Raw genomic sequence first — 230686 nt, forward strand, 5'->3', positions numbered from 1 at the left:
AGTCTCGGGATTGTGCATCCCCAATGGCAATCCTGGTCAAGCATAGAAACCATAACCCGCTTCGCGTGTTGGTTTTTTGGGAAAGGGATTCACTGCTCCCGAAGTCTCGGGATTGTGCATCCCCAATGGCAATCCTGGTCAAGCATAGAAACCATAACCCGCTTCGCGTGTTGGTTTTTGGAAGGGGATTCACTGCACTACGCTTGTGCATCCCAAATGGGTGATCCTGGGCAAGCATGGAAACCATAACCCGCTTCGCGTGTTGGTTTTTGGGAAAGGGATTCACTGCTCCCGAAGTCTCGGGATTGTGCATCCCAAATGGGTGATCCTGGGCAAGCATGGAAATTATAACCCGCTTCGCGTGTTGGTTTTTAGGGAAAGGGATTCACTGCTCCCGAAGTCTCGGGATTGTGCATCCCAAATGGCAATCCTGGGCAAGCATAGAAACCATAACCCGCTTCGCGTGTTGGTTTTTGGGAATGGGATTCACTGCTCCCGAAGTCTCGGGATTGTGCATCCCAAATGGGTGATCCTGGGCAAGCATAGAAACCATAACCCGCTTCGCGTGTTGGTTTTTTGTTTCCTTCCGCCTCCTCGAAGTAAACTTCGGAGGCTATAGAAAACAAAAAACCCATAACTTTCGTTATGGGTTTCCTTTTGCGGAGAAAGAGGGATTCGAACCCCCGGAGGTGTGACCCTCAACAGTTTTCAAGACTGCCGCATTCGACCACTCTGCCATTTCTCCAGAATATCTTAGCGGGTGCAAATATAGAAACCTTTTTTGTAATCCCTAAATATTTTTTGTGATTTTTTTGTACACCAACTTTTGGCCCTTTTCATGGTCAGAAATAAGAGCCCAAAGCCATATCTTAGCTTTATCCCTTTGTATATTTGTAACCCTATGAATCTTTTTTTATTGGATCAAAACAGAATTGAGATAATAGGATTAATTTAGAGGGTTGCACGGATGACTAATGAACCAAGAGTGTGTGCAACATGTTTGCTATGCAGGTTAATGCTAGAAGAAATATATGTTCCCATAGCCATATGGTGGGATCATCGCTTTAATTAGGAAGGAAAAATGAAGGACAGTATTAAAAATTTGGAATGGCGTTACGCGGTTAAAAAGTTTGATTCGGAAAAAATACTTTCCGAAGAAAAGCTTGAAAGACTTAAAAAAGCGTTTAACTTGACTGCTACTTCCTATGGGCTGCAACCTATCCGTATGGTGGTGTTGAAGAATAAAGATTTACAGGAAAAGTTGGTCGCCAGCTCCTATGGTCAACAACAGGTATCCCAAGCCTCCCATGTATTGGTCATTTGTATAGAACGTGTGGTAGACAAGGATTTTATAGTGGAATATTTTACCCGGGTAAAAAATATTAGGAAAACCAGCGAAAGTATCATCAATCCCTTCGAAGATGCCTTGGTCCGTTCCTTTTCAAAAAAAGATATCAAGGAAGTCAAGGATTGGGCAACCAACCAGGCCTATTTGGCATTGGGCAATTTATTGACCGTTTGTGCCTTCGAGGAGATAGATTCCTGTCCCATGGAAGGATTTGAACCTGCTGCCTATGACGAATTATTGGGATTGGAACCCTTTGGACTCTCCTCGGTATTGGTGCTTCCCGTAGGGTATAGGGCAGAAGATGATATGTTTGCCGAAATGAAAAAAGTGAGGCGCTCCATGAAGGACAGTATTATAGATATTAATTGATACTACGGGAACCTCTTCCTTTTACCATGAACCTTGATTTTTTAAACTAATTTTTTACGATTTATATTTTATGCCGGGATTCGAACTTTTTGGAGATAAGGAAAGAGAACAGGTCAATGATGTTCTCAATTCAGGGGTTTTAATGCGTTATGGATTTGATGGCAAGAGAAACGGCCATTGGAAAGCAAAGGAACTGGAAAAGGCCCTCGCAAAAAGAATGATGGTGAAACACGCCCAATTGGTGAGCAGTGGTACGGCCGCTTTAACAGTGGCCATGGCCAGCGCAGGAGTAGGAGCAGGGGATGAGGTGATTATGCCCACCTTTACCTTTGTAGCTAGTTTTGAGGCCGTATTGGCCCTGGGGGCAGTTCCAATCTTGGTTGATATTGATGACACCCTCACCTTGGATCCCAAAGCGGTTGAAAGTGCCATCACAAACAGGACCAGGGTTATAATGCCGGTACATATGTGCGGCTCTATGGCCAATCTTAGGGCCTTGAAGGAATTGTGTGACAAGCACGACCTTATATTGGTAGAAGATGCCTGTCAGGCCATCGGAGGCAGCTATGAAGGGAAGCCTTTGGGCAGTTACGGGGATTTGGGGTGTTTTTCCTTTGATTATGTGAAGACCATTACCTGCGGTGAAGGTGGTGCCCTGATCACCAATGATGAAACGTATTATAAGAATGCCGACCACTATTCTGACCACGGGCATGACCATATTGGAACGGATAGGGGGGCTGAAGGGCATCCATTTTTGGGCTACAACTATCGCATATCAGAACTCCATGCCGCTGTTGGGGTTGCCCAATTGAAGAGGCTCGATACCTTTCTGGGAATTCAGAAAAAAAATTACAATACGATTAAAAAGGCATTGGCCACCATTCCGGAGGTAACTTTTAGAACCGTGCCCGAAAATGGTGTGGAAAATTACTCCTTTATCAGTTTCTTCCTACCAACGGAGGACCAAGCGAGAAAGGTCCATACCTCCCTGACAACAGCTGGTGTGGATGCTTGTTTTTACTGGTATGACAACAATTGGCACTACCATCGCAAATGGGCACACCTGAAACATCTAAAAACACTGAGTTATCTCCCGTCAAAAGTCTATGACCACCTTCCCAATTACGATAAGGCCGATTTTTCAAAATCAGACTATTGGATGGGCAGGACAATCTCCTGCTTGATCAAATTGAGCTGGACGAAGGAAGAAGTAGGGCAACGGGCGCAAACCATGGCCAAAACCATTCGAGAGAATCTATAGATCTATTCTTGGATAAAGAATAACTAGTACTTTACGTATTCTTCAATAGTCAGGCCGTAACCAACAATACCTACCCTTTTGGTCTGGGCAGAATTGGTCATTAACTTGATCTTGGCAATATTCAGGTCGTGCAAAATCTGTGCACCAACACCAAAATCTTTGGCATCCATATCTATTTTTGGAGCCTTGAGTACCCCTTTGCTTTGTAGTTCCTTGAGCTCTGCAAGTCGCCCCAATAGATTCAACGATTGTGACTCCTGATTGATAAAGACAAACGCACCTTTGCCTTCGGCATTGATGGCATTGAACATATCCTCCAATTTTTTATCTGGATTATTGGTCAATGTGCCCAAAATATCATTGTTGACCAAGGTAGAATTGATCCTAGTGAGTACCTTATCATTTTTGGTCCAAGTACCTTTGGTCAGGGCTATATGGATCTGGTCATTTGTCGTTTGCTTATAGGCCCTTAATCTAAATTCCCCAAATCGGGTGGTGATATTGAAATCCTCCTTTTTCTCAATAAGGCTGTCATGTTCCATTCTATAGGCTACAAGGGCTTCAATGGACACAATCTTTAGGTCAAATTTTTTGGCCACTTCCATTAATTGTGGCAACCTGGCCATGGTACCGTCCTCATTCATGATCTCCACAATGATACCTGCAGGCTTCAATCCGGCCAAACGTGCAAAATCAATTGCCGCTTCTGTATGTCCTGTCCTTCTCAAAACACCACCTTCTTTGGCGACCAAAGGAAAAATATGCCCAGGTCTGGCCAAATCATGGGGTTTGGTTTCCGGTTGGGTCAAGGCGATAACGGTCTTGGATCTGTCAGCGGCAGATATACCGGTAGTCACCCCATTGCCTCTAAGGTCTACCGAAACGGTAAATGCAGTTTCAAGAGGGTCCGTATTATTGTTCACCATTCTATGGAGTCCCAATTCTTTGCAACGTCCCTCGGTCAAAGGGGCACAGATCAAACCTTTTCCGTGGGTAGCCATAAAGTTGACCAACTCTGGAGTAACCAGTTCCGCCGCAGCTAAAAAATCGCCTTCATTTTCCCTATTTTCATCATCAACAACGATAATTACCTTACCGTTTTTTATGTCCTCAATAGCATCCTCAATCGTATTCAGCTGTATCTTATCTTTCATCATGGGTATTCTAACTTTTTGCGGTTTGGAATATCTTCCTAAAAAACTGTTTGAAAACATCCGCAATATTTCCAAAACTCATTAATCCTTTATCGGCTGTGGCCCTTCTGGTCAATGATACGCCCAGTGGGAGCATGATCAATGTGGAGAGCCAAGCGCCTAGAACAGGGCTTATATTCCCTTCTTTGGCATAGTTGCCCGCAAAGACCCCAATAAAATAATAGGTAAGAAATAGCATAATGGCGATGACCATTGGCAATCCCAAACCTCCTTTTCTAATTATGGCACCCAATGGTGCACCAACAAAGAAAAGTATAACACAGGAAAGTGCCAAAGCGTATTTTTTGTGCAGGGAAAGGATATGGAGGTTGTAAATTTTATACTTTATTTCAATTTCCTGTTTCTTGCCCTCTACGGAGGTAAGGATATTGTTGGTAGAGTTTTTTGCAGAACTGATCAGTTGTGTCTGCTGCCATTCTTGATAAAGATCTATCACCTCCTCAATTTTTGGAGCCTTGGATTGGTCTGCCATCAGGGGCACAAATTTGCTGTCGGTCTGCTTTTTAGTGGTAGTATCCATCGGATTGGCAATGGGAATAAACGCTCCCATTCTATTGGCCACACTTTTGGAAAAAGTCTCCACGGTTTTAATATTGTCTTCCCGAATCGAATCTATATCCTTGCTCAATCGGGATATGTTCTTCATTTTATCCGTGCTCACGTCCCTTTCTTCCTCCATATCCACATTGTTGAGCTCCGACAGGTCCATGTTCATGGTGTAGGTCTCAAAATTTGATTTGGCAAAAGGATGTTTTTTGTTGTCACTACTGGATCTTGTCCTGACATCCTCATAATAATGGCCGTCCCTTAACACCAGTTGAAGAATGTCAGAATCCTCGCTACTCACCAATTCCCCAGTTTTAGCCTTGATGACCGTATTGTTGATATTGGTCTTGGATTTTTTATGGATGATGACATTTTCCAGGAACCGATCATTTTCACCGGATTTTTTGTCAACCTTGATATTCATTCCGGTGCCTTCAAAATCACTAAAAACCCCTTCGGCAATGGCCACGGCAGGTTTCACTTTGGCAATATTCTTCCTTAGGTTGTAAATTTTTTGCTCTGAAGCCGGGATGATGTTGTTCGCGAAGTAGAAGGTGACTCCCCCTAAAAATACAACTAAAATAATCAGCGGCAACATGGCCCTCTGCAAGGAAATCCCTGAGGCCTTCATTGCCGCAAATTCGTAGTTCTCCGCAAAGCTTCCGAAGGTAAGTATGGAAGATAGAAGCACTGTTAAAGGGAGTACTTTTTCCGTTAGATTGGGCATGAGGTAAAAGAGGAATTTACCAATGATGGCAATATCCAGTCCTTTACCGGCCAAATCATCAATAAATAGCCAAATGGTTTGAAATATGAAGATAAACATCAAAATGACAAACGAACTGACAAAATTAAAGACAAACCTCGATAGGATGTAACGGTCTAGTATCCTCAACTTTCTAATTTCTTATAATGTAGTACCCTTCTTTCTTGTACTTGCTTTCATCAAATGTAAATAAGGTTTTTGATAAAGGCTGGTCCGTTTTAAAAGAATTAACAGTAATCGTAGTCTTTGTCCCGTTTTTGCCGGTTTCAATGAGCCTATAGATGTGTTTTGTCTCTATGTCGATGCCCAAAAGGATTGATTTAATTTCAGAATGGGTATCAATAGGTGTAAGCTTAACATATTGGATTTTTCTCCCCTGTATGTTCTGAAGTACATCCCATTCGTAATTGTGGCCCGACTTGTAAAAAGTAAGCATTTTGGAAGGTGTAACCGTATTGGCATCCTCTGATTTGTTTTCTATGGTTACCTCCTCATTCTCTGGAACGATGGTATATACTTTTTTACCATCGTACAATTGTTGTGATCCCAGGTAGTTGAACAAATACTTGTCTCCTTGAAGGGTTACATCCCCTCGAGTTTCCTGGTTGATATTGGCTTCGGTATTTTGAAGGGCATATTTAAATTCCACATGGATATTTTTATATCCTTTTACCTTATTGTAAACCTCGTCCAGCAATGTTTTTGCTTTTGCCGAGTTTTGTGCCATGGAAAAGGCAGAGGTCAATAAAAATGCCAGTACAAATAATTTTTTCATCACGTTGTTATTTTTTTTCGTTTTCTAATAATTGATCTAATGCAAACATGTCCGGAACCAAAACCTGTCTGGCCTTGCTGCCTTCGAAGGAGCCTACAATTCCAGCGGCCTCCAACTGATCTATGATACGCCCTGCCCGGTTGTATCCCAGTTTAAGTTTTCGCTGAATCAGTGAGGCTGAACCTTGCTGTGCCACAACAATAACTTCTGCTGCTTCCCTGAACATGGCATCTCTTTCGGATATGTCATAATCAATACTTGTGCCAGAGTCGTCCCCGCCAACATATTCCGGTAAAATATGGGCATCTGGGTAGGCGCGTTGTGACCCTATATACTCCGTTATTTTGGCTACCTCTGGAGTATCCACAAAGGCGCACTGGATTCGGGTTACATCATTGCCCTGAGTGTACAACATGTCCCCTCTACCGATCAACTGGTCTGCCCCTTGAGCATCCAAAATGGTTCTTGAATCTATTTTGGAGGTTACCCTAAAGGCAATTCTAGCCGGGAAGTTGGCCTTGATGATACCCGTAATTACGTTCACGGAAGGTCTTTGGGTAGCGATGATCAAATGTATCCCGATGGCCCTTGCCAACTGCGCCAATCTGGCAATAGGTGTTTCTACTTCCTTACCGGCGGTCATGATAAGATCTGCGAACTCGTCGATTACCAATACAATATAAGGGAGGAACTTGTGCCCATCATTAGGGTTTAATTTTCTGGCCTTGAACTTGGTATTGTATTCCTTGATGTTGCGCACCATGGCATGCTTCAAAAGCTCGTAACGATCGTCCATCTCTATACAGAGAGAATTCAAGGTGTTTATAACCTTAGTGTTATCGGTAATGATCGCATCTTCTACATCAGGTAGTTTTGCCAAGAAATGTCTTTCAATTTTATTGAAAAGCGTCAATTCTACCTTTTTTGGGTCCACAAGAACAAACTTTACTTCCGCCGGATGCTTTTTATACAGTAAAGAGGTCAGTACCGCATTCAATCCTACAGATTTTCCCTGTCCCGTGGCACCCGCCATCAATAAATGGGGCATTTTCGCTAGGTCAACTACAAACGTTTCATTGCTAATGGTCTTTCCAAAGGCGATGGGCAATTCCATTTCTGCCTTTTGGAATTTTGGGGAGGCGATCACAGAGCGCATGGACACTATGGTCGCATTTTTGTTGGGGACTTCAATACCTATAGTCCCCTTGCCCGGGATCGGGGCAATGATCCTGATGCCCAAGGCCGCAAGGGAAAGGGCGATATCATCCTCTAAATTTTTGATTTTTGAAATCCTTACTCCTGCTTCGGGAACGATCTCATATAGGGTTACCGTAGGACCAATGGTGGCCTTTATCTGGGCAATTCCTATTTTATAGTTTCGTAGGGTCTCAACAATTTTGTTCTTATTTTCCTCCAGTTCCTCTTGGTTAATGGTAATGCCACCACCACTGGCCCCATGTTGGTCCAAGAGTTCAATGGTTGGAAACTTATAGTTGCCCAATTCCAGGGTAGGGTCGAACTCCCCAAAATCCTCCACCAATTTTTGGGACATAAGTTCGGTATCTTCCACCTCTTCTTTGATCTTTTCCACTTCCATGGAAATATCATCCTCGTCTTCATCCCCATCGTTGCCCACCTCTACTTTAAATCCATCATCGGCATCGTCCATCTGTAAGGGAGGGATATCTTTTTTGTGTGTATAGGTATCGATAACTTCCACGGGCCCTTCCTTTTCAGGGATGGTTTCCTCCTCTTCTTTATCCTCAGGTGCAACGGTAGGTTTTCTTTTGAAATCTTCTGCCAGGGAACTGCTTTTCTGTTTGAAATAATTGATGATGGCTTCAGGGGTAAAATGGAAGAGTCTCACCAAAATAATGGTAAGTCCGAACAATAACAATAGGAATACGCCTATTTTCCCCGCATAGTCCTGTAAAAAATCGTTCATTTCATACCCGACAATTCCACCTAATAAGGGTCTTTTTTCTGCAAAGAACCCCATGGTAATGGAAATCCAAATAATAAAAACAAGGCCCCAGATCCATTTTCGTAACAGCCCTTTTTTATCCAAGCTTAGGAAGAGGTGCAGTCCGGTGATGAAAAACAGAAAGGTGAATATCAGGGATGCCAAACCAAAACCTTTGTACACAAAGAAATGACTTATGGAGGCTCCAAATTTGTTCAGGAGATTTTTGGCTTGCTCGTTCCTGTCCGAAAACTCGCTCAAGAGGCTTTGGTCTGCCTGCCAAGTAAAATAAAAGGAGATAAAAGAAAAAAACAGGGCTATGCTGAAAAGCATCAATAAGCTTCCCAATATTATTTTATTCTTTTTGGACAACTTAAGTGACCATCCTTTCTTGGTAGTTGTAGGCTTTGACTTTTTTACCTTTTTTGCCATTAAATCTGATATTCTTAAGCGGCTAAATTACAAATTTAGAACGTAAGCCGATTCTACAATAGTTTTAAAAAATTTTTGGACAATAAATGATCAGGCCTGCAATGGATGCCGCTATGGATACCAGCATGACAGCCCCAGCAGAGATGTCTTTTAAAAATCCGATTTTTTGGTCGTATTCCGGCTGTACATAGTCAGCGAGTTTTTCAATGGCGGTATTTAGACCTTCCACCCCAAGGACTAGGGCAATGGCAAAGATCTGTAAAATCCATTCCGTACTCGAAATTTCAAAATAGAATCCGGCAGCGGTCATCAAAAGTCCAATAAATACCTGCACTTTGATACTGGCCTCTGTTCGGACCAATAGCAAAGCGCCTCTAAGAGCGTAACCGACACCCTTTATCCTATTTTTCAAGAACGATTCCCTAGGCATCCATCAAAGCTTCTAGTGCCGCCTTATAATTGGGTTCATCCACAATTTCAGGTACCAACTCGTTATACATGACTTGTCCTTGCTCATCGATGACAACCACTGCTCTGGAATGTAGGCTCTGTAAAGGTCCATCGGTAAATTCCAGACCATAGGATTTTCCAAAACTACCTTCCCTAAAATCGGACAACATTTCTACATTGTCTATCCCTTCCGCACCACAAAAACGTGCCTGAGCGAATGGAAGATCTTTGGATACGCATAAGACCACGGTATTATTTAATTCGGCGGCCTCTTTGTTGAACTGTCTGACCGATTGTGCACAGGTACCTGTGTCTATACTCGGAAAGATGTTCAGAACCACTTTTTTTCCTTTGTAGTTAGCAAGGGTAGCGAGTGACAAATCTGTCTTTGTCAAATTGAAATTCGGGGCTTGCGTTCCCAAGGCAGGAAGCTCACCCAATGTATTGATAGTATTTCCTTTTAGCGTAACCGCGGCCATATGAAGGGGTTTTAAAATTCGTGGTGAAATTATAAAATATATGTATGAAACCGGCGGTTTTGCCAACAAAAAAAGTCCTTCCATTTTTGGAAGGACTTTTATGATTCTGTTTTAGCATTTATTTGTCTATGGAACCAAGAACACGTTGCATAAACTGGTTCAGGGCCTCTTTTTTTGGCGTCCCTTCCTTTACGGCTTTGGCTACGTCCAAGGCGCCATACATATTGGAAATAAGTTCTCCAATGACATCCAGTTCCTCGTCTTTTAGAGAAGGCAACTCGGTAAGCGCTTCAAGGGTCTCAATGGTCTCAATGACAAAATCTTCATCGTTTTCCTCGATGAAAGTCGTCAGGTGCTTAATTATAGGTAACTTCACTGATCAGCTCTTTTAAAACGTCGTACTTATTTGTTTGAACCTGATTCTTTAATTTTCCACTGGTAAAGGCAGCAAACGTTGGTAAATTATCAACATTGGCAAGCTTTCTTGATTCTGGAAATTTTTCGGCATCTGCTATCACGAATGTGATGTTCTCATTCGCGGAAGCCTCTTTTTTAAATTTAGGCTTCATGATACGGCAGTTCCCACACCAGGTTGCAGAATATTGAACAACAACGTTTGTATTGTTGTCCAAAATCTCCTGTAAATTGTCTTTTTCCAATTCTAGTATCATAACTAATGCAATTTTTAAGTTGAAAAAAAAGCATGGGGCAAAAGCCCCATGCCATAATGCAGTATGCTTTAATTAGTTTGCGTGTGCAGAAAGGTAATTGGCAACACCTGCTCTATTGGCAGACATGGCGTCTTTTCCTTCTTCCCAGTTTGCTGGGCAAACTTCCCCTTTCTCCTGAACATGGGTATAGGCATCTACCAAACGTAAATATTCATTTACGTTTCTTCCCAACGGCATATGGTTGATGCCCTCATGGAATACAGTTCCTTCCTCATCGATAAGATAGGTTGCTCTATAGGTTACATTGTCACCTTCAACGGTCACAACTCCTGTTTCATCATCATATTGCTCGTTGGTAATGTCCAAGATGCCCAATGTTGAAGCCAGATTCCTGTTGCTATCGGCCAAAATAGGATAGGTAACCCCTTCGATACCGCCGTTGTCCTTGGAAGTGCTTAACCATGCAAAATGAACCTCTGCAGTATCACAAGAAGCTCCGATAACTATAGTATTTCTTTTTTCAAATTCTCCCAGCGCTGCTTGGAATGCGTGTAATTCTGTTGGACAGACAAATGTGAAGTCTTTTGGATACCAAAACAACAAAACTTTTTTGTTGTTATTCTTTGCTTCTTCCAAAACATTGATCTTAAACGTATCACCCAATTCATTCATCGCGTTTACTGATAAATTTGGAAATTTTTTCCCTACAAATGCCATATTCTATTTTGTTTAAATGTTAAATTCTTGTCACAAAATTACAAGGAATTAAAGGTCTGAGGTGTTAATGGAATTGGAAAATACTATGGAAGGATAATTTTTATAAATGCCGTTGGAGCAAGTTGGTAATTCTTGAATAATTAGCATTATTGAGGTGTCTCCCTTAAGGGTTTGCCAAAATACACTCCCTATATTTACGAAGAAGATTTTTTTTGGATTCGAACAATTTTCTGCATTCCGAATTCCTTAACGGATTTTTAAGTTTTGACAGTCAAAACCACTACACTGTCTCCGGAGTGGCCAATTGCTTGATCTTGATTCGTAAAGCGGCGAACAACAGCGTCATAAAAGGACTCAGCCAGTTAAAAATGGCGTAAAAGAAGTATTCGGCGACGCTAACACCCAAAACACCACTGTGATAGGCACCGCAGGTGTTCCAAGGGATCAGTACGGAGGTTACCGTACCTGAATCTTCCAACGTCCTACTAAGGTTCTCTGGTGCCAATCCTTTATCACTATATGCCTTGGCAAACATTTTACCGGGTACTACAATGGCCAAATATTGGTCTGAAGCCGTTACGTTCAATGCCAAACAACTGGCAACGGTACTTGCAAATAGGCTAAAGGTAGATTTGGCCATATTCAAAAGGGCACTGCTTATTCTGGAGAGTGCTCCAATGCCATCCATGATTCCGCCAAAGACCATGGCGCAAACGATCAGCCAAATGGTCCCGAGCATTCCCGCCATTCCTTTGGATGAAAATAGATCGTTCAGGGCTTCATTTTCCGTAGCAATATTGGTGTCGACCGTAATGGCGTTCATAATTCCTTTATAACCGGCCTCAAAGGACATTTCCGTCGCTTCGGTAATTCCCATGACAATTTCAGGTTGAAAGATTAAGGCAAAAACTCCTCCCAAAAGGGTTCCGATCAATAGGGCTAATAATGGGGGTGCTTTTTTTAAGATCAACAAGATTACGGCAACGGGTACCAAAAACAACCAGCCATTGATATTGAATGTATTGTCAATGGAATTCAAAATAGATTGGGTGTCGGCCGTTCCAGAGGTATCCAGTGAAAAACCCATGATGATAAAAACCACGAGGGTAACACATATGGTGGGAACTGTAGTGATCGACATATATTTGATATGGCTGAACAGTTCTCCTCCGGCCATGGCCGGCGCTAAATTGGTGGTGTCGCTCAAAGGGGACATTTTATCCCCGAAATAAGCTCCAGATAAGATGGCCCCAGCTGTCATTCCCAATGGGATGCCCAAGGTGTCGCCTATACCGATCAGAGCAATACCCACCGTGGCCGAAGTGGTCCAAGAGCTCCCTGTGGCCACTGAAATAACGGCACAGATGATTACACATGCGGCCAGAAATATGGTAGGGTTCAGGACCTGTAGTCCATAATAAATCATAGAGGGTATGATCCCACTGATCAACCACGTACCAGAAAGGGCACCTACCATTAATAAAATGAGAAGTGCCCCTGTGGTCGATTTTACATTTTCGGCAACTTCGGCCAGCATTTGGTCGTAAGAAACCTTATTGAAAACACCTACAATTGCAGCTACCGCCGCACCCATAAGCAGAATAAACTGGTTGGAGCCACTTAAGGCATCATCCCCATAAACAAAAACATTATAAGCTAACATGCCTACCAGTGCAAAAACTGGTATCAGGGCTTCCCAAATGTTTAATTCTTTATTTTTAACTATATTTTCGTCTTGTGGTTTAGAGGAATTAATGTCTTGACTCTGCATGAAACATATGTTAGTTACCTCGTAATATTACGATTTTGGTAATAGTTCTGCAAGTGTTTTGAAAATTGCTTATTTGGTCATTTCAGCTTCTTTTAGGATTCCCAATTCTAACATGCAGTTTTTCATGGTTTTATAGGTTCTATGGATGTCATTGTCCAAGCCTATGGAGAATCGGATCAATCCGTTGGACAAGCCCATTTCTACCTGTTCCTCCATGGGAATCTCCGAAGAAGTAGAGGTTCCAGGAGCACTAAATAGCGTTTTGTAGAATCCAAGACTAACTGCCAAATAACCCAAATTTCGCTCTTGCATCAGTTCCATAAGGGCGTTTGCCTTGTCCAAAGAGCCTACGTCCAAGGTCATGATACCGCCAAAACCATATTCCGCTACCATTTGATCCTTCATGATCTGGTAGCTCGGGTGCGATTTCAATCCTGGATATACTACCCTGAGTCCGTCTTTAACAAAGTTTTCGGCCAAGTAGGTGGCATTTTCACTGTGTTTCTTCATACGGATATGAAGGGTTCTCATATTCTTTAAAATGGAAGCCGCCCGTAAGCTGTCCAAGGTGCTTCCCAATAGCATTCCGGCACCATTGTTAACGTCCTTAAGACTCAGACAAAAATCAGTTGTTCCACATACCACACCGGCCACGCAATCACTACTGCCGTTGATGAACTTGGTTAGACTGTGGATCACGATATCGGCCCCTAATTTGGCCGGAGCGATTGATAGAGGGGAAAAGGTGTTGTCCACAACAAGTGGAAGGTTGTATTTTTTTGCCAATTTGGAAAGTCCTTTTATGTCGGCTATTTCCAAGAGGGGGTTACTGACTGCCTCACAATAGATCATTTTTGTTTTTGGGGTGATTGCTGCCTCAACCGCCTCTAGATTGGTGATATCAACGAATGAAGTTCCAATATTGAACTTTTTAAGGAAGTTCTTCATGAAGGCATAAGTTCCACCGTAGATGGTACGGCTGCTAACTATATGGTCACTGGTGTCACAAAGTTGAAAAATTACAGCGGTAATAGCCCCCATACCACTGGCAGTTACATTGGCAGATTCTGTTCCTTCCAAAGCAGCCAGTGCTTCTCCCAAATACAAGTTGGAAGGGGTGGAGTGTCTGCTGTACAAGTAGCAGCCCTCTGTATTCCCTTCAAAAGTATCGAACATCGTCTTGGCCGATAAAAAGGTGTAGGTGGAAGAATCCGAAATAGAGGGGTTAACACCTCCAAATTCACCAAAATATTGCAAATCCTGTATACTGTCTGATGCCTTGTAATCCATAATAAGTTGTTTTATTTATGGTATAAAATTAAGAATTCTAGTTTTATTGTCAATGATAGGAGATTTTAAGTGAAAATAAATCTATATTTATAGATTATATAAGATTTTTAAACTAGAAAACCAGGTAAAACCTTCAAATTCAAGAAAAATAATCGGGATGAAATTTGACGAAATAGATGTGAGGTTGTTGGCTCTTTTGCAAGAAGATAGCAAAAAGACGACCAAAGAATACGCTAATGAGCTAAATTTATCAGTGACAGCGGTTTATGAACGAATAAAGCGATTGGAAAAAACAGGTTGCATTACCAAGTATGTTGCCCTGGTAGACAAAAAGAAAGTGAACAAGGCTTTTGTGGTGCTCTGTCACGTAAAGCTGGTTCAGCATACCAAAGAATTTGTATCCCAGTTTGAAAGGGAGGTATTAAGACTCAAAGAAGTTGTAGAATGCTATCATATTAGTGGGGATTACGATTACATTTTAAAAATCCACGTAAGCGATATGGAGGCTTACAGGGATTTTATGGTGGCAAAACTTACGGCCATCAACCACATTGGGAGTACCCAGAGTTCTTTTGTGATCACTGAGGTAAAGCATACTACCGCAATTCCAATCTAATACGCCAAATATTGAACTTTGAAAGCTACAAGGTTTCTAAACCAGAAAATAGTACTAATTTTGTGTTGTCTTAAAAAAATCAAGAATATTTATGAGTTCATATGACGTAGCCATTATTGGTTCAGGCCCCGGAGGATATGTTGCAGCGATCCGTTGCGCACAGTTAGGAATGAAAACAGCAATTATAGAAAAGTATTCCACCTTGGGAGGTACTTGTCTTAATGTGGGTTGTATACCTTCTAAGGCGTTGTTGGATTCATCCCATCACTATGAAGATGCGGTGAAGCATTTCGAAGAGCACGGTATTGAAATACCTGGGGAGGTCAAAGTAAACTTGGAGAAAATGATTTCCAGAAAGCAATCCGTAGTGGACCAGACCACCAAGGGGATTCAGTTCTTGATGGATAAAAACAAGATTGATGTATTCGAAGGGTTGGGAAGCTTCAAAGATGCTACCCATATCGATATCAAAAAGAACGATGGCAAATCAGAGACCATAGAGGCAAAGAAGGTAATTATTGCTACCGGATCAAAACCGTCCAGTCTGCCGTTTATAAAAATAGATAAAGAGAGGGTCATAACCTCTACGGAGGCTTTAAAGCTAAAAGAAATACCCAAGCACCTTGTAATAATTGGTGGTGGGGTTATTGGTCTTGAATTGGGACAGGTTTATAAGAGATTGGGATCTGAAGTGACGGTTGTTGAATTCATGGACCGTATTATTCCAGGAATGGATGGAGCACTTTCAAAAGAACTTGCCAAAGTTCTTAAAAAACAAAAAATGAAGATCAATACTTCACACAAAGTAAAATCCGTAGAGCGGAAAGGTGATGAAGTAATTATAAAGGCCGATGACAACAAAGGAAATGAGGTATCCTTTACCGCCGATTATTGTTTGGTGGCTGTAGGTCGTAGCCCATATACGGCAGGATTGAATCTGGACGCCGCAGGGGTGAAATTGGACGATAGGGGCAGAGTGGCCGTTAATGATCATCTGCAGACCAATGTTTCCCATATTTATGCGATCGGAGATGTGGTAAGAGGAGCTATGTTGGCTCATAAGGCCGAAGAGGAAGGTACTTTGGTAGCAGAGATTATGGCCGGACAAAAACCACACATCGATTATAACTTAATTCCTGGAGTGGTTTACACTTGGCCGGAAGTGGCAGCAGTTGGTAAAACAGAGGAGGAGTTGAAGGAAGCTGGTGTAGCGTTTAAGGTTGGCCAATTTCCGATGAGAGCATTGGGAAGAGCTAGGGCAAGTATGGATATTGACGGTTTTGTCAAAATCCTTGCCGATAAAAAAACAGATGAAGTTCTGGGAGTCCATATGATCGGAGCCCGTGTTGCAGATCTAATTGCCGAGGCGGTAACCGCTATGGAATTTAGGGCCTCTGCCGAGGATATCTCGAGAATGAGCCATGCCCATCCAACCTATGCGGAAGCTGTAAAGGAAGCTGCTCTTGCCGCTACAGATGATAGGGCCTTACACATATAACATCGCATCCGTTACATAAAAAAAATCCCATCAAGCTATTTGATGGGATTTTTTGTTAGTTCTTATGGGAGCCGTCACAATAAGGCGGATTCTTCGTCTGCTTACATGTGCACAGATAGGCTTTTTTATCCTCCTCCACGGAAAAACCAAGGGAAGGGGTTGCATTGTGCGCTCTGTGTGAGCCATCACAAAATGGTTGGTTGCTGCTATGGCTACAGGTACACCAGGCATAACGTTTGTCTTTTTCAAGTTCTACGGCTATAGGCGCGTATGTTTGTTTCTCACTCATGGTTATTTTTTAGCCCGTAAAAGTAAACCAATGAGAGGCAGTGAAAAATAGTTATGCTTAATTTTTAGCGAATCTAAATAGCTTGATGACTGTTACCCTTACTCTAAATAATGTGTCTTTGATCAACCTAAAGGTAAAGGCGATCCACGGTTCGGCATGGGCAGTGAACTGTTGAACCAATTCCCCTGCTTTGGCTTTGATCGCAACCTTGTTATCTTCGTATTTTAGGGCACTGTATACACAGGCAACCATAAAGATCAATGCTCCAGGTACCACGATGTAAGGGGAGAGGGAATGGTGCAAAAAGGCATAGAAACCCAATCCAGTTAAACTACCATACAAGATCACGAAGTGTGAAATATAGATAGATAGGGTGCTGGAACCAATTTTTAGTACGGTACTGTTCAGCATAAACTTTCTAAGCGTCATAAATACACCAAATACCACAAGTACGTTTCCTAACCTGATAAAGAGGTAGTTGTTCTTAAAAAGATCAGCAAACAATTGCAGGCCGGTAGTTTGTGCCAAATAGTTCACAAAGCCCGAAGAATATAGGATGAGTCCAAATCCTGCGGTGAATGCGGTGGCAATGGCTACTGGGTATAAGTATTTGAAGTCTTTGAATTTGGTAAACAGCAAGGATAGGAAGGCTCCAAAAGTGGCATACCCAAACCAAGGGAATATGGTAAATACAGAACCGTTTGCCTTGGTGAAATAATTGGCCAACATATCTGGTAGGAATCCAAATTCCATTATTTTATACTGAGGTTCCAGAACAAAAAGCACTATGGTCGTGGCAAATAAGATCAATGGAAGTACAAATTTCTTTTTGGTACTGGCAAATAAATACATCCCAATAATGCCTAATATGGATAATCCGATACAGTGAAGTACATCCACAAGATAGAAGGTACCGTAAATTTCACCTTTCAACAACCCAAAAAGATTGAGTCTCAAAAGATATCCAATGAGTAATAATTGAAGTCCCCTTTTGATTCCCTTTTTTACCCTAGGATTTTCAAAGCCCTGTTGGTCTCCCCTAACCAGGAGATAGGTAAAGATAAAACCGGACACGGTAAAGAATACTGGGGCTGTAATTCCCCTAAAGTATTGCCAAATGGAAAAGGCTAAATTGGAATTGTCCCTGTAGGCGTTGTCCAATAGGCCATCTACAAAATGTCCCTGTAACATCATAAGAATTGCCCAAGCGCGCATGGCGTCTACAAAGTATAAGCGGTACTTATTTTCTTTCATTTAAGTCACGAATATCAATTACCCTATATACTTGTTAAACAGGGTGTTTGGATGTTTCCGAGTGCAAAATTATATAAAATACTCGCACGTATGCCTATTTTGGGGTATTTTCGTAAAAAAAAATTTCAATGGCTTCTATTTTGGCATTTGCGGGCAGCAATTCTTCTACGTCGATAAATTATAAATTGGTAAAATATACCTCGGGATTGGTTGGTGAAAATGAGATCAAACTTATGGATCTTTCCACTTTGCCAGTTCCCATGTTCAGTGAAGATGTTGAGAAGGCTCATGGGTACCCGAATGATATGGTTGCATTGAACGAAGATATTAAAAAAGCCGATGGATTGATGATTTCTGTCAATGAGCACAACAGTGGCCCTTCTGCCTATTTCAAAAATTTAATGGATTGGTTATCCCGAGTGGACAAACGGTTTTTGGCGGATAAAAAAATTTTGTTGATGTCTGCCTCCCCGGGAAAAAGGGGGGCTCAATCTGCCCTGACCTATGTCAAGGATACGCTTCCCCGTTTCGGAGGTGAGGTTGTTGCAACTTTTTCTTTGCCTTCCTTCAAAGATAATTTTTCTTCCGAAGAGGGCATTTTGGATGAAACATTGAAAAATGGACACCAAGAGGCCTTACAGGTTTTTTTAAATTCAATATAATATTCCATTGCGTACGGAAGCCAATTTTACGGTCGCGAATATCAATAATTTCAAGGATGCTCTTTTGATGTGGGCCCAACAGTACCATGAAGTGGTTTGGTTGGAAAGCAATGGGCATCAGGGAAGGTACAGTTCCTTTGATGGACTTTTGGCAGTGGATGCACTTACCTCAATGGTCACGGACCACCATCAGGCTTTCGAAGAATTGAAATCATACCAACATGAGAGTAAGGATTGGTTGTTTGGATACATGTCCTATGACCTGAAGAATGATGTGGAACAACTGACTTCTTCCAATTATGATGGTCTGGGCTTCGCCGAGCTTCATTTTTTTCAACCCAAAAGAATCATTCAGATCAATGGGAACGAGATCAAATTTTGCTATTTGAATATGGTCTCAGATGAGATGGAGGAAGATTTCAGAGCCATAAATAGTATAAGTCCAACCATGGAGCAAGCGCCAACCGGGGAATCTTCGATCAGAATTAAACTGCGAATATTTAAGGACGATTATTTCAACAGGGTCCAACAACTACTGACGAAGATCCATAGGGGGGATGTGTACGAGGCCAATTTCTGTCAAGAGTTTTATGCGGAAGATACCACGATTGATCCCCTGCGTACTTTTCAAAAATTGAACGCCATTTCCAAGCCGCCTTTTGCCACTTTCTTAAAATTGAATGATGTTTATGCCCTCTCTGCCTCTCCGGAACGCTACATAAAAAAGCATGGAGCCAAAATTATATCACAGCCTATAAAAGGAACGGCAAAACGTTCCATGGACCCCGTGGAAGATGCCAGTTTAAAGAGGAATTTGGAGCATGACCCCAAAGAAAGGGCAGAAAATATAATGATTGTGGACCTGGTTCGAAACGACCTGTCCAAAAGCGCATTGAAGGGTAGTGTAGAGGTAGAAGAACTCTGCAAGGTATATTCCTACCAACAGGTTCACCAAATGATTTCAACCATTGTTGCCACCGTAGATAAAGAGAAAAATCCCGTGGAGATCATCCAAGAGACTTTTCCAATGGGTAGCATGACTGGTGCCCCTAAGGTTTCGGCCATGAAAATTATTGAAGAATTGGAGGCAACCAAACGCGGTCTCTATAGTGGTGCCATTGGGTATTTTACACCTGCGGGCGACTTTGATTTTAATGTTATCATTAGAAGTATTCTCTACAATGCCACCCATAGATATGTATCCTTTTCGGTAGGTAGTGCCATAACGGCCAAGGCTTCCCCAGAGAAGGAATATGAGGAATGTCTTCTAAAAGCAAAAGCAATGCGTTTGGTTTTGGAAGAATAGGATACACAGGGATTTATTTCCAATTAATTGGTTACTTTTAAAGGTAAGTATCGATAAGAATGCACCAAGAATTTTTCCTCCCTTTTAAGAAGTATAGCATCGCCATGATGTACACCCAGCCCCAAGTGGTTAAGGGAGTGGCCGTGCTGTGCCATGGGTTCGGGGAACACTACAGGAGGTATTTGCCGGAGGTGATCCCCATGTTGGAAAATGCCGGGCTTGCCGTTGTGGCCTATGACAATTTTGGACATGGACAAACGGGAGGAAAGCGGGGCCATTGCCCCAATTACGAGAGTCTACTGGAATTACTGGATTTGGTCATTGAAAGGGCACAATCGCTCTATCCCCAAAAGCCGCTTTTCCTTTACGGGCATAGTATGGGAGGTAATCTTGTCCTAAATTTCGCTATGCGGAGAAAACATAACATCCGTGGGATCATAGCAACCAGTCCTTATCTTCGGTTGGCCTTTGATCCCCCCAAATGGAAAATGATCTTGGGCAGGGCCATGCTCAATATATTTCCTTCTTTGACCTTGCCATCCGGTTTGGATACCAAGGGAATATCTAGAATTCCGGAGGAAGTGGTACGTTATAAAAATGATCCCTTGGTACACGATAAGGTAAGTCCCATGTTCTCGCTACCGATAATGGATGCCGGAGAATGGGCCATAGCAAATAGTAATTTAATGGAGGTAAGCACCCTGTTGGTACATGGCACCGCAGATCCCATTATTGACCATAGGGGAACACTGGCTTTTCACGAAAATGCCAATACGACCACCTTGGAGCTTATGGAAGGGGGCTACCATGAATTGCACAAGGATCTATGCAGTAAAGAAATGTTGGGCCTTATCAAGAATTGGTTGGGGCAACAACTTTAAGTACATTTACATCGTGCTACAAGAATTCAAAGAACATATTCAAAACACCTTTCCCCATTTAAGGGAACGCAAGTTTTTATTGGCATGTAGCGGAGGACTTGATAGTGTGGTCCTAACCCATTTGTGCCATAGTGCTGGCTTGGATTTTGCATTGGCCCATTGTAACTTTGGATTAAGGGGAGAAGCAAGTGATGGTGATGAGGCTTTTGTTAAGGCATTGGCCCATGACATGGATAAGGAGTTTTATGTAATTCATTTTGATACAGCGGATTACATGGGTAAAAAGAAAGTTTCTCTTCAAATGGCAGCGCGTGAGCTCCGTTATGATTGGTTTCATGGTTTGATGGAGCAAAAAGGATGGAAGACACTTATAACGGCACACCATGCCGATGATAATTTAGAAACTTTTTTGATCAACCTTTCGAGGGGAACAGGTATTGATGGCCTTACAGGTATTCCAGAAAATACAGAAAGCATTTCAAGACCTTTGCTAAAAAACTCCAGGGAAGAGATTACGGAATATGCCAAAAGCCAGGAATTAAAATGGCGTGAGGACAGCTCCAACCAGGAAACCAAATATCTAAGGAATCAGATCAGGCACAAGATTGTCCCCTTACTCAAAGAATTACATCCTACCTTCTTGAATAATTTTTTGCAAACCCAGCATTATTTGAATGGAACCTCCATGATAATAGATGGGCATATCAGACAACTAAAAGCGCACCTTTTTGTCAGGGAACAGGAGGTGGTCAAAATTCCGATTGCCGAATTATCAAAATTGGAACCCCTTGAACATTATTTGTTCGCCTTGTTCCATGATTATGGGTTTGTGGAATGGAATGATGTACAGTCATTATTGACGGCCATGGGAGGCAAAGAGGTTCGTTCCAAGACGCACAGATTGCTGAAACACAGGGAGTATCTGCTCCTTCAAGAGTTAATAGAGCCAACCAGTGTAGCATACAAGGTTCAGGAAAGTGACAAGAGGCTGGAGGTGCCAATGCAGCTATCCTTTGAGGTTGTTGACAGGATGGAGGAAACAGGGAGTAATATACTTTATGTAGATAAAGAAACGTTAAAGTATCCATTGACCATAAGAAAATGGAGAAAAGGGGATTATTTTTACCCTTTTGGCATGCGCGGAAGAAAAAAGGTGTCCAAATTTTTCAAGGACATCAAAATGGACCGTATTTCCAAGGAAAAACAATGGTTATTGTGTTCTGAGGATCTAGTGGTTTGGATTATGGAAAAAAGAGGGGACGATCGATTTAAGGTGACCTCTAAAACAAAACAGATATTAAAAATCAAAATAGAGGAATGAAGAAATTTATTGCAGGGATTGTATTATTCTTGACATTTACCGGGGTATTTGCCCAAACGGAGGATAATCCTGTTGCATGGTCCTATGAGGTAAAAAAGATTTCTGATCTGGAATATGACCTAATCATAAAAGGTGACATTCTAAAAGGGTGGCATATCTATTCCCAATTTACCCCTGAAGGCGGTTCACAGCCTAGCGAATTTACTTTTGAAGGCGCCGGTGAAGGTTACGAATTGTTAGGGGAGGCAAAAGAAGGAAAAACGGTTCGGGAGTTCAGTGAAATATTTGAGGTAGAAGAGGTTTTCTTCAAAGATGAGGCTCTTTTTACACAACGAATCAAGCTATTGGATCCCAGTGTAGACCAATTGGAGGTTGCCCTATTTTATCAGATTTGTAAAGAGGTCTGTATTCCCAAAGATGAAGTATTCAATATTTCACTGAGCGGTAAGGCCGTAGTGGTGAATGAAAAAACGGTGGACCAGCGCAGTCAGGACCTGAGTGAGGCTCTTCTGCTGGACCTTAAGAACGTGAAAACTTTGAACGGCGATTCGGAGAACGTTGATCTTGGAACCAGTCTTTGGATGATTTTCGGACTTGGATTTCTAGGAGGATTGATAGCCTTGTTGACACCCTGTGTTTTTCCCATGATCCCATTGACGGTATCCTTTTTTACCAAACAATCACAACCAAAAGCAAGGGGCATAACAAACGCCTTGTTATATGGCTTTTTTATTGTACTGATCTATTTCCTGTTGAGCTTACCTTTTCATTTGTTTGATTCAGTAGATTCGCAGATCTTGAACACCATTGCCACCAATGTTTGGCTGAACGTATTCTTCTTTTTGATTTTTATATTCTTCTCGTTCTCCTTTTTTGGGTATTATGAACTTACACTTCCCAGCTCTTGGGCCAATAAGATGGATTCGGCCTCATCAAAAGTAGGCGGGGGTTTTGGAATATTTTTTATGGCCGTGACCTTGGCCATCGTGTCCTTTTCCTGTACAGGACCTATTTTGGGAGGTTTATTGGGAAGTACGGCTTTGGCCGATGGTGATGTAGCTACCAATCTGACAGTTGGTATGTTGGGGTTTGGGGTGGCCTTGGCCTTGCCCTTTGCGCTATTTGCCCTGTTCCCGGCATGGTTGAACTCCTTGCCCAAGTCGGGAGGATGGATGACCACTGTAAAAGTGGTTCTTGGATTTTTGGAACTGGCACTGGCCTTCAAATTCCTATCCAATGCCGATTTGGTAGGCAACTGGGGTATTTTTAAAAGGGAAATATTTTTGGGAATCTGGATCCTGTTGTTTTTATTGATGACCTTGTATCTCATGGGGGTTTTCCGTTTCCCACACGATGGCCCCAAACAAAAATTATCAAAAACGAGATTGGGCATTGCCATATTGAGCGGTGCCTTCACACTATATTTGATCTTGGGACTGGCCAAGGTGAGCAATCTAAAACTCTTGAGCGGTTTTCCGCCTCCAGAATTCTATAGTGTTATGGAACAAGAGAGCGACTGTCCTTTGGGGATTGATTGTTTCAAGGATTTTGATGAAGGTTTGGCCCATGCCAAAAAGGTCAATAAACCCATTCTCTTGGATTTTACGGGTTGGGCATGTGTCAATTGTCGTAAAATGGAAGAGACGGTTTGGAGTGAGCCCGAAATCTATCCTTTGCTAAAAGAAGATTTTGTGCTGATTTCTCTGTACATCGATGATCGGAAACCATTGCCGGAAGATGGACAGTTCGATTTTAAATATAAATCCGGGCGGGTGAAGACCATCAAGACCGTAGGAGAAAAGTGGGGTACCTTTCAGACTCTGAACTTCAATGCGGCGTCTCAACCTTACTATGTTTTGCTTTCACCGGATTTGGAAGTGCTCAACTCTTCCATTCAATATACGGATAAGGAAACCTATTTTAATTGGTTGAAGACCGGTTTAAAGAACTATAGGTCCTTAGCTGCAGATAATCCATTTAACCAAACCAAAACATTCAACTAATGAAAAAACACCTTATCCTTCTTTTGGCCGTATCCATGGCTTTTTCCTGTAGAAATGTCAAAGTCCTGGAAAAGGAAATGCCAGGGGATTCCAAAACGGTTACAGCGGAAAATTATGTAGCAAAAGAACATTATACCAAGCAGGAGGTTACCATCACTATGCGTGATGGAGTTAAGTTGCACACCACAATATATTCACCAAAGGATACCTCTAAAAAATATCCCATCCTTTTTCAGCGTACCCCTTATAGCTGTAAACCATATGGTGCCAATGAATTTAAGTCACAGATCGGTCCCAATATGAAAATGATGATGGAGGGCAATATTGTTGTTTACCAGGATGTCAGGGGAAGGTGGAACAGTGAGGGTGTTTATGACAATATGAGAGCCTTTGTACCCAATAAAAAAGAAGGGGAGGTAGATGAGGCCTCGGACACTTACGATTCTATTGAATGGTTGGTGAATAATGTAGAGAACAATAATGGAAGAGTTGGAATTTGGGGGATCTCATATCCAGGGTTTTATGCCACCTATTCTTTGTTGGATGCCCACCCGGCCTTAAAAGCGGTTTCTCCACAAGCCCCTATAGGTGATTTTTATTTTGATGATTTTCACCATAACGGTGCCTACTTATTGAGCTACTGGAGAGCAACCTCTGTATTTGGATATATGAAGGATACCCCCACCAAGGAAGAATGGTATACTTATCCGGACATAGGTACACAGGACCAATACCAATTCTTTTTGGACAACGGACCGCTTTCCAATTTGGACAAATATTATAAGGAGGACAACGTTTTTTGGCAGCAATTGAAAGAGCATCCGGATTATGATGAGTTCTGGCAAAAACGAGGGATCATTCAGCATTTGGAAAATATTAAGCCTGCCGTCATGGTAGTTGGGGGGTGGTTTGATGCCGAGGACCTTTATGGACCGTTGACCACTTACAGTACCATAGAAAAACAAAATTCCAATTACAATACGATCGTAATGGGACCATGGAGCCACGGTGATTGGTCTAAAAAAACCAAAAGACAGGCAATCGGGAATGTTTATTTTGGTGACGATATATCTCAATTCTTTCAGGAACATATAGAAAGTAAATTTTTCAATCATTTCTTAAAGGGAGAAGGGGAACAGGAGACAGAGCTTCCTGAGGCTTATGTGTTTGATACGGGCACCAAGGAATGGAAACAATTTGATGCTTGGCCCCCAAAGAATACCAAGAAAGAAATCTATTACCTGCAACCAGATCAAGGTTTTGGAAAAGATGGCGCTAATGGTAATTCTGCCGATGAATTCATCAGTGACCCCAAGAAACCAGTGCCCTATACTGAAGATATTAAAGTTGTTTTCACTCCAAGGAAATATATGACAGATGACCAGCGATTTGCTGCCCGTAGGCCAGATGTATTGGTTTTTGAAACCGAGGCCTTGGATAATCCCGTGACATTGGCGGGTGATATTATGGCCAAGTTAAAGGTGGCAACTACAGGAACGGATGCGGATTGGGTAGTGAAATTGATAGATGTCTATCCTGCCGATCATCCCGATTATGAGGAAACCCAAGAGTATTTAAAAATGAGCAATTACCATCAGATGGTTCGTAGTGAGGTGCTTAGGGGGCGATATAGGAACGATTTCTCTAAACCGGAAGCATTTGTTCCCAATAAAGAATCCGCTGTGAATATAAAACTACAGGATGTGATGCACACATTTAAAAAGGGACACAAGATCCAGATCCAAATACAAAGTACCTGGTTCCCATATATTGATATCAACCCGCAGACTTTTGTGAAAAACATATTCTATGCAAAACCGGAAGATTTTAAAAAACAGACGCATAAAGTATTCCATAGTTCACAAATAGAATTTACAGTAATGGAATAGGATACATATTCTTTACCAATAAAAAGGGCTGCCAAAAGGCAGCCTTTTTCATTTCTGGAAATTAAGGTTATCTTTCAGCAAGTAAAAAGTTGGAAGTGAATAGGACAAAAAAGGTATTGGCAATAATTTTATTGGTCTTTGGATTGCTGTCATTGGCATTGATTATATTCATCCAGACCCTGAAGCCCGACTATAAAGGGAAGAAGCAATTACCTGGTATTTCGGAGCCTGTCTCCGTTTATTTTGACACCTATGGCATTCCTCACATTTATGCTTCCAACGAGCAAGATGCCATGCGGGTTTTGGGTTATGTACATGCCCAGGACCGGTTGTGGCAAATGGAGCTATTAAGACGTATTGGGAGTGGTGGCCTTTCGGAAGTGTTTGGAGAGGATATGGTAGGGACAGACCAATTTTTCCTCTCATTGGGCATAGACGACGCCTCGCAAAAAGCTGTCGGGATTTTGGATAAAAATTCGGAAGAGCGCAAACTTGCACAAGCCTATTTGGATGGTGTGAACCATTTCATAGAAAAAGGACCTACCCCAGTGGAATTCTTCCTGACAGGACTCACCAAAAAGCGCTTTCAACTCAAAGATATTTATAATACGGTGGGGTACATGGGATTTAGTTTTGCCATGGCCCACAAAACAGACCCGTTATTGGCCAATATTAAGGACAAGTTGGGGGTGTCATATCTCCAAGATCTGGAAGTAGGAGTAGATGACAATACGGAATGGATCAAAAACTATCAAAGTACGGTTTCTGATACTATTCAAAACAATGTTGTGGCCATACTTGGAAAATCATTGACCGGATTGCCTGTTCCACAGTTTATAGGAAGCAACAGCTGGGTCATAGCACCCGAAAAGACGAAAAACGGGAAGGTGATCCTAGCGAATGACCCCCATATTGGGTTTGCACAACCCGCAGTATGGTATGAGGCCCATGTGAGTACACCAACATATGAGAAATACGGGTATCATATGGCGGGGATCCCTTTTCCTCTGTTGGGCCATGACCGTAAATTGGCCTACGGGATTACCATGTTTGAAAATGATGATGTGGATTTTTACTACGAGGAACAACACCCTACAGACAGTACCCTGTATAAAACTAGCGAGGGTTGGGAAAAATATGAGGTCTTGCATAAAATGATCAAGGTAAAGGACGGAGAGGATGTTACCTTTACGTTCAAAAAAACCAAGCATGGGCCTATTCTAAACGGAATAGCAGACCAAGTGACGGGACCGCGTCCCATAGCCATGTCATGGATGTATACCCAAGGCGAAAATAGAATAATGGAAGCGGTATACGGATTGAGTCAAGCACAGACGTTGGGAGATTTTCGCAAGGCCTTGCCCAATATTCATGCTCCGGGCCTCAATATCATGTATGGGGATGCCCTTGGTAATATTGCTTGGTGGGCCACAGCAAAATTGTACCAATTGGCCGAAGGGACAAATACAAAATTGATCATGGATGGGGCATCAGGAAAAAATGAAATTGTCCGTTATCTCAATTTCGAGGAGAATCCCCAAGCTGTAAATCCGCCTTGGAAGTATGTCTATTCGGCCAATAACCAACCAGATTCCATCGCCGGAATGTTATATCCCGGTTATTACCTTCCCGAGAACAGGGCAGAACGTATCGTGCAACTGTTGGAGCCAAAGAACGATTGGGATATGTCCAGTGCACAAAACATGATCTTGGATGTGACTTCTTCGGTAGATTTTTCTGTTGCACAAGATCTTATAGGATCCATGGAAATTGCCAGATTTTCCCCGGAACACAGAAAAGCAGTGGATCTCTTGAGGCATTGGGATGGCAGTTATCCCCTTCAAACGGTAGCAGGGACCATTTATCAAAGATGGATTTATTATTTCCTTAAATATACCTTGGAGGATGAATTGGGACCAGAGCTGTTCCAACAATTATTGGCGACCCACTTGATCAAAAGATCTATAGCTCCGTTGGCCAACAAAACCACATCCATATGGTACGACAATGCGATGACCGGCGATAGGGTTGAAACCAAGGAAGAAATAGTTTCCATGGCCTTAAAAGAGGCTCTGACATCATTGAAGGCAGATTTTGGTGAGGATCCTGATCAGTGGACGTGGAATCGAGTGCATACCTTGGAGCATGGACACCCCATAGGAAAAGTAGCCTTGTTCCGTCGTTTCTTTAATATAGGTCCCTTTCCCGTCATCGGAGCAAGGGAAGTTATCAATAATATGGGGTTTCCATATGATTCCAGTGGTTTTTACCAGGTAAATTCGGGTCCGTCTACCCGACGGATTATTGATTTTTCGGATATAGAGAACAGTCAAAGTATTCTTCCCACTGGTCAATCGGGCAATCCGTTCAGCCCTCATTATGAAGACCAGGCAGAAATGTTTGTCAATGGGGAATTCCGTAAGATGATGATGAACGAAGAAGAGATAAAAAAGTCATCTGAAAACCTATTGATATTTCAGCCGGCAAAAGATTTACGAAATTAAGATCATTTTAATGGTAGTAACATGCCATAATCCAATTCTATCCATCGAAAATAGTATATACCTAATTTTTTAATTACATTTAGGGAGAAACAAGTCTATTTTATGTTGTCAAAGGTTTACGGGAGCGCAGTATTTGGGGTCGAGGCCACCACGATCGTCGTCGAAGTAAATGTGGACAAGGGTATCGGCTATCATTTGGTAGGTTTGCCGGACAACGCCATTAAAGAGAGCAATTATAGGATTGCCGCCGCCCTGCAGAACAACGGCTATAAAATTCCAGGTAAAAAAATCACCATCAATATGGCCCCGGCCGATATGCGCAAAGAGGGCTCTGCTTATGATCTTACGCTGGCCTTGGGAATTTTGACTGCTTCCAATCAAATTAAATCAGACAACATGGAGAAATATATCATCATGGGAGAACTCTCTCTTGATGGTAGTTTACAGCCCATTAAAGGGGCATTGCCCATAGCCATAAAGGCATTGGAAGAAGGGTTTGAAGGCTTTATATTGCCAAAGGAGAATGCGAGGGAAGCAGCCATTGTCAGTGGTTTAGCAGTTTATGGCATTGAAAACATCAAAGAGGTTATCGCCTATTTCGACAGTGGTGCTCTCTTGGAACAGACTGTTATAGATACCAGGGAGGAATTTTATAAGAGCCTTGATTTTCCCGAGTTTGATTTTTCTGATGTCAAGGGTCAAGAAAGCATCAAGCGTTGTATGGAAATAGCTGCTGCGGGAGGTCATAATATTATTCTCATTGGTCCCCCGGGAGCGGGAAAAACCATGTTGGCCAAACGTTTGCCTTCCATTTTACCGCCCATGACCCTTCATGAAGCCTTGGAGACCACAAAAATTCACAGTGTGGTGGGAAAGATCAAGAATATGGGTCTTATGAACCAGCGGCCCTTTAGGAGTCCACATCACACCATTAGTGATGTTGCCCTCGTTGGAGGTGGAACCTATCCCCAACCGGGGGAAATATCACTTTCGCATAATGGGGTTTTGTTCTTGGATGAACTTCCAGAATTTAAGAGGGGCGTCCTGGAAGTCATGCGGCAGCCTCTTGAAGATAGGGAGGTAACCATTTCCAGAGCACGGTTTACCGTGACATACCCCAGTAGTTTTATGTTGGTGGCTAGTATGAACCCCAGTCCCAGTGGCTTTTTTAATGACCCGGATGCTCCTGTGTCATCTTCCCCCGCAGAAATGCAGCGTTATCTTAGCAAGGTTTCCGGTCCTTTGTTGGATCGTATAGACATTCATATAGAAGTGACTCCGGTACCCTTTGAAAAGCTCTCCGAAGAGCGAAAGGGAGAGGGTAGCGTGGAGATTCGCAAACGGGTAACTAAAGCTAGGGATGTACAGACCCAAAGATTCGAACAATTGGAACACGTGCACTACAATGCCCAAATGAATACCAAGCACATTAGACAATACTGCAAACTTGACGAAGCCTCCAAAACCTTGTTGAAAAATGCCATGGAACGACTTAACCTTTCGGCAAGGGCGTATGACCGTATCCTTAAAGTGGCAAGGACCATTGCTGATCTGGAAAAGGCCTCAGAAATTAACGGATCGCATATTGGAGATGCTATATATACAAATGTGTAACTTAAATTATATTATTTACTTAGTAATATAAAAGTGGGAACAAAAAGAAAAGTAAAGAATTTCACTACACAGGCTTAGATTTTAATTTGTGAAACATTTTTTTACTTTCGTTGTATAATTGCCTTGTATGAATAAAAATAGATGCGCTATTTACTGTAGAATTTCAGTAGATAGGGAAAATCAAAAGAGTATTAAAGAACAGAAAATCACAGGGTTAGAATTTTGTAAGGCTAATAATTTTGAGCCTGTTATCTATATAGATCAGGGTCTATCTGGAGGAGGTGAAACTGGTAAGCGTGTAGATTATACTCGCATGTTATCGGATATTGAGGCAGATAAACTGGATGCTGTCTTTGTGCATAATCAGGACAGGCTAGCTAGGGAGGAGCTCACATGGTTTACCTTTCTGGAAATTATGATGGAGCACGGAGTGACTCTGTATGAGGACGGTAAAGCTGTAGACCTAGAGGATGAGAGTACCCGAATGATGGGAGGTTTTAAGGCTATTATGGATGCTAGCTTTAGGAGGACAACATCTAAGAAGATCAAGAAAGTATTAGACAGGAATGTAGCAGAGGGAAAAACCACAGGTATACAGGCTTACGGTTATACCTCAGATGAGAATAAAAATCTGGTCATTGATCCTCAGGAGGCAGAGGTAGTGAGGCTGATCTTTACCCTAGCCAGTACTGGTCAGGGCACTATCAACATAGCACACGAGCTAAATAGGAGAGGGATACCTACCAGATACGCTAAAATATCTGAGTATGGTAAAAAGGATTTCATAGTTAAAAACGTGCACACCAATACCTCAGAGGTCAGGACTAAATCTGGCACAACTTGGGGCAATAGTACTATTAGGGGTATCCTCAGAAATAGAAAGTACATAGGAGAGAGAGTGCACGGAGGAGAAGTATACCCATGTCCTGCTATCATTGATAAAACCCTCTGGGATAAAGTAGCAATTAGATTAGATAAAGGATTGAAGAGAGGACAGAAATCAGAGCATAAATACCTATTGTCTGGTTTAGTTGTCTGTGGTGCCTGCGGTAAAAGGATGACAGGTAGAGCTCTCTCTGGACGTAGAAAAGACGGTGACGCTTATAGATGTGTGAACAAAAGACTGAGGAGAGGAGAGAGGTGCCAAGCTAGAGAGATCAAAAAAGGAGCTTTAGATACTCTTATCTGGGAGCGTCTGTTTATGGATAAGCATATTATGGAATTGGCTCAGGAGTATTTAAGTGAAGATAGAACTGATGAGAAAATACAGACTCTCAGATATCAGGTCAAAGATGTCAAGAGCAAATTAGATGCTGTTAGAAAAAAGAGGACTAGAGCTGTAGATTTAGTGCTGGAGGGTATTGTAGATAAATCACAACTAAGAAGTACTTTAGAGGGCTATGATCTGGAGGAGATAGAACATAAGAACCGTATAACCAAATTAGAGCAGGAAATAGATTACAGGGTAGATAATGCTACTAAAGCTAAGAACGTTTATTCTGAGCTAGATGAGGTAAAGAATAAAGCCTCATTTAACTTAAAGCAGGGATTGATTCAGAAGTATGTTAAAAAAATCCATGTCCTATATATTGATAGAGCCTATCACATTTTAATAGAGTTTCATTTAGACATACCTAATGAGCAGTATGTGACTGATACCAGATATAATATTTTTGTAGAACAGAGAGGAAATGAGATCATTATGAATACTGAGAAGTATAAGAGACTAGCTGAGGAGGCTACAGATGATAGCTGGATGATCACTGACCCAGTAATCAGTAGATGCCTTAGGACTAGCTTACAATTTGATGAGAGAGTATTTAATAGCTATGATACTGATAATGAGATATATATGTGATTTATTTAAAGTATTTGTGCGGTCTTTATTAAGGGGTTTGCTTAAAAATTTAGAAAACCGTATAAAATGGACATTGGGGTGGGGGGTGAAATCCTTTGTTTTATGCTGATTTTTTGCGCATGCACAGCTTTAAATAAAATGCTCAGTTATTTACAAAAGTGAACATTACTATATTTTATAGGGGCTCAGCGCATAATCAATAAAAATAATGTTCAGTTTGTTAGATTTTATTTGGTAACTGAATAATATTTACATCTTTGCAATAAAAAATTAAAATTTACATAATGACAGGAGCCACATACATTAATTTCGACACAGCACTAAACAAGGGTAAGAGACTGATTAAATCTGGCTCTAATCCTAATTTTGGGCTTTATATTATCTGTGGTATTAACTTTGGATTGAGGGCAGGAGACCTGCTCTCTCTGACTTTTGATCAGCTAAGGTCTGAGGAGTTTACTATCATAGAGCAAAAAACAGGTAAGACCAGAAAGCTAAAAGTGAATAACCATGTTAGAGAGGCTGTAGAGAGTTTTAAGGATGATATGACCTACCAGCTAGGAGGTAAGGCTTTTACGTCTCAGAAAGGCTCTGTATATTCTATACAGCACATTAACAGGATGATAAAGGGTGCCTTTAGTGGAGACAGGATATCCTCTCATAGCTTGCGTAAATCCTTTGGACGTAGAGTCTGGGAGAACGACAACCACTCAGACAGAGCTCTAGGATTTTTAAATGAGTTGTTTAATCATACGACTTATGCAGTAACTAAGAGGTACCTAGGGATAAGACAGGAGGAGCTGGATGATGTATACATGAACCTCTAAACATCCCGACATATTCCAGATAGATTTGAGCTCCTTAAAGGGGCTCTTTTTATGCTTAAAAGTGACGTAAATAGTTTAACGGTTTTACTGGGGTTCCCAGAGGTCTGGCAAAACTTGAATTTCTTGCACAGTTTTAACATTTACCACTCACTTAAATACCTCTCTATCAGATAAATAACCTCTACACAAGTGGCAAAACTTGTCTAAAGTTATCCCTTAATAATACTATTTAAAAAAAGCTAACCACAAAGCAGGAGTTTTTTCTCCACAGGGAGAGGATTTTTCCTGACCTGTGGAGATCAGCCAAAGCTCCAGCCTAATTACCCTCCTAACAAGTTAAAAAATTCATGGATCCTCCCAATGTTCTAAGATTTTTGTTTTTATCTTATTCACTTTAAAAGTCAAATTTAAAAAATTGGTGAACTTTGTTAATAGGCAAAAACCTTTCAGTTAAGCACTTTTTAGCTATGTTTTAAAAACCATGTTGGCTGTGATTTTTTTTTATTTTCTCTGGGTCAACTATTTCGTCAATAGTAAAGAGACTAAAAAAGGTGCCTTGAATATTTCCAAAAGCTCTGGGTGGAAAGGTTTGAAAACCATCTTTTTCAATTGTCGAATTACTTAATTTCTTTAAATATTCAGATTGTTCTTTTATAATTTCAATCGTAAAGCCAGATAAAATAGGAAAAACAAAAATTTTATTTTTAGTCTCCAAATCTAAATCTTTGCTTTTATCCTCGAATTTTGCTCGTAATCTTCCGTCCAAAAAGGTATTAAATTTTTCTTTTTCGTATCTCTCCTTTTTGTAATCAATCGTCAAAACATCAATAAGCATTAATTTTCCATTACCATCAATGAATTCATAATCAATACTCTTTTGGTTATCAAGTATTCGTTCATATTTTTCGAATTTGTTTTTTAAGTTTAAATCTAAACATACAGCTATTTCTCCAAGAGTGTGATGAAAATTATTGCTCTTGAAATTATAGAGAACTCCTACTAGTAGGTTTTTAAATTCCTTTTTATTTCCATATTTATCAAATTCGCCAAGTAAGTAGTTAAAATATCCAAATTCATTTCTTATCTCATTAGATTCATTTGACTTGTGTTCCCATAATAACTTAAAGAATGTAATAATGAAGTTGTTATTTGGTGTTCCACCATTATACTTTTCTGTATGTTCAATTGCTTTGGAAAGAAATTTTGTGAATTCCTTTTCGTTTAGGAATAGTAATAAATTCGGACAGTAAGTTTTAATCAATCCGATACTGTTCTCAATCAATGTATTTGTAAGCATATGGTTTAGGTTTAATTACAGCCAACGGTTGGGCTAAGATTCCGTTACTAAGATTTAATGTTAATCAAAATCGAGCTTGGGATCATGTCGGTCTAATGTACTAAAAGTTTTGAATTGTAGTAAATATACTAAACAATGAATTATAGCCCTTTTTGTCTGGAGTTAATTATTTTCTCTCTAATTAAATTGGCTAATCCATCCAAATCCTTATTTAGATGTCTTACCCGTGATATAAACAAAGTAACGTCTAAGTCGAGTAAATTAGTTTTTTCTAGAATTGTTTCCTCTATTAAATCGGAAAAGAGAGCGTACAAATTATGAGTTAAATAATTCCGCTGTTTTGAAATCTGTTTAAGAGACATTATCCAATTTTTATCAAACAAATTGTGATTAGAAGCGACCTCAATTAATTTTCCTAATGTAGCTTTTTCATAATCTCCTTTGATTTGATTTTCGATAAGTAAAAATTTGATTTCAGTTTCTAACTTTCCTGATGCTAGAGTCACCTTTCCTAATTCTGAAGTAAATTGCTCAGATTCATGAAGTAACCTATAAAATTCTAGTCCAGATTTTGATTTTCCATTATGCATTTAATATAATTACAGACAACGTTAGGCTGAAGTTAACAAGTTATCTTTTGACTTCTATTACAGTATATAAAAGAAACTAAAAAAAATCAATTTTTAAGATGATATAGAATATTTAAATGAAATAATGGGGTTTATAACTAAGTACAGATTTTAATTTACAACAACCATTGAACTAAATTTGATTTAATTGAGAACAATTCTATTTTTGGGCACATGTACGATTATAACGACCGTAGACCAAGCCTGCCTTTTCATTTTGCTAAAAATGTAGATACCAATGAATGGGTTTCAGTCTACAATGTTCCTAGAGGTAAGAACACAAATTGTTATTGTCCAGTTTGTGGAGAACCCGTTGGAGCAAAAAATAAGGACAAATCACTTGCTCTTCAGCTACAGAAACACCAAAAAACTGCTCATTTTTACCACATTTCAAAATCTAATTGTGATCCTTCAGGGGAAACAATATATCATTTAGTTGCCAAAGAGATATTAGAAAAGTCTAAGAGGCTTTTTGTTTACTCTCCTTATGAAGGATACTCGGATTTGGTGGGCAAAACAAGTTTGGTAGTTTTCGACGAAGTGATTATCGAGAAGAGAGTGTCTGATCAAATAACATCTATACAACCTGATGCAATAGGCATTAAAGGGAAATCTGAACTCTATATCGAATTCAAAGTGACAAGTGGAATTAATAACCAAAAAAGAGAATATCTCGAGCGAAATAAAATTGATTGTATAGAAATTGATATAAATGAAGCTCGCAAAGGTTGCGATCCTAATGATATAGAAAAGATCAGAACCAATATTACTCAATTACTTGAAAATGGAAGAAAAAATTCCTTTAGGTGGGTGCGAAATAAAAAATTAGTCAAGCATTTAAAATTCATTAGAAAAACAGAGGAAGAGAAAAGAAAGTCTGCCATTGAAAAAATAAAGGAATTATACAGTGAAATTGAAGCTTTAAAAGAAAAATTTTGGCTATCTGATGATGACCTAAAATAAAATATTGATTTAGGGATAAGACAGGAGGAGCTTGATAACGTGTATTTAAACCTCTAAACATCCTGATAGATTCCTGATAGATTTGAGCTCCTTAGAGGGGCTCTTTTTATGCTTAAAAGTGACCTAAATCCTCCAACGGTTTTACTGGGCTCAGAGGGTACGGTGCAAAAGTACTTTTTTCTGCACAGTTTTAACATTTACCCCTCACTTAAATACCTATATATCAGCTAAATAGCCTTCTCACTGGGTGCAAAAGTAGGTCAAAGTATTCCCTTAATAATAACTAAAAAAAAAGTTAAACAAAGCATGGGTTCTCTCTCTCCTGTGGCGGTCATTTTCCGACACAGAGAGGTCAGCCAAAACTCTATTAGCTATTTTTTTTACGTGCCCGGTTCCTTAAGCTTTTTCAACAATTCAATGAATTCATTTATTCCTTTAATGGCAGTTGGAGAATTAATAAGACCATTAAAACAATTAGGACAGATGAATGTGCCTGACTCTAGAAATAATTCAAAATCGGATCTTTCTAGTTCAATATTTGCTCCACATTCTTCGCAATCTAATTTTAATTTTTCAGCAAGAAGTTCAAATATTTTGGAATATTTATTTTTTTCTCCATCTATCCATTCATCCCAAAGCAGAATGCCAATCAAACGGATCATTACCTTTACATTTAGAAAGTGTTTACTTTCATTAAACGTTAAAAACTGGGATATTATATTGTCAACTACAGAAACTGAATAAATTAAAAGATAAGGAACAAGGAAATAATAATTTTTCCAATATTTTAACACATCTTCATTTGTTGAGAATACGAAATTTAGATTTTGTTCTGTTGTTTTATAGTTTTTGTCATTTGTAACTATATGCAGGGCATGATTTGAAATCCCATTTATGCCCTTTCCTAAAGTTTTATCGTATCTTAATTCATAGATAAGTTCTGAATTGAAGACTATGTTAGGTTTAGATTTTTTCAGAGCATTTTTAATAATTTTTCTTTTATCAATATTTCTAGCACTAGGGTCGTAATTAGACGGTTCCCCATCATGAAAAAATCTGTTTATAAAATCTTCGTCATTATCTAATATCTGTTCAAAAATTAAAAGTTCATCAGTAAATGGTTTTCTTAAGAGTGCATATGCAACTGACATTTTACCTCTCATCGCACAACTTAAAGATTCAAAAATAAAGTTCACAAAATCAGCTAAAACAGACATCGTAACATGCTTAACAAGAACTTGTCTTATTTCGTCATTCAATTCATTGCTTTTGAGCCAATCCAACGCGTGAATTTCGCCATTTACCAATTTTTCAATATCTAGATTATTGTCTTTGTCGATATTGAATATTGTGCTATTTAAAGTGGAGTAATTTTCTTGACTAAAAATTTCAGTAAGTTGATCATAAACTATTGCGCATAGATTATGAATTTTATGAAATTTTTTGTCCAAGGGGATTTCATCTCCATCATTTATATATAACATATTTTCTAAAGGGTAGATTTTTGTTTAAATGGTAATTAACGTCTAGGCTATTATTAGTTGCGGTCAATGTATTAAGGACATTTCCCGCGTGACATAAAGTTAGTATTAATTGGGAAACATTTTCAGTGTGGAAAAAGCATAACAATTGATTATAGGTATTGTTATGCATAATTATTTACATATAAACTCCTTGACAATATGGAACATCGGCGTTGTTTGAAATTTTTGCCCATTAATTGGAGCATGTTGCACATGATTTTTAAAGATTAAACTGTTTTTTAATAATCTCAAAAGTCCAATTATTATAAATTCCTCGGTAAAATCATTCGAGAAATTAGAAAAAGAACTAGAACTGAAAACTTTATTTGAATTTACTTTATCGGCATTATCTAGTTCCAAATATTCTGATATTAGTTTAATTAGTATTATATCATTTTCTGTCAATCCTTCAATTATATTCAAAACATCTTCCGCTTTTGTATTGTTCTGGAATTCTAAAATCAAAGAAGAGGTTAAAATGTTAGCATATATTTTAATTTTTTCTTGTAATCGAGTCCTGACAGCTAAATTTGAAATCTGTACAAAAAGGTCATAAAACTCTTCTGATTCTAAATAAGTATAATTTAATTTATCGCCCTCTATACATTTTAATTGATACTCAAGCTCACTTAGTAAGCTTTGAAACCTCTCTTGAGATTTTTTCTGGATTCCAGAGGATAAAAGAATGTCCAGAGTTCCTCCAACATAAGGTATTGCATTTACCCCAGCACGAAATAGCGTACTATCTGAGTATTTGTTGAGTAAATTTTCAACTTTGTCTTTTGAGCTCATTTTAATTATGCCTTATAGCCATTTTTGTAGCAAGTTTTTTTTCTATGTCAGTTTCAAAATTTTTCCAACTAACTCCTTATTGACAGCACTTGCATCATCATATAAGCGTTGTTTAATTTCTGGCGATAAATCATCAACGGTTAGGTTTTCTTCAATGTTCTGTCCTCCTGGATAAATACTCTTGTCATAAAAATGAAGAACTGAACCATCATCGTATAAAGTATAATCATCATCTAATACTCCTTTAATTCTGTGTGACACAGAAATTGCTTTTTTTGCCATATTTATTATTTATATAAGTTAGTATATTCCTTATCCAAGTTTATTCTGTTATATGCAAAAAGTCCTTTTTCGATTTCTCTTGCTGTTTTATTATTTTCACGTGATAAAACTCTAATAATATTTAGATATTCAATCCAATTATTTTCTGTAATGGTTTTCCATTTTATCATTCCTAAATCCGTCAACGATTGAAGACATCTTTCGTCAATTATAGGATAAATTTCGGGATTAACTGCTGATAAAATTGCCGAAGCAGTTGGAATTTGAACACCTTTTAATTCCTTTAGAATTTTTATCTTTTTGAGTTCATCCTTTTCGCTAAATGCTAATTTGGTTTGGGAAATCACTTCTTTATCAGTGTTTAAATCATATAATCGTTTCGGTCTTCTTGATTTCCAAAGACATATTGCTAAAAATTCCGATTTTTCAAGCCAACCTCTTTTTTTTGATTACTTTACCCATTCGGAATATTTGTTTTTCCAACTCGTATTGGGTGATGTAATATTCTAAATTTTCAATAAATACGTTCATTTTTCAAATTGGCTACAACGTGTTTGTATATGGTTGTTGCGTGTTTTAAGCACCTAATTTAGCAAATACAAACCGAATAGAGAATCCGAGAGGATTATCGTAAGGAGGCAATAACTAGCAATAAATTATATACGGTGTTGGCAACTGGCTTTTATTTTATAAATAAACTTTATCTTCTCTTATCATTTGAATTGTATTCCAATCTACTTTATTAAAATGAACCTTTTCAGCACTTCTTTTGAATTCAGTTCCGTTTTGGTATTCTCCACAAAAGTAAATTTTGTCATTATAATGGTCTATTAGAAAGTTGATAAAGTCTAAATCGGAATTGGGTTTTAGTTGATAGGTTTTTTCGTCAATTACTTTTTTTAAATTTGATGAGTTGAAAAAACGCTTACCTAAAACTATTGATTTTATTGCATCTTTTGGATAATATACCTTTCTGTCATGATGACTTGGAATATCTTCAAAAGGACCATTAATAGAATTAGGTACACCATAGTCCGATGTATAAGTCATTAATCTCCACTCGTCTTCGTAACTCCAATCCTTTCTTTTAACAGCAGTTGAATAAAGAAATGGTATGTCTGGTGAATTAAAACCATTACCAAAAAAATCAATACTTTCTAATTTGTCAACGTATTGTATTGGAAAAAAAGCATAATTGTTCAATTTTGGATTTAAACCCTTTAGGTTATTTTTTATATGGTTCCAGTCTAATTCAATCATAAATCCACTTTCTGTAGAATAGTGCGCCCACATTAAGGTCTGCAATGAATTAGTTGTTAAAGATATTACTCCAGCATCTTTAGAAGCCAATTCAAAAAACTTCTGTTTTATAGTCTCAAAACCACTTGCTTTTTCTTTCTCATAGTCTATTACCAATACTTTATCAAAACCATACTGCTTATAGAATTTTTCAAATACTGCTTTCGATAAATTTGTAAAATCCCATAAAAGACTTGAACTATCAATAGAGTCGTTTAGATGATATGGATGACTACAAAATAAATAATTTTTTATTATTGCGTCAATGCTATATTCTGTCTTACCGTAATATTTGAAAACTGTTTCAGGTTGTTTTATTTCATTAGATAATTCAACTTCATAATTTCCATTAGCCAGTTTATATGTTCGGTCTCCGTATTTGTATTCACTCATTTTTTTAGCTTGTTACCACCAGTTAGGCTATGATTGCGTTGTTGAGATTTGATGTTAATATAATGGTGAATTTCTATACTTAAGGTCGGGTAAAGAACTTTTATTTTCAAAATAACGAACATTGCCCTTTTTCATACTTGGCATTAAGAAAACACTAATGTAATATCCTGTCTTTTCGAATTGATAATAGTCAGTTTTTTTTTCCATTGAACCAGCTTTTAATATGCTATAGCCCAAATAACTTGCATTTTCTTTAATATATTTTACTCTTTTATAAAAATCAGTCAAATAATAATGCCAAACTGAATATGAAATACAAAGGTTTGTATCATAGTCGAAGTGAAAACTATTTTCACCATCTTCATAATAATAATAAATCGAGGAACCCATATTAATCATAACACCACCCCCATCCATTGGAGGACTGATTCTGGTAGGCTCCCCAAATTTCAGTACAATATCTTGTTGGGATTTCCCTATTTGGGCATGCGTAGTTAAAGTAATCAATAGTAAGACTAAAAGTAAAAAAGGGGATTTCATTAATTTAAGGTTTGGTTATTTTGGCCTACAAAGAAAACAAAAAATCAAGGAAATATTCTATATTTTAATATTGAATATTTTAAATATAAGGTGACTTAAGTTAAATTAACAATGAAGATATTTAAGGTATTCTATTATACCTTGATTTATTTTATTTGATATCCACAGATAAAAAATTTGGCTCTTTTTATGCTTAAAAGTGACCTAAAAAGACCAACGGTTTTACTGGGGTTCCCAGAGCAGGGGCAAAAGTACTTTTTTCTGCACAGTTTTAACATTTACCACTCACTTAAACACCTCTCTATCAAATAAATAGACTTCTATCTGGGTGCAAAACTAGGTTAATGTATTCCCTTAATAACAACTATTAAAAAAAAGCTAAACAAAAGCGAGGGTTTTCTCTCTCTCCTGTGGTGGTATTTTTTCCGCCACAGAGAGCCAAGCCAAAATCCCTGCAGGGATTACCCTCCTAAACAAGCAAAAACAGGTTTTTACAAATTGTTATTAATAATTACTGCTCCGAATCACATCTATATTAATTAATGAATTTATCATAAACAACCACGTAGGTAGTATTGATATTATCTTCATTTGAATATCCAATCGTTATATTAAAAAAAGTTAATTCCCATGTTCTTAGATGTCCTTTTGGCTCGTTTTCTAATTCATATAAATCCACTGACTTAAATTCCTTTCTTAATAGCATATCCTCTCCTAGTCTAGAGCTATATCTATCTATCAAATTACGAGTTTCTCTAGTGTCTCTATTATTCATTGCCATATAAAGAAATTTTGTGCCGTTTTGATAATCGTTAAGACTTACAAAATCAAAATCCCTTTCTCTATTATCATAGGTTATCTCAGACCCTATAATAACCTCATCTAGCTCCTCCTGTAAAGAAAGTTCATATGATTCCATCTCGTCATGATTAAAGTCGTAGGGGTTGCAACCTATGTCGGAAAGTATTTCCTTCAGTCGACTTTTACGACTTTCATCACTCTCCTTTTTGAATCTATCAAATAGCCCCATGTAACAATTTAGATTTTTGATTATGTTTAAAATAAGATTACTCTAAAAATTTCTTTCATTCCATTTTAGCTAAGCTCGAGTTTTACGCTATAAGCATAGGTAAATACTTGATTAGGGATAAGATTAAGGGTATTGCTATGAGCATAACCAGAGCAAAGGTATTACTAGTATTTTTCTTATTTGACTCCACTAACTGACTTAATAAGTAGTTAGTCTCAAGCATAAGCTCCTTGTCAGTCTTATCGTTATTGCTATTGAAGTAATTATTTCTAGCTATCTCTAAATTCCTTTCTTTCTGAGTTGGCATGATGTTCTTGATTGGGTTGTGAATCTGAATGTTTTAATCATCGTCTTTTAAGCTCCTCTTTAATTTCAGTTAATAAGTCTGCTATATCATTTATCTTGTAGTACCAGAGGATAATTGATCTTATTGCAAGGAATACTACCACTACAAAACTATTGCATATACTAATAATAAAATTTCATTGGTCATATCTTTTATTAGTTCGATTAAGTTGTGAATATAAGGTAAAAACTGAGAATATTAACTATGTTTGTGTTGAATGGATTATAATAATTAAAGCTATGGATATAAATAATAGTTTTTATGATAGGCTTCGTATTTATAAGGCTCAGAATAAAGTAGGCTACAAAGACATGGGTGAGGTATTAGATATGACAGATGCCACAATAAGAATGGCTCTTAAAAGGGAGTCTCTAAGTGAGCTTCAAAAAAACAGACTACAAGAAGTCTTTAACTTAAAACCTTCATACAATAATTCATCTACTCTATCTCAATTTACTCCATTAGAGATAGTTGAATATATTTATGAGAACGAAGAGGAGTTTTTAAAGTTAGCAACCTTTCAAAGATTGCTCAAAAAATAACCCCTGCTTAATTGTTAGTTTTTTTTTAATTGAGTATATTATCTTTATACTCCCAATTATAATAATATGTCCAGAGATGATATTGAAACTACATTGAGAGTGCTCGATGAGTTTAAGAATATTACTGCTAAATCCATGAGCAAAACAAATAGTAAAGTATTAAAGGGTAGGTGTGAGGAAATGCTGTTGAGTACACTTACTATCCAAGAATGGCTATACCATTGTAGGAGTAAAAAGCTTAATATAAAGTAAGATTGGAGTTTGATTCAATATATAAAAAAAAGACATTGAGATAGTTACATGTGTAATTCTTTAACATGCACATTAATACATATAGGGGAAGCTATCCAATACCGTAGCCTAGATAGGGAAGGTTGGCTAGGGTAGTTTATGTATTGAAAATGTATTAGTTAATAATTCCTACCGAACTACATGATAAAGGCAAAGAGTTGCTAATTAATGTTATTTTTAAACGAATGGAATAGGAATGATACCATATAAGTTCTAACCACTGGGTATCTTTATTCCAAATAATAGAAACCGTTATTTTTCAATGGTAAATATAAACCTGGCTCCCATTGCAGGCTCTGATATTACTTTTATTGTACCACCGGAATTTGTAATAACTTTCTTTACAGTTGCTAAACCTATTCCGTTACCTTTATCTCCAAACCTGTCTTTATTTTCTAGGACTTTAAAAATATCAAAAATCTTTTCTTGGTATTCCAATGCTATACCAAGACCATTATCTTGAACATGAAATTCATAATGAGTTGTTGATTCTGAAACCCCAATTTCAATTTCTACATGTTCTTTGTCATTATATTTGATCGCGTTGGCAATAAGATTTATTAGAACTTGTTCCAGTGCGGTTCTATTCACGATAATATCTATCAGTGAGGTTTTTAATGTGAGGGTCAAATTATTCTCGTAAACAAAAAGTCCGGTCATATCATTTATCAAACTGTTGATATTTACCAAGGATTTACTTTCTTTTAGCACATTTTCGCTTCTACTGTATTCCAATAATCCGTCGATAAGCGATTTTAAGTTATCACACGATTTTGCAATCATGCTTAGCATTTCCTTACTTTCATCATCCAACTTAGAGCCGTTGTTTTCAGAAATTAATTGAGACAACATATTAATTCCATTTAGAGGAGATTTAAGATCATGAGCAGCGATAAAAGCAAATTGCTCTAGTTCTAAATTTTTTTCTTTTAAAGATTCTAAGGATTTTTCTAAGGTGATTTTTGTTTTTCTTAGATTTAAAATATTCATGACCTGACTTCCTAAGGCCCTTAAAGACTTTACCTGACTTTGACTTAATAATTTTGGTTTGTGATCCATTACGCACAATGTACCTAGTGGAAGACCATTGTCACTGATTAAAGGAATACCTGCATAAAATGTCAAATTCGTATCACCCGTAACTAAAGGATTATCATGAAAACGCTCATCTTTTCTGGCATCTTGAACTATGAACACATTTTCTTGATCATTTATAGCATGGGCACAAAAGGAAATTTCTCTTGGTGTTTCCGTAAGGTTAACACCAAAACTAGATTTGAACCATTGACGCTCATCATCAATTAAGCTAATTAAAGAAATTTCAGTACCACAAATAGATGCTGCGATAGCCGTAATATTATCATAATCAGTTTCGGACAGAGTGTCCAGTATAGCATACGATTTTAATTCCTTTAATCTTTCTTTTTCTTTCTCATGTACTTTTGGCTCTAGCATGTTCCTATTTTTAAAAATGCTTAACGCATAAATTTATAGAATGTTGTATCGAACATACATGGTTTAATTTTTAAAAATAAATTCGAAAAGGAAGATAATTGTAGAATTTATTTTGTGGTCATTTTAATATAAAGCACTTTAAAAACATGCACACCTAGAAATAGGCTAAGTTCTATTTATCAGAGAATAACATCTATTTTTTAATAGACAATTGTATATTTAAGGACTATTAAATAATCACCTTATGACAACAACAATGAAAATGAAATCAGTTTTTTTGGCTTTTTTCAGCATGACATTGGTCTTTACTTCCTGTAAGACCGAGAAAAAAGTGGAAGAAACGGCCAATCTCTCCATCGATTTTGAAAAGTATGAATTGGCCAATGGTTTGGATGTGATACTCCACCAGGACAAAAGTGATCCCATTGTTTCCCTAGCCATTCAATATGGGGTAGGTTCCAACAGGGAGAAAACCGGACGTACTGGATTTGCACATTTGTTTGAGCATATGCTGTTCCAGGAATCGGAGAATGTGGGGCAGGACCAATTCTTTAAAAAAATACAGGATGCCGGTGGAACCTTGAATGGGGGCACCTGGAAAGATGGTACCGTATATTATGAAGTTGTACCCAAGAATGCCATGGAAATGATCATGTGGTTGGAAAGTGATAGAATGGGATATTTGATAAATACGGTAACAGAATCGGCATTCAACAACCAACAAGAGGTGGTACAGAATGAAAAGAGACAACGGGTGGACAATAATCCTTATGGACATACCAGTTGGGTGGTCGATAAAAACTTATACCCAGAGGGCCATCCCTACAATTGGCAGGTCATAGGGGAGTTGGTAGATCTTCAAAATGCCACCGTTGATGATGTAAAGGAATTCTACGATAGATTTTATGGTCCCAACAATGCGACTTTGGTGCTTTCGGGAGATTTTGAAACGAACGAGGCCAAAGCGATGATCGAAAAGTATTTTGGAGAGATCAAACGACGTCAGGAAGTTGTTCCCATGGAACCTCAGCCAGTTACTTTGACCGAGACCAAACGTTTGTATCATGAGGACAATTTTGCCAAGACCCCTCAATTGACCATGGTTTGGCCAACTCCACAACAGTATACCGAAGATGCCTATGCCCTTGATTTTTTGGGGGAGATTCTTGCCAATGGAAAAAAGGCACCCCTGTATAAGGTTTTGGTCAAGGAAAAAGATCTGACTTCCAGGACTACGGCCTATAACAATGCCCAGGAACTGGCCGGGGAATTCCAAATTATTATTACAGCAAATGATGACAAAAGTTTGAAAGATGTGGAAGCCGGAATTTATGAGGCATTCGCACTCTTCGAAAAAGAGGGTGTTTCAGAGCGGGATATCGAGAGGATCAAAGCCGGACTGGAGACCCAGTTTTACAACGGTATCAGCAGTATTTTGGGAAAAGGTTTTCAATTGGCACAATACAATGTTTTTGCCGGAGATCCTGGCTTCATTGAACAGGATATCGAAAACATTAAAAAAGTATCCAAGGAGGATGTATTGCGCGTGTACAATACCTATATCAAGGACAAACCTTATGTAATGACCAGCTTTGTCCCCAAAGGAAAAATGGAACTGGTAGCGGACAATTCCCAAAAAGCTTCCGTGGTAGAGGAAGAGATCAAAGAAAATGTAACCAAGGTGGTAGAGGAAAGCAAAGAAGAAATTGTGAAGACCCCTTCCAAGTTCGACCGTTCTGTAGAACCCAAACAAGGGACAGCCCCCGCATTGTCCATCCCAACAACATGGACAGCAGAGTTAGACAATGGTATTGATGTATATGGTATTGAACAGGATGAGATTCCTACCGTTAACTTTAGTTTGGTTATTGAAGGAGGACATTTGATGGACGATAAGGACAAGAACGGGGTGGCCAATTTAATGACAGATATTATGATGGAGGGGACCGCTACCAAGACGCCGGAGCAATTGGAAGAGGAAATTGAGTTGCTGGGCGCTTCCATCTATATGTACACCACCAAAGAAGCCATTGTAATTCGCGGAAATACATTGACCCGTAATTTTGATAAAACCATGAAACTCATGGAAGAAATTCTATTGGAACCGCGCTGGGATCAGGAAGAATTCAAGAGAATTAAAACAAAGACCATCAATGGAATAAAAAGGGACGAGGCCAACCCCAATGCGGTTGCTGATAAGGTTTACGATAAACTTTTATATGGAGAAAATCATATTTTCAGCTATCCGTTAAGCGGTACCGAAGCTTCCATAGAAGCAATTACTATAGACGATTTGAAGGCGTTCTACTCCAAAAACTTTTCTCCATCAATAAGCAAATTCAATGTCGTTGGAAAAATTGACCAGGATAAGGTCTTGGAGAACCTTAGAGGGTTGGAGCAGAAATGGGCAGCCAAGGAGGTAAGTATCCCAGAATACCCTGTTCCCAGTAAGCGCGAAAAAGCTTCCCTATATTTTGTGGATATTCCCAATGCCAAGCAATCTGTGATCAATATTGGATATATAGCCTTGCCCAGAACCGATAAGGATTATTATCCTGCCGAGGTCATGAATTACAAATTAGGGGGCTCTTTTTCCGGAAATGTAAATATGATCCTCCGTGAAGAAAAGGGTTATACCTATGGTGCGAGGTCAGGGTTTAATGGGGGCAAGGTCCCGGGAACTTTTACGGCATCCTCCAGTGTAAGGACCAATACCACCGGGGAATCGGTACAGATATTTAAAGACCAGATTGCAAATTATAAAAATGGTATTTCTTCGGAAGATCTGGAATTTACCAAAAATGCATTGATAAAATCGAACGCCAGACGTTTTGAAACACAGAACTCCCTATTGGGTATGCTGCAAGAAATGAGCAGTTACGATTTGCCCAAAAATTATATAGAAGGGGAGGAACAAATTGTGAAAGCCATGACATTGGAAGAGCATAAGGCACTGGCCAATAAATATTTGGATGAGTCCAAAATGGCCTATTTGGTTGTGGGAGATGCCGCTACCCAGTTTGAACAATTCGAAAAAATGGGATTTGACGAAGTGTTGCTAGTGGACAAGGAAGGAAAGGAATTAAAGCCGATAAAAATTAAAATGTAATATAGTTTTTTAATAAATATCATAAGGCATCCTATCGGGGTGCCTTTTTTATTATTGGGTTTTTCATATCGTTGATTGCTTTAAAGCAGGAATGGGATTTGTACGGAGGAGAACCCCAATAGCTCCTTATCAATTCAGAATTACGCACTACTACTTTTCTTCCCTTCTTTCTTGTGCAAAAACATCTTTAAAGACGTAGATAGTAATCAAAAACACCCCTAATGTCAGTAGTGCAAGGGCATAGTCCCATTCTAAAAGCATAAAGAATCCTCCAGAGATAATGGCCATACTCCCCAATACCATGATCAAGTTCCAAATGATAAGACTTGTATTTAGCGTTTTGCTTTTATTTTCTTTGGAAAAGTAAGCCGTGCCTTCCAAAACGGCCCAAAGGATCAAGGAAATCACAAGTATGATTTGCGTGTAAAGAGCGAAAGGCAAATGGTACATCTGGATCAGTCCATTGATAGTCCAGAAAGAAATGAGTATTAATTTATTATAGGCCAGAAAGGTTTTTTGGGGTTTATTCCAAAATCGTAGTGCATAAAGAACCAATATACTTACAAAGCCCAATGTAAGTAAGGTGGAGGCCAATTGCCAATGTAGTACTTTAAATATAAATCCCACTAGGATTACGCACATCGAAATTCTCAAAGGTAGGGTCAGAATTTTTTTATCGATCTCCATCACTATTGGTTTTATTTAACTCATATTGCCTTAATATTGGCCTTTAGTCCTTCCATTATACCCAAAATGTTGTTCACTGTTTCTTTGAGGTAGTATTTTATAACAACATGTGGTATGCGTATGGTTGTAAATCCATTCTTAAATGAATGCATGGCCTCTTCCAAATCATTGATGGCCTGCTCATGGGTCATCATACTGTACTCTGTATCTATTTCAATATTGAGTTTTACCCTAGAAATAGCCACATCTACTGATTTTTTCCCATCCCACCATTCCAACATGGGATGTACACCGGCGTTTTTTAGGCCATAATACAACTGTACAGCCTCAACAGGGGTGTTATTTTTATGGATCAACTTTTGTAGTTGGGCAAAGTGCTTATCACAAAGTTCAACACCTAGGGTGTCCATGGAGTTCTTATGGTCTATATAACTCAGTTCCTTTTTACATTGTAAACAAGTCATTAAAGTAGGTCAATTAAGGTTCGGGAATATTATAACCTTAATTTTTTAAGAATATTATCTAGTATTGTCAAGTTTTAGACGAAATGCAAACTTTTAGATGAACTGCACTGTTTAAGCCTGTTTCGAATGCTTGGTAAGCAATAAAAACGGACATGGCAGACAGTGAACGGAATAAACATAAATTCAAGAGTATCAACAAATAAAAATATGGTTTCCATTATTTGATTTTAGGTTTAGGGGATTATATGTACATTTATTTTTTTTAAAATAGTTCTATCCCATGAAGTGTAAATTTACGTTTTGTTTAATCCTTTTTACAGTTATTTATAGCTGTAAAGAGCAGCCTAAGTCCATCTCCGAAGTTCAAGAAGTAATAATTGCCAAGGCACCAGTTTTAACCTTGGCCGAGGCCAATAGCCTTGCAGATCTGCCGTTGAACTGCTTGGCCGTTGAGTACCCTAATAAATTGGGACAAACCTTGAACGATTCCACGCATTTAAGAGGTCCCAAATCATTACATCCGGCTTTTTATGGTTGTTTCGACTGGCATTCGTCTGTTCATGGCCACTGGTCTTTGGTCTCCTTGTTAAAGCAATTTCCTGACTTGGGAAAGGCCGGACTGATTCGTGAAAAACTTAAGGAGTCCCTTTCTCAGGAAAATATAGCTCAGGAAATGGCCTATTTTGAGATGCCCGGCAATATTTCTTTTGAACGTACCTACGGGTGGGCTTGGATATTGAAACTTTCTGAAGAACTTCACACCTGGGATGATCCCATGGCCAGAGAATTGGAATTTAACCTGGAGCCCCTAACCCGATTTATTGTGGCTTCCTATGAGTCCTTTCTCCCAAAATTAATTTATCCGATTCGGGTAGGGGAGCATGCCAATACCGCCTTTGGACTCTCCTTGGCATGGGATTATGCGGTGGCCGTAAATGACGTATTATTGATGAAATCCATAAAGGACGGGGTAGACCGGTTTTACACCGAAGACAAGGGCTGCCCAATGGCATGGGAGCCGAGCGGGTTCGATTTTCTATCTCCCTGTTTGGAAGAAATAAACCTGGTACGCAAAGTATACGCCAAGGATGCCTTCAAGAAATGGCTGGATACCTTTATGCCCCAGTTGGCAGACCCGAATTTTAAGTTGGAACCAGGGCGGGTATCTGATAGGACCGATGGTAAACTGGTGCATTTGGACGGACTCAATTTCAGTAGGGCATGGTGTTTATACGGTATTGCACAAACTCTTCCCGAGTATGCCCATTTAAAAAATATTGCCAATGACCATATCAATTATTCCCTGCCCAATATTGTAGATGATCACTACGAAGGCTCACATTGGTTGGGAACTTTTGCACTATATTCATTAAATAAAACCAAGTAGGATGTTCAAGAATATTGGTCCAGGGGTATTGGTGGCCGCCGCATTTATTGGGCCTGGTACAGTTACCGCCTGTACTTTGGCAGGGGTACAATTCGGTTTTTCCCTGTTATGGGCCATGTTGCTTTCTATCATAGCTACTATTGTGCTGCAGGAAATGTCAGCCAGATTGGGCATTATAACCCAAAAAGGGCTTGCAGACGTTATTAAGGACCAGATCCAGATTCCACTGTTCCGCAATCTGGTCATTGGGATTATTCTTGGGGCCATCGTCATTGGAAATACGGCATACGAAGGGGGAAATATAGGGGGTGCCACCTTGGGCCTTGAAGCTATTTTTGGCAATGGGTACAATTTTTATTACCCTTTTGTCATAGGGGCCATCGCTTTTGTACTCCTATATCTGGGAAACTATAAAACCCTGGAAAAAGTTTTGGTCACCCTGGTGATCGTCATGAGCCTTTCTTTTTTATTGACGGCTATCATTACCAAACCAAATATACTGGAGGTTCTTAAGGGTATGTTGGTGCCAACCATGCCAGAAAATAGCGTTTTTACCATTATCGCTTTGGTAGGGACAACCGTGGTTCCTTATAATTTGTTTTTGCATGCCTCATTGGTGAGTGAAAAATGGAAGCGCAAAGAGGATTTGAAAACAGCGCGAAAAGACACTTATATTTCCATCATTTTGGGAGGGATGGTTTCCATGGCAATCATTATCGCGGCAACCACCATACCTGGCGGTGATATTACTTCCGTTTTGGATTTGGCAAAAGGTCTGGAACCATTATATGGCAATGGAGCGAGGTATTTTATGGGGATAGGCCTCTTTGCAGCTGGCATTACCTCTGCCATTACAGCTCCATTGGCAGCGGCCTATGTGGTAAACAGCTGTTTTGGTTGGAATGCAGGCCTCAAAGATCTTAGATTTAAGCTGGTATGGATGACCATTATTGTTTTAGGAGTCCTTTCGTTGACATTTGGAATCAAACCCATAGAAATTATCCAATTTGCACAGGTGACCAATGGTATCTTATTGCCTGTTATAGCCATTTTCTTGCTATGGGTGGCCAATAAGGTAGCCTTGATGGGTGCCTTTAAAAATTCTGCTGCACAGAATGTGCTTGCTATTTTTATAATTTTATTGGTCGTAGTATTGGGCATGAAGAGTATTTTAAAGGTGGCGGGGCTATTTTAGATGGAAAAAGACTATATAGATATCAATTGTGACGTTGGGGAAGGAGTAGGTAATGAAGAGAGCCTATTTCCTTTTATATCCTCTTGCAATATAGCCTGTGGTGGACATGCCGGCGATGAGGAGACCATGAAAAGAATTGTGCTGCTGGCCAAAAAGGAAAAGGTGAAAATTGGTGCACATCCGGCTTATCCCGATAAAGAAAATTTTGGACGCGTATCCTTGGCCATTCCATCCGAGACATTGAAAAGTACCATACTGGAGCAAATATCCAAGTTGATGCTTATTTTGGATGGACAAGGGTTGGAATTGCACCATATCAAGGCACATGGGGCTTTATATAATGATATTGCCAAGGATGAAACATTGGCATCCATTTTTTTGGATGCGGTGGAGAACTTCAAGGAAAGCACTTTTATTTTCGTGCCATATAGGTCGGTTTTGGAAAAAGAAGCCCTGAAACGTGGATTTAAAATAATGGTTGAGGCTTTTGGGGACAGAAATTATAATAGGGACCTTAGTTTGGCTTCAAGGAGTACCCCGAATGCCCTCATTCAAGAACCAAGGGAGGTCTTGGAGCACATGACCAATATGGTGAAGAATAACAAGGTTGTTACTGTGCAGGGTACCACAGAAAATATGGAGGCAGAAACATTCTGTATTCATGGAGATACCCCTACAGCATTGCAAATATTAGTGTATCTTTCAAAGGAATTGCCCAACAAACAGATTTACCTAAAAAAGTGAGCCCTTTTCAAATTTCAATACGCCCGTTTGGGGATTTTGCCGTACTGGTAGAATGGCCCGATAAAGTTGAAGAGCAGATCTTGAACGATATCCTTCATTTTATTCATCATTTAAAAACCCATCACCTAAATGAAAAAGAATGGGAAATGGTCCCAGCCTATAATTCATTGGCTTTGATCCACAGGGAAGGTAAAATAGATTACAAAAACTTTAGCGTTGAACTCCAAGAATGGTATTCCCAGAAATCCGGTGACCATAGGACGGAGCAATTTATTTGGGAACTGCCTGTTTGTTATGAAGGAGATTTTGCGATAGATCTCATGGAGGTTGCCCAAAAATTAAATCTGACCCCATCCTATATTATATCGATGCATACCCAGCATGTCTATACGGTTTACGGAATTGGTTTTCTACCGGGCTTTATGTATTTGGGAGGATTGCCTCCAGCCTTGGAAATTCCAAGGAGAGAAACCCCAAGACTTAAAGTGGAACAGGGATCGGTTGGCCTGGCCGGGAAACAAACGGGGATTTACCCGCAAGAATCCCCTGGAGGATGGAATATTATCGGTAATTGCCCCGTTCCCATGTTCAATAAGGAAAAGGAAAATCCGTGTTTTGTAAATGTGGGCGACAAAATAAAATTTTATTCGATTACCAAAGGGGAGTACGACTTACTTAAATTACAGGGCGAGGTTGGTATATATAAATTGAAAAAAACTAAGGTGGATGCTTAATGTTATAAAGTCTGGTTTTTTTACTACCGTCCAGGACCTGGGCAGGTTTAATTACAGGAACAAAGGGGTGCCTGTGAGCGGGGTAATGGATTCCTTTTCCTATGCTATTCTCAATATGTTATTGGAAAATGACAAGAAATCGGCAGTACTGGAAATTACCATGACCGGACCAAGATTGGAATTTGAGGCGGACACCTATATTGTGGCCGGCGGTGCTGAGCTACCCATGAGCTTAAATGACCAGCCCATTAAAAATTTTAAGATTCACAAGGTTTTGGCCGGTGATATCGTTTCGTTCGGAAAATTGGAACACGGATTGAGATCGTACCTCGCCATAAAAGGTGGTTTTAAGTCACCTCTTGTTTTGGGAAGCAGATCGTACTACAAACCCCTGACCAGTTCATCCCGTATAAAGGACAATGATCAAATACCATACGATGAATGCAAAGATTTTGAACCAAAAATTCAGGAAATAAAGGCGCATTCTTTATTGAGAGAATCGGTTTTGGAAGTTTTTGAAGGTCCGGAATACAGATTGTTGACGGAGAAGCAAACGCATGGATTGTTTGGCAACGACTTTACAATAGCCAAAGAGAACAATAGAATGGCATACCAGTTGAACGAGGCCATAGAGGGGCATGCCATATCCATGCTTACATCGGCTACGCTTCCTGGAACCATTCAGCTGACCCCTTCAGGAAAATTGATCATTCTCATGAAAGACGGACAGACCACCGGGGGATATCCACGTATTTTACAACTTTCCGAAAAGGCGATTTCAATCTTGGCCCAAAAACGTTATGGCGATGATGTTTCGTTTACACTGTTATAGGCCAAAGCTTGTGGAGCGATTATAAACGGACTACAATAGGTTTTTCAATTTTTTGGCAAATTTGATAGGTAAGGAGTAAGGGGGGTATCTAAAGGGAACATCCAACCAATTTGCCCTGTGGACTATGGGCTTGTGATGGGAAAAGAGTTCAAAGGTTGTCTTGCCGTGATACGAGCCGATCCCACTGCCCCCAACACCTCCAAAAGGCAATCTTTTATTGGCCACTTGTATGACGGTATCATTAATAGCGCCACCACCATAACTGTATTTTTGGATGATTTTATTTTGAAATGATTTTCTGTTGGAAAAAACATAGGTGGCCAAAGGCTTGCCATAATTTTGTACAATGTTGTGGATATCAGATTCACTTTCATAGGAAAGGATCGGTAGGATGGGGCCAAAAATTTCACCTTGCATCAATTTACTGTCCAGTTGGGGTTCATTCACCAGAGTGGGAGAAATGTAGTTGTCTTCAGGATCCGTATCACCTCCAAAAAGGACATCCTCACCAACGAGCATATCTTTTAAGTTGTTAAAATGAGAAGAGCCAACTGTTCTAGCATAATCTGAAGAATTCTTAATATCCCCTCCATAGCCCTCTTGTATCATTTTTATCAGAGCGGTGACAAAGGCCGATTTGACACTTTGGTGGACCAAAATATAATCTGGGGCAATACAAGTCTGTCCGGCATTTAAGAATTTGCCCCAGCATATTCTTTTTGCAGCCAGCTCCAATGAACTGCTTTCGTCTACGATACACGGGTTTTTTCCTCCCAATTCCAAGGTTACCGGAGTCAAATGTTTGGCCGCACTTTCATATACAATTTGTCCCACCTTGGTACTTCCGGTAAAGAATATATAATCCCAATTTTCTTTCAAAAGGGCCTGGGATACCTCGACCCCTCCTTCAACCACGGATACGTGTTCCCTTGGAAAAACGGCCTTAATGATGCTATGGATAGTTTTTGATGTGTTTGGGGTTACTTCCGAAGGCTTTATGACCACTGTATTTCCGGCTGCTACGGCCCCTACCAGGGGCAAGAGAGCCAATTGGAACGGATAGTTCCAGGGAGCTATGATTAAAACAGTGCCATAGGGCTCCTTATAAATTTTATCTGTCGACGGAAAGTTCAACCAAGTGGAGGAAACATTTTTCGGACGGGCCCATGAAATTAGCTTTTTCAGAACCAATTTTATTTCTGCCAGGACAAACTGGGTTTCGGTCGCCAAGGTCTCAAAATGTGGTTTTTTAAAATCCGCATAAATGGCATCGCAAATGGCATCCTCCCGGGCAATGATTTCTTTTTGGAGCCTTAGCAACGCCTCTCTCCTAAAGGCGATGTCTTTGGTGCTTTGTGTTGCAAAAAAATCCCGCTGGACTTGAAGGGTTTCTGAAATGGTAGTCTTCATGTTAAATTATAAATAGGGCTTAGTTCCAGTGCAAAGGAATTAATAGTACAAGCTAATCAAAAATTCCAAAACTTAGGGCTTAGCTACGGCCTTATCACCTCCAAAACCAAAATCCATACCTGATTTGTGCATAGGAGCACTTTCCCACCTTGTATATTTACATTATTGAATTTGTTGGATATGATACCAATAGTGTGTTTAAACCATTGAAAATGAACAACATAAATAGTGAATATTGTTATTGGATTTGAACCGGGGCACTTTGTTAATAATTTGGCGTAAATGAAACATTTATCTTTGAATAATAGATGATTCAAATAAAATTCAAGGAATAGCAATATAAAGTTTAATGGAACTCAACAAATACAGTAAGAACGTCACCCAAGATCCCACCCAGCCAGCTGCACAGGCAATGTTACACGCAATCGGCCTCACCGATGCAGATTTGGAAAAACCACTGATAGGAATTGGGAGCACAGGTTATGAAGGTAATCCATGCAACATGCATTTAAATGACCTATCCAAGCATGTGAAGGAGGGCGTAAACGCCGGAGGTGCTGTCGGTTTAATTTTCAACACCATAGGGGTAAGTGATGGTATTTCGATGGGAACCTATGGGATGCGCTATTCATTGCCATCAAGGGATATTATTGCCGATTCCATGGAAACCGTGGTTCAGGCAATGAACTATGACGGTTTGGTTACTGTTGTTGGGTGTGATAAAAATATGCCAGGAGCCCTTATGGCCATGATTAGGCTCAATAGGCCATCCATTCTTGTTTATGGAGGTACCATTGCCTCAGGATGTCTCAATGGAAAGAAATTGGATGTGGTTTCTGCTTTCGAAGCCTGGGGAGAGAAGGTTGCAGGCACTATGAATGAAGAAGATTATAAAAGTGTAATACACAACGCCTGTCCTGGGGCAGGAGCTTGTGGGGGCATGTATACGGCCAATACCATGGCATCAGCTATAGAAGCATTGGGCATGGCCATGCCATTTAATTCTTCCAATCCTGCCATGGGGAATGAGAAAAAAGAGGATTGTTTCAATTCGGGAAGGGCACTTCAGAATTTATTGGAAAAGGATATCAAGCCTAGTGATATTATTAGCAGGAAATCCTTGGAAAATGCCATTCGATTGATCACAGTGCTAGGAGGGTCCACCAATGCGGTTCTCCACTTCTTGGCCATAGCCAAAGCGGCAGAGATTGAATTTACACTGGATGATTTCCAGAAAATTAGTGACACTACTCCATTTTTGGCCGATCTAAAGCCTAGTGGAAAATATCTAATGGAAGATGTACATAGGGTAGGAGGTATTCCTGCAGTAATGAAGTTTATGTTGGAGCATGGCATGTTGCACGGTGATTGTTTGACCGTTACCGGAAAAACAGTAGCAGAAAACCTAGCAAGCGTTCCCAGTTTATCGGAAGGCCAAGATGTGGTAAGGCCGGTAAGCAACCCCATAAAGCCAACGGGACATATTAGAATATTATATGGCAACCTTGCAGAAGAGGGTTCCGTAGCAAAAATAACCGGGAAGGAAGGTCTGTATTTTTCCGGACCGGCTAAAGTTTATGATGGAGAATTCTTGGCCAATGACGGGATCCGCAATGGAGAGGTTAAAAAAGGCAATGTTGTTGTCATAAGATACGAGGGCCCTAAAGGAGGTCCGGGAATGCCAGAGATGTTGAAGCCCACTGCGGCCATAATGGGTGCGGGACTTGGAAAGGATGTTGCATTGATCACAGATGGTAGATTTTCTGGAGGAACCCATGGGTTTGTTGTAGGCCACGTTGCTCCGGAAGCACAGGATGGTGGTACCATAGGCCTTTTACAGGACGGTGATATCGTCACCATAGATGCAGAAAAGAACAGTATCAGTGTGGATCTTTCGGATGCTGAAATACAATCGAGAAAGGCGAAATGGCAACAACCAGCATTAAAAGTAAACAAAGGGAGTTTGTACAAATATGCAAAAATGGTTTCATCGGCCTCCCAGGGTTGTGTGACCGATGAATTTTAGCAAAAGAACCATCCTTCGGGAAATATAGAGTACGTCAGTGCTAATGCAGGAATTTGAAAAATGGTTTTGAACAAATAGTGTTAAATTAAAAATGCCCTAAACCTTTCGACGAGATTGAGTGATGGGGAAAGGCCTATGGAAACAGTAAAAGAGAAAAAAACGGCAAAACAAGAAAGAGCGACTATGAGGATTAGCGGTGCTGAGGCCATTATCCATTGTTTATTGGCCGAGGGTGTGGATTTGATATACGGATACCCGGGAGGGGCCATCATGCCGGTTTATGATGAATTGTACAAGTTCCAAGATAAATTGACCCATATTCTTACCCGCCATGAGCAAGGGGCAACCCATGCCGCACAAGGATATGCTAGGGTTTCAGGTAAAGTAGGGGTTGCCATGGCCACATCAGGTCCCGGAGCAACCAACTTGGTAACGGGATTGGCAGATGCACAGATAGATTCTACTCCAATGGTTTGTATCACGGGACAGGTAGCCCGACACCTTTTGGGTTCTGATGCATTTCAGGAAACCGATATTATTGGAATCTCTACGCCTGTGACCAAATGGAACTACCAAGTGACCAAGGCATCGGAAATACCGGAAATATTGGCGAAAGCCTTTTATATTGCAAAATCAGGACGTCCCGGACCCGTGCTTATTGATATTACCAAAAATGCACAGTTCGATGAATTCGATTTTAGCTACGAACCCTGTAAGGCCGTTAGGAGTTACAATCCCTTTCCGAAACCGGAAATGAAGGCCATTGAAGCCGCTGCCAATATGATCAATGAAGCCAAAAAGCCGTATGTCATTTTTGGACAAGGGGTTATTTTGGGGGAAGCTGAAGCACAGTTAAAGGCACTGGTTGAGAAGGCAGGCATTCCTGCAGCCTGGACCATTTTGGGACTGTCTGCCATGGATACGGCCCATCCCCTGAATGTAGGGATGGTTGGGATGCATGGCAATTATGGTCCCAACGTGCTGACCAATGAATGTGATGTGCTGGTAGCCATAGGCATGCGCTTTGATGATCGGGTAACCGGTAATTTGGAAACGTATGCAAAACAGGCCAAGGTCATTCATTTTGAAATAGACCCGGCAGAAATAAATAAGAATGTCAAGGCAGACATCGGAGTTTTAGGCAATGCAAAAGAAAGTCTGGAACTTTTGTTGCCATTGATCAAGGAGAATACCCATGATTCCTGGCACCAGGAATTCAAGAAAAAATACCAGATAGAATTTGATACCGTCATCCATAAAGATATTCATCCTACCAAGGAAGGATTGACCATGGGAGAGGTTATCGAACAGATCAATACGGCCTCAAAAAACAAGGCGGTAATAGTTTCCGATGTTGGGCAACACCAAATGATTGCCTGTAGGTATGCAAAGTTCAACCAATCGAAAAGTAATATTACCTCCGGTGGCTTGGGCACCATGGGTTTTGCGCTTCCGGCTGCAATAGGTGCAAAAATGGGAGCTATGGACAGGGAAGTGGTTGCCATTATAGGTGACGGAGGGTACCAAATGACCATTCAGGAACTCGGAACCATTTTCCAGAACAAAACCCCTGTAAAAATTGTGGTATTGAACAATGAACATTTGGGTATGGTACGCCAGTGGCAGGAGCTATTCTTTGAAAAGCGATATGCGTCAACCATCATGACAAACCCCGATTTTGTAAAAATTGCGGAAGGGTATCACATCAAGGCTAAAAGGGTGACCGAACGTAAAGAATTGCAAGCCGCTGTTGAGGAGATGATCGCATCTAAAGAGGCGTATTTCTTGGAAGTAAAAGTAGAACAGGAGGATAACGTTTTTCCGATGATACCAACAGGGGCCTCGGTTTCAGACATTAGACTGAAATAATATCGCAGAATAGAATCAATTTAAAAAGATACTTCAATTTGAAGGAGAAAGAAAAGAGCATGGAAAAACAGTGGTTCACCATATCGGTATATTCAGAAAACAACGTCGGATTACTGAATAGAATATCCGGAATATTTTTGAAGCGACATATCAATATAGAGGGTTTAAATGTCTCAAAATCAGAAATAGAGGGCATTTCAAAATTCACTATAGTCGTCTTTACCACCGAAGAGTGGGTGCGTAAGATCGTGGGACAGATAGAAAAGCAGATCGAGGTGATCAGGGCCTTTTATCATACCGATGAGGAAACTATTTATCAAGAGTCTGCCTTATTTAAGATTGCCTCCAATTTATTGTTCGATGAACGACAGATACAGAATATTATAAAAGACAACAACGCCCAGATCGTAACGGTTTCGAGGGACTTTTTTGTAGTTGCCAAATCGGGCAGGCGTTCGGAGGTGGACGAAATGTACAGCCAGTTAAAACCTTACGGCATCATGCAGTTCGTTAGATCTGGAAGAATCGCCGTATCCAAGGCGGAAATGCAGATTTCTGCATTATTGCAAGAATTTCAAACAACAAATAATTAATCAATAAATACTACCCGATGTCAAGCGGGATTAAAACTCACATTAAAAATGGCAAACTATTTTAATACACTATCCTTAAGAGACCAACTGACCCAATTGGGCAAATGTAGGTTTATGCAATCTTCAGAATTTTCAGATGGTGTATCCGCCCTAAAGGGAAAAAAAATTGTAATTGTAGGTTGTGGGGCCCAAGGACTGAACCAAGGTTTGAACATGAGGGACTCAGGATTGGATATTTCTTATACCCTTAGGGCAGAAGCAATCAAGGAACAACGCCAATCCTATAAAAACGCCAAAGAAAATGGCTTTAATGTTGGTACTTATGAAGAATTGGTGCCGACTGCCGACGTGGTGGTCAATCTTACCCCCGACAAACAACATACCAGCGTGGTTTCAGCCGTAATGCCCTTGATGAAAAAAGGAGCGACCTTATCATACTCCCATGGTTTCAATATTGTGGAAGAGGGGATGAAGATCCGTGAGGACATCACCGTTATCATGGTAGCACCAAAATGTCCTGGATCTGAGGTCCGTGAGGAGTATAAAAGGGGATTCGGTGTACCTACTTTGATTGCCGTTCACCCAGACAACGACCCAGAAGGAAAAGGACTGGTACAGGCTAAGGCCTATGCTGTGGCCACCGGCGGACATAAGGCAGGTGTTTTGGAGTCGTCCTTCGTTGCTGAGGTAAAATCGGATCTAATGGGGGAACAGACCATTCTTTGTGGTCTTTTGCAGACAGGTTCTATCCTTTGTTTCGATAAGATGGTAGAAAAGGGAATCGATAAGGGGTACGCCTCCAAATTGATCCAATACGGTTGGGAAACAGTTACGGAAGGACTAAAATATGGTGGCATTACCAATATGATGGATCGCTTGTCCAATCCGGCGAAAATAAAAGCTTTTGAACTTTCAGAGGAATTAAAAGACATCATGCGTCCTTTGTTCAATAAACATATGGACGATATCATGAGCGGACATTTTTCCAAAACCATGATGGAAGATTGGGCCAATGACGATAAAAATTTACATACTTGGAGAGCCGCTACCGGTGAAACGGCCTTTGAAAAGACTCCAGCTGGATCGGATAAGATTACTGAGCAGGATTTCTATGACCACGGAGTTTTGATGGTAGCGATGGTAAGAGCTGGTGTGGAATTGGCTTTTGAAGCGATGACCGCTTCAGGAATTATTGCGGAATCTGCCTATTATGAGTCCCTACACGAAACACCGTTGATTGCCAATACCATTGCGAGAAAGAAACTGTTTGAAATGAACCGTGTCATCTCCGATACGGCCGAATATGGTTGCTATTTGTTCGATCATGCCTGTAAGCCACTGTTGAAGGATTTTATGAAGAAGATCGATACCGATGTCATCGGGAAGAAATATGGGGAAGGTAAGGGCAATGGCGTGGACAATGCAAAGCTGATCGCCGTGAACAAGGCCTTGAGGAACCATCCGGTTGAAATTGTAGGAGGCCGATTGCGCGCCTCTATGACCGCTATGAAACGTATCGTTTAAGTTGAGTTGAATTAGTTTATACAAGAGGTCGCAGTCGGTAACTTAATGCTTATATTAAGACTACCGGCTGCGATTAATTTTATCCATATCCCTCGGTTATGGCAAGCAAAGAATTATGGCAAACACTGTATCCACATATTTTCCAAAATTAGAGGACATAAAACAGGCCTCCCAAGTCATCAGGCAAGTGGCTGAGGTCACCCCATTGACACAAAGTATCAGGTATTCCCGGTTGTTCAGCTCCAATATTCTTTTGAAACGGGAAGACTTGCACCGGGTAAGATCTTATAAAATAAGAGGTGCCTTCAATAAAATAAGCTCACTTACAAAAGCGGAAACTGCCAAAGGCGTTGTTTGTGCCAGTGCAGGCAACCATGCACAAGGAGTTGCTTTTGCCTGTAACCATTTGGGAATCCATGGGACCGTTTATATGCCTTCCGTGACTCCCAAACAGAAAGTAGAGCAGACCAAAATGTTTGGGGGGGATTGGGTGACGGTCAATTTAATTGGAGATACCTTTGATGACTCTTCCAAAGCTGCCATGATAGCCTGCAAAGAGCAGGGGAAGACTTTTGTACATCCTTTTGACGATCCCAAGACTATAGAAGGGCAGGGCACCGTAGGTCTGGAAATATTGGAGCAATCAGATGTTCCCATCGACTATTTGTTTGTCGCCATAGGGGGAGGCGGCCTGGCCTCTGGACTTATTGGGGTGTTTAAGGCCCTATCCCCAAACACTAAAATTATAGGAGTGGAACCAGAAGGGGCGCCCTCCATGAAAACTTCTATGGCCAAGGGCCAGAACACGGAGTTGGAGTACATAGATAAATTTGTGGATGGCGCCGCGGTACAAAGGGTAGGGGATTACACCTTTGCCATCTGCAAAGAATACCTACATGATATGGTTACCGTACCCGAGGGTAAAGTCTGTCAGACCATTTTGGACCTATACAATAGGGATGCCATTGTTGTGGAACCTGCCGGGGCATTGACCATAGCGGCCCTGGACGATTTTAAGGAGGAGATAAAGGACAAAAATGTGGTCTGTATTGTCAGTGGTAGCAATAACGATATTACCCGAACGGCCGAAATTAAGGAAAGGGCGTTATTATATGGGCAGTTAAAGCATTACTTCATCGTCCGTTTTCCCCAAAGACCGGGTGCCTTAAAGCAATTTGTGGCAGATATCTTGGGACCCGATGACGATATTACCCATTTTGAATATTCCAAAAAATCAAGCAAAGAAAATGCACCTGCCATAGTGGGGATCGAATTGAAAAGTCCGGATGACCTGGAGCCCCTTATTTCAAGGATGAAGGAAAAAAACTTTTTCGGAGAGTACCTAAACGACAAACCAGACCTCTTTCAGTACTTAATTTAAGCACTGATTTAGGTAGTTTTGTGAGATGGAACAATTTCAATCGTTTTCGATTTCATTCTATGAAAAGTTATGGATGTTAAGGTGAAATTTAAGAATGTATTTTATTAACTTCGTTAGGGAGAAATATCAATTTTCGCCCTTTTATTTATTAAATTATTGGCAATTATGAGCAAAAAATCGAACATACCAGCAGAATTTGAAATTACCAATGTGATACATCACAATACCTATTTGGTAGATGGCGAACTGAAAAAATGGGAAGGAAATTCTACTGAGGTATTCTCCACCATATCTTCCACAGAAGCATATAAACCTACCTTATTGGGCAGCATTCCGGATATGGATGAAAAATCGGCCCTAGATGCCCTGGGAGGAGCTTTAAAGGCCTACAACCAAGGACAGGGTGCATGGCCTACCATGAGGATCAGTGAGCGCATTGAATGCATGGAAAAGTTCGTCAAAAAAATGGAGGCGAAAAGAAATGAAGTAGTGAAATTGTTGATGTGGGAGATTGGGAAGTCGCTCCCGGACTCCGAAAAGGAATTTGACCGTACAGTAGATTATATCTACGATACCATAGAGGATTACAAGCAGCTGGATAGGGATGCGGCTAAGTTCAAGAAGCACGATGGGGTATATGCCCATATCCGCAGAGGTCCTTTGGGAGTTGTACTTTGTTTGGGACCTTACAATTACCCATTGAACGAAACCTTTGCGTTGTTGATTCCTGCCATTATCATGGGAAATACCACCATATTTAAACCTGCCAAACATGGGGTATTACTTATTACACCGTTATTGGAGGCCTTTAGATCGAGCTTTCCAAAAGGCGTGGTCAATATTATCTTTGGAAGGGGAAGAACGGTGGCCAGTCCTATCATGAAAACCGGAAAAATAGATGTACTAGCCTTGATCGGGAACAGTAAATCTGCCAATGCACTGCAAGAACAACATCCAAAGAGCAATAGATTACGTCTGGTTTTGGGCCTTGAGGCAAAAAATCCGGCCATTGTACTCCCAGATGCCGATCTGGACCTTACCATTGATGAATGCATAGCAGGAACATTATCTTTTAATGGGCAGCGTTGTACGGCCTTAAAGGTGGTCTATGTACACGAGGATATCAGGGAAGAATTCAACAAACGTTTCGCCGAAAGGGTAGATGCCCTCAAATTTGGCAATCCTTGGGAGAATGGCGTAAAACTTACCCCATTGCCAGAGCCCGGCAAGCCGGCCTACATACAGGAATTAATTGATGATGCCCTTTCCAAAGGCGCAAAAATATTGAACAAAAAAGGAGGGCAGCATAGAGATAATTATATTTGGCCCGCGGTATTGTATCCGGTGACCAAAGATATGCGTGTATATCAGGAAGAACAGTTTGGTCCTGTAATACCGATATTGTCCTTTAAGGACATTGAGGAGCCCTTGGATGATATGGCAGCTTCCAACTATGGACAACAGGTAAGTCTGTTCGGGAAGGATGTTTATGCACTTGCTCCCCTCATAGATACCTTGGTGAATTTGGTCTGCAGGGTAAATTTGAACAGTTCTTGTCAAAGAGGTCCGGATGTGTATCCTTTTACAGGGCGTAAGGATTCGGCCCAGGCAACGCTGAGTGTACATGATGCTTTGCGTTCCTTTTCCATCCGGACTTTTGTGGCCTCCAAGGACAATGCACTGAACAATGAAATCTTGGAGAAATTATTGGATTCCAAACTTTCCAATTTCATAAGTACAGATTACATCCTATAATTCTTAAGCATGGGGAACAGGCGGGCATTCAAGAAATTAAAACTAAGGTCTTGGCCTGCCTGTTTGGTATTGGCTTTGACATTGATCTGTTGTAAAACAGAAAATGTAGGATTGAATTTTGAAAAAGCCCTAAACAGCACCCCCCATATTGAAGGTAAAAAGGAGTATTTGAATTCGCCTTTCGTTACGGCCGGTAACCGCGTTTATATGGTAGGGCATCAGGACGGTACCTTTCCAGAAATTGGGTGGCATATAAAAGGAGAAATGGGTGGTATTTGGGACCATCCAATCAAATTAATGGATGGATTTGATGCTGAACTGCTCTGGGAGGAGGAGCAATATGCCCTGGACAGTGCCCATACCTTTGTGAACTATCCCTTTGCCAATAGGCATGTCTTTTCAATTCCCAACAAACAATTATCGGTACAAAGATGGCAGTTCGTTCCGGACAATAAGGAAGGGGTGGTTATTCAATACGTATTGAAGAATACCTCCAATAGACCGGTTGAGCTGAAATTTAAATATACTGGATATTCTGACCTTCGTCCAACATGGTTGGGTGAACGTACTGCAATGGTTGATGGAGAGGACAAGGCCAGATACGACAATAGTCTTGGTATTTGGATGGTGAAGGATAGCCTTAATCCTTGGTACGTTGCCTTTGGTGCAGATCGTTCTCCCATGGGGCACCAATGGACCAAGAACCGATATGCAGGTAAAGGGAGTGCCTCTAATCTTACCTACCCTGTACGTATTGCTGCCAATGGGGAATGGGCCATAACCTTTACTATAGCTGGATCATATCAATCGAAAGAAGCTGTTGTACACAACTTCAAAGATATCCAAGGAAACTCAATAGAAGATTTAGTTCAAAAGGAACAGCGGTATCAGCAGTTGGCAAATAATTCTAAATTAACCGTCCCCGATAAAAAATTGCAGGAAACCTTCCAATGGCTCAAATACAATGCGGATTGGATGGTTAGAACCGTACCAGAAATTGGAACGGGCATAGCGGCTGGTATCCCAGATTATCCTTGGTGGTTTGGAGTTGATAGTGAATATGCCCTTAAGGGCTATATGGCCGTAGGGCAGACAGATGTAGTGGAAAAGACCATCAAACTTTTGGATAGTATGTCCAATGTAGTGAACGGCAATGGTAGGATTATACATGAAATGTCCACGAATGGGGCTGTTTTCAACAAGGGCAATATCAATGAAACGCCACAGTTCGCGTCAATGATCTGGGAAACGTATCGATGGAATGGGGATCTCAATTTTTTAAAAGCCTACTTTCCAACGATAAAAAAGGGATTGCAATGGCTGATGGAAGAGAATGATGGGAACAAAAATCTTTTTCCAGATGGATTTGGGATGATGGAAATACATGGGATGGATAGTGAAATGATCGATGTAGCGGCCTATACCCAAAGGGCCTTCTCAGATGCATCAAAAATCGCCCTAGAGCTCGGAGATCAAACACTGGCCAAATCCTATAGCGATACGGCGACTTTACTTAAGGAAAAAATTAATGCAGAATTTTGGTCGGAAACTTTTGGTTCTTATGCAGATTTTATAGGAACGGACCAGCAGGCGTTGAGACTTATCGACGATGCAATCGTTAGGGCAGATACATTGAATAAACCTTGGGCTGTTGAAGAACTTCAAAGAACAAAAAAATCCATTGTTCAAAATCCATCCGAAACTCCGAGACCTTTTGTTCTCCACCATAATTGGGTGGTCAACACGCCCATGGAAATGCAGATTGCCGATGAACATAGAGCTGATAAGGCCTTGGAAACTGCAGAAAAATATGTGAATCCGTTCGGGGTTTTTGTCACCGGCATAGATAGGGATGATTCTGCAGGAACAGACGAAGGTTCATTCAAGGGGAGTACGGTGTTCTCATACACAGGAGCTGTAATGACCTTGCCCACTGGAGTACAGGCGGTGGCAGAAAATAATTATGGGAATCCAGATAAGGCGCTGAACTATCTGAAAAGAATGTCCAGGTCGTTCAGTTATGCACTACCGGGAAGTATGTACGAGGTTTCCCCGGACTATGGGATGATTGCCCAAGCATGGAATATATATGGGTTTGCCATTCCTATTGTTCAACAGTTTTTCGGTATCCAACCAAACGCGGCTGAAAGAAGAGTGACCATAGCCATTCAAATGCCGGAGGAATGGGATAAGGCTTCCTTGGAGGATGTGGTAATAGCGGACAATAAACTGTCTATATTTTATGAAAAATCAAAAAGTGATATTTCACTTAAAGTAGTTCAACAAAATACGGATTGGACCATCGATATAGTTTTTCCTATGAACAAGGACAACGTAAAACATAGGATAATTTCGAGTCCAACTGATGTCAAATCAAGCAGTGACGCATATATAATCACTACAAAGCAAGCGTCTACTGATATTTTGGTCGCAATCATAAAAAGTCAACAACAAGAGTAAGGTCATTGGAAAACAACCGTCTAACTGTCTTCAAGTTCTTCCAGTTACTTCCGTTCCAATTATTTGATTAACAAGGTTTTTCCAGGGTCTCAATGACTCAGGTGGCAAGAGCCGTACCTATTTTTTAAATAGGGGGAAATATCAGATTATAACCATAGAATGCTAGGATTTAATTGGTTTTTATGGATGATATCAATGGTATGAATTGACATAAATTGGGTAAGAATGCATAGGGGAAGAAAAAAGGACGATTGTAATTTTGAAATGTAGTATTGAGGATATCCTATTAAAATAAAATTTAAGGAGACCTTGATTTTTTAACCTTAGAAATAAAGTATATGAATATAAAAACATCAAACAAAAAAGCCTTGATCGCACTGGCGATTGGAGGTTTCGGTATCGGGATGACAGAGTTTGTCATCATGGGAATTCTGCCCGATGTAGCAAACGCTTTGAATATTACGATTCCTCAGGCCGGTCATTTTATTGCCGCTTATGCCCTGGGGGTGGTAGTGGGTGCTCCCTTGTTTACCAGTATTGGGGGCAAATGGCCCGCACATAAGGTGTTATTGGGCTTAATGTTATGGTTTACGGTATTCAATACCCTGTCCGCCTTTTCAGATAGTTATTCCATGTTGTTGGTGTCCAGGTTTTTATCCGGATTACCACACGGAGCATTTTTTGGAATTGGCGCAGTGGTAGCAGGGAAATTGGCCAAACCGGGAAAAACGGCGTCTGCCATTGCCACCATGTTTGCCGGACTGACCATTGCCAATGTCATTGGGGTTCCCATTGGAACATATTTTGGTCACCATTTCGATTGGAGCGTTTCCTTTCTATTGGTAGGTTTGGTTGGTATTTTGGCCATGCTAAGCGTATATTTTTGGATGCCGACACTATCCAAATCTTCCGCCAAAGGCTTTAAGAAGGATGTGAAGGTCTTTAAACGAACCGAGCTTTGGGTCCTTATCCTGTTGACCACGATCGGTACTGGCGGATTTTTTGCCTGGTATAGTTATATTGCACCCTTGATCACCAAAGTATCCGGTTACCCTGAGAGTATGGTTGGTTATGCCATGATCATTGCAGGTTTGGGTATGGTTGTAGGGAATTTCCTTGGTGCAAAATTGACAGAGAAATTGGCTCCGATGAAAGCTATTATAGTCAGTTTATCCCTAATGGTAACGGTCTTGATCGTTAACACCCTGGTGGCCCAAAATCCAATCGCGATATTGGTGCTCACATTTTTTATAGGGATCATCGCTTTCAGTGTTGCCACACCCCTGCAGATGGCTATTATTAAATCTTCCAAAGGATCCGAAATGTTGGGCTCTTCCATGAACCAAAGTGCCTTTAATATGGGGAATGCCTCGGGAGCTTATTTGGCCGGATTGCCAATAGCCATGGGCTATGGTTTCACTTCGGCAAGTTATGTGGGAGCTGCATTGGCCGGATCGGGAATATTGATTGCCATAGCCATTGTTTGGAGCAAAAGGGAAAAACGTATCAAAGAAGAAAAACGAAGGATTGCCTTCAATAATTAGGTGTAGCTACCTAATCAACATCAACTAAAAATCCTCGTCAACATATGCTTATGACGAGGATTTTTTTATTTAATGAGCACAAGGTGAATAAATCCCTAAAAAAAAATTAGAGGTTTTTGGCCAACCAATTACCTACTTCACTGGTTTTATATGATTTTCCTCCCTCAGCCAGATCTTCGGTTACATAACCTTCGTTTAGGGATTTGTTCACCACGTCCCTAATGGCCTGTGCCTCCTCGGTCAGGTTGAAATCTTCAAACATCATCGCGGCAGACAATACGGTTGCCAAAGGATTGGCAATATCCTTTCCAGCTGCCTGGGGATATGATCCGTGAATGGGTTCGTATAGTTTTGCCTTGGTACCAACAGACGCCGATGGCATCAATCCCATGGACCCTGAGATAACGGAGGCCTCATCGGTAAGGATATCACCAAACAAGTTTTCAGTGATCAATACGTCATAGGAGTTGGGCCATTGTACCAACCGCATGGCAACCGCATCCACAAACTCATAGGAAACGGTGACTTCTGGATAGTCTTTTTCCATGGCTTGTACGGTTTCCCTCCATAGGCGTGAGGATTCCAATACATTGGCCTTATCCACACAACAAAGTTTTTTGGAACGTGTCATGGCCAATTCGAACCCTTTTTTGGCAAGACGTTGAATTTCGTGCCTTTTATAGGTACAGGTGTCAAAAGCGGTATTGCCGTTGTCCAGCCGTCCTCTTTCCCCAAAATAAATACCACTGGTCAGCTCCCTAAGGAATACCAAGTCAGTACCTTCAATTCGCTCCCGTTTTAAGGGCGATTTGTCAATAAGGGAAGGAAAGGTAAAAGTAGGCCTTACATTGGCGAAGAGTCCCAATTTTTGGCGCATTTTAAGCAACCCCTGTTCCGGTCGTACCTTAGCGGAAGGATCATTATCGAACCTTGGGTGTCCTATGGCCCCAAAAAGTACGGCATCCGCTGCCAAACAAATCTCATGGGTCTCATCCGGATAAGGTTCCCCAACGGCATCTATAGCGGCAGCACCGGTTAGTGCGGGTGTCCAATTGATTTCGTGCTTAAACTTGTCGGCAACGGCATTACATACTTTTACGGCCTGATCTATTACTTCTGGTCCAATTCCATCTCCTGCTAAAAGGGCGATATTTAATTTCATTTGATTGTATTTATGGTTTTTATGTCCTGTGATGTAACAGGTCATTATATGATATTCAACATTTTTTCTGTGGCCTTTATGGCCGAAACCGTTTGATCGGAATCCAATCCACGGGTCGTGAATTCCTTATGGTTGTGTTCCCAAGTGATAAGGGTCTCACAAAGGGCATCTGAATTACTTCCCGGAGGGATCCTAACGGCATAATCCACCAAATTGGGCAGGCTTATTTTCTTGGAACGATATACCTTTCTTAGGGCATTCATAAATGCATCGAACTGTCCGTCTCCTTGGGCGTGCTCCTCAAAGGATTCCCCATTGATTTCCACGGCCAGGGAGGTAGAGGGCTGCAATCCTTTGGAATGGGTAAGCACATATGATTTTACAAAAACTTTCTGTTGCAGGGATCCGCTATCCAGAACATCTGAAATGATGTAAGGAAGATCCTCCTTGGTCACCCTTTCTTTTTTATCCCCAAGTTCAATGATCCTTTGGGTCACTTTTTTGAGTTCCTCATCGTTCAAGGTCAACCCTAATTCCTGTAAATTCTTTTGGATATTGGCTTTTCCCGAGGTTTTTCCCAAGGCATACTTGCGCTTTCTTCCAAAACGTTCGGGAAGGAGATCATTGAAATACAGGTTCTTTTTACTGTCCCCATCTGCATGGATACCGGCGGTCTGTGTAAAAACATTGTCCCCTACAATAGGTTTGTTCGCTGGGATACCAAAACCGGTAAAGGCAGATACCAGTTTGCTGACCTTGAAAAGGGAAGGTTCCTTGATGGATATCTCAATTTCCGGCAAAAAATCATTTACAACGGCCACAACACTGGCCATTGGCGCATTGCCAGCCCTTTCTCCCATACCATTGACCGTCAGGTGTAACCCGTGACAGCCTGCTTTGATGGCTTCCATGACATTGGCAACACTAAGGTCATAATCGTTGTGTCCATGAAAATCAAAATGTAATCCTCGATATTTTTGAACGATCTGGGAAATAAAACTATAGGTTTCATAATGGGTCAATACCCCTAAGGTATCGGGCAACATGATTCTTTTTACCGGTTGTGTCGACAAAAATTCCAAATATTGAAAAACGTATTCTGGGGAGTTTCGCATGCCATTGCTCCAATCCTCGAGATATACATTGGTTTCAATCCCAGCTTCCTTGGCCTTGGCAATGGTTTCTCCAATCTCGGCAAAATGCTGCTCAGGAGATTTTTTGAGTTGGTGGGTCAGATGGTTCAAAGATCCCTTGGTCAACAAATTCTGTACCTTGGCGCCCGCGGTCTGCATCCAATTTAAGGAAACACCGTTGTCTACAAAGGTAAGGACCTCCACACGGTTCAAAACATCCTTACTACTGGCCCATTGGGTGATTTGCTGCACCGATTGCAATTCACCTTCCGAAACTCTGGCAGAGGCAACTTCAATCCTATCGACCTTGAGTTCCTCCAATAAAAGTTTGGCCAAAGTAAGCTTTTCAGAGACCGAAAAAGAAACCCCTGAAGTCTGCTCCCCATCCCTCAAGGTGGTATCCATTATTTCAATCTTTCTTTTCTTCATCTAACAAGTGCTCAAAATATGTTGTCAAAAACCCAATCAAAAAATTTAGATGCTTCTTGATTGGGCCTGTTCTTTTTGTTTCTTGGGTGTGAATTACAAAGGCAGGTCTTGTGAAAATTCGGTGATTTCTTCCTTCATGTTCAATAGGTAATCTATATCATCAAAACCGTTCAACATGTTTTCTTTCTTATACACATTGATGTCAAAAGATTCCTGTTCCCCAGTGTTTAAAATAGTAATGGTCTGCTCCTTTAAATTGATTTCCAATTGGGCTTTTGGATCGCTATCAATAGCGGCAAATATTTTCTCCAAGAAAGCTGGACTTACCTGTACGGGTAGGACTCCTACGTTCAAGCAATTGTTCCTAAAGATATCCGCAAAAAAGCTCGATACCACGCAGCGGAAACCATAATCATATACGGACCAAGCGGCATGTTCCCTGGAAGAACCAGAACCGAAATTTTTACCACCAACAAGGATTTTTCCACTGTACCTTGACTGGTTCAGTACAAAATCCTCTTTTGGGGAGCCATCCGGATAATATCTCCAATCGCGAAAAAGATTGTCCCCAAAACCAACACGTTCCGTTGCCTTTAAGAACCGGGCAGGGATGATTTGATCGGTATCCACATTTTCTATAGGCAATGGTACCGCGCTACTTCTTAATATTTCGAATTTATCGTATGCCATTTGTGTATTTTTTTATTGACCGAAGTGGCCCTATTTTTTGTGTTGGATTAGACGGTCTCTACTTTTTCCATTAATACCCTTGGATCGGTCACCTTACCGGTTACAGCGGCTGCAGCGGCTACCAACGGACTTGCCAATAGTGTTCTGGAACCTGGTCCTTGTCTTCCTTCAAAATTTCGGTTAGAGGTACTCACGGCGTATTTCCCTGCAGGAACCTTGTCATCGTTCATGGCCAAACATGCCGAGCATCCTGGTTCACGAAGTTCAAATCCGGCTTCGGTCAGGATATCCAATATACCCTCTTCCTTTATGGCCGATTCTACCTTATGTGATCCCGGAACCAACCAAGCAGTAACATTTGGTGCTTTTTGTCTTCCTTTGACTATAGAGGCAAAGGCCCTGAAATCTTCGATCCTACCGTTGGTACAACTGCCCAAAAAGACAAAATCTATAGGTTTTCCTATCATAGATTCCCCTTCCCCAAAAGCCATATACTGCAAGGATTTTTTGTACGTGGCAACGCCACCTTCCACCGCTTCAGCATTAGGAATATCTCTGGAAATACCGATGCCCATTCCTGGATTGGTACCATAGGTGATCATCGGTTCAATATCGGAACCGTTAAAAGTGACCTCTTTGTCATAAGTTGCCCCCTCATCGGTTTTCAATGTTTTCCAATATGCCATAGCCTTGTCCCAAGCCTCACCTTTGGGTGTAAACTCACGACCTTTGACATAGGCTATTGTTTTTTCATCAGGGGCGATCATTCCTCCACGGGCTCCCATTTCTATACTAAGATTACAGACGGTCATACGGCCCTCCATACTCATGTTCTTAAAGACATCTCCAGCGTATTCAACAAAGTATCCTGTAGCACCGGAGGTGGTCAATTGGGAGATGATATATAGGGCCACATCCTTTGGAGTTACCCCAAAATTTAGATCACCTTTTATATTGATACGCATGCTTTTGGGCTTGCTCTGCATTATGCATTGGGTCGCCAATACCATTTCCACTTCTGATGTTCCGATACCAAAAGCAATGGCACCAAAAGCCCCATGGGTAGAGGTATGTGAATCGCCACAAACTATAGTGGCACCCGGTTGGGTAATTCCGTATTCCGGACCCACCACGTGAACAATACCGTTTTTCTCATGACCCAAGCCCCAATAACTTATGCCGTGCTCTTTGGAGTTTTCTTCCAAAGCCTTCAACTGGTTCGCAGAAAGTGGATCTGCAACAGGCAAGTGTTGGTTGATGGTGGGTGTGTTATGGTCTGCTGTAGCAAAGGTGCGCTCTGGATGTTTTACGCCGATACCTCTACTTTTTAAACCCAAAAAAGCCACTGGACTTGTAACTTCATGGATCATATGACGGTCAATGAACAATACATCCGGACCATTTTCAATCTTTCGTACTACATGGGAATCCCATACTTTATCAAATAGCGTTTTTGCTTGGCTCATAATCATTGTTAATCTAAGTGGACAAATTTATTAAAACAAGGATTTTTGCCATAGAAACAAAATTCCAAATTACGATGTTCAACGAGTAAGTTGTTAAAATTTAGGTGTAGAAAATTAGTTATACTTATATTTGAATTTATCATCCCATATGTTTGGTAAGATGGACCAACAGTGCTGTTTTTACTATAATATTTCCCTATGAAAAATATTTCTCTATTAGTTCTAGTCTTATTTTTTTCCGCTTGTGATCGAGATTCGATCGAAGATAGGGCAGTCGCCGCTAGTTCTAATATTAAAATTATTGGAAAAGGGTATGATGCCAATGGTAATTTTCTCAGAAACGTATATCAATACGATAATCATCGTAACAAATATAATCCCAATGGCTCTATTGACCTTTTTTCCGAACTTGGAATCTCCGAAAGATTATACGCTGGTTATTTTGCTGATAAGAAAGGTATTACACTAAGGGAATATGTTAGAAACAATGAAAATATATTTCACTACAAAGACTTCAATACCAGTAAATTATTCAAAATTTCGATGCCTTATATCAATACCTCTCAATGGACTTATTGGCATCATAATGAGGTTATATATTTTTTTTATAAAGAAGATGATACCTACAATGCAACCGATGGGACGGTTGAGTATAAGATGAAACTTTTGAATTTAAAGACCAACGAAGAATCAACTATTGGCTTTGGGAAGTTTGATGATGGATTCTATGGTGTGAAAACGGCACTGGTAGGAAATAAAGTTTATCTCCATTGGAACCGATATAGTTATGATGCCAATACCGAAGAATTTTTTATGGCCTTCGATCTGGATAATTTGAAAATAATGGATAGGCGATCGGATTTTAAAAAGGACACTTATAATTTGGTTGGAGACGATAAGGGGAATTGTTATCTGTTTGGAAGGGAATTTAACTATAAATACGATTACAATTCCCAGTCGATGGAGGAATTGAGTATACAAGGAGAAACCACGTATTTATATAATAGCTATACGGGCTTTACAAATTCCCAGGTCATAATTGATGACAAATATTATGCATCCACCATTGGCCCTCAACCAGGAACAGGGGCAATTTATCCCATAATTTATGATTTAAAGACCGGGGAGGTGCAATGGATTGATATTTTTAATGAAATTACGCAATTTGAAGAAGACGAACATCCATGGCGGCCAATCGTACAGAGCTATAGCTTAGATTATAGAAATAAGGTTTATTTATTGGGCGCGTCCAATAATCTGGCCGTTCCACACAAGTCACATGGAGTTTTTACAGTTGATTTTGAGGGCAACGTTTTAAGCAAACAGAAAATACCAATAGCGCCTTTTCAGATAATCAACTAATGTAATTCCAAATATTCTTGTGCTTTATGAGCTGTGCATAGGTATACCGTATCACATGGTTTTCATCCTTTTGGAGGGAAGGGTCTTCTTTTAGTAATTGCAGGACGTGGTATCTGGCTGCCTTTAGAATATCATTGTCTATTACAATGTCCGCAATCTTTAAATTCAGTACCCCACTTTGTTGGGTGCCCATTAAATCTCCTGGCCCCCTAAGTTTAAGATCCACTTCTGCGATTTCAAATCCGTCATTGGTACTTACCATGGTCTCCAATCTGGTCTTTGCCTCTGCCGATAGCTTATGGCCCGTCATCAGGATGCAAAAACTCTGGTCCGCACCACGCCCAACCCTGCCTCTCAATTGGTGTAATTGCGATAATCCAAAGCGCTCTGCACTTTCAATGATCATCACGGAGGCATTGGGAACATTCACGCCCACCTCAATTACCGTGGTGGCCACCATGATCTGGGTTTTTCCGGCAACAAAGCGTTCCATTTCGTAATCTTTGTCCTCTGCTTTAAGCTGCCCGTGAACAATCGAAATTTGATAGTCGGGCAGGGGGAAGTCCCTCGAAATGCTGGCATATCCATCCATGAGGTCCTTGTAGTCCAAGGCTTCAGATTCCTGTATCAAAGGATAAACAATATAGACTTGTCTGCCTTTCTTGATTTCTTCCCTGATAAAAGCAAAGACTTTTAACCTATTGGCGTCATACCGATGCACCGTTTTTATGGGTTTCCTTCCTGGAGGAAGTTCATCGATCACAGAAATATCCAGATCCCCATAAAGGCTCATGGCCAAGGTTCTGGGAATAGGTGTGGCGGTCATGACCAGGATATGGGGAGGCATTTCGTTTTTATGCCATAATTTGGACCGTTGGGCTACCCCAAAACGGTGTTGCTCATCAATAATGGCTAGACCCAAATTTTTAAACTGCACCTTATCTTCCAGCAGTGCATGGGTCCCGACCAAAATATGTAGTTCCCCGCTTTCCAATTGCTCATGGATTACCTTTCGGGCCGACTTTTTTACAGAACCTGTCAATAGGGCTATCTCAATTCCTACTCCTTTCAACAGTTCTTTGATACCATTGAAATGTTGATTGGCCAAGATTTCGGTAGGGGCCATCAGGCAAGCCTGAAATCCATTGTCAATGGCCAGCAACATGGTCATTAGGGCCACAATGGTTTTTCCCGAGCCAACATCGCCCTGTAACAAGCGGTTCATTTGGGCATTGCTGCCCAGATCGGTCCTGATTTCCTTGATGACCCTTTTTTGGGCATTGGTAAGCTCAAAAGGGAGGTGGTTGTTGTAAAATTCATTGAATATGGTGCCCACCTTGTCAAAATTATAGCCTTTGATCTTCTGTTTTCGAAGTAGTTTTTTAGAAATCAACTGAAGTTGCACATAAAAGAGTTCCTCAAACTTCAAGCGGAATTGGGCTTTGGCCAACAGTTCCGTGCTCTTTGGGAAATGTATGTTGAACATGGCCTTACTCTTGGGTAACAGGTGCAACTCCTTAAGCAATGGTTCGGATAAGGTTTCCCTGAAATGCCCCTTGGTTTCTATAAACAATTGCTGCATCAGCTTATTGATGACCTTATTGGAAATGCCTTTGTTGCTCAGTTTCTCCGTGGAGGGATAAATGGGCTGCATGGCAATCTGAATTCCTTTTTCATGATCCGATTGTAGTTCCATGTCAGGATGGGGCATGGAAAAGGTGCCGTTAAAAAAATTGGTCCTTCCAAAGACCACATAAGGTATGTTCAGCTTAATATTTTCGCGTATCCACTTTTGTCCTCGGAACCATACAAGTTCCATTTGTCCGGTTTCATCAACAAAAGTCGCTACCAGGCGTTTTCCTTTTTTCTGTTCCACGGATTTTAAATGGACAATCTTTCCCACGACCTGCACATCGGCACTGTTCCGTTGCAATTCGTTAATCTTATAATACTGGGTTTTGTCTATATACCTGTTGGGAAACAGGTTGATGAGATCTTGGTAGGTATGTATTCCCAACTCCGATTGGAGTGTTTCGGCCCTATTTGGACCCACTCCTTTAAGGTAAACGATAGGTGTTTGAAGGGAAATGGAATTCATGCGTCTAAAATAGTGGATACTCCATACACCTGCAACAAACCAAATTTCTTATTTTGGTACAGGTTTTGACAATGAGCCTTTTATGCAGAAACTTTTTTTTAGTATTCTTCTTTGCTTCTTCCAGATCTCCTTCGCCCAGCGACAAGATAAGGTAGATTTCACCCACGCCCATGTTTCCCTGTCCATTGATCCTACTTTAAAACAGCTTGAAGGGACCGTGGTCTATACCTTTGAAACACTGGAAAAGGTATCGTCTTTTTTTTTGGATGCCAAGGACATGGATTTTTCCAAAGTCGTTTTGAATGATAAAAATGTGAGATTCACTAACGATGGAAGTAAAATCACAATACTCAAAAAACTCGGAAAAAATAGTACCAACACATTGATGCTGTCCTACAGGGTGAAGCCAAAACAAGCGGTCTATTTTATAGGATGGGACCAAAATGAAAACAATCCGCAGGTATGGACCCAAGGGCAGGGTAAATATACGAGTCATTGGCTACCTAGTTTTGATGACATGACAGAGAAGGTAGAATTTGATCTGCAGATAACCTTTGATAAACAGTATCAAGTCATGGCCAATGGAAAACTCAAAAGCACGGCAATATCGCAAGGGTCAAAAACATGGAGTTATGATATGGACGCCCCTATGAGCAGCTACCTGGTGGTTTTCGCCATTGGCAAATACCAAATGCAAGAAGAGGAATCTAGTTCTGGAATTCCCTTGCAGATGTACTATTATCCCGCGGACAGTCTTCTGTATGAACCGACCTACAGGGACAGCGGGAAAATTTTTGATTTTCTGGAAGCCGAAATAGGTGTTCCCTATCCATGGCAGAATTATAAACAAATGCCTGTAAGGGACTTTCTTTATGCGGGAATGGAAAATACGGGGACCACTATTTTTTCAGATGCCTACATGGTAGATTCCATAGCTTTTGTGGATAAGAACTATGTGAATATCAATGCCCATGAATTGGCGCACCAATGGTTTGGGAACCTTGTAACCGAGGAGGATGCTTCCCATCATTGGCTTCAGGAAGGATTTGCCACCTATTATGCGTATCTGGCGGAAAAACAAATTTTTGGGGATGATCATTTTTATTGGAAGTTGTTCAAAACGGCCAAACTTATACATGAACTCTCCAGTGAAAGCAGTGGGGAGGCATTGGACAATCCCAAAGCCTCAAGTCTTACATTTTATGAAAAAGGAGCTTGGGCGTTGTTTATTTTGCAAGAGCTGATGGGGGAGGAGGCCTACAAAAAAGGTATCATGGATTACCTCGAGAATTATAAATTTCAAAATGTGACCCTTCCAAAATTTATCGGATCTATGGAAGGTACCAGTGGAATGGATCTTTCCAAATATGAGAACGAATGGCTCAGAAGTACAGATTTTCATTTTGATATGGCTATGGAGAAATTAAAGGAACATTCGTCGTCCATTATGGAATTTTATGAGTTGGAGCGAGAATTGATGACCACCAAAGGTCATACAGAAGAGATCATTTCCAGGTATTGGAACGGAACTCAGTCAGATTTTCTCAAAATAGCCATAATTGAAAATTACCATTCCTCCCTTTCCGAAGCCTTTTCAAAACAAATCCTGAATGAGGGAAGTTTAAAGGTTAGGCAGGCTATGGCGGTAAATATTCCTAAAATACCACTGTCATTAAAATCGGATTTCGAAGCCCTTTTAAATGATGACAGTTATGTGACCTTAGAGAACGCCCTTTACAAATTATGGGTCTATTTTCCGGAAGATAGGGCGGTGTATTTGGATAAAACCAGTGGTTGCATAGGGCTGCCCAATAAAAACATTCGATTGTTGTGGCTGACGTTAGCCTTGATCACCAAAGATTACCAGCCAGAAAATAAATCCATTTTTTATACCGAACTAAGCGGATATACGGCAACCAATTTCCCCATGGAGGTACGCCAAAGTGCATTTCAATATCTTGCCGATACCGTAGGTTTGTCTGACCAGAATCTTATGGATTTGTTGAATGCCTGTTTCCACCATTCGTGGCAATTTAAAAAGTTTGCCAGGGATTTATTGGATCAATTGATAGCACGTGATGATTACAAAAAGCGCATCAATGGTCTAAAGGGAAAACTAAATCAGGAACAATTGCGTTATATAAACAACAAAACAACCTAGTATGAGGGCAATGGTAATTTCTGGCGGTGGAAGTAAGGGAGCTTTTGCGGGTGGTGTTGCCCAATACCTTATGCAAGAGCAAAAACACAATTACGATCTCTTTTTGGGGACCTCTACAGGAAGTTTGCTCATTTCTCATCTGGCACTTCAAAAGATTGAAAAAATAAAGGAGGTTTATACCAACGTTAGCCAGGATAACATTTTTAGTAATTGTCCCTTTGTCATCAAGAAAAAGTACGGCATTGAGAACATTGGAATCAACCATGTCAATGTTATGAAGAACTTTTTTAAGGGCAGTAAGACCTTTGGAGAAAGTCACCATCTTTTGGACCTGATACGAAACACCATTACGGTTCAAGAGTTTGAAGCCCTGCAGGGCGGTCCGAAGGATATTGTTATCACGGTGTCCAACCTGTCGCTCAATCAGGTAGAATATAAGTCCATCAAGGATTTTACATACGATGAATTTTGTGAATGGATATGGATTTCGTGTAATTATACGCCATTTATGACCTTGGTAAAAAAGAATGGGTGCGAGTATGCCGATGGAGGTTTGGGAAGTATGGTGCCCATAGAAGAGGCCATTAAACGGGGCGCTACCGTTGTAGATGCCATCATACTACAAACGGAGATTACCCATTTAAACAGAATGCCTTCCAAGAACGTATTTTCATTGCTTACGAGTATGTTTGCATTTATGTTGGATCGTATCGAGCATCAGAACATTCGTATAGGAAAGTACGTGGCGAAACATAACGATGCTATTATCAATTTTTATTATACACCTACCGTGCTTACCACCAATTCCTTGATCTTTAATAAGGAAAGGATGACTGCCTGGTGGGAAAGCGGGTACAACTTTGCAAAACACAAGAATTCAGAATTAAATCCGATAGAACCTCAATGAGAGCATTAGTAATAAGCGGTGGAGGAAGCAAAGGGGCCTTTGCTGGCGGAGTGGCACAATATCTTATGGAGGTTGAAAAACGACAGTACGATATTTTTGTGGGCACCTCTACCGGAGGTCTTTTGATACCACATTTGGCTACGAACAACGTGGGAAAATTGTATGATATCTATACGAATGTAAATTCACTTTCCATTTTTAGTTTAAATCCGTTTATCGTACGCAAAAAGGGAGACAGGAAATATGTGTCCATCAACTTTTTTACGACATTTCTTCAATTCATCAAAGGTAAAAGGACCTTTGGGGAAAGTAAGGCCCTAAAAAGGACCATAAAGAGAAACTTTACGTTTGAGGAGTACAAGTTTATTTTAAAAACCCATAAGGATGTGGTGGTCACCGTATCCAATCTTTCCAAAAATAGGGTAGAATATAAGTCGATCAGGGATTTTTCCTATGAGGAATTTTGTGAATGGATTTGGATATCCTGTAATTATATTCCCTTTATGTCCCTTGCCAAAAAAGATGGTTTTGAATATGGCGATGGGGGATTGGGTTGTGTTGTGCCCATTCAGGAGGCAATCCGACGGGGAGCCAAGGTGGTGGATGCCGTAATTTTGGAATCGGAGAAAATGGAACACAATAAGGTGTTGGGCAAAAACCCCTTTTCCTTAATGTTGAGTATCTATGGCTTTGTGCTGGACCAAATAGAATTTCACGATATTTCCGAAGGGATACTTGCCGCCAAGCATAATGGGGTAGAGCTGAACCTTTACTATACCCCCACAAAGCTTACCGAAAATTCCTTGGTCTTCAACAAAAAGTTGATGAAACAGTGGTGGTTGCAGGGCTTTGAATATGCCCAAAATAAGGCTTATGATGCCAATAGGGATAAGTAATCCCTACCAGAGTTCGCTTATTTCCTTTTTTACGTATGCCAGAGCAGTAGCTGATGGTGACTGCTTGTCCATGGTCTCGTTCAGGATATCCTCCCTAAGCTTGTCCGCAGTTTCCGCTTGGCTCATCGCAGCGCTTCTGATGGCCTTGATGGTTGCATTTTTGGACGCTTTTATCACGCTCCAACACTCGTCGGTAAGGTAGATTTGTTGGGATAGGTTATGCTCAAATTCGTTTTCTATATTCTTGATCAATAGATTTTCGTAATCCATTTTGTTCGCGGATAGCGGCTTTACCCTAACCACCAGGCTTGGGATGGAAATACGTTCCAAAAATAGGGCCATGCGCTCATAGGCCTGTAAACGGATGGGTAATGTGTTTTTTTGGGAATCCTTGTGCAACAAATACCGTCTGCGGCCTTCCTCATTTTTTGTATGCAATCTAAAAAAGTAAAATGCAACGGCCCCAGTAACTACTGCAGGCAATAAATAGGCAAACATCTGATAAATTTGGTCTCCGGTCATAGTTGGTTATTTTGGCCCGATACAATCGGGAAATTTTAGTTTCAGTTAAAGAACGGCGTATTATCCGAATTAGTATATCACTTTCTCTTTTTGAGCAGGTGAATATTAAGCAAAATTTTACGATCACATTACCCAATATTTTCACCCATGTTTGGTATGGATGCCAATAAGGTAGGCTATAAAACATTGATGAAACCCAGCAGTAGTTCAACTTTTACTTTAAGGCTGCCAAAGTACTAATGTTGTTTCATATCACTGCGGACCATCAGGTAAAAGGCATCAAAGTTGGGATGGACTTTTACCAGAAGAGCCTCTCCAGAACTAATTTTGCCCACGGCCCTGATTCTTTCCGGTACGATCTGATGGGTCTTGGATAAATAATCCACAAGGGCACCTGCACGTCTTGTTGCCATGTCCAATCCTGTCCCGTTAGTGGAATTCCCTTCCACGGTAATGAACATGGATCTATGGGCTTTTAGGACGGTCGCCAATTTTTTAAGAAGGGGAGTGGCATCGGTTGCTATCTTAACATTCGAGGCATTCGCCCCAAATAAGATACCCTTATCCATCTTGATGGCCACAGCGCCATTTTCTACTTTTATTTCGGCTTCCTCTCCAAAAGACTTTTTGAAATCGGTCAATAACAGCAAGGCCGTAGAATCATTGGCATTCAAGGTTTCGTTGATGGTCTTTAATTTAGCTTCTTTTTCCCTGAGGCTTTCCAGAGCGCGACCAATATTGTCCGTTTTTTGGGTAGAGGCCTCCATAAAAGTACTCATGTTCTTCAATAACTGGGCATTGGTGACCTTCAGATCCTCTAGCTGTGCTTCGAAAGACTCAGCCCTGGCCAGACTGATATTTTCCCTTTTCTTGGATTCTGATAAAGCCGTTTGTGTAGTGGAAAGGGTTTCTTTCAGACTTTCAATTTCTGCTTGTAGCTCTTTTTTGTTTTGCGCAGTTAGGACAAATGATGTTGATAATAGTATTAATAATGTTGCGTAAACTTTATTCATTGCAAGATCCATTTAAAAAAATAAGGCGCCACAAAAGTAGCGCCTATTTCCAATTTTGAAAATTTTATTTTGCAGCGGCATCGAGATAGTCCAAACTCATCTGAGTCAGTGTTTTAACCCCCAAAAGCAAGCCACTGTCATCTATAAGAAAATCGGGTGTATGGTGCGGGAAGGCATCTTTGTTGCCAGGAGTCATTCCCCCCAAAAAGAAATAAAACCCGGGAACTACTTTTTGGAAATAGGAGAAATCCTCTGCTCCCGTTACGGCCTTTTGTAACAATACATTATCGGTTCCAGCCACCTTTTGCATGGTTGGAAGCATTTGGGCCACCAAATCTGGGTCGTTATAGGTAATTTCGGTACTATTGGTAATTTCAATGGTAGCATCACCTCCATAGGCTTTTGCCAAGGCAGGAACCATTTCTTTCATGCGCCTATTGATCAAGGCCTGCATGTCATAATCCAACGTACGGATGGTACCGATCATTTCGGCACTTTCGGGAATAATATTAAAGCGTACCCCACTATTGATCTTACCCACCGTTATTACAGCAGCCTCATTGGTCAGTTCAGCTTCCCTACTGATAATGGTCTGCAGTCCATCAATAATTTTTGCACTGATCACGATCGGATCTACCCCGGACCATGGCTGAGAACCGTGGCTCTGTTTTCCTTTTACATTGATTACAAAACGCTGGGCCGCAGCCATAGTTCCACCCGCTTTATAGCGAATAGTACCTACCGGAGTGGCCGAATTTATATGTAGCCCGAATATGGCATCTACTTTAGGATTTTCCATAACCCCTTCCTTGATCATCAAGGAAGCACCACCTTCCTCACCCGGAGGAGCACCTTCTTCAGCAGGTTGAAAAATGAACTTCACCGTACCGCGAATCTGGTCCTTGTTTTTGGAAAGAACCTCGGCAACCCCCATTAATATAGCGGTATGCGTGTCGTGGCCACACGCATGCATGACACCTACTTTTTCTCCCAAAAATTCGGTGGTTACCGTGGATTTGTAGGGAAGGTCGTTACGCTCAACCACTGGTAGGGCGTCAATATCTGCCCGCAGTGCCACCACTTTGCCAGGGAGATTTCCTTTGAGGATACCCACAACTCCGGTTTTGGCTACCCCAGTCTGAACTTGGATGCCCAAGGATTTGAGGTGCGCCGCAATTTTCTCGGCCGTTTTGTACTCACGGTTCGATAATTCTGGATTTTTATGGAAATCCCTTCTCCATTCAATGACTTTGTTTTCAACGGACTTGTACTGTGCGTCCAAACTAGGTCCTTGCGCAGTAGCAATTCCCCCGAGAAGTATAAGTCCTAAAAATGCTTTGTTTTTCATATGGTGTTAAATTATAATTTTAAAATGGTATACCCTTCTCCATCGAGCTGGATCAGAGCTGTCATGGCCGAAAGGGAGATCTGTACCCCAGGGATCAGTTCTGTTCTCTCGAAACCTCTTGATGCAGCGGACTGGCCGCACATAATTATCTGTACATCGGCCTTCAACAATGCCTCTATCAATTGGTAATTAGGGTTGTCTACTTGGTATCGCTTTTGATAGGCGGTATTGTTCAAAAGGTCTTTCCCGGCCTTACTGTGTACCACCATGGCCACTTTTAACTGCTTTTTTGGTATTCCGCTCTGGGCATGCATATTCAAAAACCGGGCAGCCGTTTCTATGGAGAGATTAAGTTCCCCCATTTCTTCGGAGCTACTGGTCACATCAAAAACCACCTTGAACTCCTTTTGAGTATCAAGTTTAAACTCGGGATTATCCACCCGAAAGACCTTGCCGAACCCTTCTATGATGGGTCCCGCATTTTTGGACTGGGCAAACACGGTATTGGATAGTATTAAAAGGAAAAAAATGAATAAAGTAGCTGTAAATATTCTCATGGCAGGAAGTTAAAACGCTAAATATATTTAAAAATCAGAAGACACCCTGTTAATGTTCATAATAATTAAAGTATGATTTTAGGATAAAGTTATTTATGGTTAATTTCACAGTTCCTTAGGATTTAAACCAAAACACATTGGAAAAATATTTAAAAGTTCTGAATGAGGCTCAAAAAGCGCCAGTTCTGCACAAGGATGGTGCATTAATGGTAATTGCTGGTGCCGGTTCAGGAAAAACAAGGGTACTGACCTACCGAATTGCTTATTTGATGGACCAAGGGGTTGATTCCTTCAATATTCTCGCCCTGACATTTACAAATAAGGCGGCACGGGAAATGAAGAAGCGTATTGCCGAAATTGTTGGTAGTTCCGAAGCGAAAAATCTGTGGATGGGAACCTTCCATTCTGTTTTTGCCAAGCTTTTGCGATTTGAAGCCGATAAATTGGGGTACCCGAGCAATTTTACCATTTATGACACTCAAGACTCCCAACGTCTCATCGCCTCCATTATTAAAGAAATGGGGTTGGACAAGGATATTTATAAATACAAGCAGATACAGAATAGGATATCTTCCTATAAGAACAGTCTTATAACCGTCAAAGCCTATTTCAACAACCCTGAGCTCGTAGAGGCCGATGCCATGGCAAAACGTCCCAGGACAGGGGAAATCTACAAGAATTACGTAGATCGTTGTTTTAAGGCAGGTGCTATGGATTTTGATGACCTTCTGTTGAAAACCAATGAATTGCTCAGCAGATTCCCAGAGGTTTTGATGAAGTATCAGAACAGGTTTAAATATATATTGGTGGATGAGTACCAGGATACGAACCACTCACAATATTTGATTGTCAAGGCCCTTTCCGATCGCTTCCAGAATATTTGTGTGGTAGGTGATGATGCTCAGAGTATCTATTCGTTCCGAGGGGCCAATATCAATAACATCCTCAATTTCCAAAAGGATTACGAGAATGTAGCCATGTATCGCTTGGAACAGAATTATCGTTCTACCAAGAATATTGTGAATGCAGCCAATTCCATCATTGCCAAAAATACCAAGCAACTTGAAAAAGTAGTGTGGACGGCCAATGATGATGGACCACCAATTAAATTGCACAGAAGTACCACCGATGCAGAAGAAGGAAGGTTTGTTGCCGAATCCATTTTTGAACACCGGATGCAGGAACAACTGCTCAATGGCAGTTTTGCCGTACTCTACAGGACCAACTCCCAATCTCGTTCCATAGAGGACGGACTGCGGAAGCGTGATATTCCCTACAGGATTTATGGTGGACTATCATTCTATCAGCGCAAGGAGATCAAAGATGTACTCAGTTATCTGCGCTTGGTCCTAAATCCAAAAGATGAAGAAGCCCTAAAACGTGTTATCAATTTCCCGGCAAGGGGAATTGGGCAGAGTACGATGGACAAGTTGTTGGTGGCTGCAAACCATTATGGGCGCTCCATTTTTGAGGTAATGGAAAACCTAGATAAAATAGATCTCAAGATCAATTCGGGTACCAAACGAAAATTGGAGGATTTTGTAACGATGATCAAGAGTTTTCAGATCACCAATGAGTCCTATGACGCCTTTGCCATTGCGGAACATGTTTCCAAAAAGACCGGATTGTTGTTGGAGTTTAAAAAGGATGGTACGCCAGAGGGTATTGCCAAAATGGAGAACATTGAGGAATTGCTCAATGGAATGAAGGATTTTGTGGAAGGACAAAAAGAAATTGCCGATGCCACGGGAAACCTGTCCGAATTTATGGAGGATGTTGCCCTTGCCACAGATCTGGACAAGGATACCGCAGATGAGGATAGGGTAGCACTGATGACCGTGCATATGGCCAAAGGTCTGGAGTTCCCTTTCGTGTATATAGTAGGGATGGAAGAGGATCTTTTTCCTTCGGCCATGAGTATGAATACCAGAAGTGAACTGGAGGAAGAACGCAGATTGTTCTATGTGGCCCTGACTCGGGCCGAGAAGCAAGCGTACCTGACCTATACCCAGAGCAGGTATAGATGGGGTAAACTCGTCGATGCGGAACCCAGTAGGTTTTTGGAGGAGATAGATGAACAATATATTGAGAACTTGACTCCGGTAGATAACTATCGCTATAAGTCCTTTATCAATACAGATATTTTTGGGGACGTGGACAAGAGCAAACTCAGACAGGTGAAGCCACAGTCGGGGACACCACCCACAAGTCATAAGCCCAATGAGAATCAGCTTAGAAAATTACGTAAATTGAAACCAGAATTGGCTACCCCGGTGGGAAATACCAATGAGGTAGATCCCAATTTGGCGGAAGGATCCTTGGTGAACCATACTCGTTTTGGAAGAGGGACTGTTTTAAAAATAGAAGGAATAGGCAACGATAAGAAGGCAGAAATAAAGTTTGATAAAGGGGACATTAAGAAACTTCTGCTCCGTTTCGCTAAATTGGAGGTCCTATCCTAAAAAAATAGGTAGAAAAATGGCAGAATTTATAAAAATATATCCGGAAAATCCTAACCCTAAAGAAATCAAGAAAGTAGTTGACGTTCTTAGAAAAGGAGGCTTGGTCATTTACCCAACAGATACGGTTTATGGTTTGGGTTGTGACATAACCAACACAAGAGCGCTAGAAAAGATAGCAAGAATTAAAGGTATTAAGCTGGACAAAGCCAATTTTTCCTTTATATGTGCGGATCTTAGCAACCTGTCCGATTATGTGCGTCAAATTGATACTGCTACGTTTAAAATATTAAAAAGGGCCCTTCCTGGGCCATATACTTTCATTCTACCGGGAAATAACAACCTTCCCAAGGAATTTAAAAAGAAGAAAACTGTAGGTATAAGAGTGCCGGATAATTCCATAGCCAAGGCTTTGGTCGAGGCACTGGGTAATCCCATTGTATCTACTTCTATACGAGATGAGGATGAGCTTTTGGAATATACCACAGATCCAGAACTGATTTTGGAAAAATGGGATAATCTGGTAGATATTGTTATTGATGGTGGTTATGGGGATAATGTTGCCTCCACTATTATAGACCTGTCCGACGGTGAGCCCCAAGTAATCAGGGAAGGCAAGGGAAGCTTGGATATTCTCTAAACTTCAATAGCAAACACTTGTTTATGTGATGATTTAAAGGCATAAAAAAAGCCGCAACTAAAAGTTGCGGCTTTTTAATTGTATTAAAACAATTCTTATTTGTTGATCTTAGGATCTTTCATTCCTTCTTCGATCATGCTGTAGAATTGGTCAATTTTAGGAAGAACTACAATTCTTGTTCTTCTGTTTTTAGCTTTATCAGTAGAGGATACTGGTACATACTCACCTCTACCTGCTGCAGTCATACGAGCTGGATTAACTCCAAAATCTTTTTGCAAGATACGAACAACAGCTGTTGCTCTCTTAACACTTAGATCCCAGTTGTCCAAAAGAACTCCACTGCTGTAAGGCACTGTATCAGTGTGACCTTCAACCATAAATTCGAAATCTGGCTTGTTGTTTACTACTTTAGCAACTTTACCCAAAACTTCTTTAGCTCTGCTAGTTACGTTGTAGCTACCACTGCTGAACAATAATTTGTCAGAAATAGAAACAAAAACAACACCTTTTTCAACACTGATTTCGATATCCTCATCATCCAAGTTGCCAAGAACACCTTTTAAACTTTGTACCAATGCCAAGTTTACAGAATCTCTTCTAGTAATAGCGTCGTTCAATTTTCTAATGGTAAGGTCTTTTTCTTTTAAGCTTTCCAAAGATTTCTCTAAGTTATCGGCACCTTTGCTAGTTAATGTAGTTAGGTTACCCATGTTGTTGATCAAATCCTGGTTGTTTGCTTTAAGGAATGCATTTTGGTCTTCCAAAGTCTTCATTCTTGAAGTTGCAGAAGCTTTTTCCTCTAAACATCCGTTTAATTTAACGGTAGCAGAGTTTAATAAATCTTGAGTTTCTTTCTGCTTTGCTTCTAAATCGGAGTATTTCTTTTGAGAAACACATGAAGATAACAATAACGCTACCCCTAAACAACCTACTAGTATTTTTTTCATAATGTTTGTTTTGTTTTTTTGTTCTGATTAATTTTTTTTTGTTCTATTTATTTAGGCCAAAATTATATAAAAACCTAGCGCTTGGATAGGCCATTTAGTTAATTTTTTACTAAAGTGTTAAATTTTCGTACTTGATATACGAAATGTGACCAAACAATGGATCTTGCAGCGTAGTATTTCTTAAGAAAGTTACTTTTTTCCCGCTTTTTGTACATTTTGCCAAACTGCCTGTAAAAACTGAGATGAGCCCTTAATATGGCCCAGCAATGCTTAAATTTCAATTGAAAGATAAAGCGCATTCCGGCCACCCCGTCCAATAATAGTCGAAAGAAGATAATTGGGAAGGCCTTTTTTCGGGGTAGATTTTTGGTGATAGAGAACAAAGAGTTCCTAAAATTTAAGTAGGTTTTCTTTGGATTCATATTGCTCAATGTAGATCCCCCAAGATGGTAAACATGTGAAGTGCCAACGTAGTAAACCTTATAACCCTTATTTTTTGCCCTCCAACATAGGTCAACTTCCTCCTGATGGGCAAAATAATCCTCGTCAAATCCACCTAATTCTTGAAACACCTTATTTTTAATAAACATACACGCCCCCGTGGCCCAGAAAATTTCCTTGAGATCATCATATTGATGTTCATCTTTTTCCAAGGCCTGAAAGATTCGCCCCCTACAAAAAGGATATCCCAATTGATCTATAAATCCACCTGCAGCTCCTGCATATTCAAAATAGTCCTTATTTTTATAATCCAGGATCTTTGGTTGTATGATTGCAGCATCTGGCAATTCTTCAAAGGTCTTTAGAATAGGTTGGAGCCAGTTCGGGGAAACTTCGACATCAGAGTTCAGCAAACATAGAATTTCCGCATCTACAAATTTTAAGGCATCATTGTAGCCTTTGGCAAAACCCCCATTTATTTCGTTTTGGATTATCCTTATATCAGGATACTGTTCTTTGATAAAAGCTATAGAGTTATCTGTAGATGCATTGTCGGCTACATAAATGTCCGCACCTATAGAGTATTTAGTGACAGAAGGGAGAAATTGTTCCAATAGAGCTTCTCCGTTCCAGTTAAGTATGACAATTGCTATTCTTGACATTCATGTCCATGCCGATCCTAGTGCGGCACCTCATTTATTTAAGTTATATGGCAAATGTATTTCTTGCCAACCAAATACTGGTACTTTCCAAAGCTCACAAATTAACGGCTAAAATCAGGAATATGCTGTAAAAAAGTATATTTTTCTTCCTGTAGGTCCATTTTGCAATAATAGTGGTCCTGCCCATTGGTAACTATTAAGTAATTGGCCTTCAATTGCATATTATAGCGGGCAATCTGATCAAAAACAGTTTGTGTGATCTTTATTTCAGGAGCTTTGCATTCCACTAAAATTTCAATGGAGCCATCAGAATTGTATACCACCACATCATATCTTTTGACCATCTCGTTGAGCTTAACCTGCTTTTCAACGTTGATTAGACTATGGGGATACTTTTTATCGGATATTAAGTGATGTACCACATGTTGCCGAACCCATTCCTCGGGCTGTAATACCACAAATTTTTTGCGTATAACATCAAATATCTGGACTTTATTTTCGCTATTTTTGAAGCGAAAGTCATATGCCGGAAAGTTCAGTGGTTGCATAGGGCAAATTTGATGATTTTTTTTGGATGAAGGAAGTAAAACAGATAGTCTCGGATATTAAAAGTGGAAATATAAAGCCCATTTATTTTTTAATGGGGGAGGAGTCCTATTATATAGATAAGATTGCCGAGTATATCGAAAAAAACGTACTTACCGAAGAGGAACGGGGTTTCAACCAAATGGTAATGTATGGAAAAGAGGTTACCATAGACGAAATCGTCAGTAATGCCAAACGATATCCCATGATGGCGGAAAAACAGGTGGTCATAGTGAAGGAGGCACAGCATTTGGTAAGGTCCATTGAAAATTTGGTCAGTTATGCGGAAACCCCCCAACCCACTACCGTATTGGTGTTTTGTTACAAATACGGCAAACTGGACAAGCGAAAAAAAATATATAAGAGCATCCAAAAGAACGGTGTTTTATTTGAAAGCAAAAAACTGTATGACAACCAGGTTTCAGATTGGATAAGAATGGTGCTTCAAGGCAAGGGATATACCATTTCTCCGAAAGCCTCCATTTTATTGGTGGAATATCTGGGGACCGACCTTAGTAAAATTAACAACGAACTGGAGAAACTACAATTGGTAATTCCCAAAAATGTAGAAATTACTCCCGCTGCCATTGAGGAGCATATTGGTATAAGTAAGGACTTCAATAATTTTGAGTTAAAAAAGGCAATTGGGGAGCGCGATATTGTAAGGGCTACCCGGATTATTCATTATTTTGCGCAGAATCCCAAGGACAACCCTTTTGTGGTCACAGTTACTTTATTGCATACGTTTTTCTCCCAATTGCTTCAATATCACGGATTGTCCGATCACTCTTCGAAGAATGTCGCAAGCACCTTGGGTATCAATCCCTATTTTGTTAAGGAATATCAAACGGCGGCAAGAAACTATCCCATGAAAAAGGTGAGTCAGGTGATAGGCTATCTACGGGAAATGGATCTTAAAGGTAAAGGTGTTGGAGGTGCCAATTTGTCCCAAGCGGATCTTTTAAAAGAGCTTTTGGTGAAAATAATTTGATTATTTTCCGTCAGCGCTGTACTTCCCTGGACCCAATAACATAATGATAAGAAAAAAGCCAAGATATAAAATGGCCAATTCTTTCCTGCCCAAGGCGTCCGAAAGGTGTACTATAAAAGTTGCCACAAACATCGCAAAAGCAGGGGGTAAGGCTGCCCACCTGGTCTTGAATCCAATGATCATAAGAACTGGACAGATAAATTCAGCTATGACCGTTAAAAATAAAGAAGGTGCGGCACCAAGGCCAATAGGATCTGCGAATTCAAAATCACCACTTACCATTTTCTGGAATTTAGGATATCCATGGGTTAGCATCATGGCAGATGGAACAACACGTAAAAGTAACAATCCTACATCTGTGGTTAGTGAACTTTTCATTGTAATTTAAGATTTGAGTTGTATAAAAGTATGTAATTATTTTTAAATAACACCCAATAGGAGCATAAAGCCCATTAGGATAGGTGCAATTATAAGAACATTTTCTTTATGGATTACAATTCCTACCCTCATTTTAATGATGGGATGTGAATTTTTCAAATCCAAGGGCCATTGGCAGCAGTTGAACCATAAAGAGTTTGGCATGTCCCAAAACAAAAAAACCTGCCGAAAGGGGCAGGTTTGGTTTATGGGTTTTTTTTATCTATCTCAGTTTCGGGAAATCAGCCGGATTGGCTTCGTGCATGATACTGTAGATCTTTTCAAAAATATCCTCTGCATTAGGTTTTGAGAAATAATCCCCGTCCGTGGCATAAGCAGGTCTGTGTGCTTTGGCCGTGATGGTTTGTGGGGCACTATCCAAAAATTGATATGCACCTTGTTTTTCTACTATTTCCTGAATTAGATAGGCAGAACATCCTCCGGGTACATCCTCGTCTATAACCAATAATCTATTGGTCTTTTGTACACTCTTCAGGGTGTCGTGCTGTATATCAAATGGCAATAAACTTTGGGCGTCTATCACTTCCACATCTATACCTACTTCTTTTAGCTCTTGAGCCACTTGAAGCACGATTCTTAGGGTAGAGCCATAAGTTACAACAGTTATATCCGATCCTTCCTTTACCGTTTCCACAACGCCTATAGGTGTACAAAGTTCCCCTAAGTTATTGGGAATGGCTTCTTTTAAACGGTAACCATTTAAGCTTTCAATGATAAGTCCTGGTTCATCACTTTTCATCAAGGTGTTATAGAAACCAGCGGCTTTGGTCATGTCCCTTGGCACTAGGATATACATTCCTCTCAATAGATGGATCAAAGCTCCCATTTGGGAACCTGAGTGCCAAATACCTTCCAAGCGGTGTCCACGGGTCCTTACGATCAATGGGGCTTTTTGTTTTCCTACCGTTCTATAATGTAGGGTAGATAGGTCATCACTTAACAACTGCAAACCGTACAAAAGATAATCCAAATATTGAATTTCTGCTATAGGCCTCAAGCCGCGCATGGCAAGTCCAATACCTTGACCAATTATGGTAGCCTCTCGAATACCTGCATCAGCAATTCGAAGTTCACCGTACTTTTTTTGCAAGCCTTCCAAACCTTGGTTTACATCCCCAATGGCACCACTGTCTTCTCCAAAGATCAGTGCCTCGGGATGGGCCTCGAACAATTTGTCAAAATTGTCCCGAAGAATAACGCGTCCATCCACTTTTTCTGGTTGGGAATCGTACGTGGCTTTAATTTCTTCTATGCTTGTAGCTTTATTGGACAGTTCACTATGCAAATGGGAACTATAATGGGGCTGCATGTCATCAATGAATTTTTCTATCCATTGTAGCAGTTCCGTTTTGGAAGCAGAATTTTCCCCGATAAGATATCTCAGTGTTTTTCTTGCTTTGGAGGTCAAATCCTTTTTGGAAGGTTCCTCAATAGCAATAAGATCATTGACGATTTTGGAGATAAAAGTTTTGTTGGGACTGCTCTGTGCGGCATTTTCCAATAGGGCGACCAATGTTTTCTTGGCCTTTTTGTGAGGGGCCAAAAATTCGCTCCAAGCTTCTTTCTTGGCATTTCTAACTTCCTTTTTGGCCGATTTTTCAATGGCCAACAATTCATCCTCGGTAGTGATATTGTTTTCAAGGATCCATTCCCTAAAACGCTTGTTACAGTCGTTTTCGGCTTCCCAGGCCAAACGCTCCTCGCTTTTGTACCTTTCATGGGAACCAGAAGTGGAATGCCCTTGGGGCTGGGTAAGCTCCTTTACATGAATCAGCACAGGAACATGTTCTTCCCTGGCTATATCAGAGGCATTCTCATAGGCATGGATAAGGGCGGTATAGTCCCAACCATTGACCTTCAATATTTCGTAACCTTTATTGTTTTCATCCCTTTGGAAACCTTTTAATATTTCTGAGATGTTTTCTTTTGTCGTCTGGTGTTTGGCCGGTACTGAAATACCGTACTTATCGTCCCAAACACTGATCACCATAGGTACCTGCAATACGCCAGCCGCATTGATGGTCTCAAAAAAATGCCCCTCGCTGGTACTGGCATTTCCAATGGTTCCCCAAGCTACTTCATTACCTTCCTTTGAAAAATTGGTGGTATCTATCCCTGCTACGTTCCTATATATTTTGGATGCCTGCGCCAATCCCAACAATCTGGGCATCTGTGCCGCGGTTGGGGAGATATCGGCACTACTGTTCTTTTGTGCGGTCAGGTCTTTCCAGGTGCCGTCGGCATTTAAGCTATGGGTAGAGAAATGTCCGCCCATTTGTCTTCCGGCACTCATGGGTTCCTTTTCAATATCTGTAGTGGCGTATAGTCCATGGAAAAATTCCTTTGGCGACAATAGGTCCAGAGCCATCATAAATGTTTGGTCCCTATAGTATCCACTTCTAAAATCTCCATCCTTAAAGGATCGGGCCATAGCCAATTGTGGCAATTCCTTACCATCCCCAAAGATTCCGAACTTAGCTTTTCCGGTCAAAACTTCACGCCTTCCAAGAATACTGCATTCCCTACTAAGTACTGCTATTTGATAATCGTGTAAGATTTGATTTTTAAAATCTTCAAAAGAAATATCATTGCTAGTTTTTGAGTCTATCTTCATTACTGGGTGATGATTTTGCACAAAAATATCAAAATTGAGTGATTCATGCAATGTACGATACAGCTTATTTATTAATAAGTTATTAAATATTCCGTAATTGTAAAAAGCAAAATTATCAATAATGCAATAAAATGAAGATTTAATGATAATATATCAATGAATCAAAACCATTTCCTATTGAAAAGGCCTAGAAGGGTCTTTGGACTCAAGGTTACGATAAACCTGATTTTTTCTTCGTACTGAGGCTGGGAAACCTCCCAACCATTATTGGAATACAGGGGGAAGTAAAGTTCAAAATAGTCGGTTACCAAGTTCAATCGTATTCCAGAATCATATACAAAACGCTCATTGAAACCTTTGCTTTTAATAAAACCGATATCTCCATATAGTTCTATCCAACGCCATAGGTTGACACTGGCATTGGTGGTTGCGATCCAGTCATCGGAGAAGGGGTTTTCCAATTTGGATTTAAACCCACCTTCAGCGATGATGATTTGCTGGCTGTAAATACCACTATCCTCGGAACGGCCCAGGTAATTGTAATCAAAAAGGTAGTCTGTAGGTCTATCCAAGGCAAAACTAAAGAAGTCGGAGTTGGTCTTATTCCTAATAAATTTACCTGCGAAAAACCTCAAGTTCAACTGACGGTTGTTTTCAAAAAGTTTTCTGTACTCCAGGTTAAAAGCAACTTTGGAAAAATTATTGGAGTGTTGTGCATCCACGAACCAAGAGACATAATCGATCACCCCATTATTGGAGTTGATGTATCTGGCATTAATAACGTTATAGTCGGGATCCGTATTCAGGTTTTGGTTTTCATCCACGGTCCTCATTACGTTTACGTATCTAAAGGTGAGATATTCCCTCTTATTGGATATCAGGTTATCGGGTCTCCATCCAAAACTTACAGACGGGGTAATGGTGGTATATCTAGAATTTTCAGCAAAATGGAATGAAGATCCACTAAGGGAATAGTTTGCAACGAACATATTGCTGTCCTGGTAGTATTTTTTTAGATTGAACTTGCCATAGCCCACCAAGGCCTGCTCTTTAATGGCGTAGGAAGGTGCAAAATCAAATATAAACGGTCGCTCCAAAAGGGTTTTGTTATGAATTCGCATCCCGGGGGTTAATCCGTCGTAGATGTTGAAGCCCATTACAGGGACATAGAATATCTGGTTGTAATAGGGATCTTCCGTATCCTTAAAAAATTGAAACTTTAATTTTTTGTTACTGGAGAAAAACCCGTTCAAGGTTTTCCAATTATCCCTTTGGTTGAACTCCGGGATCTTTTGGTCAAAGTTCAATACCAGTCTATCTTCCCCTTGCCGGGGGATGGTAAAGGTTTTGCTTTCGGCAATATCGGAAAACCAGTATCTGGACACAACAGAGTCTTTACGCAGGCCGAACAGGGATATGGGCACGTTGGTACCCCCTTTGTTCTTTAAAGTGATTGCCAATGAATCATTGGTCTTGAAGACATTGCTGATGTTGTAGTCTATCCTTTTGTTGGAGGAAACGTACTCTTTTTTGAACCATTTGATATCCTTGTCCGTTGATTGTTCCAATATGCCCATAAAATCATTTGGGTCAACGGTCTTCAACTTGTAATCCGAATAGAATTGCGAAATACTTTTCGCTACTTGATCCTCCCCAATGTATTCCGAAAGATAAGCCAGTCCTAGTCCGGCCTTATAGCGGTTTGCTATTTTCTGATTGAACTTAATGAGGGAATCATTGGCCGTTACGAGTGATTGGTCCAAATTCTTTCTTGCAGTAAGCATATGAAGGAATGAATATTGCTCATTGAAGTCCATTTTCGCCAGATGAAAACTTCTAAGTCCCCAGATGGAAGAAAGCTTGCCCAATAATTTTTGATCTTCATAGTAGGTTTCCACATATTTGATCATGAGGTAATTGACAAGGGCGTCGTTGACCCATCTATCCTTCCTAATATCGAAAAAAAGGGTTTCCCTTAAAAAGCTGTTTAGTGCCGTTTTTAAAAATTCCATTTCAAATTGGAATTGATTTTCGTAAGGTCTTACAAACGAGGGCAACTGATTGAGTCCATAAAGCGGATTTTTTTGGTTGTCTATTTCACTTACCAATAATTGTTCGTGGGGATAAGCACCCAGGTTGTCCGTTATAAATTGTGCCACCTTGTTGATGGATACACCTTTTGATATAGGGTCGTACTTTGGAATTTCCAGATCCGTAACGACAGTGAGGGTAGGGGTTACGTGTTTTGTAAATGTTCTGGTGGGTGTCAGTATGATCTCACTGCTCTTTCTTAGATATCCTTTTAATATGGATTCTTTGGAAAATGGAGATACGCTAAATTTGGATTCGTTGAAATTACTGGTAAGAAACAATTCTTTTGAATAGTTGAATGTAATCTCGGTGTTCGTAATACCCGTATGGAGGTCTTCCAAATTCTTATTGGAATACAAGGTCCATTTGCCAGAATCGTACACTGCCGGGGTAAGATACCAGTCTTTTAAGTAGTATCTGTTTTTATTGTCATAGCCGTAGGGCGTAAATTTATTGGGAGGCAGTTTTACCCTATAGGTCAAAAAGATTTTAATGGAATCCTTTGGCGCCAGAGGCTCGTTCAAGGAGAATAGTATAATATCCTGTTGTTTGGTTCTCTTCCAGGACACTGCCATATAGTGATCATCAATAACACTTAAGATATTGGTAGCGCCCCTTTCATATGGTTTGGCCAGATGAAGCCCTTTCTTGAACTCATCGGCAAACCTTTTGGCCAATGCCGAATTTTTATCTGCATAGGCTTGTGTCCAGTCATTAAAGTAAAGTTCGGGCAATGAATCGTTGGAATCATTGACATAAACGAACTGCTGTTGTACAAAAATATCCTTATTGGCCCCATCCAATGTTGCGGTCAGTGTATTCAAATGCTGGCCATTAAGTTGGACAAATCCAAAAATGATGGCATACATGCACAATTGAAAAATATTGAACTTCAATGGTTTGGGGAACATATGGGATTAAAAATTTGGGCTAAGGATACGTCCTCTGTAGAAAGAATCAATAATTTCCACTACCTCTTCCTCCGTATCAACAATTTGTATCAGATCCAGATCACTGGCACTGATATTTCCTTTATTGAGCATGGTGGTTTTTATCCATTCAAAGAGCCCTTCCCAGAATTCTGTACCCACAAGAATTATCGGGAACTTTTCAATCTTATTGGTCTGTATCAAGGTAATTGCTTCAAACAGCTCATCCAAAGTTCCGAAACCTCCTGGCATTACCACGAAGCCTTGTGAATATTTTACAAACATCACCTTACGAACAAAGAAGTAATCAAAATCGAGGCTCTTATCCGCATCAATATAAGGGTTGTCGTGTTGTTCAAAGGGAAGATCTATATTAAGGCCAACCGATGTTCCTCCGGCCAAATGTGCCCCCCGGTTACCGGCCTCCATAATTCCTGGACCACCGCCCGTAATTACGCCGTATCCGGCTTCGGATATTTTTTTTGCAACATTGGTGGCAAGGGTATAATAAGGGTCTCCTTCTTTGGTCCTGGCGGAACCAAAAATGGATACACAAGGTCCTATGGCGCTCATTTTTTCAAAACCACTGACAAACTCCCCCATAATCTTGAATATAGCCCAAGAATCATTCGTTTTTATCTCATTCCACCCCTTATGGTGTTGTTCCTTTCTCATGTATGCTAATTTTAATCTTTAATGTATCGATGCCCGTTTATGAATACACTTATCGTTCTTGATTCCTCCGGCACCTACTTACAAACCTAATTCTTTTCTTAGAAATTTAGAGGTGTAACTCTTTTTATCTTTTGCAATTTCTTCTGGTGTGCCTTTGGCTACCAGCTTTCCTCCGCCACGACCACCTTCATATCCGATGTCAATAATATGGTCCACCATTTTGATCACGTCCATATTGTGCTCTATGACCAATACGGTATTGCCTTTGTCCACCAATTTGTTCAAGACATCCATCAAGACCCTGATATCTTCAAAGTGCAACCCGGTTGTAGGCTCATCCAGAATATAGAAGGTATTGCCTGTATCCCTTTTAGATAGTTCCGTGGCCAATTTGATACGCTGTGCTTCTCCACCAGATAAAGTTGTGGATTGTTGTCCCAATGAAATATAGCCAAGCCCCACATCTTGGATGGTTTTGACCTTTCTATGGATTTTGGGAATATTCTCAAAAAACGCTACAGCTTCGTTTATGGTCATCTCCAGTACATCTGCAATGGATTTGCCCTTATATCTTATTTCAAGAGTTTCCCGGTTAAAGCGTTTGCCATTGCAGGTTTCACATTCCACATAAACATCTGGCAAAAAATTCATTTCGATGACCCTTAATCCTCCACCCTGACAAGTTTCACAGCGTCCCCCTTTTACATTGAAACTAAAACGTCCCAATTTGTAACCTCTGATCGCCGCTTCTTGTGTTTTTGCGAAAAGGGATCTAATCTCACTAAAAACACCGGTATAGGTGGCGGGATTGGACCGTGGTGTTCTACCGATGGGAGATTGGTTGATGTCTATGACCTTATCAATATGCTCCAGACCCTTGATTTTTTTATACGGCATGGGTTTTTTTACCCCGTTGAAGTAATAGGCATTTAGAATAGGGTAGAGGGTCTCGTTGATCAAGGTGGATTTTCCACTTCCCGATACCCCTGTGACTCCTATCATTTTTCCCAGCGGGAATTCAGCCGTAATATTTTTCAGATTGTTTCCGGTACACCCCGAAAGGACAATGCTTTTTCCATTGCCTTCCCTTCTCTTTTCCGGAACGGCAATTTTCTTTACCCCAGTGATATAGTCCGCTGTAAGCGTATGTTGGTTTTTAAGGTCCTCGGGAAGACCTTGGGATATGATCTCTCCGCCGTGTCTTCCGGCCTTGGGGCCTATGTCAATGACGTGGTCTGCCCTTTCTATCATGTCCCTGTCGTGTTCTACAACAATGACGGAGTTTCCTAAATCCCTGAGGGCCTCCAGGGATTTGATCAGTCTTTCGTTATCCCTTTGGTGCAATCCTATGCTAGGTTCATCCAAGATATAGAGTACACCTACCAGTTGGGAGCCTATTTGGGTAGCCAATCGGATCCTTTGGGCCTCTCCTCCCGAAAGCGATTTGGAACTTCGGTTCAGGGAAAGATAATCCAGTCCCACATCCAAAAGGAATTGGAGCCTGGTTTTGATTTCCTTGATAATTTCTTCGGCAATGATCCGTTGGTTGCCGTCCAATGTTTTCTCCAGACCGTCAAAAAAAGCAGCCAGTTCCACGATATCCAACTGAGAGAGCTCGGCAATGTTTTTTTCTCCAATTTTAAAATAGAGCGATTCTATCCTGAGTCGGGAACCATTGCAAGTAGGACATTTTATCTTGTCCATATATTCCTTTGCCCATCTTTTTATGGATGTTGATTCGGCCTCCTCAAATTGATTCTTTAAAAAGTTGGAAATACCCTCGTAATCTATCTTGTACTGCCTTTTTACCCCTAAAGTCTTGGAATCTACTTCAAAACTTTCATTTCCACCGTGTAAAATAACGTCCAAGGCTTCTTCTGGGATGGTATTGATGGGGTCCGTAAGTTCAAAACCATATCGTTGGGCGATGGTTTCAATTTGTTTGAAAGCCCACGATTTCTTGTATTCCCCCAAAGGCGCAATTCCCCCGGACTTGATGGAAAGTTTGGAATTGGGGATTATTTTAGTGTCGTTGACCTGATGTACACTTCCCAAACCATTACAATTGGGGCACATGCCTTTGGGCGAGTTGAAAGAAAAGGTGTTGGGTTCAGGTGATGGGTAAGAGATTCCGGTAGTGGGGCACATAAGGTCCCTACTGAAATAGCGAGGGATATCTTGTCCTTCCTCCAATACCATCAGTACATTTTCCCCACTGTACATGGCGGTATTGATGGTCTCGGAAAGGCGTTTATCCAAATCGGCGGATTCGGTCACCTTCAATCGGTCTATAACAATTTCAATATCGTGGGTCTTGTATCGATCCACCTTCATTCCCTTTACGATATCCTTGATCTCTCCATCTACCCTGACCTTTACGAAGCCTTGTTTGGCAATCTGTTCAAAAAGTTCCCGGTAGTGCCCCTTCCTTGATTTGATAACGGGGGCCAAAACATTGATTTTTTTGTCTTTGTAGTCCTCCACGATGAGCCCTTTGATCTGTTCATCGCTATAACTAACCATTTTTTCACCAGTATTGTAACTGTAGGCATCACCTGCACGGGCAAATAGGAGCCTTAAAAAATCGTAGACCTCGGTAATGGTCCCAACAGTAGATCTGGGCGACTTGGATGTGGTTTTCTGTTCGATGGCTATGACAGGGGAGAGTCCGTCTATTTTGTCCACATCTGGCCGTTCCAGTCCACCTAGGAATTGCCGGGCGTAGGCAGAAAATGTTTCTATATAACGGCGTTGTCCCTCGGCGTAGATGGTATCAAAGGCGAGGGATGATTTTCCACTTCCTGATAGGCCTGTGATTACCACAAGTTTTTCTCTAGGAATGGTAACATCTATGTTTTTAAGGTTATGGACCCTAGCGCCCTTAACCTCAATATTTTCCTCGTAATTTATCATTTTCTAAAGCAAAGTTGCAAAGTTACGATTTTGGCATCTAATAATGAAGTTGGGTCTATTTTCATTTTTGTTAATTAAAACCTTACGACTAAATTAGCGGTTCGGTTTAAAATATGATGATATGCAGCTGTTAGGAATAGGATCTAGGATACAACATAGGGAATTTGGAAAAGGGGTGGTAACCAACGTCACTTCAAAGCATTATTGGGTCACGTTCATTGATAATGGATTGGAGACGATTGATCTGGATGCGGAATTCGATGTGATTGAGTTGGTGGAGGATGAAGTGGACACCATCAGCTTTTCGGAGGTAGAACAATCCCTGATTTCCATATTAAGGAGGTGGAGCGATGCCAGCCAGGTAACCCCTATAGCAGATAAATGGAAAGGTGGAAGTTTGGTCTTAAAACCCGGTGATGCCAACCTTACGGACAAGGAAATTCCTTTGGACACATTTTTTCATAAAATCGTTATGGTAAGGGACAGGATCAGGGTCATGGAACAAAAGATAAATGCCAGTAGCAATTTGGATGATCAGGAAAAAGTAGACTTGCAACAATACCTTACCAGAATCTATGGAAGTCTAACTACCTTCAATGTCCTGTTCAATAACAAGAGCGACCATTTTGTAGGGGAGAAATCCAAATAGACACAAGAAATGGTATCTGTTTCCTTGCACTTGTAATACTATGTGTCCAGTTGATTAAACAGCGGTTCTTTCGCTAAAAAATGGACTGTAATCTTTGTGCTTTGGTATAGCAGATGGTTTCGGTTGGATATGGGCGTGCAATACAATGTTTTTAAGATAGGCAACGCTTATATCAGTAACACCGGAGCGCTCATTTTTGGAAATGTTGGAATACAGTTCTGGATTTTTGTAATAATTACCGAGGTCTAGCGTAATGAGTTCCACCTTATACCCTTCGTAGTATATGCCATACGCTCTTTTGCTGTCATAGATTAGCCAGTGTTTGTCCCTATATTTGGATCGAAAGTGCTTTGAGATCAATGGCAATATATCATAATCCGGAGCTATGACGGCGAAGTATACGGAATCCCTGGATTGGTGCATGTCCACAAAGGCCTCCATATGACGTTTCTCAATACCTACTGCTTTCGCCAACTGCCGTATTTTGGAAATGCCTTCCTCCTCTAGGTACAGGGGAGTATCCATGGTATTGGTAAATAATTGTTTGATAAACCGGAACAGGAGGAATTCAATCCCTTTGGCCTCACTTTGATAGGCAAAATAAATAGTCTTAATGGTTTCATGGCCCTTTTTTTCAATGCCATTCCAAACCCTTTTTGCCTCTATAACATTGGTGCCAATAAACTCCAACTCTGTGAAAAGCTCTTTTTGCTTCCCATTGTCTTTCTGTATATCCAAAACTTTCCACTTTGCATCAAAAGCTCTAAATATGGTTGTAAGAAAACCATTGAAACTACCGTCGTAAATTAAAATTTTTGCATTTTCCATATGCTATAGGTTTGATGATTACCAAATGCTATTCAATATTTATTCTGATCATAAATCGCCTTGTCTCCGTTATTAAGACCAGGAACAATACATCAATTCACTGTACTTGATCTATTTCAGCCAACGCTAGACTTGTAATCATTCCAAAAATATGGAATAATTCCTAATTATGGAAATATTCCATAATTATTTTGGAATATATCCAAAATGTGTATATTTGGGAATGGAAAATGACATAGCAATAGAGGTAAAACGATTTACCGACGTGAGAAGGGAGTTGGGGTATACCCAATCTGAATTCGCAAAACTTATTGGGATATCCAATACCACGGCTGATATTGAACGGGGTAGGACCAAATTGTCAGGAAAGGTAGTGGCCGAACTATTAAGGCAGTTTAAAATTAACCCTCTTTGGCTTTTTGGTGAGAGTACCAACCAATATTTGGCAACCACCAATGTGAGTGTCATTCCCAAAGTAGTGACCGTCGATGCCAATGAAAATGAAAATATGGTCCTAGTGAATGCCAAGGCGGCCGCTGGGTATCCACAAAACATACAGGATACGAGTTGGTATAGACAATTACCGGCTTTTGATATTCCCTTGCCAGAATTCAGGAATGCTACTTACAGGGGCTTCCAAGTGGAGGGAGACAGTATGTTGCCCAATCTGCGCCCCGGTGAATGGGTCTTGGCAAAAGCGGTTGAGAGCATTCAGGATGTGAGTCCCAATAAAATGTATGTAGTTGTCCTTCACGACGCAGTATTGGTCAAGAAATTGGAGAAATCTCCCAATGGTTTTAAAATGTCCCTTATTTCCCTGAATGAGACCTACCCCCCTTACGAGGTAGATGTTCAACAGATTCAGGAACTATGGCAGGTAAACAGTAAAATAACCTTTGGTTTGGACGCAACCACGGAAACGGGACTTTTACGACAGCTTCAGGAATCTATGGAAGAACTGAAAAGCCAGATAAGGTCGGTCAAAAATTAAGATTTTGGAAATGCTTGGCGCACCGGACAAAAAATGGATACGGTTGAAACGGGTATAGTTATGGTCTTGAGCAGGTAATACCCTTTAATTCCATGAACTAATTGTTGTTGGCGCTTTTGTCTTCCTTGAATTTTTGGATGATCTCCTTCAAACGGGCCTTGCGGTGTTCTTTTTCTTCCTTGAGCTTGTTTTTCTTACGATTCATCAACTTGGTGTGTTTCGCCTTGTTCTTGGTATTCTTCTCTGTTCCTTTCTTTGCCATGATTGTCTAATTATATGCCCTAACTTCACCCATGGAAAGGGTTATTGGACCTATTTTGTGTAATGTGGGCAAATAGGTACTACTCTCCATTTTTTGCCAACCTTCCCAGGTTGCCTCCAGTCCGCCTATTGGAATAATGGATACCCACATCTTAAAGCTCTCCGGAAAACCATTTGGTTTTATTTTCCAAAGATATGAATCCCCAGGGGTGTCTCCTCCGGAGGTATAGGTAACCAATAGGCCATGGGACCCGTCTTTTAGCTCAACTAGGCTCTTCTCCGTACCTTTATCGAACAATTTGAAGGGTGCAACAAGCCAGAAGGAGTCATTATTGTAATATTTGGAAGCCGTATTTACGATCTTGATTTTTTTACTCCCTGTTATTATTTGATTATTTTCAATGACTTCACTATGTTCCGAATTTTTGAGATCTAGGTTTACGGTAATATCATCCCATTGAATCCTAACAATTTGTCGGTACCTGTCCCATAAATAAGTGTTGTTCCCATTTTGGAACGACCATTCAAGGTATCTCGATTTTTCGAATGCCTCCTGATTCAGGGCAGTTTGTATTTGCCTGGCCATTGCGTCTGCCGCAGTGCCCGAATTTTTTTTGCTTTCAGGATGGGGTTCGTCATAAATGATAAAAAGGACAATAGCAAGCACTGTAAGTGCCGATAGACTTACAAATATTATTTTGAGTACTTTTTTGAGCATGTTATAAGGAGTATGTGCTTTTGTTTTTTTTTAATAAAGGCTGCCGATCACTAAGAATGGGGTGTTTCCGAACAAGATTATTGGTGGGAAACATCTTTGACCTCTTTTTCCAAATGGTCCAAAAATAAAATGCCGTTCAAATGGTCTACTTCATGTTGTACAATGACAGCGGTAAATGCTTCAACCATTTCGGTCACATGGGTGTTGTCCATCCTATCATATTCGAACAGTATTGCATAGGCCCTAGTGGTAGTCGTATCACGCTTATTCGGAATCGACAGGCATCCTTCCAGACAATCCTGTTTCATCTTGGAATATTTGGTAATTTTCGGGTTCAAGTACACCTCAAAGGGTAGATCTTCCTTATCAAACCGTTGTACCCAAATGATATTTTTAAGAATGCCTACCTGTGGCGCGGCTATTCCGGCACCCAAGGACATGCTATCCCTCACAGTGGTGTATAATCGATCTACAAAACGTTGCAATACGGGATCACTCGGATCCACAACCAGGGCCTCGCTCTTGGTCCGCAGCAGAATGGAATCCTGTTTGTTGTTTATTTTAAATACCCGCATTGGCTCGTTGGCCTCGCCAGACATGATCATGTCTATCTGCTCCTGAGAAAAATCGCTTTGGGAGGTAGGGCTGACCAACTGTTTTGAGTTGGAGCATCCTATCAACAATAAGCTGAAGAGGAGTATATAAATAGATGTTTTGCACATACTTCGTTGGATATATAAAGTATTAAAAGCCCACGGCCGTATCATCACCGCGTTTGTCGGCCCCACCTTCCAGCCTACCATCGGGCAGGACTCTAATGGCATCGACCTTACCTATGATCGGATTCCGTTCTTCATTAATGATATAACCTTTGGCACTTAAGGCCGATTTCAGTTCTGGTGAAAAACCTTCGGGTTCAAAAACGATGACATCGGGAAGCCATTGATGGTGGAACCTTGGAGCATTAACTGCCTCTTGCATGCTCAGGTTGAATTCATAGACATTGAGGATGGTCTGTGCAACAGCCGTAATTATGGTTGATCCTCCCGGGGTGCCCACTACCATATATAAATCCCCGTCCTTTTCCACAATGCTTGGCGTCATACTGCTCAGCATTCTTTTGCCGGGAGCGATACTATTGGCTTCCGCACCAATGAGTCCAAACATATTGGGCACGCCAGGTTTGGAGCTAAAATCGTCCATTTCGTTGTTTAAGAAAAACCCAAGCTCATCACAGTACAATTTGGAACCATAGGCACCATTGATGGTTGTAGTAACAGAAACAGCGTTCCCTGCACTATCCACTATGGAATAATGAGTGGTTTCATCACTCTCAACGATCTGTACTTCGCCACGGGCTATGTCCGATGATTTGGTAGCCTTGTCAAAGGAGAAATTGTCCATGCGCTCTTTGAGGTATTGTTGGCTCAACAATACATCCAATGGGATGTCCACAAAATCCGGATCGCCCAAATAATAGTTTCTATCCGCATAAGCCCTTCTGGAGGCTTCTGTAAAAAGTTGAATGGTCTTGGTTGAATTGTTACCAAATTTGGCCACGTCATAAGGCTCCATCATTTTGAAAATCTGGTTCATGGTAACACCACCGCTGCTGGGCGGACTCATGGATATGATTTTTAAGTCCTTATATTTAAAAATGATGGGCTGTCTCCACTGGGCCTCATAAGATGCAAGGTCTTCTTCGGTTACATAGCCGCCTTGGCCAAGGATAAATGCCGACAGGGACTTGGCCGTTTCACCTTTATAGAAGCCATCGCGGCCTTCCATGGCAATTCTTTTTAGGGTCTTGGCCAGGGCTGGATATTTCACGGTATCACCTTCTTTGTACATTTTGGCAAACAAGGTGCTATCTGAATTGACTTCTATAATGATCTTACGATACTCGTTTAGGCGTTCTTCTTGTTTTTTGGTCACCACTACACCTCTTTCTGCCAGCGCTATTACAGGCGCCAGTATATCTTTTAGGGCCAAACTCCCAAATTTTTTGTGCACTTCTATCACTCCAGCTACAGTTCCTGGAACTCCCACGGCCGTTGCCCCCAGCGTACTTTTATTGGGAATAACGTTGTCCAAGGAGTCCAAATACATGTCTTTATGGGCAGTCATTGGTGCTTTTTCCCTATAGTCCAATGATCCAACATCACCATTGCTCTTCCGATATACCATAAAGCCACCTCCCCCAATATTCCCTGCATAGGGGTAGGCCACTGCCAAAGCCAGTTCCGTGGCCACCATGGCATCAAAAGCATTTCCTCCTTTTTGTAAAATTTCCGAGCCTATGGTTGAAGCTTCCACCCGGGCAGATACCACCATGGCCTTTTCTGTAACGAGGCCTGTAGGTTGTGCCGGTTGTTTGGTTTTGCAGTTGACTAAGAGTAGAAGCGTAAGGGCGAATAAGTAATAGTTCTTCATTTTTTTTATCATTTCAATACGCAAAAGATAACCAATTCTTTAGAATCTCCTATCCGCCCAACTCATTTTTATGTCATGGCATGCCCTTCCAAGCAGCTGGTCTGTTAGCATCGGACTCCATGATATTCATATAGAAATGGGTAATTGGAATGTGGTAAAAAAAAAGGGCCGCCCCAGGACAACCCTTTTGATTTCATTATTCGGCGTTTCGATGTACGAAACCGCTAAGCGAGATAATCTGCTTTTGATCTTTGGAATTTTGGTAAACATTGTATACCGTTGGATAATAAGCGGTTTTTGCAAATTTTGAAGGCTGCGAATAAGCTTCGCTAAATGGTACCCCACTTTCCAAATATGCCACCGTGTTCATGGGTTCAATAAAGGTTACTTCACCATCATAGGATCCATAAAGCAATATGTTAGTAAATGGAGGTACAAAACTCATGGGAATCCAATGGGTACCCATCATAGGAACTGCGGTTCCACCATTTGGAGGTGTGAAATAATCATCAGGTAAATAACCTGGCGGTGGGTAGTTATCAAACTTGGCCATCGCTTCGGGATAAATTGGAATCGCCTCCCTTTCAGCGACTGATGTCATATAGAAGTGTACGTCAAAATGGGGCACCGTAAAAACCCCATCTGGTTCATGGCCGTGAGGATTCCAATCGAAAAAGACATGGTCAAAAGGGGTCTCTTCTTTTGCTTTTTTGTGCAATGGCAATACCAATTGTACCGGATCATCTCCACTAGGAAGTTGGTTCAGTAAATTTTTAGACATTTCAATGCCAATTTCTTCTGGTATGCCGCTGTGTGTAATTCGGATCCATGAGCGCACATGTCCTTGGCCCAATTTTACTTGTGGGCCATAAAAAGTATTGGTTTTGGTGCTGTTTTTTTTAAATTTTGCCTTACTAGTGTAAGTTTGAGAAGAAATCTCATCCAAGCCTTCTTTACTACAGCCCATAAAACTCAGTAAAACCAATACGAATCCACCTACAAAAATTGCTTTAATTTTCATTGATTTAAATTTAAAAGTTTATTTATTACTGATTAAAACCTGAATCATTGTGTCCAATGATCAAACATATCCATTGCCAGAGGGGAACTTAAAATTTAGAAATATAGGGGGAGACTTATACTGTGGGGAACTGTGTTATGCTTCTTCAGAAGAAGAACATAAATATAATAAAAAAAGAAATATGTCATGAATTTAAAGACCTTGACCTGATGACATCAATTGGAAATTAGAAGATCAAATTGATTTTTGGAATAGGTTTTTAATTCTTCAAAAAAAACGGAAAATTCTTTTTCAAAATCAATGTAATGTGTTTCGAGATCCAAAATAGCATAATTCATTTTACTTCGGTTGTTTGTTCTGCGGTTCATGCCACTCAATACTCTGGATATACCATCCAAATTGGAGTAATTATAGATCCAATTATCGGAGATCATATAGGGCATCATTCTTTTTACGCCATCTGGAAGAATGGTGTAGTTCTCTTCCAATAGATCGTAAAACCGCTCAACAAAAATTTCCAAAGGGGTATTGGAATACTGATCCCAATTTTTGGCCAAAAAATGGTCGTAAAAAATATCAACGATCACCCCACTGTAATGACTGTAGTTTTCATGTAGCCGCCGGGTGCTCTTTCTAACCGTGGGATGGGCATCAGTAAAGGTGTCTATGGCCCTGTGGAGCATAATGCCTTTTTGGACATTCATGGGAAGATGTTTGTGCCTATTGCCCCTTATACTGTCGGCTATAAAATTTCCTATGGTAATTTCGTCATTCCCAAAAGAGAGGTATATATGTGCTAAAAAATTCATAGACCGTATTCTGCTGTCATTAAGTCGAATTTACAAATTACAAACCTAGTAATAAACTGTAGAGGTGTATATTTGCAAAAACTTTTTATAGCATACATGACACTAATCAAATCAATTTCAGGAATAAGAGGTACAATTGGCGGAAAGCCAGGTACCAACCTAACCCCTATAGACGCCGTTAAATTTGCTGCAGCCTACGGAATTTGGCTAAAAGAATACTCCAAAAAGGATAAGCTAACTGTTGTAATTGGAAGGGATGCCCGACTGTCAGGGGAGATGATCCAGAATATTGTGGTCTCTACTTTGGTAGGATTGGGAATAGACGTTATAGACCTTAACCTTTCCACAACTCCGACAGTGGAAATTGCAGTGCCTTTGGAAAAGGCCGATGGGGGTATCATTCTTACCGCTAGCCACAACCCAAAACAGTGGAACGCCCTAAAATTATTGAATGAAAAAGGGGAGTTTTTGGATGCCCAGCAAGGGGCTAAAATTTTGGAAATTGCGGAAAAAGAAGATTTTGATTTTTCTGAGGTAGACGATTTGGGGTCCATTACAAGAAATGATGCCTATATCGATATCCACATAGATGAAGTATTGAATTTGCCATTGGTGGACAAGGAAGTGATCAAAGCCGCCAAGTTCAAAGTGGTGGTAGATGGTGTCAATTCCACGGGTGGTATCGCCATTCCCCAATTATTAAAAGAATTAGGAGTTGAAGTCGTAAAATTGTATTGCGAGCCTACCGGGCATTTTCCCCATAATCCAGAGCCTTTAAAGGAACACTTGGGAGATATTTGCGCCTTGGTGGTCAAAGAAAAAGCAGATTTTGGAATTGTGGTGGATCCCGATGTCGATCGACTCGCCTTTATAAGCAATGATGGTGAGATGTTTGGAGAGGAATATACTTTAGTGGCCTGTGCGGACTACGTATTGGGCAAAACAAAAGGAAATACCGTTTCCAATCTTTCTTCTTCCCGGGCCCTTAGGGACATTACCGAGAAACATGGTGGTACTTACGAAGCGGCAGCCGTAGGTGAAGTTAATGTGGTAACCAAAATGAAGGCCAACAATGCCATTATTGGAGGTGAAGGCAATGGGGGAATCATTTACCCTGAAAGTCATTATGGGAGGGATTCTTTAGTTGGTACTGCTTTGTTTTTAATGCTGATGGCAGAGCGTGGCGGTACGGTCAAGGAATTGCGCGATAGTTATCCCAGCTATTTTATGAGCAAAAAGAAAATTGAATTGACTCCAGAATTGGATGTGGATGCACTTTTGGTAGCGATGGAGGAGAAATATAAGAACGAGCAGGTAACCAATATTGATGGGGTGAAGATCGATTTTCCAGAAAATTGGGTGCATTTAAGAAAATCCAACACTGAACCGATTATCAGGATTTATACGGAAGCAAAGAGTCAGGCTGAAGCAGATGGTTTGGCAGACCGCATTATAGCTGAGATCAAAGAAGTGGCGGGTATCTAGATAACCGTCGGAGCTAAATGAAAAGGCCTGGTGTACCAAGGAAGAGATTCAATGTTACCAGGCCTTTTCTTATTGAAATGCTTTGGGGACTTTGTTTCGGTGTTTCCACCTTTTGTGGGTCCAAAGATAGTGTTCTGGTCTTTCCCGAATCTGTTTTTCGGTTTCCCTTAAAAATCGATCTGTAATTTCATTTTTGTCGGTTTTTTTTCCAGCTTCGGTTATTGGGATGAACTCTGCCTGATAGTAGCCTCTCTTGACCTTGGATACCTTTAAAAAAACTACGGCCAAATCCAGTTTTCGGGCCATGACCTCGGCACCGTTGAAGATGGGGACTTTAACGCCCATAAATTCACTCCAATACTGCGCTTTGGAAACCATAGGGGATTGATCACTGACCATCCCGAATATTCCAGTAACTCCCAATTGTTCATTTCTGACCACGGTTTTTACGGTCTCTTTTTGGGTAATGGGTGTGGTATTCCACCGAGACCGTATTCTTTTGATAAGTCGGTCGAAATATTTGTTCCCTATTTTTTGGTATACCGCATAGCCTTTGGACTTTACATAATTGTTCATACTTACATTCCATTCCCAATTGGCGTAATGAGAGCAGAGGACAAGAATACTTTTTTTCTTTTCCAATTCTTGTAGCACTTCAATATTGACCACATGGTACCTTTTTTTTACCTCTTCCTTGGAAAGCCCCATGGTTTTTACCATTTCTAAAAACAGATCGCACATATGACTGTAAAAATCTTTTCTAATGGAGAGCAGTTCAGCTTCGGACTTTTCTGGAAAGACCAATTTTAAGTTATTGTAGACCACCTTTTTACGGTATCCCACCACATGGTAGACCAAAAAAAACACTACGTCAGAGACCGCGTAGAACAACCTGTAGGGTAGGATGGAAATAAGCCATAAAAAGGGGTAGGCCAAGATATAAACTAGTAGCTGCATGCAAAAAAAGTATGGGCAAATATAGCTATATTTGAATCCAAATCAAGGTATCCTATGAATATGCATATTGCCACCATTGCCATTATTGCCATCAATGTACTGGTCTCCCTAAAAGGTTTTAACGATAGAAGTTTTTTTGAACGCTACAAGTTCAATATTGCTGCCATACGGGCAGGGGAGAAGGACCGAATGTTTACCTCTGGTTTTCTTCATGTAGATTTCTCCCACTTGTTCTTTAATATGTTCACCCTTTATTTTTTTGCCAATGTGGTCATTGCCTGGTTGGGGGCTCCCTTGTTTTTGCTGATTTATGCGGTCAGTTTGGGCGCAGGAAGTTTGTTGGCCCAATTTTTTCACAAAAACGAACCTTATTATAGCGCTGTGGGGGCCAGTGGGGCGGTGACCGGAATCTTATACGCCGCCATTTTATTGCAACCAGAAATGCAATTGGGGATCTTGTTCATTCCAATACCCTTACCAGCCTATGTGATCGGAATCGCCTATCTGCTGTACTCCATATATGGCATGAAAAACCGTTTGGGCAATATTGGGCATACCGCACATTTTGGTGGCGCCATTGGAGGATATGTGATGACCTTGGTGTTTATGCCTAGTCTTTTGGTGTCTGAGACACTGATGGTCATGCTCATGGCTGTTCCCATCGTCATTCTTTTCGGCCTGGAAAAGATGGGAAAAATTTAAAATCGATAAAAGATTAGCGTTAATAAACGACTGTTTTTTCTCCAATAATGAGGGGATAGAGATAATGGGATATGGTTTTTTGTCCTCTTTTTAGGACAGGAAGTCGAGAATATCCTTGTATTTTATACTTAAACGTAGATTTTAACGTTCTTTGATAACCCAAATAATGTTAAACCTACTTATAATGAAAAGAATTTCCTTTCTGTTTTCAACAGTTTTATTGTTGGCTATATCCTGTAGTGATGAAACTACCTTTTACGCTGAACCTGAAAGCACCATCAAATTAGAATCGAATATCGATATTTTGACCAACAGTATTGTTTTTGGCAATTCTGGAGTATTGGATATTTTCGAAAAGGATGAAATATCGGGAAAGTTTTCCAAAGGAAATGCCGAAGGCGTAGCCGGTGATTATCCCCTTACCTTGGTAGCACAGGTTAGTCCACCTTCGTTTGCTGGTGGAACCAATCTAACGGCTTCCCATGTACATGTTGATGGTAGTTTTGCATATGTATCCTATAATACGGTAGATGTAAGCTATGCAGGTGCCATAGACATTATCAATATATCCGATCCCAATAACCCAGTGGTCTCTTCAAGATTATATTTTACAAACAGGGATATCAATTCCCTTAAATATGACAATGGATTTGTTTATGCCGTGGGTGGAATTGAAGCAGAAGGTGACCCAACCGCACTATCCAATGCATTTGTTGCAAAAATACCAGCAGTGAACGGAATTTTTAGTACTACGGGTATTGTCTTTGGCTATCAGCAAGGATTTGTTGCCACCGATGTAGAAACAACAGCAACCCAGGTTTTTGTGACCAGTGGTATGGACGGTGCCTTGGTCTCCTATGATAAACTAAGTTTAACCAATACAAAAAGTGTTCTTTCTGCAGACCTTAGGTCTTTGGCTGTTGAGAACAATAAGATAGCCGTCTTGGATGGTAGTAAAGGTGTAAGCATTTATGACCTTAACTTCCAATTAATCCGCGAAATACCGATCAATAGTGATTTTGGTGTATCCACCAAGAAAACAGTAGATTTTGACGCAGATCGAATCAATGTTTCGGAAGGCTCCAAAGGAGTAGGTGTTTACAATGCCACATCGGGAGCGTTCATTGAATATATCCCAATTTTGATCAACCCTGATGGGGTTGACATGTCTGACATCGTTAACAATGCTGTGGCCATCAATGACGGCGTAGTCCTTATGGCAAACGGAGGAGCTGGGTTAAGTTTGAACGAAAAGAAGACCGATAATACCGAAGAATTCGGGATCATAGGATTGGATGGATCGATCAATTTTGTGGAATCTAAAGAAGATTATGTGTTTGCCGCTTCCGGTAAGTTGGGGCTTCAGATCCTTAAAATGAACAAACCCTCCGAAACCTTATTGAACAGATGTGCCAGTCTCTTGGTTTATCTGGGCAATGACAACATGAAGGTTGAAGTAGGCCAAGAGTTGGGATATTCAGCTGGGGCAGGAAAAAGACTGAAGAGTGTAGAAATAAAAGGATCTTTGTTACTGTGCGGTTCATGGACCGTACAAAATGACACCAAAATAGATAAAGGTGGTTTGTTCGAAATGAACGGTAGTTTTATAGTTGGTAGCAATAAAAAGCAAAAGGAAATTCTTGTGGAAGAAAATGCTGTCTTTAGAGTAGAAGGAAACCTGACTATCTATGGTGATCTTATTCTTAAGAAAGGTGCTTCCATAGAGTTTTTGAACAATGCCGTGGTAACCATTTTTGGCGAAGTTGTTTTAGAAGAGAACGCTAAGGTGATAGGTGACTTTGTAGATGTGCGCAAGGCATTCAATTAGAAAAGATAACGTATAAAAAAAAGCCCCAAACTGCGAAGTTTAGGGCTTTTTTTTTATGTGTCATAAAGATTACTTCAATAGCTCGGCAATCTTTTGCTCCAAGGCGGGGCCTCTAAGGTTCTTCGCAACGATAACACCGTTTTCATCCAAGATAAAGGTGGCCGGAATGGCATCTACATTGTACAATTTTGCAATTTCATCAAAGTACTGCACGTTGGAAACGTGGTTCCAGGTAAGACCGTCATCTTCAATGGCTTTTTTCCAGTCTTCGGCCTTTCTATCCAAGGAAACGCCCAAGATGTTCAATCCCTTATCGTGGTATTGGTTGTAAACCTTGACCACATTTGGGTTCTCAGCCCTACATGGCTTGCACCAAGCGGCCCAGAAATCAACGATAGTTACTTTCCCCAGAGCATCATTAAGTGCCAACAGATCCCCGTTAGGGGTAGGGGCCGTAAAGTTGGGGGCCTTGCTGCCAATAGCGGTACTCTTGCTACTGTTCAATTTTTCTTCTATGCCCTTTGCTTGTTTGGTCTTTTTCATTTCCGGAGAAAGTCCATCATACAAAGTTTTAACTTCCTCATCGGTCATGGACTTGGTCTGAAGCACCTTATCGATGATCAGAACAGAAATAAGGGAGTTTGGATTTTTCTTTACGTAATCCAATTCAAAATTCTTTGCCTCCTCCTGTAATTCAAAATACTCGTCCCTTAGGGATGCCATGGTGCCTTCATCGCTATTGGCACTTGCCTTCCTCATATCGGCATTGATGGACATGGCCCTGCTGGACAATGCTTTTGATCCTTTAATGAAATCACTGAAGTATTCGTTTTGGGGAGTTCCCGCAATCTGTGCATTGTTTAAGCTGTCTTTTTGAACCGTCAGTTCTATTTCACCTTTTTCAACAACAAAAGGAATGTTGCCCCTGAGTTGATCTATATAGATATAATGCAATTCCGGAAGGTCTGCCGGTCCCGAAAAATTGAATTTTCCATTTTCAACGGTAGTGGTATCCACGTCTACCAACTGATTCTGGTCATTTGCCATTTTTAGATACACCTTGGTACCGTTCTCTAAATCCCCATTGATCGTTCCAACAAGACTAAAACCATCTGGATTTTTATTGCAAGCAATTATGGCCGTTAAAGCACAAAGGGATACTATTATTTTTTTCATCATTTTTAATTTAGACGGTCAAAGGTAATTATATTATCGTGTATAAAAAAAGCCCTTAACATTACATAAATGCTAGGGCTCTTTGTATTGGTTAATAGGTGGTCCTAAAATTGGTAACGGATACCAAGAGCGATATCAAAGTTGAAATCATTAAAAGAATGATCATAACCAGCCACTCCAATTTCAGGTCTAAAATCCAATGAAAGAAGCAATGGGATATTAAAATTATATTCGATACCAATATCACCGGCGGCAAAAACAAATAGCCCACCATCATCTGGATAATTAACATGATCTACACTTCCTAATCCACCACCAACACCGTAATACCAGTTGAAATCCCCTTCAATTGGCCGTACCCATTGGTGAACGATTGCCAATTTAAAGGCATCATAGTTTCTACTGTCTCTCCAGCCTAGGTCGAACTCCAATCTTTTATTGGAGGATAGGGCTGTTTGGTAGGAGATTTCAGCTCCAAAACCATCACTATCGCCTAAACGAAGTCCAAGTGCATTGTCAGCAACACGCTGTGCGCTCAATGAGAAACTCGCAAAGCAAAGGATAAGCGTTAAAATTTTAAATATTTTCATAAGTTTTGTTTTAAGATTATTTCGGGTCCAAAATTAGATGATTATTGATGGCGTAAAGTTAATAAAAACTTAATTTAGCACTTAAAATTGATGGAAGTGGATAATAATTTGCTCTTAAAACTAAAAAGCAATTTAGAGGGGGACATGCAATGGGATACCCTTACAACTGCACTATATGCAACAGATGCCTCTGTTTATCGTAAGATTCCATTGGCAGTGGTCTTTCCAAAAACGGTTGAGGATATTAGAAAGGTTGTGAATTTTGCAAGTGAGCAAGGTGTTGGTATTATACCAAGAACAGCTGGGACCTCTTTGGCAGGACAATGTGTAGGAGATGGTTTGGTTGTGGATGTTTCCAAGTATTTTACCCAAATTATCCATTTGGACGAAGCCAAAAGGCAGGTAACCGTACAGCCAGGGGTCATTAGAGATGAGCTGAATCTATTTTTGGCACCCTACGGATTGTTCTTTGGGCCCAATACCTCCACCTCCAACAGATGCATGATAGGAGGTATGGTAGGTAACAACTCTTCCGGTACTACCTCTATCCAACAAGGGGTAACCAGGGATAAAGTCATCTCCATGAAGACCATTTTGGCAGATGGTGCCGATGTTGAGTTCAGCGCCCTTTCCAAAGCTGATTTTATAAAAAAAATGGAATTGGACACTCTGGAAGGTTCGGTTTATAAGAATTTATATAAGGAACTCAGTAATACTGCAATCCAGCAAGAAATATTGGAAGAGTTTCCCAAGCCTTCCATCCATCGTAGAAATACGGGGTATGCCGTTGATGAAATCCTAAAAAGCAATGTGTTTACCAATGTTGATGAGGATATCAACCTTTGTAAACTATTGAGTGGTAGTGAAGGTACTTTAGCCTTTACCACTGAAATTACCTTAGAATTGGATGTGCTGCCACCAACATTATCTGCCATGGTGGTCACCCATTACCATACCTTGGAAGACAGTTTAAAGGATGTGGTTCCCGTTATGGAGCACAACCTTCATTCCTGTGAAATGATGGATAAGGTCATTCTTGACTGTACCAAGAACAACAGGGCGCAATTGGCCAATAGATTCTTTATAGAAGGGGATCCGGCAGCCGTGTTGATGTTGGAACTGCGTTCCGATACCGAAGAAGACCTGAACAGACAGGTAGCTGCATTGTTGGCAACCATAGAAACGTCGGGATTCAGTTATTCCAATGCCATTCTGAAGGAGGGAAATACCAATAAGGCTGCAGAATTGAGAAAAGCAGGCTTGGGACTGTTGGGCAATATGGTCGGGGACCGAAAGGCCGTGGCCTGTATAGAGGATACTGCCGTGGCCTTGGAAGATTTGAAAGATTTTATTGGGGAGTTTTCCCAGATCATGAAATCGTATAGACAGGACGCCGTATATTACGCCCATGCGGGCGCGGGAGAGCTCCATTTGCGACCTATTTTGAACCTTAAGAAATCGGAAGATGTGGCCTTGTTCAGGGCTATTACCACCGATGTGGCCAAATTGACCAAGCGTTATAAGGGCTCCTTTAGCGGGGAGCATGGTGACGGGATTGTCAGGGCAGAATTTATTCCTTTGATGATTGGTGAGAACAATTACCAATTGCTGAAGCGGGTAAAATCCTACTTTGATCCCAAAGGGATATTCAATCCTGGAAAAATAGTGGACGCCTATCCCATGGACGAGTCCCTGCGTTACGAAATTGACCGTGAAGAGCCTGAGATCAAGACCTTACTCGATTTTTCGGACAGTGAGGGTATGTTAAAGGCGGCCGAAAAATGCAATGGGAGTGGGGATTGTAGAAAAACCCACCATGTTGCTGGGGCCATGTGTCCCAGTTACCATGCCACCAAAAATGAAAAAGATACCACTAGGGGTCGCGCCAACGCTCTGCGTGAATTTTTGACCAACCCAAGTGGTGTCAATCGATTCGACAGTAAGGAGCTGAAGGATGTTTTTGACCTTTGTCTAAGCTGTAAGGCATGCTCCAGTGAATGCCCGAGTAACGTGGATATAGCGACCCTGAAAACAGAATTTTTATACCAATACCAGGAAGCAAACGGGTATCCGTTACGGGGCAAACTGTTCGCCCACAATACCCGATTGAACAAATTGGGCAGTAAAATGGCTGGCTTGACCAATGTGGTATATGGATCTAAGGTATTGAGTTCTTTAGTTAAGAAAACTGCCGGGGTGGCACAAGAAAGAAGCCTGCCAAAAGTTTCAAGTTTTGATTTCAATAAGCACCTTCAAAAGGCTATAAAAAAGAATACTATAACAAAATCAAAAGTGGTTTTGTATATTGATGAATTCACCAATTATCTAGATACCGAACTTGGTCAGGATGCTATTGAGGTGTTGTGTAAATTGGGTTATGACGTGCAACTGTTTTATGCGGAAAGTGGCCGTACCTATATTTCCAAAGGATTTTTAAAGGAGGCCAAAAAACTGGCCCTAGCCAATATGGAAAGATTAAAAGAATTTGCCGTTCAGGGATTACCGGTCATTGGATTGGAGCCTTCAGCGGTTCTGACCTTTAGGGATGAATACAAGCGTTTCGGGGGTGATCCCAAAATAATGGATGCCATAGCCTCAAATTCCTTCCTTATTGAGGAATTTTTGGCAAATGAAATTCAAAAAGGGATAATAACTTCGGATCGTTTTACCAAAGCGGCAAGGACCGTGAAAATCCATAACCATTGTCATCAAAAAGCATTGTCGAACCAAAAGGTAACTTTTGATGTTCTAAACTTACCAGAGAACTATACTGTTTCCATTATAAGTTCTGGTTGTTGTGGGATGGCGGGATCTTTTGGCTATGAGAAGGAACATTATGAAGTGAGTATGCAGATCGGGGAATTACGATTGTTTCCTGCAGTGAGGAAATCTGGCGAGGAGGTCATCATTGCAGCCAATGGAACCAGTTGCAGGCATCAGATCCATGATGGCACCAAAAGAAAAGCCTTACATCCTATAACCATTTTAAAACAGGCCTTAGTCTAGTGGTACGGATTTACGCTGCTGGTGGATTGCTTTTTTTTGCAATGGATGAAATCAATTCTTGAAGGTTCATTTTCTTTAAATCCTCATCGGCAAAGAATGGTGATAATTTATCGTGGTTGTAATGATAAATCTTCCATCTTTTAAAGTTGTACTCTAAAGAGGTCAAATTTTCTACCCAATCCCCAGAATTGAGATAGGTGCATTTTCCGTTTTTATTTTCAACATACTCCTTTTTCGGTTGGTGGATATGTCCACAGACCACGTTGTCATATTCGTTTTCAATGGCCAGCTCTGCAGCTGTTCTTTCAAAATCACTTATAAATTTTAGGGCACCCTTGACGTTGTTTTTGATTTTTTTGGAAATGGAGCTCTTTTCCCTTCCAAGTTTAATGTTTAACCAATTGATGCCGCTATTCATCAGTATGAGTGTATCGTAGCCATAAGCGCCCAATTTGGCTAACCATTTTGCCTTTTGTATTGAATGATCAAAAATATCGCCATGGAAAAACCATGTTTTCCGACCGTCCAAGTCCAATACCAATTTGTTGACAATGTGAATATTACCTATGGTAGTACCAGCAAACTTGCGCAACATTTCATCATGGTTGCCGGTGATGTAATAGACTTCTACACCATTTGCGGCCATTCCAATTATTTTTTTCAAAACCTTCAAATGCGAGGTCGGAAAATACCGCTTGCTAAATTGCCCAATATCAATAATATCACCGTTCAAGATCAATTTTTTGGGTTGGATGCTGTTCAAATAGGCAATGAGCTCATCGGCATGACTCCCAAAGGTGCCCAAATGCACATCTGAAATTACCGCAACCTCTATTTTTCTTTTTTTCAATGACTTTTATTTTGTCCAAAAAAAACTAATTAGTATAAACTTACAATTACCAAGAGATCAACAATTGTTAAGCAAAAGGTTAAGTTTAGATTAATTTGTGTTAATTGAATTGTAAAGGGTAATATGCCCCTACTTCATTTTTGTTTCTCTGATTTAAGATTTACCTTTGAACGAAAGATATCTACATGGCTGGTAATACATTTGGTACCCTATTCAAACTAATGACTTTTGGTGAATCTCATGGTGTGGCCATTGGTGGCGTTTTGGACGGATGTCCTGCTGGAATTCAATTGGATTTGGAGGCCATTCAAACAGAATTGGATCGTCGTAAACCCGGTCAATCGGCCATCGTTACCCAACGTAAAGAACCGGATTCCGTGGAGTTTTATTCCGGAATTTTTGAGGGCAAGACTACTGGTACGCCCATAGGTTTTGCCATTCACAATACCAATCAAAAATCGCACGACTATTCCCATATAAAGGATTCATACAGGCCTTCCCATGCCGATTATGTTTATGACCAGAAATATGGATTTAGGGATTATAGAGGAGGTGGAAGGAGCTCGGCCAGGGAAACCGCGAGTAGGGTAGTGGCTGGTGCCATCGCCAAACAATTTCTAAAGGGTATCAAAATAAATGCCTATGTCTCACAGGTCGGAGATTTATCCCTATCCACCAATTACAAGGAATTGGATTTCTCATTGATAGAGTCGAACCCAGTACGCTGTCCAGACCCTGAAATGGCCTTGAAAATGGAAAATTATATCAAGGAAATTAGAAAGGAAGGTGATACGATAGGTGGTGTAATCACCTGCGTTGTACAGAATGTACCCATTGGTTTGGGGGAACCTGCCTTTGATAAGCTCCATGCAGAATTGGGTAAGGCCATGCTATCCATAAATGCCGTAAAGGGATTTGAATATGGCAGTGGATTTGAAGGGGTTAAAATGAAGGGAAGTGCGCATAACGACCAGTTTAATTCGGATGGCACTACCAAAACCAACCACAGTGGCGGTATCCAAGGGGGTATCAGTAATGGAATGGATATTTATTTCAACATCGCCTTTAAACCAGTTGCCACGGTTATTCAAGGCTATGAGACTATAGATAAAGAAGGTAATATGGTAACCACACAGGGTAAAGGACGACACGATCCTTGTGTTGTGCCAAGAGCAGTGCCCATAGTGGAGGCCATGACCGCCTTGGTTTTGGCAGATTATACCTTGTTGAACAGGACAATCAAATTATAATTTTCCTTTTTTTCGGCTTTTCCTCACAAAATAGTATCTTACTCCCTTAAAATTTAAAATTTATGAGGAAGCTGGAATTGCATTGGCGAATTCTTATTGGAATGTTTTTGGGCGTCATTTTTGCCTTTTTAATGGTCCAATTGGAATGGGGACCAAAATTTGTATCGGATTGGATAAAACCTTTCGGTAATATATTTATCAACTCCCTAAAATTAATTGCAGTTCCGTTGATTCTTGGATCCCTGATCAAAGGGGTTTCCGACCTGAAGGATATTTCCAAATTATCCAAAATGGGGGGCAGGACCATAGGAATCTATGTCCTAACGACCATTATTGCGGTATCTATAGGTTTAGGGGTGGTCAATTTGGTGAAGCCGGGATCTTCCATTTCACAAGAAACCAGAAATGAACTTGTAGAAAATTATAAAGGTGACGCAGACTCAAAAATAGCAGAGGCAGCCAAACAAAGAGATGCCGGGCCTTTGAGGGCATTGGAGGATCTGGTGCCGGAAAATATTTTCCAAGCTGCCAGTGACAACGGAAACATGCTCCAGGTAATCTTTTTTGCCATTCTCTTTGGTGTGGGACTTATCCTGATCCCAGAAGAGCAGGCCGACCCGGTGAAGAAATTTTTTGACGGTTTTAATGAGGTGATCCTAAAGTTGATCGACTTGATCATGTTAGCGGCACCCTTTGGGGTATTTGCCCTATTGGCGGCATTGGTGGTAGAATCACCCAGTATGGATCTTTTCAAGGCGTTGGGGTGGTATGCCCTTTCCGTATTGATTGGACTTACATTGATGATAGCCGTGTATATTTTAATTGTATGGTTGGTGACCAAAAAAACTCCGTCCTTCTTTTTAAAGGGAATCTCTCCGGCTCAATTATTGGCATTTTCAACCAGTTCCAGCGCCGCCACCCTTCCTGTGACCATGGAACGGGTAGAGGAGCATCTGGGAGTTGAGGAAGAGGTGACCAGTTTTGTACTGCCCATCGGAGCCACCATCAACATGGACGGTACGAGTCTTTATCAGGCAGTGGCCGCTGTTTTTATAGCCCAAGCGTTTGGGATGGACCTCAGTTTGTCTGCCCAATTGGGAATCATTGTTACGGCGACATTGGCATCCATTGGGAGTGCTGCCGTACCGGGTGCGGGAATGGTCATGTTGGTCATTGTGCTGGCGCAAGCAGGAATACCTGAAGCAGGTCTGGCACTGATTTTTGCCGTGGACCGTCCATTGGATATGTGCAGGACCGTAGTGAACGTTACCGGAGATGCGACCGTTTCCATGGTAGTTGCCAAGTCCGTGGATAAATTGGGAGATCCCAAGGTGAAGGATTGGGACGACCATTACAAGGGAAAGAAGGTTATTTAAAATATCACAAACACATCTTGGATTCATTGTTTTAGGGCCTTTTTTGGGCCCTAAAATATTTTTATATGCCTTTGTAATTTCAATCGAATCTTCTAATACATTAGCGCGTTCTTATTTGAAATTATGAAAAAAGTCGCTTTGCATTGGCAAATCCTAATTGGGATGTTGTTGGGTTTGCTTTTTGGATATCTAATGCTCCAAGTATCTGGGGGCAAAGAGTTTGTTGAAAATTGGATAAATCCTCTTGGGGTCATATTCATCAACCTACTCAAACTTATAGCCATCCCTTTAATTTTGGCCTCCCTCATCAAGGGCATCTCTGATTTAAAGGACATTTCCAAATTTAGGAACATAGGCCTACGGACAATGGTCATCTTCATCATGACCACGGTAATGGCCATAACCATAGGTTTAGTTTTGGTGAATATTTTTAATCCAGGTAATGGTATTTCCAGTGAGACCATTGAAAGGTTGACTTCTACCTATGCGGACAATTCCGGTCTGCAGGCCAAGATTGAAGAAGCTTCCCTACAAAAGGAAACAGGGCCATTGCAGTTTTTGGTGGATATGGTTCCAGATAACATATTTACGGCCATGAGCAACAATAAACTCATGCTACAGGTAATTTTCTTTACCGTATTCCTAGGAATTTCTATGCTGTTGATCGGGGAAGAACAGGCCAAACCTTTGAAAAATCTTTTTGACTCCTTAAACGATGCAGTGTTAAAAATGGTGGATCTGATCATGCTTACGGCCCCGGTAGCTGTTTTTGCTTTATTGGCCAATGTGGTGGTCAGCTCGGGGGATCCAGAGTTATTATATGCCCTATTGAAATATTCGGGTGTTGTGGTTCTGGGCCTTATGCTTATGATTGTCTTTTATTGTACGGTTATTTTTATAACCACCAGGATCAACCCATTTTGGTTCCTTAAAAAATTGAGTCCAGCCCAACTTTTGGCATTCTCTACCAGTAGTAGCGCGGCCGTTCTACCGGTGAACATGAAAATTGTGGAGGACGAAATTGGTGTAGACAAGGAAGTGTCCAGTTTTGTGCTTCCTGTGGGCGCAACGGTCAATATGGACGGTACCAGTCTTTATCAAGGGGTTGCAGCAGTATTTATCTCTCAGGCCCTAGGGCACCATTTAGAGCTCACGGATCAGTTGATGATTGTTCTAACGGCGCTTTTGGCCTCTATAGGCTCGGCAGCCGTCCCAGGTGCTGGAATGGTCATGTTGGTCATCGTTTTGGAATCCATTGGGTTCCCAGCGGATAAATTGGCCATCGGACTCGCGCTCATCTTTGCTGTAGACCGTCCTTTGGATATGTGCAGAACGGTAATCAACATAACCGGGGATGCCATGGTGAGTTTGGTAGTTGCGAAATCTGTTGGAAAAATAGATTTTACCAAGGCCAAAAGGGTATAAGGACCACGTATTGGGATGTAATGACTAAATTGCGCCCGAATACATTTTTGTAATTGCAGTTTATGAAGAATACTGACTTGGTAGCTATTGAAAAGGAGCATGCCGATCTTTTTGAGATCGATATCAATTTGGACCGTTTGGTACAAAAGATAGAACTGCTCAGCTATCTTAACCCTTTGAATATTGAAAAGGAGAAACAGCGCTTTTTTGCATCCAAGTATACGGAAGACCCTGTTTTTAAGTATCCCAAGATCAAGTTTGATCCATACAAGCTACATCGGTTGTTCTATTCCCAGCGATTGGAACGAATTGAGGATGAAGTGATCCGGAAAATGTACCAGGAAATTATCTACTACTACTCCAATATGATCCAATGTATTGAGACCATAGGAGAAGGAAAGAAGTTCTATTACAATTCCCTCAGGGTATTTGGTACACCAACCGAGAAGGATGTTCAGAACGCCAGATATATCCTCCATTTTGAAGATGAGCCCGTAACCACTGAACTGGAAAAAGTTTATACGGCCGAGGAAGCCAAGGCATATTTTGAGGAGTTCGTACAATCCTATGATTTTCCTTTGAACATACAACTTTCCACAAGCCTTGCTGCGGATGCCATGGTGAGGAACAGTACCCAATCCCTCGTCATCAAAAAAAATGCAAAATTCTCCAAGAACAAATTGCTGACCTTGGCGAACCACGAGATCGGAGTGCATTTGGTCACTACCTTTAATGGTAAGGATCAGCCTCTCAAGATTTTTTCCAACGGGTTTCCTAAAAATGTGGAGACTCAGGAAGGACTTGCAGTGTTTAGTGAATATATGAGTGGCGCTCTCACCCTAAAAAGACTTAAAGAGTTGTCTTATAGGGTTTTGGCATCTGATAGTTTAATAAAAGGTTCTAGTTTTTCGGATACCTTCGATATGATCCACAACCAATATAAGTTGAATAAAAACGATGCTTTCACCATTACGATGAGAGCCCATAGAGGTGGTGGTTTTACCAAAGACCGTTTGTATTTGAGCGGCTTGCGAAAAATATATAAACGCTATAAGAAGGGGGTACCTATGGATATCCTATTGACCGGCAAGGTTAATATGGAATACGAACAAGGGATACAACACTTGTTCGATCATGGTCTGGCCCAAAATATTACCCATAAAAATCTGGCCTTTGGGGAAAATAAGAACGCCAATAAGACGTTGGACTTTATCTTGAACAATCTGAAATAGGAATAAACTACGTTAGTAAGGTTGGAAAATTAATCCAAAAACTTGGCTTTTAGCTCAGGTGTGGGAATCATACAATCTTCCTTTTTGCCAAACCATTTATAACGGTTCTTTGCCACAATGTCGTAAACGAAGTTGCTTATAGATACGGGTATCCATTCCAATACCTGCAATAATTTCCATGCACCTCCAAAATCCTGCCCAATCTTTAGCGCTGCAGTTGCTTTGGTATAATAGGCAACTCCAGGTTCTATGAGGATGATACTGTCAATATTGGTGGTGTCTATATGCCGTTGTTGCAGATATTTCATTCCAGTGGCACTTTGCAATGGCGCATACCTAAATTGGTCGTGTTTATCGTGTTTAATGATAAATTGGATGGCCCCATTGCAAAGGTTGCAAACACCATCAAAAAGTATAATTTTCTTATTTTCTTCCATAAGTTACTTGCTGGCCTGTACCAGTTCCAATTGATCTACACTTACATTTGTTGTGAACAGACCGTAGTTCACCACGGCCTTATTTTTTTCCAGACTATCAATACTGCCAACGGCTTTGCCATCCTGTAAACGTACTCGGTCTCCTATTTTGAAAACGGGCCTTGGTTTGTTTTTTTCCTGGACTATGGCCTTTTTTTTCTCCTTTTTCTTTTCCTCTCTGACCTGCACTATTTTCTGCTCCAATTCTTGGGCTACTTCCACCTTTTTCTGTTTTTCTTTTTTGACCTCCTTGACGCTCTTCTTTTTGCGCTTGCTATTCTCCGTTTCTACGATGCGCAACAACTCGGAAACCAATGGTCTTTTCTTTTTGTCCTGAAAGTATTTTCCGGCAGCATCATTGAGTTTGTTGCCCAAATAGATCATACGTTGGTTATGGTCGTAAAGCTCTTGGTAATTTTCCAATTTGGATTTGATCTTGGAATTGAGGTCCTCCAATCGTTTGGCTTCCTCCCTTGCTTTGGATTCCTCTTCCTTTAGTTGGGATCCGGTTTTTTCCATTTTGCTCCTTTCCTTTTGCAGCTTGGCGATCGTGGCATCGAAACGAACCTTTCCCCTTTCAATTTTTTTCTTGGCCTTATTGATCAGACTATAGGGAATTCCATTTTTTTGTGCCACTTCAAAGGTAAAGGAACTTCCTGCCTGTCCCAAAACCAATTGGTAGGTGGGTTCTAGAGTTTTTGAATCGAACAACATATTCGCGTTGGTCATTTCCGGTAATTCGTTGGCCAGCATTTTAAGGTTGGAATAATGGGTGGTGATCACTCCGTAGGCTCCGCGCTCGTAAAACACCTCTAAGAATGTTTCTGCCAACGCCCCACCAAGTTCTGGATCGCTCCCCGTTCCAAATTCGTCAATAAGGAATAGGGTGCTATCATTGCATTTGCGCAAAAAGCTGTTCATATTTTTAAGGCGATAACTATAGGTGCTCAAATGGTTCTCAATAGATTGATTATCGCCAATATCGGTCAAAATTTTATCGAACAGGCAAACCGTGCTGCGTTCATGGACGGGGATGAGCATGCCGCTTTGAACCATGACCTGCAGTAGGCCTATGGTTTTTAACGTGATACTCTTTCCTCCGGCATTGGGACCTGAGATCACAATAATCCTATTTTCCGGATATAGTGAAATGGTCTGTGGAAAAGTCTTTTCGTTCTTCCTTTTATTGCTCAGATACAAGAGGGGATGATAGGCATCCCTGAGGTGCATTTTCTTTTCGGTACTGACTTCTGGCATCACCGCATTGGTATCCACGGCGTATTTGGCCTTGGCGGCAGTAATGTCCATATCGGTCAAAAACTCTTGATAGGTGCGTAAAAGCGGGCCGTAAGGTCTTATGTGGTCCGTGAGATACTTGAGGATTTTTTTGATTTCCTCGGTCTCATCAAACTCTAGGTTGTTCAGCTCCCTGCTGTATTTCAAGGTAGCCTCAGGTTCTATATAAACGATACTTCCGGTTTTGGACGAACCCATGACCGCTCCCTTAACCTTTTTTCGGTACATGGCCTTGACCGCCAGCACCCTACGGTTCTCCACGACGGATTCCCGGATCTCATCCAAAAAATCTGAAGCGTTATAGGTGTTCAGGGCAGATCCAAAACTTTGGTTTATTTTTCCTTTTACAAAATTGATTTCCTGCCTGATCAGCTTTAGGTTCTCCGAAGCATTGTCCTTGATTTCTCCAAAACGATCGATCACCATATCGATTTGGGCAGGGATATCCGAATTCAGTTCTATTTCCTCCGATGATTTGTACAATAAGGGGTAATAGTCCTTGAACTTTTTGAAGAACTTAATATGAGTGGTCACGGTATTGCAGATATTGCCAATTTTTCTAAATCCGGTAACCTCAAGACTGGTGTTTTCAATTTTGAGGAGTTTCAATTCATGGAATATCGCATCGAAACCGTGATTGGGAACTCGGTTGTCATTGGTAAAAGAGGCCAGGTACTCAGAGGTTTGTCCAAGACTGGTCAGAATACCCTCCTTACTGTCCAGCGGAACAACGGTCAATACCTTTTCCTTTCCCAGTTCTGTATTGCATCGTAGGGAAAGTTGGTCCAAAACAGTAAAAAATTCTAAATCTTGTAGTGTTTTTTTTTGAATGTTGTTCATAGCAATGTAAAGCCCTAAATTTGGCACTACAAAAGTAGGCCTTTTTTATATGAACATCAATATGCATCCCAGTTGGAAGGAACAGCTTTACGAAGAGTTTAACAAGTCTTATTTTTCAAATTTACTCCAATTTGTAGAGCGAGAATATAAGGAGTATACCTGTTATCCCGAATGGGAGGATATTTTTGCCGCTTTTCATAACTGTCCGTTCGAGGAAACCAAAGTTGTCATTATAGGGCAGGATCCCTATCATGGACCAAATCAGGCCAATGGGTTGTGTTTTTCCGTACAGGACGGTATGGCGCATCCGCCGTCATTGATCAATATCTTTAAGGAAATGCAGGCTGATCTAGGAAAACCGTACCCTATCAGTGGTAACTTGAAGGATTGGGCAAAGCAAGGAGTGCTTTTATTGAATGCTACGTTGACCGTTCGTGCAAATGAGGCTGGGAGCCATCAGAAAAAAGGATGGGAAACCTTTACAGATACGGTGATCCAAAAAATTTCGGCAGGTCATGAGAATGTCGTCTTTTTACTTTGGGGCGGTTTTGCCAAAAAGAAGGCGAAATTGATAGATACTGCCAAACATAAGGTATTATTGTCCGGACATCCATCACCTTTGAGCGCCAATAGAGGATATTGGTTTGGAAACCGTCATTTTAGCAAGTGCAACGAGGTTTTATCCGATGCCGAAAAAGCAACTATTACTTGGTGATTTATCGAATATTTTAAAAATTCTTTTCTATTATCAGCGAATTAATTAACTTAGAGATTATATTCTAATAAAAAATCTGTGTGGGTCCATTCTCTATAAAATCTGTCTTACTGGTTGATGATGACGCCTCTGCGACTTTTATCAATAAGGTTTTTATAAGTAACCTTCCCTTGGACGTAGAGGTCTATTCTGCTGTTGATGGAAAGGATGCGTTGGACTTATTGGATGAGATGAGCGTAAGTTCCATGGGGAAAAATTCTTTTATTCCATGTCTACTTATCCTGGATATCAATATGCCCGTAATGGATGGGTGGGAATTTTTGGATGCCTATACGGATCGCTATTCCAAAGAGATCAAAAAGAATATTACCATCGTGGTCACTACCATGAGTGAGGATGAAAGGGATATCATTAGGGCAAGTAATAACCCGATGATCAAGGAGTATGTCCAAAAACCGCTCTCAGACGAAAAATTATTGGAAATTGTAGAGAAACACTTTACCGAAAAACAACATTAACCCTATTGTTCCTGTTTTACGGTCTACTTAATACAGTATTTTCTCTTTAGGAACTACCTTTTCTATCAACCCCAATGCCTTTAATTTCTCTTGAACCTCTAAAAGAGTATTTGCATGTAGCTGGGATTGGCTCCATGCTGTAATGGACAGCCATTCTTTGATATCCTCTAGTTTCTGTTCATAGGCGTTGGACAGATTCCTATCGATACTTGGAATGCTTTTAAATTCCTCCGTGTAAAGGTTGATGACTTCCAGAATATGTCCCAACGTATTTCTATGCGCCATTAAAAACTGGTCGGTGGCTGCGATCACAAAACATGGCCACGGGGTAGGGCAGTCTCCGATTCTTCGGAAAACACCCTGGTCTACCAAAGGTTTTGTGGTAAAGTGTTCCCACATAAAATAATCGGCAGTACCTTGGGTCAGTGCGGTAACCGCTCCATCCAAATTATGGATAACCTCGAATTCCAATTTTTGGGTATTCCATTGGTTGTTTTGGGCATGGACATAGGCCATTAGGTGGCTGCCACTACCATATCTGCTGATGGCCGCCTTGGTATTCTTTAAGTCCTTAATATCTTTATACTTGCTCTTGGCACCGACATGAATGCCCCATAGCAAGGGAGATTCTATATATTTCTGTACAATTTTCACCGGATTACCTTCCACGACGCTCTTTACGATCCCTTCCGTTAGGATAATGGCAAGATCGGCACTGCCTTCTTGGAGCATCTGGCACATTTTACCAGTTCCTTCTGGAACATCGGTCCATTGAAGATCTATTCCACGCTCTTCAAAGGCTCCTTCTTCCATGGCCAAATGCCATGGAAAATTAAAGTGTTCGGGAACACCTATGATCTTTACGGTTTTCATTTATTGGGTAATCTTTTCTAAGGTGTATTTTATAAGTCGTTCTGTTGATCCTGCAGGGTCTTTGGAAAATTCCCCGTTGCTTCTATTGGCCAAAATACAGTTCATGGAAACTGCCCGATGCCCTAGAAGTTTGGACAGGCCGTATATGCCAGAGGTCTCCATTTCCAAATTCGTGATTTTGAGATCGTTGTATCTGAAGGCCGCAAGTTTTCCGTTCAAGGCATTGTCTTGGGTATCCAGACGTAATTTTCTTCCCTGTGGACCATAAAAGCCGACATTGGTGGCGGTAAAGCCCAAAAGAATTTTGTCAGATTTAAGTTTAGAGCCAAGATCCTCATCGTATTTGACCACATAGGGAGTGGATTTATGCTCAAACCACCTTGTATGTTCCATGAAGGCCTTTTGGATTTCTGGGTGCTGCACATGGCCGCTATCGTAAAACTGCAATAAGCTGTCAAAGCCAATGGCGTATTCGCTCATCAGAAAAGAATCCACCGGAATATCGGCATGTATGGCCCCTGAGGTTCCAATCCTGATGATGTCCAGCTTTGTTAGTTCTGCCTTTATTTTTCTAGTGTGAAAGTCTATATTGACCAAGGCATCCAATTCATTGAAGACAATATCGATATTGTCCGTACCAATTCCAGTGGATATGACCGAAATCCGTTTGCCGTTCAAGGTACCGGTATGGGTATAGAATTCCCTCTTGCCTTTTTTGATTTCTATTGTATCGAAATATTTGGATACTTCCTGTACACGATCGGGATCACCCACGGTAATGATGGTTTTTGCGATGTCTTCAGGCAATAAATTAAGGTGATAAATGCTGTTGTCTGCATTTAAGATAAATTCAGATGGACTAAGTTGCATGCTATAATTTTAGAATTCGGTCCGTAGACGAATTATATAGGAAGTTGTATTTCAATGCGCCACCGAGATATTCATCATTTTCTCTAATAGCGGAATAATAATTGGTTTTTCCCTTATAAATCCCTTCACCATTAGTGGTAAGTTTTACTGGGGAAAAAGATGAAAATAAGGGTTTTATTTTCGAAATGACCCTATCGTATTGGGTGTCTCCGAAGCCATAGATTCCTTGATTTTTTAAAATTAGTGATATCAGTTCCTTTTTAGAATCTGGATGTTGTTCCAACGCCACTTTCAATACCTGGTTCTCCACTTCGTTCAGGCCGTTTTTAATACTTGGGAATCGCTTTAAATGGGCCGCTATGGCATTGGAAAGGTTATCGAACTGATAATTGCTGAAATCTTTGACATTTTCCAGTCGAATGGGATTGTTGCTACAGTATAGTTGCCAAATGTAATCGGCATATTCTATATCGTCCTGGGTTAGTGTTTTACGCTGACCGTACAAGAGCATAAGATCCTTGTTCTCCATTTCCGAAAAACTCTTGGGTATTGCCTCGCCTGGCACATAGGATCCACTGGAAACCAAAGAAATTTCGGCATGTCTTCTATAGGCCTTTAACCAACTGATCACAGCCAACATATTTATCTGGCAAAACAGGTCATAATCGAACCACAACACAATTTGATCTTGTTGTTTGTGATTACAAAGAGATCGGTATTCCTTTAAGGTTTGGTCTATAAACCTGGTTTTTGATATTTTGTAGGTTTTGTGCAGAAATTCAAAACGCGTTTTCCAAAAAGATTCACTCCCTACCGAGGTAAGGGTTTTTCCCTCACAAAGCATCTCCCTCCAAGTGATTATTTCACCCTTGAGATCGAGTGAATTTAACCGCTGGGTCAGCATATCGCCATTTGTTATGTGCAATAAGGTGCTCATTGGAAATTTGTTAGGTGTTAATCTGTCATTTGTTTATTCTTTTAAAGGTAACATTTTTAATAAAAATCTGAAAGGTAATTAACACAAATTAACCACCTACGCGTTTCACTTTAAACCCTTTTTCCTTTAAAATAGCCATGATTTTGTCACGGTAATCTCCTTGGATAATTATGGAATCGTCCTTAAAGGTACCGCCAACACTCAGTTTCGTCTTTAATTCTTTGGCCAATTTCTTAAAATCCTCATCGGCTCCGGTATAGCCCTCAATAATGGTGATAGGTTTGCCTTTTCGTTTTTCATACTTGCAGATCATTGGTGCCTCCTGCAACCAAATTCCATCATCATTGGACGTGTTTGCTTCCTCTTCTTCTGAAGGGGTATGATCGGGAAATAAATGTTTGAGCTGGTCTTTTAAGTCCATCTTTATTAAGGTATTGAAAGGTCATAAAAAACCTCCCTTGTTCAGGGAGGTATGATTACTATTTTTTAATCAATCCAAGATCTATCAATCTTTCATGTAGAAACTCTCCTGCTGTAATATCCTCATATTGTTTTGGATTTTCAGCGTCAACGCAATTGTCCAAACAGTTGAGGGGCATATCACTCACCGGGTGCATGAAATAAGGAATGGAGTACCTAGAGGTGCCCCAAAGTTCCCTAGGAGGATTTACCACTTGGTGTATGGTAGATTTCAATTTATTGTTGGTCAATCTGGAAAGCATATCCCCAACATTGATCATCAATTCATTGGGTTGGGCAATGGCATCCACCCATTCACCTTGGTGGTTCATTACCTGCAACCCTTTACCTTGAGCCCCCATCAAAAGGGTGATCAAATTGATATCGCCATGAGCTGCTGCCCTAATGGCATTCTTCGGCTCAGAAGTTATGGGCGGATAATGGATAGGTCTAAGGATAGAATTTCCATTTTTGATATAATCATCAAAATAGGTTTCCTCTAGCCCTAAGTGCAAAGCCAAGGCCCTAAGGACATATTTTGCTGTTTTTTCAAGCATTTTAAAGGTTTCTTTGCCAATGACGTTAAAATTGGGAAGCTCCTTTACAATCACGTTCTCTGGATATTCAGCCTCCAATTTTGGGTTGTCCTCAACATATTGGCCAAAATGCCAGAATTCTTTTAGATCCCCTTCTTTCTTTCCTTTTGCATGCTCCTTGCCAAAAGAGGTATATCCCCGTTGGCCACCAATACCGGGAATTTCGTAGGAATCCTTTACTTCTTGGGGCAGGTTAAAAAAGTTTCTGACCTCATCATATAGGTTCTTAACGAGTTCATCGGACAAAAAATGTCCGCTTAGGGCAACAAATCCGATATCTTCAAAGGCGCTCCCTATCTCTTTGATGAATTTTTCATTTCTATTTTTATCTTCAGATAAGAAATCTTGAAGATTTACACTTGGAATTCCGCTCATGACCAAAAATTAAATTAGCACCTCAAATTTAGTAAATTAATTAGGGTTATCGGATAAGAAAACATTCCTTTTTGTTACAACCTTTCGTTACATTTAACCCAATATTGGATCGCAACGTTATATTATTATGAAATATCAACCAACAACAACCAGTAAAAATACCCAGTTAAAACTCTACGAAAGAATGATGAAACCTCGATTGATAGAGGAAAAAATGCTCATTTTATTGCGACAGGGGAAGGTATCCAAATGGTTCAGTGGAATTGGGCAGGAGGCCATTGCCGTTGGGGTGACCTCGGCATTGAAAGAAGAGGAATATATTTTGCCCATGCACCGTAATCTTGGGGTCTTTACCTCTAGGAACATTCCTTTGTATCGGTTGTTTGCGCAATGGCAGGGCAAGGGAAGTGGTTTTACCAAGGGCAGGGACCGAAGTTTTCACTTTGGGACCCAGGAATACAAGATTGTTGGGATGATCTCCCATTTGGGCCCTCAATTGGGGGTAGCCGATGGAATTGCCTTGGCCAATATCTTAAAAAGGGAAAAATGGGTTACGGCCGTTTTTACAGGGGAGGGAGCTACCAGTGAAGGGGATTTTCACGAAGCCCTGAATGTGGCCTCGGTATGGAACCTTCCGGTCTTGTTTTGTATAGAGAATAACGGTTATGGCCTTTCCACGCCTACCAACGAACAATATAAATGCGAGAATTTAGCGGATAAAGGGATCGGTTATGGCATGGAGTCCCATATCTTGGATGGCAACAACATATTGGAGGTATACGAAAAGGTTGATGCCCTTTGTCAAAGTATGCGTACCAATCCCAGACCGGTACTTTTGGAATTCAAGACCTTTAGAATGCGCGGCCATGAAGAGGCCAGTGGTACCAAATATGTTCCCCAGGAATTGATGGACCAATGGGCCAAAAAAGATCCGATAAGCAACTACGAAAAATTTCTGGTCTCCGAAGGCGTATTGAATGACGGCTCCATTGCCCAGATCACGGAAAGGATCCATCAAGAAATTGACGAACATCTACAGATGGCCTTCAACGAAGATGAAATTCCTTTGGATCCGGCGGTTGAAATAAATGATGTGTATAAACCTTATGACCACAAAGAGGTTTCTCCGGGCCAAAAGGTTTCCAATATTCGACTTATCGATGCCATTTCACAGGGTTTGAGGCAGTCCATGGAGCAACATGAAAATTTGGTGCTCATGGGGCAGGATATTGCCGATTACGGAGGGGTATTTAAAATTACGGAGGGTTTTGTAGATGCTTTCGGAAAGGACAGGGTACGAAATACCCCCATCTGTGAATCTGCCATCATATCCACGGCCATGGGCCTCTCCATCAATGGGATGAAGGTCATGGTGGAAATGCAATTCGCCGATTTTGTGAGCTCTGGCTTCAATCCTATAGTCAATTATCTGGCTAAGTCGCACTACCGCTGGGGGGAGCATGCCGATGTGGTCATCAGAATGCCCTGTGGTGCCGGGGTAGGCGCCGGACCCTTCCATTCCCAGACCAATGAGGCCTGGTTTACCAAGACGCCAGGATTAAAAGTGGTGTATCCTGCCTTTCCCTATGATGCCAAAGGCCTCTTGGCATCGGCCATCAACGACCCAAATCCGGTGCTCTTCTTCGAGCACAAGGCCCTTTATAGGAGTATGTACCAGGATGTCCCCGATGATTATTACACCTTGCCCATGGGAAAGGCCGGACTATTGAGAAGTGGGGCCGATATTACCATAGTCACCTATGGGGCAGGCGTGCATTGGGCCCTGGAACTATTGGACAATCAACCTGCAATAAATGCCGACCTGATCGATTTGCGCACGCTGCAGCCTTTGGATATGGATACTATTTATGCCTCTGTCAAAAAAACTGCCAAACTTATCATCCTGCAGGAAGACAGCCTTTTTGGGGGCGTGGCCAGTGATATTTCGGCCATGGTCATGGAAAACTGCTTTGAATATCTGGATGCACCCGTAAAAAGGGTCGGCAGCTTGGATACCCCAATCCCTTTTGCCAAAAAACTGGAACAAAACTACCTTCCCAAAGAGCGTTTTTCATTGGCTATCAAGGAGTTATTGGAATATTAGCGATTGCGATAGTAATAGATGTTTTTGAACTAATATTGCACGTTGAAATCACGACCTTGCAAAAGGTTTTGTACATGGTGAACATGGCGAAACCTATTTGGAGTATTTCAACGTATATATGTTAAATTAAACCCTAAATGATGAACAAAAAATTTTTATTATTATTTGCCGTTTCGGCACTTTTAATGACATCCTGCTCCGTTTCCAAGGAGGTGCGGGATCAAAGAAACACGTTGAGCGGGACCTGGTCCTTGAACAACATTTCCTATGAGAACAATACAGGAACCTTTTCTTCCTTGCTCTTCAATGATGCCAAGGATATCTGTTTTAAGAACAGTGAATGGTTCTTTAGGGACAATAACAGTACGGGACGCTACACCATTCCAAGTGGTAGTCTTTGTGCAGGTGGCGACCGTTATATTAAATGGTCCGTAGTAGAAAGGGAGGGGCTTTCCAATCAGCTACAATTCAAATCCATCAACGCCAAAAACAAGGATATCAGTGGTGGTTATGGTTACCGTTTGGATATTGTTAGTTTGAGCCCACAGGCCATGACCCTAAAATCGGATGTTTCTGTGAACGGATCACCTGTTAGCGTAGTTTATCAATTCACTAAAAAGTAAAATCGAGTTAAAATGAAAAATAGAATTACAAAAAGTATATTATTTGTACTAGCGCTGACCGTTGTTGTTAGTTGCAGTACCGTAAAAAATGCGAACAAAACCCAAAAAGGTGCCGTAATCGGTGCTGCCGGTGGTGCCGCTGTAGGTGGAGTTATCGGTAATAATGTAGGTAAAGGAAATACTGCCCTTGGAGCCATTATTGGCGCCGTTGTTGGTGGTGCTGCCGGAGGTTATATCGGAAATAGAATGGACAAACAGGCCGAGCGTATAGAGACCGAAATTCCTGGTGCTGAAGTGACCAGGGTAGGAGAAGGGATCAATGTTACCTTTAACGAAGATGCAGGTGTTTATTTTGATACCAATAAGTCAGCGGTTAAGGGAGCATCTGCAGAAACCTTAAATAGGTTGGCCGGTGTTCTTAAGGAATATCCAGATACCAATATTTTGGTAGAAGGACATACCGATAGTGCAGGTAGTGACGAATATAATATGACACTGTCGCAACAACGTGCACAATCTGTGACCAATTACTTGGCATCACAAGGAATCAGTAGAAGTAGGCTTACTGCAAAATGGTATGGTGAGAACCAGCCGAAGTCGGACAATTCAACTGCCGAGGGCAAAGCCAAAAACCGTAGGGTAGAAATGGTGATCATTGCCAACGAGGCCTTAAAACAAGAGGCCATCAATAAGACGAAAGGATAATCAATATTGATATTTTTTGAATTAAATCCCGCTCATGGTAGCGGGATTTTTTATTTATAATAAGTATCTTCCAACCATGGGAGCATACGACGTTATAATCATTGGTGGCGGCTTGGCGGGACTTACCGCGGCCTTGCATCTCAAAAAAAATGGACAAAGCGTTTTGGTGCTCGAAAAACATCAATATCCCCATCACAAGGTCTGTGGGGAGTATGTTTCCAATGAGGTTTTGCCCTATCTGGAGTATTTGGATGTTCCTTTGGCCCCATACCATGTGGCACAAATTGATACCCTGCAATTCTCCTTGGTGAATGGGCAGTCCATCACCACTAGACTTCCCTTGGGAGGCATAGGGATAAGCAGATACGCTTTTGATGATCTGTTGTATCAAAAGGCGAAATCGGAGGGCGTGGATTTTATTTTTGAAACTGTGGATCAGGTGCTTTATGAAAATGATGCTTTTGAGGTGACCTCAAATATGGGGAAAGGTTTTGCCTCATCAGTGGTATTGGGAGCCTATGGTAAGCGCAGTGGGCTAGATATGCATTTGAAGCGGGAATTCACACAAAATAAATCGACCTGGTTGGCGGTCAAGGCACACTACCAATATCCGGATTTTACGGATAACCTGGTAGCCCTGCACAATTTTAGGGGCGGTTATGCCGGACTATCCAAAACGGAGACCGGGGCTGTCAATTTTTGTTATCTCACCACCTACGAAAGTTTCAAACAAGAAAAGAATATCGATGGTTTCAATGCTCATGTAGTTTCCCAAAATCCTTTTTTAAATCGTTTTTTAAGGGAAGGGGAGCCCTTGTTCGATGTGCCATTGAGCATCGCCCAAATTTCATTCGACAAAAAAAAGGCAATAGAAAACCATGTCCTAATGTGTGGGGATTCTGCGGGATTGATACATCCCCTATGCGGTAATGGAATGGCTATGGCTATCAATAGCGCAAAAATAGCTGCGGAGCGGGTATCCCAGTTTTTGAACGATAGATCGTACGGCAGGATACAAATGGAGCAGGAATACCAATTGGCCTGGAACGATGCCTTTCGGCATCGATTGTGGATGGGGAGAAGGCTGCAATCCTTGTTGCTGAACCCCAAGATGTCCAAATGGGCACTGGGAGCAGTGGGCCGTGCTCCTTGGGTTCTGAACGAGATAATCAAGAGTACGCACGGAAATCCCATGGCCATATGATAGATACCACCTACAGGAATACGGATCCAGAGCTCATGGATGACCCCCATGTTCCCGAAGATGTGCTTCGGGAAGTGTTGGATGATATTTCCCGTGTAAACCGGTTGCTCAATGGCAATAGGATCACGATCAGGGCCATTGATCAATTGATCCATGAAAACCCCCAAGGAACCTATACCATAGTTGATATGGGCTGTGGAGACGGACAAATGTTGCGGGAGGTGGCCGATTATTATCGTAAAAAGGGTGTGGATGTTGCATTGATAGGCATCGATTTAAGCGAAAAGGGAATTCAAATAGGTAGAGAGTTGTCAAAAGACTACCCTGAAATCAGTTTTCTGAGGCAGGACATATTGAAAATTGACGCAGGCGCTCTGCAATGCGACATATTGCTCTGTACCCTTACCATGCATCATTTTGGCGATAGCCAGATCCCTATTTTTTTAAAGCAGTTCGTGAAATTGGCAAATTTAGGCGTAGTTGTCAATGACCTTCAAAGAAGTAGGATGGCGTACTATCTATTTAAAATGTTTAGTGTTATTTTTATAAAAACCGAAATAGGAAAATTGGATGGACTGATATCTATTAAAAGCGGATTTAAAAGGCAGGAGTTGTTGGCTTTTGCCCAAAATATCCCACATGCATACCACTCGGTACAATATAAATGGGCCTTTAGATATTTATGGCTTATGAGAACAAACAGACCCCAAGAGAGCAAATGAATGACGTTAGGATTGCAGCAGTAAGCAAACAATTACCGGATTATAGTAGGGAAACCAAGGATATATTGCCACTTGTGGAAATGTGGTTGGGCGACCAGGAAGAGCGGTTCAGGCGCAAGGTCCTGAAAATATTCGAGGGTGCAGCGGTGGACAAGCGCTACAGTATCATGGCGCCGGAGGAGGTATTTACGGCCACTTCTTTTGAAGAAAAAAATGCCATTTACGTCAGGGAGGTCAAAAAGCTAGGTACTAAGGTGCTTCAAAATGCCCTGTCCGCTGCCACCTGGGGAACCGATAGCATTGATTATATCATTACAGTAAGCTGTACGGGGATCATGATACCTTCCTTGGACGCCTACATCATCAATGATCTGGGGCTGCGCCAAGATGTGGTGCGACTCCCGGTGACTGAGATGGGCTGTGCCGCAGGGGTATCGGGACTGATCTATGCCCATAATTTTTTGCGTTCCAATCCCGGGAAACGCGTTGCGCTGGTTGCTGTGGAGAGCCCGACCGCCACTTTTCAGCTGAACGACTATTCCATGGCCAATATGGTCAGTGCCGCGATCTTTGGTGATGGGGCCGCTTGTGTGTTATTGTCTTCGGAAGAGGATGCCGTTGGGCCAAAGATAGTGGGAGGGGAGATGTACCATTTTACGTACGCCACCCAGATGATGGGTTTTGATCTTACCAATCATGGGTTGAAAATGATCCTGGACCCCGCAGTACCCGAGACTATTGCAAGTCATTTTCCGGATATTGTACATCCTTTTTTGGCTCGCCATGGCTCATCCATTGAGAATGTAAGTCATTTGATCTTTCATCCCGGAGGGAAAAAAATAGTACAGACGGTAGAGGACCTGTTTGGGGCCTTGGGTAAAAATATAGACGATACCAGGGAGGTTTTAAGGTTGTATGGCAATATGAGCAGTGCAACGGTACTGTATGTGCTGGAACGTTTTTTGGAGAAGGAAATTGAAGCTGGTGAGCAAGGGCTGATCCTGAGTTTTGGCCCCGGATTTTCTGCACAGCGCGTTTTGCTGGAATGGTAGCGTTTATTCTGGGATGTCGTTACAAGTAAAAAAAAGAACAAAAATGAGCTTAAGGAAAAAGGGAATATGGACAAAAATATAAAGCCAAAAGAAGCATGGGCCCTGATCTTGGGCGGTAGTAGTGGTTTGGGTCTGGCCACCGCCAAAAAACTGGCCGGGCATGGATTTAACATTTTAGTAGTTCATAGAGACAGAAAGATTGATTTCCAGACTATTGAAAACGAATTCCGAAGCATTGCTTTAAATAAAATTAAGCTAAAATCGTACCATATAGATGCTACCAATTTGGAGCGCAGAACAGCTACTATAAAGGAAATCTATGAAGAAATGGGGCAAAATGGGAAGGTAAAAGTGCTGGTCCATAGTATTGCCAAAGGGAATTTAAAGCCCATGCAGTCCGCTGATGGAACAGCTTTGAGCAATCAGGATTTTCATCTCACCATCGATGCCATGGCCATTAGTTTGTACGATTGGACCAAAGCATTGGTGGGGGCAGATTTATTTGCTGAAGATGCCAGGATTGTTTCTTTCACCAGTGAGGGCAATTCTAAAGCATGGGAGAACTACGCCGCCGTTTCTGCCGCAAAGGCAGCTTTGGAGGCTATTACAAGGAATATAGCCTTGGAATTTGCACCCAAGGGCATCAAGGCCAATTGCGTGCAGGCAGGAATAACCCTGACCAATTCTTTCCATATGATCCCGGGAAGCGAAAAACTGGAGGAGAATGCCCTGAAGCGCAACCCCAGTGGGCGCTTGACGACTGCGGAAGATGTGGCCAATGCCGTATATCTGTTGACCATGGATGAGGCAAAATGGATCACGGGGACGGTACTGAAGGTAGATGGGGGAGAAAGTTTGCGTTAGCGGCGAGCAAATAAGAAATCAAATCTGACAAGGCACAATAGTTTAAATGGAGTATAAAGAAATCATAGATCAATTGCCATATGGCCCGGAATTCCGGTTCGTGGATCGACTGCACCGTGTAACCGAAGATGGAGTGGTGGGGGAATTTACTTTTTTGGAGGACATGTATTTTTTTAAGGGACATTTCAAGCAGCGCCCGGTGACCCCAGGGGTAATTCTTACAGAATGTTGTGCGCAGATAGGATTGGTTTGCTTGGGTTTATATGTCCTTAATGAAAGTGATACTTCAATAATAAAATTAGGATTGAGCAGTAGTGAAATGGAATTTTTGCTCCCTGTATTTCCTAATGAAACCGTGATGGTGACCTCCAAAAAGATCTATTTCAGGTTTCAAAAGCTCAAATGTGAAGTGCGTATGCATAACAGTAAAGGGGAGTTGGTCTGTAAAGGTGTATTGGCCGGAATGATAAAATTGGATAAAGCATGAAAAAGAGAGTAGTGGTGACGGGTCTGGGGGTCTGTGCACCAAACGGCGTAGGGTTGGAAGACTTTGGCAAATCGTTAAGGGAAGGGCGTAGCGGCATCGCCTTCCAGCAAGAATTGGAAACATTGAAATTTTCATGCCAAGTAGCTGGAAAGCCAATTCTTAGACAAGATCATATAAACCAATACTTTAATCCTTTGCAACAGCGGGGATTGAATGCCAGCGGTATTGTTTATGGGGTGATGGCCGGTATGGATGCCTGGAAAGATGCAGGATTGGATATGGCACCCAAGGAAACTCCGGATTGGGACAGTGGTATCATTTTTGGAACCGGTATCTTGGGGGTCGACAAGTTTCGGGAGTCCATCCAGCTGATAGATGGGGGCAGTACCCGCAGGTTGGGAAGTACTTCCGTGATGCAGACCATGGCCAGTGGTATCAGTGCCTATTTAGGGGGTATTTTGGGATGTGGCAACCAAGTGACCACCAATTCCTCTGCGTGTACCACCGGCACTGAGGGCATTTTAATGGCCTATGAGCGCATTGTGGCCGGTAAGGCTACCAGAATACTAACCGGAAGCTGTAGTGATAGTGGACCGTATGTATGGGGCGGATTTGATGCCATGCGTATTTTACCCAATGCTTATAATCAAGATCCTGAGAATGCCAGTAGGCCCATGAGTGCCTCGGCGGCCGGCTTTGTGCCCGGGAGTGGGGCAGGGGCCCTAGTACTGGAATCCTTGGAAAATGCCCTTGATCGTGGGGCCCATATTTATGGGGAAGTGCTTGGGGGAGCGGTGAACAGTGGGGGACAAAGGGGATCGGGTACCATGACTGCCCCTAATAGTGAAGCGGTGCAGCGCTGCATTGTGGAAGCTGTGGAAAGTGCAGGGATTCAGAAAGGGGATATTGATGTGATCAATGGGCATCTTACGGCAACAGGGAAGGATGCCACAGAGATCCAAAACTGGAGTGCCGCCCTGGAGCGTTCGGGAAGGGATTTTCCTTTGGTAAATTCCTTCAAGGGATTGATGGGGCATTGTTTGGCGGCAGCGGGCAGTATTGAATGTGTTGCGGCCCTTTTGCAATTTAAGGAAGGGAAGGTCTTTGGAAATATCAATTGTGAGGATATCCATCCGGAGATCTTGGAAATAGTGGACGCCGACAAAATACCTAGGGAAACCATAGACCACCAAGCAGAAATTCTGGCGAAGGCCAGTTTTGGCTTTGGGGATGTAAATGCTTGTGTTATTTTTAGGGCTTATAAAAACGAATAAGAATTACCGATCAAATATTTATATGGAAGAACGTTACGAGCAGTTAAAAGGGATCATAAAAATTTATCTACCGGAAGATGTAACGGTAGAAGATATCACCCCGGAGAGTCACTTCATCAATGAGTTGAACATCAATTCTGCCAATTTGGTTGACATTGTCCTGGATGTGGAAGATGCCTTTGATATCGTTTTGGAAAATGAGGATATGGACCAAATGAAGACCGTCAAGGATGCCTTGGCCATCATAGATAACAAGCTCAAAGCTTCCTGATCCAATTATTTAATAGAAAGGAATCGGTTTTTATTCCGGTTTCACCTCTTTTGGTGCAAGCATCATGGATGCGGTCACCCCCCCGATCAAGGCAATGGCGATAACGCCCAAGGAAAGCCATTCCGGGAATTCCACATGGTGGGACAATAGCATTTTGATGCCTACAAAAGCCAAGATCACCACAAGGCTATAGTTGATGTACCTGAATTTTTCCAACATTCTTGAGATTAGAAAGTACATAGATCTAAGTCCGAGGATGGCAAAGATGTTGGAACTGAATACGATAAATGGGTCTGCGGTAATGGCCAGGATAGCAGGAATACTGTCCAGCGCAAAGAGGATATCTGTAAGCTCTATGACAATAAGTGCCACGAATAGCGGTGTTGCGGCCCTGATTCCCATCTTTCTGATAAAGAAATCGTGTCCATGCATTTTGGTAGAGATCGGAAATATTTTTTTGATCTGCTTGAAAATAAAGGATTTTCGGGGGTCAAAATCTTCATCGTCAGATTTTAGCATTTTAAAGGCGGTATACAAAAGAAACACCCCAAAGACGTAAATGACCCAATCGAACTTGGTGATCAGGGCTACCCCAAAAACAATCATAAGGGCTCTAAACACGATGGCCCCTAAGATACCCCAGAACAATACGCGGTGTTGGTACAAGGGGGGAATACTAAAGGATGAAAAGATCACGGCGATGACAAAAACATTGTCCACGCTAAGGGAGAGTTCTATTAAATACCCTGTGATATATTTAATTACAGCTTTATCTGGTGCTAGGTCTGTAGGATTGGCGATATGGTTGCCGGCGAAGAGCCAGTAGATCACACCGCTGAAGGCCATGGCCACGGTTACCCAAATGGCGGTCCATATGGCAGCTTCCTTGGTTTGGATTACATGTTCATCTTTGTGGAATACACCAAGGTCCAGTGCGAGGAAAACCAAAATTAGAGCGATAAAAGCAATCCAGATCAACATAGCGATTTTTTTAGGATCACAAAGCTAATCATCATTTTATATTTTGTATCAAAAAAGTAAAATAAATTAGCGGTGGTATAAGGTTGTTATTGTAGTAATTAACAGCTCCTTGTTGGCGCGAAAATAGCTGATGGGAAGAAGATATTGTATGGTAGTTGTCCTACGGTATTAAAAATGGGTCTGCAGTTTACTACAGACCCATTTTTAGGTAAAAATCTTTGTTTTCTTTATTGTATTTTGAAGGAGTTGTTTCCTTCTAAAGTCCAAGGTACTGGTGTTCCTGGGCTTAGTGTGCTTTGATCTTGTCCTTTCGTTTTTTCAATTGTCGTTCCAAATCGTCTATGGTATTGGCTATTGAGGCCTCGAAACTACCATTGCTCGACTCGGCAAACAAGCGTGGTCCTGGGGAACTCAATCGAATGGCACAGATCATTCCCGTATCTGGGGAAGAGGTATTCTCGGTTTTAAAGAAAACATCGGCACGAATTATAAAATCATATTTGTCCAATAACTTGTCTACTTTTTTGCCAGCAAATATTTCCAAACGTTCGCTGGCTTTTACACCATCATATTCAAAGTTTATATTCATAATTATTATAATTTTTGTTTAAGGTAAAGAGGTAAAATAAAGAAAGCAAATATTTTTAATTAAGGTAAACATAAAATTTAGGATGTCAAAACGTTAAAGTCTGATTTTGTTATAATTACACGTATTAGGGTTAAAAAAAAATGCATAACTTAATAGGGAATATAAAGTTCTCCCGCCAAACCCTAAATCCAGTAGTTATGACAACAGCACATTTTCACGATCATCCGGACCGAAGAGTTTCAAGCAGAAGCACCAGTATTTTGCGATTGGAAAGAAACAATAGAGATCTTGTACAGTTAAACAAACTGTTATGTTGTTATAGATGTGAACCAAAAACGTATGCACGTTTTGAGGAACTGTCGGAATTAAAGATGCGGATACAGGAACTCCGTAGATCAAATCTTGAAATTATTTCAGGGATCCTTAGCGAGGAGGAGCACCAAAAAGTTAGTTTGGGTAGAATTCGCAGACAGTTATTGGAATTCAACGAACTTCAGAGACGAGTGGAAGGTTACCGCAATCCGATCCGATTTGTGGGCTAACCACCATTTCCCATAATTCTATTTTACATAATATAAATTATAGAACAAATGTCAATATTTATTGTTTAGCATAGTTTAGCCATTTGATAGCTATAATTCTAAACTATGTAAAATATCCCAGAAGCATTCGTTTTCATTAAAATAATTGGAACTTGGGTCATTAAACTAAAAATCGGTGTGCTACGCACAGTTCTATTAATTTGTATCTATAATTAGTCGTTATGTAAAATAGCCGCTACCAAGCGTTCGATTGCTTTATAAAATCAAATTGCTCTGGCAATTTATTTTACTCACAATTATCCAACGCTTGCCAACGCCAAAATAAAAGCTAACCATTTTGCTCTTATTAAAAATCGCGTATTCGATAAAAATGTACGTAATAAAAAATTTCACGAGATTCTCGTGGATTGCCACAAGAGCATAAATTTTAAGAAAAATAAAATTCTATGCACTTGTTATGTTTAGAACTTCAATTAATCCTTTTTTTTAATGTTTCATTATCTTTTGTCTTGAAACAAAAGAAACAAAAATTCAAGGCTGCATATAATTTTGGAAACAATTAACGGCTCATTCGCTATATTTTAGGAAACATTCAACTCGTTAACATTATCTTGAAATCCCTTGTATAATTGAAACTCTTAATAAACTATATTGCTAAACCCCTAAAATATGCACGCTCTCTTCACCTTATTGTTTTACCAAAATTTTATGAGGCCACTATAGCATCTGCTTCAATTTCAATTAACCAATCTGGATTAATAAAACGAGATACTTGCATGATTGTATCAACAGGCTTTATAGTTTTAAAATAAGACGCTCTTACTTTGGCAGCAGCTTCCCAATCTTCTATATTAGTTAATAATATTCGTGTTCTAACGACGTCATTTAAGCTTGACCCTGCTTTTTCTAAAGCTATTTTAATAGTTTCTAAACATTGTTTGGTTTGAATCGAAATATCACCAACACCTACCGTATTTCCATCTGAATCAATAGGTGCAGTTCCTCCAATTGTAATATATGGTCCAACACGAACTGCGCGACTAAATCCTACAATGTCTTCATAAGGACTTCCTCCTGATATTAATTTTCGTTTCATTTGTTATTTATTGAAGTTATGTGTTAAAAAAAACATTAATCGTTCTTCATTCGCTTCATTTGTTCGTTTGCTTTTCTAAAAATTTCACGAATTACATCTCCATTTGACGGTTCTTCTGCCAAAGTTTCAGGATCCCATTGACTACGTTCAGTAGCAAAAAAATCACCTCCATAAATATGAAGTCCTCCTGTGAATCTCGGCAATGGATTTGTTACAGAATGGATGGCATTTGTATTTAGTTTAGCAGCATCACCAGTAAATAAGCAACTTGCCGTTTTTGCCACTAAACCTTCATTAGTTCGTTCCCAAAGAATATTATCTTCTCTACCTGTATAGATACCAATATTTGCCCACATATGGTGGTTGTGAGGCATTAGGTTCATTTGTGGTGTCCATGCTGCTGCAAAAATGGTTAATTCTTTTGACCTAAGAAATACTTTCAAACCAGCTTCAGTTGGTTCTCCAATTGCTTTTAAAACATTTTTATGATTGGAAACTGCTATGGCTAAAACTTCATTAACAGCGTCTTGCGCATTTGATTCTTTGTTGGCAGTAATACAGTCTTCTACAAATTTTTGCATTTCCATTAATTCTCTTTCCTGAACGGGTATGATGAATTCGCCAGGATCTAAAGCATCTATGGATACCTCAGTCATTGCTGATGACATAAAAGAAGGAAGTGCTGCGAAACTCAACCCCAGCCCCAGAGTTCTAATCATTCCTCTCCTTGATAACTCTGAACTCTTTTGTTCAACTATACTGTGTGTTTTCATATTTTTTGTCTTTTATATTCGTTGTAAAAACGTTCATTAAATGGAATTGATTTTAATGATGTTTCAATGTCATCAAGATGCTTAAGTATAGCTAAATCTTCATTTAACATTTTAAATATAGCATCCTCGCAACTGCTCCATATTTGTTCTAATTCAGGAAGTAGATCAACAGATTTTTGAGTCAGTTTAATATTTTGTTTTCTTTTATCAACTGCATCTTTTTCAGAAGCTATATAACCTTTAGTCGCCATCTTTTTAAGCATAACAACCATTGATGGATGCGTATAACCTAACTGTTCAGCTATTTCGACCATTGTTAGTGCCTTATTTTCTTTTAATAACTTGAATACTAAATGCCAACTTGGTTCAACATCCAAATCAATTTGCTTAAAAAATTTTCTTGTATCATGAGACATTCTATCACTAATGCGCTTTAACCGATTGTCTAATGCTTTGTAACCAAGCTCTTTAATATAGTCTCTTTCCATTTTCCTTGATTGTATTTGTAAATATAATAAAATATAGTTAGTCAACTACATAGTTGATTAAATATATTTCACTATAACCATTCCACACACATTACGCTTCCCTCCTACGTCATCGCATAAAAAGTGTTCCATTAACATCGCAGAAGAAACTTTTAGAATGAATTTTTTAAAGAAACTGTAGTAACAACTTTCGCTTTTACCAAAGCTCAAGTTACATAACGCGGTACATTATAGAACAAATATATCTATAATGTAAAACAGCGTATAGCAGGATTTTCGTATAGCTCCGCTATTTTGCATAATACCAGATATAGCACCTTTAGGTCTATATCGTCAGGTATTATGTAAAAGAAAATCTTGCAACCAAAGCTTGAATATGAAACACGTATGTGTTTTATATCATCACAGCCGCATCAACCCGCCGTCAAAGGCAATCAGCCACTGGCTAATTTCCTATGCGCGTATGTCAAAGCTGTTTTACTGGAATCTATTTCGTTAGGTATTATGTAAAAGAAAATCTTGCAACCAAAGACTGAATATGAAACACGTATGTGTTCTATATCATCACAGCCGCATCAACCCGCCACCAAAAGTTAATCTGCCACTGGCTAATTTCATTTGCGCGTATGTCAAAGCTGTTTTACTGGAATAATAATTTTTAATCTCTCTGGCATTAATAATACATTCTAAAATCCAGTAATTTGCAGACATTGTAATGTCTTTGGTGCAATTCTTCTACAACATCCAACATATTGTCATCTTCTTTAAATAAGTTAAAGAATGCTATATCAAGATTTGAGCTGCTTATTCCATTAAATCCATTACCATAGCCCGAAACCCCTTTTGCGCCAGTGATATCCAAAAAATATTGAGCTTCCTCCTCGTCTAAATCCAGGATTTTTGCATTCGAAAAATGTAAAATCTTTCCTTTTAACGATCCTTCAAAAATTTCTGCAATTTCTTGTAAGCTATAGTAGTAGTCATTTAAACAAATACTATTTGCTTCCCCAGTCATAACCAAGTAGATTATTTCATAGTTTTTAAAATTATGATCATCCAAGACCAGTGCATTTAAGCTGTCTTCCAGTCCTTCAATGGTATCGCACGTTTTATAGATACTTGCAATGCCATATTTCACGGCCAATTGTTCCAAGTTTTGCTGTGCTTCCGTAACCTTGTCCGTTTCTATTTCCTGAACCCCTTCCAAACAATAAATGAAATAATCTGCATCATTATATTGCTCTTGGGGTAATTGTGTTCTTTTCTCTAACAAGCTTCTGAATTTAAATAAAGTACAATAACACAAAATTACTGTAACTCTTCTGTTCTTTTCAGCATTTTGATTTAATATTCCGTACAACACATATGTTGCCCTCCCTCCGATAGCTGTACCTAGGTGATTGACTCCGCTCAAACTTATAGCTTCAGGAATGTGACCAACTTGGATTAGTTCTCGACTCCGCTTCAACCGACAGCATCAGTCATGGGAACATACGGCAGTGGTCCTCGACTCCGCTCGAACTGACTGATTCAGTCATGGGAAAATACGGCAGTAGTTCTAGACTCCGCTCGAACCGACAGCATCAGACATGGGAAAATACGGCAGTAGTTCTAGACTCCGCTCGAACTGACATCTTCAAAAAGTGAACCTAATTCTCGACTCCGTTCGAACTGACATAAAATTTCAACTTCTGGGAATCGAATCCTTATCTTTGCAGCTCATTATAAAGGGTTAGACTTCTTGCAACAGATAAAAGCATACTTAGATCAAATAGCAACCATTTCCAACGAGGATTGGGATTTTTTTATTTCCAAATTACAGCGACGGGAGATTGCAAAGAAATCGGTTTTTCTAAAGGTCAACGAAATAGAAAACCATATTTCCTTTATAGAATCTGGTGTGGTTCGTCTGTACATTCCCAAGGATAATCCGGACAAGGAGATCACCTTTGGCTTTAGTTTCAAGGATCAGTTTATCAGTGCCTACGATTCTTTCCTCACACAAACTCCTTCGGCATATCAGCTACAGGCCCTTACAGATACCGCCCTTTGGAGCATTACCTATGATGATCTGCAATTGGTCTATAAGACCACACAAATAGGTAATCTAATTGGCAGATTGACTGCAGAACGCCTCTTTTTGATCAAATCTAAACGCGAGCAGAACCTATTGAACCTATCGGCAGAAGAACGTTATGTGAATTTATTTAAAGAGCGCCCAGAACTCTTAAAAGTAATTCCCCTTAAATACATAAGCTCCTATATCGGAGTTACCTCCCAAGCGTTGAGCAGAATTAGAAAACGTCTGTAAAAGGCATTTTATTGATTTGGGTTCATTGTTTCCATACAAAGGCCAATTTACCTTTGCAGAAAAAAAATGCTGATCCTAATTTTTGTTTTATTGCTTTGGTACGGGGGATTGTTTTTTCAGTCTTTCTTTTTGCACCGCTATGCGGCCCATCAGGTATTTACGATGTCAAAAATGATGGAACGGATAACCTTTGTCCTCACCTGGATCTTTCAAGGTCCAAGCTATTTGAGTGCCTATGGTTATGGTATTATGCACCGCATGCACCATGCCTATACCGATACAGAACAGGACCCCCACTCCCCTTCCCATGACCCCAACTTGTTCGCCATGATGTGGAAGACTAAAACGATTTATCAGGATATCAATACCCAACGTATTGCCGTGGATGCACGGTTTACCAAAAACGTGCCCCAATGGAAAGGATTTGACCTCTTTGCAGGTTCCAGATTGTCACGTTTGCTATGGATAACCGCCTACATTTTTTTCTTTGCCTTTTTTGCAACTGCATGGTGGCAATGGTTGTTACTGCCCTTGACCTTTTTAATGGCCCCTATACATGGGGTGATCATCAATTGGTTTGGCCATATCTATGGCTATGTGAATTTCACCATGAAAAACACGAGCAAAAACCTTTTCCGTTTCGATTTTTTAATGATGGGCGAAGGGTACCATAACAATCACCATAAGCATGCCAGCAATCCCAATTTTGGCGTAAAGTGGTATGAGATTGATGTGACCTATTTGATTATCAGGGTCCTGGATACTCTAGGGCTCATCCACTTGAAACCAATGAAGGTTAGATCGAAAATGATTTCATAGGAAAATACGGTAAGTACCTCCCAATAGCAATCGGGATTGGCTCTGTACTCCGATCAGACGGACAGTTATACTTATCTTTTAAGTTGGAATTCTGTCGCCCGAGATTTCCCTAGAATCGATAATTTGTTCCAAGGGACAGTTTGCCATGGTTCTGGAATAGGCGGGCACTGGGATTAGCGAAGTTGATGGACACGGCTTTTATTGTTTTTTGAATGCCCTGGAGCAAACACCTGCATCAAGCTGCCCAATTATTTATTTTGATTGTTATTGAGCGCTTTTCTAATTTGTTCACTATCCCAATGGGGATCAAATGCCGTAATACCCCTGTCAAAATCTTGCTCCATTAATCTCTGTTGTTCCTCAAGTTCTTTCCTAGCTTTGAAAATGTAGTTTTCATCTCTTTTGGGTTCTGAGGCCAATCGTCTTAAACTTTCTTCATCATACTTGATGAAATTTTGCACCTGCCTGTTCAAGGTATATTTTCTGAAGCCCATTTTGCTCAAAACATCTTTGGCCAAACTTAAGGAGGTGTCCAACGATTCCCGGTAAATGTTCTCCATTCCCATATTCAGCAGCTCATAGGCATCATACCTATTTTTTGCCCTGATCATCAATTCCACATGAGGATACTTTTCCTTTACCAGTTTGGCAACCTGCTTGGTCACATTGGGATTATCAATGGCACAGATCAATATTTTGGCGTTTGCAATGCCGGCAGATTCCAATAAATCCCGTCGCGTGGCGTCACCGTAATATACTTCGAAGCCCATCTTACGTAAAAAATCAACGCGATTGGAATCTTGGTCCAAAATGGTAGCTTCTACGCCGTGCGAGCGTAAAAAGCGACCAACCGTGCTTCCAAAATGGCCAAAACCCACCAAAATGACTTTTTGGGACTTTGCTATATGATCCATGGGACGTTTTACGGATTCCTTGGTTCCTATATTTGGTAAGATAAACCGCTCGTTGATCATGCTTATAATTGGGGTAAGGGACATGGTAAGGGCTGTGATCACCAAGAGCATATCCATTTGCTCCTGCCCCAAAATATTCAGTTGAAAAGCAAAGGACAGTACCACAAATGCAAATTCCCCAATTTGGGCCAGACCGAAGGTCAGGAGTAATTTTTGGTCCAATTTTAAACTAAAAATACGACCTGTAATAAATAAAACGAACGCCTTTAATATAACAATGGCCAATAAAATACCACCAATGGTAAGCGGACTTTTGGCAATCACGATAAAGTTGATGGAGGCACCGACCGCCATAAAAAACAAACCTAGCAGCAAATTTTTAAAGGGTTCAAGCGTGCTTTCAAGTTCGTGTTTAAACTCGCTATTTGATAGTACGACACCCCCTAGAAAGGCTCCTAAAGCCGGACTTAAGCCTACAAACTCCATTAAGAAGGAAATACCGAATACAATTAAAAATGCAGCGGCAATCAATAACTCCCTAACTCCTGTTTTTGCAACCCTTCGCAACATGGGTACAATAAGGTACCGCCCTGCGGCTATAATTGAAAAGACAGATAAAATAATAGCCAATGTCTGTAGACCTATAGGAAGATTATCCAATAAATTAGTATGCTGGCCCCCTATTTCAGAAGAAGTGACACCATCGGAATTTGATAGTAAAGGCATAAGTCCCAACATAAAAATGACAATGATATCCTGAAAAAGTAAAATGGAAAATGACGAGATCCCAAACGTGGTTTCCATTAAGCCCTTTTCTTTTATCGTTTGCATCGCAATGGCCGTAGAGGACAGTGCAACGGCCATGGCAATGACCAGAGCTACTTTCCAATCGTAGCCCAAGAACGTAAACAATAGATAGGAGAGGATGATGGTTCCCCCCACCTGGATTCCTCCCATCCCTACAATGGTTTTTCGCATATTCCAGAAATTTTTCGGCTCAATTTCCAGTCCAATTAAAAACAGCATCATTACAACTCCAAATTCGGCAAAATGCAATATATCCTCACCTTCCTTACCTATAAAACCAAGTACATAGGGGCCTATCAGTACACCGGCCAACAAATACCCTAAAACGGAACTTAGGCCTAAACGTTTGGCAATGGAGACACAGATGATTGCTCCCCCCAAAAAAACTATAGCATCAAAGAGTATACTTCCGGTCATATGTTAAGCAGTTATAAGTTCTGGGATATCATTTAAAAAGGCACAACCCTCAAAATCGGACAAGGTGAATCCGCCTTGAAGCAAATCAATTAAATTGCTGTATTTTTTTGCGTCACGATCTAATTCCCCATCGCTCAATTTATGTGTTCCCATGACTGCAAAAGGGGGAAAATACCTCATACCGCACAAGATTGCGGTTTGCTCAAAAGGTCTTAGAAACTGATTGATCGTAAAACTATTGGTGCCTTTGGAGCAATATACTTCCCTTGAACCACCCGTAGTAATCACATTTAAGCAGATTTTAGAGCTAAGGGCATGGGTATTTGGGCCATATGCCCATCCAAACTCCAAAACCATGTCTATCCACTGTTTCATTAATGGAGGACAGCTGTACCAATAGAATGGATGGTGCCAAATAATAACGTCGTGTTGACTCAGTAATTCTTGTTCCGCTTTTACATCAACATTAAAATCAGGATAAAGTTCATATAGATCACGAAATGTTACGCCCTCTTTATTTTTAATATGCTCTACGAGAACCAAATTTGCCCTAGAATTCTCAAATTTAGGATGTGAGAAAAGAACCAATATTTTTTTCATGTTATTCATTTAAAAATGACAGTATTAAATCCTTTTAACGTATGTCATAGCGCTATAGCCTTAAGCACACGGGTAAAGATAATTACCATCGCTAAAGGAATTACCCTTTTATCGAATTTTAATCCTACAGCTATGGTTAATTATGTCCCTGTTGTAACAAAAGTTATAGCTATGGGTTATTTTGATGTTTGGATCCTTTCCAGGATGTTCTCTGTTAGGTCCAACATAGTCGTAATTTTCCCTTCGTCAGAGGCATCAGCATGTGCAGGACCGAAAACTCCTTTGGGATTGCCCTTATCATTATCAAAATACTTCCCTGAATCATTGCTGTAGGTATTTAAAAGCGCAAGATCATATAGAATATCAACCCCTTTTTTGGTTGGTGACCAATATTCCCCAAAGGCTTCTTGAACCATTTTAGTGTTCAATAGCGAACCAGGATTTACGGCAATAACCACAATATTTGGCTCTGCTTGTGCTAAATGAAAACTCCACATGGTCAAAGCCAATTTACTTTGGGCGTAGGCGGCATTGTCAGAAACTTGCTGTTTTCCCCTTATGACATCTTCATCTACCGTGGCCTGTGCTGCAGAACTCAAGTTTATGATTCTTGGCGCTACCGCTTTTTTAAGTTTTGGAAGAAGAGCGTGGGTCAACACATAAGGTGCCAAATAATTGACCACAAATCTGATATCCAGTCCATCTTTGTTTTTCGGGGTCTTGCTATTATAAACTCCGGCATTATTGATCATCACATCAATTGCAGGAACTTCATTTTTAACCTGTTCGGCCATTTTTGAGACAGCGTCCAAATCAGAAAAATCTGCTAGAAACCCTTTTACATTTTGATTGTTTGAAGCCTCTTTTATTTCTGAAATCACGGCTTCCAATTTTGCTTTGTTTCTTCCATGCACATAGACGGTATGGCCATTACCGGCCAATTTCATGGCAGTTAATTTCCCTATGCCATCTGTGCTTCCCGTTATCAGTATGATTTTATTCATAATGCGTACAGATTGTTTTACAGACACAAGGTAGTCATCTTCATTTAAAGTAGTTAATGCTTCCCATGCGACTTATGACGCATTTAATAGGTTTTTTGAAACCATGAAGTTGATTATTGGTAGGGTTTATAGACTATAATTTATAAAAAACCACTTGAAAACTTTAAGATGAAACATGCGCTATCATCATCTTTTAAAAATTGTTATATTTAACAGAATCAAATATGTAGAGGCATGTTTGATTTTTAATTCTTAAAACATCTATGATTATGAGTCGTTTAAAAGAGATTAAATTCTTGACCCTTGCCATGCTGTTATGTGGTTTTTTGGCTGCCAGTTCTCTGACCTCCTGTCGTGAACAAAAGGAAAAGGAAAAAACAGAAGAGCAGGAAATCCATTCGGAATCTGATGAACACCCGGAAGGCGGAGAACATCCTGAAGGAGGGGAACATCCCGAGGGCGGAGAGCATCCGGAGGGAGAGGAACATCCAAAGGATACCGTAGCAGGATAATATTATAGGCTTTCTGTGTTTAGGGTTGCCGCCTTCCTGCGAAATGAAAAGAATGTTTTTGGGAATGCGGGCTCCTTGCCTATTTCCATAACTGGATAGGCAAGAAAGTTGATGGGGCCGGAATGCGGCCCAGGATCTGGTTGCAGATCGCGCCCACGGGTAAATTCGATCCTATTGGCAGGATGCCGACCAAAGTAATACGTGGCCAAGGCCGTATATTTATTGGCTTCGCTAATATCTACAGGCCACCATTTTCCTTCAGCATAGAATTCTGCCCAACAGTGATATCCATCAATCCCCCCTTCGTCCCGATCAGAAGGGATAGAAGCCCCTACGGCAAAGCGCGAAGGTATTCCCGCGGATCGGGCCAAGGAAATAAATAGGGAATGGAATTCCGTACAGTTGCCGGTAAGGGCATCGCAGGCATAAACGGCATCCCCGGTGCCGTATTTTCCAGCTTTGATATACTTCATATTGTCAATGATATAATCATACAAGGCCCTCGCCTGCATAATGGCACCTTCAGAGCGCTTGTCCCCAATTATGCTGTCTGCCAGTACCTCGAACCGGTCTCCAATGGGCAACAGTTTATTGGCATCGAGATAGGGCGAAGGATCGGCATCTTCGGCATAGGGGTTTTTCTCCTGCCTTTGCACATCGTAGACAAGTTCCACTTTCTTTCCACTGTGTTCGGGAGCTAGTTCCATATATAAAATGGAATTGCCGTATTTCTTTTCCTTCAATATCCGATGGGCCACAGGTGCGTTTATGGAACGCAATTCAACGGTTTGAAAGCGGTCTGTCTGGGGAATGGGAAGCCACATTTTTGCAGGTCCGGACATTTCTGGCAAGGTAACATCGTAATGAAACTCAAAGGCATCATCACCTTCTTTAACGCCAAGCAGGTCTGTTGATGCGTTTTGTAATGGCATTCTGTACCAGGTCTTATCCTTCCGTTGTTTCCAGGTATAAAAGGGTTTTCCATTGAGTTTGTGCAGGGTGGTTTCGGTAACGGTCATATTGCCCGGATCACCAGCCAAGAAAAAATCCACATCGTATACATCTCCACTGACATCGGCCAGATCTACACAGGCGAAATGACGCTGGGGGCCTAAATTGGAAAGGTATTCGGTATGTACCCGAACCAGTTGTAGCCGCAGTTCTTTTTCTTCCGTAGCGATATGAAAATAACCGCCACCCTCAGCTACCTTTTTTGCTATATTCTCTTTGATTCCAGCTTCTATATCAGCAGTAACCACATTGGGCACTTTCTTTACAGCAAGTTGTTTTTCTTCTTTCTGTTGTTTGGTGCCCAGATTGCAGGCCATCATCGTGGCCAGGATTCCAAGGAGAACAATAAAGCGATTTTTCATACAGTAATATGATTTCTAGAGCCATGAATTTACGATAATTTCTACAACTCTTTGGCATTTTAATGATACCGGTCTCAGATGAATGCCCTAACCATATGGCTTGAGTCCTTGGCGATGGACTCAGAATGAGGCTTGATGGCTGGAAAGAGTATCTTATGACGTAAAAAGAAAAGGGCTTGTAGTGGAACCAACGTCCCATACAAGCCCTTTGTTGTATTCTTCTAAAGACCACGTATATCTGTGTTCAGAAAGAAGATAAGTAAACTTCAGTTTATTCTTTTTTGGTAGTTACAGTGCCAATAGGTTCCAGTAAGACCTCCATTTGTGTAATATTCAGTCCTGAATTTTCTCCACTTTTCGCAAGCTCATTGATATCTACACCGGCCGTGCCCTTTGGAAGCTCATACGACTCCCCTACTGAGGCCGAACCATATCCCAGATCTCTCATGGAACCAGCAGTAATACGGCTCAATGGATTCTCTACCAAATTCAAAAAGCCGGTCATCAATTCGTTTTTTAAAACAGATTCACGCCAGTGGCCTCCCGCAGTTCCCGGACCACCAATATTTTCAATGGGCAATTCGTTTGTTCCGCCTTCGGCATTCCAAAAAACGTTCGCTTTACTACCTGTAAAATAGGGGTTAGGGGTGGGCCCCGCTCTTAGTGTTCTATCGGCAATGTTCCAAAGGGTACCAACTCCCAAAACATGACCCATTTCGTGGACGATCACATCCTCAAAAAGATTCAAGCTATCCAAAAATTCCAAATCGGCCACATCAAAAAACATTACACCGCTCAATGTCCAGAAATCACTGGTGCGGACAAATCTAGTGCCGGGTACTAACTGGTAAACTTTTTCAGAGATACATGTCTTATAAAACACCCCAAAAAGAGGTAATTGCAATCATGCTATGAACAAAGTGCATGTAACTAGGTGAGTTATGAGACTTCTTATGAACCATATAACGAAATGATATTTCATCGTATTATTTCTATATTTATGATCTAAAATCTATTTTACCTTTAATAATTCCTTAAATTAGATTTCATATCCTCTTTTTATGTATGTCTTTGCCTCTATTCTGATAGAATTACTTTTGATCACGTCATGCATACTGATCCTGTTTAATCTAAGGGATAAATTGGGCCTCGCCCCACTTTATATTCTTTTGGGTTGTTTCCAGTACTTTCAGGTCAATTTGGAAAAGCTGATCAGTTTCAACTTTTTGGGTAAGTTCCCCATCTATCCCGGCTCCGTAATTTTGTTCAGTGCCCTTTTATTTGCTTTATTGCTAATATATATCAAGGAGGGTGTTCAAAGTGCAAGGACCCTGATCATAGGCATACTCATCTCAAATTTTTTCTTGGCCGGATTGTTCGAGGTTACCGCTGCCCAGGATTATTTTATCAGACAACTATACACCGTTGAATTGGATCCCACCACAATATTCAATATAAATTACAAGTATTTTATTATTGGGACAATCATCCTGTTATTTGATTTTATTTTACTGGCCGTCATCTACCAATTTCTGATTTCCAAAATCAAGAAACCTTTTTTGTTTTTTATTTTATTCCTGTCCCTTTGGTCCGTTCTGATCTTTGACGCCCTGGCATTCAATATCGGGGTATTCTATAGTTCACCAACCTTTACATCCTCATTGATAGGACATGTTATAGGGAAAACCGTAGTTGCCTTTTTGTTTGCCGCCATTCTTCATATCTACCTGACCTATATAGACAAAGAAAAGGTCAGCAGTTCCTTTATTGTCAATCAGCAGCGGGACATACTCTCAATTTTGAAGTATAGAAAAAAGTACATGGATCTTAAGATCGAAAAGAAAAATGTAGAGGACAGGCTGCTCATTGAGAAAAAACAGATGGATATTGCATTAAAGGAAAGTGAAGCCTTTAACAATGGCATCCTTTCATCCCTAAGTGCACATATTGCCGTCATTGATAAATCAGGGGAAATTTTGGCCGTAAACAAGGCCTGGAACGAATTCTCCATAAATAATGGGGAGAGTAATTTGGCCAGAACTTCGGTTGGAAGCAATTATATAGAAATTTGTAAAAAGGCGATCTCTCAGGGCGACACCTTGTCTCTAGAGGTATTGGAAGGTTTCAGGGCCGTACTCCAAAAAGAGAAACCAAGTTTCAGTATTGAATATCCCTGTCATTCACCTTTGGAGAAACGATGGTTTACGCTCCACGTGGTGCCCTTTGGATCGGAATCTGATAAATTGGTCATTTCCCACATCAATGTGACCAAATTAAAAATTGCGGAAAAACAACTGGAAAATTCCAATCTACAATTGAAAGAGGCACAGCGGATGGCCAAAATAGGCAGTTGGGAATTCAACCCCTTCACCAAGGAGGTACACTTCTCGGATGAGATGTACAACATTTTGGAAATAGACAAAGATTCCAAGGAAAACTTATTCGATCTATACAGGTCCAAATGCCTGCCTGAAGACTATAATACTTTTAACGATCTTGTGGATAGATCCATAAAAAATGAAAAGGGCTATGCCATTGGGTACTATATCAAAGCCAATGCGAATAAGATCAAGTATATTCATGAAATAGGAGAAACAGTAAGGTCCGAGAATGGGCAGTATCTCAAATTAAAAGGAACCATACAGGACTTTACGGAGGACAAAAGGATCCATGAAGAGCTTTCCCAGAAAAATGAAGAGCTGTTAAAAGCCAATAAAGAATTGGACCGATTTGTATATAGTGCCTCCCATGATCTAAGAGCCCCGCTGACCTCTCTTATGGGTTTGATAGAAATAATGGATATGATTTTGCCAAAGGAGAACGAAGATTTAAAAGAGCCATTGTCCCTCATGTCCAAGACCATAGATAAGATGGATGTGTTTATCAGGAGCATTTTTGATTATTCCGTAAATTCTAGGAGGGAGATCTCCATTGAAAAGATTGATTTTGAAACATTGATCAGGTCCATTTGGGAAAGCCTGAAATTCATGAACATCAAATACAACCCTGAACCCATCATAGAAATATCGCAAGAAACAGAATTTTATTCGGATAAAAAACGACTTGAAATTATATTGGGGAATCTAGTTTCCAATGCCATCAAATACTATGATGAAAACAAAACAGAGCACTTTGTAAAGATATCGGTCACGGTAGACCATGAGAAGGCTGCTGTGGTCATAGAGGACAACGGAATAGGGATAGGAGAAGAGCACAAGGATAAAATTTTTGAGATGTTCTACAGGGCCACAAAAATGTCGACAGGATCGGGCATGGGTACCTATATCGTCAAAGAAACCTTGGATAAACTACAAGGAACCATTGAAATGGCGTCAGAATTGGAAAAAGGCACCAGATTTAGCATTACCATACCAAATTCAAAATAAAGCAGGAAGGCATGGCACTCAAGGAAATTTTATTGATCGATGACAATTATATAGACAACTATATCAATAAAAGGATTGTAACCTCAGAAAAAATTGCAGAACATATAACGGTAAAGCTCTCCCCGGTAGAGGCGTTGGAATATTTGGGTAGTAAGATGGACACGTTGCCAGAACTTATATTCTTGGATATCAAAATGCCCGAAATGGATGGTTTTGAATTTTTAAAAGAGTTATCAAAACTATGTCCACTTCCACATCAACAAGCAAAGTGTAACATTATCATGCTCAGCTCTTCCATCAACAGGAAGGATATTGACGCTGCCAAAAAAAATCCCCTTGTCAAGGATTTTCTGACTAAGCCCTTGGATCCTTTTAAGTTAAACGCCGTAATGAAATTACTGGTCTAAAGAGGAACATGTACATTGAATGCCAAATTTTCATTGTAAAAATACCTCGCACTACCCTACTACTTGCCTTTCCGTGGCAAAGGGCTGGTGATAGTAACGCTGGCCAGTAGCCTTGAACATAGCATTTGCCAAAGCACCCATGGCCGGTGGCAATCCCGGTTCTCCCAGTCCTGTGGGGTCTATTTGGTTTTCAACAAAGAACACCTCTATTTCTTTTGGTGCCTGTGAATGCCTGATCAATTGGTACTTGTCAAAATTCATTTGATTGGGGGCACCATTGTCAAATGTCAGCTGACTGTACATGGCATGGCCGATCCCGTCAATTACGCCACCTTCTATCATGTTTTTGGCCGCATCTTTGTTTACGACAATCCCGCAATCAACCGCACACCAAACCTTTTTGACAATTGGCTGGCCTTTGACCATTTCAATGTCCATGACTTCTGCCACATAGGTAGAATGACAAAAATATGCAGCTACTCCCCGGTGCACATTGGGATCTTTTGTCCCCCAATTGGCCTTTTCCTTGACCAATTTTAAGACTCCTGCATAGCGTTCTGCATCGTATTCATATGCTGCACCAACAGGATTTTTGATGGCCCTATCGAACAGTTCCAAACGGAAATCGATCGGATCTTTCCCTGCCAGTTCTGCCACTTCATCAAGAAATGACTGTTCTGCACCTGCCGTAAAATTGGATCTTGGGGCTCGCCAAGCGCCGGTGGTGACGTTGGTATCTCCTTTGATTTTTTCTGCGGAATAATTCTCAACCGCCCCGGCCGGAAAGCGATTTGGAAAAACAGGGCCCTCCGGCAATCCGGCACCCTTTACCGAAAAGGCAATAAGAATGTTGTTCTCATCCAATCCAGCTTTATAGGTAGATCTGTAGGTAGGCCTATAGGTCCCTTGGGACATATCGTCCTCACGGGAATAAATAAGTTTTACGGGGCCACCTATTTTTTTGGATATAGCCGCCGCTTCCACCCCAAAGTGTACATAGAGCCTTCTTCCGAAACCTCCCCCGATACGGGTCATTTGCACCGTGATGTTCTCTAGGGGCATATTCAGTAATTTGGAGACCGACCCTTCCAATGCTTCCGGTGTTTGTGTTGGCCCGATGAGTTCTGCCGAATCTTCCTTGACATGGGCAAAGAAGTTCATGGGTTCCAAGGTATTGTGTGCTATAAAGGGTGCGCTATAGGTACGTTCAATGACCTTACTGGCCTTTTTGAAGGCAGCCTCAGGATTCCCATCTTTTCTACTGTCTTCCACTTCGCCCGATTGAAGTGCCTTTTCCAACCGCTGCAAATGGGTGCTGGAACTTTCCAATTCCCCAACGGTTTCCCAGTTGGCCTTAAGTGCCTTTTTTGCCTGCATTAACTGCCAGGTAGATTCACCTACGATAGCAATGAGTTGCTTAAAGCCCTGTTCATCGAACATGGCAGGTTCGTCAATAGTGGTATCTATGATAAATGCATCTTTTACCCCAGGCATACCTTTGATCTCCGCTTCATTGAAATCCTTCACTTTCATACCGAAGGCCGGCGGGTGTTGGATCATCGCCAATTGCATGCCATCCCTATGGAAATCCAGACCGAACAGTGGTTCCCCTGTAATTATTTTCTTCCCGTCGACATTCTTGATGCTTGTTCCTATCAATTTAAAATCATTGACATCTTTAAGTTCAACTTCCTCGGGGATTTCAATGCCTACAGCCTTAGAGGCCACTTCTCCATAGGACAGTGTCCTTTCGCCGTTATTTTCTTTGATGACGCCTTCCTTGGCCGTTAGATCGGAAGCTTTTAGTCCCCATTCTTTGGCGGCAGCTTCCAATAACATAGCCTTACCTGTTGCTCCTGCCATCCGTAGCGCGTTCCAGCTCAACCGAATGGATAGACTGCCCCCTGCAAATTGGTTTTGGTACCATCCAGTATTGAGCGGGGCTTGTTCTACGATGACATTTTCCCATGGCACATCCAGTTCCTCTGCGACGATCATGGGCATTGAAGTTCTTACGTTCTGACCAATTTCCGGATTTGGTGAATAGATAGTGACCAATCCATTATCCCCTATTTTGATATACCCATTGATTTCGAACCATTCTTTTGGCAACTCCAGTCCGGTCTTTAATTCCGGGGCATTGGGCTTGCAGGCATTGAGCCAGCTAAAGCCTATGAGCATCCCGCCCCCGGCAGCAGCGGAAACTTTGATGAATGAACGACGATTATATTGCGTTTTGATATGTGTCATGATATTTCTTTTTAGATAAGCTGGCGTTTTAAGCGTTTTCAGAATTGGCAGCGGATTTGATGGCCTTTTTGATGCGCGTATAGGTGCCGCAACGACAAATATTACCGTTCATGGCACTATCTATTTCCGCATCGGTCGGATTGGGATTGCTTTTCAGAAAAGCACTGGCGTTCATGATCTGTCCCGCCTGACAATACCCACATTGATATACATCTATTTCCAACCAAGCCTTTTGTATGGGGTGGTCTCCGTTTTCGGACAGCCCCTCAATGGTCGTGATTTTCTGGTCCCCAACGGAAGATACGGGTAATTGGCATGAACGTACCGCAGTGTCCCCAAGGTGTATGGTGCAGGCGCCGCACTGTGCGATGCCACAACCGTATTTTGTGCCCACCAATTTGAGATGGTCCCGCAGTACCCAGAGCATTGGGGTGGTAGGATCTACGTCTAATTGCTGGGTCTTTCCGTTGATATTCAGATTGAAGTTTGCCATGATTTTTTATATAAGTAAATGTCGCAGATTAAATTACAAAATTTATCAATGCCAAGATAATATTAATGCAATCAATTGATCCTTAATTTTTTAGAATAAATCCGTTCCCTTTTTTGAATGGTTTTTAATCATTAAAAAAGCCATGATGAATATTGTCATGGCCTTTTTAGAGTATGTATAATGTTCAAAAGATATTTCGCCTATTTGTACAGTAAAATGGGGATATCCAAACGGTGGACCATTTCCTTTACGGGCTGTAATTCCAAATTATTGTTCTTTGGTATACAAAATAACTGGGTATTGGTGCGAACAACATAGGATGTAAGTGCCTCTATGGCATTTGTCCCATCTTGTGGAAAAATAAAAGAGGAATTATTTTCCTGATCTCTTTGACCGGTTGAATGCTCTGGCATTTTATTACGGATCCCAAAATATTTGATAGATCTATTTGATTCCTGTAAATGGTCTATAATTTTAAATTCACTTTTTTCCAGGGTTTCACCATAAAAGCCGAGATATAGATCAGAAAACGAATGTAACTCATGATGACTACCACTGATCAAAACGTTTGTATCCAATTGATCTACGACAAATTGCGTTAATTTATCACCAATGAAGTCCAACATTTTGGCCTTACGTCTACCCAGAATTACGAGATCCGGGTCGGTGTCCTTTACTTTCTTTAAAATAGAATCTTTAATATTTCCCCAATCCATGGTAAAATTGATTTCAACCCCTTCCTCCTCGGCAATGGGCGCAATTATTTTCTGTGCTTTAGCATTGGATTGTTTGAGACTTTGAGTAAGTCTTCGTTTAAAAGTAAGCTGATTTTCTTCTTCCGCAGTTCGTCTTAAAGGCTCCACATAATGGGCCTGTATGTTTCCGTTGACCGATTTTACCAACTTAGCGGCATTTTTAAGGGCGATGATTGAGGTTTCAGAAAAATCAATAAAAACCAAGATGCTGTAGTTCGTAGGGGTTGAATTCATATCTATTCCAGTTTAAGTTAGTGCTAAGTAATTGAAAAGGGTATTTGGAAATCCTAATTACTTAAAGAATGTATCAGTATACAATAAATTATGTTTAAATATAGCACAAAAAAGCTAAACAAATTGAAGTTTAACGAATGCTTAAGAAAAAAAATGAATAGAATAAGGCCCTGATGAATTATTGATGGAAACTGAAGTGAATTGTTGATGTTTAAATATTCCCTTTAAAATCAAATGGACCATGACTAATATCGCCATGGCCATTTAAATTTTTCACTATAGTATTTACAATAATTGACTATTCAGGAGAAACCATGGTGACCTTAGATACCGAGAAGTTTCCAACTGGATCTTTAGAAACCACTTCAATGGTGTAGATTGTTTTTGGCTCAAAGGCCACAGGATCAATGGATGTGATTTCCAAGCCGGCATATTCCACTACTAAGGTATCTTCTTCCATCACGGTAACATCGTAGGTCAATGGTTCTCCATCTTCGTCGCGGCCCACCCAAGAAATGTTCAACTTGGAGGTGTTATTATTAAATGAGGTTGTAATCACGGCAGCGTAGGGCACATAATTTCCCACCGGTTCACCAGGGGTGGTGAAGGAATAGCTGTTGCTTGCCTTTTCCCCTTCTTTATTTTTTGCTGTGACGCTCCATGTATAACTTTTACCTTTGTCCAATACCAATTTTGACTCCAAAGCATTGGAGCTCTGCATGATTACTTCGGTTTGGGATTCAAAAACCCGAAGCACATAGGTTTCTGCAAATTCAGAGGAAGACCATTTAAAAAGAACGGAGACCTTTAAGGGTTCCCCTGCTACTTCTTCAAAAGCGGTACAGGGTTCCCCATTAGCCGGTAATGTTAGGGAAATACTGCCCGGTACATTGGCAATAGGTTTTTCCGTAGGTTCGGCCTCAGAACCCTTGCTACATGAGAGCAAAAGGACAACTAGGAGTATTACGGCTGTAAAATTTTTAACTACTATATTTTTCATTTTTTGATAATCTTAAATGTTGTTGTTTTTCCCTGTTTGGTCACTTTAATGGAATACAAACCTGCTTCGTTAGAACTTAGATCCACGGATTTATCGTTGCCCTTCAGTATATTCTTTTTGAAGAGCATCCTTCCCGAAAGGTCGTAGACGGCCACCTCTATTTTTTCATATGCCCCGTCTACAAATACCTTTTCAGAAGTAAGGGTTGGGTAAACATATAGTTCTTGGTCCATAAAGAAGGAATCGGACACTTTTCCCTGGCAATCGCTGTCACCGGAGATGACGACCGAATTGGAGCCTTTGAGGTCACGGATTACCAGTTCATGGGTCCCTGTGTCTGGGTAGGAATACTTTCTTAACTCACCATTGACCTCTACACTGTATAGTTTGCTTCCAGAAACCAGATAGGTCACGGTTTTATTCTTGGTGTCGATTACCTGTCTCTTACCTGAAACATCATCGATCTCGTTGATGCTTATACCGTAGTTCTGTTCATAATTGGCATTTGGGATGGAAACGGTCACCGTATAACTACCAGCGGATAAATTTGGTATGCTGAAATTGGAATCTGATGTTACACCCATGAATTCTTCCTTCAAATTATCGCCGGCTATACTGATGTCCAGTGAATACCCAAGTAGGTTACTGGATATCTCAATACTACCGTTGGCAACACCTGGACAAGAAGGTGTCTTGGTATAAACACTAATGGCCTCAACGGAAATAATTTCACAGCCATTTTCATTGATAGGTACTCCTATGTTTGTATTTAAGCAGCTATCCAAATGATCAAAAACTCCATCCACATCATTGTCTTCATTACACAAAGGCACTTCTCCTCCATCTTGAATGTTCCATCCAAAGGTGTCTATGATGAACTGTCTCGCTTCACCGCCCTCGCAAAATTTACTGTTTCCAGCATTGAAAGTAACACCTATCAATAATGCAGGCAATTGGCTCCAGCCAATGAGTGTGCTATTGTATTTATCTATGGACAGGGCAATACCGTCGAACATTAGACTCATGTTCCTCACTTTTTGAACGTCCCAATTCCCTAAACTTTGGTCAAAATCAGTAGCCTCATTGAACATCCACATCATATTGGTCACATTGCTTACATTCCAATTGGAGATATCTTGATTGAAGGAAGAAGCTCTTTGGAACATACCTCCCATGTCCGTTATATTTCCAACATCCCACGTGCTAATATCCTGATTAAAACCTATGGCGGTATTGAACATATTGAGCATGTTCTGTACATTGGAAGTATCCCACGTTGAAATATCCTGGTTAAATAGTTCTGTATTTTGGAACATAGATGACATGGAGGTAACGCTACTAACATCCCAGGCTGATATATCTTGGTTGAATACCTTGTTTCCATTGAACATACCACCCATGTTCTGGACATTGCTCACATTCCAATTGCCTAAAGGTTGATTAAAATTGGATACTGCGAACATCCCTGTCATATCGTTTACCATCCCAACATCCCAATTTTCAATTTTCTGATTAAAGGAGGTAGCACCGGTAAATAATGAAGACATATCCAATACATTGCTGACATCCCAATACGTTAGATCTTGATTGAATTTCTCGGCATAACCAAACATGCTGTTGATATACCGAACGTTGGACATGTCCCAGTAATTAAAATTCGAATTTCCTACCAAAGACCTACACGAAAAGAACATGCTTTGGGTAGCATTGATCTGGGACAGGTCGGGCACATCAAGGGCTAAAACATCCACATTACTACAACCTGAGAAGGAAGAATTGAAGTTTTTCCATTTAATATCGCCCCATTGGTTGATCTGAATCAATTTTTCAGCATCACCTCCATTACCAAAATAAATCCAAGGAAAATCCCCGGTGATGGAAACGGTATATGTTCCAGGAATAGCGTAGGTATGTGTGATATTACCAGCTATATTAGAGGTTGATGTTCCATCGCCCCAATCTACCTGATAGTTGTATGTTAGGTTACTGGCGGTGGGGATCGTTATTTGATCATCGGCAGATGTTCCTGGGTTATCGGTTTTCCAGGTAGTAATGAATGGTTTATCATTACAGTTTGTTATATCCTTGCCTTCATCCTTGATCGTCCAATTGGCCCTTATTTTTAATTTGCGCTTTGCCAATTCGGAATCGCAATACTTGCTAAAACCACCATCAAAAACTACATTTTGTTGCAGCACCGGGAGTTCCGCCCATGCATTCAACATACTATCGTAAAAATCGGTATTAAGTGCGTTATTGGCAAACATGTTGGTCATATCCTTGACTTGACCGACATTCCAAGCTCCCAAATCCTGATTGAAATCCATAGAACCTTCGAACATGGAAACCATAGAGGTTACCTTGGATACATCCCAGTTAGCAATATCCTGATTAAAACCAAGCGTATTCCTAAACATGGCCTCCATATTGGTTACCTTTCCTACATTCCAACCGGATAGGTCTTGATTAAAATTGATGGCACCGTCGAACATGCCGAACATTTCCGTGACATTGGATGTATCCCATACGCCAATGGGCTGATTAAAGGCATTGGCGAAATAAAACATTTGGGACATATTGGTGACCTTGCCAACATTCCAATTACTAATATCTGAATTGAAGTTAGTGGCCCTTAGAAACATTCCTGGCATTTGGGTTACCTGACCAACATCCCAGGAGGAAAGATCTTGATTGAATAAGGTGGCATCACTAAAAGTACTGCCCATTGAAGTTACCTTACTCACATCCCAATTGGAAATATCCTGATTAAAGGAAAAAGCGCCATCAAAAGTATGGTTTAAATTGGTGACCTTAGAAACATTCCAATTGCCTATTGGTTGATTGAATGATTCTGCTTGGCAGAACAAACACACCAAACTGGAAGCATTGGACATATCCCAGTTTCCAATTTCTTGGTTGAACAAGGTGGCACCCCTGAACATAGAACTAAAGTCGCTCACATTACTAACATCCCAATTTGAGAAAGCTGAATTGCCTACTAAAGAAGGGCATAAATAAAACATGCCAAAAGTGGACTTAACATTGGATAGATCTGGAGTATCCGTGGCAATAACATCTAGGTTTGAGCAACCTTGAAAAGCAAATTCCATAGAACTCCATTGAATATTACCCCATTGGTTAATGGCAAGGATTTTTTCCCTGTCATTGGAAACGGAATTTAACCCATCAAAATCAAAATATATTCTTGGAAAATCTCCAGTAATGGCTATTTGGTATGTTCCGGAAGTGGTATATGTATGTGATATATCTCCTTTGACGTCTGAATCTATAGACCCATCACCCCAATCTACGTCGTAATTATAAACTTCGCCAGGAAAAGTAGGAATAATGATTTGGTTGTCGTTGGAAACCCCTGTATTATCTGTCTTCCAGGTGGTAATGAATTCGGTTTGTGCACTTACCATGAATACACTTAAACCGAGTAGCATGGAGAGATATTTTTTTTTCATACATTTTTTTAATCAGAAACGTAAACATATAGAATTTAGTCTTTAAAAAAATAATATTTTCTATAATTTCGATAAAGGGTTGATTTGGAATTCTGTCCTTGTAACATCCAAACTGCAGAAGTTGGACTTATGGGAAGGTTAGTATTTGAAGAATCTTGATGGGATTGCCTTTAAAGGGTATACTTTTCAGGTTTGTCAGTTGCCTATAGCAGAAAGCCTTGTGAAAATTAACGGAAAATTACAAGTAGAATTGCCTTTTGCAGAACAAGGCAAGAAATAGGAAGCTCATCATTGGAAAAATATGATGAGGTAAATTTTGATCAGGTACGGCATGAACTCCCCTTCATATCCCACTAACTTTTTAATAGAGCAGGATAGCTTACCCTGGTTTAGTATTGCTCATTGCCAATAGGCATTACTTCTCCCTTATAACGGATCGTAAACCGTGCCGTACTGTTAACGTTGATGTTGCTGGATAAATCTGGATTTAAAGTGATATGCACCCTAAATCCTTCAGTCTTATTATTAATGTTGAAGCTGATTTCTTTGCTGTTGGACCCTGTATTGTCCACAACCTTGTAGTTTTCTGGAACTCCCTTAAATTGGATGGCATTGGTGTTGCTGGCATATCCAGCACCCATTTGTCGCTCTCCAAAATATGGAAGAAATGCAGATACGGTATCACCTTCCACCTTCAGATAATTAGAATTTCCGAACAGGTTTATCTGATTTCCCGCACTACCCACGGGCAATAATCCGGCATTGGAAATACTGTTCATACTGCGGGTCATCAATGGCATTGCCCAATTGGACTCGATCTTGAAGGATCTGGATGCCACCAAGTCCTGAAGATATTTCAGTTCTCCCTGGGACGAGGTCGTTTTGGAGGAAGTACCACAGCCCAGCATTGCTCCAACGATGAAAATGATTGAAATTTTAAAAATTAAATTCATGATGCTTTTTTTCCATGCGTCCTTATGAAGTTAATAACTTTTTGGTTTGGTAGGTTTTAAAGTTTTTATAAAGTTTTCTTGGGACACAGCTATGATCGAGTTTATAATTTTCGGATAACCTTCATAAATGCCCCTATTCGTTCACGGTCCAATTCATTTTGCCAGTATCCATTTTTTTTAAAATAGGAACCAATGATCATACCATCACATAGTGGAAAATACTCGCTCACATTGTCTTTGGTTATGCCCGAACCGATAAAAATGGGAAGCTCCAGATTTTTGAGGGATTTCAATTCAGCTATGGAAACCGGCTGTCCGGTATGGCTGCCAGTGATGATCAATCCGTCACTCATAAAAAAATGTGCTGCTTTGGCAGTGTCCAAAAGGGAAACATCTTGCGTGATGGCATGGGAACTGTGTTTTTTCTTAATATCGGTGAAAACGGCGATTTCCTGTGCTGCTATTTTTTTTCTGTAGCGCTGGAGTTCCCCTGCTTGCGACTCAATGATTCCTTCATCGGCCACATGGGCAAATACAAAACCTTCGGCACGGATAAAATCCAGTCCTGCCGAATTTGCTGCGGCTAGGGCTTCCATATTGGCACCGGCCAAAAGCTGAATGCCCACAGGAAGCTTTGTCCGTTGTTTGACCAGATAGCCTATCAGGGTCATTAGGGAACTTATTTCAGGCCCCACGGTCCCTTTGAGATACGGAACATCGTGCATGTTTTCGATCATAATGGCATCAATGCCTGCATCTCTATAAACATCCGCTTCCTCTAGTGCAGCAGTGATAATTTCGGAGGGTGCCAGGATATTTTTTGGAGTTCCGGGCAAGGCCTTGACATGGATCATCCCAATAATTGGCTTTGTTCCCTTAAAAACTGACTTAAATTTTTCCATAAAACCTCCTTATTTCCTTTAAAATTACGTAAATTTAAGAAGGTATTTATCTAATTATCAGAAAGATGTCCAATTCACCCAAAGTTACGGTCATTGGTGCTTCCAACGTTGATTTAATAGGTCTTGCCAAGGAAAAATTGATTTTTGAAGATTCCAATATTGGTACGATTGATACGATTCTCGGAGGTGTAGGGCGCAATATTGCTGAAAACTTAAAACATTTGGGTTTTGATGTCGATTTTCTGAGTGTTTTCGCTGATGATGAATTTGCCCATACACTAAAAAAATCCTGTAAGGATTTCGGTATATCGATTGAACACAGTCTGACGGTCAAAGAAAGCAAAACCTCCCTTTATGTGGCCATTATGGACCATTACCGCGATCTGGCGTTGGCTTTGTCTGCCATGGATATCTACGATGATATTCCCGATAGCTTTATTCTGGACAACCTTGATGTCATTGCTGAAAACGAATTCTGTGTGCTGGAGACCAATCTGCCCGTAGCCACCTTGGAACTGGTCACGGAAAAACTTCCTAACACCAAATTTGCCCTTGAGGCCGTATCTGCCAAAAAAGCCTTAAAAGCCTTATCCGTGATCGATAGGTTGCATATTTTGAAATGTAATTACAAGGAGGCAGAATTGTTGAGTGATATGACCGTACAATACGAAAGTGATTTTGAAAAGATCATTGCCCATTTTTTGGGGATGGGTGTAGAAAAAGTATTTATTACCCTAGGTAAGGATGGGGTTGCTTACGGAGATAAGAACGAGATTTTTATCAATAAGAACAATATCCTGACCCCAGTCAATACGAACGGCGCCGGAGATGCCTTTATGGCTGGACTCATCTATGGGGAGACCAAGGGATTGGATCTTTACGATACGGTAAATTTTGCCACTGGCTGCGCCCAAATTACCATCCAACATAAAAACGCCGTCCATCCTGATATTTGTGAACAAATGGTTTTAAAGACCATGATGCAATGATCAACCCGCTTCTCGATATCAGTACTGAAGTGAAACACGCCCTCACCAAGGGGTTGCCCATTGTTGCGTTGGAATCAACTATCATTTCACACGGCATGCCCTTTCCACAAAATTTGGAAACTGCCCAACATGAGGAAGGGATTTTAAAGGAAAATGGGGTCGTGGCCGCAACTACCGCCGTATTGGATGGTAAGATCAAGGTGGGGCTGTCCGAAAAGGAACTCCTACACCTTGCCCATTCAGGACCTAAAATTGTAAAAGCCAGCCGCAGGGATATTCCCTATCTTTTGTCCAATAAGAAGGATGGTGCCACGACTGTGGCATCTACGATGATAGCTGCCCAAATGGCTGGCATCCCTATTATGGCCACAGGGGGAATTGGCGGTGTGCATAGAGGGGCCATGGAAAGCTTTGATATTTCTGCTGATCTGCAGGAGTTGGCCAAGACAAATGTGGCCGTAGTTTGTGCCGGTATCAAATCAGTGTTGGACATAGGCTTGACCCTCGAATACCTTGAAACCTTTGGGGTGCCTGTAATTGGATATAAAACTTCAGAACTTCCTGCATTCTACACCCAAAAAAGTGGATTTAATGTAAGTTATAAGATGGAAAGTGCCCAAGAGATTGCCCAGATGCTCAAAATTAAGTGGGGAATTCCCCTTCAAGGAGGTGTATTGGTCACCAATCCCATACCCAAGGCAAAGGAACTTGATTTTGAAATAATGCACAAAGCCATTGAACAGGCCCTTAGTGAGGAGAAAAAACTAGGAATCACGGGTAAGGAAAGTACGCCATTTCTTCTGGGCAAGGTAAAGGATTTAACTAGCGGCTATAGCCTTAAGGCCAATATTGAACTGGTCTATAACAACGTTCGTTTGGCAGCCAAAATTGCCAAGGAATACGTAAGGTAAGGAGTAACCGTTCCGAACATGGGATATAAAAAATAAAAATGCATCTTTGAACCTTAATACCATGGATCACCCAGGAGCCTGCCAATGCCAAAAAAAGAACACATACATTTTAAAATCTATAAACCTTTCGGAATGCTCAGTCAGATGGGTTCCAATGATCCCAAAGAGTCTCGCAGCAAACGATTTTTGGGAGACCTCCATGATTTTCCGGAAGGCATTATGCCCATAGGACGGTTGGATGAAAAATCTGAAGGGCTGTTGATCATGACCACCGATGGGAAACTTAGTGATACGATCAACCGGTTGGGCATGGAGAAAGAATATTATGCCCAATTGGATGGGGAGATAACCGATGTGGCCATCCAAAATCTGGAAGCAGGTGTGGAAATAGGTTTCGCCGGTAAAAGATATAGGACCAAACCATGCCAAGTTAGAAAAATAATAGCCCCTACCCTACTTCCCGAACCAGATCCCAAACTCCGGGTTGGAAGGCATAGGTCCAATTCCTGGATCAGTATCATACTGACCGAGGGCAAGTTCCGTCAGGTTCGGAAAATGACGGCAGCTGTTGGTTTTCCCACCTTGCGATTGGTACGAGTGAGGATTGGAACCACAACTTTGGACCAGATGAACCTGGGGGATGTTATTGAAATACCATTATAAATACAAACTGAAGCTCAGGCAGTTCAAAAGCATCTACGCTATTTCTTTTTGCTGTCGTAGTTCTTGAAAAATACGGTCTCGTATTGGTTGTCATGTTTCATTTGTTTCACGGTTGCCGTTAAAGGTAGTTCTATTCCTGGGTCCAGTACCGTATACTGTGCCATGCCGATAACAGGTTTTCCTCCTGCATCAAAATAGACTGGAGTTGAATTTTGGATCACATGGACATATTCTCCTGACCCATTTTTAATTCGGTAATTGTAGGTGTAGCACAAATGTTTTCGTTCATCCAATGGGATTTCCTTTAGGGTATACGCCATTAAATCCTTAAGTGCCTTTAAATAACACTTCAGATCCGTTGGATGCATAATGCTCCAAAAATAGTTCATCCCCTGGGTCTTCATTTCCTGGGGTGCTCTCCCTGTACATACCTCAAAATTCTTACTGACATAGTCGAAAGACAAAGAAGTGGTATTTATCAAAGTAAAAAAGGTGGTGTTGTAAGGTAGGTAAGCATCCATTTCAACAATTTTCTTGATATGGTGCTCTAAACTGACACTGCCATTTGATTCAAAGATGGAGGTATAAGTATCTTTAAATTTTTTTGAAGGCATAAGGTAGTTTTGGTTGGTTCTTACAAAGTACGTAAGAATAAAATCTATAAACAATAAGATTATCGCAATTCTACGAAGGATAATCATTTAATTATAAATATTATAAGGGTCTTTTTAGTTTTTTTCGTCCCTAGTGAAGGGAACAAATCTTACAGCAAGTAAATTCTTTGTAACGATTCGGTCATTCTTTTTAACTACCAACTGCAACTGACGGACGCCCCCTGCAGGTCCAATGGGTATGACCATCTTGCCACCATTTTTTAATTGATCGATCAAAGGCTGTGGAATGGTATCTGCACCGGCGGTGACCATAATGGCGTCAAAAGGCGCCTTTGATGGCCAGCCGTGATAACCATCTCCCGCTTTGACATTGATGTTGGAATAGCCTAAATCTGCGAGTTTCTTACCTGCGGAGCTGGCCAATGCCCTTACAATTTCTATGGTATGGACAGAATCCACAATTTTGGACAGTACTGCCGCCTGATATCCTGAACCCGTTCCAATCTCCAGTACATTGTGAGAGGATCTCAAACCTAGGGTCTGGGTCATAAAAGCTACCAGATAGGGTTGGGAAATGGTCTGGCCATGTCCAATGGGGAGTGCCCTGTCCATATATGCAAATTGTTTTAGGTGCTCTGGGACAAATTCCTGTCTTGGAACATTCAACATGGCATAAAGCGTTGCCGGGTCAGTAATGCCCCTGCCCTGGAGTTGTGTTTTTACCATTTCTTCCCTAGCGGCCCAATAATTGTCCTGATTGCTTTTGTAATTGGAGAAAAGCAACAGTAAACTTGAAAGTATCATGGTAATTTTTCCCACGCGTTATATTTAAAGGTCCTACCAAAATCTGGATGGTTTTAAATTACAACAATATATAGGCACGCAAAATGATATAAAACATGCAATGCTCGGCAACATTGATTTTTTATGCCATCGAGGCAAATGAACTATCAAATTGTTTCTGTCGTGGAATATTTCAGCATAGAGACTAATAGGCAAGATGGCCAGTGAAAACAACTATTTCATGGAATCGCTGAGCTCGGTAATGGGGGTTATATTCAATTTTCTGAATGCTACTTCGGCTCCTTCGGCCTGAACGGCAATCTTTCCACTGCTCACTGTGGCATGGTACCCGTAATTTGCCAGTTCTCCATTGACCCATACCTTGATTTGATGGTCGAGGCATTCAATTACCATGGTATTCCATTCTCCCAAAGGATTTTCCAAACCATCTTTCAAATTTTCAATGCGACGGTTTGTACCTTCCGTAATTCCCCATGATTCTTTGGGACCTCTGCGCTCAATCATATTTTCTGCGGTAATATCCTCAACAATTACCCAAAAATCACCTGCATTTTCATGTTCCATTTGTACCTCTATGGATTTTGGGAACATCCCATACAGTGCCCTGGGTGTGGAGGCATGAACCAAAATTCCACAATTTCCAGCCTCTCCCGTAAAGCGGTATTCTATATCAAGTCTGTAATTTTTGTATTCGGAATCGGTAATAAGATGGCCCCTTGGGGTACCCAGACTTATTAGATTCCCTCCGCTAACAACAAAGGGGTTTATGGTATTGGGCACCGTATCCATTTCAGGCACATCAACATGCCATCCGTCCAAATTTTGACCATTATAAAGAGGTACTGTTTCTGTGGAATTACAAGCAATAATAATCAAAGCTAAGGCTGAGAACAGTATGGCTTTTTTCATGGGTTTGGATATAAAGTAGGGTTATATATTGATTTTTCTTTTTCGGGCCGTAATTTGCCAAGTGGCCACTTTTTTTCTGTCCTCAATGACCGAAACTTCATCATAGAGGTTAATGGTTGGACAAATATGATAGGGAACACCATAGAACACGTCCCCTACCTCAATGGACTCCCAATCCCTCACACGAAGGACACCGTGTTCTTCGCTTTGGGACAGCAAATCATAATCGGATAGATTTAAAAATCTCACCCTGTGCTGTATAGGATTTTCTGCCGCCAGCCCCTTGTGACCAAGATCTACGGTAACAATGCCCTTTGTAGGTTTTGAAATGACGCGCGTAACCAAGATTGCGGCATATTTAAATTCCTGTTCTCCCATTTTATCCCCGTATCCCCAATCCCAAAGTACGCAGGTTCCTGGGCTACAGATACGGCTTTCCTCCAACAAATGGGCGGTAAATGAAGGTGTGCCACCGCAAATAAGTTGTAAGTTGGGATGGTCTTTTTTCAATTGGACATAAAGTGTGTTGATATCCTGTAAACCCTTTTCTATCTGCTCTTTTCTTTTTTGAAAATCACTCTCCCTTAAATGCCCATCATAAACATGAAATCCGCAGAATTTCAAATTTTTAAAGTTGATCATTTCAGAGATAAGATGCTCCAGTCCCGATCCCAATTCAATGCCCGAGCGGTCCATACCGTTGTTGATATCGATGTACACTCCAATGTGGAGGTTATTGAGTAGAGCAATATCGTTCAAATGTTTTGCAGAGGCCACATTATCTATAATGGTCGAGAATACTGTATCTGGAAAATGGCCAATGAGGGAAGTAAACCGCGCTATTTTTGGACCAACCAATTGATGGGCCAACAAAATGGCCTTGGCCCCTTCCTGAGCCGCCATTTCTGCTTCTGCAATTGTAGAGGCCTTAAAGCTCGTGATGCCTGCAGTTATCATTTGGGCCATGACCTTGGGCATTTTATTGGTTTTTACATGGGGCATCAGCCTGGAAATGTCATTGCCGACCATTTCCTTCATTTTTTGGATGTTGAAAAGTAAATGCTCTTTGTAAAGGGCCAAGGATGGAGAATCTACCTCCTCCACATTATCGATAACATACCAGTTTGATGCTAAATTTCCAGTTGTCATAGGTGTTGCTTTTGTAAATCAGGAGACTTTATAGGTTTTGTTGAATTTCTTAATCAAGATATAAAGGAATATCCCGCCAAACAAACAACCGAGAGTAAAATGCCACTGGAAACCCTGACTTGCCAATATTGGGAAAAAGACCAAGCAGAGGACCTCAAAAGGAGTAACCCCAATATAGCCGAGGGCAAAAACAGGAAGGGTTTCGGATTTGGCCTCAGGGTCTACCATCCGCAACAAGGCGATACCAATGGCAGTAACACCCAAAGACATGCCCCATAAGAAAATAGATTTTTCGAACCAGTACGAAGAGAACAATCTGGTCCCCATAAATTGAAACAGAAAAATGGCCAGAACAATACCAAGGGCAAATATGAGTAATAAAGGGCCCGCAAACTTAACTACCACAGCGGTTTTTATGGAAGCGATACCAAAGATAACGATAAGATCTGCAAAAAGCCCGCATATTCTGCTCATCAGTTTGGGATCAAAATACATCATCAGTTTTAATTTTGAAAGTGCGGCCTTTAATAGAAGGCCCACGATAAAAGCAAATGAAAAAGCTGCAATGGAGTAACCGCTTAGGTAAGGTTTGGTGATATTGGTAAGAAATATTCCAGTGAATCCTACCAATATGACCAGCATCAGGTGCATTAACAACGGATCTATGGCAATATTGGAAAATGTGGCCTTCCCTATCGACTTTTGGTCCTTGGGTTCAATGAGTCCAGTTTTATAACTATTGGGTAACTCCTTAAAATTTTTGATAAAGGAGGTATGTTTTCTTTTGATGCCCCACTGCACCATGATCACCCCGCCCATAGTAGCGGAAAATATCCCAACCGTGGCACTGGTCATGGCCAGGGATTGAGCTTCTTCCCATTGCAAATTAGCGGCAAAAGACTCCCCAATGGCTGCGGCTGTACCATGCCCCCCAAAAAAGCCGGTGGCCAAGATGGCTCCAAAACTGCTGTGGATACCCGGGAACAGCCAGCTTAAAATGGTTAGTCCGAACAACAGGCCTGCCCCCCATTGTAACAAAAGGATAATGATGGAGGCACCTCCGATCTGTACCGTATTTCTCTTAAACTCTTTTGATTTATCTTTCTGGATATCGAAGGTAAAGGGCAAGGACCCAAATAAAAAGGCGATCATGATTCCCGGATAAGAACCAATTTGATCTGAAAATGGTAGGATTTCCAAACCATTGGTTCCCAAAAGTAGTCCCAATAACCCGGTAATGATACTCACCGGGATAAATAGTTTTTGCAATAGGGTGATTCTATTCCTGAGAATAAAACCAATCAATAGAACTATGGAAATCAATCCCAGATCTTGAATTAAACTCGATGGCATGTAAATTTTTTAAAATGATTCAATGACTGTAAGTAATTGATTATTAGTTATTTGCTTCTTTTGTTTGAAGTTGTTGTTCAGTATTATTTTATATTGATAGGCAACCTGATCTGTGAAGGATATTTTTCTGAGTGATGTACCTTATTGTGGGCTACAACACCTTTGGATTCATCATAATTGGTTCCCCCAGTATTTAAATTACGGGCGAATCTTGGGAAATTACTACTGGATATTTCAATCCGGATCCTATGGCCCTTTTTAAAATAATTACTGGTGGACATGGGGGTCATGTCTACTTGGTAGACCTTTCCTTTTTGCATAAACACCTCTTTGTCATACCCTTCCCTATATCGAACCCTTTGAATGGTCTCATCCAGGTTGTATGCCGTTCCGTCGGGATAAACATCCAATAATTTAATTGTAAAATCGGTATCCTTGGCATCGGAAGAAACAAATAAGGTAGCCTCTATAAAGCCTGAGACTTCTATCCCTTCCTGAAGAATATCCGTGGTATAGACCAAAATATCGTTTCGGGTTTCCATTTGTTGCTGGTCAAAGGCCCCTCCCTGAACGGCATTTCCGGTACAGCACACGTTACCACCATAAGATTTCACGGGGTTCATGGGATCATAGGTAAAAGCATCTGGCATGTCCTGTTTCGGTTGGGAAGTGGTTAACTTACCATCTCCATATAAACTATTGGCACTTCCTTTACTGTTGAGGTAATACGTTTGAAGTTTGGCGGTCACTGGAGGCCATTCATTTGCCGATTGCCAGTTATTACTTCCCATGGTATAGTACTGAACCCTAGGGGTATTTTCTTTGAAGCTGTTTTGTTCCCCTTTGAGCCAAAGATCGAACCAGGCATATATTTGTTCGTCATAATCCAAACGGGCATCCCCAATATTGCGCTCCCCTACTATGGTGTTTTCCGTGGCCCTGGTATAGGCACAATGTAATGTAGGTGCAATAACAAGGTATTGGTTGTCCCTGATTTCTTCCTCCTTGGCATTTTTTCTGACATGGTTGAACAGTGCCAAATTGGGACTAATGGAAACATCGTACCAGGAAGCGAACCAAAAACTGGGAACCCCAAAATCCATATTGTCATGATAAAGTCCGCCCGTATACCAATCTTGGTGGTTTGGGGTGCGACGTACCATTTTATCAAAGACTTCTTTTTTACCGTTGATATTCTTTAATATATCCTGGATTGGTAGGTGTTTTAGTGCTTCTGCCATATCCACAGATGGGTTTTCCGGTGCCAAATCATAAAATCTGGAAATACGGATCAGATCCTCTTGGGTGGCCCCAGGGGGGATCCTTGGCTTAAACTTATCGTGCTCCACACCATAAAGCCATGAAAAGAACAACAGCTGTTCCGCACCTCCCCTGTACCAATTGCCCTGTTCGTAGTAATCTCCAATACGACCTACACCCGCTCCATATCCCTGTGGAACCATTGCGGCATGTGACGGATGGTCCAGAGCGGCAACGGCCATCTGCCATTCCGCGGTGGAAGAACAGCCCAAGGTGCCAATTTTACCATTGGACCAGGATTGATCCTTCATCCATGAAAAGGCATCATACCCATCGGTCAGCGGTACTCCCAATATATCCCATTCCCCTTCGGAGAAGTACCTGCCCCTTTCATTCTGTACCACATAGGCATAACCTCGTTTTACGGCTTCGTAAGCCCTTTCCGCTGTCCGTGTTATTTCTACTCCATCTCCCCACGAATTAAAGTTATAAGGGGTTCTTGAAAAGATGATCGGTACCGGACTTGTTGTTTTGGGACGATATATATCTGTGGCAAGCCTAATTCCATCGCGCATGGGCATCATTACCTTTTGGTCGATAATGGCTATTTCGTTCAGCTTGTCAAGAACATCATTTTGAGCTTGAAGATTGAGGTTGAAAAAACAAAGGAGCAAGACCAATGTGGCAAAAGGGATTCTTGTATTCATATGTATGTTGGGTTGGTTTTTTATAAACGGGTAAGTTATAAAAAAAATAACGATAGATAATAATCTGTAAATGAGCCGACTATGCTTTTGGTATGTTCAGCTGGCACCAAATGTGGCATGCCAACTAAATTACTTTCTAGACTTTTTTTTATCGCTTTTCATTTGTTGGAAAAGTTCTTTGAAGAGTCCTCTCGAAATCAACAACTTCATGATCTCATTGGTACCGGCATAGATCCTGGCCACCCTATTGTCTGCATACATACGGGCAATGGGATAATCCCACATATAGCCATATCCTCCAAATAACTGCAAACATTCATCTACCACAGTGCCGCACATTTCGGTGGCCGAATATTTGGCCATGGAAGCACTCTCCGCCGTCAATTCATGGTTTGGCACCAATGGTATACAGCGATCAATAAAAGCTTGGTTTAATTGGAGTTTTGTAGCACACTCGGCCAACTTAAATTGGGTGTTCTGAAAGGCTGCTATAGGTTTTTTAAAGGCCGTACGGGTCGAGGTGTATTCAATGGTATCACTAATGGCCCCTGCTGCTGTGCCTATGGCAGTAACGGCCACAGTAAGCCTTTCCCTGGCCAATTCCTTCATCATAATCTTAAAGCCTTCCCCTTCCTTTCCCAATAGATTTTCTTTGGGAACCACTACATTATCGAAAAATAATTCGCAGGTATCCTGGGCTTTCATTCCTATTTTTTTGAATGGGATCCCTTTTTCAAAACCGTCCCATTTACTTTCCATGATCAAAAGGGAAACCCCTTCCTGCTCTGTACCAGGGTGGGTCTTTACTGCAACGATGGCCATATCGGAAAGATACCCATTGGTGATAAAGGTTTTCTGTCCGTTCACCACATAGTGATCTCCCTTGTCCACTGCAGTAGTTCTAATGGCCTTGAGGTCGCTCCCACAATTGGGCTCTGTCATTCCAATAGCTGTAATTAATTTGCCAGTTGCCATAAGGGGCAGGTACTTTTGTTTTTGGGCCTCTATGCCGTGATTTAAAAGATAGGGGGCTACAATATCCGAATGAAGTGAAAATCCGGGGCCATTGATCCCTTTTTGTGCTAATTCCTCTATAAAAAGGGCACTATAACTAAAATCAAGACCACTGCCCCCATAATCCACAGGTATATCAATACACAACAAGCCCAATGATCCGGCTTGTTCCCAAATAGCGCGACTCACCATGCCATCCTTTTCCCATTGCTCATTTTGGTCCATGATTTCATTCGACATAAATTCCCGGATCATATCGCGCATCATCCGGTGTTCTTCCGATGCATAAATTTGGCGGTCCAACAAAACATGTGATAACATAGGCATGGATACTTAGAAGGTCAATACCTAAAAGTATCAAAATAATCCACGCCAAAGAATGAAGTTGTACGTATTTTTAATTTCGCACCTTGTCTTTTAAGTTGAATAATGGCGAGGACAAAAAATTACCAGTCGATTGGTCTATAGTCCTTAAGGAATTTTCCACACCAGTGCTTCCCTGTATTGATCCCATCAAATAATGGGTCCAAGACCCTCGCGGCACCGTCCACGATGTCCAATGGGGGTTGAAAATCAAGTTCCTCCTTTTTCTTTTTGGCCAATTCTGCCGGATCTTCGTCCGTGACCCAACCGGTATCCACTGCATTCATAAAAATACCATCTTTGGCCAGGGTGCCCGATGAAGTATGTGTCAGCATATTCAAAGCGGCTTTGGCCATATTGGTATGTGGATGCCTGTCTTCCTTAAAAAAGCGGTGGAATTTGCCTTCCATGGCAGAGACATTGATAATGTGTTTCTGTCCCGTGGGATATTTTTTCATCAATTCGGACAAGCGGTTACAGAGCACAAAAGGCGCTACTGAATTGACCAGTTGTACCTCCAACATTTCGGTGGACTCAATTTGTCCGAGCCTCAATCGCCAACTATTGGTCTTTCTCAGATCCACCTGTTGGAGATCAGCATCCAATTCACCTTCCGGGAATACTTCATGTGCCACCAAGGTGTTATCAAAGCTATAGGGAATTTGTGATAGTTGGGCAGAGGCGCGAAGGCCAATTCCGGGTTCGGGGCCATGCCAAGTGACCGGCATATTTTGATTGGGCGATGCCGAGGAGGTCAGTTTCTTTAACTCCTGTAGGCAGCCCTCATGGTCAGACAACAGCTCTCTGGCCATCTTGGGCAAAGTATTTCTATCCCGCTCTTCATTGAGCATCAGATGCTGGTAGAATCCGGCAGGACGTCTTACGGTCTGGGCAGCATTATTGATCAGGATATCCAAGCGGTCATATTTTTGGGTAATGAAATTACAGAAGATTTCCACACTGGGTATGTGCCTAAGGTCCAGTCCGTGAATTTTCAACCGATGTCCCCACTCCATGAAATCTTCTTCCTTTGAAAAGCGTAGGGCCGAATCCACGGGAAATCTTGTTGTGGCTATTACGGTAGCCCCTCCCCTTAAAAGCATGAGAGAAATGTGGTAACCTATTTTTAAGCGGGATCCCGTAATGACGGCCACCTGCCCCGTTACATCCGCCGTTTGGAATCGTTTGGCATAGTTGAAATCTCCGCAATCCGGACACATGGTGTCGTAAAAGTGGTGTAATTTGGTGAACTCGGTTTTACAGACGTAGCAGTTTCTGGGCACTTCCAGTTCTAAATCTTCCTTATTTTCAATGGCTGCCATAGGCAATAACTTAGGAGCCACAAAAATGGAGGCTTCCCTGGCGTGCCGTATTCCCGTTTCCTTACGGGCCTTTTTGTCCCGGGCTTCCAATTTACGTTTTGCCGCTTTTTTGCCATCTTTTTTACGCCTGGAAAATTCTTCCCTATTGGGCCTGGAAAATTGACCTGCTGCTTTGATCAATGCTATTCGCTGATCTTTGTCAATATCAAATATTTGATCGGTCTGGGACACCAGCTGTTCCAGGACTGTGATACAATTGGCAATATCCTCTTGGGTCAGGCTTTTGTTGGGAGTAGTCTTATTTTTTTCCATGATACCAGATTACGTTGGAAATGGCTGCCCAACAATGGTGCAAATGTAATGGTAAAAAGGCGGAATAGTCTTCCTTTTTTACAAATGCACAATCATGTTTTAAGTTCCAGAATATTTTGCCCATAACCTAGGTATCGGTCCAACCATGGCGCAAAAAGTATGTGTTAAAGGGACTAATATGTTAAATATTGCTTAAAATGGTACTATTTATAACATAGTACCGTAACAATTTCAATTTTGTTGCGTCTAGTGGTTATAACAAAATTTATAAACAATTAAAAATCAATATTATGGAAACTTCAAACAAACATTTCGCACAGCCGATAGTTAGAGTATCAAACAGCAAAACTTGGAACGTCAAGAGAAGATATCACTAAAAATCGCAAAAAAACTAACGTTTAACCACAAAAAATAAACAACATGGAAACTACACACAAACATCAGTTCAGACCAGAATCAGAATTATCCAAAGTGAATATATGGAACGCCAAAAGGCGTCACAGATAACTAAAGTCGATAATCATGAAACCATTCATCAATCAATCACGGATAGAAGATAAAAAGAGTAGCCTCTATGCCATCTTCAGGAATAGTAAGAGAATTAGATGGTCAGATTTTGAGATCAACAGGAACCAAATATTGGGAATTTAGTTAGATGCCAATCTTAAAACCTAAAAAAAGTAGTGAGAAGTAACCACTACTTTTTTTATGTCTTGTTGCTTAGGACAGCGAACTATGGCTCGGTGATGTTTGTTTAAAGATGGATTTATCAGATTTGTGTTGTTTTATCGACCGTCCTGTTCCTTTGAACCACCAAACTATGGATTTAAGGAAATACAACCTATTTTTGAAACAAAAGCATTTCGTTTGTAAAGTCCGTAATGAAGCCATGTACTAGGTTTGTAATAAAATAGTATATTGGACAAACCCTATCCAAACTTGATTCTGGGAATGAAAAATATTCTTTTTCTTTATTGTTTTTGCTTTTTGGGAGCTTATGCCCAAGGTCAGAACATGGACCAAGAATGGACCCGTACCTATACTGACCCAATTGAGTTGATGGAGCAGGTTCTTCAAAAACAGCCTAAGCCTTGGCAGGATGACACCATGAATTCTGTTTTTACCTCCTATGGGGAAGAGGGGGTCAACGATGCAGAGTATATCTTTTTGCAATCCCCTGGGTTGGGTACCGATTTTTTTCAGATAGGAACAGCGGATGTTGGCAATTTCATTTCGAAAGAGCGTTTTTTAATCGTTTTGAATGATGCCTTGAGTATGGTAGAAAAAGCGAGCATTAAACTTGCTAGGGCTACCATATCTGAAAGTATGAAGGAATATGAGAAGGCATTCGCGCTCGCTCAAAAATTGATGAAGAACGATTCTATCAGCTACCAAGAGGCCATTGAATTTCTGGATAACAGATTTGGATATACCAAATTGGAGCATGCCAAGACCTTAATGGACAAAAGCAACACCTCTCCTAGCAATATGGTGGATAACAAAAACATCAACAGGGCCAAGGCAAAAATTGAGGAATTGGATAAAACTTATTTTGAAACAATACCCTTGGTTACCGCACTTATTCAATTGCAGGAATTCTATGATATTCTAAGGGAATCTGGCGTTGGATTGGCCATTTATGCCCCATATACCACCTTTAAAAACCGCTTGGAATATTTGAATAAGCTGAGGATTGAAGAGCGTAGGAGGTGGAAATCATCCATTAATATCACCTACCCTACCAAAAATGTGGTATTGGCCGTACAAAACCCTGTAGATATTACCTGGGTTACCTCCAATATAGATGCCGATAAGACTATTCGATTTTTCTTGGTTAAGGATGATATGATGGTCCAAGAGCTGGGAATTTTCAAAAACAAGCAAAGTGCCAGCGGAATACAACTGGCCAACAATATAGAGCCCGGTGATAATTTTAAAATTATGGCCATTGAGCTTTTTCCTTCTGATAAATTCCAAATTGCAAAATTTGTAACACCTGCTTTTAGTATCAAGAACGAAACAAAGAAAAAAGAAGTGGAGACCACCAGACGAACAGAGTTTGCCGGTCGTAAAATTTCATATGTAAAAGAATTGTTCGTCAACAGTAAGGATATCAGTATTGAATTATGGGATAATAAGGAACAAGATGGAGACGTGGTATCGGTCTATCTCAATGGAGAACCCATCATAGCCAATTACTCCTTGACCAAGGACAGGAAACTGTTCAAATTGCAATTGAATGGTTCCAAATCCAACGATATTTTTTTATACGCCCATAATCTGGGGACCATTCCCCCTAATACGGTATCCATTGAAATCTCGGATGGCAACTCCTCGGAAAAAATTGTTTTGAATTCAGATCTATCAAGTTCGGAAGCGGTACTTATTAAAGTCAAATAAGGCAAGTATAATCCAACGACCCTAGTCTCCCGCAAATCTGGGCGAATGTCCACTCCAATCCATTATCTAGGTTCATTCTGGTGGTCCAATTTCATTAAATTGATTATTTTGCGCCTTCGTTTAAATTCCAATAGGTGAAAGTTTGTATTGCAGAAAAACCTAGTGTTGCAAGGGAAATTGCCGCTGTTCTTGGTGCTAATACCAAGCATGATGGATACTTTGAAGGGAATGGATATGCCGTGACCTTCACTTTTGGACATTTATGTACCCTATATGAGCCCAATGATTATAAAGCCCATTGGAAGAGTTGGGACCTGAACAATCTCCCCATGTTGCCGGAGAAATTTGAGACCAAGGTGGTAGAAAATTCAGGTATCCAAAAACAGTTCAAGATTGTCAAAAAATTGTTTGAACAGGCCGAGGTAGTCATCAACTGTGGGGATGCAGGCCAGGAAGGTGAGCTGATACAGCGTTGGGTAATGCACCAGGCCAATTATAAGGGGGAGGTCAAACGTCTATGGATCTCCTCTCTGACCACAGAGGCCATTAAGGAAGGATTCAACAATTTAAGATCGTCCAAGTCTTATGATAATTTGTACTATGCCGGATTTTCCAGAGCCATAGGAGACTGGTTATTGGGAATGAACGCCACTAGATTATACACCCTAAAACACGGGGGATATAAGCAAATGCTTTCCGTAGGGCGGGTCCAAACGCCAACATTGGCCATGGTGGTCAACAGACATAAGGAGATTGAGAATTTTCAGCCCCTACCCTATTGGGAATTGCAGACGATGTATAGGGAGACCTTGTTCAGTTATGAAGAAGGAAGGTTCTTAAAAATGGAAGATGGGGAGGCCATGGCCGAAAAGGTAAAGGGGGAAGATTTTGAAATTGTATCCATAAGCAAAAAAAAAGGGAAGGAATACGCCCCAAAATTGTTCGATCTTACTGGGCTTCAAGTGTATTGCAACACCAAATTTGGATATACCGCAGAGGATACCCTTAAAATGGTGCAGAAATTATATGAGCAAAAAGTGGTTACCTACCCTAGAGTGGACACCACATTTTTGCCCAATGATGTTTATCCCAAGGTTCCAGGTATTCTTCAAAAACTCACTAATTATTCAGAGCATACCCAACATATACTTGGAAAAAAAATACGGAAGTCGCCCAAGGTCTTTAATGATAGTAAGGTAACAGACCATCATGCCATTATTCCTACCGGCATCCAAATGAAATTACAATACAACCAACAACAGGTATATGATGCCATCGTGAAACGCTTCATTGCCGTTTTTTATGAAGATTGTCAGGTTGCAAATACCACTGTTCTAGGACAGGTAGCTGACATTGCCTTTAAAACGACAGGGAAGGAAATACTATCGAAAGGTTGGAAAGTTGTTTTTGAAAATCCAGAAACCAAAACCAAAGAGACGGGCATCTTACCAACTTTTGTAAAGGGTGAAAAAGGACCACATGAACCCTCGTTTTTGGAAAAACAGACCAAAGCCCCCAAACAGTTTACGGAGGCTACCTTGTTGCGTGCCATGGAAACCGCAGGGAAACAGGTTGATGATGATGAAATGAGGGAGCTGATGAAGGAGAATGGAATTGGGCGCCCTTCTACACGAGCGAACATTATAGAGACCTTATTTCGCAGGAAATATATCAAAAGGAACAAAAAGCAAGTGCTCCCCACCCCAACAGGAATTCAGCTTATCGATACCATTCAAAACGATTTGTTGAAATCTGCCGAACTTACGGGCCAATGGGAAAAGCAGTTGAAGGATATTGAAAAGGGAACATTCCATGCAGCTACCTTTATTGCCAATATGAAAAAGATGGTCGATGAATTGGTCTATGAGGTTAGAAGTGAGACCACCAGGGCCAATATTTCACATACCATCAGCATCCAAGCACCTAAAGCTACCGATGATGTTCCCAAAAAAAAGGGACTCGTTGGGGTGTCCTGTCCTAAATGCAAAGAGGGCACTATGTTAAAGGGAAAAATGGCTTATGGATGCAGCGGCTATAAGAAGGGATGTAAGTTTATGTTGCCCTTTGCCTTTAGAGATAAAAAGATATCGGAAAAGCAATGGCTTCGATTGCTTAAAAAAGGATGTACTGTAAATTTAAAGGGTTTTAAATCGGAAGATTCTGGAAACCAAGAACAGTATGAAGGCCTAATTCGATTCAACGAAGCATTTGAGTTGGTTTTTGAAGCCAAAAAAGAAACTAAACAGATCCCGGACAAACTTACGTGCCCGAAATGTAGGATAGGCACGGTAATTAAAGGAAAGTCGGCCTATGGATGCAGTGCCTATAAAAGCGGTTGTGATTTTAGGTTTAGTTTTGCGGAAATCAAGCAGCGGGCGGCGAACAGGCCATTGACCAAAGAATTGGTGTTCTCCATTATGCATGAAGGGTTTTAAGGTCTGTCATTTTCATCTCTGGACATGGATCAGGAATTGTGGACCATACGGGAACTCGAAAGGACCAAGCCTTGGCAGGAAATGCGGTCCTATTTTGATGTGGCCAATTTTTGTAACATTTCGGTAGTACTGGTAACGATCCCTGCTGCTTCCGGTTGGTTGGTAAAATTCACCACAATGGTGTAGTTGGGTTTGGGCATATGTACCCATACCGTACCCCAGAAACCAAAATGCACGTATCCTGTAATCCCCAAAACACCATCTTGGCCAAGTCCCATTCTGTAATCTTCAGATTCGGCACCATAAGGCAATGGTCCCGGGTCTTCCAACATGATCCGCAATGTTTCGGAATCCTTGTAAATTTCACCATTGAACAAGGCGTCAAAGAAAACCGCCAAATCCTTGGTATTGGACGTAAGGCCCCCTCCCCCATAAAGATCAATGGTGTTATCCAACCCAGTAGCGTCATAATTTCCAATATATCTATGTACAGGAGGCAGTAGCCCGGCAGGTGATTCTTCCAAACCTTCCATCCAGGTAGATTTGAGTCCCAATGCATCAAACTTTAATAATTCACGAAGGGCCTGTGCCAAGTTTTGACCAGTACTATTTTCAATGATTTCTCCCAATAAGATATATCCTGTATCGCTATAGCCATATACTTCTCCAGGCAACCCTAAGGGGTCACCTGCTTCCATGGCAAACTCAAGTTGTTGGGTACGGGTCCATTTTTTAGTTGGATTTTTAAGGATACTATCTATATAGGAAGAATTGCCCTCTGCATAATCAAAAAGTCCGCTTCGATGTTGTAGGCATTGTTTTATGGTGATAATATCTGGGTCATAACCATCTGATTTTAGTAATTGATAATGATGCTCTGAAATATATGCAGCAATGGAATCTTCAAGTTTTAACTTTTGTTCTTCTTGTAGTCGCAATATGGCAGAAGCCACAAAGGTTTTCGTAACACTGGCTATTCTAAAGGGCTGTTCGGCTGATAGCTTATGCGTCTTCTCCTTACTGTCATAACCAGCAGCTCCGCTCCATGAAATATTCAAAGTCGGGGCCAAAACGGTCATGGATACACCCGATAGATTGTTGCTCTTTTTCTTTACGGCCTTATCCAAAATGACTTGGAATTTGGGATGTGCAGGGGTAGTCCTGCATCCCAAAAAGAAAAGTGATACGATCAGTACAAGAAAGAATGTTTTCATAGTGTTTGGATGTACAATAGAAGCTTACTCCAACCTGGTATTGCAGGAGGCTTTAAATATGTGAATTTAATAATTTGTTGTAAATAATAACCAAATATCAATAAATGACTGTATTTGAGCCTATTAAAAGGTGTTGTGATTATAAGTTATAACACACCGTTTATAGAAATAAATCGCCAATCTATACAAAATTCCTACCTTTTGCTGTTATTAATTCCTACTTTTAAGTGAACTCTAAATTTCAAGTTATGATGTTAGCTATTGGCTCTTTTCAGGTAATGCTTATGATTTTTATGATCGTGGTGATTCCCATGGCTTTTTTTGTGTTCGGCTACATAGTGGGGCGCACCCAAAGTAAGAGTAAACATATTGACCGCTCCATTTTAAGGGAGAATTCCCCTTTGGGAAGCTCCTATTAATGATCAAGTATATGTTTCACAGTAATAAAAAAACCATAAGATTTGCCTTATGGTTTTACATGGTCACTTAAAATATTTTTAATCTTTAGAAGCAATCGCCTTAATTCTTGGCCAACTTCCTTAGGGCTACCCATTGTTTCAACATTTCCCTTGAGTCACAAGCGGGATATCCCAGTACGGTTTTCCCGGCAGCTACATCGTTCATAACGCCGGAACCGGCACCAACCACAGCCCCGGATTCAATGACAGTATGGTCCTTTATGGAGGCACTTCCTCCTATCATCACACCATCTCCAAGGGTTACGGAACCAGCCAAACCACTATGGCCCGCCATGATACAGAAACGCCCCATGACAGAATTGTGACCTATCTGGACCAAGTTGTCTATCTTACAACCGTCACCAATGATAGTGGAGCTAAATTTGCCCCGGTCTACACAGGAGTTCGATCCAATTTCAACGAGATTTCCGATGACCACGTTCCCTATTTGGGGTATTTTTACCAATCCCCTTCCATCATCGCTTGGGCGATATCCAAATCCGTCGGCTCCAATACTCACATTGGTATGGAAGATACATTGGGCTCCTATTTCGGTACGCTCACGGATAACTGTTCCTGACCAGATTACGGTCTGCGCACCTACGGAGGTGTCATCAAATATGGAAACATTGGGGTACAGTATTACCCCATCGAACAATGTTACATTTTTGCCAACGTAACAATGGGCTCCAATTTTTACGCCCTTGCCTATGATGGCCGAATCGTGGACCACTGCGGTTGGGTGTATGTCTATTTCAAATGGTGGAGGTCCCGGATCAAATTCCTCCAATAATTTGGCCATGGCCAAGTCTGCATTTTTTACCTTGATAAAGGCTCTTCCCTCACCTGGTTCTATTCGGATATTTTCATTGACGATTGCAGCACTTGCCTTTGAGGACTCCCACAAACGCTCGTATTTGATACTGCCAATAAAGGTCATTTGATTTGGCTTGGCATTTTTTAGTTGTTCCAAGCCATCTATGTTTTGGGTGGTATTACCTACCAGTTCCCCTTTTAAAATTGCATTTATTTCTTGAACGGAATATGATTTCATTGATATTGTTTATGTGATAATTTTAGGTAAAGGTCTAAATATAGGTTTAATTTCATTTCGAAACCAAGTTGGTCTATTTTTTGGTGGTTTCCTTCTTTCAAATATTTCTTGGATCTGTTGCTTGCCAGACTGTGGAAAACAATTGGACCGTAAAAAAAGAGGCCATGGCCTCTCTTTAATTTCTTGTCTTTGGAAACTTCAGGTTTCTGCTTTTTAGTGTTCAAAAGATTTGTCCAATAGGGCTTTAAGTTCCTCCCAGGATTTTTCGTCCGCCTCCTTCTGGTAAGCCAAGGGCAGGTTAAACTTCTTACCCAAGGAATCTGCTTCTTTACTGGTAAAAGCGTGTTTGGCATCCGGGTAGGCTATGTATTTATAATTGGCATTAATACTGTCCATTGCTGTCTTGTAGGCCGCTACAGATTCCGGGGAAACAAACGGATCGGCTGCTCCATTGCAGACCAATACGGTAGTCTTTAATTTGTCATTGGGCATGACGGGAAGTTGAACGCCACTATGAAAAGCGGCAACGGCGTCAAGATCAGCCCCCATATTTGCCATGGTCAACACTACGCTTCCCCCAAAACAATAGCCAATGGCTGCAATTTCTTCGGTATTCACATGCGGATCTGCCTTTAACACTGCTAGAGCAGCATCAAACCTGGCTTTCGCAATATCAATATTTTGCATGACCATGCCAGAGAATTTTCCCGCATCTTCTGGATGTTGTGCCTGTTTGCCATCCCCATACATATCTACGGCAAGGGCTACATAACCCAGTTCTGCCAGCATATCTGCCCGTTCCCGGGTATAATCATTGTGCCCCCACCATTCATGCACTACAATGACCCCTGGTCTTTTGCCCTTTTTGTTTTCATCGTATGCTATATACCCCTTCATTTCTGTCTCATTGGCGGTATAGCTGACCTCATTGCCAACTACGTTGGCTTGGAGGGTTTGCTCCATGGGTTCCATGGTCTCCAAAGCATTCTTTTTCGGTTCTGATTTACAGCCCCATAGGGTTATAAAACTTCCAAAGAGCAAGGCGAATATCTTCACGTTCTTTATCATGGTTCGTATAGTTAATAGTTCTACATATTAAAAAAAATAGGAGCTATAAGATACGATATTAAAAGAATATGATCATTGGTTGTTTCCAAATATTCCTTGGTATTTGGCTTAAAGCACCGTGACCCTTACCTTCTTTTTCTTAAGTCTTGTGTTGTTCAACTTTTTAATCAGATCTTCCGCCAAAGTAATGGGAACCGCTACAAAAGTGCAGTCGTGCTTAAGCTCAATAACCCCTAACTGATCTTTATTGATATTTCCCTGCTTGAAGAATAATCCGGCAATGTCACCCTTGGAGATTTTGTCTTTCCTGCCGCCAGAAATAAAAAGTGTTTGCCAGTAAGGCGCTTTTTTAGGGGTCTTTTTTGAGATATCCGCCACAGGGGCATCGATAATAAATTCAGGTAGTTTTTCATCCTCCCACTTGATTACATAAGCAGTACCTTTGGCATTAACTCTTGCCGTCCTGCCATTTCTATGGATGAATTCTTCTTTCTTATAGGGAAATTCATAATGGACAATAAACTTCATTTCAGGAATATCAATACCCCTTGCTGCCAAATCGGTGGCTACTATTACCTGATAGGTACCATTTCTAAATTTGATCAAGGAGCGTTCCCTATCTTTTTGCTCCATATCCCCATGAAAACAGCCATGGCTTATATTGTTCCGTTCCAAAAACGTACTTAACTTCTCTACACTTTCCCTGAGGTTACAGAAAATTATGCCGGGTTGGTTTCCAATATGGTTCAGTAGATCCAGCAAGGCTTTCTGTTTGTTCTGTGATGCTGAAACAACTGTTTTTATGGTAAGTTTGGAACGCTCCTCTTTCAAATAATCAATAATTACCGGCTTGTCCAACCTTACAAATCCCGGTATTTTGACTCCCTGGGTAGCAGAAGTGAGTATGCGTCTATTGATGCTGGGCAACATCCCAATGATATATTTCATTTCTTCTTCAAATCCTACTTCCAAGGATTTATCAAATTCATCCAAAACCAGGGTTTTGATGTGTTTCGTAGAAAAGCGCTCATTGTCAAAATGATCGGCTATCCTTCCTGGGGTCCCGATGAGGATGGCAGGTGTGTGCTTTAATTCCAGTTTATCTTTGGCCATGGTCCTGCCCCCATAAACGGCATTGATCTTATATCCCGATCCCATTTCACGGACTACCTGTTCAATTTGAATGGCCAATTCCCTTGAGGGGACCAAAATCAAGGCTTGAATTTCCGCTGTTCCTGGATCCAATTGATCAATCAAGGGCAATAAAAAAGCCAAGGTCTTTCCAGTTCCAGTGGGTGACAGAATGATGGTATTGGTATTGGATTCAATAATGGATAGCGCCTCTTCCTGCATAGGATTCAACTGACGGATGTTCAATTTATCCAATATATCCTGTTGTTCTTTTATAGTGTTTGCCATGATGTAAATTTAATTAGGATCTGATAGTCGATGCATGATAGTATGGGTACTATTTCTGCCTATCTTTTTTTCCGCTTCGGCTTTTCAGTTTCTGAAGATTTTGGACCTATTGGATGCCCTAGTTGCTGGGCCATCAGTTTATCAATGAGTTCTTCTTTTGTCAAATGATGAAAAACGGTATGTATACTGTTCTTTAACTCTGGTGCAACAGATGGATTAGGTTTGGTTTTGAAGATTTTCTTTGCCCACAAAAGCAAATTGTTCTCCTCTATGCTTTGGGCATCCGCTTTTTGATAGGCCTTAAATGTGATTCCTAAAACCTCTTCAAATTCCTTTAAATCTTCCTCTTCCTCTTTTTGTATGATAGTCAGGGATAATCCTTCTGCCCCTGCTCTGGCCGTCCGTCCACTTCTATGGACGTATGTTTCGAATACATCGGGGAGGTGGTAATGGACCACATAGGAGATTTCCTTCACATCTATTCCCCTGGCTGCAAGATCAGTGGCTACTAAAATCCGAATATGACCTTCCCTGAACTGACCCATTATTCGGTCACGAATAGGTTGTGATAAGCTTCCGTGCAGTGCTCCGGAAGAAAATTTGTTGATTGCCAGATTTTTTGCCAATTTGTTGACGGCCGCCTTGGTCTTGCAAAAAATTATGCCTCTTTCTCCTTCCCTGGAATTTAGGAAGTGCATGAGTATTTCCAATTTTTCAATAGGCGCTACGGTTACAAACCTATGGTCAATTCCCTGATGTCCCATGGTTTCCATATCGGCACTTACGTGTACCACATGTTTGGACATATAGTTTTGAATCAATTGTTTAATGGTACCGGGCATGGTAGCGGTAAACAAAAATGTTCTTCTTTTTTTAGGCAATTCCGCAACTATTTCATCCAAACCTTCTTTTAGGGAAGTGACCATTTCGTCTGCTTCGTCCAGTACCAAATAGCCTGCTTTGGTAATGTCTATTGCCTTGCGTTTTATCAAGTCGATCAATCGGCCCGGTGTGGCCACAACTATATGGGTATCCTCGGTCAAACGTTCTATTTGTGGCTTTATGGGGATTCCTCCACAAATGGAAGCTATGGATATTGCCGGCAAATGGGTCGCATAAGAAACCAAATTATGGTAAATCTGCTGTCCCAATTCCCTGGTCGGGGCAATGATGACCGCTTGGATATTTGATTTTTCCACATCTACCAATTGCAGTAAAGGCAATCCGAAAGCAGCGGTCTTTCCAGTTCCTGTTTTTGCCAAACCGACAAAATCTTCCTTTTGCTGCAATAAAACTGGGATCGTTTTTTGTTGGATTTCTGTTGGAGTGTTGATATGATGATTTGCCAGACTTTTTTGCAGCTGGCTATTGATTCCTAAATCGGAAAATTGTTTTGACATTATAATAATTTGTGCAAAGATAGGTACTCTTTGCTAGTGGAAGTAATAGAATCGTTAGAAGTATATTTTGGAAGGAATACGAATACTTTGACCTCAAGGAAGATTCCATTGTAATATGTATAAAAAAACCTCGGTTACCATTGTGGCAACCGAGGTCATAAAATGATTTTTTTTCCTAAAGCTTAATCGGTAATCGTAAGGACTCCTGTCATTAGGGCATGGAATTCACAATTATAATACAAGGTGTCCGGTGCGTCTGCAGGAACCGTGAAAGTTACCGTGCCGTTTACCGTCCCATTGTTGGTCACACCTGAGCTATATGCATTTGCAGTCCCCGTTCCCTTTACGTCTTTTATGTAAAATGGATGACCTGGTGTATTAACAGTAAACGTATAGGTCTCTCCTCTTTTCAGGGTAAGGGCCGGGTTGTTTACATCGGAAAGTCCTTCGCCATTAAAAATATAAGCCGTAGCATCTTGATTGGTAACATTATAATTTTTTGAGGACGTAGTTCCTTCATTGGCCCCTATATTGCCCTGAGCTACAATGGTTGCCAGATCGCTATCGCTTAAATGCACATTAATATAGGCATCTATGGTCAACAGTTCATCATAGGTTACTGATGCTCCTCCCACCAAGGAAGCTACTTGAGTCTGACTTATCCCGGTAGCACCGTCAACAGCAGTCAATCCTGCAATGATTTCCCCTGTGGTTGCCACATCATTGGCATGTATGTGGGCGGGATGGATACCACCTGCTGTAGTACCAATCAATTCCAAAGTTACCAAAGTGGTACCATTTACCCTTTCTGCAAAATTAGCTGTTCCACTTATCCCCGCAACATCTTTCTCTACCAGATCGTAGGTTTTGGAGGTTCCTGTTAATTCATTCTGACCTATATCTCCTTGTGCAACAATTGTTGCTAGGGCATCAACACTGAGGTGTACATTTATATATCCGTTGAATTCCAAGACTTGGTCATATCCAAAAGTAGTCCCATCATCCAATGTAGCTACATTGGAATAACTTAAGCCCGTATTACCATCAACACTTGCAAAGGTATATGCTATTGCTCCGCCCTCTGCTGCTGTATTCAAATGGATGTGTGCAGGGTGCATTCCATTGTCGGGCGTATTGTTGATATTCAGTACAGCAAGGGCTTCCCCATTGACTCTTTCAAAAAAGGTAGCGGTACCATTTATACCAGCTACAGCTTTTTCATCTAAGGCATACTCCTTGCTTTCTCCAGTTAATTCATTTTGACCGATATCTCCTTGCGCAACAAGCGTCCCAAGCTCCTCTGCACTTAGATGTACATTGATATAACCGTCAAATTCCAATAGCTGGTCATAGGTAATTGTTGAATTATCATCCAAGGCCTTTACAGTCACAGTACTTTTTCCCGTGTCACCATTAACAGTTCCCAATGTTAAAGCAATATCACCACCTTCAGCTGCCGTGTTAAAATGTATATGGGCCGGGTGCATTCCTCCAGCTGGAGTGTTTTGCAATTCCAATTCAATGGTAACGGAATTGTCTGTGTTTTCAATAAATTTGGCCGTACCTGAAATGTCGGCATTCGCCTGAGCACCTAGGTCGTACGTTTTGGATTGGCCAGTGGCAGATACACCACCGTTGTCATCAGGAATTACTACTCCGTCATCATCTTTGCTACAGCCGACCATCAAGGACAAGGTCAAAGCCGCAATAGCAAAAGGCTTAAGTTGTTTTAAAAAGTACATAGATTATATTTTTTAGGTTATACTGTTAATTGTAACTCAAATCTAGTCTGCGTGTAAGATTATACCGATAAATTAATCTTAAAGAATGTTAAAGAAACATTAAAACGTTGTTTTTGAATTTTGATAGGACACCATCTTTTGACATTTGAGTTAAAAAGTGCTACATCTTGAAAATTTATGAAGCACAAAATTAAAGAATTCCTGAATTTTAGAAGATGATGTAAGTCATTCTTCCCATATTAAAAGGTTGAAACTTATAATTTTAGAAAATGAACTTACATCGGGTTGGCACAAAAAAAAGACCGTCAAAAAAGACGGTCTTAAAGTATTAATTCAGGTGCCTTCAACAGAAGGTTGCCTTTTATATTAGGAAGCTATGGACACCAAGACCAAATCAAAGGTTAGATCTTGTCCCGCCAATGGGTGATTGGCATCTATGATGATATGATCATCTCCAACTTCCGCAACGCGCAATTGGTTTTCTGACCCATCAGGATTTTTGGCCATCAATCCCATTCCTACTTCAGGTTTAATGTCTGCTGGAAGATCTGCTTTGCTCACTTTATGGAACATTTCCTTGTTGACATCCCCATAAGCTTCTTCTTTGGGAATGGTAACAGTTTTCTTTTCATTTGGCTCCATATCGATCAAACCTTTTTCAAAACCAGGAATAAGGCTTCCTTGCCCCAAGGTTACTTTTATAGGTTCTCTTTCCAATGAACTGTCAAAAACTTGACCGTTGCTTAATTTTCCAGTATAGTGTACTTCTACCGTGTCATTCTCTTTTACTCTACTCATAAATCTTTGTCTCTAATTTTCAATCTTTTAAAACAGTACAAAACTATGGGTTCTATATTGCCTAGACGAATTATTGTCGATAAATCCCCGGTATTTTACAAAAACTTAACATTATCATTGAATTCATAAAAAAAGAGAGCTATTTGCTCCCTTTAAATCTTCATTATTTATTTTAAAATCAAAAAAAGGCGCTAATTTTTCTACACTGTAGGGGCACTCATAATAAATTCATGGTTTTCTTTTGTTGCAACAGCCCTTTGGTCGTCTTCCAAAATTCTTTCGACGTGTGATTGGGCCCATGGGTATATATTTCCTTGTCTATAAAGGAATCCACCAAGAGTTCAATATAGTCCAGTTGATCGTTTTGACCTTGTACATGTTTAAAGGCCATACTCCAATTTTTGAATTCACGTTTTTCTATAAGTCCATGTGACAATAGTTGCACTTGGATATGGCGTTTGTCCAAGGAAATCTTATCAAAAAGTTGTAAAACCTTAATCTGGTTTCCCTCCAAATATTGTATGAACTCCCCCTCGTAGTACAGTAGGCAACCAGATATATTATGGGCACTGTTGTGCAATCTAGCCTTTTCCAGTATCCCTTCTATATCAGCAAAACTGAGACCTGGTGCGGCCTTCGATTTATAGACAAGACAAAACATAATCATTCTATTTTTGGTGGTTATCTATCCATAAATATAACTTTTCTATTCATATTAATGGAACCGATCTAAAATAGTTATCACCCATTTGTGTTGATAATTAGCGTATTAGATAGATTTCTATGTAGCTGTTGACATAATAATTGGAGCTCTTTTCTGAATGCGGAACCTAACTTTTAATGGTCGCCAAAATCATTTCATAAGTTTTAATTGCTCCGGCCTCATTATTTATTGTTAGACGGGAATTCCAGTTATCACGTATCAATAAACCAAAAAAAAGGAAGGCTTTTTGGCCTCCCTTTTTTGATATGAATAAGCTCTTTAGAATTTAATTATTTAAGCTCGCGTCCAAAACGATTTCCGCTTTCAGTAATTTTGATATCGGACAAACCTCTTTTGCTTTTTGGGCCACTGCCTTAAATTTTTCTTCCGAGATTCCAGGCACTTTACCTTTAAGATCCAAGTTGATGGTTGTAACGCTGCCGTCCGCAAAGCTAACTGTTGCTTCTACATCCAAAACGTCCGGAGTAAATCCTTCCTCCCCCAATAAAAAACTAAGTTGCATGGCAAAACAGCCTGCGTGTGCCGCACCAACCAATTCTTCCGGATTGGTTCCCTTGCCATCTTCAAACCTAGTGTTAAATGAATATTGGGTCTTGTCCAATACCCCACTGGCCGTGGTTAAATTTCCTTTTCCTTCTTTACCGCCGCCCAACCATTGGGCATTTGCTTTTCTAGTGAATTTCATAGAGCTAAATTTTAGAATTATACAATTTTGCTAATTATGCTTCCTGTGCTTCTTCAATGGTATTGTAATCCAAATAACCTTTTACACCACCAGTATAGAAAGTATCTTGGTCCCAATCTGCCAGAGGATGGTTTCCTTCAAAACGCTCCACTAAATCCGGATTGGAAATATATGGTTTACCATAGGCTACCAAATCCGCATCTCCACGTTCAATGACGGCATTTCCCTTTTCTTGGTCAAAACCATTGTTGATCATTAATGTCCCATTGTATAAAGGTCGGTAATGTTTTGCAATTTCACTAACGGCATAAGGAAGATCTGAAACATCGGAGAATGGTTCCGACAAATGGATGTAGGCCAAATCGTAATCATTCAATTTTTTGATGATATAATCGAAGGTAGGAATGGTTTCTTCATCCATGGTAGATCCAAAGGAACCGTGGAGCGACGGATTGAACCTTGCTCCAATTTTATTTTCTGGAATTTCTTGTTTTACCGCGTCCAATACCTCAAAGAAAAAACGGGCCCTATTTTCAATGGAGCCTCCGTACTCGTCTGTTCTTTGGTTCGTTGTCCTATTAAAAAACTGATGGAACAGATAACCGTTCGAAGAGTGTATTTCCACTCCGTCAAATCCAGCTTTCACGGCATTGGCGGCCGCTTTTCTGAAGTCCTCCACAGTCGTTTTAATGTCTTCAATGGTCATGGCCTTTGGGGTTACCGTATCTTTAAATCCTTCGGGAGTAAAAGATTTCTCGTTGGGATTGATGGCGGACGGTGCCAAAGGCAATTTGCCACCATGAAAATCAGGGTGTGACATACTTCCTACGTGCCATAATTGAATATAAATGGTGCCCCCCTTGTCATGGACAGCTTTGGTTACTTTTTTCCAACCATTCACATGCTCTTCCGTGTAGATTCCTGGGGTATTGATATATCCTACGGCATCTTCCGAAACTTGGGACCCCTCTGTTATAATTAACCCAGCAGAGGCTCTTTCAGCATAGTAAGGAGCGTGTAATTCGCCTGTTGGTCTATTGTCATCGTTAAGGGCTCTTCCTCTTGTCATTGGAGCCATGACAACCCTATTTTTTAATGCTAATCCGTTTTTGTTATATGGTTGTAATAATGCTTGTTTCTTATTCATTTCTTATTGCAATTTTTTAATTAATAATTCGGCTACCTTTTCAGAGGAAGCTGGATTTTGCCCTGTGATCAACAAGCCATCTTCCAAGGCGTATGGCTGCCAGTCTCCTACTTTGGAGTAATTACCGCCATTTTCTTTCAACATGTCTTCAATCAAAAATGGAACAACATCTGTCAATTGTACAGCCTCTTCTTCTCCATTGGTAAAGCCTGTGACGTTTTTGCCGTTAACCAAGGGTTTCCCATCGGTTCCCTTGATATTCTTTAAAATGGCAGGGGCGTGGCAAACGAAAGAAATAGGTTTACCATTGCTATTGAAGGATTCTATCAAATCTTTGGAAGTTTTGTCTTCTACCAGGTCCCATAAGAGTCCATGACCCCCTGGATAGAATACAGCATCAAAATCTTTTTGATCTACGGTATCCAATTTTAAGGTGTTGGCCAGTTTTTTCTGGGTTGCTTCATCCTTATCAAACCTTTTTGTAGCTTCTGTGGCAGCATCTTCCGTATCGCTGTTTGGATCTATGGGTGGCTGTCCTCCTTTTGGTGAGGCCAAGGTTACATTATAGCCTTTGTCTGTAAGTTTGTAGTAAGGGGCGGCAAATTCTTCTACCCAAAATCCTGTTTTATTTCCAGTGGATCCCATTTCGGCATTACTGGTCAGTACAAATAATATATTTTTCATAGTGTCTTGAATTTTTGTGAACAACAAAGTTAAAAGTTGAAACTCCCAATCTCCTTGACCTATGTTAAGAAATCATGGAGATATGACCATTTGTCGTCTAATTCTACTTAAACTTTCGGCCGATACCCCCAAATAATTGGCGATATCGTAATTGGCAACACGCTGTTCAATATTGGGATAGGTCCTACAAAATTCCAAATAACGTTCCTTCGTAGACTTTTGTAGTGTAGATAATATGCGGCCTCTCAAAGAAATAAAGGCTCCGGTAACCAGGATTCTAAAATAGCGTTCAAATTTTGGTATGGTCAGGAACAACCGTTCTAGGTCATCGTATGAAATGGCCAATAATGTAGCATCTTCTATTGCCTCTACGTGTAGTTTGGATGGGACATGATTGTAAAATGCATCAAAATCCCCTATCCACCAATTTTCTATTGCAAATTGAATAATATGCTTATCACCGTTATCGTCCAGATAATATCCTTTTAAACATCCTTTGACCACGAAATATTCATTTTGAATATAGGAGCCTGGTTCTACTATTCTTTGTTTCTTGGGAACTTCCAAAAGGGTCAGGACCGCTAAAAATGCTTCCCGCTCTTCTTTGGAAAGCGAAATGTAATTTTGGACATGGGCTAAAATGGCATCGTGCATAAGGAAAACAATAACTTTTCTAAAAGTATCATATTTGAACACAAAAACCAATAAAACGCATTGATGTCATGAGCAACAATGCGCTTTAAATGGACAATACAAGGTTACAAATAGATTTAGAAGGTGTTATGGTTTTATATTTTGGTTTACTTTAAACAAATTGTTTGGATCATACTTCTTTTTGATCTTTACCAATCTGTCGTAATTACCTTTGTAGCTTGCTTTGATACGATCTTGCCCTTCGTCCATCATAAAATTGGAATATGCCCCTCCTGATGCATACGGATGCAGCGCTTCATGATAGTTTTTGCACCATGCGGTAATTTTGTCCGCATTTTTAGGATCTGGATCCACGCCAACAATTACCCCTGCATATTTTGCGTCCCTATAGGCCCAAGGGGTATCTTCTTTCCCAACCCTACTGGCTTTACCGCTTAATGGATAAAGATGCATTTGTGATAAAGGGGTGGGTATTTTGGAGCCGTATTCCAAATGTGCGGCCCGTACCTCAGGTCCCAATTTATGGAAGAAATCTGCTCTCCAATACCATTGCAATCTTGGTGGGAAAAGTCCGTCAAACAAGGTTTGAATGGAAGGATAAGGCATTTCACCTACATGTTGAAAGATGGGGTTTTTGGCCAATACCGGTTTAAAATGTTCATCAAAATTTTTTGGATGTCCGGTATAGCACCAAACAATGCCGCAAAATTGTTTGTTGTGAAGTTCCTCCGGAAAAGGAGGTCCCGGAATGACCAAGGTGGCTATAAATCCGTTCAAATCTTCTGGGGCATTGTGGATAAATTCATCGTACCACGCCATAATTTCCTCAGTTTTCTCAATGGGCCAAAGGGTTGGTCCTCCAATAACGGTTTTGACCACATGGGCCTGAAATTTAAAGGAGGTCACAATTCCAAAATTGCCTCCACCCCCTCTGATGGCCCAGAACAGGTCTGGGTGTTCCTTGGTATTGACCGTGACAAAGGATCCATCTGCCAACACCATATCGGCTTCCAAAAGGTTGTCTATGGTAAGACCAAATTTGCGTGTTAGATAACCAACTCCTCCTCCAAGGGTAAGGCCTCCTACCCCTGTTGTTGAAATGATACCAGCGGGTACGGCTAGTCCGAAAGGATGGGTGGCGTGATCTACTTCCCCCCAGAGATTCCCGCCACCGACCCTAACGGTATTATCATTTGTATCTACCCGTATTGATTTCAAGCCCGATAAGTCAATGACCAGTCCGCCATCACAGAGTCCCAAACCACCTCCATTATGGCCACCTCCACGAATGGCCAATAAAAGATCATTCTCCCTTGCAAAGTTTACAGCATAAATGACATCGGCCACATCCACGCACTTAACCACCATGGCTGGATATTTGTCGATCATGGCATTGTAGACCTTTCGGGTCTCGTTATAAGAAGCATCGGACGGGACTACGATTTTTCCTCTCAATCTTGTTCTGAATTCTTCGATTTTTGACGGTACTACGTCCTCCATTGTCTGTGACATTCTGTTTGTTTTTTTTTAATTAGGTTAGCACTGATCCTATTGTCCCATGCCCATATGGCATGTTATCCGTCTTTACCATTTATTCTTTTTCTACCATAGGAAAGGCATCCAAAGGCTCCTCAAAGGCTATAAATAGCACACAGGGTCCCTCGTCTCCGCACTTGGCAACATGAGGCTTTGTTGCCGGACCAAAAGCGTAAGATCCAGATTTCATGGTTATTTCCTTTTCTCCATCATAGGTCACGTGCAAAAGGCCCGAAACCAAGATCATTCGTTCTGCGGAGTTATGCCAATGTTTCGGGATGTCCGAATTGGCGGGAACCTTAAAGAAAATGTCCACATTGTTTTTTGCGGGATCACCGTGTAATACGGCAATTCCACAACCCTCCGGCATAAATGGCGGACAGGGTCCCCATTGTATCCCAGGATCAGTATGGGATTTGACCGAGGACATTTCTAGATCCATTTCATTGGATTGTTGCCCATTGATCGCAGTTATATTCAGCATGAATATGAACATGAACATCGTAGCTAAACTTGAAAATAGGTGTTTGTTTTTCATGGTTATAAATTTTAAGTTAATGTAAATGATAGACAAAAAATATGCGGGGGATATCAATCCCTATGGCCCTAACGAGGGCATAGGTATGATTTGGTCAAAATTCTTTCAATCCAATCTCGAGCCTTAGAAAATGGGCTTTTGTGGGGGTGTGGAGTATGGTAATAAAGTTAAGAAGATAAAACCTGACGGACTATCAATTTTGGTTCAAAAAAGTGCATTTTTGAACCATATTGGATAAATATGGCAAATGGTTTAGGCGAAGTACTTCTGAAGGTATTTGGATGGTAGAATGCCAAAATTGGCCTGGAAACATTTCGAGAAATAGGCAGGACTGTTAAAACCGGTCTCAAAGGCTATTTCCGAGATGGTTCCTTGTCTATGGTGTAATAATTGTAAAGCGCGCTGTAAACGAAAGCCTTTTAAAAAAATATTAGGAGACTGATCGGTAATCTCTATCATCTTCCTGTAGAACTGTGACTTGCTAAAACCCAATTCGTTACCGAAAGCCCCGACATGGAGATCTGTTTTTTGCCACGTTTTGTCCAGATAATCAATCAAATGGTTCAAAAATTTTTCTTCTGCGCTGTTGATGGTCCTAATTTTGGAAAGGTCCATAACATGGTTTGGATTTTCTTGTTCCAATAAAGACTTCACCTCCGTTGAAACAACAATATTTCCTTTGACAAAATCTGACATTCGTTGTGCGGATTTTATGGTTGCTTCAAAAATATCCTCCCTATCGGTAACGGGTACTCCTGCGTCCAAACCAATGGAGACCTTGGTATTGGAACTGGTACATTCCCCAACTTCTTTCTGAATATGTACGGCGCATTCAACCGCCCTTGATACAGATTGAAAAGAGACCAGAAATGATCCTGAATTTTTACGTACCACATGGCCTCCGTGTTCCTTCAAGATGTTGCAGATGGCAGCATAAAGGCGTTGAAAAAGCTGACTATTTGCGCTTTTGAAGTTATCTTTTAAAGAAATAGGTTTTAGGCAAATATTCATTATTGTCCTAAATGCCGGATCATTGATAACATGTATTAACTCATTTTCCGCCTTTTTTGGATCTTCGATACGGCCTAAAAAGGATTCAACAATAACGCTGTCCACTTCAATGATTTTGTGTGGAATTTCACCATGGGCATGGTGGTGCATCTTTTCTATCGCCTGTTTATTTGGGGCCTCAATCAAACAAAAGGCCATCTTGCGTTGATCATCGAACCAGTACGTAAGACCCTTACAGCCATAAAGGTGTTCTATTTTAATATCTTCTATATGCAACTTTGCGACGTGCTCCGCGGTAACGGTTTCCGAAACGTCATGGCGATCCATATAGATAGGCATATTCCTTTATTTTTTATACAATGTAGTGATTTTTAAGCAGTTATTGTGATTTCTTACTATAAATAATAGCTTGGTATCATCCTAGCATATCCCTACTGTCCCAAAAGGTTCAATGGGTTTTTTTTCAAAGATATTTAGCGTTTATTTCCTTCAAAATGGCTTTAGCGGCTATTTCTCCCGTGATCATGGCAGCGTTCAAGGATCCGTACAATTGTTGATCTCCTGCTACATAAATGGTAGGTGACCATCGGAGCTGTTCGGGCGTCACCGTATATGGTAGATTGGAAAGTTGGGGCAGAGCTTCCTTGATGTGATAACTTTTTAGGAATGTAGTTTCGTGAATACCACATAAGGTTCTCAATTCCTCCATTACCCGCTTTGTGAGTTCGGTTTCATTTAAGCGGTGCTCCTTTACCACGGTGACAGATAGCAGTTCATCTTCTCCGCGTTTTTCCGAGTCGAGACTCGTATGAAAAAAAATGTTATTTATTATGGCATTTTGATCTGCAACCAATCCGATAAGTGGTCTTTTTATATTTCTTTTCGGGGTAGTAAAATAAAAAGTATGGCAGCTTTTCCAATGTGTGGACCTTTCTGTTATATTGGGTACCAAATTGGAGGGGTCTGTTGCGATTAAGGTAAAGTCACTTTGTAGTTCCCTTCCATCTTTTAAAATCAGTTTACCTTCCAATACCTGCAGTACCGATGAAGAATAGTTGATGTTCGTATTTTTGAGCTTGGAAACCAGCTGTTCTGCTATGGCACCAATGCCAGCTTTGGGCAGGACAGCAAGCCCCTCCCCAAACATCTTGTAGATAAATTGGAACATCCTACTGGAGGTTCCCAAATGGGGCTCTAGGAAGATCCCGCTAAAAAAAGGTTTAAAAAAAGAGGTTATAATGTCGTCGCTAAATCCTTTTTCCTTTAAAAATTCGAGGGTGCTTTTTTCTTCGGAAGCAAATAACTGTTCTAAGGACATGCCCTTAAGTTCCCGATCGAGTTTCAGTATTTTTAATTTATCCGAAAAATTGCCAATGTTAGCAAACAGGGTGGGAAACAAAAGTGACACAGCTCTCAAAGGATCCCCTAATGTATTTTGGTCCCCGTTTTTGAAAATCACGGCTCCTGGAAGAAATTTTTGGAGATGTAGGGCCTTAAAATCCAAATATTTTTTGGCCATGGGGTAAGCATCCAGGAGTACCTGGAATCCATGATCCAATTGATATCCGTTAAATAGATCCGTTTTTACACGGCCCCCTGCCCTATCTGTTGCCTCGTATATCGTGGCACTGTAGCCTTCATTTTCCAAAACTTGTGCAGCAATAAGGCCACTGACACCTGCACCGATGATATTGATTTTATATGCCACCTTCTCCATTTCAATTTTTGGTAAAAATAAAGAATTGCCTGGAAAATCCTTGAGGGGACTTCTTGGAATCAGAATTGAAGGTGATATAAAATGGAGGTATGATTCTAATGTTTTATCTTTGATAGGATCATAGACATACCCTCTACTCTTACATAAATTATGGATGGACTTTTCTTTCTGACCTTATTTTCATCCCTATCTTTCCTATTTTTTGGTGTTGGTTGTTTCTTTTCTCCCAGGATGAAACTGGAGTTTATCCGATACGGTCTCAATAGGCAGCAACGCCTTCTCACAGGCTTGCTCCAGATATTGGGAAGCTTGGGTCTGTTGTTGGGATTATTTATGTCCCCCATTCTCTGTTTAGTGGCATCATTGGGACTGTTTTTATTGATGCTTCTCGGCCTGATGGTCCGTATCAGGATCAAGGATAGCATACTAAAGTCTTCTCCGGCATTGATCTATGCCCTGATCAATTTATTTTTGGCTTCCGCATATTATGGATTGATTTTCATGGATTGAGGGGAAATCTTACCCTGTAAAGGCAATGATGAGACACATGGTTAAGAAAAGTAATGCAGGAAAAGATTTGATCATGGGATCTTTGATCTTTAAATGCATCAATACAGATCCGCTCAACAAAATTGCCAATCCCAATGCAGCAGGCTGCTTCAATTCGGGATAAAGGATAGCAGCCAATAAGGCCAGGGCCAAAGCTACTTTCAGGGTGCCAACCACATAGCACATCCAAACGGGCAATCCGTAAGCTTTAAACTCTTCTACAATGGTCGTTGCGTTGCCTCCTCGCCATTTGGTAGGCTTGTTTTTCTGTACAAGCCAAACATTCAAGATGCTTAGCCCTACGATGATTTGAAGAATAGTAATGATATAGTTCATAAACTGAAATTTATTAATTGATCTCAATAGAAATCCATCTAAATTTCGTAAAAAAATATTAAAAAGTACTTTTTTGCACCAATCTTATAAAAGAATTAAGAAAATCATCTGTACTTCTGGAACGACCAGACCATTAGGTATCATCCAACATGCGCCCCATTCTTCCTGAGAATCTGGAAAAAATCAGCACCTTCTTTTTTGAATTGATGAAGTACACCCCTGTCAATAGAATAGCGGCAGCTAAAACGGACTGTAGGGTAATCTGTTCTTCCAAAAAGTACCATCCCAAAAGCATGGCAATGATTGGGTTGACATAGGCAGAGGTGGCTACCTTTTCGGTAGATACCACTTTTAATAGATAATTAAAGGAGGTAAAGGCAGCAATACTTCCAAATAATATGAGTCCAATTATGGAGGCCTGTACCTTAAAACTCCAATTTAGCGGCGATATCCATGTTTCACCAACGGCAACGCTTGAAATGGACAACATGATACCCCCAAAAAGCATTTGATATCCCGTATTGATAAAATAATTGGGTGGCAAATCGGCCTTCGCAACAAAGAGGCTACCGATACTCCAACTCAAGATACAGGTAAAGATCATAATGATCCCCAAAGTACTACCTTCCTGGGTACTCAACTGCTGTTGACTCACCAATAGATAAATCCCAATAAAGCCAAGGACTATCCCAACTACCGACATGATCCTGATTTTTTTGCCCTGGAAAAATCGCATCAGAAGCAAGATGATCAAGGGCTGGGTGGAAGCTTCAAGGGCGGCAAACCCGCTATCTACATATTTCAGTGCCCAAACCACCACCCCATTCCCGTAGGTTAGGAACAAAAATCCTGATATGATGCAGTTTTTGATCTGAGGTCTGGTAATGGTCAATGGAAGACCCAACAACTTGGCTATGATAAAAATGAGTGTTCCGGCGGTAATAAACCGTATAGCGGCCAACATTAATGGTGGGAGTTCAGTTACGGCGATCTTGTTCAAGAGATAGGTACTCCCCCAAAATACATAGATGGAAAAAAATGCAAGAACAATAATAATCGCTGTATTTGGCCTAGCTTTAAAAATGTTCTTGATCATTGTTATATTCCTTCTGTAATTGGCTTTCCCGTATCGGGTCTGCAAATATCTTGAAATAAAATAATTAGATGGTGGAGTTAATTAAATATTTAGAAAATAAAAAAGGAAGCAAAATTAATTGCTCCCTTTTTTATAAAGCTTATTTAATGGTTATTCCATCACTTCAAGTTTAAAATCTTCAGTGGTTTTATTGGCAGCCACTATAACAACACTATAAGCTGTAACGGTTTTATATACAACCATCTCAGTATCCGTTTGAACTTCCAATTCAACAACCACATCATATGTCCCAGCTTCTAAGCCTAATATGGTATACATTCCGGTTTCATCAGAAAAAGTAGCTATAATTGAAGCATCCGCAGAGAAATCAGAACCTTCAGGGAAAATGGATACTTGGGCACCTTCCAACGGAATTATTTCACCTCCGTTATCCGTAGTAATCATTCCCGTCAAAGTTCCTGTAGTTGATAAATTTGAAGCTTTGATAACAGGATTAAAATTAAAACCTGTGATGCCTCCTTCAACTTTTCTGTTTCCTTTGGCCACAAACGATTTGCTCACATCGAAATCTAAAAGCAGGTCTGCAGTAAGTCCACCATCAACAACAATGTTAGGCTCTACAAAGACCTTTATCCCAGAAGACGCCCCGCTAGGCACCTTTAAATCATATACGGTACCGTCCGTAAGTACAATATTAATACCTTTAACATAGACTCTAAATTGGTCATAAGATCCAACAGGAACTTCGGTATCCACCAAAGTTGTAGTGATTCCATTGGTAAGGTCTAAAAGATTCACTTCCATTTCCTCCTCCATTAACAGAAGATAGGGGGCATTATTTTCATCCGTACCTTCACCTTTGGACCTGGCTTCAATTTTAAAAATGGTCACATTTGCTTCCGCGACTAGATCGTGGGGAAAAGGAGCATCTGTAAGTTGTATGGCAATCCTACCAAATTCGTTTTCTTTGTTATTATCGGTACTACAGCTTAAAAATGCCAATGATAGGCCTAAGAATAAAAGGTAAATAGATTTAATTTTCATCATTTCAGATTTTAATTGGGGTTCAACTAACTTTCTTATTTACGTAGGTAAGGGCTTAAAAGGATGTACAGAGGGAACTAGTAAGGGAGGTTTTTTTGATATTTTCGATGAACTGCAGCTTTTCCCTAATTTTTTTGGAATTTTAAAAATGCCCGGTATAGTTAACTTAATTCAGGATACTTATAGTTTTTGATACATCACATAAGCGTTGGTATACCCGTTGATGGGATGATTGAAAGCCTCAGGTATTTCTCCAATAATCTGAAACCCAAGTTTGGTCCATAATTTCACTGCGGGTTCATTGCTTTTGATGACCATATTGAACTGCATGGCCCTATAGCCCAATCTTCTGGCTTCTTCCAAAGAATAAAGTCCCATAGTATACCCAATTCCTTTGCCATGAGCATCTGGGTGTGTCATAAAGGATGCGTTGGCCACATGGGAGCCATTGTCGGGAATATTGTCCTTGATCAGGAAGGTACCCATTATTTTATGGTCCAATAAGGCCACAAAGGTATGCTTATCTTTCGGGCACCAGTAATTAATCATTTTTTCCCTGCTGGAGTCGGGATAGAATACATAACTGTTCCCAGTTTTTATTACATTTTTTATAATGTCCCAGATGGCATCCTGGTCTTCGACCTTTGCCTTGCGTATCAGTAAATCCACCTTTGCGTGCTTTAAAATAAAGAAACAATTTAGTGTAAATTATAATGTAATCTGAAACAAACTTACCGTGGCATTGTGGTAATGTTTGGGAAGGGACTTTGTGTCTTTCAATTTGGATAGCCCTAAAAATTTGAACCCACATTTCTGGTAGTATGAAATAAGGCCAAAATTCTCACCCACCGTATCCATTCGTACATAATCCAGGTGGTTATCAAGGGCATACCCTTTGGCCCATGATACAATGTACTGCACCAGTTGGTTTCCCCTAAACTCTGGATTGGTGGCTATTCTATGAATATAAAGGGCATTGTCCCTGTCCTTTTCTTGCCAAATTTCGGGATCCTTGAACGTTACTGCCCAAATGCAGGCCACCTTTTGGTCTATGATCAACTTCCATTGCCTGTTTTCAGATATTTCCCTGGCTATCATTTCCATCGAAAATTCGGGCCACTCCGTACATTTTTTTGTTTTTTGATAAGCAACAGCAAGCCGATACAACCTAAAGATTTCAGGTATATCGGCCTTGGTACTATTGACAATCTTTATTGGCAGCAAAATAGTTATCTTACCTACCGAAGATAGCTAATTCGCTTATCTCTACAAATTCGTAATGTAAGGGTATCGTTGATCTTCGATAGGAAGCGATTAGTATTTTTCCCTTCGTTCCCTTCTGTCATCCCGTCGTTCCCTTCGGTCCTCACTTAATTCCCGCTTGTCTTCCCGCAGTTCCTCCTTGGTCTCGGCAAGATCAGCCTTCATGGTCAAGAAAAATTTTTGAATGATATTTTTGTGCAGTTCAAGCTTGATTACCTTGTTCAAATCTGAAAATGCAACGTTTTGAAGGCTTTGGAACAATGATTTTTGGTGGACCAATCTTGCTTCCAGTTCTTTGAGGTCCAGCACGTCATCTTTTTTGTCCCTTTTGTCGTCCCTCATGTCCCGTCTATCCCGAGCGATATCCCTATGGTCATCCTTGGAGCCTACATACTGTCTTCTGTTGCGCCTGTTTTCCCTTCGGTCTGTTGCAATTTCTTGGGAACTCTGAACTACCTCTCGTTTTGCCCTTGAAATTTTGACCTCGGTTTGGTTTATTTCCCTGGACATGCTATTTAAAAGCACAGCGTGGTGTTTCTTGGCGTTTGGTATATCCCTAGAAGAAATAGCCAATTTTAGACTATTGCCATGCATCTCAAAAGCTTCTATTTCTGCTTCGTCCCTGGCCAAAGTGGATTTGTCCACATGGATCTGTTGATGGTCTTGGAGGGCTTCTTTTACATTCTGGGCTGTTAATACAGTAGATCCCATTATTAAAATTCCTGTAATAAATGTTTTAAAATTGCTCATGATGGTAAGTTTTGGTTATTGATATGCTTTGGGTTTAGGATGGTTTAAGGTAAAAAAGGTTTAACGATGATTGTTCATTTTGGATGAAATACACCTTTTCTCTGACTAATTGAGGATCTTGTACAAATTAAAAGATCCCCTGTTGTGTACAACAAGGGATCTTTAGTTTGTTTAGCTGATATTCCAATTAATCGCGAAGTGTAAAATCTTCGCGGACATCATTGGGATATATCAAGGTAGCCCGATCATCACATTCTCCTTCACCCCAATCGATGGAAACGACCAATCCATTTTTGTTGACTTGTAAAACACCTTCGGTCAAGAATTCGCAGGCCAGATTTCCTACCAGCGGACTCATTACCTCTAAACTGTATTTGTTTTCACCCTCATTTACGGACCATTTTCCGGTAATGCTAAAAGTAATTTCCTCCAATGTTTGGCCAAAGGTCAAAAGGACACCTTTAGATCCTTCTACTTCAAGGATGTCACCGTTGGCCTTGGTAATGGTTAAATTACTGGTTACATTATAGGCCACAGAATTTTGGTTAGGACCCATTTCCATGGTAAAACTTCTGGTACCATTGAACTCAATGTTCCCTACGGAAAAATTGTCATAGGTTACCAAAAAAGAGGCGTTCTCACCTTGTCCGGTGTATACCACATTCAAGGTACCATTCACATTCTGGTGGTTGCGGATATTACAGTTTTCAAAAGTCATGGTAAAACCATTTTCATTGTAGACGGCCACATAACAATCTGTAGTTCCTTTTGCTGACTTCCCAGAGCTGGAATTGTCCATATAGGCTTCGGCAACAATATCATCTGCAATTCCGGACAGGTCATCTGCTTCAAGAACAGTTTTTACCTCTGTCTGTGATAATTCCCCATTCGGAGATTCAGAGGAATCCTCTTTGCTACAACTGGCCAAAACGGCAATACCCGTCAATAGGAAAAGTCCCTTTTTAAATCTACTTGTCATCTTGTTTATTTTAGGTTTATACGTAGTTAACGAAGACGACCTACTTATAGTGTAAATCAATTGATTAAAACGATGAACGACAAACATTTTTAAAAAATAATGGAACCAATAGCTAAAAAATTACCTAAAGACAGTACTATAAATTCTTATTTTCTTTTGTTGCGCCTGTTGTAGTTCTTATCGCCCCTGGTTTTGGGTTTCTTGTATTTTTGGGCTATAATTCTCTTGTAGGATCCCCCTTGATTGGTTTTCTTGTTCTTTTCACTTTTTTCATGAAAACCAGATCCGGCATCCTCCGAACGCTCCTCGGGATTGTTGGCCTCAATGACCTTAGGTCGTTCCTCCGGTAACAATTCTTCTGAAATAACAACCTCTTCGGGTAATTCTACCACAGGTATTTTATAGTCCATTAGGTTTTCGATGGCCTCTTTGTACGGGGCCTCCTTTTCTGTATAGAAAAGTATGGATTTTCCAAGTTCCTCGGCCCTACCCGTTCTCCCGATGCGGTGCATATAGTTTTCGGGATAATTTGGAGTGTCAAAATTGATGACATGGGAGATTTTGTCCAGATCCAACCCCCTTGCCATAACGTCCGTGGCAACGAGGATTCTATTTTTTCCTTCATCAAATTGGTTGATAGATCGCAAGCGGTAATTTTGTGTTTTATTCGAATGTATTACGCAAGATTCTTCTGCATAGCGCTCTTCCAACAACTCAAATACTTTATCGGCACTTCTTTTATTGGAAACAAAGATCAACACCTTATTAAATTCCTGTTTGTCCCGTAAAAGGTAGTTCAACAGGTTTATTTTCGTGTAAAAATTGGGTACAGCATATACCTGTTGTGAAATATTTTCCAATGGTGTCCCGCTGACAGCAATGGATATCTTGGTAGGTATGACAAAAAAATCATTGATCAAAGCTTCAACGTCGTCGGTCATGGTAGCCGAGAACATGATATTTTGACGTCGCTCCGGCAATAGTTCAAAAATATTGATCAATTGGAACCTAAAGCCCAGATCGAGCATTACATCTACCTCGTCAATGACCAGTTTTTTTACGGCTTTCAGCTGTAGGGCCCTACTGAGAACCAAATCGTACAACCTCCCGGGGGTGGCCACTACAATATCGGCCCCTTGGGACACGGCCTGGGCCTGGGAGTTCATATTGACACCCCCGTAGACACCAACTACCCTTACGGATAGGTATTTGGCAAAACTTTCGATTTGTTCCACAACCTGCACTACCAATTCCCGGGTAGGGACCATGACCAATATTCTAGGATTGGTCTGTTTTGAGAACTTAAGGTCCTGCAATAAGGGCAACATATAGGCAAAGGTCTTCCCGGTACCGGTCTGGGCGATGCCCACCATATCCTTACCCGATAGTATAACGGAAAATGCGCCTTCTTGTATCGGGGTCGGGGAATCAAACCCCAAATCCTCAATGGCATAATGCAGTTGCTTGGATATATTGAAATTCTCGAAAGTACTCATGGGCAATAATTTTGTGCAAAGGTAGCGTATTCTGTGCCATTCTATTTTTCTAAGGATTGGAATTAGTTTTATTTTGCAGAACAATTTTTTAAAAAAGTCCCTTGACCGATTCCACTACCCTTATTCCAACCCTAAAAAAATACTTCGGATTTGATAGTTTCCGCAATCAACAGGAAGAAATAGTCAAGGCCGTTCTGGACCAAGAGGATTGTTTGGTAATCATGCCCACAGGAGGGGGTAAATCTATCTGTTTTCAGTTGCCTGCGCTAATGTTCCCGGGAATTACGCTGGTCATTTCACCTCTGATAGCCCTTATGAAGGACCAGGTAGATGGATTGAGGGCCAATGGCATCGAGGCCGAGTATTTTAACAGTAGTCAGGCAGCAGAGGAACAACAACAGATATTGGAAAAAGTGGCCACTGCCAAATTGAAATTGCTCTATGTGGCCCCAGAGAGCCTAGGGGCATTGGAAAACATATTAAAAGAACAGTACATCAGTTGTGTTGCCATAGACGAGGCCCATTGCATTTCTTCCTGGGGGCATGATTTTAGGCCATCTTACCAACAATTGTCCTTCTTAAAGCGGACATTGCCCAAAACTCCTGTTATTGCATTGACGGCAACCGCAGACAAGGCAACCCGTCAGGATATTATGGACCAGTTGCATATCCCGAGTGCCAAACAATTTATTACGTCATTTGACCGCAAGAACATTGGGCTGGAAGTGCGGCCGGCCAATGATAGGGTAAACCAGATCATTGACTTTATAGGTCAGCGGCCAAATCAGTCGGGGATTATTTATTGTTTGAGTCGTAAATCTACCGAACAATTGAAGGATCGGTTGCAAAGTAAAGGGATAGATGCCCATGCTTACCATGCAGGCTTGAATTTTGAAGAGCGCACCAAAGTACAGGAAGATTTTATATTTGATAAGACCCAAGTGGTCTGTGCCACAGTAGCCTTTGGTATGGGCATAGATAAGTCTAACGTGCGCTGGGTGATCCACTACAACATGCCCAAAAATTTAGAGGGGTACTATCAGGAAATAGGAAGGGCCGGAAGGGACGGTACCAAGGCCAAGGCACTTTTGTTCCATAGCTACGCAGATGTGTTGCAATTAAGGCGATTTATTGACGGTACGTCCAATGAGCAACTTCAAATTGCAAAATTGGAGCGCATGAAACAATTTGCTGAGGCCACAAGTTGTAGGCGGAAAATTTTGCTCAGTTATTTTGGGGAACTCTTGGCAGACAATTGTGGGAACTGTGATGTATGTAAAAACCCGCCCCAATTTTTCAACGGAACGGTCATAGCCCAAAAAGCCTTGTCCGTAATTACCCGATTAAGACAGTCAGAACCTATGGGGGTCATTATCGATGTGCTCAGAGGTGCTAAAAATGCCACCGTTTTGGACAAACAATATGACCAACTCCCCTCCTACGGGATCGGGCAAGATATTTCCTGGAAGGATTGGCAACATTATATGATTCAACTGATAGACCAGGGCTACTGTGAGATCGCCTTCCATAAGCACAACGCATTGCAACTCACCCATTTTTCCAAGGAGGTGCTTTTCAATGGGCAGCAGGTTCAAATGACAAAGCCCATAGATAGGGCTGAATTACAGGAGCAGCAGCAAGAAAAGGCGAAAAAGGCCAAAAAGACCAATACCCTGTTTGAAAGGTTGCGCTTGTTGCGCCTAAAAATATCATTGGAAGAGAACATACCGGCATACTTGATTTTTAGTGATGCCATATTGAAGGAAATAGAGACTGAACGCCCTACGAGCGAAGCTGAATTTAGACAGATCAGTGGTGTGGGACAACGGAAAATGGAGGTCTATGGCGATGAATTCATTGCGGAAATCAATGCCTTTATGGCGGAGAAAAAAAAGAAACCCAAGAAATCAAATACTGTCAAGGTAACTTACGAGATGTACAAAAAGGGGATGTCTATTGACGCCATTGCCGAAGCACGAGATTTAAAGGCACCCACAGTCTTTTCCCATTTGTCCAAATTGTACAGTGAGGGAAAAGATATTGATATGTACCAATTTGTCTCCAGGGAAGAGGTAGATTCTGTAAAAAGAGCAAAATCGGAATTAAAATCCCCTGAAGGACTTAAACCCTATTTCGAGCATTTTAGGGAAAAGATGGAGTATTCCAAAATACGTTTGGCACTCACAATTTTGGAGAAGGAAAAGAGCTAGGCCAAATCAATGCAGCATCCAATGGATGGGGTTGACATATGTCATTTCATTATTGTTTCCAAAATCCTACCTTATAGATTGGCATAGGTATACGGATTAAACAACATAAAATGAATGGGAGTACCACATATAGAAAGCCCATCGGTCTATTGATTCCACTTTTGGGGATGCTATTGTTTGTATTCTTCTATTTCAAGGCCGCCTTTGTGTACCCGGGGGGATCACATTTTGCCCCAACAGCGGAAGGCTTTAGTTTTTTGAACAACTATTTGTGCGACCTGTTGGACAGTACCACTTTAAATGGCGATCCAAATCCTTCCAAGGGCCTGGCCCGTATTGCACTTTTTCTATTGTGTTCATGCCTCACCGTTTTATGGTATTACATACCCAAACTTTTTAAAAGGAAAGGGATATATCTTTCAGTTATCAGATTTACAGGGATTTCAGCAATGATCATCACCTTATTTTTATCGTCCAATTCACATGACTTGGTAGTTTATATCGCAGGACTGATGGGAATGTTGGCCATGATCATTACCATAGTCGCACTTTTTAGGGAGGGATATCAAGAGCTTTTTGCTTTGGGAGTCTTTTGTTTGGCCATTTTTCTATTGAATTTCTATATCTATGAATCCGGCATCCTGATCACTGTTCTACCAGCTATCCAAAAAATTACCTTTGTCAGTTTTATAGGCTGGTTTTCCCTATTGGATATTTCTCTGTATAGAAAAATGCGAAAACCCAAGAAAATAGAACAACCCCGGGAGTCTCCGTAATTTTAGGGGTTCTTCAGAAGGAAAATCCATCAAAAAAACAGATCTTAAATCATTTCCTTACTTTTTTAATGGTCGCAACAAGCCTTCCTGTGCAACCGAGGCAATCAGTTTACCATCCCTGGAATAAATATTGCCTCTGGAAAATCCACGTGCATTGTTGGCACTTGGGGAGTCTATGGAGAACAACATCCATTCATTAAAATCGAACTCCCTAAAGAACCACATGGAGTGGTCCAAACTTGCCATTTGCAAGTTGCCGTAATGTGCCTTACTGGCATTGGGGAGAATGGCTGTCAAAAGGATATTATAATCCGAAATATAGGTTAGGATCTGTTGTTTTACAGGTAACTCCAACCCATTGATATTTCCTTTGAGTTTAAACCAGATATCATTGTAGGGAGGCAAATCCTTTCTATCCATGGGATTGGCAATAACGGTGGGCTTAAAATCAATTGGCCTTTCTATCTCCAAAAATTCCCTTCTGTTCTTGGGCATCAATTTCCCATATTGTTCCAATAGTTCTTCCCAGCTCAATAGATCTTCTGGTGGTTTAACATCGGTTTTCATGGGTATTTGATGGTCGTGCCCTTCCTCTATTTTATGAAAGGATGCCGAAAGGATAAAAATGATCTTATCCTGTTGGAGCGCTGTTACCCTTCTTGTAGAAAAGCTGCCCCCATCCCTGATAATGCTGACCTCATATCTAATGGGCAATTCCAAGTTTCCCGCTTCCAGAAAATAGGAATGAAGGGAATGTAAAATGCGGTTATTGGTAATGGTTCTATAAGCTGCGTTCAAAGCTTGGGCCAGAACCTGTCCCCCAAACACGTTGGGGCTGCCAATGGTCTTGCTTTCCCCTTCAAATTGATGGGGACCTACTTCGGTGAGTTCTAATATTTGGAGTAATTCTTTTGCTGAATTCATGCAATGTGGTCTAAGAAAGCCTTAAATATATAAAGATTTAAATTTTGGTAGCATTTCCAATACCATAATTAGGGTAATACTTTTTCCTCAACCAATAAGCTACACGTACCAAAAGTATCAATGCGGGAACTTCAACCAAGGGACCGATAACACCTGCGAATGCCTGTCCGGAATTGATCCCAAAAACGCCAATGGCCACAGCAATGGCCAGTTCAAAGTTGTTGCCTGCCGCGGTGAATGAAATTGCGGCATTTTTGTCGTAACTGGCGCCCATGGCCTTGCTAAAAAAGAAACCGATCACAAACATCATGGCAAAATAGACCAATAAAGGAACCGCTATGATTACCACGTCCATGGGGATCTCCACGATCAGCTGTCCTTTTAATGAGAACATGATTACAATGGTAAATAACAATGCGATAAGTGTCAAAGGTGAGATAAATGGGATATAACGGGTAGTGTACCACTCCTCCCCCATGAGGCGTACAAAAATCAATCTGCTCAAAATTCCAGCTAAAAAGGGGATTCCCAGATAAATAGCCACACTCTCAGCTATGGTACCAATGGATATATCCACTATGGCGCCTTCAAAACCGAAATAAGGTGGCAAAACGGTGATAAAAAGCCAGGCGTAAAAACTATAGGCAAATACTTGGAATATGCTGTTTAGGGCAACAAGTCCCGCTCCGTATTCACTGCTCCCTTCGGCAAGGTCATTCCACACCAGTACCATGGCTATGCATCTGGCAAGCCCAATTAATATTAGTCCAACCATATATTCCGGATAGTCCTGAAGAAAAGTTAAGGCCAGTGCAAACATCAAAATAGGACCGACTATCCAATTGAGAATCAAAGAAATGGAAAGAATCTTGACATTTTTGAATACTTTGGGCAGCAGTGCATAATTGACCTTAGCCAAGGGTGGGTACATCATTACAATAAGTCCAACCGCTATGGTCATATTAGTGGATCCATCCCCAAAAGAATTGATGATCCCGGGCAAAGCCGGAATAAAATAGCCCAGTGCCACCCCAAGGCCCATGGCCAGAAATATCCACATGGTAAGAAAATTGTCCAAGAAGTTTAGTTTCTTTTTAATTTTTGTCATGATCAGGCATTTATTTGGGAAAATACGTACTTCAATTCTGTAGCTATCTGTAGGCTGCGTTCCTTATATTTTGCGGCCTGTTGTGGCGTTCCATCAAAGGCCTTGGGGTCATCATAGGTAATCGGGATGCGCTTTTCTGCGCCAGGAATAAAGGGACAGCCCGCATCTGCCTGGGAACAGGTCATAATGGCCGCAAAATTGGCTTGGGGATTAAAGGCAGCATCATAGGTCTTTGAAAATGCTATGATGGGATGGAAATTTGGCCCACATTTTATACTGTACACAGGGTTGGGTTGTTGGGAAAGGACGGATATTTCAAAACCATGGTCGCTTAAAGTACTTGCGGCCATTGGAAATAATGCGGTGGCCTCTGTACCACCAGAATAACAGAAAACGTTATCTATGCCATAATATAGCGCGGCTGTTTGTGCCCACACTTGAGATAGATGACTTCTACGGGAATTGTGGGTACATATAAAATTCAAATTGATGATTTCTTGGTTTTTTACCTTGGATTGAATGTAATTGATCAAGGGTTGTAGGATGGTCAATCTATCTTTTGGTATGGTCTCCAAGGATAGGGAATGGATGGTCTTATGAATATTGGCATAAGTTTCGTTTTGCTTCATAGGTGCTTATAAAATATAATGGATTATTAAATTGAAAATTTAGCAACAACCGTTGTAGGAATTTAATTCCTGGTCGAAAAAATTGGAAAATAGAACCGTTGTTTCCTCCCAAACCTTTTGGTCTATGCAGTAGCATACGCTGGTTCCTTCGATATTCCCTTTGATCAGGCCAAGGTTTTTTAGCTCTTTTAAGTGCTGGGAAATAGTTGGTTGGGCCAATCCAATTTCACTGACAAGTTCGCCACATATACAGGTGTCTGTTTTAAAAAGGTGTTGCAAAATGGCTATTCTGGCTGGGTGGGCAAGGGCTTTGGCCAAGGTGGCTATCTTGTTTTGTTGCTCGTTAAAAATCTCTGATTTGGTAAGTCCCATGTATTGTATATGTTTATTGCAATATTACGATTAAAAGATTTGAGGAAGCAATAAATACTATTAAATTATTGTAAACATCCTGCGTTAGTCAATTTCATTAAAATTTAAGATGTTGGATGCGAACCGCATTTAGTATGGCGAGTAAGGCCACGCCCACATCTGCTATTACCGCTTGCCACATAGTGGCCATGCCAAGCGCCCCCAAAAGCAATACAAGAATCTTAATACCCAGGGCCAAAGTAATATTTTGCCAGATGATTTCTTTGGTTACATGACTTATCTTAATGGCAGTTGCTACTTTGGAAGGTTGATCGGTCTGTATGACAATATCGGCCGTTTCTACGGCTGCGTCACTTCCCAAGCCTCCCATGGCTATACCTACATCAGCCATGGCAATAACTGGGGCATCATTGATCCCATCTCCAACAAAGGCAACTACCCTGCCCTGGTTTTTCAATTTCGCAACCTGGGATAACTTTTCTTCCGGCAAAAGGCTCCCAATAGCCACCTTGATTCCCAAGGTCTGGGCTATTTTGTCCACCACGGCCTGCTGGTCCCCTGAGAGCATAATAACCTCTTTAATTTTAAGATTGTACAGGCCTTCAACGGCTTCTTTGGCATCTTCCTTAACAGCGTCCGCAACCTCAATGTAACCCGCATAGGTATTGTTTAAGGCGATCAATACAAGGGTCCGTCCGTTGCTGTCAATTTTGGAATCATAGGGAACTTTATATTTGTCCAATAATTTTGCATTGCCCGCTAAGACCGTGTACTCCCCTACTTTGCCTATGAGGCCATGTCCTGAAATTTCCTCAACATGGGAGGCTGTAAAAGTGGATTTTTGGATATTGGCATAGGCTACAATCGCCTTGGCAACGGGGTGGGTTGAGTTGACTTCCAACATCGCAGTCAGTTCCAACAATAACTTTTTATCTATATCCACTGCATGAACGTTCTGAACTTCAAACATACCCTTGGTCAACGTTCCTGTTTTGTCCATGACCACAGTATCCACAGTGGACATTAGATCCAAAAAATTGGATCCCTTAAAAAGTATCCCGTTCCTTGACCCTGCTCCTATTCCTCCGAAATATCCCAAGGGAATGGATATGACCAGGGCACAAGGACATGAAATCACCAAAAATATGAGGGCTCTTTGAAACCAGGTCTCAAAGATATAGTCTGAACCCAAGAAAATTAAGGGAAGCACCACAAGTGCTACCGCCAACCAAAAAACAATGGGCGTATACACCTTGGCCAACCTACTGATCAGAAGTTGCGTTTTCGCCTTTCTACTTGTGGCATCCTGCACCATTTTAAGGATTTTGGATAATTTGGTATCCTCAAAATGATGGGTTACCCTTATTTCAATAGGTTTTCCAATATTGATTGAACCTGCGTATACCAATTCCCCTTTTTGCTTGAATACTGGAAGCGACTCTCCGGTTAGGGCAGCTGTATTTAGATCCGTTTTTTCGGATTGCAATATGCCATCCAGGGGAATTTTTTGTCCCTGCCTTACCAGAATGGTTTGTCCTATTTGCACTTTTTTTGGATGCAAGGTGACCAAATTTCCATTTTCCAACACGGTAGCTTCCTCTACTTGGATTTTCAGGAGGGCCTCAATGGATCTTTTGGCCTTTTTTACCGCTGATTCTTGGAACAACTCCCCTACCACATAAAATAACATGACTGCCACCCCTTCTGCATAGGAGCCGATCAAAAAAGCACCCAGGGTGGCAACGGACATCAAAACAAATTCGTTGTAGATATGGCCATGTGCTATCAACTTGGCCGATCTGCCCAGAACGGGTGCGCCAATAATTATATAGGTAGTGCCAAACCATAGGAGTGCAATTACAGGAGAAAAGAAAGAAACTTCAAAATAATGCAACCCGATGCCAAAAATTAAAAGCATTAGGCACAAAACCGGGATGCCATAGTCCTTGTCCCAAATCGTATTGGACGGATTTTTATTACTTGCAGGCTCTGTACCGCCGGTACATTGCTCACAGGAATTGCTCATAGACTTATTTTTTTCAAAAATAGCCCTTATCCCAGTGCAACGGAATTGCATTTATGAAGTACATTCTGGACATATACCCTTGACAACCAAATTAATTTCTTCGGAAATAAAATTGTTCGGCAGATCCAATGATGGAATTTTATGTTTGGGCAAACAAAAGGTTTCATTGCAATGGTTGCAATGAAAATGAACATGAAGGTCATTGTCTATTTCACAATTGCAGCCATCGACACATAGGGCATATTTGGCAACACCGGTACCATCATCTATTTTGTGCGCAATTCCATGGTCTACAAAAGTGAGCAAGGTGCGATAAAGGGTTGTCCTATCAGATTTTTCAAATTTATTTTCCAGATCACTTAAGCTGATGGCAACATTTTTTTCGGAAAGAAAGCGCAGCACCAATAAGCGCATAGCGGTGGTTCTAATATTATTGTTCGCTAATTTTTGTTCCAATGCCTCCATACCCTAAAAATACAGAATAGTTCTTTAAAACAAAGGATTAAGGGCATGGGTATTAGTCAATAGGTAAAATGGGCGTATCTTTATCCTTCACAGATCCTCTATCGTTTTGCATCCAAATAATATTCATACCTCTTCCTACGATTTTAAGGCATTGCTAAAGATTAGCCCTGAGTTGTCGGATTATGTCCTGACCGACAAATCTGGTCATATGACCATCGATTTTTCCGTAAACAAGGGTGTTGTTGCCCTGAATAGGGCGTTGCTCAAATTCCACTATGGGGTAAAAGATTGGCAAATTCCTGACAATTATCTTTGTCCACCTATTCCAGGGAGGGCAGATTATATACATCACCTAGCCGATCTTTTGACAAAAGACAGTGCCGAAGAAAGTATAGTTGGGTTGGATATTGGTGTGGGCGCCAATTGTATCTATCCCATTCTCGGGGCGCAAATATACGGTTGGCAAATGGTTGGAGCGGACATTGAAATTACCGCGGTAAATGCAGCTCTAAAGAATATTTCCTTTACGCCTCAATTACAAAACAAAATAAGCATACGCCACCAATCCAACAATGCCCATATTTTTGAGGGAATTATCAAAGAAGGTGAATACTACCACTTCAGTATGTGCAATCCTCCCTTCCATGCTTCAAGAAAAGAGGCGCAAAAAGGAACGTTGCGCAAATTGGGCAATCTTCACCATACCAAAGAACTTTCGCTCAATTTTGGCGGACAGGCCAAGGAGTTATGGTGCAATGGAGGCGAAGCGCTGTTCATCAAAAGAATGATCAAAGAGAGTTCAAAATTCAAGAATCAGGTCGGTTGGTTTACAACCCTTGTTTCTAAAAAGGAAAACCTTCCCAAGATCTACAAACAACTGGAGAAAATGAAAGTCAACCATACCACGGTCCCCATGGAACAGGGCAATAAACAAAGCAGATTTGTGGCCTGGAAATTCTAGGCCATGCATACCATTAAAGTAAAATTTCAGATAAAATGTTCTTATTCTTCAGGAGGTCTACCATGTATTTCTTCGAACATGGTATCAAAATTATCCCTTAAATAGGCCCTTAATTTTTTACGATAGTCATCGGTGAGCCAATCTACAAAGTTGTAGGTACTTCGGCTGATACATTTGGTATAACGTTGTATCCTGTGATCTATATCATCACCCAACATTTTTGCGAGGGCGTAAGCGTCATAAACGTCCTCACTATTTTCCACACATATTTTGGCATGATGTTCAATGGACCTTTCCAATACTACTTTAGAAGATTCCCCATTGTTAATGGAATCGATATAGGTTTGCTTGATATCAAAATAGACATCCTTGGACTTCGAAAATTCAGCACGAAGTTCTTCTGGCATTTCATATCTAAAATTACTTTCGATATCCTCGTCATTCAAGAGGTTGTCCAAGTAATAATTGGGAGAATGAAATATTTTTTGCCAATCCAAATCGGCTCCCCATGGACCAAATCGATGGAAATTGTTCCCTAAATCTATAACGGTAAAAGTTGATTTATTATTCAAAATACGGGATCCACGACCTATCATTTGGTAGTAAAGTGCCAATGATTTTGTCGCCCTGTTCAGAATTATGGTATCTACGGTGGGCTCATCAAATCCTGTGGTCAGGATACTCACGGAGGTCAATATGGCATCCGGTGTCTCTTTGAACCATTTTAGAATTTGTTTTCGCTCCTTTTTTGTAGCGGTATTGTCCAGGTGCATTATCGGATATCCGGCGCGCCTAAAAGTATCATATACAAATAAGGAGGTGTTGATACCGTTGTTGAAAATAAGCGTTTTCTTGCCTTTGGAGCGTTCTTCATAGGCCTGCATCAACTTCCCGAGCATATCCGTTCCGGTATACAGGTCGTCCGAAGACTTCACGGTATAGTCACCATTGGATCCAATTTCCAAAGACGTAAGTCCCACATTATAGGAATATGTTTCTGCCCTTGCCAAAAACTCGTTTTCTATCAACGCTTCAATGGTTTCCCCAACGATCAACTCATTGTAATTGTCTTTCATGGGAAGCTTAATATTAGAGCTTAAAGGTGTTGCGGTAACCCCCAAGATAAAAGAGTTTTCGAAGAATTTGAAAAGTTTGGTAAACGAGTTGTAATGGGCCTCATCAATAATAACCAAACCTATATCCGAGATATCCAATTTGTCATCATTCAACCTATTGTTAAGGGTTTCCACCATAGCAACAAAACAGCTATATTCGTCCTGATCGTCCAGATTGGCCTTGCTGTCCACCACCTTGTTCTTCACACCAAATTCGGTCAGCATATTGGAGGTTTGCTTGCACAATTCCACGCGGTGCGTTAAAACAGCAACCCTTTTGTCGTGGTGCTTCAGGTACTGGCGTACCATTTCAGAAAAGATAACAGTTTTACCTCCCCCTGTTGGCAATTGGTACAACAAATGATAGTCATCTGGCGCCTCCTCAAAACATTTGAAAATTTTATCTATGGCTCCCTTTTGGTAGCTATAAAGATCTTTTCCTGATTTTCTATCTTCTATTTCGGAGGTTTTTACTGTAGACATGTGTACGCTTTAGAGCCCGCAAAAGTACGGCCTTTATAGCGTTTAAGTCAAATGTTATGTCCCAAAATTTCTTAAAGTTTTTTGAAAAGGCAGTTAAACCTGAAATTTAAGGGCTTTATCCAATTTATTTTTGACCGCATCTTTCTTCTCCTGAACTAAAACCCATAAGGTGACCAGTTGCCATTATGAGGAAGCTAAACCAAAATTTTGGCCATGGAAAGAATGTTACTGGCAGTCATGTCCGCATCCTCTGCCAGGGGATAGGGAAATTTTCCTGGCCTCGATATAAATCCAGTCATCAGTCCAGCTCTTTGGGCACCTGTAATGTCCCAACCGTGGGCTGCAATGAGCATGGTGTAGATTGGTGAAGCCTTCATCTCCTTTACCACATGGGTATAGGTAGCGGGATGTGGTTTGAAGTATCTCACGCTTTCCACGCTAAATATTTCATCAAAAAAATGGTCTATTTCTGCAAACTCCAATTGGGCTTTAACAACATCCTGTGTGCCATTGGTCAAAGCTACCATTTTGATTCCGCTGTTTCTCAGTAGCGTAAGCCCTTGTATCACATCGGGGTGTGGGGGTAATTTTTTTATCAGGGCAAGAATATCCTTGATCTTACCGTCGGAAATTTGTTTGTCAAACTTTTCAGCGGTCATTTTAAGGGTGGCGGCACCTATTTTGTCAAAATCTTGATATTTTCCACTTACAGATTCTACCAAGGAATAATGTAATAAGGAGGAGAACCAACTATCAAAGGCAAGCTCGTTGGCCAGCGTATGGTTAATGGCCACTTTAATCGGTTTTAAATCCAACAAAGTTTCATTTACATCGAAAATAAGCAACCTCGGTTTGGAGCGCATGGGCGTATTGTTAATTTTAATGTTCCAATTGGGGTATGAAAGTATAAATAAACCCAAGGACGGCAATACCCATTAAAATTAATTATGGGAAATTTAACTTAAACCCCTATAGATAGGGAAAGGAATAGGGTTTTTGGTGGTGGATAGTAAGGACATATTTTAGCAGAGTACTTGGAAGGGCTCCAAGTACTTTCTAAAATATTTAATATTGTTATGGAAGATTAGATCTTCTTAACGCGGACAGCATTCATGCCTTTAAGACCTTTTTCCAATTCAAAGGTTACCTTATCGTTCTCCAATACTTCGTCAATAAGCCCACTTACATGAACAAAATACTTTTCTTGGGACACGCTGTCTATGATGAATCCAAAACCTTTTGAGGTATCAAAATATGATACTTTACCAGTTTTGTCTGCAACTTCCTCTTCTTCGTAATCTTCTTTCTTTGGAACCCCGATTACGATACTTTCGGCATCAACTTTCACCTTTTTGGAAGGATCTGGTGGAGTATCCGTTAAATGTCCGTTTTCGTCCACGTAAGCAATCATGCTCTCAAAGTCTCCGCCTTTGGAATTTGCCTTACGGGCCTCTTTCTTCTTCATTTTTTCCTCACGTTTTTTCAAACGCTTCTTCTCTTTTTCTTTTTTATTAAATGTTTCCTGTGCTCTCGCCATTCGTTTTTACTATTAATTTAATTTGTTAATGATTATAATCTGTCTTTAATGTACAACTTTTCAAGAGAAAATACTAAAAGAATCCTTGGAAAATAACAATTGATTAGATTGATATACCGAATACCCAGTTCAGTGGTTTTAATCGAAGAAATGTAAAGAATGTTTCTTTTTGTACATAGAAACAGTTACAAAGATAGCACTACATTTTGATATTATAAAACTCTTTGGACAATTGGCTATGATATCCCGATGATTTCGTTAAAAATACACTGAAATTTAAAGATTATTTAAGATTTGTGCCCTGGAATACGAATAATTAGCATGGCAAAAAGGGGAAAGCCCAGCCACCAATGCCCAAGTTACCGTAACTAAGATATTACACTCTGATCATATGCAGCACAGATCATAAATCTATGATTCAGCCTCGTGCTTGTCCATGTCATCCTTAAGATCCAATTTCCGAAAGGTTGGGGAAAAGATTCCAAAACCAAGTACGGTCAACAGGGTCATGGTTCCCCCAAAAACAACGGCCGTTACGGTCCCCATCAATTTAGCGGTCAGTCCACTCTCAAAGGCACCCAATTCATTGGAGGAGCCCACGAACATTGAATTTACAGAAGATACCCTTCCACGCATATGGTCCGGGGTTTTTATTTGTAGGATGGTTTGCCTTATGATCATGGAAATTCCATCGGTGACCCCGCTAAAGAAAAGGGCAAGCACAGATATCCAAAAGGTCTGGGACAATCCAAATACGATGATACTAATCCCAAAACCAAATACAGCAACCAATAATTTTATACCAGCTTTTCTATGGAGGGGAAAATAGGCCGAAGCAAACATGATAATAAATGCCCCTACCGCCGGTGCGGCCCTGAGCACTCCAAAGCCTTCGGGTCCAACCTTTAGAATGTCCTGTGCATAAATAGGCAAAAGGGCAATGGCTCCACCGAAAAGGACTGCGATCATGTCCAAGGTTATAGCCCCAAATATGGCCTTGGTCTTCAGAACATAGGATACACCTTCTTTTAAACTGGTAATTACCGATTCCCCAATCTTAGGATTCAATATTGGTTTTTTTGGTATTTGGTAAAGAAAAAGTAAGGCAACAGCTGAAAATACCACAATTAGGCACATGGACCAATGAACACCGATCCAAGTGATGGAAAAACCAGCTAGAGCAGGACCTAAAACGGAGGCCATTTGCCAAACAGAACTGCTCCATGTAGCCGCATTAGGATATATTTTTTTGGGAACCACCAACGAAAAAAGAGAGAACACCGTAGGTCCCATGAACGATCTTACAAAACCACCTAAAAAAACAAGGAAGTAAATGGAATAGAGAATTGCATTGGTAGACCATTCACCGACAATCCTGGGCCACGTCAAAAGGAACAACCCAAAGCTGATGACCGAAAACCCAAGGAGACACTTAATCAGGAGGTTCCTTTTTTCGGATTGGTCAACAATATGCCCTGCAAATAGGGCCATTCCCACTGCCGGAATAACTTCCATTAGTCCAATAATCCCCAAGGACAAAGGGTTCTTGGTTAGGCTATAAACCTCCCACTCTATAACAACAAATTGCATGGACCAGGCAAAAACCATGGCAAAACGCACCGATAAAAAAATATTAAATTCCTTAAAACGAAGGGCCGCATATGGGTCATTTTTACTCATAAAAATTCATCAACTTCCAAAGGTTAAGCATTTGCATATTAGCGTGTTGTTCAAAATAAGGATAAATTTCAAAAACAAATTTACAACTGAAAACCCACTTAGGTACTGCGGTAAATGTAAACATTAAAAAATCTAATTGCCCATTACGCCCGTATCTAATAACAGAACATTAAATATATATCATGAAAAAAATTTCATTTAGTTTATTAACAGTTGTCCTACTTGCTTCTTGTGTTTCTAAAAAGAAATATGTTCAATTGGAACAGGAATATGGACAAACAAAGAGTCAGTTGACAAAAACTGCAGTAGAAAAGGAAGAATTGGAAGCTAAGTTTGCCAAAATTGAGGCGAGAGTGGCGGATTACAATTCTAAAATCAATGAGTTGACAGAAGAAAACGATGCCAAATTTGTTACTGTTGATGGAGTTGCAGTTATTTCCAATGATGTGAAAAAACAAATGCGCGAAACATTGAAAAATGTTGCACCTGGAAAATTAAGTGAAGCGAAGACTTTGAAAGACTCCATGAATTTGGCCTTATCCTATAATCTTCAAAAATCTTTGGATAACAGCACCTTGAACGAGGATGAGGATATTGCCATCGATATTGACGAGACTGTGGTTATGATCTCCATCTCTGACAAATTGTTGTTCAACACCGCTAGTTACAGGGTTAGTAACAAAGCCGATGATATATTGGAGAAATTGGCAAATATTATCAATTCAGAGCCAAGTATTGAAGTGATGGTTGAAGGTCATACCGATGCCAGAACAATCAGCACCGCAAAATTGGCTGATAACTGGGATTTAAGCGTAATGAGAGCTACCTCGGTAGTTAGGAAATTACAGAACGACTTCAACGTGGCACCTGAAAAGTTGATTGCTTCAGGAAGAAGTAGCTACCAGCCTTTGGTTTCCAACGATACCAAAGAGGACAGGGCAAAAAACAGAAGAACACGTATCGTAATTTTACCTAATATCGATAAGTTCTTCGCTTTGATGGCCTCCAACGAATAGGGCACCAAAACAACCCCAGATACATATAAAAAAAGGCCATCAAACATGATGGCCTTTTTTTATGTTTAGTCCAAAATAATACTATTCCATCTTGTCCAGCATCTGTTTAAATCCCAGTGCAACACCGTTGGTCCAGCCAAAACCGTCCTGCAGGTCATACTCTCCACCTCCTGATAAGAGCGTAACATCTTCCACATTGTATTTTTCCATCATTTTCCCGGTATTGGCGTACACTTTTTCGTTCAGTTCCAACCATCGGACCATGATCTCTTTGGCCTCCTGTTGATAACCGTAATTCAATAATCCTTTGACGGCTATCCACTGCAAAGGAGCCCATCCGTTTGGTGCGTCCCATTGTTGTCCGCTATGCTCCAAGGTAGTCAACAGTCCACCATCCTTTAAAAAATCGTTCATAAAGTGCTCTTTGACCTTAAGTGCTTGATCATCAGTGGCCAGATTGAAAAATAATGGAAATGCACCTGCAAGGGTCAACTGATCCCTCACCGTAGCTTGTGGTAAGTCCAAATCCATAAAATAGGAGGTTTTATTGCTCCAAAATAGGTCCTGTATGGCTTTTTTTCGCGCTTCGGCCTTTTTTGCATAGGCTTCGGCTTTTTCTGCAACTCCTTTTAATTGGTATCCACGGGCCAATTGGTCTTCCATATAAAATAATAGGCAGTTGAGATCTACCGGTGCAATGGTAGTAGTGGTAATGGATCCAAAATTATCGGGTTCTCCGTACCACCTACTACTAAAATCCCAGCCTGATTCGGCTCCTGCCCTTAGATTTGAATATAGGTTCTTTTTTTCGGCTTCTGTATTGAATTGGGATGCCAGGTGTACATCTTCCTTGTACGATTCCTGTCTGGGGGAATCCCTCTTGTCCCAATATCGATTTAAAACTGTCCCCTTGGTGGTTTTTACGGCATGCTTGGACATTTCCCCCGGATTTATGACTGACTCCCCATCCATCCAAAAATGATACTCCTTTTCAATATAGGGTAGGTATTCCAAAAATTGCTGATCGTTTCCATCTGTCAATGAGGTAACCATCAAGGTGTAAAAAGGGGGTTGGGACCTGGAGAGATAATAATTTCTGGTACCGTTGGGGATAAAGCCCAAGGTGTCTATAAGGTGACTGAAATTGTCCACCATATTTGCGGCCAAGGTCTCTTTTTTATCAGCCAACAGTCCTTCAATGGTAAAATAACTGTCCCAATAATATATTTCTCTAAACCGTCCGCCGGGCACTACATATGCTTTGGGAAGCGGAATTAATGAAGCATGTACCTTGGCCTTATCAGGTGCCCTTGTAAGCATCCCCCAAATATGGCTAATATGCTGGTACATATTTTTGGTGGTATCGGTTTCAAACTGACCACCAATGTTGAACTGATCAGAGAAATGGGAATTTACAAAATCTTCCAGCTTAAAGTCGTTTTTTATCTTCTCCTGTTCATATAGGGAAATCAATTCTTGGTACGATCGGTCGGGAACCAGATCAACAAAGGTTTTGGAATCCTTGAACACGTTATTGAGCTGAACATCTTTGAACAACTGACTTTCGTAGAAATCTACCTTGGTTTCTAGGGGAGCTTCCGATTTGCACGAAAAGCAAAGAAAAAGGATCAGGACATAACTCCAATTAAGAATCTTCATATGTATGGTTTTAATCAAAAATAGGACTTTTTATTGCAATGGCTACCCATAAAAAAGCCCAAGGAATTGTACTTGGGCTATATGGTATGGATTCACTAATTAATATTCACCCCAAGCGGGAGGTTTTGAAATTTATTTACATTCATCGTTACCGCAGAATTCATAAATTAAATTGGCTACAAGTCCCGTCCAACCAGTTTGATGGGAGGCTCCTACGCCACGGCCATTGTCCCCATGAAAGTATTCATAGAAAAGCACTAGATCCTCAAATTTCGGATGTTGATAGTATGTTTTATGCAGGGCATTGACGGGACGGTTACCATTTTTATCTTTTTGAAAAATAGCCACCAATCTTTTTCCCAGTTCTTGGGCCAACTCTTTTAGGTCCTTATTGTTATTGCTGCCAGTAGGATATTCCAAACGCATGTCTCCCCCGTAATAGTTGTGGTATTCCAATAGAGATTCTATGAACATGTAATTGATGGGAAACCAGATTGGTCCTCGCCAGTTGCTGTTTCCCCCAAATAGGGAAACCGTAGATTCTGCGGGTTCATAATCAATGGAATACGGTATTCCGTCAATGGTCAGTGTATAGGTCTTTTGTTCGTGTATTTTTGATAGTGCCCTGATACCATAATCACTTAAGAACTCTTTTTCATCCAATAGGGTGGTCATCAAAGTCTTTAGCCTATCCTGTGAAACCAAGGAAAGCAAAACGCCTTCTTTGTCACTGGTTTGAATAACCCGATATTTGGATTTGTACATTCGATAGTTCCGGAACCATGTCAAACTTCTTTTGAAAGTCGGTAGTTTGTCCAACGTATCTTCTGGGATCACCAATACGGCCGCTAGGGAAAGGAGCCCTACAATAGATCTAATCTTAACGGGGACATGCTCTCCGTTGGGCTTTACCAATCGGTCATAAAAGAAACCTTGCTCCTTGTCCCAGATTCCAACGCCATCATGGTTTAAATTATTAAGGGCTTCGGCGATAAATACAAAATGCCCCAAATATTTAGTGGCCATGTCTTCAAAGGACTTATCCACCAAAGAAATTTCCAAGGAGATTTCAAGCATGTTAAGACAGTACAATGCCATCCAAGCCGTACCATCTACCTGTTCCAGATAGCCTCCCCCTGGGATATCATGACTTCTATCAAAAACTCCAATATTATCCAAGCCCAAAAAGCCACCTTGGAAAACGTTGTGTTCATTAATATCTTGCTGATTGACCCACCAGGTAAAGTTAAGGGCCAATTTGTTGAAAATCCGTTTGAGAAAATCGATATCTCCTTTCCCGGTTTTCTTCTTGTCGATTTGATAGACTTTAAAGGCGGCCCAGGCCTGAACCGGAGGATTGACATCACTAAAATTCCATTCATAGGCCGGAATTTGTCCGTTTGGAGCCATATACCACTCTTTGTTGAGGAGCATGAGTTGGTTCTTGGCAAATTCTGCGTCCAAATGGGCCAAGGGTACACAATGGAAAGCAAGATCCCAGGCCGCGAACCAAGGATATTCCCAAGCATCTGGCATGGAAAGGATATCATGGGTCCTCATTGTTTTCCAGGTGCTGTTACGTCCGTTCCAACGCGATTTTGGGGGTTCCCCTGTTAGTTTATCACCGGTCAGCCATTGCTCTACGTCATAATTGTAATATTGCTTTGTCCAGAGCATACCGGCAAATGCCTGCCTTTGTATATTGCCCAGGTCTTTATCGTCTGTTTTTTTGAGATCCCTGTAGAATTCATCGGCTTGGGAAATCCGTTCTTCAAAATTGGCTTCAAAGGAGGTGTCAAAAGGATTGGAAGCTATTGCTTTTTTTGATAACCTCAAGCGTATGGTAACTTCATTCTTGCCCTTTATATTAAACTTATAATATGGGGCAAATTTGGTTCCTTCTTTTTTGCTCTCCGGTATTTTGAAATTATTGCTCACCACAGCATCGTGGAACAGGTCTTTTTTAAAAGGGTGGTCATTGGGTTTATTGTATATCTTGGCATCATTGGTCTCATTTTCAGTAAACAGGATTTTATCCGGCTTTTCATAATAAAAATGATAATCTCCAATATAGGGGTGCGTAATATCCACAGAACCGTACATTTTCCCTTGTTCATTTGCCTTGATCAATGGTTTTTTGGGCATTTCGTAAAAGCTCCAAAAATTACGGATCCATAATGTTGGGAGCACGGTAATGGGTGCCGTTTTTACACTTCTGTTGGCAATGGTTATTTTGATTAGGATGTCATCTGGGTCGGCCTTTGAATATTCTGTAAAAACGTCAAAATACTCATGTTTGTCAAATATCCCGGTATCCAGCAATTCATATTCCAATTCCCTTTTGCCACGCATCTGATTGGTGGCGACCAGATCTTTATAGGGAAAGGCCTTTTGAGGATATTTATACAAATGTTTCATATAGGAATGTGTGGGGGTATTATCCAGATAATAATACAATTCCTTTACATCCTCTCCGTGGTTGCCCTCTGGGCCGGTTAAGCCAAACAAACGTTCTTTAAGGATGTTGTCCTTGCCGTTCCATAGGGCTACACCAAAGCAAAGGTTACAATAACGGTCAGAAATACCGGCTATACCATCTTCTCCCCACCTATATACCCTTAATCTTGAATGGTCATGGGGAAAGTAATTCCAAGCATCCCCATGAACACTATAGTCCTCCCTAACGGTGCCCCACTGTCGTTCACTTAAATACGGTCCCCATTGCAACCAATCCTTTTCACCACTGTAATTCTCTTTAAGTCTTTTTTCTTCTTCTTTAATCATATAGCAACGTACTTTTCGGGGGCAGAAAATACTTATTTATCCCATAAATCCATGACAATTCTTAATTTATTATACATTTTAATCCGTATATGTTGATGTATTGAGAATTTGTCAATTTAATTCGGAAACGCTAATATAAATGAATTTTATGTTGATTGAAAGCTAAAGAAATTGGTCTGGATTAAATATCCAACTCCTTTAGAATACCTTCAGCGGACTGCGTGATCTTTTTATAACAGCCATATCCCCATCTTGCAAAAAACACAATAAATATACCCATGATGACCACATACCAGATAGGAAATGAACCTTGTTGGAATATATCCTTGCCGTTCATCAATTTTGAAAATACAGGTAGACAGGTCATCATAAAAATGAAACATAGGAAGATCCCTAATCGCTGTATAGCCAGGACCTTATTTTTTGCCTTGTTATAAGAGACCAAAGTATCCTTAATATTCTGCTCCCCAATATTTATTTTTTGAATGTTCTTCAAAGATTTGAGCGTTAATATCGGAAGGCCAATTAAAAAGGCAATTGAAAATATCCCACAAGCTTGTAAAGGCCAAGTATCCAATGTATTAAAGTTGAACAGCATATATAGGGCCGAAATAAAACAAATTACGGCACCAATAGTTTCAACCATGG

The 230686-nt window shown here is 40.9% G+C and carries 203 protein-coding genes and 1 tRNA gene (1 of these 204 cut by a window edge); 77 read left to right on the plus strand and 127 right to left on the minus strand.

What is annotated here, in order from left to right; all coding sequences use genetic code 11:
• From WAA86_RS02985 to WAA86_RS02995, 3 genes are all read right to left on the minus strand, one after another.
• Positions 1–340 (minus strand): hypothetical protein (locus WAA86_RS02985; protein ID WP_337299494.1); only part of this gene is annotated, 340 nt, incomplete at its 3' end.
• Between the two features lie 31 nt (positions 341–371).
• The gene (locus WAA86_RS02990; protein ID WP_337299495.1) at positions 372–635 is read right to left on the minus strand and encodes a hypothetical protein; all 264 of its coding nucleotides are present in this window, start codon (positions 633–635) and stop codon (positions 372–374) included.
• 25 nt (positions 636–660) lie between these two features.
• A tRNA-Ser gene (locus WAA86_RS02995) sits at positions 661–745 on the minus strand.
• A gap of 336 nt (positions 746–1081) precedes the next feature.
• On the opposite strand from WAA86_RS02995, the gene WAA86_RS03000 reads away from it, so the two are divergent.
• Together WAA86_RS03000 and WAA86_RS03005 are read left to right on the plus strand one after the other, a co-directional pair.
• On the plus strand, positions 1082–1717 hold the full coding sequence (locus WAA86_RS03000) for an NAD(P)H-dependent oxidoreductase (RefSeq protein WP_337299496.1): 636 nt from the start codon (positions 1082–1084) through the stop codon (positions 1715–1717).
• A gap of 70 nt (positions 1718–1787) precedes the next feature.
• On the plus strand, positions 1788–2981 hold the full coding sequence (locus WAA86_RS03005; RefSeq protein ID WP_337299497.1) for a DegT/DnrJ/EryC1/StrS family aminotransferase: 1194 nt from the start codon (positions 1788–1790) through the stop codon (positions 2979–2981).
• Positions 2982–3004: 23 nt separating this feature from the next.
• Here the strand turns inward: WAA86_RS03005 and ribB are convergent, their stop codons facing one another.
• The 11 genes from ribB to WAA86_RS03060 all read right to left on the minus strand — a co-directional run bounded on the left by ribB (position 3005) and on the right by WAA86_RS03060 (position 14055).
• A complete protein-coding gene (ribB, locus tag WAA86_RS03010) occupies positions 3005–4138 on the minus strand; it encodes a 3,4-dihydroxy-2-butanone-4-phosphate synthase (RefSeq protein ID WP_337299498.1) in 1134 nt (377 codons plus the stop codon).
• Positions 4139–4145: 7 nt separating this feature from the next.
• The gene (locus tag WAA86_RS03015; RefSeq protein ID WP_443217566.1) at positions 4146–5567 is read right to left on the minus strand and encodes an LptF/LptG family permease; all 1422 of its coding nucleotides are present in this window, start codon (positions 5565–5567) and stop codon (positions 4146–4148) included.
• A gap of 73 nt (positions 5568–5640) precedes the next feature.
• Positions 5641–6282, minus strand: coding sequence for a LolA family protein (locus WAA86_RS03020; protein ID WP_337299500.1), 642 nt, complete (start codon positions 6280–6282; stop codon positions 5641–5643).
• A 7-nt stretch (positions 6283–6289) separates the two neighbouring features.
• Positions 6290–8677, minus strand: coding sequence for an FtsK/SpoIIIE family DNA translocase (locus WAA86_RS03025; protein ID WP_337299501.1), 2388 nt, complete (start codon positions 8675–8677; stop codon positions 6290–6292).
• Between the two features lie 64 nt (positions 8678–8741).
• A complete protein-coding gene (locus WAA86_RS03030) occupies positions 8742–9107 on the minus strand; it encodes a diacylglycerol kinase (protein WP_337299502.1) in 366 nt (121 codons plus the stop codon).
• Entirely contained in the window at positions 9100–9606 is a 507-nt protein-coding gene (tpx, locus tag WAA86_RS03035) for a thiol peroxidase (RefSeq protein ID WP_337299503.1), read from the minus strand. Before tpx ends, WAA86_RS03030 begins: the two co-directional genes overlap by 8 nt.
• Before the next feature lie 118 nt (positions 9607–9724).
• Positions 9725–9982 carry a DUF6952 family protein gene (locus WAA86_RS03040; protein WP_337299504.1) on the minus strand — a complete coding sequence of 86 codons (258 nt, stop codon included), beginning with the start codon at positions 9980–9982 and terminating at the stop codon, positions 9725–9727.
• Positions 9963–10277: a thioredoxin family protein gene (locus WAA86_RS03045; protein WP_337299505.1), complete on the minus strand. Its 315-nt coding sequence runs from the start codon at positions 10275–10277 to the stop codon at positions 9963–9965. Before WAA86_RS03045 ends, WAA86_RS03040 begins: the two co-directional genes overlap by 20 nt.
• A 72-nt stretch (positions 10278–10349) precedes the next feature.
• A complete protein-coding gene (locus tag WAA86_RS03050) occupies positions 10350–10994 on the minus strand; it encodes a peroxiredoxin (RefSeq protein ID WP_337299506.1) in 645 nt (214 codons plus the stop codon).
• A 280-nt stretch (positions 10995–11274) separates the two neighbouring features.
• Positions 11275–12765, minus strand: a complete 1491-nt coding sequence (nhaC, locus tag WAA86_RS03055) for a Na+/H+ antiporter NhaC (RefSeq protein ID WP_337299507.1) — start codon at positions 12763–12765, stop codon at positions 11275–11277.
• A gap of 69 nt (positions 12766–12834) precedes the next feature.
• Entirely contained in the window at positions 12835–14055 is a 1221-nt protein-coding gene (locus WAA86_RS03060; protein WP_337299508.1) for an aminotransferase class I/II-fold pyridoxal phosphate-dependent enzyme, read from the minus strand.
• 157 nt (positions 14056–14212) lie between these two features.
• Between WAA86_RS03060 and WAA86_RS03065 the strand changes: the two genes are divergently transcribed.
• Positions 14213–14671, plus strand: coding sequence for an Lrp/AsnC family transcriptional regulator (locus WAA86_RS03065; protein WP_337299509.1), 459 nt, complete (start codon positions 14213–14215; stop codon positions 14669–14671).
• Between the two features lie 91 nt (positions 14672–14762).
• Positions 14763–16169, plus strand: a complete 1407-nt coding sequence (gene lpdA / locus WAA86_RS03070) for a dihydrolipoyl dehydrogenase (protein WP_337299510.1) — start codon at positions 14763–14765, stop codon at positions 16167–16169.
• 55 nt (positions 16170–16224) lie between these two features.
• Here the strand turns inward: lpdA and WAA86_RS03075 are convergent, their stop codons facing one another.
• Positions 16225–16458, minus strand: coding sequence for a CDGSH iron-sulfur domain-containing protein (locus WAA86_RS03075; RefSeq protein ID WP_337299511.1), 234 nt, complete (start codon positions 16456–16458; stop codon positions 16225–16227).
• 57 nt (positions 16459–16515) lie between these two features.
• Positions 16516–17712: a heparan-alpha-glucosaminide N-acetyltransferase domain-containing protein gene (locus WAA86_RS03080; protein WP_337299512.1), complete on the minus strand. Its 1197-nt coding sequence runs from the start codon at positions 17710–17712 to the stop codon at positions 16516–16518.
• Positions 17713–17840: 128 nt separating this feature from the next.
• On the opposite strand from WAA86_RS03080, the gene WAA86_RS03085 reads away from it, so the two are divergent.
• From WAA86_RS03085 to WAA86_RS03130, 10 genes are all read left to right on the plus strand, one after another.
• Positions 17841–18374, plus strand: coding sequence for an NADPH-dependent FMN reductase (locus WAA86_RS03085; RefSeq protein WP_337299513.1), 534 nt, complete (start codon positions 17841–17843; stop codon positions 18372–18374).
• Positions 18375–18381: 7 nt separating this feature from the next.
• The gene (locus tag WAA86_RS03090) at positions 18382–19680 is read left to right on the plus strand and encodes an anthranilate synthase component I family protein (protein WP_337299514.1); all 1299 of its coding nucleotides are present in this window, start codon (positions 18382–18384) and stop codon (positions 19678–19680) included.
• 59 nt (positions 19681–19739) lie between these two features.
• Positions 19740–20561 carry an alpha/beta hydrolase gene (locus tag WAA86_RS03095; RefSeq protein ID WP_337299515.1) on the plus strand — a complete coding sequence of 274 codons (822 nt, stop codon included), beginning with the start codon at positions 19740–19742 and terminating at the stop codon, positions 20559–20561.
• Positions 20488–21882 (plus strand): tRNA lysidine(34) synthetase TilS, encoded by a 1395-nt coding sequence (gene tilS / locus WAA86_RS03100; RefSeq protein ID WP_337299516.1) that lies wholly within the window; start codon positions 20488–20490, stop codon positions 21880–21882. Before WAA86_RS03095 ends, tilS begins: the two co-directional genes overlap by 74 nt.
• Positions 21879–23885 carry a protein-disulfide reductase DsbD family protein gene (locus WAA86_RS03105; protein ID WP_337299517.1) on the plus strand — a complete coding sequence of 669 codons (2007 nt, stop codon included), beginning with the start codon at positions 21879–21881 and terminating at the stop codon, positions 23883–23885. The genes tilS and WAA86_RS03105 overlap by 4 nt, the downstream gene beginning before the upstream one ends.
• The gene (locus WAA86_RS03110; protein ID WP_443217563.1) at positions 23885–25774 is read left to right on the plus strand and encodes a CocE/NonD family hydrolase; all 1890 of its coding nucleotides are present in this window, start codon (positions 23885–23887) and stop codon (positions 25772–25774) included. The genes WAA86_RS03105 and WAA86_RS03110 overlap by 1 nt, the downstream gene beginning before the upstream one ends.
• A 95-nt stretch (positions 25775–25869) precedes the next feature.
• Positions 25870–28278 (plus strand): penicillin acylase family protein, encoded by a 2409-nt coding sequence (locus WAA86_RS03115; protein ID WP_337299518.1) that lies wholly within the window; start codon positions 25870–25872, stop codon positions 28276–28278.
• A 102-nt stretch (positions 28279–28380) separates the two neighbouring features.
• Complete coding sequence (locus WAA86_RS03120; protein WP_337299519.1) at positions 28381–29892, plus strand: YifB family Mg chelatase-like AAA ATPase; 1512 nt, start codon at positions 28381–28383, stop codon at positions 29890–29892.
• A 127-nt stretch (positions 29893–30019) separates the two neighbouring features.
• A complete protein-coding gene (locus tag WAA86_RS03125) occupies positions 30020–31750 on the plus strand; it encodes a recombinase family protein (protein WP_337299520.1) in 1731 nt (576 codons plus the stop codon).
• A gap of 284 nt (positions 31751–32034) precedes the next feature.
• Positions 32035–32577 (plus strand): tyrosine-type recombinase/integrase, encoded by a 543-nt coding sequence (locus WAA86_RS03130; RefSeq protein WP_337299521.1) that lies wholly within the window; start codon positions 32035–32037, stop codon positions 32575–32577.
• Between the two features lie 472 nt (positions 32578–33049).
• Here the strand turns inward: WAA86_RS03130 and WAA86_RS03135 are convergent, their stop codons facing one another.
• Positions 33050–33874 carry a hypothetical protein gene (locus WAA86_RS03135; protein WP_337299522.1) on the minus strand — a complete coding sequence of 275 codons (825 nt, stop codon included), beginning with the start codon at positions 33872–33874 and terminating at the stop codon, positions 33050–33052.
• A gap of 140 nt (positions 33875–34014) precedes the next feature.
• Positions 34015–34464 (minus strand): hypothetical protein, encoded by a 450-nt coding sequence (locus tag WAA86_RS03140; protein ID WP_337299523.1) that lies wholly within the window; start codon positions 34462–34464, stop codon positions 34015–34017.
• Between the two features lie 213 nt (positions 34465–34677).
• Between WAA86_RS03140 and WAA86_RS03145 the strand changes: the two genes are divergently transcribed.
• Positions 34678–35466 carry a hypothetical protein gene (locus WAA86_RS03145; protein ID WP_337299524.1) on the plus strand — a complete coding sequence of 263 codons (789 nt, stop codon included), beginning with the start codon at positions 34678–34680 and terminating at the stop codon, positions 35464–35466.
• Between the two features lie 380 nt (positions 35467–35846).
• Here the strand turns inward: WAA86_RS03145 and WAA86_RS03150 are convergent, their stop codons facing one another.
• The 7 genes from WAA86_RS03150 to WAA86_RS03180 all read right to left on the minus strand — a co-directional run bounded on the left by WAA86_RS03150 (position 35847) and on the right by WAA86_RS03180 (position 41325).
• Positions 35847–36950: a hypothetical protein gene (locus WAA86_RS03150; protein WP_337299525.1), complete on the minus strand. Its 1104-nt coding sequence runs from the start codon at positions 36948–36950 to the stop codon at positions 35847–35849.
• A gap of 171 nt (positions 36951–37121) precedes the next feature.
• Positions 37122–37781 carry a hypothetical protein gene (locus WAA86_RS03155; RefSeq protein ID WP_337299526.1) on the minus strand — a complete coding sequence of 220 codons (660 nt, stop codon included), beginning with the start codon at positions 37779–37781 and terminating at the stop codon, positions 37122–37124.
• 42 nt (positions 37782–37823) lie between these two features.
• Complete coding sequence (locus WAA86_RS03160; protein ID WP_337299527.1) at positions 37824–38063, minus strand: hypothetical protein; 240 nt, start codon at positions 38061–38063, stop codon at positions 37824–37826.
• Positions 38064–38068: 5 nt separating this feature from the next.
• Entirely contained in the window at positions 38069–38410 is a 342-nt protein-coding gene (locus tag WAA86_RS03165) for a hypothetical protein (RefSeq protein WP_337299528.1), read from the minus strand.
• A gap of 340 nt (positions 38411–38750) precedes the next feature.
• Positions 38751–39755 (minus strand): DUF2971 domain-containing protein, encoded by a 1005-nt coding sequence (locus tag WAA86_RS03170; protein ID WP_337299529.1) that lies wholly within the window; start codon positions 39753–39755, stop codon positions 38751–38753.
• A 54-nt stretch (positions 39756–39809) separates the two neighbouring features.
• Entirely contained in the window at positions 39810–40295 is a 486-nt protein-coding gene (locus WAA86_RS03175; RefSeq protein ID WP_337299530.1) for a hypothetical protein, read from the minus strand.
• 535 nt (positions 40296–40830) lie between these two features.
• Positions 40831–41325: a hypothetical protein gene (locus tag WAA86_RS03180; RefSeq protein WP_337299531.1), complete on the minus strand. Its 495-nt coding sequence runs from the start codon at positions 41323–41325 to the stop codon at positions 40831–40833.
• Between the two features lie 585 nt (positions 41326–41910).
• Between WAA86_RS03180 and WAA86_RS03185 the strand changes: the two genes are divergently transcribed.
• Complete coding sequence (locus WAA86_RS03185) at positions 41911–42213, plus strand: hypothetical protein (RefSeq protein WP_337299532.1); 303 nt, start codon at positions 41911–41913, stop codon at positions 42211–42213.
• Between the two features lie 543 nt (positions 42214–42756).
• Here WAA86_RS03185 and WAA86_RS03190 read toward each other — a convergent pair.
• Positions 42757–43959, minus strand: coding sequence for a sensor histidine kinase (locus WAA86_RS03190; RefSeq protein WP_337299533.1), 1203 nt, complete (start codon positions 43957–43959; stop codon positions 42757–42759).
• Between the two features lie 256 nt (positions 43960–44215).
• Here WAA86_RS03190 and WAA86_RS03195 point away from each other — a divergent pair, with 256 nt between their 5' ends.
• Positions 44216–47068: a M16 family metallopeptidase gene (locus WAA86_RS03195; RefSeq protein WP_443217567.1), complete on the plus strand. Its 2853-nt coding sequence runs from the start codon at positions 44216–44218 to the stop codon at positions 47066–47068.
• A 150-nt stretch (positions 47069–47218) separates the two neighbouring features.
• Here WAA86_RS03195 and WAA86_RS03200 read toward each other — a convergent pair whose 3' ends face one another.
• Entirely contained in the window at positions 47219–47755 is a 537-nt protein-coding gene (locus WAA86_RS03200; protein WP_337299534.1) for a hypothetical protein, read from the minus strand.
• A gap of 20 nt (positions 47756–47775) precedes the next feature.
• Positions 47776–48219, minus strand: a complete 444-nt coding sequence (locus WAA86_RS03205; RefSeq protein ID WP_337299535.1) for a hypothetical protein — start codon at positions 48217–48219, stop codon at positions 47776–47778.
• A 280-nt stretch (positions 48220–48499) separates the two neighbouring features.
• On the opposite strand from WAA86_RS03205, the gene WAA86_RS03210 reads away from it, so the two are divergent.
• The 5 genes from WAA86_RS03210 to WAA86_RS03230 are packed head-to-tail and all read left to right on the plus strand — an operon-like array spanning position 48500 to position 53111.
• Positions 48500–49606, plus strand: coding sequence for a DUF2891 domain-containing protein (locus WAA86_RS03210; RefSeq protein ID WP_337299536.1), 1107 nt, complete (start codon positions 48500–48502; stop codon positions 49604–49606).
• A gap of 1 nt (position 49607) precedes the next feature.
• Complete coding sequence (locus tag WAA86_RS03215) at positions 49608–50801, plus strand: Nramp family divalent metal transporter (RefSeq protein WP_337299537.1); 1194 nt, start codon at positions 49608–49610, stop codon at positions 50799–50801.
• Positions 50802–51545 (plus strand): 5-oxoprolinase subunit PxpA, encoded by a 744-nt coding sequence (pxpA, locus tag WAA86_RS03220; protein WP_337299538.1) that lies wholly within the window; start codon positions 50802–50804, stop codon positions 51543–51545. It begins immediately after the preceding gene.
• Positions 51542–52279: a 5-oxoprolinase subunit PxpB gene (gene pxpB / locus WAA86_RS03225; RefSeq protein WP_337299539.1), complete on the plus strand. Its 738-nt coding sequence runs from the start codon at positions 51542–51544 to the stop codon at positions 52277–52279. The genes pxpA and pxpB overlap by 4 nt, the downstream gene beginning before the upstream one ends.
• Positions 52272–53111 carry a biotin-dependent carboxyltransferase family protein gene (locus WAA86_RS03230; protein WP_337299540.1) on the plus strand — a complete coding sequence of 280 codons (840 nt, stop codon included), beginning with the start codon at positions 52272–52274 and terminating at the stop codon, positions 53109–53111. The genes pxpB and WAA86_RS03230 overlap by 8 nt, the downstream gene beginning before the upstream one ends.
• Before the next feature lie 30 nt (positions 53112–53141).
• Here the strand turns inward: WAA86_RS03230 and WAA86_RS03235 are convergent, their stop codons facing one another.
• Positions 53142–54521 (minus strand): aldehyde dehydrogenase, encoded by a 1380-nt coding sequence (locus WAA86_RS03235; RefSeq protein ID WP_337299541.1) that lies wholly within the window; start codon positions 54519–54521, stop codon positions 53142–53144.
• A gap of 349 nt (positions 54522–54870) precedes the next feature.
• Here WAA86_RS03235 and ilvD point away from each other — a divergent pair, with 349 nt between their 5' ends.
• From ilvD to WAA86_RS03275, 8 genes are all read left to right on the plus strand, one after another.
• On the plus strand, positions 54871–56547 hold the full coding sequence (gene ilvD, locus WAA86_RS03240) for a dihydroxy-acid dehydratase (protein WP_337299542.1): 1677 nt from the start codon (positions 54871–54873) through the stop codon (positions 56545–56547).
• Between the two features lie 135 nt (positions 56548–56682).
• The gene (ilvB, locus tag WAA86_RS03245; protein WP_337299543.1) at positions 56683–58416 is read left to right on the plus strand and encodes a biosynthetic-type acetolactate synthase large subunit; all 1734 of its coding nucleotides are present in this window, start codon (positions 56683–56685) and stop codon (positions 58414–58416) included.
• A gap of 59 nt (positions 58417–58475) precedes the next feature.
• Complete coding sequence (gene ilvN, locus WAA86_RS03250) at positions 58476–59009, plus strand: acetolactate synthase small subunit (protein ID WP_337299970.1); 534 nt, start codon at positions 58476–58478, stop codon at positions 59007–59009.
• A 48-nt stretch (positions 59010–59057) separates the two neighbouring features.
• Positions 59058–60533, plus strand: coding sequence for a ketol-acid reductoisomerase (gene ilvC / locus WAA86_RS03255; protein WP_337299544.1), 1476 nt, complete (start codon positions 59058–59060; stop codon positions 60531–60533).
• A 115-nt stretch (positions 60534–60648) separates the two neighbouring features.
• The gene (ilvA, locus tag WAA86_RS03260) at positions 60649–61914 is read left to right on the plus strand and encodes a threonine ammonia-lyase IlvA (protein ID WP_337299545.1); all 1266 of its coding nucleotides are present in this window, start codon (positions 60649–60651) and stop codon (positions 61912–61914) included.
• Positions 61915–62079: 165 nt separating this feature from the next.
• A complete protein-coding gene (locus tag WAA86_RS03265; RefSeq protein WP_337299546.1) occupies positions 62080–63669 on the plus strand; it encodes an NADP-dependent glyceraldehyde-3-phosphate dehydrogenase in 1590 nt (529 codons plus the stop codon).
• Between the two features lie 9 nt (positions 63670–63678).
• On the plus strand, positions 63679–66129 hold the full coding sequence (locus WAA86_RS03270) for an alpha-L-rhamnosidase-related protein (RefSeq protein WP_337299547.1): 2451 nt from the start codon (positions 63679–63681) through the stop codon (positions 66127–66129).
• A gap of 338 nt (positions 66130–66467) precedes the next feature.
• Entirely contained in the window at positions 66468–67673 is a 1206-nt protein-coding gene (locus WAA86_RS03275; protein WP_337299548.1) for an MFS transporter, read from the plus strand.
• 106 nt (positions 67674–67779) lie between these two features.
• Here the strand turns inward: WAA86_RS03275 and leuB are convergent, their stop codons facing one another.
• From leuB to leuC, 4 genes are all read right to left on the minus strand, one after another.
• The gene (gene leuB, locus WAA86_RS03280; RefSeq protein ID WP_337299549.1) at positions 67780–68835 is read right to left on the minus strand and encodes a 3-isopropylmalate dehydrogenase; all 1056 of its coding nucleotides are present in this window, start codon (positions 68833–68835) and stop codon (positions 67780–67782) included.
• Between the two features lie 44 nt (positions 68836–68879).
• Positions 68880–70397, minus strand: coding sequence for an alpha-isopropylmalate synthase regulatory domain-containing protein (locus WAA86_RS03285; RefSeq protein WP_337299550.1), 1518 nt, complete (start codon positions 70395–70397; stop codon positions 68880–68882).
• 93 nt (positions 70398–70490) lie between these two features.
• The gene (gene leuD / locus WAA86_RS03290) at positions 70491–71087 is read right to left on the minus strand and encodes a 3-isopropylmalate dehydratase small subunit (protein WP_337299551.1); all 597 of its coding nucleotides are present in this window, start codon (positions 71085–71087) and stop codon (positions 70491–70493) included.
• Positions 71088–71134: 47 nt separating this feature from the next.
• Positions 71135–72553 (minus strand): 3-isopropylmalate dehydratase large subunit, encoded by a 1419-nt coding sequence (gene leuC, locus WAA86_RS03295; protein ID WP_337299552.1) that lies wholly within the window; start codon positions 72551–72553, stop codon positions 71135–71137.
• A gap of 198 nt (positions 72554–72751) precedes the next feature.
• On the opposite strand from leuC, the gene WAA86_RS03300 reads away from it, so the two are divergent.
• The gene (locus WAA86_RS03300) at positions 72752–73915 is read left to right on the plus strand and encodes a hypothetical protein (protein WP_337299553.1); all 1164 of its coding nucleotides are present in this window, start codon (positions 72752–72754) and stop codon (positions 73913–73915) included.
• On the opposite strand, the gene recG is transcribed toward WAA86_RS03300, so the two are convergent.
• Positions 73908–76013 carry an ATP-dependent DNA helicase RecG gene (gene recG, locus WAA86_RS03305; RefSeq protein ID WP_337299554.1) on the minus strand — a complete coding sequence of 702 codons (2106 nt, stop codon included), beginning with the start codon at positions 76011–76013 and terminating at the stop codon, positions 73908–73910. The genes WAA86_RS03300 and recG overlap by 8 nt on opposite strands.
• Before the next feature lie 82 nt (positions 76014–76095).
• On the opposite strand from recG, the gene WAA86_RS03310 reads away from it, so the two are divergent.
• From WAA86_RS03310 to WAA86_RS03320, 3 genes are read left to right on the plus strand one after another with little or no spacing between them, the layout of a single operon-like run.
• Positions 76096–78174 carry a M1 family aminopeptidase gene (locus WAA86_RS03310; RefSeq protein WP_337299555.1) on the plus strand — a complete coding sequence of 693 codons (2079 nt, stop codon included), beginning with the start codon at positions 76096–76098 and terminating at the stop codon, positions 78172–78174.
• A gap of 1 nt (position 78175) precedes the next feature.
• On the plus strand, positions 78176–79081 hold the full coding sequence (locus WAA86_RS03315) for a patatin-like phospholipase family protein (protein ID WP_337299556.1): 906 nt from the start codon (positions 78176–78178) through the stop codon (positions 79079–79081).
• Positions 79078–79977, plus strand: coding sequence for a patatin-like phospholipase family protein (locus WAA86_RS03320; protein ID WP_337299557.1), 900 nt, complete (start codon positions 79078–79080; stop codon positions 79975–79977). The genes WAA86_RS03315 and WAA86_RS03320 overlap by 4 nt, the downstream gene beginning before the upstream one ends.
• 3 nt (positions 79978–79980) lie before the next feature.
• On the opposite strand, the gene WAA86_RS03325 is transcribed toward WAA86_RS03320, so the two are convergent.
• The 4 genes from WAA86_RS03325 to WAA86_RS03340 form a co-directional block, all read right to left on the minus strand.
• Positions 79981–80499, minus strand: coding sequence for a DUF7935 family protein (locus tag WAA86_RS03325; RefSeq protein ID WP_337299558.1), 519 nt, complete (start codon positions 80497–80499; stop codon positions 79981–79983).
• 236 nt (positions 80500–80735) lie between these two features.
• The gene (locus tag WAA86_RS03330; protein ID WP_337299559.1) at positions 80736–81512 is read right to left on the minus strand and encodes a hypothetical protein; all 777 of its coding nucleotides are present in this window, start codon (positions 81510–81512) and stop codon (positions 80736–80738) included.
• A 64-nt stretch (positions 81513–81576) separates the two neighbouring features.
• The gene (locus tag WAA86_RS03335; protein ID WP_337299560.1) at positions 81577–82860 is read right to left on the minus strand and encodes an amidohydrolase; all 1284 of its coding nucleotides are present in this window, start codon (positions 82858–82860) and stop codon (positions 81577–81579) included.
• 11 nt (positions 82861–82871) lie between these two features.
• Positions 82872–83417, minus strand: coding sequence for a DsrE family protein (locus WAA86_RS03340; RefSeq protein WP_337299561.1), 546 nt, complete (start codon positions 83415–83417; stop codon positions 82872–82874).
• 137 nt (positions 83418–83554) lie between these two features.
• Between WAA86_RS03340 and WAA86_RS03345 the strand changes: the two genes are divergently transcribed.
• Together WAA86_RS03345 and WAA86_RS03350 are read left to right on the plus strand one after the other, a co-directional pair.
• The gene (locus tag WAA86_RS03345; RefSeq protein ID WP_337299562.1) at positions 83555–85879 is read left to right on the plus strand and encodes an ATP-dependent helicase; all 2325 of its coding nucleotides are present in this window, start codon (positions 83555–83557) and stop codon (positions 85877–85879) included.
• Positions 85880–85895: 16 nt separating this feature from the next.
• Entirely contained in the window at positions 85896–86516 is a 621-nt protein-coding gene (locus tag WAA86_RS03350; RefSeq protein WP_062053905.1) for an L-threonylcarbamoyladenylate synthase, read from the plus strand.
• 95 nt (positions 86517–86611) lie between these two features.
• On the opposite strand, the gene WAA86_RS03355 is transcribed toward WAA86_RS03350, so the two are convergent.
• The 3 genes from WAA86_RS03355 to WAA86_RS03365 form a co-directional block, all read right to left on the minus strand.
• Entirely contained in the window at positions 86612–87463 is an 852-nt protein-coding gene (locus WAA86_RS03355) for an OmpA family protein (RefSeq protein ID WP_337299563.1), read from the minus strand.
• Positions 87464–87561: 98 nt separating this feature from the next.
• Positions 87562–88566: a glycosyltransferase family 2 protein gene (locus tag WAA86_RS03360; RefSeq protein ID WP_337299564.1), complete on the minus strand. Its 1005-nt coding sequence runs from the start codon at positions 88564–88566 to the stop codon at positions 87562–87564.
• A 101-nt stretch (positions 88567–88667) separates the two neighbouring features.
• Positions 88668–89114 carry a type I restriction enzyme HsdR N-terminal domain-containing protein gene (locus tag WAA86_RS03365; RefSeq protein WP_337299565.1) on the minus strand — a complete coding sequence of 149 codons (447 nt, stop codon included), beginning with the start codon at positions 89112–89114 and terminating at the stop codon, positions 88668–88670.
• 26 nt (positions 89115–89140) lie between these two features.
• Between WAA86_RS03365 and holA the strand changes: the two genes are divergently transcribed.
• Positions 89141–90142: a DNA polymerase III subunit delta gene (holA, locus tag WAA86_RS03370; protein WP_337299566.1), complete on the plus strand. Its 1002-nt coding sequence runs from the start codon at positions 89141–89143 to the stop codon at positions 90140–90142.
• Here the strand turns inward: holA and WAA86_RS03375 are convergent, their stop codons facing one another.
• From WAA86_RS03375 to uvrA, 5 genes are all read right to left on the minus strand, one after another.
• Entirely contained in the window at positions 90143–90520 is a 378-nt protein-coding gene (locus WAA86_RS03375) for a DoxX family protein (RefSeq protein WP_337299567.1), read from the minus strand.
• Positions 90521–90782: 262 nt separating this feature from the next.
• Positions 90783–93194 (minus strand): alpha-ketoacid dehydrogenase subunit alpha/beta, encoded by a 2412-nt coding sequence (locus WAA86_RS03380; RefSeq protein ID WP_337299568.1) that lies wholly within the window; start codon positions 93192–93194, stop codon positions 90783–90785.
• Between the two features lie 161 nt (positions 93195–93355).
• Positions 93356–96196 (minus strand): metalloprotease, encoded by a 2841-nt coding sequence (locus WAA86_RS03385; RefSeq protein WP_337299569.1) that lies wholly within the window; start codon positions 96194–96196, stop codon positions 93356–93358.
• Between the two features lie 6 nt (positions 96197–96202).
• The gene (locus WAA86_RS03390) at positions 96203–96889 is read right to left on the minus strand and encodes a TIGR00730 family Rossman fold protein (protein ID WP_337299570.1); all 687 of its coding nucleotides are present in this window, start codon (positions 96887–96889) and stop codon (positions 96203–96205) included.
• A gap of 78 nt (positions 96890–96967) precedes the next feature.
• Positions 96968–99802, minus strand: coding sequence for an excinuclease ABC subunit UvrA (uvrA, locus tag WAA86_RS03395; RefSeq protein ID WP_337299571.1), 2835 nt, complete (start codon positions 99800–99802; stop codon positions 96968–96970).
• Between the two features lie 121 nt (positions 99803–99923).
• On the opposite strand from uvrA, the gene WAA86_RS03400 reads away from it, so the two are divergent.
• Positions 99924–100451, plus strand: coding sequence for a hypothetical protein (locus WAA86_RS03400; RefSeq protein ID WP_337299572.1), 528 nt, complete (start codon positions 99924–99926; stop codon positions 100449–100451).
• Positions 100452–100505: 54 nt separating this feature from the next.
• Here WAA86_RS03400 and WAA86_RS03405 read toward each other — a convergent pair whose 3' ends face one another.
• Positions 100506–101279: a TIGR03915 family putative DNA repair protein gene (locus WAA86_RS03405; RefSeq protein ID WP_337299573.1), complete on the minus strand. Its 774-nt coding sequence runs from the start codon at positions 101277–101279 to the stop codon at positions 100506–100508.
• 223 nt (positions 101280–101502) lie between these two features.
• On the opposite strand from WAA86_RS03405, the gene WAA86_RS03410 reads away from it, so the two are divergent.
• Complete coding sequence (locus tag WAA86_RS03410) at positions 101503–102270, plus strand: XRE family transcriptional regulator (protein ID WP_337299574.1); 768 nt, start codon at positions 101503–101505, stop codon at positions 102268–102270.
• Positions 102271–102367: 97 nt separating this feature from the next.
• On the opposite strand, the gene WAA86_RS03415 is transcribed toward WAA86_RS03410, so the two are convergent.
• From WAA86_RS03415 to WAA86_RS03440, 6 genes are all read right to left on the minus strand, one after another.
• The gene (locus WAA86_RS03415; RefSeq protein WP_337299575.1) at positions 102368–102532 is read right to left on the minus strand and encodes a hypothetical protein; all 165 of its coding nucleotides are present in this window, start codon (positions 102530–102532) and stop codon (positions 102368–102370) included.
• Positions 102533–102538: 6 nt separating this feature from the next.
• Complete coding sequence (locus tag WAA86_RS03420; RefSeq protein ID WP_337299576.1) at positions 102539–103249, minus strand: hypothetical protein; 711 nt, start codon at positions 103247–103249, stop codon at positions 102539–102541.
• Positions 103250–103326: 77 nt separating this feature from the next.
• Positions 103327–103971, minus strand: coding sequence for a peptide deformylase (locus WAA86_RS03425; RefSeq protein ID WP_337299577.1), 645 nt, complete (start codon positions 103969–103971; stop codon positions 103327–103329).
• 22 nt (positions 103972–103993) lie between these two features.
• Complete coding sequence (ggt, locus tag WAA86_RS03430) at positions 103994–105682, minus strand: gamma-glutamyltransferase (RefSeq protein ID WP_337299578.1); 1689 nt, start codon at positions 105680–105682, stop codon at positions 103994–103996.
• A 196-nt stretch (positions 105683–105878) separates the two neighbouring features.
• Entirely contained in the window at positions 105879–106703 is an 825-nt protein-coding gene (locus WAA86_RS03435) for a hypothetical protein (protein WP_337299579.1), read from the minus strand.
• Positions 106704–106918: 215 nt separating this feature from the next.
• Complete coding sequence (locus WAA86_RS03440; protein ID WP_337299580.1) at positions 106919–107512, minus strand: acyl carrier protein phosphodiesterase; 594 nt, start codon at positions 107510–107512, stop codon at positions 106919–106921.
• Positions 107513–107608: 96 nt separating this feature from the next.
• On the opposite strand from WAA86_RS03440, the gene glmM reads away from it, so the two are divergent.
• Positions 107609–108997 (plus strand): phosphoglucosamine mutase, encoded by a 1389-nt coding sequence (gene glmM / locus WAA86_RS03445; RefSeq protein ID WP_337299581.1) that lies wholly within the window; start codon positions 107609–107611, stop codon positions 108995–108997.
• A 69-nt stretch (positions 108998–109066) separates the two neighbouring features.
• Here the strand turns inward: glmM and WAA86_RS03450 are convergent, their stop codons facing one another.
• On the minus strand, positions 109067–109954 hold the full coding sequence (locus WAA86_RS03450) for a lysophospholipid acyltransferase family protein (RefSeq protein WP_337299582.1): 888 nt from the start codon (positions 109952–109954) through the stop codon (positions 109067–109069).
• 54 nt (positions 109955–110008) lie between these two features.
• On the opposite strand from WAA86_RS03450, the gene WAA86_RS03455 reads away from it, so the two are divergent.
• Positions 110009–110656, plus strand: coding sequence for a rhomboid family intramembrane serine protease (locus tag WAA86_RS03455; RefSeq protein ID WP_337299583.1), 648 nt, complete (start codon positions 110009–110011; stop codon positions 110654–110656).
• A 184-nt stretch (positions 110657–110840) separates the two neighbouring features.
• Positions 110841–112484, plus strand: a complete 1644-nt coding sequence (locus WAA86_RS03460) for a hypothetical protein (protein WP_337299584.1) — start codon at positions 110841–110843, stop codon at positions 112482–112484.
• Positions 112485–112553: 69 nt separating this feature from the next.
• Here the strand turns inward: WAA86_RS03460 and WAA86_RS03465 are convergent, their stop codons facing one another.
• Complete coding sequence (locus WAA86_RS03465) at positions 112554–113663, minus strand: TlpA disulfide reductase family protein (RefSeq protein ID WP_337299585.1); 1110 nt, start codon at positions 113661–113663, stop codon at positions 112554–112556.
• A gap of 101 nt (positions 113664–113764) precedes the next feature.
• Positions 113765–114250, minus strand: a complete 486-nt coding sequence (locus WAA86_RS03470) for a hypothetical protein (RefSeq protein WP_337299586.1) — start codon at positions 114248–114250, stop codon at positions 113765–113767.
• Between the two features lie 90 nt (positions 114251–114340).
• On the opposite strand from WAA86_RS03470, the gene WAA86_RS03475 reads away from it, so the two are divergent.
• The gene (locus tag WAA86_RS03475; RefSeq protein ID WP_337299587.1) at positions 114341–117256 is read left to right on the plus strand and encodes an FAD-binding and (Fe-S)-binding domain-containing protein; all 2916 of its coding nucleotides are present in this window, start codon (positions 114341–114343) and stop codon (positions 117254–117256) included.
• A gap of 10 nt (positions 117257–117266) precedes the next feature.
• On the opposite strand, the gene WAA86_RS03480 is transcribed toward WAA86_RS03475, so the two are convergent.
• The gene (locus WAA86_RS03480) at positions 117267–118106 is read right to left on the minus strand and encodes a UDP-2,3-diacylglucosamine diphosphatase (protein ID WP_337299588.1); all 840 of its coding nucleotides are present in this window, start codon (positions 118104–118106) and stop codon (positions 117267–117269) included.
• Between the two features lie 185 nt (positions 118107–118291).
• Here WAA86_RS03480 and aroC point away from each other — a divergent pair, with 185 nt between their 5' ends.
• The 4 genes from aroC to WAA86_RS03500 all read left to right on the plus strand — a co-directional run bounded on the left by aroC (position 118292) and on the right by WAA86_RS03500 (position 123389).
• The gene (aroC, locus tag WAA86_RS03485; RefSeq protein WP_337299589.1) at positions 118292–119356 is read left to right on the plus strand and encodes a chorismate synthase; all 1065 of its coding nucleotides are present in this window, start codon (positions 118292–118294) and stop codon (positions 119354–119356) included.
• Between the two features lie 62 nt (positions 119357–119418).
• Positions 119419–120732, plus strand: coding sequence for a dicarboxylate/amino acid:cation symporter (locus WAA86_RS03490; protein WP_337299590.1), 1314 nt, complete (start codon positions 119419–119421; stop codon positions 120730–120732).
• Between the two features lie 123 nt (positions 120733–120855).
• Positions 120856–122157 (plus strand): dicarboxylate/amino acid:cation symporter, encoded by a 1302-nt coding sequence (locus WAA86_RS03495; RefSeq protein WP_337299591.1) that lies wholly within the window; start codon positions 120856–120858, stop codon positions 122155–122157.
• 62 nt (positions 122158–122219) lie between these two features.
• Positions 122220–123389, plus strand: a complete 1170-nt coding sequence (locus tag WAA86_RS03500; RefSeq protein WP_337299592.1) for a flavohemoglobin expression-modulating QEGLA motif protein — start codon at positions 122220–122222, stop codon at positions 123387–123389.
• A 29-nt stretch (positions 123390–123418) separates the two neighbouring features.
• Here WAA86_RS03500 and WAA86_RS03505 read toward each other — a convergent pair whose 3' ends face one another.
• Complete coding sequence (locus WAA86_RS03505; RefSeq protein ID WP_337299593.1) at positions 123419–123826, minus strand: thiol-disulfide oxidoreductase DCC family protein; 408 nt, start codon at positions 123824–123826, stop codon at positions 123419–123421.
• Between the two features lie 3 nt (positions 123827–123829).
• Positions 123830–126001 carry an endonuclease MutS2 gene (locus tag WAA86_RS03510; RefSeq protein ID WP_337299594.1) on the minus strand — a complete coding sequence of 724 codons (2172 nt, stop codon included), beginning with the start codon at positions 125999–126001 and terminating at the stop codon, positions 123830–123832.
• Positions 126002–126050: 49 nt separating this feature from the next.
• Between WAA86_RS03510 and WAA86_RS03515 the strand changes: the two genes are divergently transcribed.
• Complete coding sequence (locus tag WAA86_RS03515; protein ID WP_337299595.1) at positions 126051–126716, plus strand: uracil-DNA glycosylase; 666 nt, start codon at positions 126051–126053, stop codon at positions 126714–126716.
• 80 nt (positions 126717–126796) lie between these two features.
• Positions 126797–127234 carry a response regulator gene (locus tag WAA86_RS03520; protein WP_337299596.1) on the plus strand — a complete coding sequence of 146 codons (438 nt, stop codon included), beginning with the start codon at positions 126797–126799 and terminating at the stop codon, positions 127232–127234.
• 27 nt (positions 127235–127261) lie between these two features.
• On the opposite strand, the gene WAA86_RS03525 is transcribed toward WAA86_RS03520, so the two are convergent.
• The 5 genes from WAA86_RS03525 to WAA86_RS03545 form a co-directional block, all read right to left on the minus strand.
• Positions 127262–128107 (minus strand): substrate-binding domain-containing protein, encoded by an 846-nt coding sequence (locus tag WAA86_RS03525; RefSeq protein ID WP_337299597.1) that lies wholly within the window; start codon positions 128105–128107, stop codon positions 127262–127264.
• On the minus strand, positions 128108–128977 hold the full coding sequence (locus WAA86_RS03530) for a nucleoside phosphorylase (protein WP_337299598.1): 870 nt from the start codon (positions 128975–128977) through the stop codon (positions 128108–128110).
• A 1-nt stretch (position 128978) separates the two neighbouring features.
• Positions 128979–129914, minus strand: coding sequence for a DUF1835 domain-containing protein (locus WAA86_RS03535; RefSeq protein WP_337299599.1), 936 nt, complete (start codon positions 129912–129914; stop codon positions 128979–128981).
• Positions 129915–130002: 88 nt separating this feature from the next.
• On the minus strand, positions 130003–130335 hold the full coding sequence (locus WAA86_RS03540) for a translation initiation factor (protein ID WP_337299600.1): 333 nt from the start codon (positions 130333–130335) through the stop codon (positions 130003–130005).
• Positions 130336–130393: 58 nt separating this feature from the next.
• Positions 130394–131344: an isopenicillin N synthase family dioxygenase gene (locus WAA86_RS03545; RefSeq protein WP_337299601.1), complete on the minus strand. Its 951-nt coding sequence runs from the start codon at positions 131342–131344 to the stop codon at positions 130394–130396.
• 127 nt (positions 131345–131471) lie between these two features.
• Between WAA86_RS03545 and WAA86_RS03550 the strand changes: the two genes are divergently transcribed.
• The 10 genes from WAA86_RS03550 (at position 131472) to WAA86_RS03595 (ending at position 140650) form a co-directional block, all read left to right on the plus strand.
• Positions 131472–133448 (plus strand): alpha-ketoacid dehydrogenase subunit alpha/beta, encoded by a 1977-nt coding sequence (locus WAA86_RS03550; RefSeq protein WP_337299602.1) that lies wholly within the window; start codon positions 131472–131474, stop codon positions 133446–133448.
• Between the two features lie 137 nt (positions 133449–133585).
• Positions 133586–134071: a lipocalin family protein gene (locus tag WAA86_RS03555; protein ID WP_337299603.1), complete on the plus strand. Its 486-nt coding sequence runs from the start codon at positions 133586–133588 to the stop codon at positions 134069–134071.
• 12 nt (positions 134072–134083) lie between these two features.
• Positions 134084–134776: an OmpA family protein gene (locus WAA86_RS03560; RefSeq protein WP_337299604.1), complete on the plus strand. Its 693-nt coding sequence runs from the start codon at positions 134084–134086 to the stop codon at positions 134774–134776.
• A 34-nt stretch (positions 134777–134810) separates the two neighbouring features.
• Positions 134811–135980 carry an NAD(P)/FAD-dependent oxidoreductase gene (locus WAA86_RS03565; RefSeq protein WP_337299605.1) on the plus strand — a complete coding sequence of 390 codons (1170 nt, stop codon included), beginning with the start codon at positions 134811–134813 and terminating at the stop codon, positions 135978–135980.
• A complete protein-coding gene (locus WAA86_RS03570; RefSeq protein WP_337299606.1) occupies positions 135977–136702 on the plus strand; it encodes a methyltransferase domain-containing protein in 726 nt (241 codons plus the stop codon). Before WAA86_RS03565 ends, WAA86_RS03570 begins: the two co-directional genes overlap by 4 nt.
• Complete coding sequence (locus WAA86_RS03575) at positions 136699–137754, plus strand: type III polyketide synthase (protein ID WP_337299971.1); 1056 nt, start codon at positions 136699–136701, stop codon at positions 137752–137754. Before WAA86_RS03570 ends, WAA86_RS03575 begins: the two co-directional genes overlap by 4 nt.
• A 66-nt stretch (positions 137755–137820) precedes the next feature.
• Positions 137821–138618, plus strand: coding sequence for an SDR family oxidoreductase (locus tag WAA86_RS03580; RefSeq protein ID WP_337299607.1), 798 nt, complete (start codon positions 137821–137823; stop codon positions 138616–138618).
• 46 nt (positions 138619–138664) lie between these two features.
• On the plus strand, positions 138665–139105 hold the full coding sequence (locus WAA86_RS03585) for a 3-hydroxyacyl-ACP dehydratase FabZ family protein (RefSeq protein ID WP_337299608.1): 441 nt from the start codon (positions 138665–138667) through the stop codon (positions 139103–139105).
• Positions 139102–140379 carry a beta-ketoacyl-[acyl-carrier-protein] synthase family protein gene (locus WAA86_RS03590; protein WP_337299609.1) on the plus strand — a complete coding sequence of 426 codons (1278 nt, stop codon included), beginning with the start codon at positions 139102–139104 and terminating at the stop codon, positions 140377–140379. Before WAA86_RS03585 ends, WAA86_RS03590 begins: the two co-directional genes overlap by 4 nt.
• Positions 140380–140401: 22 nt before the next feature.
• Positions 140402–140650 (plus strand): phosphopantetheine-binding protein, encoded by a 249-nt coding sequence (locus WAA86_RS03595; protein ID WP_337299610.1) that lies wholly within the window; start codon positions 140402–140404, stop codon positions 140648–140650.
• Positions 140651–140680: 30 nt separating this feature from the next.
• On the opposite strand, the gene WAA86_RS03600 is transcribed toward WAA86_RS03595, so the two are convergent.
• Both WAA86_RS03600 and WAA86_RS03605 read right to left on the minus strand, forming a co-directional pair.
• Entirely contained in the window at positions 140681–141631 is a 951-nt protein-coding gene (locus WAA86_RS03600) for a TerC family protein (RefSeq protein ID WP_337299611.1), read from the minus strand.
• A gap of 286 nt (positions 141632–141917) precedes the next feature.
• Positions 141918–142220 carry an HPF/RaiA family ribosome-associated protein gene (locus WAA86_RS03605; protein WP_337299612.1) on the minus strand — a complete coding sequence of 101 codons (303 nt, stop codon included), beginning with the start codon at positions 142218–142220 and terminating at the stop codon, positions 141918–141920.
• A 197-nt stretch (positions 142221–142417) separates the two neighbouring features.
• On the opposite strand from WAA86_RS03605, the gene WAA86_RS03610 reads away from it, so the two are divergent.
• Positions 142418–142762 carry a hypothetical protein gene (locus tag WAA86_RS03610; protein WP_337299613.1) on the plus strand — a complete coding sequence of 115 codons (345 nt, stop codon included), beginning with the start codon at positions 142418–142420 and terminating at the stop codon, positions 142760–142762.
• Positions 142763–143468: 706 nt separating this feature from the next.
• Here WAA86_RS03610 and WAA86_RS03615 read toward each other — a convergent pair.
• The 4 genes from WAA86_RS03615 to WAA86_RS03630 form a co-directional block, all read right to left on the minus strand.
• Positions 143469–143858 (minus strand): RidA family protein, encoded by a 390-nt coding sequence (locus tag WAA86_RS03615; protein WP_337299614.1) that lies wholly within the window; start codon positions 143856–143858, stop codon positions 143469–143471.
• A gap of 35 nt (positions 143859–143893) precedes the next feature.
• Entirely contained in the window at positions 143894–144631 is a 738-nt protein-coding gene (locus WAA86_RS03620) for a hypothetical protein (RefSeq protein ID WP_337299615.1), read from the minus strand.
• Positions 144628–145119, minus strand: coding sequence for a MarR family winged helix-turn-helix transcriptional regulator (locus WAA86_RS03625; RefSeq protein WP_337299616.1), 492 nt, complete (start codon positions 145117–145119; stop codon positions 144628–144630). Before WAA86_RS03625 ends, WAA86_RS03620 begins: the two co-directional genes overlap by 4 nt.
• A 673-nt stretch (positions 145120–145792) precedes the next feature.
• Positions 145793–146392, minus strand: coding sequence for a DUF6642 family protein (locus WAA86_RS03630; protein ID WP_337299617.1), 600 nt, complete (start codon positions 146390–146392; stop codon positions 145793–145795).
• A 468-nt stretch (positions 146393–146860) separates the two neighbouring features.
• Here WAA86_RS03630 and WAA86_RS03635 point away from each other — a divergent pair, with 468 nt between their 5' ends.
• Positions 146861–147430, plus strand: a complete 570-nt coding sequence (locus tag WAA86_RS03635) for a Crp/Fnr family transcriptional regulator (protein WP_337299618.1) — start codon at positions 146861–146863, stop codon at positions 147428–147430.
• 66 nt (positions 147431–147496) lie between these two features.
• A complete protein-coding gene (locus WAA86_RS03640) occupies positions 147497–148249 on the plus strand; it encodes an acyl-CoA desaturase (protein WP_337299619.1) in 753 nt (250 codons plus the stop codon).
• 248 nt (positions 148250–148497) lie between these two features.
• On the opposite strand, the gene WAA86_RS03645 is transcribed toward WAA86_RS03640, so the two are convergent.
• The 3 genes from WAA86_RS03645 to WAA86_RS03655 all read right to left on the minus strand — a co-directional run bounded on the left by WAA86_RS03645 (position 148498) and on the right by WAA86_RS03655 (position 151991).
• A complete protein-coding gene (locus WAA86_RS03645; RefSeq protein WP_337299620.1) occupies positions 148498–150387 on the minus strand; it encodes a monovalent cation:proton antiporter-2 (CPA2) family protein in 1890 nt (629 codons plus the stop codon).
• A 3-nt stretch (positions 150388–150390) separates the two neighbouring features.
• The gene (gene kefF / locus WAA86_RS03650) at positions 150391–150987 is read right to left on the minus strand and encodes a glutathione-regulated potassium-efflux system oxidoreductase KefF (protein ID WP_337299621.1); all 597 of its coding nucleotides are present in this window, start codon (positions 150985–150987) and stop codon (positions 150391–150393) included.
• A gap of 176 nt (positions 150988–151163) precedes the next feature.
• Positions 151164–151991: an SDR family NAD(P)-dependent oxidoreductase gene (locus WAA86_RS03655; RefSeq protein WP_337299622.1), complete on the minus strand. Its 828-nt coding sequence runs from the start codon at positions 151989–151991 to the stop codon at positions 151164–151166.
• 269 nt (positions 151992–152260) lie between these two features.
• Between WAA86_RS03655 and WAA86_RS03660 the strand changes: the two genes are divergently transcribed.
• A complete protein-coding gene (locus tag WAA86_RS03660) occupies positions 152261–152503 on the plus strand; it encodes a hypothetical protein (RefSeq protein ID WP_337299623.1) in 243 nt (80 codons plus the stop codon).
• A gap of 2 nt (positions 152504–152505) precedes the next feature.
• Here WAA86_RS03660 and WAA86_RS03665 read toward each other — a convergent pair whose 3' ends face one another.
• On the minus strand, positions 152506–153876 hold the full coding sequence (locus tag WAA86_RS03665; RefSeq protein WP_337299624.1) for a transglutaminase-like domain-containing protein: 1371 nt from the start codon (positions 153874–153876) through the stop codon (positions 152506–152508).
• 271 nt (positions 153877–154147) lie between these two features.
• Positions 154148–154759, minus strand: coding sequence for a leishmanolysin-related zinc metalloendopeptidase (locus WAA86_RS03670; RefSeq protein ID WP_337299625.1), 612 nt, complete (start codon positions 154757–154759; stop codon positions 154148–154150).
• Positions 154760–154937: 178 nt separating this feature from the next.
• On the opposite strand from WAA86_RS03670, the gene WAA86_RS03675 reads away from it, so the two are divergent.
• Both WAA86_RS03675 and WAA86_RS03680 read left to right on the plus strand, forming a co-directional pair.
• A complete protein-coding gene (locus WAA86_RS03675; RefSeq protein ID WP_337299626.1) occupies positions 154938–157262 on the plus strand; it encodes a PAS domain-containing sensor histidine kinase in 2325 nt (774 codons plus the stop codon).
• Between the two features lie 11 nt (positions 157263–157273).
• Positions 157274–157669: a response regulator gene (locus WAA86_RS03680; protein WP_337299627.1), complete on the plus strand. Its 396-nt coding sequence runs from the start codon at positions 157274–157276 to the stop codon at positions 157667–157669.
• Positions 157670–157720: 51 nt separating this feature from the next.
• On the opposite strand, the gene WAA86_RS03685 is transcribed toward WAA86_RS03680, so the two are convergent.
• The 7 genes from WAA86_RS03685 to WAA86_RS03715 all read right to left on the minus strand — a co-directional run bounded on the left by WAA86_RS03685 (position 157721) and on the right by WAA86_RS03715 (position 167726).
• Entirely contained in the window at positions 157721–159919 is a 2199-nt protein-coding gene (locus tag WAA86_RS03685) for a xanthine dehydrogenase family protein molybdopterin-binding subunit (RefSeq protein WP_337299628.1), read from the minus strand.
• Positions 159920–159947: 28 nt separating this feature from the next.
• A complete protein-coding gene (locus WAA86_RS03690; protein ID WP_337299629.1) occupies positions 159948–160412 on the minus strand; it encodes a (2Fe-2S)-binding protein in 465 nt (154 codons plus the stop codon).
• Between the two features lie 200 nt (positions 160413–160612).
• Positions 160613–161401, minus strand: coding sequence for a universal stress protein (locus tag WAA86_RS03695; RefSeq protein ID WP_337299630.1), 789 nt, complete (start codon positions 161399–161401; stop codon positions 160613–160615).
• A 298-nt stretch (positions 161402–161699) separates the two neighbouring features.
• A complete protein-coding gene (locus WAA86_RS03700) occupies positions 161700–162401 on the minus strand; it encodes a hypothetical protein (RefSeq protein ID WP_337299631.1) in 702 nt (233 codons plus the stop codon).
• Positions 162398–165871 carry a BspA family leucine-rich repeat surface protein gene (locus tag WAA86_RS03705; RefSeq protein WP_337299632.1) on the minus strand — a complete coding sequence of 1158 codons (3474 nt, stop codon included), beginning with the start codon at positions 165869–165871 and terminating at the stop codon, positions 162398–162400. The genes WAA86_RS03700 and WAA86_RS03705 overlap by 4 nt, the downstream gene beginning before the upstream one ends.
• A gap of 389 nt (positions 165872–166260) precedes the next feature.
• On the minus strand, positions 166261–166824 hold the full coding sequence (locus WAA86_RS03710) for a DUF4251 domain-containing protein (protein WP_337299633.1): 564 nt from the start codon (positions 166822–166824) through the stop codon (positions 166261–166263).
• Positions 166825–166925: 101 nt separating this feature from the next.
• Positions 166926–167726, minus strand: a complete 801-nt coding sequence (locus tag WAA86_RS03715; protein WP_337299634.1) for a BtpA/SgcQ family protein — start codon at positions 167724–167726, stop codon at positions 166926–166928.
• Positions 167727–167791: 65 nt separating this feature from the next.
• Here WAA86_RS03715 and WAA86_RS03720 point away from each other — a divergent pair, with 65 nt between their 5' ends.
• The 3 genes from WAA86_RS03720 (at position 167792) to WAA86_RS03730 (ending at position 170289) form a co-directional block, all read left to right on the plus strand.
• A complete protein-coding gene (locus WAA86_RS03720) occupies positions 167792–168715 on the plus strand; it encodes a PfkB family carbohydrate kinase (RefSeq protein WP_337299635.1) in 924 nt (307 codons plus the stop codon).
• Entirely contained in the window at positions 168712–169626 is a 915-nt protein-coding gene (locus WAA86_RS03725) for a pseudouridine-5'-phosphate glycosidase (protein WP_337299636.1), read from the plus strand. Before WAA86_RS03720 ends, WAA86_RS03725 begins: the two co-directional genes overlap by 4 nt.
• An 84-nt stretch (positions 169627–169710) precedes the next feature.
• Complete coding sequence (locus WAA86_RS03730) at positions 169711–170289, plus strand: pseudouridine synthase (RefSeq protein WP_337299637.1); 579 nt, start codon at positions 169711–169713, stop codon at positions 170287–170289.
• 38 nt (positions 170290–170327) lie between these two features.
• Here the strand turns inward: WAA86_RS03730 and WAA86_RS03735 are convergent, their stop codons facing one another.
• The 8 genes from WAA86_RS03735 to WAA86_RS03770 form a co-directional block, all read right to left on the minus strand.
• Positions 170328–170903, minus strand: coding sequence for a PAS domain-containing protein (locus WAA86_RS03735; RefSeq protein ID WP_337299638.1), 576 nt, complete (start codon positions 170901–170903; stop codon positions 170328–170330).
• Between the two features lie 114 nt (positions 170904–171017).
• A complete protein-coding gene (locus WAA86_RS03740) occupies positions 171018–171707 on the minus strand; it encodes a protein-L-isoaspartate(D-aspartate) O-methyltransferase (RefSeq protein WP_337299639.1) in 690 nt (229 codons plus the stop codon).
• A 213-nt stretch (positions 171708–171920) separates the two neighbouring features.
• Entirely contained in the window at positions 171921–172616 is a 696-nt protein-coding gene (locus WAA86_RS03745; protein WP_337299640.1) for a 3-keto-disaccharide hydrolase, read from the minus strand.
• A 21-nt stretch (positions 172617–172637) separates the two neighbouring features.
• The gene (locus tag WAA86_RS03750; RefSeq protein WP_337299641.1) at positions 172638–173765 is read right to left on the minus strand and encodes a D-TA family PLP-dependent enzyme; all 1128 of its coding nucleotides are present in this window, start codon (positions 173763–173765) and stop codon (positions 172638–172640) included.
• Positions 173766–173783: 18 nt separating this feature from the next.
• Positions 173784–175118 carry a sodium/glutamate symporter gene (locus tag WAA86_RS03755; protein ID WP_337299642.1) on the minus strand — a complete coding sequence of 445 codons (1335 nt, stop codon included), beginning with the start codon at positions 175116–175118 and terminating at the stop codon, positions 173784–173786.
• Positions 175119–175201: 83 nt separating this feature from the next.
• Positions 175202–177085, minus strand: coding sequence for a CocE/NonD family hydrolase (locus tag WAA86_RS03760; RefSeq protein ID WP_337299643.1), 1884 nt, complete (start codon positions 177083–177085; stop codon positions 175202–175204).
• Between the two features lie 129 nt (positions 177086–177214).
• The gene (locus tag WAA86_RS03765; protein ID WP_337299644.1) at positions 177215–178420 is read right to left on the minus strand and encodes an acyl-CoA dehydrogenase family protein; all 1206 of its coding nucleotides are present in this window, start codon (positions 178418–178420) and stop codon (positions 177215–177217) included.
• Between the two features lie 125 nt (positions 178421–178545).
• Positions 178546–180096 (minus strand): SDR family NAD(P)-dependent oxidoreductase, encoded by a 1551-nt coding sequence (locus tag WAA86_RS03770; RefSeq protein WP_337299645.1) that lies wholly within the window; start codon positions 180094–180096, stop codon positions 178546–178548.
• A gap of 522 nt (positions 180097–180618) precedes the next feature.
• On the opposite strand from WAA86_RS03770, the gene WAA86_RS03775 reads away from it, so the two are divergent.
• The 3 genes from WAA86_RS03775 to WAA86_RS03785 all read left to right on the plus strand — a co-directional run bounded on the left by WAA86_RS03775 (position 180619) and on the right by WAA86_RS03785 (position 184931).
• Positions 180619–180747, plus strand: a complete 129-nt coding sequence (locus WAA86_RS03775; protein WP_337299646.1) for a hypothetical protein — start codon at positions 180619–180621, stop codon at positions 180745–180747.
• Between the two features lie 300 nt (positions 180748–181047).
• Entirely contained in the window at positions 181048–182496 is a 1449-nt protein-coding gene (locus WAA86_RS03780; protein WP_337299647.1) for a hypothetical protein, read from the plus strand.
• 134 nt (positions 182497–182630) lie between these two features.
• A complete protein-coding gene (locus WAA86_RS03785) occupies positions 182631–184931 on the plus strand; it encodes a DNA topoisomerase 3 (RefSeq protein WP_337299648.1) in 2301 nt (766 codons plus the stop codon).
• Positions 184932–185020: 89 nt separating this feature from the next.
• Here the strand turns inward: WAA86_RS03785 and WAA86_RS03790 are convergent, their stop codons facing one another.
• Positions 185021–186145, minus strand: coding sequence for a serine hydrolase domain-containing protein (locus WAA86_RS03790; RefSeq protein ID WP_337299649.1), 1125 nt, complete (start codon positions 186143–186145; stop codon positions 185021–185023).
• Between the two features lie 248 nt (positions 186146–186393).
• Between WAA86_RS03790 and WAA86_RS03795 the strand changes: the two genes are divergently transcribed.
• Positions 186394–186564, plus strand: a complete 171-nt coding sequence (locus tag WAA86_RS03795; protein ID WP_337299650.1) for a hypothetical protein — start codon at positions 186394–186396, stop codon at positions 186562–186564.
• 100 nt (positions 186565–186664) lie between these two features.
• On the opposite strand, the gene lpxD is transcribed toward WAA86_RS03795, so the two are convergent.
• From lpxD to WAA86_RS03870, 15 genes are all read right to left on the minus strand, one after another.
• Complete coding sequence (lpxD, locus tag WAA86_RS03800) at positions 186665–187657, minus strand: UDP-3-O-(3-hydroxymyristoyl)glucosamine N-acyltransferase (protein WP_337299651.1); 993 nt, start codon at positions 187655–187657, stop codon at positions 186665–186667.
• Between the two features lie 213 nt (positions 187658–187870).
• Positions 187871–188725 (minus strand): dienelactone hydrolase family protein, encoded by an 855-nt coding sequence (locus WAA86_RS03805; RefSeq protein ID WP_337299652.1) that lies wholly within the window; start codon positions 188723–188725, stop codon positions 187871–187873.
• A gap of 108 nt (positions 188726–188833) precedes the next feature.
• Complete coding sequence (locus WAA86_RS03810; RefSeq protein WP_337299653.1) at positions 188834–190144, minus strand: DEAD/DEAH box helicase; 1311 nt, start codon at positions 190142–190144, stop codon at positions 188834–188836.
• 59 nt (positions 190145–190203) lie between these two features.
• Positions 190204–191544, minus strand: coding sequence for a DEAD/DEAH box helicase (locus tag WAA86_RS03815; RefSeq protein ID WP_337299654.1), 1341 nt, complete (start codon positions 191542–191544; stop codon positions 190204–190206).
• A 182-nt stretch (positions 191545–191726) separates the two neighbouring features.
• Positions 191727–193286: a cupredoxin domain-containing protein gene (locus tag WAA86_RS03820; RefSeq protein WP_337299655.1), complete on the minus strand. Its 1560-nt coding sequence runs from the start codon at positions 193284–193286 to the stop codon at positions 191727–191729.
• A 366-nt stretch (positions 193287–193652) separates the two neighbouring features.
• Positions 193653–194084, minus strand: a complete 432-nt coding sequence (locus WAA86_RS03825) for an FKBP-type peptidyl-prolyl cis-trans isomerase (protein ID WP_337299656.1) — start codon at positions 194082–194084, stop codon at positions 193653–193655.
• 217 nt (positions 194085–194301) lie between these two features.
• Positions 194302–194745: a BLUF domain-containing protein gene (locus WAA86_RS03830; RefSeq protein ID WP_337299657.1), complete on the minus strand. Its 444-nt coding sequence runs from the start codon at positions 194743–194745 to the stop codon at positions 194302–194304.
• A 328-nt stretch (positions 194746–195073) separates the two neighbouring features.
• The gene (locus WAA86_RS03835; protein WP_337299658.1) at positions 195074–195493 is read right to left on the minus strand and encodes an OsmC family protein; all 420 of its coding nucleotides are present in this window, start codon (positions 195491–195493) and stop codon (positions 195074–195076) included.
• A 34-nt stretch (positions 195494–195527) separates the two neighbouring features.
• The gene (locus tag WAA86_RS03840; RefSeq protein WP_337299659.1) at positions 195528–196640 is read right to left on the minus strand and encodes an alkene reductase; all 1113 of its coding nucleotides are present in this window, start codon (positions 196638–196640) and stop codon (positions 195528–195530) included.
• A 3-nt stretch (positions 196641–196643) separates the two neighbouring features.
• A complete protein-coding gene (locus WAA86_RS03845) occupies positions 196644–197324 on the minus strand; it encodes a type 1 glutamine amidotransferase domain-containing protein (protein ID WP_337299660.1) in 681 nt (226 codons plus the stop codon).
• Between the two features lie 72 nt (positions 197325–197396).
• Positions 197397–198020, minus strand: a complete 624-nt coding sequence (locus tag WAA86_RS03850; RefSeq protein ID WP_337299661.1) for a Crp/Fnr family transcriptional regulator — start codon at positions 198018–198020, stop codon at positions 197397–197399.
• 84 nt (positions 198021–198104) lie between these two features.
• On the minus strand, positions 198105–199490 hold the full coding sequence (locus WAA86_RS03855) for an FAD-binding oxidoreductase (protein ID WP_337299662.1): 1386 nt from the start codon (positions 199488–199490) through the stop codon (positions 198105–198107).
• 79 nt (positions 199491–199569) lie between these two features.
• Positions 199570–200052, minus strand: a complete 483-nt coding sequence (locus WAA86_RS03860; RefSeq protein WP_337299663.1) for a cupin domain-containing protein — start codon at positions 200050–200052, stop codon at positions 199570–199572.
• Between the two features lie 252 nt (positions 200053–200304).
• Positions 200305–201402 (minus strand): nickel-binding protein, encoded by a 1098-nt coding sequence (locus WAA86_RS03865; RefSeq protein ID WP_337299664.1) that lies wholly within the window; start codon positions 201400–201402, stop codon positions 200305–200307.
• A gap of 124 nt (positions 201403–201526) precedes the next feature.
• A complete protein-coding gene (locus tag WAA86_RS03870) occupies positions 201527–202780 on the minus strand; it encodes an NAD(P)/FAD-dependent oxidoreductase (RefSeq protein WP_337299665.1) in 1254 nt (417 codons plus the stop codon).
• 150 nt (positions 202781–202930) lie between these two features.
• Here WAA86_RS03870 and WAA86_RS03875 point away from each other — a divergent pair, with 150 nt between their 5' ends.
• Entirely contained in the window at positions 202931–203290 is a 360-nt protein-coding gene (locus WAA86_RS03875) for a DoxX family protein (protein ID WP_337299666.1), read from the plus strand.
• Positions 203291–203299: 9 nt separating this feature from the next.
• Here the strand turns inward: WAA86_RS03875 and WAA86_RS03880 are convergent, their stop codons facing one another.
• The 8 genes from WAA86_RS03880 to WAA86_RS03915 form a co-directional block, all read right to left on the minus strand.
• A complete protein-coding gene (locus WAA86_RS03880) occupies positions 203300–203665 on the minus strand; it encodes a DoxX family protein (RefSeq protein WP_337299667.1) in 366 nt (121 codons plus the stop codon).
• A 133-nt stretch (positions 203666–203798) separates the two neighbouring features.
• Positions 203799–204761 (minus strand): EamA family transporter, encoded by a 963-nt coding sequence (locus WAA86_RS03885; RefSeq protein WP_337299668.1) that lies wholly within the window; start codon positions 204759–204761, stop codon positions 203799–203801.
• Between the two features lie 150 nt (positions 204762–204911).
• Positions 204912–205808, minus strand: a complete 897-nt coding sequence (locus WAA86_RS03890; RefSeq protein ID WP_337299669.1) for a DUF4382 domain-containing protein — start codon at positions 205806–205808, stop codon at positions 204912–204914.
• A gap of 177 nt (positions 205809–205985) precedes the next feature.
• The gene (locus tag WAA86_RS03895; protein ID WP_337299670.1) at positions 205986–206474 is read right to left on the minus strand and encodes a GNAT family N-acetyltransferase; all 489 of its coding nucleotides are present in this window, start codon (positions 206472–206474) and stop codon (positions 205986–205988) included.
• A gap of 39 nt (positions 206475–206513) precedes the next feature.
• Positions 206514–206903, minus strand: a complete 390-nt coding sequence (locus tag WAA86_RS03900) for a GNAT family N-acetyltransferase (RefSeq protein WP_337299671.1) — start codon at positions 206901–206903, stop codon at positions 206514–206516.
• 216 nt (positions 206904–207119) lie between these two features.
• The gene (locus WAA86_RS03905; protein WP_337299672.1) at positions 207120–207818 is read right to left on the minus strand and encodes a hypothetical protein; all 699 of its coding nucleotides are present in this window, start codon (positions 207816–207818) and stop codon (positions 207120–207122) included.
• 187 nt (positions 207819–208005) lie between these two features.
• Complete coding sequence (locus WAA86_RS03910) at positions 208006–208797, minus strand: hypothetical protein (RefSeq protein WP_337299673.1); 792 nt, start codon at positions 208795–208797, stop codon at positions 208006–208008.
• Positions 208798–208943: 146 nt separating this feature from the next.
• Positions 208944–210293 (minus strand): DEAD/DEAH box helicase, encoded by a 1350-nt coding sequence (locus WAA86_RS03915; RefSeq protein ID WP_337299674.1) that lies wholly within the window; start codon positions 210291–210293, stop codon positions 208944–208946.
• 101 nt (positions 210294–210394) lie between these two features.
• Between WAA86_RS03915 and recQ the strand changes: the two genes are divergently transcribed.
• The gene (gene recQ / locus WAA86_RS03920) at positions 210395–212503 is read left to right on the plus strand and encodes a DNA helicase RecQ (RefSeq protein ID WP_337299675.1); all 2109 of its coding nucleotides are present in this window, start codon (positions 210395–210397) and stop codon (positions 212501–212503) included.
• 110 nt (positions 212504–212613) lie between these two features.
• Positions 212614–213279, plus strand: coding sequence for a hypothetical protein (locus WAA86_RS03925; RefSeq protein WP_337299676.1), 666 nt, complete (start codon positions 212614–212616; stop codon positions 213277–213279).
• A gap of 57 nt (positions 213280–213336) precedes the next feature.
• On the opposite strand, the gene WAA86_RS03930 is transcribed toward WAA86_RS03925, so the two are convergent.
• From WAA86_RS03930 to WAA86_RS03955, 6 genes are all read right to left on the minus strand, one after another.
• Positions 213337–214203 carry an acyl-CoA thioesterase gene (locus WAA86_RS03930; RefSeq protein WP_337299677.1) on the minus strand — a complete coding sequence of 289 codons (867 nt, stop codon included), beginning with the start codon at positions 214201–214203 and terminating at the stop codon, positions 213337–213339.
• A gap of 37 nt (positions 214204–214240) precedes the next feature.
• Positions 214241–215311, minus strand: a complete 1071-nt coding sequence (gene arsB, locus WAA86_RS03935; protein ID WP_337299678.1) for an ACR3 family arsenite efflux transporter — start codon at positions 215309–215311, stop codon at positions 214241–214243.
• 2 nt (positions 215312–215313) lie between these two features.
• Positions 215314–215940: an arsenate-mycothiol transferase ArsC gene (locus tag WAA86_RS03940; protein WP_337299679.1), complete on the minus strand. Its 627-nt coding sequence runs from the start codon at positions 215938–215940 to the stop codon at positions 215314–215316.
• Between the two features lie 39 nt (positions 215941–215979).
• Positions 215980–216312, minus strand: a complete 333-nt coding sequence (locus WAA86_RS03945; protein ID WP_337299680.1) for an ArsR/SmtB family transcription factor — start codon at positions 216310–216312, stop codon at positions 215980–215982.
• 97 nt (positions 216313–216409) lie between these two features.
• Positions 216410–218338, minus strand: a complete 1929-nt coding sequence (locus WAA86_RS03950; protein WP_337299681.1) for a heavy metal translocating P-type ATPase — start codon at positions 218336–218338, stop codon at positions 216410–216412.
• 51 nt (positions 218339–218389) lie between these two features.
• Positions 218390–218803: a Fur family transcriptional regulator gene (locus tag WAA86_RS03955; RefSeq protein WP_337299682.1), complete on the minus strand. Its 414-nt coding sequence runs from the start codon at positions 218801–218803 to the stop codon at positions 218390–218392.
• A gap of 106 nt (positions 218804–218909) precedes the next feature.
• Here WAA86_RS03955 and rlmF point away from each other — a divergent pair, with 106 nt between their 5' ends.
• Positions 218910–219764, plus strand: a complete 855-nt coding sequence (gene rlmF, locus WAA86_RS03960; protein WP_337299683.1) for a 23S rRNA (adenine(1618)-N(6))-methyltransferase RlmF — start codon at positions 218910–218912, stop codon at positions 219762–219764.
• 41 nt (positions 219765–219805) lie between these two features.
• Here the strand turns inward: rlmF and WAA86_RS03965 are convergent, their stop codons facing one another.
• The 4 genes from WAA86_RS03965 to WAA86_RS03980 form a co-directional block, all read right to left on the minus strand.
• Complete coding sequence (locus WAA86_RS03965) at positions 219806–221362, minus strand: DEAD/DEAH box helicase (protein ID WP_337299684.1); 1557 nt, start codon at positions 221360–221362, stop codon at positions 219806–219808.
• A gap of 194 nt (positions 221363–221556) precedes the next feature.
• Entirely contained in the window at positions 221557–222225 is a 669-nt protein-coding gene (locus WAA86_RS03970) for a haloacid dehalogenase type II (protein ID WP_337299685.1), read from the minus strand.
• Between the two features lie 221 nt (positions 222226–222446).
• Positions 222447–222899: a cold-shock protein gene (locus tag WAA86_RS03975; protein ID WP_337299686.1), complete on the minus strand. Its 453-nt coding sequence runs from the start codon at positions 222897–222899 to the stop codon at positions 222447–222449.
• A gap of 411 nt (positions 222900–223310) precedes the next feature.
• Positions 223311–224579, minus strand: coding sequence for an MFS transporter (locus WAA86_RS03980; RefSeq protein WP_337299687.1), 1269 nt, complete (start codon positions 224577–224579; stop codon positions 223311–223313).
• 182 nt (positions 224580–224761) lie between these two features.
• Here WAA86_RS03980 and WAA86_RS03985 point away from each other — a divergent pair, with 182 nt between their 5' ends.
• Entirely contained in the window at positions 224762–225595 is an 834-nt protein-coding gene (locus WAA86_RS03985; protein WP_337299688.1) for an OmpA/MotB family protein, read from the plus strand.
• Positions 225596–225676: 81 nt separating this feature from the next.
• Here WAA86_RS03985 and treF read toward each other — a convergent pair whose 3' ends face one another.
• The 3 genes from treF to WAA86_RS04000 form a co-directional block, all read right to left on the minus strand.
• Complete coding sequence (gene treF, locus WAA86_RS03990) at positions 225677–227254, minus strand: alpha,alpha-trehalase TreF (protein WP_337299689.1); 1578 nt, start codon at positions 227252–227254, stop codon at positions 225677–225679.
• 132 nt (positions 227255–227386) lie between these two features.
• The gene (locus tag WAA86_RS03995) at positions 227387–230038 is read right to left on the minus strand and encodes an MGH1-like glycoside hydrolase domain-containing protein (RefSeq protein ID WP_337299690.1); all 2652 of its coding nucleotides are present in this window, start codon (positions 230036–230038) and stop codon (positions 227387–227389) included.
• A gap of 181 nt (positions 230039–230219) precedes the next feature.
• Positions 230220–230686, minus strand: the 3' portion of a protein-coding gene (locus WAA86_RS04000) for a hypothetical protein (protein WP_337299691.1). It continues 130 nt past the right edge of the window; only the last 467 of its 597 coding nucleotides appear in the window; the start codon falls outside the window, past its right edge; its stop codon occupies positions 230220–230222.

The organism is Sediminicola sp. 1XM1-17 (assembly GCF_037203765.1).
GTDB lineage: Bacteria > Bacteroidota > Bacteroidia > Flavobacteriales > Flavobacteriaceae > Sediminicola.

Excerpts from the sequence above, each read along its gene's own strand:
- lpxD (WP_337299651.1), bottom strand. The coding sequence starts at position 187,657 with ATGAAATCATATTCCGTTCAAGAAATAAATGCAATTTTAAAAGGGGAA.
- WAA86_RS03355 (WP_337299563.1), bottom strand. The coding sequence starts at position 87,463 with ATGAAAAAAATACTAGTAGGTTGTTTAGGGGTAGCGTTATTGTTATCT.
- WAA86_RS03150 (WP_337299525.1), bottom strand. The coding sequence starts at position 36,950 with ATGTTATATATAAATGATGGAGATGAAATCCCCTTGGACAAAAAATTT.
- WAA86_RS03095 (WP_337299515.1), top strand. The coding sequence starts at position 19,740 with ATGCACCAAGAATTTTTCCTCCCTTTTAAGAAGTATAGCATCGCCATG.
- WAA86_RS03030 (WP_337299502.1), bottom strand. The coding sequence starts at position 9,107 with ATGCCTAGGGAATCGTTCTTGAAAAATAGGATAAAGGGTGTCGGTTAC.
- uvrA (WP_337299571.1), bottom strand. The coding sequence starts at position 99,802 with ATGATAAATTACGAGGAAAATATTGAGGTTAAGGGCGCTAGGGTCCAT.
- WAA86_RS03390 (WP_337299570.1), bottom strand. The coding sequence starts at position 96,889 with ATGAGAAAGGAACAACACCATAAGGGGTGGAATGAGATAAAAACGAAT.
- WAA86_RS03190 (WP_337299533.1), bottom strand. The coding sequence starts at position 43,959 with ATGCTAGAGCCAAAAGTACATGAGAAAGAAAAAGAAAGATTAAAGGAA.
- WAA86_RS03610 (WP_337299613.1), top strand. The coding sequence starts at position 142,418 with ATGACAACAGCACATTTTCACGATCATCCGGACCGAAGAGTTTCAAGC.
- WAA86_RS02990 (WP_337299495.1), bottom strand. The coding sequence starts at position 635 with ATGGGTTTTTTGTTTTCTATAGCCTCCGAAGTTTACTTCGAGGAGGCG.
- WAA86_RS03925 (WP_337299676.1), top strand. The coding sequence starts at position 212,614 with ATGAATGGGAGTACCACATATAGAAAGCCCATCGGTCTATTGATTCCA.
- WAA86_RS03865 (WP_337299664.1), bottom strand. The coding sequence starts at position 201,402 with ATGCCTATCTATATGGATCGCCATGACGTTTCGGAAACCGTTACCGCG.
- WAA86_RS03980 (WP_337299687.1), bottom strand. The coding sequence starts at position 224,579 with ATGAGTAAAAATGACCCATATGCGGCCCTTCGTTTTAAGGAATTTAAT.
- WAA86_RS03840 (WP_337299659.1), bottom strand. The coding sequence starts at position 196,640 with ATGAATAAGAAACAAGCATTATTACAACCATATAACAAAAACGGATTA.
- WAA86_RS03975 (WP_337299686.1), bottom strand. The coding sequence starts at position 222,899 with ATGGCGAGAGCACAGGAAACATTTAATAAAAAAGAAAAAGAGAAGAAG.
- WAA86_RS03845 (WP_337299660.1), bottom strand. The coding sequence starts at position 197,324 with ATGAAAAATATATTATTTGTACTGACCAGTAATGCCGAAATGGGATCC.
- WAA86_RS03890 (WP_337299669.1), bottom strand. The coding sequence starts at position 205,808 with ATGATGAAAATTAAATCTATTTACCTTTTATTCTTAGGCCTATCATTG.
- WAA86_RS03615 (WP_337299614.1), bottom strand. The coding sequence starts at position 143,858 with ATGAAACGAAAATTAATATCAGGAGGAAGTCCTTATGAAGACATTGTA.
- WAA86_RS03105 (WP_337299517.1), top strand. The coding sequence starts at position 21,879 with ATGAAGAAATTTATTGCAGGGATTGTATTATTCTTGACATTTACCGGG.
- WAA86_RS03495 (WP_337299591.1), top strand. The coding sequence starts at position 120,856 with ATGAAAAAAGTCGCTTTGCATTGGCAAATCCTAATTGGGATGTTGTTG.
- kefF (WP_337299621.1), bottom strand. The coding sequence starts at position 150,987 with ATGAAAAAAATATTGGTTCTTTTCTCACATCCTAAATTTGAGAATTCT.
- WAA86_RS03570 (WP_337299606.1), top strand. The coding sequence starts at position 135,977 with ATGATAGATACCACCTACAGGAATACGGATCCAGAGCTCATGGATGAC.
- WAA86_RS03930 (WP_337299677.1), bottom strand. The coding sequence starts at position 214,203 with ATGAATTCAGCAAAAGAATTACTCCAAATATTAGAACTCACCGAAGTA.
- WAA86_RS03120 (WP_337299519.1), top strand. The coding sequence starts at position 28,381 with ATGTTGTCAAAGGTTTACGGGAGCGCAGTATTTGGGGTCGAGGCCACC.
- WAA86_RS03660 (WP_337299623.1), top strand. The coding sequence starts at position 152,261 with ATGAGTCGTTTAAAAGAGATTAAATTCTTGACCCTTGCCATGCTGTTA.
- WAA86_RS03740 (WP_337299639.1), bottom strand. The coding sequence starts at position 171,707 with ATGATACTTTCAAGTTTACTGTTGCTTTTCTCCAATTACAAAAGCAAT.
- WAA86_RS03350 (WP_062053905.1), top strand. The coding sequence starts at position 85,896 with ATGGCAGAATTTATAAAAATATATCCGGAAAATCCTAACCCTAAAGAA.
- WAA86_RS03050 (WP_337299506.1), bottom strand. The coding sequence starts at position 10,994 with ATGGCATTTGTAGGGAAAAAATTTCCAAATTTATCAGTAAACGCGATG.
- WAA86_RS03235 (WP_337299541.1), bottom strand. The coding sequence starts at position 54,521 with ATGAAGACTACCATTTCAGAAACCCTTCAAGTCCAGCGGGATTTTTTT.
- WAA86_RS03130 (WP_337299521.1), top strand. The coding sequence starts at position 32,035 with ATGACAGGAGCCACATACATTAATTTCGACACAGCACTAAACAAGGGT.
- WAA86_RS03985 (WP_337299688.1), top strand. The coding sequence starts at position 224,762 with ATGAAAAAAATTTCATTTAGTTTATTAACAGTTGTCCTACTTGCTTCT.
- WAA86_RS03700 (WP_337299631.1), bottom strand. The coding sequence starts at position 162,401 with ATGAAAAATATAGTAGTTAAAAATTTTACAGCCGTAATACTCCTAGTT.
- WAA86_RS03320 (WP_337299557.1), top strand. The coding sequence starts at position 79,078 with ATGAGAGCATTAGTAATAAGCGGTGGAGGAAGCAAAGGGGCCTTTGCT.
- WAA86_RS03675 (WP_337299626.1), top strand. The coding sequence starts at position 154,938 with ATGTATGTCTTTGCCTCTATTCTGATAGAATTACTTTTGATCACGTCA.
- WAA86_RS03410 (WP_337299574.1), top strand. The coding sequence starts at position 101,503 with ATGGAAAATGACATAGCAATAGAGGTAAAACGATTTACCGACGTGAGA.
- WAA86_RS03620 (WP_337299615.1), bottom strand. The coding sequence starts at position 144,631 with ATGAAAACACACAGTATAGTTGAACAAAAGAGTTCAGAGTTATCAAGG.
- WAA86_RS03145 (WP_337299524.1), top strand. The coding sequence starts at position 34,678 with ATGTACGATTATAACGACCGTAGACCAAGCCTGCCTTTTCATTTTGCT.
- WAA86_RS03360 (WP_337299564.1), bottom strand. The coding sequence starts at position 88,566 with ATGTCAAGAATAGCAATTGTCATACTTAACTGGAACGGAGAAGCTCTA.
- WAA86_RS03075 (WP_337299511.1), bottom strand. The coding sequence starts at position 16,458 with ATGAGTGAGAAACAAACATACGCGCCTATAGCCGTAGAACTTGAAAAA.
- WAA86_RS03565 (WP_337299605.1), top strand. The coding sequence starts at position 134,811 with ATGGTAGCGGGATTTTTTATTTATAATAAGTATCTTCCAACCATGGGA.
- WAA86_RS03695 (WP_337299630.1), bottom strand. The coding sequence starts at position 161,401 with ATGAATTCAACCCCTACGAACTACAGCATCTTGGTTTTTATTGATTTT.
- tilS (WP_337299516.1), top strand. The coding sequence starts at position 20,488 with ATGAATTGCACAAGGATCTATGCAGTAAAGAAATGTTGGGCCTTATCA.
- leuD (WP_337299551.1), bottom strand. The coding sequence starts at position 71,087 with ATGGCATACGATAAATTCGAAATATTAAGAAGTAGCGCGGTACCATTG.
- WAA86_RS03415 (WP_337299575.1), bottom strand. The coding sequence starts at position 102,532 with ATGGCAAAGAAAGGAACAGAGAAGAATACCAAGAACAAGGCGAAACAC.
- ggt (WP_337299578.1), bottom strand. The coding sequence starts at position 105,682 with ATGAAGAACTATTACTTATTCGCCCTTACGCTTCTACTCTTAGTCAAC.
- WAA86_RS03380 (WP_337299568.1), bottom strand. The coding sequence starts at position 93,194 with ATGAAGATAGACTCAAAAACTAGCAATGATATTTCTTTTGAAGATTTT.
- WAA86_RS03015 (WP_443217566.1), bottom strand. The coding sequence starts at position 5,567 with ATGTTTATCTTCATATTTCAAACCATTTGGCTATTTATTGATGATTTG.
- WAA86_RS03680 (WP_337299627.1), top strand. The coding sequence starts at position 157,274 with ATGGCACTCAAGGAAATTTTATTGATCGATGACAATTATATAGACAAC.
- WAA86_RS03710 (WP_337299633.1), bottom strand. The coding sequence starts at position 166,824 with ATGAATTTAATTTTTAAAATTTCAATCATTTTCATCGTTGGAGCAATG.
- ribB (WP_337299498.1), bottom strand. The coding sequence starts at position 4,138 with ATGATGAAAGATAAGATACAGCTGAATACGATTGAGGATGCTATTGAG.
- WAA86_RS03970 (WP_337299685.1), bottom strand. The coding sequence starts at position 222,225 with ATGCGCTCCAAACCGAGGTTGCTTATTTTCGATGTAAATGAAACTTTG.
- WAA86_RS03455 (WP_337299583.1), top strand. The coding sequence starts at position 110,009 with ATGAATATGCATATTGCCACCATTGCCATTATTGCCATCAATGTACTG.
- WAA86_RS03715 (WP_337299634.1), bottom strand. The coding sequence starts at position 167,726 with ATGGAAAAATTTAAGTCAGTTTTTAAGGGAACAAAGCCAATTATTGGG.
- WAA86_RS03420 (WP_337299576.1), bottom strand. The coding sequence starts at position 103,249 with ATGCTCAAAAAAGTACTCAAAATAATATTTGTAAGTCTATCGGCACTT.
- WAA86_RS03780 (WP_337299647.1), top strand. The coding sequence starts at position 181,048 with ATGAAAAATATTCTTTTTCTTTATTGTTTTTGCTTTTTGGGAGCTTAT.
- WAA86_RS03365 (WP_337299565.1), bottom strand. The coding sequence starts at position 89,114 with ATGCAACCACTGAACTTTCCGGCATATGACTTTCGCTTCAAAAATAGC.
- WAA86_RS03535 (WP_337299599.1), bottom strand. The coding sequence starts at position 129,914 with ATGAGCACCTTATTGCACATAACAAATGGCGATATGCTGACCCAGCGG.
- WAA86_RS03870 (WP_337299665.1), bottom strand. The coding sequence starts at position 202,780 with ATGGAGAAGGTGGCATATAAAATCAATATCATCGGTGCAGGTGTCAGT.
- WAA86_RS03830 (WP_337299657.1), bottom strand. The coding sequence starts at position 194,745 with ATGTTTTGTCTTGTCTATAAATCGAAGGCCGCACCAGGTCTCAGTTTT.
- WAA86_RS03775 (WP_337299646.1), top strand. The coding sequence starts at position 180,619 with ATGAAACCATTCATCAATCAATCACGGATAGAAGATAAAAAGAGTAGC.
- WAA86_RS03540 (WP_337299600.1), bottom strand. The coding sequence starts at position 130,335 with ATGGACTTAAAAGACCAGCTCAAACATTTATTTCCCGATCATACCCCT.
- WAA86_RS03275 (WP_337299548.1), top strand. The coding sequence starts at position 66,468 with ATGAATATAAAAACATCAAACAAAAAAGCCTTGATCGCACTGGCGATT.
- WAA86_RS03645 (WP_337299620.1), bottom strand. The coding sequence starts at position 150,387 with ATGACCGGAAGTATACTCTTTGATGCTATAGTTTTTTTGGGGGGAGCA.
- WAA86_RS03625 (WP_337299616.1), bottom strand. The coding sequence starts at position 145,119 with ATGGAAAGAGACTATATTAAAGAGCTTGGTTACAAAGCATTAGACAAT.
- WAA86_RS03550 (WP_337299602.1), top strand. The coding sequence starts at position 131,472 with ATGAAATATCAACCAACAACAACCAGTAAAAATACCCAGTTAAAACTC.
- WAA86_RS03880 (WP_337299667.1), bottom strand. The coding sequence starts at position 203,665 with ATGAACTATATCATTACTATTCTTCAAATCATCGTAGGGCTAAGCATC.
- WAA86_RS03490 (WP_337299590.1), top strand. The coding sequence starts at position 119,419 with ATGAGGAAGCTGGAATTGCATTGGCGAATTCTTATTGGAATGTTTTTG.
- WAA86_RS03745 (WP_337299640.1), bottom strand. The coding sequence starts at position 172,616 with ATGAAAAAAGCCATACTGTTCTCAGCCTTAGCTTTGATTATTATTGCT.
- WAA86_RS03950 (WP_337299681.1), bottom strand. The coding sequence starts at position 218,338 with ATGAGCAATTCCTGTGAGCAATGTACCGGCGGTACAGAGCCTGCAAGT.
- WAA86_RS03795 (WP_337299650.1), top strand. The coding sequence starts at position 186,394 with ATGATGTTAGCTATTGGCTCTTTTCAGGTAATGCTTATGATTTTTATG.
- glmM (WP_337299581.1), top strand. The coding sequence starts at position 107,609 with ATGACACTAATCAAATCAATTTCAGGAATAAGAGGTACAATTGGCGGA.
- WAA86_RS03815 (WP_337299654.1), bottom strand. The coding sequence starts at position 191,544 with ATGTCAAAACAATTTTCCGATTTAGGAATCAATAGCCAGCTGCAAAAA.
- WAA86_RS03605 (WP_337299612.1), bottom strand. The coding sequence starts at position 142,220 with ATGAATATAAACTTTGAATATGATGGTGTAAAAGCCAGCGAACGTTTG.
- WAA86_RS03195 (WP_443217567.1), top strand. The coding sequence starts at position 44,216 with ATGAAAATGAAATCAGTTTTTTTGGCTTTTTTCAGCATGACATTGGTC.
- WAA86_RS03340 (WP_337299561.1), bottom strand. The coding sequence starts at position 83,417 with ATGAGAATATTTACAGCTACTTTATTCATTTTTTTCCTTTTAATACTA.
- lpdA (WP_337299510.1), top strand. The coding sequence starts at position 14,763 with ATGAGTTCATATGACGTAGCCATTATTGGTTCAGGCCCCGGAGGATAT.
- leuC (WP_337299552.1), bottom strand. The coding sequence starts at position 72,553 with ATGAGCCAAGCAAAAACGCTATTTGATAAAGTATGGGATTCCCATGTA.
- WAA86_RS03765 (WP_337299644.1), bottom strand. The coding sequence starts at position 178,420 with ATGTTATCACATGTTTTGTTGGACCGCCAAATTTATGCATCGGAAGAA.
- WAA86_RS03860 (WP_337299663.1), bottom strand. The coding sequence starts at position 200,052 with ATGAAAAACAAACACCTATTTTCAAGTTTAGCTACGATGTTCATGTTC.
- WAA86_RS03750 (WP_337299641.1), bottom strand. The coding sequence starts at position 173,765 with ATGACAACTGGAAATTTAGCATCAAACTGGTATGTTATCGATAATGTG.
- WAA86_RS03595 (WP_337299610.1), top strand. The coding sequence starts at position 140,402 with ATGGAAGAACGTTACGAGCAGTTAAAAGGGATCATAAAAATTTATCTA.
- WAA86_RS03470 (WP_337299586.1), bottom strand. The coding sequence starts at position 114,250 with ATGAAAATATTTAAAATTTTAACGCTTATCCTTTGCTTTGCGAGTTTC.
- WAA86_RS03545 (WP_337299601.1), bottom strand. The coding sequence starts at position 131,344 with ATGAGCGGAATTCCAAGTGTAAATCTTCAAGATTTCTTATCTGAAGAT.
- ilvA (WP_337299545.1), top strand. The coding sequence starts at position 60,649 with ATGGCAAACACTGTATCCACATATTTTCCAAAATTAGAGGACATAAAA.
- WAA86_RS03315 (WP_337299556.1), top strand. The coding sequence starts at position 78,176 with ATGAGGGCAATGGTAATTTCTGGCGGTGGAAGTAAGGGAGCTTTTGCG.
- WAA86_RS03020 (WP_337299500.1), bottom strand. The coding sequence starts at position 6,282 with ATGAAAAAATTATTTGTACTGGCATTTTTATTGACCTCTGCCTTTTCC.
- WAA86_RS03170 (WP_337299529.1), bottom strand. The coding sequence starts at position 39,755 with ATGAGTGAATACAAATACGGAGACCGAACATATAAACTGGCTAATGGA.
- WAA86_RS03385 (WP_337299569.1), bottom strand. The coding sequence starts at position 96,196 with ATGTTCCCCAAACCATTGAAGTTCAATATTTTTCAATTGTGCATGTAT.
- WAA86_RS03515 (WP_337299595.1), top strand. The coding sequence starts at position 126,051 with ATGAACATCAATATGCATCCCAGTTGGAAGGAACAGCTTTACGAAGAG.
- WAA86_RS03770 (WP_337299645.1), bottom strand. The coding sequence starts at position 180,096 with ATGGAAAAAAATAAGACTACTCCCAACAAAAGCCTGACCCAAGAGGAT.
- WAA86_RS03875 (WP_337299666.1), top strand. The coding sequence starts at position 202,931 with ATGGATGGACTTTTCTTTCTGACCTTATTTTCATCCCTATCTTTCCTA.
- WAA86_RS03210 (WP_337299536.1), top strand. The coding sequence starts at position 48,500 with ATGAAGTGTAAATTTACGTTTTGTTTAATCCTTTTTACAGTTATTTAT.
- WAA86_RS03045 (WP_337299505.1), bottom strand. The coding sequence starts at position 10,277 with ATGATACTAGAATTGGAAAAAGACAATTTACAGGAGATTTTGGACAAC.
- WAA86_RS03505 (WP_337299593.1), bottom strand. The coding sequence starts at position 123,826 with ATGGAAGAAAATAAGAAAATTATACTTTTTGATGGTGTTTGCAACCTT.
- WAA86_RS03655 (WP_337299622.1), bottom strand. The coding sequence starts at position 151,991 with ATGAATAAAATCATACTGATAACGGGAAGCACAGATGGCATAGGGAAA.
- WAA86_RS03945 (WP_337299680.1), bottom strand. The coding sequence starts at position 216,312 with ATGGGACTTACCAAATCAGAGATTTTTAACGAGCAACAAAACAAGATA.
- treF (WP_337299689.1), bottom strand. The coding sequence starts at position 227,254 with ATGAAGATTCTTAATTGGAGTTATGTCCTGATCCTTTTTCTTTGCTTT.
- WAA86_RS03460 (WP_337299584.1), top strand. The coding sequence starts at position 110,841 with ATGAAAAGAATTTCCTTTCTGTTTTCAACAGTTTTATTGTTGGCTATA.
- WAA86_RS03885 (WP_337299668.1), bottom strand. The coding sequence starts at position 204,761 with ATGATCAAGAACATTTTTAAAGCTAGGCCAAATACAGCGATTATTATT.
- WAA86_RS03440 (WP_337299580.1), bottom strand. The coding sequence starts at position 107,512 with ATGAATTTTTTAGCACATATATACCTCTCTTTTGGGAATGACGAAATT.
- holA (WP_337299566.1), top strand. The coding sequence starts at position 89,141 with ATGAAGGAAGTAAAACAGATAGTCTCGGATATTAAAAGTGGAAATATA.
- WAA86_RS03200 (WP_337299534.1), bottom strand. The coding sequence starts at position 47,755 with ATGGAGATCGATAAAAAAATTCTGACCCTACCTTTGAGAATTTCGATG.
- WAA86_RS03265 (WP_337299546.1), top strand. The coding sequence starts at position 62,080 with ATGAGCAAAAAATCGAACATACCAGCAGAATTTGAAATTACCAATGTG.
- WAA86_RS03325 (WP_337299558.1), bottom strand. The coding sequence starts at position 80,499 with ATGACCGGAGACCAAATTTATCAGATGTTTGCCTATTTATTGCCTGCA.
- WAA86_RS03025 (WP_337299501.1), bottom strand. The coding sequence starts at position 8,677 with ATGGCAAAAAAGGTAAAAAAGTCAAAGCCTACAACTACCAAGAAAGGA.
- WAA86_RS03335 (WP_337299560.1), bottom strand. The coding sequence starts at position 82,860 with ATGAAAAACAAAGCATTTTTAGGACTTATACTTCTCGGGGGAATTGCT.
- WAA86_RS03085 (WP_337299513.1), top strand. The coding sequence starts at position 17,841 with ATGGCTTCTATTTTGGCATTTGCGGGCAGCAATTCTTCTACGTCGATA.
- WAA86_RS03185 (WP_337299532.1), top strand. The coding sequence starts at position 41,911 with ATGGATATAAATAATAGTTTTTATGATAGGCTTCGTATTTATAAGGCT.
- WAA86_RS03425 (WP_337299577.1), bottom strand. The coding sequence starts at position 103,971 with ATGTGCAAAACATCTATTTATATACTCCTCTTCAGCTTATTGTTGATA.
- WAA86_RS03810 (WP_337299653.1), bottom strand. The coding sequence starts at position 190,144 with ATGGCAAACACTATAAAAGAACAACAGGATATATTGGATAAATTGAAC.
- WAA86_RS03855 (WP_337299662.1), bottom strand. The coding sequence starts at position 199,490 with ATGTCACAGACAATGGAGGACGTAGTACCGTCAAAAATCGAAGAATTC.
- WAA86_RS03175 (WP_337299530.1), bottom strand. The coding sequence starts at position 40,295 with ATGAAATCCCCTTTTTTACTTTTAGTCTTACTATTGATTACTTTAACT.
- WAA86_RS03665 (WP_337299624.1), bottom strand. The coding sequence starts at position 153,876 with ATGAAAAATCGCTTTATTGTTCTCCTTGGAATCCTGGCCACGATGATG.
- pxpA (WP_337299538.1), top strand. The coding sequence starts at position 50,802 with ATGGAAAAAGACTATATAGATATCAATTGTGACGTTGGGGAAGGAGTA.
- ilvN (WP_337299970.1), top strand. The coding sequence starts at position 58,476 with ATGGAAAAACAGTGGTTCACCATATCGGTATATTCAGAAAACAACGTC.
- WAA86_RS03230 (WP_337299540.1), top strand. The coding sequence starts at position 52,272 with ATGCTTAATGTTATAAAGTCTGGTTTTTTTACTACCGTCCAGGACCTG.
- WAA86_RS03375 (WP_337299567.1), bottom strand. The coding sequence starts at position 90,520 with ATGAAAAGTTCACTAACCACAGATGTAGGATTGTTACTTTTACGTGTT.
- WAA86_RS03300 (WP_337299553.1), top strand. The coding sequence starts at position 72,752 with ATGAAAAATATTTCTCTATTAGTTCTAGTCTTATTTTTTTCCGCTTGT.
- WAA86_RS03400 (WP_337299572.1), top strand. The coding sequence starts at position 99,924 with ATGCAGCTGTTAGGAATAGGATCTAGGATACAACATAGGGAATTTGGA.
- WAA86_RS03835 (WP_337299658.1), bottom strand. The coding sequence starts at position 195,493 with ATGAAATTCACTAGAAAAGCAAATGCCCAATGGTTGGGCGGCGGTAAA.
- ilvB (WP_337299543.1), top strand. The coding sequence starts at position 56,683 with ATGGAAACAGTAAAAGAGAAAAAAACGGCAAAACAAGAAAGAGCGACT.
- WAA86_RS03435 (WP_337299579.1), bottom strand. The coding sequence starts at position 106,703 with ATGAAAATTAAAGCAATTTTTGTAGGTGGATTCGTATTGGTTTTACTG.
- WAA86_RS03900 (WP_337299671.1), bottom strand. The coding sequence starts at position 206,903 with ATGATAGCCAGGGAAATATCTGAAAACAGGCAATGGAAGTTGATCATA.
- WAA86_RS03580 (WP_337299607.1), top strand. The coding sequence starts at position 137,821 with ATGGACAAAAATATAAAGCCAAAAGAAGCATGGGCCCTGATCTTGGGC.
- WAA86_RS03060 (WP_337299508.1), bottom strand. The coding sequence starts at position 14,055 with ATGGATTACAAGGCATCAGACAGTATACAGGATTTGCAATATTTTGGT.
- WAA86_RS03940 (WP_337299679.1), bottom strand. The coding sequence starts at position 215,940 with ATGAAGCAAAACGAAACTTATGCCAATATTCATAAGACCATCCATTCC.
- WAA86_RS03205 (WP_337299535.1), bottom strand. The coding sequence starts at position 48,219 with ATGACTTGTTTACAATGTAAAAAGGAACTGAGTTATATAGACCATAAG.
- WAA86_RS03180 (WP_337299531.1), bottom strand. The coding sequence starts at position 41,325 with ATGGGGCTATTTGATAGATTCAAAAAGGAGAGTGATGAAAGTCGTAAA.
- WAA86_RS03525 (WP_337299597.1), bottom strand. The coding sequence starts at position 128,107 with ATGAAAACCGTAAAGATCATAGGTGTTCCCGAACACTTTAATTTTCCA.
- WAA86_RS03585 (WP_337299608.1), top strand. The coding sequence starts at position 138,665 with ATGGAGTATAAAGAAATCATAGATCAATTGCCATATGGCCCGGAATTC.
- WAA86_RS03590 (WP_337299609.1), top strand. The coding sequence starts at position 139,102 with ATGAAAAAGAGAGTAGTGGTGACGGGTCTGGGGGTCTGTGCACCAAAC.
- WAA86_RS03805 (WP_337299652.1), bottom strand. The coding sequence starts at position 188,725 with ATGATAAAGAACGTGAAGATATTCGCCTTGCTCTTTGGAAGTTTTATA.
- WAA86_RS03270 (WP_337299547.1), top strand. The coding sequence starts at position 63,679 with ATGGGGAACAGGCGGGCATTCAAGAAATTAAAACTAAGGTCTTGGCCT.
- WAA86_RS03405 (WP_337299573.1), bottom strand. The coding sequence starts at position 101,279 with ATGGAAAATGCAAAAATTTTAATTTACGACGGTAGTTTCAATGGTTTT.
- WAA86_RS03955 (WP_337299682.1), bottom strand. The coding sequence starts at position 218,803 with ATGGAGGCATTGGAACAAAAATTAGCGAACAATAATATTAGAACCACC.
- WAA86_RS03555 (WP_337299603.1), top strand. The coding sequence starts at position 133,586 with ATGATGAACAAAAAATTTTTATTATTATTTGCCGTTTCGGCACTTTTA.
- WAA86_RS03215 (WP_337299537.1), top strand. The coding sequence starts at position 49,608 with ATGTTCAAGAATATTGGTCCAGGGGTATTGGTGGCCGCCGCATTTATT.
- tpx (WP_337299503.1), bottom strand. The coding sequence starts at position 9,606 with ATGGCCGCGGTTACGCTAAAAGGAAATACTATCAATACATTGGGTGAG.
- WAA86_RS03910 (WP_337299673.1), bottom strand. The coding sequence starts at position 208,797 with ATGACAAGTAGATTTAAAAAGGGACTTTTCCTATTGACGGGTATTGCC.
- WAA86_RS03465 (WP_337299585.1), bottom strand. The coding sequence starts at position 113,663 with ATGATGAAAAAAATAATAGTATCCCTTTGTGCTTTAACGGCCATAATT.
- WAA86_RS03735 (WP_337299638.1), bottom strand. The coding sequence starts at position 170,903 with ATGCCTTCAAAAAAATTTAAAGATACTTATACCTCCATCTTTGAATCA.
- WAA86_RS03135 (WP_337299522.1), bottom strand. The coding sequence starts at position 33,874 with ATGCTTACAAATACATTGATTGAGAACAGTATCGGATTGATTAAAACT.
- WAA86_RS03310 (WP_337299555.1), top strand. The coding sequence starts at position 76,096 with ATGCAGAAACTTTTTTTTAGTATTCTTCTTTGCTTCTTCCAGATCTCC.
- WAA86_RS03560 (WP_337299604.1), top strand. The coding sequence starts at position 134,084 with ATGAAAAATAGAATTACAAAAAGTATATTATTTGTACTAGCGCTGACC.
- WAA86_RS03730 (WP_337299637.1), top strand. The coding sequence starts at position 169,711 with ATGCCAAAAAAAGAACACATACATTTTAAAATCTATAAACCTTTCGGA.
- WAA86_RS03510 (WP_337299594.1), bottom strand. The coding sequence starts at position 126,001 with ATGAACAACATTCAAAAAAAAACACTACAAGATTTAGAATTTTTTACT.
- WAA86_RS03005 (WP_337299497.1), top strand. The coding sequence starts at position 1,788 with ATGCCGGGATTCGAACTTTTTGGAGATAAGGAAAGAGAACAGGTCAAT.
- nhaC (WP_337299507.1), bottom strand. The coding sequence starts at position 12,765 with ATGCAGAGTCAAGACATTAATTCCTCTAAACCACAAGACGAAAATATA.
- WAA86_RS03450 (WP_337299582.1), bottom strand. The coding sequence starts at position 109,954 with ATGCAGCTACTAGTTTATATCTTGGCCTACCCCTTTTTATGGCTTATT.
- WAA86_RS03065 (WP_337299509.1), top strand. The coding sequence starts at position 14,213 with ATGAAATTTGACGAAATAGATGTGAGGTTGTTGGCTCTTTTGCAAGAA.
- WAA86_RS03825 (WP_337299656.1), bottom strand. The coding sequence starts at position 194,084 with ATGAGTAGAGTAAAAGAGAATGACACGGTAGAAGTACACTATACTGGA.
- ilvD (WP_337299542.1), top strand. The coding sequence starts at position 54,871 with ATGGAACTCAACAAATACAGTAAGAACGTCACCCAAGATCCCACCCAG.
- WAA86_RS03705 (WP_337299632.1), bottom strand. The coding sequence starts at position 165,871 with ATGAAAAAAAAATATCTCTCCATGCTACTCGGTTTAAGTGTATTCATG.
- WAA86_RS03330 (WP_337299559.1), bottom strand. The coding sequence starts at position 81,512 with ATGAATAAAGTTTACGCAACATTATTAATACTATTATCAACATCATTT.
- WAA86_RS03575 (WP_337299971.1), top strand. The coding sequence starts at position 136,699 with ATGAATGACGTTAGGATTGCAGCAGTAAGCAAACAATTACCGGATTAT.
- WAA86_RS03155 (WP_337299526.1), bottom strand. The coding sequence starts at position 37,781 with ATGAGCTCAAAAGACAAAGTTGAAAATTTACTCAACAAATACTCAGAT.
- WAA86_RS03820 (WP_337299655.1), bottom strand. The coding sequence starts at position 193,286 with ATGTACTTTTTAAAACAACTTAAGCCTTTTGCTATTGCGGCTTTGACC.
- WAA86_RS03965 (WP_337299684.1), bottom strand. The coding sequence starts at position 221,362 with ATGTCTACAGTAAAAACCTCCGAAATAGAAGATAGAAAATCAGGAAAA.
- WAA86_RS03530 (WP_337299598.1), bottom strand. The coding sequence starts at position 128,977 with ATGCAACTTAGTCCATCTGAATTTATCTTAAATGCAGACAACAGCATT.
- WAA86_RS03725 (WP_337299636.1), top strand. The coding sequence starts at position 168,712 with ATGATCAACCCGCTTCTCGATATCAGTACTGAAGTGAAACACGCCCTC.
- WAA86_RS03790 (WP_337299649.1), bottom strand. The coding sequence starts at position 186,145 with ATGAAAACATTCTTTCTTGTACTGATCGTATCACTTTTCTTTTTGGGA.
- WAA86_RS03690 (WP_337299629.1), bottom strand. The coding sequence starts at position 160,412 with ATGGCAAACTTCAATCTGAATATCAACGGAAAGACCCAGCAATTAGAC.
- WAA86_RS03110 (WP_443217563.1), top strand. The coding sequence starts at position 23,885 with ATGAAAAAACACCTTATCCTTCTTTTGGCCGTATCCATGGCTTTTTCC.
- WAA86_RS03080 (WP_337299512.1), bottom strand. The coding sequence starts at position 17,712 with ATGAAAGAAAATAAGTACCGCTTATACTTTGTAGACGCCATGCGCGCT.
- recG (WP_337299554.1), bottom strand. The coding sequence starts at position 76,013 with ATGAATTCCATTTCCCTTCAAACACCTATCGTTTACCTTAAAGGAGTG.
- WAA86_RS03500 (WP_337299592.1), top strand. The coding sequence starts at position 122,220 with ATGAAGAATACTGACTTGGTAGCTATTGAAAAGGAGCATGCCGATCTT.
- WAA86_RS03915 (WP_337299674.1), bottom strand. The coding sequence starts at position 210,293 with ATGAGTACTTTCGAGAATTTCAATATATCCAAGCAACTGCATTATGCC.
- WAA86_RS03720 (WP_337299635.1), top strand. The coding sequence starts at position 167,792 with ATGTCCAATTCACCCAAAGTTACGGTCATTGGTGCTTCCAACGTTGAT.
- aroC (WP_337299589.1), top strand. The coding sequence starts at position 118,292 with ATGGCTGGTAATACATTTGGTACCCTATTCAAACTAATGACTTTTGGT.
- WAA86_RS03995 (WP_337299690.1), bottom strand. The coding sequence starts at position 230,038 with ATGATTAAAGAAGAAGAAAAAAGACTTAAAGAGAATTACAGTGGTGAA.
- WAA86_RS03640 (WP_337299619.1), top strand. The coding sequence starts at position 147,497 with ATGCTGATCCTAATTTTTGTTTTATTGCTTTGGTACGGGGGATTGTTT.
- WAA86_RS03000 (WP_337299496.1), top strand. The coding sequence starts at position 1,082 with ATGAAGGACAGTATTAAAAATTTGGAATGGCGTTACGCGGTTAAAAAG.
- WAA86_RS03760 (WP_337299643.1), bottom strand. The coding sequence starts at position 177,085 with ATGAATACAAGAATCCCTTTTGCCACATTGGTCTTGCTCCTTTGTTTT.
- WAA86_RS03475 (WP_337299587.1), top strand. The coding sequence starts at position 114,341 with ATGGAAGTGGATAATAATTTGCTCTTAAAACTAAAAAGCAATTTAGAG.
- WAA86_RS03755 (WP_337299642.1), bottom strand. The coding sequence starts at position 175,118 with ATGCCATCGAGTTTAATTCAAGATCTGGGATTGATTTCCATAGTTCTA.
- WAA86_RS03285 (WP_337299550.1), bottom strand. The coding sequence starts at position 70,397 with ATGAAGAAAAGAAAGATTGAAATAATGGATACCACCTTGAGGGATGGG.
- WAA86_RS03600 (WP_337299611.1), bottom strand. The coding sequence starts at position 141,631 with ATGTTGATCTGGATTGCTTTTATCGCTCTAATTTTGGTTTTCCTCGCA.
- WAA86_RS03160 (WP_337299527.1), bottom strand. The coding sequence starts at position 38,063 with ATGGCAAAAAAAGCAATTTCTGTGTCACACAGAATTAAAGGAGTATTA.
- WAA86_RS03685 (WP_337299628.1), bottom strand. The coding sequence starts at position 159,919 with ATGACACATATCAAAACGCAATATAATCGTCGTTCATTCATCAAAGTT.
- ilvC (WP_337299544.1), top strand. The coding sequence starts at position 59,058 with ATGGCAAACTATTTTAATACACTATCCTTAAGAGACCAACTGACCCAA.
- WAA86_RS03125 (WP_337299520.1), top strand. The coding sequence starts at position 30,020 with ATGAATAAAAATAGATGCGCTATTTACTGTAGAATTTCAGTAGATAGG.
- arsB (WP_337299678.1), bottom strand. The coding sequence starts at position 215,311 with ATGACAAAAATTAAAAAGAAACTAAACTTCTTGGACAATTTTCTTACC.
- WAA86_RS03905 (WP_337299672.1), bottom strand. The coding sequence starts at position 207,818 with ATGAGCAATTTTAAAACATTTATTACAGGAATTTTAATAATGGGATCT.
- leuB (WP_337299549.1), bottom strand. The coding sequence starts at position 68,835 with ATGAAATTAAATATCGCCCTTTTAGCAGGAGATGGAATTGGACCAGAA.
- WAA86_RS03140 (WP_337299523.1), bottom strand. The coding sequence starts at position 34,464 with ATGCATAATGGAAAATCAAAATCTGGACTAGAATTTTATAGGTTACTT.